Genomic DNA, 230,686 nt, shown 5'->3' on the forward strand with positions numbered 1-230,686 from the left:
AAAATCAGCCTACTCAAAGAGGGGTCAAAGTGGAAAGAAGTAGACGACAGTATGTGGAAAAGGTAGTTTCTACATATGAAGAGCCGGCAGTACAATATGAACCGGAGAGAGAGCCTGTCGTAAAGAAAGCATCTGCACCTTCGCAAGAAAGTAACCGTAGACCATTTCGTCCAACAGAAATGATCTCGCCAATTTACGGATATAATCGTCCTTCTGTAGAGAAAAAGGTAGAAAAGCAGAAGGAAAAAAAGGAAAGAGAAGATCTTGAAATATCTGTAGAGGGCAAATCAGTCGTTGATGCATGGTTAGAGAAAAAAGGATATACATTATCTGATTTCTCAGAAGGACAAGCAACGAATTCTTCCAGTCATGAAGGTGTTGATCAGCGAGATCAACAAAGTAAAAAGGAAGAAAAGTCAGTTGTCGATCAATGGCTAGAGAAAAACGGTTATGAAACTGAACGCCAAGAGCCTATAGTAGAAGAAAAAGAAGTGGTTCAAGAAATTAGTGCACAGCAGGCAGTTCCAGCGGGTGAAGTACCTCATCAAACAATTGCTGAGCGTATGGAAGATGCTAAGCAAGAAAGTGATGTAGTGGTCAAAAACATTCTACAAACAGAATTAGTAGATTCTAAAGTAGAGCACGAGGATACAATATTATCAGAAGAAACTAAACGTAATACAGAAATAGAACAACCTACTATTGAAGTAGAAAAGCAAGCTCCAGCAGAATCAGTGATTGTCAAAGCAGAAGAAAAACTTGAAGAAACAATCATCGTGAAAATACCAGAAGAAGTGGAAGTAATTGCAGAAACAGAAGAGTCAGAAGAAGTGGAAGTAATTGCAGAAGCAGAAGAGCTAGAAGAAGTGGAAGTAATTGCAGAAGCAGAAGAGTCAGAAGAAGTAGAAGTAATTGCAGAAGCAGAAGAGTCAGAAGAAGTGGAAGTAATTGCAGAAGCAGAAGAGCTAGAAGAAGTGGAAGTAATTGCAGAAGAACAACAAGTTGTAGAAGAAGCGCCGATTGCGGAAGAGCAGTCAGTTGTAGAAGAAGCGCCGATTGCGGAAGAGCAGTCAGTTGTAGAAGAAGCGCCGATTGCGGAAGAACAACGAGTTGTAGAGGAAGCACCGATTGCAGAAGGACAACAAGTTGTAGAAGAAGCACGGATTGCGGAAGAGCGACAAGTTGTAGAGGAAACACCGGTCTCAGAAGAGCAACCAATTGTACAAAAAGAAGAACCAAAACGTCAGAAAAAGCGCCATGTCCCATTTAATGTTGTTATGTTGAAACAAGACAGAACGCGATTAATGGAAAGACATGCGGCTAGAGTAAATGCAATGCAACCTTCTATGAGTGAACGAGTAGAGAATAAGCCTGTCCAACAAGTAGAAGAAACACAAGTGCTACAAGTGGAAGAAAAGCCAATGCAGCAAGTAGTAGTGGAACCACAAGTGGAAGAAAGACCAATGCAACAAAGACCAATGCAACAAGTGGCAGTAGAACCACAAGTGGAAGAGAAACCAGTGCAACAAGAGGTAGTAGAACCACGAGTGGAAGAACAACCAGTGCAACAAGAGGTAGTAGAACCACAAGTGGAAGAACAACCAGTGCAACAAGAGGTAGTAGAACCACAAGTGGAAGAGAAATCAACGCAGCAAGTGGTGGTAGAGCAAGTACAAAAGCCAACTTCAAGTACGGAAGTACAAGAGAAAGCATATGTTGTAAATCAAAGAGAGAACGATATGCGAAATGTATTGCAAACACCACCGACATATGCAATTCCGCCATTAACATTGTTGTCAATTCCGCAGCAGGCAGCTTTAGATAATACGGAATGGTTGGATGAACAGAAAGAATTATTAGATACAACATTTAATAATTTCCACGTTGGTGCACATGTTATTAACGTATCGCAAGGTCCAGCGGTAACTCGTTTTGAAGTACAGCCAGACCCAGGTGTGAAAGTAAATAAAATTACAAACTTAAGTGATGATATTAAACTGAGTTTAGCAGCGAAAGATATTCGTATTGAAGCACCGATTCCAGGGAAGAGTGCGATTGGAATCGAAGTTCCAAATAAAGAAAGTAAGCCAGTATTCCTTCGTGAAATTTTAAGAAGTCCTGTGTTTACAAAGAGCGAATCACCGCTTACAGTTGCGCTAGGACTTGATATTTCAGGCGATCCAATTGTAACGGATATTCGAAAAATGCCACATGGACTTATTGCGGGTGCAACGGGTTCTGGTAAAAGTGTGTGCATTAACGCAATTTTAACGAGCATTTTATATAAAGCGAAACCGCATGAAGTGAAGTTAATGTTAATCGATCCGAAGATGGTTGAGCTTGCACCATACAATTCTGTTCCGCATCTTGTAGCACCTGTTATTACGGATGTAAAAGCAGCGACAGCTGCATTAAAGTGGGCGGTTGAAGAAATGGAGCGTCGTTATGAATTGTTTGCGCACGCTGGTGCTCGTGATTTAACTCGTTATAATACGATTGTAAGTGGGCGAGAAATTCCAGGAGAGACATTACCTTATATCGTTATTGTCATTGACGAGTTAGCCGATTTAATGATGGTAGCACCTGGTGATGTTGAGGAAGCGATTTGTCGTATTGCGCAAAAAGCACGTGCTTGTGGTATTCATTTATTAGTAGCAACGCAGCGTCCGTCTGTAGATGTTATTACAGGTTTAATTAAGTCAAACATTCCAACGCGTATTGCGTTTACTGTATCATCTCAAGTTGATTCGCGTACGATTATTGATATTGGGGGCGCGGAGAAATTACTTGGCCGTGGTGATATGCTATTTTTAGGAAACGGTACGTCTAAACCAGTTCGTGTACAAGGTGTATATGTATCGGATGATGAGATTGAGAAAACAGTTGATCATGTGAGAAAGCAAATGAAGCCGAATTACTTATTTAAGCAAGAGGATTTATTAGCGAAAACAGAACAAGCTGAGTCGGAAGACGAATTGTTCTTTGATGCATGTCAATTTGTTGTAGAACAAGGGGGAGCGTCCACATCTTCTGTACAGCGAAAATTCCGCATCGGTTATAATCGCGCGGCACGTCTCATTGAAGAGATGGAATCGCAAGGGATTATTTCTGAAGGAAGAGGAACGAAACCGAGAGATGTCCTTATTTCTGAGGATGAATTCGCTGCTATGCAGGAAACAAATGTATAGTAAACGGTTTTGCTGTATACTAATAGAAAATGTTGGATAGTAAAGTAGGGAGTAAAGCGACATGAAAGAAATTGAATTAAAATTAAAAGGTGAAATAAATAGACTAACAAATAGAACATTTAAATTTGACGAACGTGTTGGAGAAGGTTGGTTCTCTGCCGTTTACTTTTTAAAGACTAGAGAAATCATTGAAGAATTTCGCCCGAAAAGTGTTGTGACGATGCAATTTTTCCAAAAGGAAAATGCAGTTCTTTGCGGAACAGATGAAGTGATTGCGTTGCTACAGACATTCGCCAAAAATCCTGAGGAACTTGAAATTAACTCTTTAAAAGATGGCGATAATATTAGTCCGTTTGAAACAGTGTTAACAATTCATGGTCCTTATGAAAATTTCGGATTTTTAGAAGGTGTCATTGATGGAATTTTAGCCCGTCGTACATCAGTTGCGACAAACGTATATAACGTTGTCCAAGCTGCGCGTAGCGTAGATAAAGAAAAACCAGTTATTTTCATGGGAGATCGTGACGATCATTATACGCAACAAGCTGGTGACGGTTATGCAGCATACATCGGAGGTATGAGCGCACAAGCGACGCATGCGATGAATGAATGGTGGGGTAGAAGTGGTATGGGGACAATGCCTCACGCATTAATTCAAATGTTTAATGGTGATGTTGTGGAAGCGGCAAAAGCATATCATAAGAAATTCCCAGAAGATGAATTAGTTGTATTAATTGATTACAATAATGATGTCATTACAGATGCACTTCGCGTAGCGCGTGAATTTGGATCAACATTAAAAGGTGTACGTGTAGATACGTCGCGCACGATGATTGATCAATACTTCATTCGCCACCCAGAAGTACTTGGAACATTCGATCCACGTGGTGTAAACCCATCGCTTGTATTCGCACTTCGTAAAGCACTTGATGAAGAAGGATTCCAGCATGTAGACATCGTTGTAACTGGTGGATTTGATGAGAAGCGTATTCGTGAATTTGAAGCTCAAAACGTACCTGTTGATATATACGGAGTAGGAAGTAGCTTATTAAAAATGAATATTGGCTTTACTGGTGATAACGTAGAATTAAATGGAAAACCAGAAGCGAAAGCTGGTCGTAAATATCGTCCAAACCCACGTCTAGAGCGTGTTCAATTAGAAAAAAGAGAAGATATGTAAAAGAGAGAAAAACTGATAGGTGATTGACCCTATCAGTTTTTCTGTTATCATAGTATAGCGGCTTCTTTTTTGCTATAATGGATTTGTTATGGACATAAAAAAGAAGTACGTACGAGTTTATCCTGATAAGTGAAGGGAAAGAATAACTTCACTACATCAAAAATGTATGATGATTACCAAAATAAGAAAAGATTCATATACTGTCTTATAGATAGGCCGTTGTATTAGTTCGAAATGTTGGAGGTTCTTTAAGATGACAGTTTACCATTTTGTAGGAATTAAAGGAACAGGAATGAGTTCATTAGCTCAAATTCTTCATGACATGAAGCATACTGTTCAAGGGTCTGATTATGAAAAGCGTTTCTTTACACAAACAGCGTTGGAAAAGCGTAATATCTCGATCCTTCCTTTTGATAAAAATAATGTAAAAGAAGGACAAGTGATTATTGCAGGAAATGCATTTCCTGATACGCATGAAGAAATTGTAGCAGCAAAAGAATTAAACATCCCAGTACATCGTTACCATCACTTCTTAGGTGATCTTATGAACCAATACACAAGTGTTGCTGTAACTGGTGCACATGGAAAAACATCAACAACTGGTTTGTTAGCCCATGTAATGCAAGGTGCACACCCTACATCTTACCTCATTGGAGATGGAACAGGGCATGGGGTAGAAAATAGTAAGTATTTTGTATTTGAAGCTTGTGAGTATCGTCGTCATTTCTTGTCTTACAATCCAGACTATGCAATTATGACAAACATTGATTTTGATCATCCAGATTATTTCTCAGATATCAATGATGTATTCAATGCATTCCAAGAGATGGCATTGCAAGTGAAAAAAGGTATTATTGCATGTGGGGATGATGAAGAACTTCAAAAAATTCAAGCGAAAGTACCTGTTATTTTCTATGGATTTGGAGAAGATAATGATTTCCAAGCACGTAACATTCAAAAGAGAACAGATGGTACTATTTTCGATGTATTCGTTCGTAATACGTACTATGACACGTTCAAAATTACAGGATACGGCAACCACAGCGTATTAAATGCATTAGCAGTAATCGCGCTTTGCCATTATGAAAACGTTGATGTAGAAGCAGTTAAGCATCAGTTAACAACTTTTGAAGGCGTAAAACGTCGCTTTAATGAAAAGCCAATGGGAGAGCAAGTTATTATCGATGACTACGCACACCATCCGACAGAAATTAATGCAACGATTGAAGCAGCTCGTCAAAAACATCCAGAGCGTGAAGTTGTCGCTGTATTCCAGCCGCATACATTCTCACGTACAGAAAAGTTCTTAGATGAGTTCGCTGAAAGCTTAAGCAAAGCTGACCAAGTATACTTATGTGATATTTTCGGATCAGCGCGCGAAAACAAAGGTGAATTAACAATTGAAGATCTGCAAAAGCGTATTGACGGTGCAGAACTAATTACAGATACAACAACGGATGTATTAAAGAAACATAAAAACGGCGTTCTAATTTTCATGGGCGCAGGAGACATCCAAAAATTCGAAGCAGCTTACGTAAAAGAAGTTCAAGTTGCAGAGAAGTAATAGAAAAGACGCATAGCTGTGGCTGTGCGTCTTTTTTTGTTGTGTTCGATATATTTTAAAAAGCGTTAATCTGTTGATATTGTTTATTCTTTTTGTATAGTTGTTTTAATAAAAAGATATATAGTGAACTAAAAAGTACATATCCGATTAAATAATAGAATGAAAACATATCGAATTGTTTGGTTATCATAATTCGAATCGCGAAGAATGCAAACGGAAGTGCAATTAAAACGCTAGTACTAAAGGAAATCATTGTTTTTAAAAATTTTAATTGCTTTGTATTCCAATGGTTTTCTCTACAGATGAACCAAATATTGCTTACGATAAAGGCTAATAAAAATGGTAAATTAGCTGAAATATTTATAAAGCCAAGTGCGATAGGTACTGATAAAGCAACGAGTGGAGCAACAGATAGCCCTGTAAAGTATTTAATAAATGTATTTGTAGATTGCTGTGCATCTTGAATAACGTCTGTATATTCTCCGGCAATTTCCTTTGCTAATTCTTTTGGAGGAAGAAATTCTTCAATCACTTGTGAAGGGATGATTTCTAATGGTATCCCTTCACTTTCTTTACTTAATGCATTTTCATATAAATCCGATTTGATCTCTAGCACATGTTGTTCTCTTGCTGACGTAGGTAGGTTCATTAAACCTTTATGAAGATCGTGTAAGAAAGAAGTAATGAGTTCATTTGAAAAGAATTGTTCTTTATTCATTTTTTATCCTCTCCTTTAGCTAGTAACATTAGAGCATGATACACTGCATCATAATCATGTAAGCGACTATTTAAAATTTCTCTCCCTTCGTCTGTAATTCGATAGTATTTTCTTTTTGGGCCATCACCGGACTCTTCCCAATAGGAAATAGCCCAATTGTTTTTCGTGATTCGATTTAATATGGGGTAAATCGAACCGTTTGGGATATGAAACACAGGGATATCTTGTAATGCACTTGTAATTTCGTATCCGTACATAGGTTGTTTACTTATTAAAGACAAAATAGCGAGATCAAAAACACCTTTACGTAATTGAATTATAAAATTATCATTTTTTTCCATACTTTAACTATATATGACTCATATCTAGATATCAATCATATATAGTTATTTTTTATTTGTGTATTGACCTAGAGCTAACTCTAGGTTGTAAGATGAAAATGTAAAAACAAGGGGGAGAGAACATGTATAAAATCGGTGAAGTAGCAGAGTTAACTGGGATGGGCATTCATACTTTGCGTTACTATGAGAAATTAGGATTATTACCACCACCAACGCGAAATAGCGGGATTCGCCAATATACAGAAGGTGATGTACGCCTATTAAAATTTTTATATTCTTTAAAACAAACTGGAATGTCATTAGAAGAGATGGCTGAGTTTGCAAGTGATGGATGTATTATAGAGGAAATTAGGCAGAGAAAAGAGGAAGTACCAGCGAAAGTAAAAAAGAGAATTTCAATTTTAACAACTCACTTGGAGCGATTAAAAGAACAGCAGGAACAATTGCAAAAAGTTGTTCAGCTAACGGAGGAGAAGTTAGAAATTTATTACGGTTTTCTAGAAGGGGAAGATTCGGAGGCTGACAATGAAAAATAAAGTATACGCTCAGCTACTTGGATTTGCGATTTTCACTGGTGGGACATTTAATGCTTCGAAATATGCTGTGCAGTATTTCGAAGCAATTCATATAGCAGCATGGCGCTTTGGAATTGCTGCATTTGTGATGTTATGTTTGTTAAAAATACGAAAAGATTTTGAGGTAGAGGTATGGAGGGAGAATAAGGCTTATTACTTTTTGTTAGGTATTGTTGGTGTATTCGGTTTTAACTTCTTTTTCTTTTTAGGTATGAAACATACAGAAGCTATGAATGGTGCACTGATTATGGCGACGAATCCGCTCGTTACGACGCTGTTAGCAAGTTTTATTTTACGAGAAAAAATTATAAAACGCCAAGGTATTGGGATGTTACTTGCATTACTTGGTGTTGTTTTTGTACTGACAAAAGGTTCGTTTACGATACTACAAAACTTATCATTTTCAAAAGGAGATTTTTATATTTTATTAGGGAATATTTGCTGGGCTTTATACGGTGTACTAGGCAGAAAGTTTATTAAAACTAGTAGCCCAATACAAACGACGACATACACAATGACTATTGGTGCTATTGCCTTTATGATCATATCTTTCACTCAAAAAAATATAGTACCAGTTTTAGAAATTCCTTTGTTAGCTTGGGGAGCGATTCTTTTTATGGCAATTGGAATGAGCGTGCTCGGTTACTTATGGTGGAATAATGGAATTGCTCAAATTGGAGCAGCAAGGACATCTTTATTTTTTAATTTAGTGCCTGTTGTTACAATGATTATTTCTTTTATTGAAGGAGTAAATATAACGCCCGCACAGTCTGTAGGGATGATATTAGTTGTTACGGGTGTATTGTATTCTTCTGATTTTATACAAATAAAACCGAAAAAAGTGTGAATATTTAACAATTTACATCTGTAAGTGTTAGAATAATAAGAAAACTGAAAGGGAGCTAAAAAACATGTTCACACTTCGAGTAGACGATGAAATCGAATTACAGTTATTAGAGAAGCATCATAAAGAGGAACTATATCAATTAATAGACCAAAACCGTAATCATTTACGAAGATGGCTTCCTTGGGTAGATGGGATGAAATCAGCTGGTGCGTATGATGAGATTTGTCCGATGTGGTTAAAGAAGTTTGCAGAGGGAGACGGTTTTGAAAGTGGCATACGTTATAAAGGAAAGTTCGTTGGGATGGTAGGCATTCATCCGGTAAGTTGGGGGAAGAAAGCGGCCAGTCTCGGATATTACCTGGCAGAAGATGCTGGTGGGAAAGGTATTATGACGCGTAGCGTGAAAGCTGTACTTCACTATGCATTTGAGGATTTAAAATTAAATAAAGTGGAAATTAGATGCGGTGTTGAAAATGTGAAAAGCCGCGCTATCCCAGAGCGTTTAGGTTTTAAGTTAGATGGTATTTTAAGAGATGATGAATGGCTATATGATCATTTTCACGATATCGCTGTATATAGTTTACTAGCTTCAGAGTGGAAGGAGATTCGATGAACGAGAAGATACGTATTATTCCGTATGAAAGTACGTTTCAAGATGAAGTAGTAGATCTTATCGTGCATATTCAGCAAAAAGAGTACAATGTCCCCATTACGAAAGAAGAGCAGCCAGACCTGCTTGAAATAGAAACATTTTATCAAAGGAATCATGGAAACTTTTGGGTAGCAACTTATGATGATAAAGTAGTTGGAACAGTAGCTTTATTAGATATTGAGAATCAGCAAGTAGCGCTAAGAAAAATGTTCGTAAAAAAAGAATTTCGCGGAAAAGAATGGAGCGCATCACATAAGTTGCTCCAAACAGCAATTTCGTGGGCTGAGAATAAAAAGCTGAAAGATATTTACTTAGGAACGACAGTGAAATTTTTAGCAGCACATCGCTTTTATGAAAAGAATGGTTTTCAAAGTGTGGATATAGAAGATTTGCCAAAAAGTTTTCCAGTGTTACAGGTGGATAAGAAATTCTATAGATATATTGTTTAAGAAGGTCATGTAGAAATGGCCTTTTTTTATGAACTAAAATGGAAAAAGTGGTATAATTTGGGGTAGGGGGTGCGTGTATGAACATTCCGATTCAAAGAAGTAAATCGGTAGTAATTTTCGTTTGTCTCACGTTAGTTTTTATGTTCGTATATCCACTTGTCATGATTATCTCAAATAAAGAGCAGTGGATGTCAGCGTTAATTGGAATGGGTTTATGTTTCCTTGTAAATGTACCACTCGTTTGGGAAGTATTTATTAAAAAGCATAAAGTAGAAAATGGTGTATTAAAGTACGGTATTTTAAATGACGATATCGTATTGAAAGAGATACGAATCATTCGTCAAGTTGGGAAATCCCTTGAAATTACGACGAATACATACAAAGTACATATGGTTGCGATGCCGCAACATATGGAGCAGTTTTTATCGCTTGTAGAAAAAGAGAGTCCACATGTGAAAATAGAAATGGTAGGTAATAAATGAAAAACGCTCGGAGAAAATTCCGAGCGTTTTTATTTATTATTTTAAGTTCTCTGGATTTAAAGCTTCTAGTTCAGATACAACGAAGCGTCCGTCTTTACGGATTAGTACGTCGTCGAAGTAAATTTCGCCGCCGCCGTATTCAGGGCGTTGGATGCATACTAGATCCCAGTGAATGTTCGAGTTGTTACCGTTCCATGCATCTTCGTAAGCTTGTCCAGGTGTAAAGTGGAAGCTGCCATCGATTTTTTCATCGAATAGGATGTCTCCCATTGGATGTAAGATGTATGGGTTTACGCCAATTGCGAACTCACCAACGAAGCGTGCGCCTTCGTCTGTATCGAAGATTTTGTTAATGCGCTCTGTATCGTTTGCAGTTGCTTCAACGATTTGACCGTTCTCAAATTTAAGTTGTACATTTTCAAATGTATAACCGTTGTAAGGAGATGGTGTGTTGTAAGAAACTGTACCGTTAACAGAATCGCGAACTGGTGCAGAGTATACTTCACCGTCTGGAATGTTTAAATGACCTGAGCATTTAATAGCTGGAATATCTTTAATAGAGAATGTTAAGTCAGTTCCAGGGCCAGTTAGGCGAACTTTATCAGTTTTATTCATTAATGTAACAAGGCTATCCATCGCCTTATCCATTTTACCGTAGTCTAAGTTACAAACTTCGAAGTAGAAGTCTTCGAAAGCTTCTGTGCTCATTTTAGCAAGCTGCGCCATAGAAGCATTTGGGTAGCGAAGAACAACCCAGCGCGTTTTCGGAACGCGGATGTCTCTATGAACTTTCTTACCAACTGTTTGACCGTGAATTTGCATTCTTTCACTTGGCACGTCAGCTTGTTCGTTAATGTTATCGCCAGAGCGAAGACCGATATAAGCGTCCATATCTTTCATTACGCTTGCTTCATATGCAGCGATTTGTTCAAAATGTTCTTCAGTAGCACCCATTAATAAAGAGCGATCTACTTGATGATCTTTTAAAGAAACGAATGGGAAACCACCAGCTGCATATGCTTCTTTTACAAGTGCAGTTACAAGTTCTTTTTGTAAGCCAAAGTTTTCAATTAATACTTTTTCCCCTTTTTGTAAGCAGATAGAGTAGTTAATCAAATTGTATGCTAACTTTTCAATGCGTGGATCTTTCATATGTAAAGCCTCCCTACTAATTATGTATCCTCTCCTATTGTAACCTACTTAGTGGAATTTGTTGAATCATTTATGTTAAAGTTAACGAATAAGTATGAAAATTCTAATGAAAAGATAGGGATTAGAACGAAACGGAAAATGATTGTATAATAGGAGAAAGTATGAAAAAGATAAAGGAAGTGATGAAATGCAAGTTCTTTTATATGTAAGTGCGGCTATTATCGCGGTTGCTTTCGCTGTATTAGTAGTATATGTATGCAGAACGTTGTTATCGGTTCAAAAGACGTTAGAAAACGTTGCAAGCACGTTAGAAGGTTTAGAAAAGCAAATGCAAGGGATTAGCGTAGAGACGGAGCAATTATTACATAAAACAAATGCGTTAGCTGATGACATTCAACAGAAGTCACAATCATTAAATAAAGTAGTATCGGGTGTAGATGGAATTGGAACGACAATCCATTCTTTAAATACGAAACTTCGTAATGTATCAGATTCTGTTACGGACGAAATTGAAAATAATGCCGATAAAGTAGCGCAAGTTGTACAGTGGAGTAGCGCAGCAATTGAAGTATACAATCATTATCGTGCGACAAGACAAGAGAAAAAGGTTGAAAAAGAAGAGCGTAAATTAGAAAGACTTGAGAAAAAAGCTGAAAAGAAAGAAAAGCGCTCTAGACTTCGTATGAGAGGTGAATCGTGATGAATATGACAAAAATTGAAGCAATTGAAGAACTTGAAGTATTAGTAGAAAAAAATGAGCCGTATGTTCTTTTTAAACATAGTACAACATGTCCGATTAGTCACGGTGCATATACAGAATTTCAAGCGTATTGTAGTGAAGAAAGAGCAGTACCAGCGTATTACTTATACGTACAAGATGCGAGAGATGTTTCGAATCGTGTTGCAGAACAGTACAGCATTAAACATGAATCTCCGCAAGTGTTATACATAAAAGATGGGATGGTAGTATGGAATACGTCTCATTGGAACATTAAAAAAGACGCTTTAGAAGAGAATATTAAGTAAAAAGAAGCAAGCTAAAGGTGCTTGCTTCTTTTTTTGTTTTTGTTGAAATATATTTAATGGTACACTGTTAATAGTTCAAATTAAATAACTAGATTGTTGAAAGTAGGTTTTAAGTAATGAAGAAAATGGCATTATCCTTCGCGGTCGTAAGTTTATTACTGGGAGCTTGTAGTAATAATACGATTAGTAAGAAGGATGAAGTTATACAGAAGGATACGAAAGAAAAAAGCATGATCCCGAGAACTGCTGTTTCGAAAGATTATTATAGAACTGTAATTCCTTTAAAAGAACAAAAGGTTATAAATACAGCTAATATAAAAACAAATTCTAAATTAGATTTAGCAGAGTATGAAAATGGTTTAATGAATATTGCAGCGCAGCAATTTGATACAGAAAATCATGTACTACAATTAAATCAGTATATTCCAGAGAAGTTAGTTGATGAACTAGTCGCAAAAGTAGAAGCGCCAGTTTTGACGAATATTATAGAACAAGACTATTTCGGAAAACAGAATTCAAACGAACTAAGTTTATCTGGTGTTATGATCGGTTTAGCCATGTCTTCAAGTGTATCGAAAGAAGAAGCTATGTCTAAGGGTACTGAAGTTGCCAAGCAACTTATTGAAGCGATTAATAAAAATGACAAGTATAATAAGTCTCCAATTACGTTTGCTATCTTTAAGCAAGAAAGTACAAGTTCTTTAAAAAATGGGACGTATATTGCTAGTGCTACCGTTCAAAAGAATGATACGAACCTTGGGAATTGGAGTACGATCGATGAACAAGCGTATTCATATCCTTCTGATGAATTTAAACAAGCACATGGAGAAGATAATACAAAAATAACTGAATTTGCTGATGCGATGAAAGGTTTTTCTACTGGAGACTTTATCCCAGTAAATGCTAAGGTTTCTTATAAGAAAAATCAAATGGATACATTAAATATGAATATTGTTATTAAATATAACGGTAAAACAGAATTAATGGCTCTTACCCAACTGGCTGCTCAAAGTATGTTAGAAAAATTACCTAAAGATGCGAAAGTACAATTGCAGATAAAGTCCGAGAGTAAAATTGAGGCAATTATTATAAAAGAGAAAAACAGCGAAAAACCGTTTGTTTCCTTCTTATAAAAAAAAGACAGTGTTTAAACTGTCTTTTTTTTATTGTAAGTGAAAAGGTACGATGGGAAGGAGCGCCGCGTAATACGCTTCCTATATCCGCTGCGCCGATTTTAAAGAAAGCAACACATTTACCTGTCGTTGCCGATGTAACGCATTCTACAGGGCGCCGCACACCTCCAAATCCAGCGCATCAAATGACTACCATTGTCGTTTTCTGTCGGTAAGTCGATATATTTAAAAAATTGCTGATATAATTGGAGTTGTGGTCGATATGTTTGGAAAATCGCCGATATAAATTTCATTTACTAACGTACGGCTTAATATACAGTTTGTACTCATGGGATATCTATTTTTTTACAAAAAATGCCCTTTTTTTCATAAAAAATACGAAAATACGAGAAAAGAAGCGAATTTTTTCGAAACTTTTGCGGGAAAATATTGTATGAGCCTGCGTTTTTATCGTATCATTAGTAAAAGGAAGAACTCGGGACGATTGGTGGCATCTGCAAATAGAGTTGATGTCTTTTTTTCATTCAAGTAACCGATACATAAAAATAGATAACAAAAATAGAAGGAGTGTGCGATGAGATGAACGTAACAATTTATGATGTAGCGCGTGAAGCAAACGTTTCAATGGCTACCGTATCTCGTGTAGTGAACGGTAATCCAAATGTAAAGCCTACAACAAGAAAGAAAGTATTAGAAGCAATTGATCGTTTAGGGTACCGCCCAAATGCGGTAGCACGTGGACTAGCAAGTAAGAAGACAACTACAGTAGGTGTTATTATTCCTGATATCTCAAATACGTTTTATGCAGAACTTGCTCGTGGAATTGAAGATATCGCAACAATGTACAAATATAACATCATTTTAAGTAACTCTGACCAAAACAAAGAGAAAGAGTTCCATTTATTAAATACGATGCTTGGAAAACAAGTGGACGGAATTGTTTTCATGGGTGAAGATATTACAGACATTCACATTGAAGAATTCAAAAAGTCTCCAGTACCAATCGTATTAGCAGCGTCATTTGATGAGCAAAATGAAACGCCATCAGTAAATATTGATTATACGCAAGCAGCTTACGACGCAATGAAGCACTTTATTGAGCAAGGGCATACGCGTATCGGTTTCGTCTCTGGTCCTTTCATTAATAAAGCGGGAAGCGCGAAGAAGTTACAAGGTTATAAAAAAGCTTTAGAAGAAGCAGGTATTTCATATGATGAAAATCTTATAATCGATGGAGATTACACATATGATTCAGGTATCGAAGCATTCGAAAAGCTTTGGAGCAGTGATGAAAAGCCAACAGCAATCTTCGTATCTTCTGACGAAATGGCACTAGGTGTAATCCATGCAGCACAAGACGCTGGATTAAACGTACCAACTGATGTAGAAGTACTTGGTTTCGATAATACACGCCTTGCATTAATGGTTCGTCCGCAACTTTCAACAGTTGTACAACCAATGTATGATATCGGTGCAGTAGCAATGCGTCTATTAACAAAGTATATGAACAAAGAAAAAGTGGAAGATCACACTGTTATCTTACCTCACCGTATCCAATTTAGAGATTCAACGAAATAAGTATAAAAAAGCTCACAGCAATTGCTGTGAGCTTTTATTCGTATTCAGGGTAGTATGTTTTAACTATTGTATCTACCGTTTCATTTTTTTTAACGTGTAAAAATCTTGCGTACAACTCTGTTCCTGTTTCAAATGAAGTATCATTTAATTCAAATACATGTAGCACTTTTCGAAACTTCCATGTGACTTGTTCACCGTACACATTATCGTACGATTCTTCAGAGTGTATAGCTATTTTTTTGCCTAATTCGTGAGCTTCCTCTAGGTCGTTTGCTTTAACGAGGATAATACTTTCTTCAAAAAGTTTATCGTGATTTTCTTCATAATGCTCATCCACTTTCGTAGGATGAGGCTCACCAGAATGAACAGATTCAAATAATAATTTTACAGCGTACATATTATGCTGCATGTTTCACCTTATAAATAATACTTGCGACAAGCGAAGCAGGTATTGTAAATACGTTGCTTTGATAATGATAGTGTATTTGGGATTCTTCATAAGACATGTTGTCATATAGTTCGTTTTGTGACACGTTCATTTTTTTCTGTTTTTTCTTTAATATCTTAATATAGTTATAATGTATTGGGACGAGAATGATGAAATAGGCTAATACGATTAGTGAAATCCAAATCATTATGAACACTCCCTTGTAAAGAATATTTATATATGGTAATTATATCGATTTATATAAAAAATATCCATTTTTTGGTGGTCAATTTTCTTTCCAAAATGCAAAAAGTTCTTCAGGACTTCGTAAATTATGTTCCAGGCATGTTTGTGTGCAGTGCGTTTAAAACTTTGTATTAATTGTTCTAACCTAGAAGGATTATATTGTTTTACATTGCCAGCAATAATAATTTCATCTTTGTCTAAGTCGATTGTAATATAATCGAATCGCTCTACCTGTTTAAAATATCCTACAATATCATCTTCCAATTGAAATCCTCCCGAGTATATGGCCTATTGGTGACTTCGCTATAAAATGGTATTGTTCCTTGTTATATGTCACATAAGTGCAAATTTAACTATTATAGGGCAATGTCATGTATAATAGAAAGAAAAGGCTTGTGAGGGGGGAGAAGAGATGATCGTTCTTTGGATAATTACGCTTTGTATGACTGCTATTTTTGCATATATGACGTTAAAACAAAATGGCTTAAAGCGATTTGTTCCAGGAAGTATTCTTGCAGGAATTGCCCTTATCACGTATGTAATTTCTATTTTTATTGAAAGTGTATCAGTGGACATGAGCACAAGTTTAATGTTCATGGGTATTACACTATTTGCAGGTAGTATTATGGTACTTATGGTTGCAGGTATTATTTTATTTATTCATATGAATTCGGAAACGTTATAGAATATAGAAAAGGCATGTCCCGAGGGGCATGCCTTTTTATCCGTTCAATTATGCTCTATCTTTAGAAGAATTTTGTTGTTTTAATAAGTCGCGAATTTCGCTAAGAAGAACTTCTTCTTTTGTTGGTTCTGGAATTTCTTCTGTCTTTTCTTCTTCTTCTCTTTTAGATGTTAGTTTGTTGAACACTTTAACGAACATAAAGATAGAAGCTGCAATAATTAAGAAATCAAAAATAGTTTGGATGAAGTTACCATACATAACAGCAGATTTACCATATCCAAAATGTAAATCTGTAAAGTTAACGCCACCTAATACCATACCAAGTAATGGTGTGATAATATCTTTTACTAAAGAACTAACGATTTTACCAAATGCAGCACCGATTACAACCCCGACAGCTAAATCGATTACATTCCCTTTGAATGCGAATTTTTTAAACTCGTTCCACATGTGTTAATCCCATCCTTTCCACGATTCAATATGAAATTTATAATTCCTATCAACATATTCTATAGAAATTTGTGAGAGAAATAAAGGGGAAATGGGAATGAAAGTAAATTCTGAAAAATGTATCCGTTTTAATTTTTGTTTACATTCTCCAGTAGAGATTGCAGCAGTTGCTGCGTTTTTAATCCTTCTAATCCATCTACAACAGGCTTTGTATCTCCTTGTACACATTCAATAAAATGATGAACAGCATCTTCAAAACCACGTTGTTTTAACGTCGTATCCCATGATGGTGAACCAATCTGAGAAACTGCATTTTCCTGCTCAACTTCAAATGTGTTCATATTTTTTACGCGAATGATTTTACCTGTCGTTACAAGTTCAATTTGTTCTAAATTTGTACCGGCGTGGCGATGCATTGCGGTAGAAAGTAACAGTCCACTTGGCGTTGTATATGTGTGATGTCCGTAAAGAAGTTCATTCTTTTCATTTATTTGCATCATATTATGAACGACGTTAAGATCATCATTAGCTAACCAGCGAGCAGTATCTACAATATGTAAGTAATCATCTAACATAGTAAAGTCGTACGTATATGGCCCCACTTTATTTGTGCGGTGTTTTTCAATTCGAACCCATGAAATATTATGAGCTTGCTCTTTTGCAGCAACATACATAGGAACGAATCGGCGATTAAATCCGACCATTAACTTTCTGTTATGCTTTTCGCTCAACTCGACTAGTTGCTCAGCTTGTTCCACTGTAGCTGCTAGCGGCTTATCAACATAAACGTCAATTCCTTTTTTCAGAAGTTCAGAAACGATTTCATAATGTGTAGCAGTTGAACTATGGACGAAGATTGCATCACATTCTGAAGCTAACGTTTCAATAGAATGAAAGTCTTGAATGCGGTATTGTTGGCAAACTTGTTTCCTTTTCTCCGCGTTAGGTGTAAACGCCCCTACAAAATTCCAATCTGTTTCTTTTGTAAGTGTTGGAAGATAGGCCTTTTGCGCAATACTTCCAAGTCCAATCATCCCAATTTTAGGTTTATTCATGTTTATTCCCACCCTATTAATATTGATGTAACAGGCTAAATGTAGCATAGGGTGGGAGAGGAAGGCAAAAATTAGCTTTTTACTTACGTCCTTCTAACAAAATCTTCTCTATCTCTTCAAAGTTATGAGCGCGAGCATGCTCTAACGGGGTAACACCATCGTTGTCTGGAATATTTACATCAGCACCGTGTAGCGCTGTCTCCATGCTTGTCATCTCCTTTTTAACTTCTTGTTCTTGTGAGCAACCTTGTAAAAAAATTACGCAACATAACATGCTTAATGTTTTTTTGAACATGGAATTTCAACCTCCTCATTTCAACTGTAAAAGAAGAACATTAAATTTTTATAAACTGACGCTAAAATTACTATAAAATCGCTTGAGTATTTGAACATATATTTTTATGCTTATGAATAACATGGTTTGTTAAAGTGAGGATGTAACATATGTCTATTAAAACAAGATTTTTATTCTCTTATATCGCTGTTATTCTCGTTTCCATCACGCTCATATTAGTCGCGGGATTTTTAATTGTTTTTTCTATAACAGGAGACTTGGAATCAGTGAAAAATTTCTATAAAAGTTCCTATATTCAAAAGCCGCTTACGCCAGAAGAAGAGAATACGTATATTGAATTGAAATTAGCGGCAAAGAAAAATCAATCACAACTATTAGATGAATCGTTCGTTTCATCACTTGAAAAAGAAGGGGTGAAAATAGTTGTAAGAAAGGGAGAAACCATTTCTTATGCTACAAAAATATTTGAAGGTGTATCTTTAAAAGAAGCCATTCCGAAATTTGAATCAGCAAATATTAATAGTCGTGGTACAACAGAACTAGGCGATACATTTTATCGATATGTAAAATTTGATTTTTATTTTCCCGGAGATGAAGAAGGGAGTATATTTGTACTAAAAAGGCAAAGTTCATTTGTAGATCTTACACAAAAATTATTTCCAATTTTATTCGTAGCACTTTTACTGTTAGCGATATTACTCATTGGATTAGTAAGTTATTTCGTCTCAAGAAGTGTGATAAAACCAATTTTTGTGTTGAAAGATGCGACTGGGAGAATTAAAGAAGGGAATTTAGATTTTCAAATTCCAGTTACATCCCATGATGAAATCGGGCAATTAAATCAAGGGTTTGAGGAAATGAGAAAGAAATTAAAAGAGTCGATAGAGATGCAAACGCAGTATGAAGAAAATCGAAAAGAGCTCATTTCCAATATATCTCATGATTTAAAAACACCGATCACATCTATTATCGGATATGTAGAAGGCATAAAAGATGGAGTCGCAAATACGCCAGAGAAAATGGATAAGTATTTAACGACCATTCATACGAAGGCAAAACATATGGATACACTTATTGATGAGCTCTTTTTGTTTTCGAAGCTTGATTTGAATCGAGTTCCCTTTCAGTTTGAAACGATAGAGTTAAACGTGTTTATGCAGGAATTATTAGAAGAGATGCAGATGGATTTAAGTGAGGAAGGTATAGAAGTTTACTTACAATTACATTCATCACCACTATATGTAACGGCTGATTGCGAAAAGATAAATAGAGTGATATCAAATTTAATTCATAATAGTGTGAAATACATGGATAAAGAAGAGAAGAAAATTACTGTAACAGTATTGAGTGATAACAATAAAGTTATTGTGAAAGTGATGGACAATGGGGCAGGTATAGAAGCTGATACGCTGCCGTATATATTTGAGCGGTTTTATCGTGCAGAGCAATCGCGAAATTCTAGCACAGGTGGAAGTGGACTTGGCTTAGCGATAGCGAAACAAATTGTTGAAGAACATGGCGGAGAAATTTGGGCGGAAAGTAAGCTTGGGGAAGGTACAAGTATTTTCTTCTCATTGAAAAAAGTACAGGAATGTGGTGAGTAGAATGAAGAGAATTTTACTAGTAGAAGATGAAATAAGTATTGCAGAATTACAGAGAGATTATTTAGAAATTAGTGATTTTCAAGTCGATGTAGAACATTCAGGAGAAGTAGGTCTACAAATGGCTCTTCAGGAAGATTATGATCTAATTATTTTAGATATTATGCTTCCGAAAATGAACGGTTTTGAAATTTGTAAACAAATACGTGCTATAAAAGACATTCCGATTTTACTTGTTTCAGCAAAGAAGGAAGATATAGATAAAATTCGCGGACTCGGTTTAGGAGCGGATGATTATATAACGAAACCGTTTAGCCCGAGTGAATTAGTCGCAAGGGTAAAAGCTCATATTTCTCGTTATGAAAGATTATCAGGAAATGTGAGTAAGCAACGTGATACGTTATACATTCACGGAATTTCTATTGATCAGCGAGCGAGAAAAGTTTTTATAAACAATGAAGAAATTGCGTTTACAACGAAAGAATTTGATTTATTAACATTCTTTGTAACGCATCCAAACCAAGTATTAAATAAAGAACAGTTATTTGAACGTATTTGGGGACTAGACTCAGCTGGTGATTTAGCTACTGTCGTTGTTCACATTAGAAAACTGCGCGAAAAAATTGAAAGAGATCCCGCCCACCCGCAATATATTGAAACAGTATGGGGAGCTGGTTATCGCTTTAACGTGTAATGCACCTGCCGAGTAATTGGCAGGTTTTTTATGTTATTTGAACGAAAAGGGAATAATAGGTAATTTATGTTAAAATATAAAGAGAGATAAAACATAGGGGAGTATGAGAGGGCGTGCGACATTTTGAGAGATACATTAAAAGATAATAAATTAAACAAGGCTTTAAAGATTGGAACTAATATCATACTTATCTTATTAATTATCGGTGCAATACAAATGTTTTATGATGGAGATTCTACGAATGATCATTTCGGTTGGTTATTTATGATGGTCTTTTTTGGAATTAAAATAATTTCTAGTTTTATGATAAGTTTAAAAGAAGGAGATAAAAAGGCAGTATTATTTGATGTAGGTTTAATGATTTTTTTGTTCTTCTTGTTGTTTCTAGTGTGAAATATTTCTTTTGAAAAAGCTCATAGTCTTATAGAGACTGTGAGCTTTCCTTAATAATAGCGGTACTAGTGTAACGATTTATAAAATGTTTGAGTAGTAGAAGTAAACTGAGCAGCTTCTTCTAAAAAAGGATAATGGTTACTCTTCTCAAATATCACAAAGATAGAATTACGTATGCCATCATGCATCTCAATAGAATACTGAATTGGGCACTGTACATCATGTCTTCCGCATATAATAAGTGTCTTTGTTTGGATGGAAGGTAAATGCTCTCTTAAATCAAATGAAGGATATTCATTGGCGAAAGCATTCATCCGGCTAGCGGACATTGTTTTTTGGATTGGTTTACTAAAATAAGAGTTGTAGTTTTCGGGTTTATACAATGATAATTTTGTTCTCTTAGTAGATAGTTCTTTTCTTTCTGCATTTGTAAGGTGAGGGGTTTTTAAGTTTTCGATGAGCTTTTGCATATAATGAAACTGTGGATGTGTCGGGTGATAAATACAAAATGGTGTTTCTGTATAGTTACTTGCTGCAGCTCCGGCCAAGGCTAATGATTGTAAGGAATTTGGATATGTAATTGCATATAAAAGTCCAAGCATACCGCCTGTTGAATGACCGGCGAAATGCCATATTGGAAGGTGCAATGCTTCTCGTATTGCTTCTAAGTCGTGAACTGTTTCAATCATACTTAATTCTTTTTCTGAATTGGCTTTTGCTGAGTTACCAGCGTTTCGTAAATTAATGAGGAATGCACGATGCGTAGCAGTGAAAACATTCGCAAAGTAATCACCAGTTTCATTAAATTGTGAATAGTGATGTGTAATGCAAAGCGGTTCGCCATTTCCTTTTGTAAAGATTTCAAATGTGCCACGTTTCGTGTTGATTATTTGTTGTGTCCACATAATATCACGACCTTTTCTCATAAAAGTTGGACCACTTAATTATGAAATAAAATATATCAGCGATTTTCGAAATATATCAGCGAATCTCAAGATATATCGGCGATTCTTGAAATATATCAGCGATTATCAAAATATATCGACTTACCGACAGAAACCGACAATAATAGCAAGCTATAAATAAAAGGAGGCTATTCAAAAACGAGCCCCCTTTTCGTTTAGTACAAAGATTTTGTCATATTATTCCGAATTATTTCAAGGGATTTCGTTACAGTTAATGCGTTCTTTTCTTCAATTTCAGGTTTACGGGGGATCGGTTTATACATGTTGTCTGGATCTTCCCATGTGAGGGGAAGTTCTGTTTCAGCTTGTCCTTTCCAAGCGTCAATCCATTCTGGAGGGAGATAACCTGAGATGTTTTGGATGTTGTTCATTTCGAGCCAAATGAGTGCCCAAGCTCTTGGGACGACGCGCCAGTGGTCATAGCCACCGCCGCCGACAGCGATCCAGCGACCTTCGCAATATTCATTAGCGATTTCGCGAGCGAGCTTCGGTATTTCACGGTAAATATTCATCGTTGCGCAAAGATGTGTAAGTGGGTCGTAATAATGTGCGTCAGCGCCGTTTTGCGTTAAAATAATATCCGGTTTAAAGTATGCGGCAACTTCTTTTACGACAGTGCGATATGAATTTAAAAACGATTCGTCTTCTGTAAAGGCATCGAGTGGAACGTTAAAAGAATAACTATAGCCATTACCTTGTCCGCGTTCATTTACAGCACCAGTTCCAGGGAATAAATAACGCCCAGTTTCATGTAGTGAAATGGTGCATACGTTAGGATCGTCGTAAAAAGACCACTGTACACCATCACCGTGATGAGCATCTGTATCAATATATAAAACACGTAAACCGTATTTTTTCTGTATATATTTCATTGCGATGGAACTATCGTTATAAATACAAAAGCCAGATGCCTTACCACGGAAGCCGTGATGTAAGCCGCCGCCTAAATTAAGCGCGTGTTTTACTTTTCCGGAAAGAACAGCATCGACAGCAGTTAACGTACCGCCAACGAGTAATGCGCTTGCTTCGTGCATATTTGGAAACATCGGTGTATCTTCTGTTCCGAGTCCATATGTCATCGCAATTGATTTTTCTAACTTACCTTCTCCAGCACGTTTTACCGCATTTATGTACTCCTCTGTATGAACGTAGGCGATCTCTTCATCTGTAGCCATCCGTGGTGAGATGATTTGGGAGGGAGAGATAAAACCGCCCTTTTGTAATAAATCATACGTAAGTGTGACGCGTAGTTGGTTAAAAGGATGATCAGGGCTAAACGAATAGCCCCGAAAGTCATCCGAATAAATAAACGCGCTACTCATGCTTGCATCCCCATAATGTTCGGCCATAATACGCGGTAGCCTTCTGCTTCAAGTGCATCAATCACTTTTAGCGGATTCATCGTTTGAATGCGGAAAACGAGTACTTTATCATTCTCATCTTTTGCTGGATAGACGAGAACGCTCACGATATTGATTTGCAAATCACTAAAAATAGCAACGACTTTTCCAAGAATACCAGGTTCGTTTTTTACTTGAATTTCAATTTGTGAACTTGGTTGATGTGCTCCTGTTAATTTCACTAACGTGTGCAGTACAGTAGATTCAGAAATGATTCCAACTAGCTTGCCAGCCTTTGTAACAGGGAGACAGCCAATTTTATTTTCAAAAAATAAAGTAGCAATTTCTTCAACGAAATCGAGAGGATGGCAAGTCATTACAGGATGTTTCATAATAAGTTCAAGTGGTTGCTTCAGCATATCGAGTGAAACTTGTTCATCTAAAATAGACGGACTTGCATCTCTTACATCCCGATCAGAAATAATGCCTACGACATGATTATTTTGATCGACAATTGGAATGTGCCGAATGCCTTTCGTGCGTATCGTTCGGATTGCTGTTTCGATTGTATCGTTTGGATGTAGTGTCACCACATCTTGATTCATAATTTCTTCTACAATCATTCCAGTTGCCCCCTTTATTAATACATAAAACGATTGTGAAAACGTAGACGATCAAATGCTTGAATAGAATCCGTATCAACGCGTTTTCCGATGCGGACCATTAAACAGTTAGCAGGATGTGAACAAATTTCAGGATCATCTGTAGCCATCCATTGTAAGCCACCAGCATTCATCATCTTTTCCATTACTTTTCGGTACTCCCAAACATTTAAGCCTGTTTGTTTTAAATCCCAGTGCCAATAATATTCAGTCGTCAATATAATGTAATCTTCCATATGATCGTCCATCATTGAAACTTCTAATAAGTTCTTTCCGACAGCGCAACCGCGGAAGGCGGGGACAACTTCAATTGCCCCGAGTTCAATTAAGTTTTCAATCTTTCCTTCTGACCATCGTTCGAGCGGATCAGGATATAAGTATGTAACATATCCAACAATCGTTTGGTCATGTCTTGCAATAATGAGACGAGCTTCTGGTAATTTAGAAATTTCGACAATTGCTTTATATTGCTGCTCGGCAGGACGAAACGCAACTAAATCGGGATGAAATTCATACATTTCTAAGTTATGTGTAGAGACAGGACCTTCAATAATTAAAGTGCCTTTCGCTGTTTTTAAGTTTCTAGCATTATATATTTTTTTATGAATCAATGTATTACTCACCACCTTGAGGGTTTGTGAATCTATTAATATCGTACTTTATAATATATGCGATGTGAATCGAAATTTGTCATTAAAAATTTGTCTAAAAATCAACAAATATACTGAAAATTTTAAATAATATCATTATAATAGATAATAGAATACATAGGAGGGGGATGTAAAGTATGAAAGTAGAAACGCTTCCTGTCATTAAAGGAGAAAATAATTTGCCGAATTATGATGAGGCATACGCGAATTTTAACTGGGAAGAGGTTAATAAAAACTTTACTTGGAATGAAACAGGCCGAGTAAATATGGCGTATGAGGCAATTGATAAGCATGCGAAATCCGATCGTAAAAATAAAGTAGCCCTTTATTATCAAGATGGATCGCGAAAAGAGAAATATACATTTAAGGAAATGAAGGATTTTTCTAATAAAGCAGGAAACGTCCTGAAAAATTATGGCGATGTAGAAAAAGGCGATCGCGTTTTTATTTTTATGCCGCGTTCTCCAGAATTATATTTTGCACTTTTAGGTGCAGTGAAATTAGGAGCAATCGTTGGTCCGCTATTTGAAGCATTTATGGAAGGCGCAGTTCGCGATCGTTTAGAAGATAGCGAAGCGAAGGTGTTAATTACAACTCCTGAATTGTTAGAGCGCGTACCATTAAATGATTTACCTGCTTTAAAAACAGTCTTCCTTGTTGGAGATAATGTAGAAGAAGGCGGTAAAACGGTAGCGTTCAATCCTTTATTTGAACAAGCTTCAAAAGAATTACATATCGAATGGTTAGGCCGTGAAGACGGTTTGATTCTACATTACACATCTGGTTCTACTGGTAAACCAAAAGGTGTTCTTCATGCGCAGAACGCAATGGTTCAGCACTATCAAACGGCGAAATGGGTATTAGATTTAAAAGAAGATGATGTATATTGGTGTACAGCTGACCCAGGCTGGGTAACTGGAACGGCTTACGGTATTTTCGCACCGTGGTTAGTTGGAGCATCCAATGTTATTTTAGGTGGACGCTTTAGCCCAGAAGCGTGGTATGAAGCACTGCAAGATTACGGTGTAACAGTTTGGTATAGTGCACCAACAGCATTCCGTATGTTAATGGGAGCTGGACAAGACGCAATTAAAAAATATGATTTATCACAAGTTCGTCACGTATTAAGCGTTGGTGAACCGTTAAATCCAGAAGTAATTCGCTGGGGTATGAACGCATTTGGACTTCGTATTCATGATACGTGGTGGATGACAGAAACAGGTGGACAAGTTATTTGTAACTACCCTTGTATGGAAATCCGTCCAGGTTCAATGGGTAAACCAATTCCAGGTGTGAAAGCAGCGATTGTTGATAATGAAGGAAATGAAGTTCCTCCATACACAATGGGTAACTTGGCAATTGGTAAAGGTTGGCCAGCGATGATGCGTGGAATCTGGAATAACCAGCAAAAGTATGAATCTTACTTTATGCCGGGAGATTGGTACGTATCAGGTGACTCTGCTTATATGGATGAAGATGGATACTTCTGGTTCCAAGGGCGTATTGATGATGTAATTATGACGTCAGGTGAGCGAGTTGGTCCGTTTGAAGTAGAAAGCAAATTAATCGAGCATGCTGCTGTTGCAGAGGCTGGTGTAATTGGTATTCCTGATCCAGTGCGCGGAGAAATCATTAAAGCATTTATCGCGCTTCGAGCAGGATACGAACCATCTGATGAATTAAAAGAAGAGATTCGTCAATTTGTAAAGAAAGGCCTAGCAGCTCATGCAGCGCCAAGACAAATTGAATTTAGAGATAAATTACCGAAAACGAGAAGTGGTAAAATTATGCGCCGCGTATTAAAAGCGTGGGAATTAAACTTACCAACAGGTGACTTATCAACGATGGAAGATTAAGAGAGGAAGGTCTGAACGAAATAACGTTCAGATCTTTTTTTATGTTATTATAAACTTATATATATAAGTTAAAGGGGTAATAAAATGAAAACAGAAAAAGAAAAGATGATACTAGGAGAAATGTACATACCAGCTGATCCAGTTTTAGTTCAAGAGAGGGAGCAAGCTCGTATATTAACGAGAAAATTAAATGAAACGCCAGAAGTACAATTAAAAGAGCGTAGCGAAATCGTAAAAGAACTATTCGGAACGACTGGAGATAACATTCATCTTGAATCTTCTTTTAGATGTGATTATGGCTATAACATTCACGTTGGCGAAAATTTTTACGCGAACTTTGACTGTACCATTTTAGACGTATGCCCGGTGACAATCGGAGTGAACTGTATGTTAGCTCCAGGAGTTCACATTTATACAGCAACACACCCGCTTGATCCAGTAGAGCGCATAAGCGGATCAGAATACGGAAAACCAGTTACAATTGGTGATAACGTATGGATTGGCGGAAGAGCGATTATTAATCCTGGTGTAACAATTGGAGATAATGCGGTGATTGCATCTGGCGCTGTTGTAACGAAAGATGTGCCGGACAATGTAGTAGTTGGCGGAAATCCTGCGAAGATTATTAAAAAAATAAAATAATATTTGAACGAAGTGCCTTCCTCGTCTGTATACATTTATGAAAGAATAGATGAGGGAGGCTTTTTTATGTCTAATAAATTACTTCTTGCTTTTGCTTTAATTGGAATTATAGTCGTATTTTCTTGTGGGTTGCTATTACCAATGCCAATCGGATTTAAAGTATCAATGATTACCGCTGGGGTCATGATGATTATTATGTTTTCCATCATTATTCCGTTTGATAGAAAACATATAGTACGGAAAAATGGATATAAAATTGATTTTACAAAAACAAAAGTTTATTTTCGCTGGAATGTATTTGATACGATTTCGGCTTGTCTTGCAGTGTATGCATGCATATGTGTGCAAGCATTAAATATTTTAGTTTCAACCGGTCATACAATACAAAACCCGTATGTTCAATTTTTTACAAATCAATCACAAGTATGGATTATTGTTGCAAGTGCATATTTAATTTCCCGTATTTCATTAACGTTAAAAGGAATAAAGGAGATCAAAAATCATGGCGCAGATTGGGATTGAGGAGGAGCTCATGCTTGCGTATCAAAGTGGAGATAAGCAGGCTGGGGAAAAACTATATGTTTTAATCAAACCAGCGCTATACACATTTTTATATCGATTTAACCGAGATGAACAATTAAGTATCGATCTTGTGCAAGATACGTTTTTGACGTTAGAGCGTAAGAAACATATGTATGAACTTGAAAAAGGCAAAATAAAAACGTATTTATTTCAAATTGGTTATCGTCTCATGATTAATAAATTAAATAGAAGAAAAAAGTGGCGTACGCTTTTGCCATTTTTAGTGCCGATTCAGGAAAAGGAATTTTCTCACGAAGATCGGCTCACAGTAAGAGAAGCGATTTTGAAAGTTCCTGAAGAACAGCGAGCTGTCCTTATTCTTTCTTATTATCATGATATGCAGCAAAAAGAGATTGCGGAGATATTAAACATTCCGATTGGAACAGTGAAATCGAGACTTCATAACGGGATAAAGAAATTGAAACAATTGCTGGAGGTGGATGAAATTGAGCGAAAATCCCTTTAAGAGTGAATGTAAATTAAAGCAGCATTTAGATAGTGATCATGTAGAGATACCAGATTTTCCAAAAACGGTAAGTCGCTTCGATCGATTAATCGGATTTCTTGGTTCTCCAGCGAAAGATCCTGTGGAGGCGACGATTGGGAATGATTTATCTGTTGTGTTTCATGTATCGTTATTAGTTGGAGTTCCAATTCTTTCTCTTATTACGATACTCTTTGCGACGTTGTAAAGGATTGGCAAGGAGAGAAACTCGACCTCTATTTGACACGCCTATATAAATGATGGTATAAAGAAAAGTATATGAATAATTGAGCGTGGAAAGGGAGAAGTAGTGATCATTTCCCTGTTTTAGAGAGCTGATGGCCGGTGAAAATCAGCACATAGATGATCGCGAATTACGCCCCTAGAGCATCTTTTTTCGATTGAATTGTATTCAAAAGGAAAAAGACGGTGCTAAGCCGTTATGTAAATAAGGTGGTAGGCTTTTTTTTGCCTGCAACTAGGGTGGTAACGCGATAATCAAAATCGTCCCTTATTTAAAGGGGCGATTTTTTTATGTTTTCAACCTTCACGCCAGTAATGAACTTAAAGGAGAGTATGTAGGATATGGGTATTTTACAAGATCTTGAATTTCGCGGTCTAATTAATCAGCAAACAGACGCTGAGGGACTTGAGCAATTATTAGAAAAAGAAAGCGTTAAATTATACTGTGGTTTCGATCCGACAGCGGATAGCTTACACATCGGTCATATGTTACCAGTATTAATGTTACGTCGCTTCCAATTAGCTGGTCACCAACCAATCGCACTTGTTGGCGGTGGTACTGGTATGATCGGTGACCCAAGTGGTAAAAAAGCAGAACGTACATTAAATACGAAAGATACAGTTGCTTACTACACAGAAAGCATTAAAAACCAACTTTCAAACTTCTTAGAGTTTGAAAACGTGGACAACCCAGCAACAATGGCTAACAACTATGACTGGCTTGGTAACTTAGATGTAATTTCATTCTTACGCGATATCGGTAAAAACTTCGGTTTAAACTATATGTTAGCAAAAGATACAGTAGCATCTCGTTTAGATACTGGTATTTCATTCACTGAGTTTAGTTATATGATTTTACAATCATACGACTTCTTAAACTTATACCAAAACCATAATTGCCGCTTGCAAATCGGTGGTAGTGACCAATGGGGTAATATTACAGCTGGTCTTGAATTAATCCGTAAATCAGAAGAAGATGCGAAAGCATTTGGTTTAACAATTCCACTAGTTACGAAATCTGACGGTACGAAGTTTGGTAAAACAGAAGGCGGCGCAATTTGGTTAGACCCAGAAAAAACAACTCCTTACGAGTTCTACCAATTCTGGATTAACACAGATGACCGCGACGTTGTTAAATACTTAAAATACTTCACATTCTTATCTCATGAAGAAATTCTTGAGCTTGAGAAGCAAGTAGCTGAAGCACCAGAAAAACGTGCAGCACAAAAAGCATTAGGTGCTGAAATGACAAAACTTGTTCACGGCGAAGAAGCATTAGAGCAAGCGATTAAAATTTCAGCTGCATTATTCAGCGGTTCTGTAGCAGAACTGACTGCAAGCGAAATCGAACAAGGATTCAAAGACGTACCATCTGTAGAACGTACTGCAGAAGATACAGTATTAATCGACTTACTTGTAGAAAGCAAAATCTCTCCATCAAAACGTCAAGCACGTGAAGATGTAACGAACGGTGCAATCTACGTAAACGGTGAGCGTACACAAGCATTAGACTACGTTGTAACAGAAAACGACCGCATCGAAGGTAAATTCACAATCATTCGCCGCGGTAAAAAGAAATATTTCTTAATTCGTTACTAATCAGAAACGAATATAAAACAAATAGTACCCCGGATTGTAGGCTGAAAAGTTTATGATTCGGGGTTTTTATGTATGAATTTAGATTACCTTACGAGTTCTTGTAAATAGAATATGAAGAATTAATATGAGCATATAAAGTAAGCTACTGAGCATAACAATAAATGCTGTTGGATAAAATTTTGCTGCATATATAAAGAAATCGATTTGATAAATATCTTCGTAACTTGAAACGGTGCCTTTAAAGTAATTTGTAAACTTAGCGCTATATTTCCATTCATCAGGATCATCTATTAAATTACTCCCCTGATACCAATTAATAAACGCGGAAGTAATAAAGAACATGCATGCACTACCCAATTGAACCATTTGGTTTATTGTCAAAATGAATCAACCTCCTATTTTATGGTTATTATAGCGTGCATTCATATTTCTGTAACCTTTTTGTTGTAATCTCCTTTTCGAGTTCATACGGAAATCACATGTAAGCGGTATGATAAATGTATAACAACTAGAAAGGAGTGGTAAAACAAAATGTCACTAGAAGCGCTCATTATTTTTTCTTTGCTAAACGCGGGTCAGCTTGCAGAGAATTCGAAGATGGATGTACATAAAGAGCAGAAAGATGCTTATGTATATGTTCAACAAGAGGAAAATAAATAATTTTATTTTATATATAAACGAAAAAAGCCAATCCAGAGGATTGGCTTTTTGTCATTAACGAGAGTAGAACTCTACGATTAATGCTTCGTTGATTTCAGCTGCTAACTCAGAACGCTCAGCGTGACGAGTGTAAGTAGCTTCTAATTTATCAGCATCGAAAGTTAAGTATTCTGGTACGAAGTTGTTAACTTCGATCGCTTCTTTAACAACAACAAGGCTGTTAGATTTTTCGCGAACGCTGATTGTTTGACCAGGTTTTACACGGTAAGATGGGATATCTACGCGAGATCCATCAACTGTGATGTGGCCGTGGTTTACTAATTGGCGAGCTGCACGACGAGTGCGAGCTAAGCCCATACGGTAAACTAGGTTGTCAAGACGAGCTTCAAGAAGGATCATGAAGTTTTCGCCGTGCTTACCAGGCATTTTACCTGCTTGGTCAAATGTGCGACGGAATTGACGCTCAGTCATGCCGTACATGTGACGAAGTTTTTGTTTCTCTTGTAATTGTAAACCGTATTCTGAAAGTTTCTTACGTTGGTTAGGACCGTGAGGACCTGGTGCGTAAGGGCGTTTTTCTAATTCTTTTCCTGTGCCGCTTAGAGAGATTCCAAGACGACGAGACAGTTTCCAAGCTGGACCTGTATAACGAGCCATAGTTGACTCCTCCTTTAAAAATGTTTTTATTTACGTAAAATAAAAACAGACGTAATCGATATTTACGGGCATTTTGTTTTCATGTACCTTCGCTCCAGCAGCAGGGAGTTACGAGATACACCTCCGTAGAGGAACAAAATACAAACGATAAACTCACATTACAAGGCTGCCTTTTTATTTTACACAAACGCTATTATATCTTTTACCCAGAGTTTCGTCAAGCAAGTACGTTTTTGTTTTATGCATATAAATTTTGGAAATGAACAAGAAGGAATTTAAAACGATATAAAAGAAGTGATAGAAACACAAATGAAACGCTTACATAAAATGTAGTAAAAAATGTTCATTAATTTTTTGTTGATGAATATGCGGGAATAAAAACATAAAAGGGGATGTTTTTATGAAAAAGAAGCATATGGAGACAGCGTTAATTCATCACGGGTATACATCTGAGGAACATAAAGGAAGTTTAACACCACCGTTATTTCAAACGTCTACATTTACATTTGAGACTGCGCAGCAAGGAGAGGCGAGTTTTGCGGGAGTGGATCCGTCTTATATTTACTCAAGACTTGGAAATCCAACTGTAAAATTATTTGAAGAACGTATGGCGGTGTTAGAAGGAGGAGAAGAAGCACTTGCTTTCGGATCAGGAATGGCAGCTATTTCAGCAACGTTAATTGGCTTTTTAAAAGCTGGAGATCATATTATTTGTTCAAATGGATTATACGGGTGCACGTACGGTTTTTTAGAAGTGTTAGAAGAGAAATTTATGATTACGCATTCGTTTTGTGATATGGAGACAGAGGATGATGTCGAAAATAAAATCCGTCCAAATACAAAGGTTATTTTCGTTGAAACACCGATTAATCCAACGATGAAATTAATCGATTTAAAACAAGTTATTCGGGTTGCGAAGCGAAATGGCTTACTTGTCGTTGTCGATAATACGTTTTGTTCACCGTATTTACAAAGACCGCTTGAGCTTGGTTGTGATGTGGTTGTTCATAGTGCGACAAAATATATTGGTGGTCATGGCGATGTTGTGGCGGGTGTAACGATTTGTAAAACGAAAGCATTAGCTGAAAAAATTCGCCCGATGCGTAAAGATATCGGCGGCATTATGGCGCCGTTTGATGCGTGGTTATTGTTACGTGGATTAAAGACGTTAGCGGTAAGGATGGACCGTCATTGTGATAATGCAGAAAAAATTGTATCGTTTCTGAAAAATCATGATGCGGTAGAAGGTGTTTGGTATCCAGAAGGGGAGTTAGCATCTCGCCAAATGAAACGGGGAGGTGGTGTGATTTCTTTTTCAATTAAAGGCGGAAAAGAAGAGACGCAAGCGTTTATCAATGACCTTCACTTTATTACAATTGCCGTAAGTTTAGGGGATACAGAAACGTTAATTCAGCACCCAGCAACGATGACACACGCTGCGATTCCAGCTGAGCTAAGACAAGAAATGGGTATTTACGATAATTTAATACGTTTATCTGTCGGTTTAGAATCATGGGAAGATATCGTTTCTGATTTAGAACAGGCACTAAAGAAAGTATCTACTGTTAGTAATCAATAAAAAAGAGTGAGCTATCGGTTTCGTACGTGATGTACGCAATCGATAACTCACTCTTTTCTTTTTTAAATATGTTTTAGGAGTGTTTCCACAAACTTTTCTAAATAGCGCTGATCTACTTCATCAAAACGATTTTTTTCAGGGCTATCAATATCAAGTACACCGATGATAGTTCCTTCTTTCACGATCGGTACGACGATTTCTGAATTAGAAGCAATGTCGCAAGCGATATGTCCTGGGAATTGGTGAACGTCTGCTACAAGCTGCGTTGTTTTTGTTTCAGCTGCAACGCCGCAAACGCCTCGTCCAAATGGAATGCGCACGCAAGCAGGCATTCCTTGGAAAGGTCCAAGAACAAGCTGATTTCCGTCTGTTACATAAAAGCCAACCCAATTCACACGATCTAAAAATTGATTTAATAATGCGGACGCATTTGATAAGTTTGCGACTACGTTCGGTTCGCCAGTTAATAATGCATCCAGTTGTTTAATTACTGTCTCGTATTGCTCTTCACGAGAACCTGCATAACTTTCTTTTGTAAACATGGAAACAACTCCCTTTTTATCGAGATGTGTAAAATATTAGCAAAATACGATGTATTTCACATGACTTTGTCGATAGAAAATTAAAGGAATTTGTCTTAAAAGTCAAGAAATTTAAACTATAGCTGTTCAGTGAGAGGAAGTGAGCGCATGAAACAGACGAAACAAAAAGTAATTGATGCGGCAATATCGTTGTTTAACACGAAAGGTTATGATGGAACGTCGGTGCGAGAAATTGCAAAGCGAGCGGATGTGAATGTAGCGAATATTTCATATTATTTTGCTGGAAAGCAAGGTTTATTAGAACAGCTTATTACTGACTTTTTAGAAGGATATATTCATGTGATTGAAATGTCGTTCGAACAGAGAGAATATTTGTCGGCTAAAGATGTGATGGTGCAAATGGTGCGCGAGATTTTACGATATCAATTTGAAAATAGGGAACTGACACGTTTCTTCTACCGAGAGCTTTCACTTGATACGACATTAATTCGCGAAGTGATGACCATTTACTTTTCTAAAGAAAGATATTATATAGAGCAAATGATTAGACAGGGACAAATGAAGCAAGAGTTTAAAAAGGTATCTTTTACAATGTTTATGACGCAATTAAAAGGCATGATGAATATGCCGTTTTTATATCCACAATATATATCAGAAGTGCTGCATTCTTTTCCGTCTGAGACATTTTTCATAGAAATGTACACGAAAGAAATTGAACAATGGATGGAGCAAACATTATGTATAACGAATATGTACTATGAATTGCCAAGAGCTGTTCATATGTGAAAAATCCCCACCTAACGAACTGAGGTGGGGATTTTTGTGCTTTCTTTCCTTTGCCATGCATTGTTGCATAATAGCGCAATAATTGTTAATGAGGCTCCGGCAATTTCAATTTTGTCGACTGTATAACCTCGAAAGATGGAACCGATAAGTGCAAGTACAGGAACTAAATTCATAAATAATATGCCGTTAATAGATGAAATATAGCGATTTCCTGTGTTCCAGCAAAATACAGCGATAACACCTGCAACAATCGACATATACAAGAGTTCAAAACGAACGCTCATAATGGTACGAAGTGACGGCATAGTAACGATGTTTGTGTACGTGAAGAAAGTGACAATAACGATGAGTGAAATGGAGCCGAATAAACAAGTTAACGTCGTATATCGAAGTGGTGACCAAGATTGAAAACGAGCTCCACCGTTCGTGTAAATGACCCAGCAAGTAACGCCGCATAGCATAAGTATATTTGTTGAGAGGTGACTGGCAGCTCCAAATAATAAGTGAATATTTCCTTTTGAAATGACGAGCATAACACCGAGCAATGCAACGAACATACAAAGGAATGTGTAGTTTTGTGGGCGTTTGTTTTTTGTTATCCACTGCAATAATAAAGCGATGAGTGGCATAAGAGACTGAATCATCGCAGCATGAATGGCCCCAGAAGGCCCGGCAAGTTGTTGGCCGTAAAAAATGAGAAAACCATATCCAGCGAAACCGACTGTTCCGTAAAAGAATAACGAAAGTGTTCTTTTCTCTAAGCGGAGTGAAGTTTTTCCTTCAGTAATGAATAGCAAAATAAGAAAAATAATAGCTGCTGATCCGTATCGGGTAGTTGTGAAGAAGAACGGATCAATAAACTGCAGGGCATTTGCCATGACAGGAAACATAAATCCCCAAGCCGTTACGGCAAGTAAGCATAGGAGGGATCCGAGTAGCATTTGTTTTTTGTCCAAGAGTATCTTTCCCCTTTACATTTCGTTATAGTAAGTTGATGAAATAAGTATAAAGAGTAATTGTTTATAGAAGGAAATATCGATTTTTTATGACAGTTATAACTTTATGTTAGAGGTGTGTACGATGGATTTGGAGGCAGTACGATCGTTTATTGAAGTGAAGAATACGCGAAGTTTATCAAAGGCGAGTAAGCTTTTACATATTTCTCAACCGGCGCTTAGTAAACAAATTCAAAGGTTAGAAGCGGGCTTAGAGGTTACTTTACTGAAGCGTTCCGCACAAGGAGTGGAGTTAACAGAAGCTGGAGAGTTATTTATAACAAGAATGTTACCGATTTTGGAACACATATATGAAGTGAAAGCCGAAATGAAGAATTTTCAAGAGAAGCGGAAAATTTCTATAGGCATATTGCCAAGTTTAGCAGCTCATTACATATCAAAATGTAAAGATGTATTAGGTGACGGATTCGAAGTAGAATGGAAAATTGAGCATACGAAAGTACTAATGGGACTCTTTAAAGAACGGAAGATTGAAGCGATGTTCGTCGATTCAGTAGTAGAAGACGCTACGTGTATAAAAGAAATGCGAGTAGAAAAAATTGTTTGTGTCGTTTCAAATGATCATCTTTATAAAGAGAAAACAGTGATCCGAATGGAAGATTTGCAAAATGAAAAGTTAATCGTATACCCAGAAATCTGTGATGTAAGGAAAATGATTACGAATATGTTTCAGGGGATAGGTGCGAAACCAATCATTGCATTTGAAACTTCTTATGCAGAACCGATGCTTGCGATGGTCGGAGCTGGACTTGGTATTACGTTACTTCCAGAAATGTCAGTAAAGCAAGCGGTAAAGCAAGGGAATGTGCATGCGATTTCTATTGAACCACCACTTGCACGCAAAATTTATTTCGTATCCCATATGGAAGAGAACCCGTTATTGCAATCATTTGATGATGGAAGCTAATCCAAACAGAAGATTGAGAAAGATTACAATTGCATTGAAAGAAACATGAAATTTTAAAAAAAACTAGGTCAAAAACAAGCCATTACATGGTATGATTAGTACATTGTTAGTTGTTAAATATAGGGGGATTCCCTTTTTATACATAATGCCTTCCATTTCATAAACGGAACGGACAAAAAAAGAGATATAACTAGGAGGCTTTTTTGCATGGATTCTATCCTGACGATCGTTATCATTGTAGTAAGCTCTATTCTAGTGCTGCTCATGATAGAGCTTGTGATAAGAAATCGTTCATATAAAGATATTGAAGCACTGGAGCAGTGGAAACAAGAGATAAAAGATAAACCTGTGGCAGATGAACTAAAACGGGTGAAAGATTTAAACATGACGGGTCAAACAGAAGAACTGTTTGGTAAATGGCGTGAAGAATGGGATGAGATTGTATCAACAACCCTTCCGAAAGCAGACAAAGATTTAGCGCAAGCGCGAAAATTCGCCTCGCAATTCTCCTTCCGAAAAGCAAAGCATGCGATGAATGAATCCATAAGTGGTTTAGATGACGCTGATAATCGTATTACAGATATTTTAAATGAATTACAGCAATTGTTAGAAAGCCATGAAAAAAATAGCTCGGAAATTGAAGAGTTACGTGATACATATCGTAGTATGAAGAAGAGTGTTCTTGCTCATAGACATATGTATGGAGCAGCAGAGCAGAAAATCGAAGAGATGCTAGATGCTGAATCTAATAAGTTTAAAAGCTTTGAAGAGGCAACAGATAATGGTGACTATTTAAAAGCGAGAGAAATTGTTATTAGTTTAGAAGAAGGTTTGGCAAGCTTAGAAATCATTATTCATCAAATTCCGGATTTATTGGTAGAGTGTCAAGCGACGTTACCAGTTCAGCTGGAAGATTTATTACAAGGACATAATGATATGGTAAGACAAGGTTATGTATTAGAGTATTTGGAAGTCCCTAAAGAAGTTCGTGATATGACGACACAACTACACACATGTTTAATGGATATACAGGAGCTTCATATAACAGAAGCCGCTGAAAAAGTAGAAAACTTAAAAATGCGTTTAGATGGCTTCTATGATCAACTGGAACAAGAAGTACATGCGAGACATTATGTGGAGCAAAAAACACTTTCTGTTTATGAAGACTTAGAAGAAATTCGTACTGAAACGATTGAAACAAAAGCAGAAACACAACTTGTGAAACAAAGTTATCAGCTACAAGATAAGGACATTGAGTCTCAAAAAGTAATTGAAAAGCAAATGCATATTTTAACGAAACGTTTTGAAATGCTGCGATTACGAGTTGCGGAACAAGATATAGCCTTCTCTATTATTCGTGAGGAACTAGAAGAGGTTTATGAGCAATGTGAAACGTTAAAAGTACTTCATGCAGAATATAAAGAAATGCTGCAAACGATGCGTAAAGAAGAATTTGAAGCACGTGAGAAGTTACAAGAAATGCGAAATATCATTTTTGAAACGAAACGTTTTATGCAAAAGTCGAATTTGCCAGGTCTTCCAGAAAGCATTATGGAAGATTTACAAAGAGGACAAATGGCAATGCAAGCTGTATATGAACAGTTAGAAGTGAAACCGTTAAATATGAATGCTGTAAATAGCAGTTTAGAAGAAGCGTACACAACTGTTAATGGTGTAGCTGAAATGACAGAAGAGTTAATTGGACAAGCGTATTTAGTTGAAAAATTAATTCAATACGGTAATCGTTACCGCAGTCATGACGAGAACCTTGCAGAGAGCTTAAATTATGCGGAGAAATTATTCCGTGAATATCAATACGATGCAGCTTTAGAACAAGCGGCTTCTGTACTAGAGCAACTTGAACCTGGCGTTGTTCAAAAAATAGCTGAATATGTAGACAATGAACAAACCCTTTCATAAGGGTTTGTTTTTTTGTGTAATTTTGGGGACGATGTTGCTATAATGAATAGCGGAATACAGTAAGGTTATTCGTTTTAAAATATAGTGAAACTGTAGTCAGTAGGGTCATCCTCGCTAATTATCGGCCTTCACAATCGGGATAAAATGGAACCTTTGAGTAGTCTTAGCGTAATTACACGTATTTGTGATATGATTATATGATGTGATAGCGCTGAAAGGGGAAGAACGATGATCTATTTTGATAATAGTGCGACGACGAAGCCATATCCAGAAGCCCTTCAATCGTACGTAACGGTTGCTGGAAAATATTTTGGAAACCCTTCTTCTATTCATTCGCTTGGAGGAGAGGCAGAGCGTCTATTAACACAATCAAGAACGATTGCAGCGCAGCTTCTTCACGTTAAACCTTCTGAGATTATTTTCACATCAGGTGGAACGGAAGGGAATAACCTTGCGATTAAAGGAATAGCGATGAGGAATCGTTCGCGCGGTAAACATATTATTACAACAAATATTGAACACGCGTCTGTGTTTGAAGCATATAAACAATTAGAAGATCTCGGTTTTGATGTAACATATTTACCGGTTAATGAGCATGGTGTTGTATCGGTAGAGGATGTAAAACGAGCACTTCGTGAAGATACGATTCTTGTGTCAATTATTCACGTGAACAACGAGACTGGAGCAATTCAGCCTGTTGCTGAAATTGGAACGTTATTATCGAACTATCCGAAAATAAGATTCCATGTGGACCATGTACAAGGGATAGGAAAAGTACCGCTTGATTTATATGCTTCTCATATTGATCTTTGCTCAATATCTGGACATAAATTCCACAGTGTAAAAGGAACGGGTCTTCTTTATGTACGTGATGGCGTAAGATTAGATCCAATTTTATCAGGTGGTCAACAAGAGCTTAAGTATCGCTCTGGTACAGAAAACTTACCTGGCATTGTAGCGATGGTGAAAGCACTTCGCATGACAATGGAACAAGTGAAAGAAAAGATAGCTCATTTGCAAAATTTACAAACAGAGCTTGTCCGTTTCTTGAAAGAGATGGAAGATGTAACGATTAATACGTCGCTTGCATATGCAGCACCGCACATTTTAAATGTGTCATTTGTTGGTTTAAAACCAGAAGTGGTCGTTCATGCTTTAGAAGAGCACGGTGTATATGTATCGACGAAGTCTGCTTGTTCTTCAAAAGCAAATGAAGTGAGCAGAGTGTTAGTGTCAATGGGAGTACCCCATGCCGCTGCTGCAAGTGCTATTCGTATTAGTTTGGCACCAGAAAACACGATGGAAGAAGTAAAACAATTTGAAGGTATTGTGAAAGAGACGATGCCAAAATTATATGAAGTGATGAGGTAAAGGAATATGATGACATATGAATATATTTTAGTTCGTTATGGAGAGATGACGACTAAAGGTAAGAACCGCTCTAAATTTGTAAGCACATTGAAAGATAACGTAAAGTTCAAGCTGAAAAAGTTCCCAAATATTAAAATCGATGCAACGCATGACCGTATGTACATTCAATTAAATGGCGAAGACCATGAAGCAATTTCTGAAAGATTGAAAGATGTATTCGGTATTCATAAGTTTAACTTAGCGATGAAAGTACCATCAGAATTAGAAGATATTAAAAAGGGTGCATTAGCAGCTTTCTTACAAGTAAAAGATGATGTGAAAACATTTAAAATTACAGTGCACCGTTCTGATAAGCGCTTCCCAATGAAGACGATGGAGTTACTTCCAGAAATCGGTGGACACATTTTAGAAAATACAGAGGATATCACAGTAGATGTTCATAATCCAGATGTGAATGTACGTATAGAAATTCGCAGTGGTTACAGCTATATTATGTGTGGTGAGCATATGGGAGCTGGTGGTTTACCAGTTGGTGTTGGCGGAAAAGTAATGGTACTTCTTTCTGGTGGTATCGATAGCCCAGTAGCAACGTACTTAACGATGAAACGCGGCGTGTCTGTGGAAGCAGTTCATTTCCATAGCCCACCTTTCACAAGCGAGCGTGCAAAACAAAAAGTAATCGATTTAGCACAAGAGTTAACGAAGTACTGTAAACGTGTAACGCTTCACCTTGTTCCATTTACAGAAGTGCAAAAAACGATTAATAAAGAAATTCCATCTAGCTATTCAATGACAGTTATGCGCCGTATGATGATGCGTATTACAGAGCGTATCGCAGAGGAGCGTAATGCACTTGCAATTACGACTGGTGAAAGTCTTGGACAAGTAGCAAGCCAAACGTTAGATAGTATGCATACAATCAACGAGGTAACAAACTACCCGGTTATTCGTCCACTTATTACGATGGATAAATTAGAAATTATTAAAATCGCTGAAGAAATCGGCACATATGATATTTCAATTCGTCCGTACGAAGATTGCTGTACAGTATTCACACCAGCAAGCCCAGCGACGAAGCCGAAGCGTGAAAAAGCGAATCGTTTTGAAGCGAAATACGATTTCACACCATTAATCGATGAAGCTGTAGCGAACAAAGAAACAATTGTATTACAAACGGTAGAAGTAGTGGCGGAAGAAGACAAATTCGAAGAACTTTTCTAAAACCATAAATTACCATATCTAAAACGTGTATGAAGTCATGTTATTTATCACACTCTATACTCACAAGGAGGTGATATAACATGTCACGTAGCACAAATAAATTAGCGGTTCCTGGTGCTGAATCAGCATTAGACCAAATGAAATACGAAATCGCTCAAGAGTTTGGTGTTCAACTTGGAGCAGATGCAACAGCTCGCGCTAACGGTTCTGTTGGTGGTGAAATCACTAAACGTCTAGTTTCACTAGCTGAGCAACAATTAGGCGGTTACCAAAAATAATCCCATATAAGATGGCTTAGAAAGAGCGGGTTTTCCCGCTCTTTCTTTTTGTTGTTTGCATCGGTATACATTCATTTCGACATAGACATAAAAAATTTGTCAAAAGAAGAGGGTTCAAAATTAACTGAAAATTCTTTATTATATAAGGGAGGCATAGAAATGGAGGAGGATATTGTATGAAGAGAGAGGAATTGTTGGCGCCACCGTCTTATAATTTAGTTTCTGAAATAGAGAAATATACAGGTGATAAAGATAAGCTTGCTTTAATTTGGCAAGATGATAAAGGGAATAGACGAGAAGTTACATACGCTGAGCTTATGAAAGGTGCGAATAAAATTGGAAACGCTTTTATAAAGAGTGGTCTGCAAAAAGGGGACAAGCTCCTCATTATGATGCCGCGCTTAATTGAAGCGTACATGACGTATATCGCTGCGATTAAAGCAGGATTTGTCGTAATTCCGAGTTCGGAAATGTTGCGCAAAAAGGATATAGAATATCGCATTGGGCACGGGGAAGTAAAAGCAATCGTAAGTTATGAGCCCTACATTGGGCAGTTTGATGATATAGAAGCGATGGAATCTCTTCAAAAATTCGTTTTGAGCGAGCAGTCAGTAGATGGATGGATTAATTTAAAAACAGCGTTAGAAACAGAAAGTGACATGTTAGAAATGGCGAAGACTGATAAAGAAGATATGGTCTTTTTATCTTACACGTCAGGAACGACAGGAAACCCAAAAGGTGTTGTTCATACGCATGCGTGGGCATACGCTCATTTGCGCACGAGCGCTCCAAATTGGCTCGGAATTGAAGAGGATGATGTTGTATGGGCGACGGCTAGTCCAGGTTGGCAAAAGTGGATTTGGAGCCCGTTTTTAGCAACTCTCGGATCAGGAGCGACAGGATTTGTATACAACGGTAAATTTGAACCAAAAACGTATTTAAACTTATTAGGTGATAATAAGGTGAATGTGCTTTGTTGTACGCCGACTGAGTATAGATTAATGGCAAAAGTAGAAGACTTAGGTGAGTACAATTTAGAAGCGTTACATAGCGCTGTATCCGCAGGTGAGCCATTAAATAGAGAAGTCATTGAAACGTTCCAAAAGCACTTTAATATTACAGTAAGAGACGGCTACGGGCAAACGGAAAATACATTGCTTGTTGGTGTAATGAAAGGGATGGATATTAGACCGGGATCAATGGGAAAACCAACGCCAGGCAACCACGTTGATATTGTAGATGAAGAAGGTATTCCGGTACAGGTAGGAGAAGTTGGTGATATCGCAGTTCACATTGAAACGCCAGCCCTCTTTAAACAATATTATAAAGACGATGAGCGCACAGCGATGCAATTCCGCGGTGATTATTATATTACCGGTGATAAAGCGAAGAAAGATGAAGACGGCTATTTCTGGTTTGAAGGGCGCGGTGATGATATTATTATTAGCTCTGGTTATACAATTGGGCCGTTTGAAGTAGAAGATGCGCTCGTAAAACATCCTTATGTAAGAGAGTGTGCGGTTGTCGCAAGCCCTGATGAAATTCGCGGAAGTGTCGTGAAGGCATTTATCGTATTAAGAGAGAATATAGACAAGAATGAAGAAACATTAATTCCAGTACTCCAACAACACGTCAAAGAACTCACTGCACCATATAAATACCCTCGCAAAATTGAATTTGTAGATGAACTACCAAAAACGATTTCCGGAAAAATTCGCCGTATTGAGCTTAGAAAACAAGAGATGGAGATTCCGTCAAAATAATTTTAAAAACAGTGAAGGAAATAGTTGAATGAAATGCCAAACAATGATAATATAAAAACGAACACAAGTTCGATTTTTATAAACTTAAAAAAGAGGTGTCCGTATGATTTTAGGTATTAATCCGTACTTAGTTTTAGATGGTAGTGGGCAAGAGGCTGTACAGTTTTATAAAGAGGCGTTAGACGCAAAAGTAGAAATCATGCAAACTTTTGGTGACATGCCTGAAAATCCAGAATACCCGATTCCAGCTGAAGCAAAAGAGCGCGTTTTACATGCTACTTTAAAAGTTGGTAATACGGACCTTATGATTTCTGATACATTCCCAGGTCAAGGGCATGCAATCGGATCTCAAGTAACAATTGCAATTCAAATTAGTAATGCAGAAAAAGCGAAAGAAGTATTCGAAAAGTTACAAGAGGGTGGAGAAGTTATTATGCCACTTCAAGAAACGTTCTGGAGCCCAGCATACGGACAACTTAAAGATAAATTTAGCATTGAATGGCAAATCACAACGAACCCTACTGAACAAAAGTAATTTTTAGAAAAGCACCATTTTTAATCGAAATGGTGCTTTTTTTATACGCTCTAATTTCGTAGACTAAAGGGAAAAGGGGGATGAGCATATGGGAGAAATTTGGTATGGCGGCACCATTTACACGATGCGAGAAGAGAATGAAAAAGTAGAAGCTATTTATGTTGAAAAGGGCATGATTGTTGATGCTGGGAGTAAGGAAGAGCTAGAAAGTCGATATTCAGACGTGAAGTTGTATGACTTAAAAGGCAAAACGATGATCCCAGGTCTCGTTGATAGTCATATGCATCTTATTGGGCACGGGGAGAGGTTACTCCGTCTAGACTTATCAAATTGTACATCTTATAGCGAAGTGTTGACTCTTGTTCAGAAGCGAGTAGAAGAAGCGCCAAAAGGTTCTTGGGTTATTGGAGAAGGCTGGAATGAAAATAATTTTACAGATACAAAACAAGTTCATGTACGTGATTTAGATGAAATCTCTAAAGAACACCCCATTTTATTAAAGCGCGTTTGTCGCCACGTTACATGGGTGAATTCATACATATTGCAAGAAGCGAACATAACAGAGACGACGCAAGACCCGAAAGGAGGAAAAGTCGGCCGGGACGCATTGAATAATTTAACAGGGCTTTTATATGAACAAGGACAAGAACTAATAAAACATGTTCAGCCTGAAATTGATGAAGCCTACTTACAAAGAGCTCTGCAAACAGCGATTAAAGATTGCTGGCAATACGGACTCGTCGGTGGGCATACGGAAGATTTAAATTATTACGGTGGTTTTAGAAAAACGCATAATGCGTTTTCTCATGTTATAAAAGAAATGCCCTTTAAAGCGCATTTGCTCGTTCACCATGAAGTGGCACATGAGCGAAAAGAATATGAAAATGAGCATTATATTGAATTTGGAGCGATGAAAATTTTTTCTGATGGCTCTTTTGGCGGAAGAACAGCTTTATTAAGTGAACCGTATGAAGATGCGCAGGAAACAAATGGAGTTGCAATCTTCTCACGTGAAGAGCTTGCGGAGTTAGTGAAAAAAGCACGGGATTTACATATGCCAGTTGCGATTCATACAATAGGTGATTTATCGCTTGAATATGTCATTGATGCACTTGAATTATATCCACCAGCAGAAGGTTTTCGCGATCGTATTATTCATTGTCAGTTAGCTCGTGAAGAATTGATTGAGAGAATGCAACACTTGCCGGCTATTATCGATATTCAGCCCGTCTTTGTGTCATCGGACTTCCCATCAGTCATTGAAAAACTAGGCGAGCATCGTCTTCGATATGCATATGCTTGGAAGACGTTACTAGAAGCGGGATTACACTGCAACGGTGGGTCTGACGCGCCAATTGAACAAGTGAATCCGTTTTTAGGCATATATAGTGCTGTTACACGTAGAAGTTTTATTGACGGCGTATGCTATATGCCAGAGGAAAGATTAACGGTATATGAAGCTATCTCTTTATTTACAACAGGAAGTGCCTATGCAATCGGAAAAGAAGCGAAGCGAGGGAAAATCGCAAAGGGATATGAAGCGGACTTTACGATAGTAGATCGAAATATATTTGAGGTAGAGGCAGAAGAAATAAAAGAAGTACAAGCAGAAATGACGGTAATTGATGGGAAGATTGTGTATAGGAAAGACGTGTGAAAATATATCGACTTACCGATAAAAAATGACAAGAATAGTGGTCGGTAGCGAGAGAAATAAATAACCGCCGAATTATGGGATCCCATAATTCGGCGGTTATTTTAATGCTATAAAAATGTTCTCTGTACTTTTTCCCAGAAGGAATTGTTTTTTAATTTAACTGTTTTAATTTGTTTATCGCTTAAGCGTACAACAGCTTTTTCCACTTGTTTAATGCTAAGCGCTTCATTATCCATACCGATAACTGGATAATCGTTACCGTCTGGTCGTAGTTTTAAAGTTAGTGTACGCTCGTGATTTAAAATGAATGGTGAACCGAGCGTACGGTAGGTGTTGTTATTTAAAGATGCTAATTCGCTTACTTGGAAGCATGGGATAAGCGGATCAACAACCGCACCATGTAATGATTTATTGTAAGCTGTACTTCCTGTTGGGGTAGAAACAACTAAACCGTCCCCTCTAAATGTTTCGAAATATAGATCATCAACGTGAACATCTACAACGAATGTTTTAATAATGCTAGAGCGTAATGAGAACTCATTTAAACAATGGAAAGATGTACCGTGATCTACATCTACCTGAATTGTTGGATATTTTCGCACTTCAATTTCATTTTTTGTAATTTCTTGAAGGGCTGTATCGACGTGATCAATATGGAAATCGCAGTAGAAAGAAGTTTCATCTTTCGTAGAAATCCCTGCGTATAAACAATCTTCTCTAAAACCAGTTTGACGAACGGCTTGTAAGAAAGTTGCATCATCTCCAACACTGACGATAGCGTTTGCATTTTTTGAATGATCTAATATGGTAAAACCATTCTCTTCTAAAATACGATAGATTGGTTTCATTTTTTCAACGAGCGTTGCTTTGTCATCACCATAAAAGAAAAATAAATTGCGACGATCTGCCATTATGTATCCCTCCACTGCAGTTAAATTTTCTGTTCTTCGTGCTACATATCATCCAAATATGTTCCCCGACGATATGTTCAAATAATATATTTCGATATAAAATGTCAAAATCCCTTTTTATTTTTAGAAAAATTTTTATATTCAATTTTAAAGGATTCTGTTTAATGATGAATAAACTTGTCGATAATGGGTACGGAGTGAAAGGATGATACGTATGAAGTGGCTCGTGATTGGAATAATAATTCTTCTCCTTTTTATTTTGCTTATACTATTGTCGAAAATAAGGCTTAAAGTGACATTTTTATATTCAGAAATGGAAAAGCAATGTTTGTTTCAAGTGAAAATATGGATGATTCGATATACGTTTGACGTATTGGAAAGAATTGAAAAACAGCAGAAAAAGACAGGAGAGAAAATCGAAAAAGCTGAAGAAGAAGGCGGAATTGATAATAAAATTATGGCACAACTTGATAGTATAGGGGAACTGATAAAAAAGCTGCAAGAAGTTCATACTATCGTTAAAGATTTTCTCAAACGAGTAAAAATCAATGGTTGGAAATGGCACACCCAAATTGGAGCAGGTGATGCAGCTAGTACTGGAATTGTCACTGGATATGCATGGGGGACAAAAGGAATGGCTGCTGGAGTTGTAGGACAATATATGCATATTGTTGACGTACCAGAATTTGAAATCACCCCTGTTTTTCAAGGGAAAGGATTTGCATCAAGATGTGAGTTAACAGCATCTTTTCGTATATTTCGTGCTATAAAAACGGGTATCAAATTACTCACGTTTATGAGAAGACAAAGATCTGGTACGAATGAAAAATCAGTTCAAGCATAGGGGGGATATAAAGTGGACCATCCAATTCAAGGTTTAATGACAACCGCAATGCAGCATTTAAAACAAATGACTGATGTAAATACAATTGTTGGTGATCCGATTAAAGCAGCAGATGGAAGTGTAATTCTTACCGTTTCAAAAGTTAGTTTCGGATTCGCTGCTGGTGGAAGTGAATTTGGTAAAGTAGAACATTCAGGCCGTCATCCATTTGGCGGGGGAAGTGGTGGAGGAGTTTCTATTAATCCTGTTGCTTTTCTTGTAATAAATGGAGAAGGTGTAAAAGTGTTGCATTTAGATAAGCAAACACACGTCATCGATAAAATAATTGAATTAGCACCACAAGCTGTTGATAAAGTGAAAGAAATGATGGATAAACGAAAAGAAGACGATCCTGAATTTCAAATTTAACGAATAAAGAAGCTAATCAATGGATTAGCTTCTTTAATTTTTTTGTAAATAAAGCGATTTTATTTGCATTATCGATAGGGACAAACTATCATTTACATTGTACATATTTTGTTTAAATAAGGGAGGATTTTCAAGTGGCAAACGTAACTTTTAAAGGTAACCCAATGACTTTAGTTGGAACAGAAGTTAAAGTTGGCGATCAAGCGCCAAAATTCCAAGTATTAGCAAATGACTTATCTCCAGTAAGTTTAGAAACATACAAAGGCGAAGTAAAATTAATTAGTGTTGTACCTTCAATCGATACAGGTGTGTGTGATGCACAAACACGTCGTTTTAACCAAGATGCAGCAGGTATTGAAAACGCGAAAGTGTTAACAATTAGCGCTGACTTACCATTCGCTCAAAAACGCTGGTGTGCAGCAAACGGTTTAGAAAATGTTGTTACACTTTCTGACCACCGCGATCTTTCATTCGGTGAAGCTTACGGCTTAGTAATGAAAGAGCTTCGTTTACTTGCTCGTGCAGTATTCGTAGTAGATAGCAACGACAAAGTAGTTTACGCAGAATACGTAAGCGAAGGTACAAGCCATCCAAACTATGAAGCAGCATTAGAAGCAGCTAAAGCGGCAAAATAATGTGAAGAAATGACCTCTTATAAAGAGGTCGTTTTTTCTCATGTATTGCTGCGTAATGGTACCAATATATGAGAAAAAACGTTATATCATATATAACTTAAAGGGGAGCTCTTTGCAGGAGGTCGCTTTTTCTTTTTGGAAAAAAACACTTTGTGGTATGATATAAGTTATGTGTAAAAGAGAGAAGGAGGAATGTACGTGAGTCAGACAGTAGAAACATTATTTTCTATTTTTGATTCTTCTGCGGTAGTTTTACGTAAAGAATTAGATGTAACATATTTAGAGGCGCTTGTAGAAACAGGTGATAACTTGTTTGAAGGAGCAATTTTACAAGAGGAATTATCCGAATCAGCAATTGAAAGGCTGAATCGTGAATATAGTACGTTTAATGAAGAAACATATAAAGGTGAAGAAATTCGTAAAGCATTTCAGTTAGCCATTTTAAAAGGAATGAAAGAAGGCGTACAAGCGAATCACGAAATGACGCCTGATGCAGTTGGAATGTTCATGAGCTACTTATTCCATAAATTTATGCAAGGGCAAAACGAAATTACTGTTTTAGATCCTGCAATTGGAACAGGTAACTTAATGACTACAGTATTTAATAGCGCCAAAGAAGGACTAGCAATGAGTGGATTTGGTGTAGAAGTGGATGAAGTGTTAATTAAACTTGCTTTAGTAAATGCGAATTTACAAAAGCATGCAATCGAATTCTTCCATCAAGATGGACTAGCGCCACTTTATATCGATCCGGTTGATGCAGTCGTTTCAGACTTACCGATTGGTTACTATCCAAATGAAATCGGTGCAAGTGAATATAAGTTAAAAGCAGATCAAGGAATGTCGTATGCCCATCACCTATTTATTGAACAAAGTGTGAAACATACGAAAGAAGGCGGGTACTTATTCTTCCTAGTACCAAACTTCATTTTTGAAAGTGATCAAGCACCAAAATTACATGCATTTATTAAAGAAACATGTTTTATTCAAGGGCTATTACAGCTACCTGTTTCCATGTTTAAAAACGAGAAAAATGCAAAAAGTATATTTGTTCTCCAAAAGAAAGGTCCTAGTGTAACAATGCCAAAACAGGCGTTATTAGTGGAGTTACCTAAATTCTCCAACATGAAGGCGATGGAGAACATTATGGATCAATTAAATACTTGGTTTGCAACCCACAAATAAGGCAAGGTATATGTAACAGGATTAGTAATTCATGTAGTACAGTTTTATAGGATATGTCATATTTTTAAATATATACTAGATTAAACTGAATTTTTTTGAAATCTGTAATATATATTTTTTCTTGGTGTTACAATTTTTTCACTTGAAATATATGTCGGACGATGTTTAAATTAAAATCGTGAGTATAAAATTCACTAATGATGAAACGTTTTCATATTTAGTGAATTTGATCAGATAAAATCGAGCGGTTTGTGGACATATCCACACAACTACCAAGAGAAAAAGGGGCGAAAGACTAGATGTCAAAAATCATCGCGATTAACGCAGGAAGCTCTTCCTTAAAATTCCAATTATTTGAAATGCCAAGTGAAACAGTATTAACAAAAGGTTTAGTAGAACGTATCGGTTTAGAAGATAGTATCTTCACTATTACTGTAGATGGCGAAAAACAAAAAGAAATTACAAATATTCCAGATCATGCAGTAGCAGTAAATATGCTTCTTAAAAAATTAACTGAAAACGGAATCGTTAAGTCTCTAGATGAGATTGGCGGTATCGGTCACCGTGTTGTTCACGGCGGCGAAAAATTTGCTGACTCTGTTTTAATTACTGATGAAGTATTAGCTGATATCGAAGAGTTAAGCGATTTAGCACCACTTCATAACCCAGCAAACCTTGTTGGTATTAAAGCATTCCAAGAAGTATTACCAAACGTACCAGCAGTAGCAGTATTCGATACAGCATTCCACCAAACAATGCCGGAATCTGCATTCTTATACAGCCTACCATATGAGTACTATGAAAAATTCGGTATCCGTAAATACGGTTTCCACGGAACTTCTCATAAATACGTAACTGAGCGTGCGGCTGAATTATTAGGTCGTCCACTTGAAAGCTTAAGCTTACTTTCTTGTCACTTAGGTAATGGTGCAAGTATCGCAGCAGTAGAAGGCGGTAAATCTATCGATACTTCTATGGGCTTCACTCCACTTGCTGGTGTAACAATGGGTACACGTTCTGGTAACATTGACCCTGCTTTAATTCCATACATCATGGAAAAAACAGGCCAAACAGTAGAAGAAGTAGTTAGCGTATTAAACAAGAAGAGTGGTATGTTAGGTCTTACTGGTTACTCTAGTGACCTACGTGACATCATTGCGAAAGAAGAAGAAGGCGACCATCGTGCGAAAGTAGCACTTGATGTATTCGTAAGCCGTATCCACAAATACATCGGTTCTTACACAGCTCGTATGAAAGGCGTTGACGCTATCATCTTTACAGCTGGTGTAGGTGAAAACAGTGCGATTATTCGTGAGCGTGTATTAGAAGGCCTTGAGTACATGGGCGTATACTTCGACGTAAAACGTAATAACGTATTTGGTGAAGAAGCATTCATCAGCTTCCCACACTCTCCAGTAAAAATTATCGTAATTCCAACTGACGAAGAAGTTATGATCGCTCGTGACGTACTACGTCTTGGAGATATTGGTTAATATACTATATGAAAAAAAGACGAGATCCTATAGGGTTTCGTCTTTTTTCTATTGGATATATTTCAAGATTCCATCTGGATATAGTGCTTTCTCTTTTTGGATGAATGCAGTGAGGGAAATCCATTTTGCATATGACAGTGTTTGTTCATCTTGTATATTCAGTATTTCCATTTCATATAGTGACATGTCTAATAAGCGTAAAGAATATAGCTGAATGATTTCATGACCAATTTCTCCATCTAGATGAAAGATATTTTCTAAGCAGCCTAAATAATTGGTGATTTCCACTTCTGTGTGAAGCTCTTCTTGAAATTCGCGAATAACGGTATGTGCTGATTTTTCACCAAGTTCAATTGAACCGCCAAGAGGTCGGTAATATGTTTCATCGCCTGTATGATATTCTTGTACGAGAAGTCTACCGTGATGTATAGCAATGCCAAAAGCTTTTGCACGTGGATACATATATAATCACTCCTTATTTCTTTTGTATAAGGATGATTATAATGTGTTTTGTAATAAAAAGTATCGTGTATTTAGGACTGCGGTCTAATCGTGAGTCCATCAAATAGGTCACTCCAAAATGCTTCATTGTACTGGTATACATCCATAATAGGGCATTTTATAACGCAAATATTTTGTAATCCCCAATCTTCTTGGGCAACATTTGGTACATCTGCAGGAAGTAGTAATAGGACAGAGAATTTATGTTTAACTATTTGAGATAAAATGTGTTCCAAAGAATGTGCTTCTTCGTATGTTCCTCCAGTTCGAATAAACAATATGGATTCTGCCGTTTCAATTGTAGTTAGAAAACGATGAATTCGATGCTCATAGTTTAACTTAACTTCTGTATAAGAAGGCCAAGAAGTTGGTGTGTTTACATCTGTTTTAAAGTCGTGGCAGGAGTCGATTTCATATAGGTTGTCACGGAGTCTTAATTTCGCACCATCATCCCAAAATGAGATGAAAGATAAGTTTTCGAACTGTAGAAAACGGTCAAATCGATTTTGTAATAATACATTCACTTTTTCTAATGAAGGGCTTAGCATAAAATCGATAACACCAAAAAAGGGTGATAATTCGAATTGGTATAACGCCCAAGCAGGCCAGCAGTTTTGTCCTAAGCTGAATACTGCATTATATTCTTTTTTTATATTGGATAGATTCATGTGATTTATCTCATCCTTTTTGCTAATATTTTATGTCACTAAAAAATGGAATGTGAATAAAGATAGACAAGCATATTTGCAAAGAATAAGCAGAAATATGTTACAATAGAAAAAAATCGAACGAGGTGGTTGTTACGATGCGATCGAAGCGAGAACAAGCCATTTTAGACAATATAAAAGAATGGGAATCGCAATTAGTTGAGCAAGAAGCGACTGATTTTCAAAAAATTTTTGATAAATGGGTACATACGACAATTGCGAAATTACCTGAGAAAAAACGAAAAGATTTCTTTACGAAAGCAGATGGATGGCTCTTTCATTTGCATGCATTGATTCAAAGTTCACAATCACAGTTAGACGCGCGTAATCGTATTTTAGGAACGTCGAGATTATTTGATGAATCAATTGAGCAACTAGAAGATTTGAAAGCATTATCTATTGATCAGTTAACATACATAGCAGAGCAGCAAACAGCGCGACATCGCCTATATTCATTCGTACAAGGCGGAGCAACGGGTGCTGGAGGTTTATTATTATTAACGGCTGATTTTCCGGTTATGATTGCATTAAATGTGAAGGCTGTCCAACTTATTGCAACATCATTTGGACATGATGTGAACAAGCCTTATGAAATGATGCTTGCGTTAAAGGTGTTTCATGCGTCATTACTACCAGGAAGGCTTCAGCAATACGCATGGTACAATTTACTGCAAGAGCTAGAGCAAGAAGATTCGTTCTTCTATGAAGGAGACGAAGCGGTATTACAACCAGCTTCTACTGAGGTTGTGTTAAAACAAATTTTGAAAACATTTTCGATTTATGCTCTTCGTCGTAAATTATTCCAAGGTATTCCGGTAATTGGAATGGCAATCGGGTCTACAGTGAACTATCGTTTAACAAGAAATGTTACTGAATTTGCAAATAGATTTTATCAAGTGCGCCACATAGTCGAGAAGGAAAAAAGAGCGTAAAAAAAGCGAGAGGCCGAAGCCTTTCGCTTTTTTTAATTTGTTGCATGCTTTTTGGACATTGGAATAGATACTGGTTGCTTTTCTGCTTTTTTCTCTGCTTTTGGATAATAAATTAAATCCAATGTTTTTGCCTGTACAGCAATTGAAAGAATAGTAAAAGCAATTTCTGTCCAATTTAAATAATATAATGAAAGCGCAAGAACAATCGCGTCAAAGACGAAGAAAATTTGCCCAATTGTAAAACGAGTTCGTTTACTTAATACAATTGTTAAAATGTCGTCTCCGCCGGTTGCACCGCCAAATCGCAATATAAAACCGAGTCCAATACCAGCTAACGCACCGCCAACTACTGCAGCTATAAATAAATTATTTGATAAATCGACCGTAAATGGAGAATAATTTTCCATAAGAGAATAAAATACTCCGAATGAAATCGAACCTAGGAATGAATAACCAACCATTTTTTTACCTAAAAATGAAGCACATAATAAAATAATTGGGATATCCATAATTACAGTTGAAATAGATGGTGAAATATCATAAAAATTTTGGATAAATAGTGCAATTCCTACAAATCCACCTTCGGTTAAGTGGTTTTGGAAGTGAATGTGATATAGCGCTGCTGCTAAAATAAATGAACCGATTAAAACCATAAAAATTTCTTTAATAATTTGTCGACTTTGGATGTTCCTCATCGTTATTCCTTCTTTCCGTAGTTAGTAGTCCTTTTTGTGTTGTAAACTAACTACGAGCTCACATGTAGCTTCAGTTAGTTTACGAAAAAAACTAACTACGCTATATGTCGCTGAAGAAATAACGAATAATCCTCTCGTCCATCAATTCTCCCTACCTTCGTTTTAGTTTAAGTCTTAAAACGACTAAACAAAACGTGGAGTAGGATTCTTCATTTAGCAATCCTGCTCTTCTTTGTTTTGTTTAGCTAGTAACAATTAAGTCCTAAACAAAACGCTACGTGTAAGAAGAGTCTTTTTTTTGCCAAATTATCCTTCGGGCAATCATAATTTCCCCACTCTCGTATTTTTTTCGCTAGACTAAAGTATCTGAGCTGAAAAATACGCTACGTGTATGATTCGTCAATACGATGCCACATGCTCCTTCGAGCGATCATGATATCAAAATCCCTTCCTTCAAGATTTATATTATTATATCATACTTTCAAAAAATGTATGCGGATGGAAACCGACAATAAGCGGAGGAAATCTACAAAAATTGTTATGTTTAAATATTTTTGTAGAAAAGCCTAAGTTATTTTGCAGAATTGGACAGTGTTTTAATGTTTGTCCAATAAGTAAGAAAGAGATGGCGTTTATTCAGTTGTATCTTTCTGGTCACCTTTATCTTTAAAAAACGCATCCCAGCTAATCACACTTAAAAAAGTTAAAGCGATAATAATGAAAGCTCGCATAAAATTGAGACCTCCTTTTGTACATAGTATATGAATAATTCGCTTCAGAATGTGTCATTTTTTTACAAGTCTTAATTGTTATGAGATTATATCAATATAGATAGATGAAAGGGAGGGAGAAGATATGCTAAAAGACATGTTCAAAAGAAAAGAATTAGTATGCGTTTCATGTCAGAAAAAGATTCAATATGAAGAAGAGCTCGTTGCTTTTGTAAAGTTGCCAAAGGAAAGAAGTATATTAGTTGGACCGTTCGATGTGTGTTTAGCGAAAACAGCACAAGAAATATATTGTAAATCGTGTTACGACAAAAAAGCATGACCCAAAGTAATTGAGGGACATGCTTTTTTCATTGGTGTGCTTTTCCCTCAGATACATTTTGAGTGAGTCGATACCAAAGCCAAAGGTCATTAATGATGGAAGCGAGATCGGCAATTTCTGAATTAAGTTTGCAAGAAATTTCGAAGTTTTCTTCGTTATTTAAATGATGCTGTTTTGCATTAATAGAGTGCTCGAGTTCTTTTATACGATCAGGAATCTTTCCTCGAACTTGTTCCCACTTTAATAAAATAGCATGCTGTATTTTTTCGGGGATATCTTCCCAATCTTCTTGTAAATACGGAATTTCAATTCCTAGATGATCATCGTATAAGAAATATTTTTCCATAAGTTCACCCCCGTTTTCCTGCTTATATTGTACATGAAAACAGAAAGAAGCTCGACGGAATTGTTTGAAAAAATTTGAAAATGACTCTTGATACATTTTGTGAAAGGTGTTAAAGTGTGTATTATTATAAAAGAAAATGAATATTTATTCTTTAGGGGGATGCAAAATGGAGAAGAAAAAAGTGGTATTAGCATATTCTGGAGGTCTTGATACTTCCGTTGCAATTAAATGGTTACAAGAGAAGAATTATGATATTATCGCGCTTTGTTTAGACTTAGGGGAAGGTAAAGACTTAGCATTCGTAAAAGAAAAGGCACTTTCAGTAGGTGCAATTAAATCATATATGATTGATGTTCAAGAGGAATTTGCAAATGAATATGCATTGATGGCGATGCAAGCGCACACGTTATACGAAGGGAAATACCCTCTCGTTTCTGCATTATCTCGTCCACTTATCGCTAAGAAATTAGTAGAAATTGCAGAACAAGAAGGGGCGACTGCAGTTGCACACGGATGTACAGGGAAAGGGAATGATCAAGTTCGTTTTGAAGTTTCTATTCAAGCGTTAAATCCTTACTTAGAAGTGATTGCGCCTGTACGTGAATGGAAATGGTCACGTGAAGAAGAAATTGCATATGCAAAAGAAAACGATGTACCCATTCCGATTAATTTAGACAGCCCGTTTTCAATCGATCAAAACTTATGGGGACGCAGTAACGAATGTGGTATTTTAGAAGATCCATGGGCAGCGCCGCCAGAAGATGCGTATGAGATGACATTGGCATTAGAAGATACACCGAATAAACCAGAGTTTGTAGAAATCGGCTTTGAAGCAGGTGTACCGACTACTTTAAATGGCACTGCATATTCACTTTCAGAATTAATTAAAACGTTAAATGCGCTTGCTGGAAAACATGGCGTTGGACGTATCGATCACGTAGAAAATCGCCTCGTTGGTATTAAATCGCGTGAAGTATACGAATGTCCAGCGGCAATGACGTTAATCACAGCACATAAAGAGCTGGAAGATTTAACGCACGTAAAAGAAGTAGCACATTTTAAACCGGTGATTGAGCAGAAAATAACAGAACTTATTTATAACGGTTTATGGTTCTCTCCTTTAAAACAAGCGCTTCATGCTTTCTTACAAGAAACGCAAAAAAATGTAACAGGTACAGTGCGTGTGAAATTATTTAAAGGCCATGCGATTGTAGAAGGACGTAAATCTGAGTACTCTTTATATGACGAAAAATTAGCAACATATACTGCTCAGGACGAATTTAATCATGATGCAGCAGTTGGATTCATTTCATTATTCGGTTTACCGACGAAAGTATACAGCCAAGTGAATCAAAAGAAGGTGGAAGCGTGAGCAAACTTTGGGGCGGACGTTTTACAGAAGAAGCGGAAGCGTGGGTTGAAGAGTTTGGAGCATCCATCTCCTTCGATCAACAATTAGTAAATCAAGATATAAAGGGAAGTATTGCGCACGTAACGATGCTAGCAAAGCAAGGTATCGTTACGAAAGAAGAAGCAGAGAAAATAAAGATAGGGCTTCAGTATTTATTAAAAGAAGCAAAAGAGAATAAGCTTCAATTCTCAGTAGAAGCAGAAGATATTCATTTAAACATTGAAAAAATGTTAATTGAACAAATCGGTGAAGTAGGAGGGAAACTTCATACAGGACGAAGCCGTAATGATCAAGTAGCGACTGATATGCATTTATATTTGAAAGAAAAAGTAGAACATATTATAAAAGCTACAAAACAATTGCAAACTGTTCTTGTTCATCAAGCAGAAAATAATATTGAAACCATTATGCCTGGTTATACGCATTTGCAGCGTGCGCAGCCAATTTCATTTGCTCATCATATTCTCGCTTACTTTTGGATGTTAGAGCGTGATGTGAATCGTTATGAAGATTCATTAAAGCGCATTAACATTTCACCATTAGGAGCAGGAGCGTTAGCTGGGACAACATTCCCGATTGACCGAGAATATAGTGCGGAGCTTCTTGGATTTAATGGACTCTATGAAAATAGTTTAGATGCAGTAAGCGATCGTGATTTCATACTGGAGTTCCTAAGTAACTCATCTATGCTCATGATGCACTTATCACGCTTCTGCGAAGAACTTATTTTATGGAGTAGCCAAGAGTTTCAATTTATTGAAATGAGCGATCAATACGCAACGGGAAGCAGCATTATGCCACAAAAGAAAAATCCGGATATGGCGGAACTTATTCGTGGTAAAACAGGCAGAGTATATGGTAATTTATTTAGTTTACTTACAGTCATGAAAGGATTACCGCTCGCTTACAATAAAGACTTGCAAGAAGATAAAGAAGGAATGTTTGATACAGTAAAAACAGTAGAAGGCTGCCTTCATATTATGGCAGGCATGCTAGAGACGATGACTGTAAACAAAGAAAAAATGGGGCAAGCTGTGACGCAAGATTTCTCTAACGCAACAGAAATTGCTGACTACTTGGCCAGCAAAGGACTCCCATTCCGTCAAGCTCATGAAATTGTTGGGAAGCTAGTGCTACACTGCACACAAAAAGGAATTTATTTAGTAGATGTACCACTTGCAACATATAAAGAAATGAGCTCATTATTTGAAGAAGATTTGTATGAAGTTCTTTCACCATATGCAGCTGTAAAGCGTCGTAACAGTGCTGGCGGGACAGGATTTGAGCAAATTGAGAAAGCTTTGGAGAAGGCGAAGGGATTAGTTGGAGAGTTTGTTGGAAGTTGATTGATTTATAGGGCAGAAGGTACGCGAATCTTAGTAGAGAGAAGCGTACCTTTTTTTGTGATTTTTATTGCTTAAAGTTAATCATACTTATGTCGATCTTCCGTAATTCGAATATACTCAATATCCATCAAATCTCTAAGTAATGCACCATTACTTAGTTCCACACCATGTTTTTCTTTAAAATGTGTACGGATTGTATCTAACATTTCGAGCTCTTTCCCGTTCACATCTAAAATAATACGTTCAGAATCATTCATATAGCATCCTCCTTTTTTAACATATATATTTTGTCCGTCTATTTCTAAAAAATGTATGTTAACCTAAAGTTAGGAAATAAGAAAGGAATGGAAAATGAGACGTATTTATTTTATAGGGATAATTTTGTACACGCTAATTGTATTACATGTTGCATTCCCAAATATCTTTTCATTTGAGGATGTAGAAACAGTACACGTTGGGATATTTATCTTTATTCTATTTGTAGTAGATTGCTGTATTTCGATATGGCTTTCGAAAAGAAAATATGTACAAGATAAAAAAGAAATGGAACGGAAAAAGAGAAAACGTTCATTTTGGATGACGACGTATTGTTTTTCTTTAGTGATTGCTGCTGTTTTTTTTAGTGAGCATATTCCGTTAGAAAGATTAAATATTGGATTTGGAGCGTTCGTATTTGCATACTATTTTTTCGTGCACTTTCTTCCTTATATGAAAGAAAAGCGAGGAGAAGAGGAAAATCCGCTTGTAGAAGAAGTGAGAGAGCAAGAGCATAAGAGAATAGAAGAAGATATACAGAAGCTCGGGGAACAAAAATGGTATTTGAAATCTAAAATTATATATATTCTTTGCTTTATCACGCCGCCAATCGGTTATTTGTATGTATTCTGCCTTCGTAAAAAAATGACAGAAGATGCAAAGCAAACGTACTTAACGGTTGCGACGATAATGATGGCACTATGGTCTTTGAAGTTCTTACCGTCATATGTGTTGGCAGTAGCTGTTGTAGTGGTTGTTTGTCTTGTATTTATAGTGAAGTATGTGAAATGAAGAAAAACAAGAGCCTGTGTTAATGTTATACTATAATTTGCTTATTCAGTAATAATAGGAGGGATAATAATGGTTCAATCAATAGTTCATATCGCATTAGTAGTAAAAGACTACGATGAGGCAATAGAGTTCTATACAAAGAAACTAAATTTCACACTAGTCCAAGATATATATCAGCCAGAGCAAAACAAAAGATGGGTAGTGGTATCTCCTCCTGGTTCAGTCGGCACCACAATATTACTGGCTAGAGCATCTAAACCTGAGCAAGATTACTTTATCGGTAACCAATCAGGCGGCAGAGTTTTTCTTTTCTTAAATACTGACGATTTTTGGAGAGATTATAATGAAATGATTTCAAGAGGAATAGAATTTGTGAGAGAGCCGAAAGAGCAAGAATATGGAATAGTTGCAGTATTCAAGGATTTGTACGGGAATTTATGGGATTTGTTACAACTAAAAGATGACCATCCAATTACTCAAAGAATTAAGTAGAATACAGTTTAAACTTGATTAGAAAATCAATTAAAAAATGAGGATTTTAAAATCCATGTAAGAGTGGAGAAAAACAGAGAAGATTTATTTTTATGAGTAAAATGAAACATCTTTATTCTTCTTACACATTCGTGAAAAAAAGGAGTGGATTACCCACTCCTTTTTTATCATTGTTGAGCAACATGTATTTATTGTTCATTCAAGCCTAAAGCTTCATTTCCCTTATCCACCAGTAAAACATGTGGACTTGGTGTTTTATTTATGAATTACAAATCACCTTGCTCCTCATCACCACGAACAACAAGGACATCGCATTTCGCATAGCGAATAATATGTTCAGAGACGCTACCAATTAGGAAACGCTCAACAGCATTTAAACCAGTTGCACCACACATAATTAAATCTACTTTATGGTTTGGAGCGATTTCTTTTGAAATTTTAGATTTAGGATTACCAAATTCTAATACAGTTTCAATTTTTTCAAGGCCAGCTTCAAGCGCAGTTTTTTTGTAGTCTTCTAATAAGTCTTCTGCAAATAGATTTGCACGTTCAGCAATTGCGCGGCTATAAGCTTCTACTGCTGAGTATGCTTTTACATCAACGATATGAGCAATTGTTAATGTTGCATTGTTGCGTTTTGCGACTTGAATTGCTTTTTTAAAAGCTCTTTCTGCTTCTTTAGAACCATCCACCGCGATTAAAATATTTGTATATGTATTATTCATAGTAAATTCCTCCCAATCATTTTTATTACCGTTTACAACTTTATTATAAAGCAAATTTTGGTAATGTGCTTGCCGGAAACGTTACAGAATTTTGAAAACTTTGCTTTAATTCATTTTAGTTGTAATTGAGGCGAGAACTTGTTACATATGAAGTATAGCAATTTAAAAGGAGGCATGTTTGTGAGACACGCGCTCATTACAGCCGGTACGAAAGGTTTAGGAAAGCAAGTAACAGAAAAGTTATTGGCTAAAGGGTATTCAGTAACAGTAACATATCATAGCGATATAACTGCTATGGAAACGATGAAAGAAACATATAAAAATATGGAAGAGCGTCTACAATTCGTGCAAGCGGATGTCACGAAAAAGGAAGATTTACATAAAATAGTAGAAGAAGCGATAAGCCGTTTTGGTAAAATTGACTTTTTAATTAATAATGCTGGTCCATATGTATTTGAACGAAAAAAGTTAGTCGATTATGAAGAAGACGAATGGAATGAAATGATTCAGGGTAATTTAACAGCGGTATTTCATTTATTAAAACTTGTCGTTCCGGTTATGAGAAAACAGAACTTTGGCCGTATTATTAATTACGGATTCCAAGGGGCAGATAGCGCACCGGGATGGATTTATCGTTCAGCTTTTGCAGCAGCGAAAGTAGGACTTGTTTCATTAACGAAAACAATTGCTTACGAAGAAGCTGAATATGGTATTACTGCAAATATGGTATGTCCTGGTGATATTATTGGTGAAATGAAAGAAGCGACAATTCAAGAAGCACGTCAATTGAAAGAACATAAAACACCAATTGGTAGATCTGGAACAGGTGAAGATATCGCAAGAACGATTTCGTTTTTATGTGAAGACGATTCCGATATGATTACCGGTACAATTATTGAAGTAACTGGTGCAGTAGATGTTATTCATAGACATCGATAGAGCGAAATAAGGTGAAGTTTTGAATAATTGGACAGTTTATCCTTTACGCTGAGAGGTGCGGATAATACTGTCCTTTAATGTAAGATTAATTCTATCGGAAAACTCGTATTATTTTTTGTCAAATATTGAGATATTATGTTAAAATATAAGAGCGTAGAAAGCGCTTTAAAAAATGATTCAGGGGTCATTTCATAACTCAAGGGGGAACTAATAATGCGTATCGGTATTCCAACAGAAATTAAAAACAATGAAAACCGTGTGGCAATGACGCCAGCGGGAGCGGTACATTTAGTACAAAATGGTCATGAAGTTTTTGTTCAAAAAGGATCAGGTATAGGATCAGGCTTTACAGATGAAGAATACGTACAAGCTGGTGCGAAACTTGTTGAAACTGCTGAAGAAGCATGGAATCAAGATATGGTTATGAAGGTAAAAGAGCCAGTTGCAAGTGAATACGGCTATTTCCGCGAAGGTTTAATTTTATTCACATACTTACACTTAGCTCCAGAACCAGAATTAACGAAAGCATTAATTGATAACAAAGTTGTATCAATTGCATACGAAACAGTGCAATTAGACAATCGTTCTTTACCATTACTTGCACCTATGAGTGAAGTAGCTGGTCGTATGTCTGCACAAATCGGTGCACAATTCCTTGAGAAAAACAAAGGCGGTAAAGGTATTTTACTTGCAGGCGTTCCAGGGGTAAAACGCGGCAAAGTAACAATTATCGGCGGTGGTCAAGCTGGTACAAACGCAGCTAAGATTGCAGTAGGTTTAGGTGCAGATGTAACAATCATTGACTTAAGTGCAGAGCGTCTTCGTCAACTAGATGACATTTTCGGTAACCAAGTAAAAACGTTAATGTCTAATCCATACAACATTGCAGAAGCTGTAAAAGAATCTGACCTTGTTATTGGAGCGGTATTAATTCCAGGTGCAAAAGCGCCAAAACTTGTAACAGAAGAAATGATTCAATCAATGGAACCAGGTTCTGTCGTTGTAGATATCGCGATTGACCAAGGTGGTATTTTCGAAACAACTGACCGTATTACAACTCACGACAACCCAACTTACGAAAAACATGGCGTTGTTCATTATGCAGTTGCTAATATGCCAGGAGCAGTTCCACGTACATCAACTCTTGCATTAACAAACGTAACGGTACCATATGCAGTACAAATTGCGAACAAAGGCTACAAAGATGCTTGCTTAGGCAACACTGCATTATTAAAAGGTATTAACACATTAGACGGATATGTAACATTCGAAGCAGTTGCAGAAGCACACGGTTTACAATATGCTGATGCGAAAGAGCTTCTTGAAAAAGCTCCTGCTTTATCATAATAGAAATACATGTAAGCCCCTCCTTTTGTAAGGAGGGGCTTTTTGCTTGGATTAATTGTCTAGTTTCTTTACAATTTTCAATCCGAACATCATTGTAAAGAAAAGAATGCCGAATAAGTAATACAAGGCATACTCAACTCGTATCATCGAATTTTTGTCAGTGATATATAAAATAAATAGTATCGCAGAACCGATTAAATGAGAGAGACCAAAAATTTGCGCCATAAGTTTTAAACTCATCTTCTCGATTCTTTCATCCATCTCAGGTAATGGATATTTTTCGGGATCGCTCTTTTTTTTCTTAAAGAATATTTGTTTCACTACGAATAGTATCGAGTCTAAGAGTATAAATACGCCAGCGAATAGAAGGACAGAAGTAATTTTTCTTCATCATTACTAGTGAAATAAAGAAAAGTTGAACCTAACAATAAAAAGGTAAGATGCGAAATGAACTTTTGATTAAAAGGGTTTTTCATTCTTTTTCCTCCCCAGTTTTATCTAATTGAAATAAATCTTCTACTTTACAGTTGAAAAACTCACATAATTTCAATGCTAATTCTAAACTCGGGTTGTATTTATTCTTCTCGATAGCGATGAGGGATTGTCTAGTGATTTGAACAGAGGAAGCTAATTGTTCTTGGGTGATGTCTCTAACGACGCGGAATTGTTTCACCTTATTTTTAATCAAATATACAAAGTCTCCTTTTTGTAAATTTGTTACATTTACTATATCCATTTTTAGGTAATAAGTAAATAAAACTTTACAAAAAGTAAACAAAACTTTACGTGAAATATAGCTTGTTATAATGTTATTTTTTGTGATAATTTGGAATTAAATGAAAAAAGAAGTCGAAAGAGGAGATTTAATGGGGAGTAAAAAGCGGAAGAAAAGGCAAGTTAAAAGACAAAAGTATATGAAGAAAAAACAGGAACAGAACATACCTCTATCACAAAAAATAGTCATTATGATAGAGAAAACATTTCGGTATATTTGTATGGCTCTGTATGTAATTTTGTGTCTTTATTCAGCTAGGGTGTTTTACAGCTTTGGGATAACACCCAATATTATTGAGAATGTTTTTGGGTATCTCCTTGTCGCAATAGAGCTAGTCTTATTCTTTATATTATTTAATAAAGTGTGGCCTAGTTATGAAAGTAAGAACGATAAGCAAAGAAAAATGAGAAAAAAATCTTCAGATGCTTCAAGCTCATCAAGTGGATTCGGTGACTACAGTAGCAACGATTGTAGCAGCTCAAGTGATAGTGGAGGAGATTGCGGAGGTGGTGGAGACTAAGTTGTTTTTTCAGAAGAACGACTAATGAAAGGGTGGGACGAAAGATGGAAACTGTGAACTTAATAGAATTAACAAAGGACATTCAAGATCAACATAAAAACTTCGTCGTTTCAAATGTAAATAGTCATTGCTTACGAATCGCTGTATTTACTGGTGAATACGATTGGCACTATCACTCTAATTCCGATGAATTATTCATTGTATTAGAAGGAGAATTACTTATCGATTTTGAAGATGGAGAAACAGCGGTGTTAAAGCCGAATGATTCGATTTTAATTCCAGCATGCACGATTCATAGAACGAGAGCATTAAAGAGAACAGTAAATCTTTGTTTTGAAAATATAGAGGCTGATACGATTAAAGTGGAGCAATTATGAAAAAATTATCTGTAGATGAGTATAGAAAAATCCTTCCGATTTTAGAAAGTCTTACAAGAACGACGACGTTTGCTTATGCGGTATGTGATCAAATGATAGATGGTGAGATTTTTGCAAACGAGAAGTTAACAGCAGGATTAATTCGTACAGCTAACGGTATCTATTATTTATTTGGTGATACGGATGATCACAATTATAACGAAGATTTATTTGCGTATTTAAAAATGGCCATTGAAAAAACAGAGAAGAGATTTACACTCTTCACTTCAATTGAAGAGTGGGAAATGATGATTGAAGGGCGTTTTAGTAATGGACTTCGGGACATGCCTCGAATGAAATTTCAACGAGAAATTTTTGAAGAGAGAAAACAAGATGCAAACAAAAATACATATGAAGTGAAGCGTATTGATAAAAGAGATATAGAACGAAGCAATGAATTTACAGAGGTGTATTATAAAGAATATTGGGGATCAACTGAAGCATTTTTAAATAATGGCTTTGGATTTTGTATAGAACAAGATGGGATGATTGTAGCTGAATGTGTTTCGATATTTAATGGGAATGGATTTGCTGAAATTGATATTGTGACGCATGAATCATATCAAGGAAAAGGATTAGCACAAGCTGTTGCAACACGGTTCATTGAACATTGCATGCAAAATGATATTACACCGTGCTGGGATTGTTATGTAGACAATATTCCTTCGCAAAAACTAGCTAGTAAATTAAGTTTTAATCATCCAATAGAATATAGATTGTTTGTACGCAAGAAAACGGGGGAATAAAAATGAATGTAGAGTTAACGAGATTCAAAGTGAAACAAGGTAAAAGTCAGCGTGTAGATGCATGGATGCAGCTTCTTAATGACAATATGAAAGAAGTGCTTTTGACACTAAACGACGAAAAGATGTACGTTGAGACAATTTTCCGGGAAATAAGAGATGGAGAAGAATGCTTATATTGGTATTCTGTGCAAGGAGAAGGCGGGATTCCTGTCGAAAATTCTCATCATGAAATTGATAAAAAGCACTTAGCGTTTCGGTATGAATGTATTGATGAAGAAGCACTGTCTGTTGATATGAAAACAGAAGTCGTTATGATTCAAGATGTTGTGAAGGAAGCGATGAAATAATAGATTGGTATTTTATAACCGTAAAAAGTTCTTCTTTTTTGTTGGAATATATATTATTGGAGATGCTGTAGGATGAGAATTAGTAATAAATATATCACTCTCGATGAAATAGAAATAATAAGAGAACCCTTAAATAAATTGCATGAATATCATAATAATAAATCAAAACATTTTTCTGGTGATTATCCAAGAATGACATTTGAGGAACGTATTGAAAATTATAAACAGAATTCAAAGTACGGAGAATATAGAATTGAATTATTATTTGAGGCGGAAACAGCTGATATATTAGGGTTTTGTATAGCGTATAGTAAAAGTGTAAGCGGAAAGATTGAAGTTTTATTCGTTGATGAAAAATACCGAAGAAACGGATTTGGTTTAAAATTAATGAATAGTGCAGTGGAATGGTTTAAAGCGAAGAAGATAGATGAAATTGAATTAACAGTAGTGTACGGAAATGAAGCTGTATCGTTTTATGAAAAGCTGGGGTTTTATCCTCGTTCAATTATTATGGCAACTAAGTCATAACGATAGTTTGGGGAGAGATGAGTGGGAGTCTTTGTTTCAAAAAAATGATTCATATGTTACTAAAGTATATGTGTAGAGCACATCAAAATAGATGTGCTCTTTATTATAATAAACATTTAGAAAAGCTGTATTTGGATATCTTTAAGTGAAAATAAAAGAGGGTATCACGAATCTTTTAGGACAAACTATAAAGAAATAAAAACATAAAACCAAAAGACCTACCCATATACGGTGTAGTTGTAACAGGAAAAACAGATGATTTACAAAGTTTACAAGGAGCACCGTATATTAAGGCTGCTGTTAGAGGTGTAACAGTTGAGAAATATTGATTACAAGAGATTAATGTGAATAATCAGAAAATTTATGTTATAATATGGGAAAAGGAGGTTAATATGAGGCAAATACATGGAGCAATTTATATTTACATAACAATGTTTTTCGTGGCGATATCTTATGGATTAGGGCACGTGTATTCGCATCCTATACTAACTTTTTTAAGCGGAGCATGTATGGCGTTTGCGATTCTTGTCCATCTTTTCTCAGTTTGGATCGTGAAATTTCAATTAAATATTAGTGAAATAGAAGAAGGCACTTTTTGAGTGGCCTTCTTTTTTAATAATATTTTGGAAGCTCTCGTAGCAATTTTTCAATTTCGCATTCGGTTTCTTCACATATAGAAAGTGTACGTAGTCTGAAAAATAAGCTGCGTAGGAAAGATTTTATATTTCCGTATAGAAACTCGTATGATTCAATATGTAGTGTTTGTTTTTGGACTGGTAATTGAGCTACTAAGTCATGAAGGGCTAATATGAGTACGTCTTCCTTTAGACTATTTTGTAGCATTGAGACAATCGGATAAACGAGTCGCTCGTCTTCTTCATATTTGTAGTAAATAGAATGGACACAAACTTTGTTTAATAAAGTTTGTAATATTTCTTCGTAATGTAAAGTTTCCAGTTTAGGACTACGAACAAGCGCTTCAAATGTATCAGAAGCATGAGCGATACTATGTGCCCAGCCGTGGTCTTGAACATATCCACGGAAATCATGTTCATTGTTCATATATAGAATCAATTGATCTTTTACAGTTAAAATATCATTCTGTGATAAGAAATTATATTTTGTATCAGCATCAATAATGAGCGCAAGTAATAATGTCGTAAATGCGCGGGTAAATACAGCATCTTCGTCATCCGAATGAATTTTATACAATAAATATTTTTCACTCATGCTTTCTAATAATAGTTTCTGTAATTGTGTGTGTGAAATGTAGTCCTTTTTGATGAGATGAAAAAAAGTAGAGTAAATAAGTTTGTCTCTTAAATAGCTATCAGTAACACCGATATGCTCAAGCATATTGGAGCTTAAAGAATCAATGTTAAGTGTGTTATCCAATATGTAATTATTATTACGAATTTTTTCTAACTGTTGTTGTAACATATAAACCTCCTGTTTTAGAAAATTCTGTATTTTTATAATATAATAAAAGGAAGAAATAGACAATAAATAATTGCTTTTGAATGGAGGGGCATGATGAAGAGAGCATTAGTCTTTTTTATAAGTATTTTCTTTTTAGGGAGTTGTTCGATTTGGTATGTTACTTTTTCTAGCGAGAGCAAAAGTTGGACGGGGCAATATAAAGGATATATTAAGGACGACAGTGAAGATGGAATGTTTACGTTTCAGTATAAGGGCGGGGATGGGAATACAGAATTTTAAAATTTAGATATTGCTATTAATGAAACCTTTAGTGCAATGACGCAAACTTCAGAAGTTCATAAAGGAGCAAGGATTGAAATGAAGTCTTCTTGTGTAAGTTGTGCGCCTCTATCTAAAGATGAACCGATAGAGGTTGTGATTAAATGGGATGATAAGTATGAGGAGAAGATGGTGTTAAATTTGAAATAGTAGAGAAAGAAAAAAGGCAGCAATCACGCTGCCTTTTTTATTATTTCACAAATTGTAATTCTTTCGGGAATTTCGTTAAAATTTCTGATCCGTCTTTTGTGATGTAAATATCATCTTCAATACGAACGCCACCTACGTTTGGTACGTAAATACCTGGCTCGATTGTGAAGACCATACCTTCTTTTAATGGAGACTCGTTACCAGCTTTTACATCTGGATATTCGTGTACGCTAATTCCAAGCCCGTGACCAAGGCGGTGTGGGAAGAAGTCCCCGTAACCTGCATCTGCGATAACAGAACGAGCAGCGTTGTCGATTGCGCCAAGTGTAACACCTGGTTTACATGCTTCAACTGCTTGTAGTTGTCCAGCAAGTACAGTGTTATAAATGCGAGTTTGTTCTTCAGAAATTTCACCGAATGCCACTGTACGTGTAATGTCAGAGCAATAACCTTCAATGATTACGCCTAAATCAAATAGTACGAAATCGCCGCGTTTCATTTTATTTGCACCTGGAATACCGTGTGGAAGAGCAGAGTTTGCACCTGCTAATACCATCGTATCAAATGACATTTTATGTATGCCTTTTGTTTTTAATTCGTGTTCAATAATTGCTAATACTTCTAGCTCACTACGATCTTCTTTTATTGCATTTACACCAACTTCAACAGCGTAGTCCGCCATTTTAGCTGCTTCGCGTAAAATAGAAAGTTCTTTTTCATCTTTAATTAAACGAAGTTCACGAACTTTTTCCTCAGCTGATTTGAAAGCTGCATTTGGGAATAACTTTGTTAATTCTTCGTAGCGTTCTACGTTTAAATGTTCTTTTTCAATTGCAACTGCATTTGCATTGACGCCGCGGTCTTTAATTGCTTTTGCAATCATATCCCATGGTCTGTCAGTATCAGTAAATCCGATAATTTCATGTGCCCAGCCAGCGTTACGCGCTTGACCTTCTTCCATTTTAGGGCAAATTAAAATAGGCTCTTTTTCTTGGAATACAAACATACCAAGAAGTCTTTCATGTGGTTCACAGTGGAAGTTTGTCATGTAGAAGACGTTCGGTGTAGAAGTTAAGAACGCAGCTTCTACGTTTTTTTCTTTTAGCCATTGCATTAAATTTTCTAATCTAGCATTCATCGATTGGCACCCCCGAGATATTTAATTACAAATATAACTTTACATCGGAAGAAAGCGTTATGACAAGTAAATAGATGTTAGAAAAGACAGGGAATTGAAAAATCATGTAGAATAAAAAATGAGAATGTGAATAGGGGAGGGATGTAGTAATGAAAGTATCTTATCACGGGCATTCAGTTGTAAAGATTGAAACGAATGGAAAAGTGATTTTAATTGATCCATTTTTAACTGGAAATCCGACAACGGATTTAAAGGCTGAAGATGTCAAAGTAGATGTAATTCTTTTATCGCATGGACATGGTGATCATGTTGGAGATACAGTAGAGCTTGCGAAGAAAAATAATGCAGTTGTTGTGGCACCATTTGAACTAGCGACATTTTTAAGTTGGCAAGGTGTAAATACACATCCGATGCATATTGGTGGTTCGCATGAATTTGACTTCGGAAAAGTGAAGTTTACACAAGCATTCCACGGTTCTAGTTATATTGATGAAGAAAATAAGACGATTACATATACAGGTATGCCAGCAGGTATTTTATTTACAGCAGAAGAGAAAACTGTATACCATGCAGGAGATACCGCTCTATTCTCTGATATGAAATTAATTGGGGAACTGAATAACATTGATATAGCATTTTTACCAATTGGCGATAATTTCACAATGGGGCCAGAAGATGCTGTTTTAGCAGCAAAATGGGTTCAGGCGAAAACTGTTGTGCCGATGCATTACAATACGTTCCCAGTAATTGAACAAGACCCATATCAATTTGTAGAAAAGCTACAAAATTGTACAGGAAAAGTATTAGAAGCTGGAGAAAGTATTACACTATAGAAAAGAAACCCTTCATTTGAAAAGACAAGTGAAGGGTTTTTTACGTGTGTAGGACAGCTTTTAAAGGTTGTACTTGTTTTGATGATTTTTTTCTTTTTGGAAGTGGCTGTTCAGGTGTTTCATTCAATTCCATTGCAACTTTTTTTCCATCTACGAAAGCTAAAAATACAGCACCTACAACTTCTAATAATTTTTTCATCATATATCCGCTCCTTTGTTTCATTTCTTGTCTTCATTGTATATTGAAGCGGCTGGACAAACTATCGAACGAGATGACAATACCATTACATTGTTGTAATAGAAGAAGTAGTGTAATGTAAGGCGTATTTTGTTATAAAAAAAATAGTACAGATATATAAAGAGAGAGTGTAACAGTTTTGAAAATATAGTATACTGAAAATACAACACATGAAGAATTTAGGGAAAAGAAAGTATGGTGAAACCATTTGGCTACCAAGCATAACCAAATTTTAGAACATATTAATGGCCTGCCAGTAGGGCATAAAATTTCTGTAAGGCAAATTGCGAAAGATTTGAGTGTAAGTGAAGGGACAGCTTACCGTGCAATTAAAGATGCAGAAAATAAAGGATATGTTAGTACGATTGAACGTGTCGGAACAATACGAATTGAACAAAAGAAGAAAGAGAATATTGAAAAGCTGACATATGCAGAAGTCGTTAACATTGTCGATGGTCAAGTACTTGGGGGCAGAGAGGGCCTACATAAAACGTTAAATAAATTCGTAATCGGGGCAATGAAATTAGAAGCGATGATGCGCTATACAGAAGCTGGAAACTTACTTATTATCGGTAACCGTACGAACGCACATCAATTAGCGTTAGAAGCCGGAGCTGCGGTATTAATTACGGGCGGATTTGATACGGAAGATCATGTGAAGAAATTAGCAGACGAATTAAAACTGCCGATTATTTCAAGTAGTTACGATACATTTACAGTTGCGACGTTAATTAACCGTGCAATTTACGATCAGCTTATTAAGAAAGAAATTGTCCTCGTTGAAGATATTTTAACGCCAATTGAAGAGACGTTATATTTAAAGCCGAATGATACAGTGCAGCAATGGCATGCGTACAATGAAGAAACGATGCATGGACGTTATCCAATTGTTGATGAAAATAAAAAGGTGTTAGGTATCGTAACTTCAAAAGATATGATTGGTGTCGTGAAAGAAACACCAATTGATAAAGTGATGACAAAGCATCCAATTACGGTAAACGGTAAAATGTCTGTCGCAGCTGCAGCACGTATGATGGTGTGGGAAGGTATTGAGTTACTTCCAGTTGTTGATGAAGGAAATAAACTGCAAGGAATTATTAGTCGTCAAGATGTACTTCAGGCGCTACAAATGATTCAGCGTCAACCACAAGTCGGCGAAACAATCGATGATATTGTAACGAATCAATTTATGACGCCGAAAGAAGCGAAAAATGAACATTTATATCAATTTTCAGTGACGCCGCAAATGACGAATTCAATCGGAACGTTATCTTACGGTGTATTCACAACAATTGTGACGGAAGCAACGAATCGCGTTATTCGTGCGCAAAAGAAGAGTGATTTAATTGTTGAGAACTTAACAATTTATTTCGTAAAACCAGTTCAAATTGACAATGTTGTATCGGTTCATCCGAAAGTATTAGAAATTGGACGTAAATTTGGTAAGGTTGATGTAGAAGTGCATCATGAAGGTAATGTTGTCGGGAAAGCATTACTTATGGTGCAGTTGATCGATAAGTAAAAAGATGGAGCAGACCGCTTTGGTTTGTTCCATTTTTTTATTTAAAAGGATAGAAACAAAAATAAATAGCGTATCATTTCATATGTATAATAAAAATACTGAAAAATTCGAAGATGCGGAAATGGCATAGCGATAAGGAGGAAGTGAATGGGCGGAATCATTTTCTTTTTAGTGGTCGTATGTTTCATCATTATTCATGTTTTAACGCATAGAAGAATGAATGCTATTAAAAAGAGGTTGTATTTTGGAAGTTTGACTCTTGCTAGTATAGGTGCCTTGATTCCTATATCAGGAGAAAATGAGCCGGATTTTCTTTACTTTGGTGTACCAGCTGAAACGTTTGTTTATTATGGTGTGTGGGAATGTTGGTTTAATCCATTAGGTTTTTTCTTTAACTTTATTTTGTTTTATTGGATTTTGAAGCTATTGTTTAAGTTACGTAAGAGTTCGGATAGAGAAGTGAAAAAATAGAAGGATATGTATGAGTACGGATAGAAAATTGGTTGTTAGTTGATAAGAAAGCTTACGCTACTAATCATTAAGAGATAATAATAGTGTAATTGGATAGGGAAACTACGCTTCACTATATGAACTAGGGGGAGAAGAATGGATTTTTACATTAAAGAGCAGTTATGTAAGCAATATAATTTTAATAGTTTTACGAAAGTTTCATTGTTACATGGGGGAGAAAATCAAACATATATATTAGAATCGGACAAAAATAAATTTGTAGTGAGGCAGTATAGAGAGGGACGTTATACAGCCGAGCAAATAGAAGCTGAAATACATTGGTTAATAGCGATACAAAAACAAATGTTAGTACCAGAAGTAGTTGTCAATAAATGTGGTGATTTAATCACACCTATTATGAAAGATGAAGGGAATATCCAGTATTTTGTTGTCTTTAGGTTTATAAACGGAAGTGAAATTTTAGAACCAAGGGATAGGGACTATGAAAAACTCGGATCATTAATGCGAAAGTTTCATGAAAAAACAAATGAAGTGCTCAAAAGAGTGCCGCAAACTTGGAGAGGTTATGAAAGGCCTATATATAGTGAGCAAAAGATAATCCACGAGCCTTTACAACGATTACTAAATGCTTCATTTCTATCGCATGCGGATAAGCATAAATGCATAAGAATTGCAGAAAGAATACAAGAACTCGCAAATTCAAATCAACTAGGAGAAAAACAATTTGTTCACGGTGATATACATTTTGGTAATGTTCTTGTAGACAAAGAGGATTGGTATTTACTCGATTTTGATGAATGTGGATTTGGGTATAAAGAGTTTGATATTGGTGTTCCGAGATTACATTTAATTGCTTCGGGACAGTTAGAAGTTGTATGGGGGAATTTCATGATGGGGTATGGGGAAAATATTTCGGAAACAGCTATTCGACTTGGGACTGCTTCGAGAATTTTTTATATGGCGGGAAAGATTCCATTAAGGCTTGATATCGAGCCTATTAGAAAAGATCCCGGTGCTTTTATTCGGCGATATGTTCAGTATGCTGAAGAGGAATTATGTGGTGAGACAATTGTATAACTAAAAAACAGAATATTAATTTAATTAGAATTTATACTATGTTACAATTGAATTGTAAGGAAATGGATTTTAGGAAGGTGGTATGCAATATGTCATCAGAAGTGCTCTTCTTTGGTGGAATCGCACTATTTTACTTTCTTGTGATGATACCGTTTCAATATTTATACTTACAAGGTTTACATGAAAAAAAGAAACGAACAGGATTATCTCAGCGAGAACTATATGAAAAAATGTCTTTTGAAGAAGAACAATTACATTTTCACGTACAAGGCAACCCCTTTAATATACCTTCTGCTTTTGTTGCATATATGATTTTAAAAGTTAAGGGACGTAAAAAAGCATCACAATGTTGATGCTTTTTTTGCGCTGATTCAGACAGATTTAGCTTCTTCAACTGCTAATGGTAAGAAATGTTTGTATTGGCGAAATCCATTAAATACACTTGCACTACCAAATAGAACAAATAAAACACCAACGATAATTCGAGCGGTTGAAAGTTCTAAAAAGAATTGGTTTATCCCAAAGAATAAGACGAATGAACCAAGTGCCATTGCGGATTTTCCTGAGAGCCAACCTTTCTCCATTGGGCGGTTTGTACGAAAGTATTTTGTTTTGTAGAAGAGGTACAACATAAATGAGACGATAATACAGAAGACTAATACTGGCATAATGCACGCTCCCATCGCTTTGTGAAAAATAATAGTAGAGAAAAAGAAATATCTAAACTTTCTAACTTTTATTATAAAGCAATTGTTCGCATGTATGAAATACTTTCCGTTATAATGGAGGATAAAGTGAAACTTTAATTAGTGTGAGGATGTTTCTACGCTAATGATTTGCCCGCACCAATCGGGCTTTTACTGCACGTTAAAGTGAAGAAGTTGAGTAAAAAGGAGATTATACATATGCATGAGCAAATTTTAAGAGCAATTAAAGAGTTTGATACAATTATTATTCATCGTCATGTGCGTCCAGATCCAGATGCATTAGGTTCACAGGGAGGTCTTGGTACAATTCTACAAGAATCGTTTCCAGAGAAAAATATTTATACGGTTGGGTACAATGAACCTTCACTAGAATATTTACGAGTAATGGATGATATTGAAGATAGTGTATATGAAAATGCACTTGTTATCGTATGTGATACTGCGAACCAAGAACGTGTTGACGATCAACGCTATGCAAAAGGGAAGATGTTAATTAAAATTGATCATCATCCGAATGAAGATCCGTACGGAGATATTACGTGGGTAGATACGACAGCAAGTTCTACAAGTGAAATGATTTATGAGTTTTACAGTTATGGAAAAGATAAAGGATTACAGATAACGAAAGAAGCAGCTCGTCTTATTTTAGCGGGTATTGTTGGGGATACAGGTCGTTTCTTATTCCCGAATACAACAGCGAAAACACTTCGTTATGTAAGTGAGCTTGTTGATATGGATGTGAAGTTCACAGATTTATATAATGAAATGTATAAGACGAAAGAAAAGATTGCTCGTTTAAACGGCTATATTTTACAAAACTTTACGATGGTAGAAGAAGGAGCAGCTTATATTAAATTAACGAAAGAAGTGTTAGAAAAGTTTGATGTACTTCCTTCTGAGGCATCCGGTGTTGTTGGAGCACTTGGTAATATTGATGGATTAAAGTCGTGGGTTCTATTTTTAGAGGAAGACGATGTGATTCGTGTTCGTCTTCGTTCAAAAGGACCAGTGATAAATAAATTAGCAATGCAATATAATGGCGGAGGGCATCCGATGGCTTCTGGTGCAAAAGCATCTTCTTGGGAAGAAGCGGATCGTCTTTTTGCTGATTTACGTGAGTTGTGTAGATAAGAGATTATATATGAAAACGAAAAGAAGGAGCGGCGCTAAAGCCCTCCTTCTTTATTTTTCTTTCTCTATCGTAATGCTAATTTCAAGCACTGTATCAAAAGATATCGTATCGACTTTGAAACGGTATAGCCGATCGTAATGTTTGTACGTTTTGTTTTCGATTACCTTTTTGAGTAGGTCTTTATTTTTTGCTATACTTTGAATGTTTTTCGTTAAAAGATGTTGGAGGTCATTATGGATAGACGTAGTCATATTTTCGAGTGTAAGGTTGTCTAAATCGTATTTTTCTCGATTTATAAGTTTTATTTTAATCTCTTGAATAGTTAAGAGCCGTTTATTTTCTGTATTCAATTTTTCTTGATCTTCGAGAAGGACGTGGAGCTTTGCTTCTTGTTTTTCTATAATTTCTCGTTGCTCTGCTATTTTACTAGCTTGTTCTTCTTGAAAAACACCGTATATGTACAAAAAAACAAACCAGCTCAACACGCCTCCAACAGCAGCACCAGCTAAAACTAAATACCATTTTTTTGCTGTATTGGCACTTGGTACTCTCATACATGTTCCTGCGTTAGCCATTTAATAATAGTAAGACCTGTTTGCATACCACCCGTTGCGAAAAAAATAAGGAGAATTTGTTTTACAATATCTTTCATATCTCCGCCAAAGAAACTTCTTTCAAAGCTATAAAAAGTATCAAATGTTCCGCCAATTGCTGCAACGAGTGCCCAAATTCTTAAATTTTGGGCGAATTGATTAATGTAAGTTAGAGTTGGTTTTCCGATAAGAAATGCACCAAATCCACCAATTAATGAACCACCAAGTATCACCCCAAAGGCAATAAAATAACTAATAATAAGCAGAGAGAAAAAAGTATGTTCTCTTACATCCATCGTCATTCCCCTTTCTTCTTCATATATATGGACAAAGTATAAGAAGTATGTTTTGATTTCCGCTTTCCTCATCACCTATAATAAAAGTAGTCAGATTGGTAAAGAGAGGGTACAACAGTGAAGTTTGTGCATTTACAATGTCAAACCGTTTTTAGTTTATTAAAAAGTGCTTGTAAAATTGATGAGCTTGTAGTCAGGGCGAAAGAACTTGGTTTCTCGTCACTCGCTATTACGGACGAAAATGTTATGTATGGCGTTATTCCGTTTTATAAAGCATGTAAGAAACATGGTATACAGCCTATTATCGGCTTAACAGCTTCTATTTTTAGTGAAGAAGAGGAAAAATCTTATCCGCTTGTTTTACTTGCTGAAAATGAAATGGGCTATCAAAATTTATTAAAGATTTCTAGTAGCATTATGACGAAGTCAAAAGAAGGTATTCCGAAAAAGTGGCTTGCCCATTATGCGAAAGGATTAATTGCTATTTCACCAGGTAAAGATGGGGAAATTGAAAAATTATTATTAGAAGACAAAGAGAGTCAAGCTGAAGAAGTAGCTCGCATGTATCAAAGTATGTTCGACAATTTTTATATGAGTTTGCAGCATCATGCGATTCAAGATGAACTGCTCCTGCAAGAGAAATTACCTGCATTTATGAGTAGGATAAATGTTCCAGTCGTTGCAACAAACGATGTACGCTACATCAATCAAAGTGACGCACTTGTTCATGAGTGCTTATTATCTGTTGAAAGTGGAACGAAAATGACTGATCCAGATAGACCAAGGTTGAAAACTGATCAATATTATTTAAAATCATCAGATGAAATGGAAGCACTATTTTCTCACGTAGAAGAAGCGATTTATAACACAGTAGAAATTGCAGAACGTTGCAGAGTAGAAATACCGTTTCATATAAATCAATTACCGAAATTTCCTGTTCCAGCTAACGAGACGAATGATATGTATTTACGCCGCGTTTGTGAAGAAGGCTTGCAGAAACGATATGGTACGCCGAAAGAAGTACATATAAAGCGTTTGAATCATGAATTAAACGTTATTTCTAGTATGGGGTTTAGTGATTATTTCCTCATCGTGTGGGATTTTATGAAGTATGCGCATGAAAATCATATTTTAACAGGACCAGGACGTGGATCGGCAGCCGGCTCACTCGTTTCTTACGTATTAGAAATTACAGATATTGATCCGATTGAATACGATCTATTATTTGAAAGATTTTTAAATCCTGAACGTGTGACACTTCCAGATATTGATATCGATTTTCCAGATATAAGACGTGATGAGATGATTCGATATGTGAAAGATAAATATGGTCAGCTGCGTGTTGCACAAATTGTAACGTTCGGGACGCTTGCAGCGAAAGCGGCAATTAGAGATATTGCGCGTGTAATGGGGCTTCCGCCGCGAGACATTGACATATTTTCAAAACTTATCCCATCAAAGCTTGGTATAACGTTAAAAGATGCATATGAGGAATCGCAATCACTCCGTGAGTTTATACAAGGGAATCTGTTACATGAGCGTGTGTTTGAAATTGCAAAACGTGTAGAAGGCTTACCACGTCATACGTCTATTCATGCAGCTGGCGTTATTATGAGCCAAGAGCCGTTAACCGGAAGTGTTGCAATACAAGAAGGGCATAACGATGTGTATGTTACGCAATACCCAGCTGATGCATTAGAAGAACTTGGTTTGTTAAAGATGGATTTTTTAGGATTACGTAATTTAACGTTACTTGAAAATATTATAAAGTTTATCGTGAAAAAGACGGGGACACAAATTGATTTAAGAAATTTACCACTTCAAGATGAAAAGACGTTCCAATTGTTAGGTAGAGGGGATACAACAGGTGTATTCCAGCTTGAATCAGGTGGTATGCGAAATGTACTTCGCGGGTTAAAACCGAATGAATTTGAAGATATTGTCGCTGTTAACTCGTTATATAGACCAGGACCAATGGAACAAATTCCAACCTTTATTGAATCAAAGCACGGAAAAAGAAAAATTGAATATTTACATCCGGATTTAAAGCCAATTTTAGAAAGAACATACGGTGTAATTGTATACCAAGAACAAATTATGCAAATTGCGTCGAAGTTGGCGGGATTCTCGCTCGGAGAAGCAGATTTATTACGCCGAGCAGTGAGTAAAAAAAATCGTGATATTTTAGATCAGGAGCGTAAGCATTTTGTACAAGGCTGTTTACAAAATGGTTATGACGAGACATCCGCAGAGAAAATTTACGATTTAATTGTAAGATTTGCGAATTACGGTTTTAACCGAAGTCACGCTGTAGCCTACAGTATGATTGGATATCAGCTTGCTTACTTAAAAGCGAATTATACGCTGGAATTTATGACAGCATTATTATCAAGTGCAATTGGAAATGAAGATAAGATTGTGCAGTATATACGAGAAACGAAGCGGAAAGGTTTTCACGTTTTGCCGCCGTCTCTTCAGAGAAGTGGTTACAATTTCCAAATAGAAGGTAATGCGATACGTTACAGCTTACTTTCAATTCGAAACATCGGAATGGCTACAGTGACAGCATTACTCGAAGAACGAGAGAAAAAAGTATTTGAAGATTTATTTGAATTTTGTCTTCGCATGCCATCAAAGTTTGTAACAGAGCGAAATTTAGAGGCGTTCGTCTGGTCTGGGTGTTTTGACGATTTTGGTGTTTCGAGAACAAATTTATGGAAAAGCCTTAAAGGAGCGTTAGAGTACGCAAATCTTGCACGTGATTTAGGAGATGCTGTTCCAAAATCAAAATACGTGCAAGGAGAAGAGCTCTCTTTTATTGAACAGTTAAATAAAGAGAAGGAAGCACTAGGTTTTTATTTATCAAGCTATCCGACAGCGCAGTATGTGAAGTTAGCGAAAGAATTAGAAATTCCATCTCTTGCTCAGGCAATGCGACATAAGAAAAAAGTACAAAGGGCTATCGTGTATATAACAAGCGTGAGAGTGATTCGTACGAAAAAGTTGCAAAAGATGGCGTTTATTACATTTTGTGATCAAAACGATGAAATGGAAGCAGTTCTTTTCCCTGAAACATATATACATTTCTCAGATAAGTTACAAGAAGGAGCAATTGTTTTAGTTGACGGCATGATTGAGCTTAGAAATCATAAGTTGCAATGGATTGTAAATGGACTATATCCGTTAGAAGAAATGGATGTGTATGAAGAAAAGAAAGATGCATCTGTTTACGTGAAATTGTCGTCTCAGTATGAGAAAAAGCTTTTAAATCAGGTTACTAAAATATTGTTTGACTATTCAGGTTTTGCGAAAGTACTAATTTATTATGAAAAGGAACATAAAATGGTACAATTGTCTCGAAGTTTATCGATTCATCCAAGTGAAGAATGTTTAGGAGCACTTCGTGAAATTGTCGGGGAAGAAAATGTAGTTGTGAAAATATAATGGACAATTTCCCTACACTTCGATTATTATAGTAGTAGTGTTCGTGGTCAGACCACTTGGAGAAATTGATATCAGCTAGAATAATTTGAGGAGAGTGGATAGTTTGTCAACACTTCGTGAAGAAGCACTTCACATGCATAAAGTGCATCAAGGAAAATTAGAAACTGTATCAAAAGTAAAAGTAGAAAATGCAAAAGATTTAAGTCTTGCATATTCTCCAGGGGTTGCAGAACCTTGTAAGGAAATTTATGACGATAAAAGTAAGGTATATGAATATACGATGAAGGGAAATATGGTAGCAGTTGTGACAGATGGAACGGCTGTACTTGGTCTTGGTAACATTGGACCTGAAGCATCTCTTCCAGTAATGGAAGGTAAAGCTGTATTATTCAAGAGCTTTGCTGGTGTAGATGCATTCCCAATTGCCTTAAATACAAACGATGTAGATAAAATTGTTGAAACTGTAAAATTAATGGAGCCAACTTTTGGCGGCGTTAACTTAGAGGATATCGCAGCACCAAACTGCTTCATTATTGAAGAACGTTTGAAAAAAGAAACAAATATTCCTATCTTCCATGATGATCAACACGGAACAGCTATCGTAACAGTAGCAGGTCTTGTGAACGCGCTAAAATTAGTTGGAAAGAAAATGTCTGACATTAAAGTTGTCGCAAATGGCGCAGGTGCAGCAGGTATTGCAATTATTAAACTTTTATATCGCTATGGTGTACGCGACATTATTATGTGTGACCGTAAAGGCGCAATCTATGATGGTCGTCCTACAGGTATGAATCCGGTGAAGGATGAAGTTGCAAAATATACAAATAAGAATCGTATTGAAGGTTCTTTAGCTGACGTTGTACAAGGTGCGGACGTATTCATTGGTGTATCTGCAGAAGGTGCATTAACAGAAGAGATGGTTCGTACAATGAATGACGATGCAATTATTTTTGCAATGGCGAATCCAGTTCCAGAAATTATGCCAGAATTGGCAAAAGCAGCGGGCGCAGCTGTTGTTGGAACGGGTCGTTCTGACTTCGCGAACCAAGTAAATAATGTACTAGCGTTCCCTGGTATTTTCCGTGGTGCACTTGACGTACATGCGACACAAATTAACGAAGAAATGAAGATGGCGGCTGTACAGGCTATTGCTGAGCTTGTAGCAGAAGATGAGTTGAATGCAGACTATATCATTCCGGCACCGTTTGACGCGCGTGTAGCGCCTCAAGTGGCAGCTTACGTTGCGAAAGCTGCAATGGAGACAGGAGTAGCTCGCCGTCAAGTAGATCCAAATGAGATTGCTGAGAAAACAAAACAATTAGCGCTGATTGGTAAAGAATAAGCGAGGAATTTCCATTGACATCATCAAATACAAAAGTATATCTCGAAATTGTAAAAAAAATCCGTTCCATTATGGAAGAAGATGGATTGGTGGCGGGGGATCGTTTGCCGTCTGAGCGTGAGTTAAGTTCACGTTTAAACGTAGGGCGTTCCTCTGTAAGAGAAGCATTGCGTGCTTTAGAACTGGTAGGATTGATTGAAACGAGACGTGGTGAAGGGACGTTTATTCGAAACTTTTACGATAACGGTCTTGTACAATTGATTGCGCCGTTCTTGCTGCAAGATGAGAAAACAATTCGTGATTTATTACAAACAAAACGATTGCTTGAGAAAGATATGATTCGAATTGTATGTAATTTGCCGAAAGAAACGTTTTCTAAAGTGCTAAGAAAATTAAATCAAGTGCTTGAAGAAAATGAAAACTCGATTCCAATGCTTCATCAAACGTTCTTTAAAACACTCATTGAACAAGTCGATAATTATTTACTATATCGCATTTGGATGATCGTAAATGATTACGTATCAACTCTTTCTTGTGAAGTTTCAGGAGATTCTATCGATATGTATAGAAAGCTTTATGCTACTTTGGAAGAAAAACAAGAAAATGATGCACTAAAAATTTACGATGAATTAGTAGAGAATATACAGTTTCACTCGTAATGTATAAAATTTGTCGAAATGACCATGACACGTTATGACAAACATTCTATCGCGTAGCGGTTAAAGTTAAACGTAAAGAGTGAGGTTATTAGACAGATTGAGAAGATAAGGCTAACATCAAACTTTGGTGTTAGCCCAATTTTCTTCTTGCGCTAACCTTAGCTCTCAACGAAGGGGGTCAAATTGTGCTAAGAGATTTATTCGTGAAAAAGAAAAAGTACGCTGCAATACCTTCAGAACAAGTACGAAAAGATGTACCGGATGGTGTTATGACAAAATGTCCGAAATGTAAAAAAATCATGTATACGAAAGAGCTTCTAAAAAATTTAAAAGTATGTGTGAATTGTGGATATCATCATCCTATGAATGCATGGGAACGTCTTGATAGTATATTGGACGAAGGGTCATTCCGTGAGTATGACAAAGAAATGGTTTCATTAAATCCACTCGAGTTTCCAGGATACGAAGAGAAACTAGAGAGCGATCGTAAGAAGACTAAATTGAACGAAGCGGTTGTAACTGGTGAAGGAACAATTGATGACATGCTTGTTGTTGTTGCAGTAATGGATTCTCGTTTTCGAATGGGCAGCATGGGCTCTGTTGTAGGAGAGAAAATTGCCCGTGCAGTTGAAAAAGCATACGACTTACAAGTTCCATTTATTATCTTTACTGCGTCGGGTGGTGCCCGTATGCAAGAAGGGATATTAAGTTTAATGCAAATGGCAAAAACAAGCGTAGCTTTGAAAAAGCATAGTAATGCAGGAGGGTTATTTATTTCTGTTATGACTCACCCAACGACGGGCGGGGTTTCAGCGAGTTTCGCTTCACTTGGTGATTACAATCTTGCAGAGCCAGGTGCACTTATCGGATTTGCTGGTAGACGTGTAATTGAACAAACAGTGCGTGAAAAACTACCGGAAGATTTCCAAACGGCAGAATTTTTATTAGAGCACGGTCAATTAGATGCGGTTGTGCATCGTGATGATATGAGAGAATCACTCCGTAAGATTTTAGAAGTTCATCAAGGAGGGGAAATGGCTGTATGGCAGAGCTAGAATTTGAAAAACCAGTTGTTGAGCTAAGAAATAAGATTCGTGAACTGAAAGACTATACGAAAAACAGCCAGATGGACTTCAGTGAGGAGATTCGTATTTTGGAAGACAAGCTAGAAAAATTAGAGGAAGATATATACGGCAATATGAAAGTATGGGACCGTGTTCAAATTGCTCGTCATGCAGAACGACCGACAACGCTCGATTATATTGAGCACTTATTTACTAATTTTTTTGAATGTCATGGAGATCGCCTATTTGGCGACGATGCAGCGATTGTCGGCGGCATTGCGAAATATAAGGGGATGCCTGTAACTGTAATTGGGCACCAACGCGGAAAAGATACGAAAGAAAATATTCGTCGTAATTTTGGGATGCCTCATCCAGAAGGATATCGAAAAGCACTGCGTCTAATGAAACAAGCGGAAAAGTTTAATCGTCCTATTATTTGTTTCATCGATACGAAGGGAGCTTATCCTGGTAAAGCAGCTGAAGAACGTGGACAAAGTGAGGCGATTGCCCGTAATTTATTTGAAATGGCGGGTTTAACGGTACCTGTTATTTGTATTGTTATCGGTGAAGGTGGTAGTGGTGGTGCGTTAGGTCTTGGAGTAGGAGATTACATTCATATGCTGGAAAATTCCACGTATTCTGTTATTACACCAGAGGGTGCGGCGGCAATTCTTTGGAAAGACGCTGGTAAAGCAAAAGAAGCTGCAGAAGCGATGAAAATTACAGCATTAGATTTGAAAGAATTAGGTGTAATTGACGAAATTATTCCAGAGGCAAAAGGTGGAGCGCATCGTAACATTTTAAAACAATCAGAAAATATAGATTTAATGCTTAAGAAAACTTTTGAACAATTAAGCGGAATTTCGAAAGATGAATTAATCGAAAAACGTTATGAAAAATATATGAAAATTGGGCAAGTTTCGTTTTCAAACGCTTCCATTGGGATAAAATAATAAAAGCGTGCGTTCCTCTTCGCGAATGCACGTTTTTATTATGAAAAGACACATCTTCTCCATTGTGTTTTTATATTTTTTCGTGTTATTTTATTATAAGGCAAATAATCTTTATGAGGTGAGTACAAATGAAACGTATTGGTGTATTAACAAGTGGTGGAGATTCACCTGGTATGAATGCTGCCATTCGTGCAGTTGTTCGTAAAGCGATTTTCCATGATATTGAAGTATATGGTATTTACCATGGATACGCGGGTTTAATTTCTGGTCATATTGAAAAATTAGAACTTGGTTCTGTTGGCGATATTATCCACCGTGGTGGTACGAAATTATATACAGCAAGATGTCCTGAGTTTAAAGATCCAGAAGTACGATTAAAAGGTATCGAGCAATTAAAGAAACACGGTATCGAAGGACTTGTTGTTATTGGTGGAGATGGCTCTTACCAAGGTGCTAAAAAATTAACTGAACAAGGATTCCCATGTGTTGGTGTACCAGGTACAATCGACAATGATATTCCTGGAACAGACTTCACAATTGGTTTCGATACAGCTTTAAATACTGTTATTGATGCAATTGATAAAATTCGTGACACAGCTACATCTCATGAACGTACATATGTTATCGAAGTAATGGGACGTCATGCTGGAGATATCGCATTATGGGCTGGTTTAGCTGATGGTGCCGAAACAATCTTAATTCCAGAAGAAGAGTATGACATGGAAGATGTTATTGCTCGTCTGAAGCGTGGTAGTGAACGTGGTAAAAAACACAGTATTATCATTGTGGCTGAAGGTGTTGGAAGTGCAATTGACATCGGTAAGCACATTGAAGAAGCAACAAACTTTGATACTCGTGTAACTGTATTAGGTCACGTACAACGTGGTGGATCACCAAGTGCACAAGACCGTGTATTAGCAAGTCGTCTTGGCGCAAGAGCAGTTGAATTATTAATTGCTGGTAGAGGTGGACGCTGTGTAGGTATTCAAGATAATAAACTTGTTGATCATGATATTATCGAAGCGTTAGCTCAAAAGCATACAATCGATAAAGATATGTATCAATTATCTAAAGAATTATCCATCTAATCGGCTTAATGTCGGATATTTGGGAACGGTTTCATAATTTTCGGAGGTGCAATATGCGTAAAACTAAAATTGTATGTACTATAGGTCCTGCTAGTGAAAGTATTGAGAAATTAGAACAATTAATCGAAGCGGGTATGAACGTTGCTCGTTTAAACTTCTCTCATGGTAGCCATGAAGAGCACGGCGCTCGTATTAAAAATATTCGTGAAGCTTCAAAGAAAACTGGTAAAACAGTTGGTATCTTACTTGATACAAAAGGTCCAGAAATCCGTACTCACGACTTCGTAGACGGACAAGCTGAGCTTGTAACAGGTGCAGAAGTAGTTCTTTCTACTGAGCAAGTATTAGGTACTGCAGAGAAGTTCTCTGTATCTTATGCTGGTCTTTATGACGATGTAGACCCAGGTTCTCGTATTCTAATCGATGACGGTCTTATCGAACTAGAAGTAATCGAAAAAGCTGACGGAAACATCCGTACAAAAGTTTTAAACAGCGGAACTGTAAAAAATAAAAAAGGTGTTAACGTACCAAACGTAAGCATTAAGCTTCCTGGTATCACTGAAAAAGACGTAAAAGATATCGTCTTCGGTATCGAGCAAAAAGTTGATTTCATCGCAGCTTCATTCGTACGTAAAGCATCTGACGTATTAGAAATCCGTGAATTATTAGAAGAGCATAACGCTCAATACATCCAAATCGTACCAAAAATCGAAAACCAAGAGGGTATCGATAACATCGATTCAATCTTAGAAGTTTCTGACGGTTTAATGGTAGCTCGTGGTGATATGGGTGTAGAAATTCCGCCAGAAGAAGTACCATTAGTACAAAAACGTCTAATCAAAAAATGTAACGTGTTAGGTAAACCGGTTATTACTGCGACACAAATGTTAGATTCTATGCAACGTAACCCACGTCCAACTCGTGCGGAAGCAAGTGACGTAGCTAACGCAATCTTCGATGGTACAGATGCAATCATGCTTTCAGGTGAAACAGCTGCTGGTCAATACCCAGTAGAAGCAGTAACAATGATGGCTAACATTGCAGTACGTGTTGAAAAATCATTACAATATGAAGATATGTTCAAAAAACGTATTAAAGAGTTCACTCCAACAATTACAGATGCAATTAGCCAATCTGTTGCGCATACAGCACTTGCTCTTGATGTAGCTGCAATCGTAGCTCCAACAGAAAGTGGACATACTGCGAAAATGATCTCTAAATACCGTCCGAAATCTCCAATCGTAGCTGTAACATCTGACGAGCAAGTAGGACGTCGTCTTGCACTTGTTTGGGGTGTACAAGCATTTATGGCTGGAAAACGTGCAGCGTCTACTGACGAAATGTTAGATACTGCAATTCAAACAGGTATGGATGCAGGTCTAATTGGACTTGGAGACACTGTAGTAATCACTGCTGGTGTTCCAGTTGCTGAAACTGGTACAACAAACTTAATGAAAATCCATGTTGTTGGTGAAGAAGTTGCGAAAGGACAAGGAATCGGTCGTAAAGCTGCAAAAGGTAAAGTAGTTGTAGCGAAAACAGCTGCTGAAGCTGTAGCGAACGTAAACAAAGGTGATATCCTTGTTACAACAAGCACTGATAAAGATATGATTCCTGCAATCGAAAAAGCTGCTGCTCTAGTTGTAGAAGAAGGCGGTCTAACAAGCCATGCGGCTGTTGTAGGTGTATCAATCGGTATTCCTGTTATCGTTGGTGTAAACGGCGTAACAGCAACTTTAAAAAATGGCCAAGAAGTAACAGTTGATGCAGCACGCGGAATTGTTTATAATGGACATGCGGAAGTGCTATAAGTAATACGAAGAGAAGGATCGGAGTCCTTCTCTTTTTTTTACACAAAAACGAGGTGGAATCAGCTTGAAACGCCTGGAATTACGTTTAAAATCCGTTTGTTATGAGGTTCAATAGGGAAAGGTGTTTAGTTTCTGTGTAGCGTATACGGGCGCTCTGGGTTCGTTTAAAGTGATGAGTGAGAGGAGTGTAGAACTATGAAGTGGTTACTATTCTTGTTTATTTTAATACCGGCGATTGAGATTACAGTCTTAATTGGATCGAGTCATGTAATAGGTTTATGGTCTACGTTCGCTATGATTGTATTTACGGGTGTTGTAGGTGTCTATTTGGCGAAAAGACAAGGATTTAAAGTGCTTAGAGAGATTCAATCTAAGTTGAATAGAGGAGAAATGCCAGGAGGAGCGGTACTGGATGGTATTTTTATCTTTGTAGGAGGTATTCTTTTGGTACTTCCTGGATACGTAACGGATATAATAGGTTTGATCTTCGTTATCCCTATGACGAGGGCTTTGTTGAAGCCATTTGTTATGAAGTGGATGGAATGGAAGTTTAGAAAGAGTTCTACTATTATTGTGCAGAAATAGTGCTTAGATTATAGCGATCTAAGCACTATTTTTTTGCCCGCAAAAGGATGAGAGATGGATGAAGTTCTGTTGATTAAAGTTTTGCTGTATCATGCCTTAAAATGTGGTGAATGCGAAGGAGTTAAGTGGAAATCAGACTGCTCATACAAGTCCGGTTGGTGAAAGTTAATAATCGGTGGTGGACAAAATCCTTACTGATCATAGTTTTGCCTTATTATATTTGCTATGTATTTTTCGATTGGATATGGAGGTAGTTCTTAATGAGTGTGTTGTAGGGAAATTCATATGAACTCAAGCTGGTTTTTGTATATAAAAAGAATCAATTGGTATGGAAAAGTTAGATACGAACAGGAAAAATGTTAGTTTAAGTCTTATTTTATACCGTTTTGCATATTTATTCATTTACATAAAAAGTAATAAATGTAAGTAATAATTATAAAAATAATAGAATAAATATGTAAAAATACCTCGGAATATGCGTTTTCTATGCAAAAAAACAAGAGTATTATCCTTTTTGTGGGAAATTCTCTTGTTGTATGTAATGAGTGTGAAAAACAAGTATAAGGAATAATCAGTGGGAAATTCCCACTGATTACATATAAGTTTTTTGTTGTATATGAATTAGAAACTATTATTTTGAAGGTGAGCCTTTAATATATTTCCACAAATCATGGAATACACGAGCTTTGTGCAATGTATTAAGTAGTACTAAGATGACTGGACCGATGATTAATCCTAAAAAGCCAAAAAGCTTAAAGCCGACAAATAGAGCGATCAGTGTTGCTAATGGATCGAGGCCGATATTAGATGAAAGTACTTTAGGCTCCATAATTTGTCTTTGGACAATCACGACGATGTATAAGACGAGAAGACCGATGGCGAAAGCAGTATCGCCAGTGAAAAATACGTATATAACCCAAGGAACGAAGACGGCACCTGTTCCTAAATACGGGAGTAAATCTACAACCCCTGTAATAATCGCGATAGTAATGGCGTATGGTACGCGTAATATTAAAAGTCCGATTAGTACAATAACAGTTGTCATAGATACGAGTGTAAGTTGCGCTTTAACAAAACCAAATAAAGCTTTTCTTAAGTCGACAAAAATAGTTTTTCCATAGCCATGAACACGATTGGGCAAAAATTTTCTTACTTTCTGAGCAAGACGATGCCAATCGTAACTAATGAAGAAAGTGGCTAATAAAACGAATACAAGGACAGTTAAAGTGGTTGGTAATGCACTAATGAAATTTGTTAACCCGCTTATAATAGCAGTTAAAAGTTCTTTCATTTGCGTCGTTGCTTCGGTTCCTAAGTTTTGAATGTTTTGTGTAATCGTATAGCGCTGTGGTTCCCCAAGATGATTAAATTTAGAAATTAAATCATCATAGAGAGGCATAATATGATTAAGTGCAAATTGCTGAGCGAATGCAACGATATCTGGAAACTTTACTGTAACAAGTTGTAGTAAGTATGTTGTAGCAGATATGGCTTCTGTTACAAGGTATGTAACGAGTCCGACGATAGCTCCAAATACGAGAATTAAGCTAACGAGTACTGCGAGTGCGCGAGGAAATTGTAGTTTTTGATTAAGGAAATTGACGACAGGATTAATCAAATAAGCAAATGCGAAAGCGATAATAAAAGGATAGATAAGTCCTGACATATATAGTAATGCATAGAACCCGGCTACCGTTGCTACAATGACAAATATGAGTCGCAATATCATATATAGTAAGTTTCGGTTCAAAGATGTATACCTCCCATTCCAATTTGGATTATCCTAATTCGTTCAACTTATAACGAGTGTGCTGCACTGATTAAAGTTTCACTTTATGTTATAGTGGAATGATGGATTTTTCCTGCTTTTTCAGTACATGAGTGACTGTAAAAGCTTGGTGTTGATGCTTCTACTATATGGTAAAAACTTCATTTTCTCTTCTTTTTATTTTACCTGTTTCTTATTAGAAAAGAAAGGAGAGACAATCGTTTTCAAAAATGTATATAGGCTTAAATTTTTGATGATGAAAGTCTCAGTTTAGCATTTTAAAATACATAAAAAATGAAGTGGTTATTGTTGAATATACATCGATATAGCATGTATAACGATAGGTTTAAAGGTATTTTTGTTTGGAAATGAGTTCATTATTTTCAGAAAGGAAGTGTAAACATGATTAGTCAGTCAACGTTATTTTTATTCATACTACTTATTATAGGACTTGTTGCTAAAAACCAATCGCTTACTGTAGCTATTGGTGTGTTATTTTTATTGAAATTTACGTTTCTAGGAGATAAAGTCTTTCCTTATCTACAAACGAAAGGGATTAACCTCGGTGTAACGGTTATTACAATAGCAGTACTCGTACCGATTGCAACGGGGGAAATAGGTTTTAAACAACTTGGAGAAGCGGCGAAATCGTATTATGCATGGATTGCTTTAGCTTCAGGGGTAGCGGTTGCTTTGTTAGCGAAAGGCGGCGTACAATTATTGACGACGGATCCTCATATTACAACTGCGCTCGTTTTCGGGACAATTATAGCGGTTGCTTTATTTAATGGAGTTGCTGTAGGTCCATTAATTGGGGCTGGAATTGCCTATGCAGTTATGAGTATTATACAGATGTTTAAATAAGGAATTTTATAGTAATATAAAATTTTTGAATTCTTTCTGTTCACAAAAGTCAGATAATTGTTTATAATAGGATTAGAAACTTTGAAAAGTTACATAACAGCAGAGACTTTACACCAGATAAAATAAAAACAACATAAAACAATTTTATAATGATATTGTTTTATGTTGTTTTTATCATAAAACTCTTCGGGATTAATTTTCCTCACTAACTTGTTGTTTTGAGCGTGAGGATTCGGGGAGACATTCACGCTCATGCTTTCCATGTAAACAATGGACAATAAGAGGGGAACATCGCAACAAATTTGCATGATCGTGCATTTTGCTTGCCTAAAGAGTGAACGGGCGTTCATAATTCAAAAGGGAAGCAAATAGATATAAGGAGCAAGGTTGGGAGAATTTTCAGGAAAAGGAGAGAATGTCATGACTGTTATTCGAGGTTTAGAAGGGGTAGTAGCAACAACATCATCTGTGAGCTCTATTATTGATGATACATTAACTTATGTTGGGTATAATATTGATGATTTAGCTGAGAATGCTACATTTGAAGAAGTAGTGTACTTATTATGGCATCGCAAGCTTCCTAATGAACAAGAACTAGCGAAATTTAAAGAGATTGTATCGGAATACTATAAAGTTCCAGGTGAGATTTTAACATATTTGAAACAAGTAGATTTAAAAATCGCACATCCGATGTCTGTTTTACGAACTGCAATTTCCATGCTATCATTATACGATGAGAGCGCTGAAATTATGGATGAAAACTCCAATTATTTGAAAGCGGTTAAATTGCAGGCTCAAGTGGGAACTTTAGTTGCTGCTTATGCAAGAATTCGTAAAGGTTTAGATGTTGTTGAGCCTAGAAACGATTTATCATTAGCTGCAAACTTCTTGTACATGTTAAATGATCGCGAGCCAAATGAAGTTGAAATTGAAGCTTTTGACAAGGCGCTTGTACTTCACGCAGATCATGAGTTAAACGCTTCTACATTTACTGCACGCGTTTGTGTAGCTACACTTTCAGATGTATATTCTGGTATTACAGCAGCAATCGGTGCGTTAAAAGGTCCTCTTCACGGCGGGGCAAACGAAAATGTAATGAAGATGCTAACTGAAATTGGCGAAGAAGAAAATGTAGAATCATATATTCATAATGCTCTTCAAAATAAAGTGAAAATCATGGGCTTTGGCCACCGTGTATATGAGCAGGGTGATCCGCGTGCAAAACATTTACGCGAAATGTCTAAGAGATTATGCGTGCTTTTAGGAGAAGACAAATGGTATAATATGTCTATCAAAATTGAAGACATTGTAACAAAAGAAAAAGGTCTTCCACCAAATGTTGATTTCTATTCAGCTTCTGTATACCATTGTTTAGGAATTGACCATGACTTATTTACACCTATTTTTGCAATTAGCCGTATGTCAGGCTGGTTAGCTCATATTCTAGAACAATATGAAAACAACCGTTTAATCCGTCCGCGTGCTGATTATAATGGACCAACACATCAAGTGTACGTTCCAATTGCACAACGATAAGCGAAAAACACTATTTTGATAGTGAAAATACGCTTTCAAAAGTCTGATTTTTTCGGAAAGACGTAATGATTAGAATATTTTAATTTAAATAACGGTTTGAACTGAGGGGTTATTCCCTCAGTTTCATACATATGAAATTTCAAACATGGGGGTTATCACATTGACGACAGGTGAAAAAATTATTGTAACTAATGGTGTTATGAATGTACCAAACAATCCGATTATTCCATTTATCGAAGGAGATGGAATTGGTCCTGATATTTGGGCAGCTGCATCTCGTGTACTAGAAGCAGCAGTTGAAAAAGCTTATGATGGTGAGAAGAAAATCGTTTGGAAAGAAGTGCTTGCAGGGGAAAAAGCATTCAACCAAACAGGCGAGTGGTTACCAGAAGAAACTTTAAATTTAATCCGTGAATATTTAATCGCGATTAAAGGTCCACTTACAACTCCAGTTGGCGGTGGTATTCGTTCTCTAAACGTAGCACTTCGTCAAGAATTAGATTTATATGTATGTCTACGTCCAGTTCGTTATTTTGATGGTGTTCCTTCACCTGTAAAACGTCCGGAAGATACTGATATGGTTATTTTCCGTGAGAATACAGAAGACATTTATGCTGGAATTGAATATGCACAAGGATCTCCGGAAGCAGAAAAAGTCCTTGCTTTCTTAAAAGAAGCAATGGGTGTTAATAAAATTCGCTTCCCAGAAACATCTGGTATTGGTATTAAACCAATCTCAGAAGAAGGGACAAAGCGTCTTGTTCGTGCTGCAATTCAATATGCAATTAACGAAAAACGTTCTTCTGTTACATTAGTTCATAAAGGAAACATTATGAAATTTACAGAAGGTGCTTTCAAAAACTGGGGTTACGAAGTAGCGGAACAAGAATTCGGCGATAAAGTATTTACTTGGGCTGAATATGATCGTATCGTTGAGAAAGATGGTAAAGATGCAGCGAATAAAGCGATGGCAGACGCTGAAGTGGCTGGGAAAATCATCGTAAAAGATTCTATTGCAGACATCTTCTTACAACAGATTTTAACTCGTCCACGTGAGTTCGATGTTGTTGCAACAATGAACTTAAACGGAGACTACATCTCTGATGCACTTGCTGCACAAGTAGGTGGAATTGGTATTGCACCTGGTGCAAACATTAACTATGTGACTGGACATGCTATCTTTGAAGCTACACATGGTACAGCTCCAAAATATGCAGGTTTAGACAAAGTAAACCCATCTTCAGTTCTTCTTTCTGGTGTATTATTATTAGAGCACTTAGGATGGAACGAAGCTGCGAAATTAGTAACTGATTCAGTTGAGAAAACAATTGCTTCAAAAGTAGTAACTTATGATTTCGCACGCTTAATGGAAGGTGCAACAGAAGTGAAATGTTCTGAGTTCGCTAATGAACTTATTAAAAACATGGATGTAGCGATAATCAAAAACGCATAATTAAAGCGGGGGGTAAATTATGACAATCAAACGCAAGAAAGTTTCAGTCATCGGTGCAGGATTTACAGGAGCAACAACAGCATTCTTATTAGCACAAAAAGAACTTGCAGATGTTGTATTAGTGGACATTCCACAACTGGAAAATCCAACAAAAGGGAAAGCGTTAGATATGTTAGAAGCGAGCCCAGTACAAGGTTTTGATGCTAACATTATTGGAACATCTGATTACGCAGATACTGCTGATTCTGACGTTGTCGTTATTACAGCAGGTATTGCACGTAAGCCTGGTATGAGCCGTGATGACTTAGTAGCAACAAACTCTAAAATTATGAAAAGTATTACGCGCGACATTGCAAAACATTCACCAAATGCGATTATTGTTGTGTTAACAAATCCAGTTGATGCAATGACATATTCTGTATTTAAAGAAGCAGGATTCCCGAAAGAGCGTGTTATCGGTCAATCGGGCGTATTAGATACAGCTCGTTTCCGTACATTTATTGCACAAGAATTAAATCTTTCTGTGAAAGATATTACAGGATTTGTTCTTGGTGGACACGGTGACGATATGGTACCTCTTGTACGTTATTCTTATGCAGGTGGCATTCCGTTAGAAACGTTAATTCCGAAAGAGCGTTTAGAAGCAATCGTAGAACGTACCCGTAAAGGTGGCGGCGAGATTGTAGGCTTATTAGGAAACGGTAGTGCATATTACGCACCAGCTGCTTCTTTAGTTGAAATGACAGAAGCAATCTTAAAAGATCAACGCCGTGTATTACCAGCTATTGCGTACCTTGAAGGTGAATATGGTTATAGCGACCTTTACTTAGGCGTACCAGTAATTCTAGGTGGTAACGGAATTGAAAAAATTATTGAGTTAGAACTTCTTACAGATGAAAGAGAAGCGTTAGATCGCTCTGTAGAATCTGTACGTAATATAATGAAGGTTCTTGTTTAATAATTAAATATTAAGTAGAAAAAGATTCGGGGCCCCGAATCTTTTTCTACTATTTATTCAAATGTTTTTTTGAAATAATATGAAAACGCTATCATTTGGTGTATCCTATAATGAAACTATAGATTTATACTATACATTGCCCTCATCATAGTAAATTTCGGATAAGGTATCGCTATTAGTAGGATAATAAGGTGAAAAAATCGGAGGGGGTTGTAACATGTTAAAGAAAAAAGTTCAAATTGGTCGTAGAATGGATGAAATTACAGTAGGAGAGAAATTATCTATCACTGAAAAAATTGAGGATAAAGATTTGTTATTGTACTTAGGGTTAACGAATGATGCCAATCCATTATATATTCAGCATGATTACGCATCCCAAACTCCGTATGAAAAGCCGATTGTACCAAGCATTATGCTAACGGGAATGATTACAACGGCAGTTACGAAATATTTACCAGGTCCAGGCAGTCATATTACTAGGAAGGACCTTACGTTCGTGAAGCATGTTCATCATTATGAAACGTTACAAATCCATTTTGAAGTTGTAGCTGTTTCTGAGGAGGAACATACAATTGATATGCTTGTATCTGCTCATGATGAAAAAGGAGAAACGGTTGTAAAGGGTTCTTTAACAGTAACGCCGCCTTTTAAATCAGTTTCTATTATGGAAAAAGCATTAGATAATTTTTAAAACATGAAAATATGAATAGCGCTAGCATACCTTTCTATAAGGGGGCTAGCGCTATTTTTAGTTGAAGAATCCTTGTGTGAATCCTTCGGCGAAATCGGAACAACCTGTTTTAATAGTATCCCAGCTTGGGGCGTTGAAAGTAAGAATACATGTTACTACTAAAGATAGAATAGGTAGAACTAATCGCATAATAGACCTCCGTGTTTTTAATATTTATATATTTAAATTAATGATATAAAGATTAATAATGTAAGTCAATAAAAGGGGTGATTTTTAAGGTGAAGTGGAAAAAAGAAGATGTTATCTTTGAAACGATAAGAGAAGCTGAAGTGTGGGCAGACGGGGTCGCGAATGAAATGTATGGAAGACTATTTGATAGATATGAAACACCGGACTATAAAATAGCGTATGCTCTTTCGTTTTTCCTAGCGCAGGAGAGGGGATTTGTGGTTCATACGGAAAAATACTTTGAAAAAGGTAGGTTTATCTACCGAGTTTGGATAGCGGAGAGGGAGAGAGAATGAAGTGTTAATTGCTTTTATTTTCGAAGCATTGGTAGAAACGAGCTCCATGAATAGACAATTATATTGAGAGGGAACTTGTTTTCTAGTATGATGAGAATAACGGGGAAAATACTAGGATGAAGAAGGTTTCAAGTCTATAACTTGGAGGAAAAGAATGAACAATCGTATTTTAGTAGTTGATGATGAGGAGTTTATCTTAACTTTAATTGAATTTAATCTACAACAAGCTGGGTTTGAAGTGATAACAGCGATGGATGGAGAAATGGCGCTTCAAAAAGCGACAACAGAACGCCCAGATTTAATTATATTAGATTTAATGCTTCCAAAAATGGATGGTATGGAAGTGTGTAAAGAATTACGATTGCAGCGCGTTATGACGCCGATTTTAATGTTAACAGCAAAAGATGATGAATTTGATAAGGTGCTAGGTCTTGAACTTGGGGCAGATGATTATATGACGAAGCCATTTAGCCCAAGGGAAGTTGTTGCGCGTGTGAAGGCAATTTTGCGCCGCACGAAATTACAACAAGAAGAACAAGTGAAAGAAGCGTCAGATGAAGAGAGCATCACACTTGCTGAACTTAAAATTTTGCCGGAATTTTATGAGGCTTATTTCCAAGGAAGAAAGCTTGAATTAACACCAAAAGAATTTGAACTACTTGTTTATCTTGCGAAAAATAAAAGTCGCGTGTTGACACGTGATCAATTATTAAGTGCTGTATGGAACTATGATTTTGCTGGTGATACACGAATTGTTGACGTTCATATTAGCCATTTGCGCGATAAAATTGAACAAAATACGAAAAAACCGACGTACATTAAAACGATACGTGGTTTAGGATATAAATTAGAGGAGCCAAAAGGGGATGAATAAATTTCGTTCCAGGCTTCTTTTTACATTTGTTTCTCTTATTGTTTTTATTTTAGTTGGACTAGGTTTATTACTGGAAACCGTGTTTGAAAACTACTATATAGATCATGCAAAAGAGAGAATGGTAAAAGAGACAGAGTATGTTGCGGTATTAGCAGAAGAACAGGGTTTTGATAATGTTTTAAAAAATCCATATGTATTTGAAAAGTTAGAAGAAAAAATACAGGCTTCTATTGCATTTGTAGATGAAAAAAAGAAAGTTCAATATAGCGGCGGAGAACAGTCTGCATTTAGCCAAGGGATAATTAAAGAACTTTCTTCTGAAACAACAAAACAAAGAAACAAAGTCATTACGAAAGAAACGGATCAGAATAATGAATTTTATCATGCGGTATTCGTTCAAGATGTAGCAGGGAAACAAGGATACATTTTAGTGAAAAGTACAATTGAACCTTTGAAAACTGTTCATCAAAAAACGTGGGGATTATTAATTATCGGATTTGTTATCGCTTGTCTCGTAGTCGTATTTTTAGGTATGAAAATTACAGGGCAATATATTAGGCCAATTGAATCCGTTACGAAAGTTGCTATCGAATTAGCGAAGGGAAATTATAAAGCACGCGCTTATGAAAGTCATTCGGATGAAACGGGAATGCTGAGTAAAGCAATTAATATTTTAGCCCGTAATTTACAAGAGATGACACTTGAACAAGAAATGCAACAAGATCGTCTGCATACGTTAATTGAAAATATGGGAAGCGGAATGATTTTAATTGATAGCCGCGGTTATATAAACCTTGTAAACCGTTCTTATAAGGAGACTTTCCACGTAACAGATGAAGAATATTTAGATCGTTTATATTATGAGTCGTTTCATCATACAGAAATTATAGAGCTCGTGGAAGAAATCTTTATGACAGAAGTGAAAGTGCGTAAACAAATGTTATTGCCGCTTGGAATTGAGCGAAAGCATTTTGAAGTATATGGAGCACCGATTATCGGGACGAACCATGAATGGAAAGGGATTGTCCTTGTATTCCATGACATTACTGAGCTAAAGAAATTAGAACAAATGAGAAAAGACTTTTTAGCGAATGTTTCTCATGAACTAAAGACACCGATTACTTCTATTAAAGGTTTTTCAGAAACGCTCTTGGACGGTGCTATGGATAATAAAAAATTCTGCGAACATTTCTTGCACATTATTTTAAAAGAAAGTGAACGCATGCAAGGGTTAATTGAAGATTTATTAGATTTATCAAAGATTGAGCAACAAGGATTTAAATTGAGTATGGGGACCGTTGATATGAAGGGACTTCTTGAAGACATTCATATGGTGCTTGATAACAAAGCAGGAGAAAAAGAAATTTCTTTACAAGTAAATGCGCTAAAAGGAGTCTCGGTCATTGGAGATCCAAGTCGTTTGAAGCAAATCTTTATTAATTTAATGAATAACGCAATCGTATATACGCCGGCTGGAGGCGTTGTTTCTGTAGAATTAGCAGAAGATAAATATAATGCTTATATAAAAGTATCGGATACGGGAATTGGTATTAGTAAAGATGAAATTCCGCGTATTTTTGAACGCTTTTACCGAGTGGACAAAGCGAGAAGTAGAAATACTGGTGGTACAGGCCTTGGATTATCGATTGTAAAGCATTTAGTTGAGGCACATCACGGCACGATTACAGTGGATAGTGAAGTTGGGGAAGGGACAACATTTACAGTTGTTTTACCAAAATCAGCAACTGAAAAATAGGATGAAGGATGTTTACAATATATTAACAATGGCTTAATTAAATATTAATAAAGGTCTGTTAATATAATACATGAAAACCCCTTCATCCAAGGAGTAATTTTGGACGAGAATAGTTATGCTATTCTCGTCACTTCCCTTTTATGTTAGTAAACGTTTGTATATATGATAGAAAATAGCCGTTATTTTTCTTCTCTCTATTAGTCATGTTAATATAGAGAGAGGAAAGGAACGGTTTTTTTTCTGTGAAAAAAATCATTTCAAATTTGTATGGGGAGGTTTCTGGTTTGGAAAAAAAGGTCGTATTAGTAGATGGTAACAATATCGCGTATCGTGCTTTCTTTGCACTACCGCTTTTAAATAACGACAAAGGTATACATACGAACGCAATTTACGGTTTTACAATGATGTTAATGAGAATATTAGAGGAAGAAAAACCAACGCATATGTTAGTAGCGTTTGATGCGGGTAAAACGACATTCCGTCATAAAACGTATAGTGAGTATAAAGGAGGACGTCAAAAGACTCCACCTGAATTATCAGAGCAATTCCCATTTATTCGTGAGATGCTTGATGCATTCAACGTACCACGTTATGAATTAGAAAATTATGAAGCGGATGACATTATGGGGACGTTAGCGAAAGAAGCGAGTGAACAAGGGTTTCATGTAAAAGTTATTTCAGGAGATAAAGACTTACTGCAACTTGTTTCAGATAATACACTCGTATGTATTCCTCGTAAAGGGATTACAGAAGTGGATGAATATACGAAAGAAGCTTTATTTGAGAAATACAGCTTATCACCAAAGCAAATTATCGATATGAAAGGTTTAATGGGAGACCAGTCAGATAATATTCCAGGTGTACCAGGAGTTGGTGAAAAAACTGCGATTAAATTGTTAACACAGTTTGAAACGGTCGAGGCAGTGTATGAAAATATAGATCAAGTAAGCGGGAAGAAATTAAAAGAAAAGCTAGAAGCAAATAAAGACCAAGCTCTTATGAGTAAAGATCTTGCAACTATTATTACAGATGCGCCGATTACAGTGCATGTGGATGATATGGAGTATAAAGGGTATGAAGCAAGTGATGTGATTCCAATGTTCGAGAATTTAGGATTTACATCCCTTTTAAATAAATTAGGTGTTACGCCAGAAGAAACGACTCCAGCTGAATTAGATGATATTACATTTGATATTGTGGAAGAAGTTACAGAAGAAATGCTAGTGCAAGATAGTGCGCTTATTGTTGAAGTACAAGAAGATAACTATCATAAAGCGGACATTCAAGGTTTTGGTATTCAAAATGAAAATGGCTGTTACTTTATTCAAACAGAAATTGCTCTTAAGTCAGACGCTTTTAAAGAGTGGCTTGCAGATGGAGAAATGAGAAAGTATACATTTGATGCGAAGCGCGCAATCGTTGCACTTAAATGGAACGGGATAGATATGCAAGGGATTGACTTTGATCTACTAATCGCTGCTTATTTACTTGACCCGGCTGATACGGATAAAGATTTCCGTACTGTAGCAAAAATGAAAGAAACACATGCTGTGAAATCTGATGAAGAAGTTTACGGAAAAGGTGCGAAGCGTGCTGTTCCAGAGCTAGAAGTAGTAGCGGAGCATGTAGCTCGTAAAGTGCACGTATTATATGATGTAAAGCAAACATTCGTTGAAGAGTTACAAAAGAATGAGCAATATGAACTGTTTACAGAGTTAGAATTACCACTTGCGCGTGTATTAGCTGATATGGAAGTAAAAGGTGTAAAAGTTGATACGGAGCGTCTTCGTAATATGGGAGAAGAACTTGCAGGTAGATTAAAGGAAATGGAACAGGAAATTTATAAGCTTGCGGGAACAGAATTTAATATTAATTCACCGAAGCAGCTTGGTGTTATTCTGTTTGAGAACTTAAACTTACCAGTTATTAAAAAGACGAAAACAGGTTATTCTACGTCAGCAGATGTACTAGAAAAGCTTATGGATCGCCATGAAATCATTCCAAACATTTTACATTATCGTCAATTAGGGAAACTAAATTCAACTTATATTGAAGGTTTATTAAAAGTTGTACATGAAGATTCATCTAAAATCCATACTCGTTTCAATCAAGTATTAACGCAAACAGGTCGATTAAGTTCAACGGATCCGAACTTGCAAAATATCCCGATTCGATTAGAAGAAGGAAGAAAGATTCGTCAGGCATTTGTTCCATCAGAAGAAGGATGGATTATGTATGCGGCAGATTATTCACAAATTGAACTTCGCGTATTAGCTCATATTGCAAATGATAAAGGGCTAGTTGAAGCGTTCCAACATGACATGGATATTCATACGAAAACAGCGATGGATGTATTTGGCGTTGAAAAAGATGAAGTAACTTCGAATATGAGACGACAAGCGAAAGCTGTCAATTTCGGAATTGTATATGGTATTAGTGATTATGGTCTTTCACAAAACTTAGGAATTACAAGAAAAGCAGCAGCGGAATTTATTGAAAAGTATTTAGAAAGTTTCCCTGGTGTACAAGAATACATGAGTGACATCGTAAAAGATGCGAAACAAAAAGGGTATGTGGCTACATTATTAAATCGCCGCCGTTATATTCCGGAAATTACGAGTCGTAATTTCAATTTACGTAGCTTTGCTGAGCGTACGGCTATGAATACACCAATTCAAGGGACTGCAGCAGATATTATTAAAAAAGCGATGATTATTATGGCAGACCGTCTAGAAGAAGAAGGATTACAGGCGCGTCTACTTCTGCAAGTACACGATGAATTGATATTTGAAGCGCCAAAAGAAGAAATTGAAAAATTAGAGAAGCTTGTACCAGAAGTAATGGAGCATGCAATTGAACTCGCAGTTCCGCTGAAAGTTGATTATTCTTACGGTCCAACTTGGTACGACGCAAAATAAGGAAGTGATGAAATGCCTGAATTACCAGAGGTTGAAAACGTCAGACGGACACTTGAAAATCTTGTGACAGGAAAAACAATTGAAGATGTCATTGTTACCTATCCCAAAATAGTAAAACGTCCAGATGATGCAGAAATCTTTAAAGAAATGCTAAGAGGCGAGAAGATTGAAAATATAAAGCGAAGAGGAAAGTTTTTGCTTTTATATGTAACGAATTATGTTATTGTTTCACATTTGCGTATGGAAGGTAAGTTTTTACTGCATCAAGAGGACGAGCCAATTGATAAGCATACACACATCCGTTTCTTATTTACAGATGGAACTGAATTACATTATAAAGATGTGAGAAAGTTTGGTACGATGCATCTCTTTAAGAAAGGTGAAGAATTGAATCAAATGCCTCTTGCTGACTTAGGTCCGGAGCCGTTTGATGCTGAATTGACACCGCAGTATTTACAAGAAAGATTGCAAAAGACCAATCGTAAAATAAAAGTCGTATTATTAGACCAGCGTCTTTTAGTAGGGCTTGGAAATATATATGTAGATGAAGTTTTATTCCGTTCTCAAATTCATCCGGAACGAGAAGCTTCGTCTTTAACAGCAGAAGAAATTGAACGAATTTACGAGGCGACTGTTACAACGTTAGGTGAAGCGGTAAAGCGAGGCGGAAGTACAATTCGAACGTATATGAATTCGCAAGGGCAAATTGGCTCATTCCAAGAACTTCTAAATGTATACGGAAAAAAAGGAGAACCATGTGTGACTTGCGGTACGATATTAGAAAAAACAGTTGTTGGCGGAAGAGGAACGCATTACTGCCCGATCTGTCAGCCGAGAATATAGAAAAGAGATAACATCGGATAGGCATTTGTCATATACATACAGCAGGGCTATGTATAAGGGAGGAGCTTACCGATGTACCTTTATTTATCTCTTATTTTATTAGCTTTTACATTAAGCTTAGATAGCTGTAGTGTAGGGCTAACATATGGTTTAAGAAGCGTAAGAATTCCACTAAGATCAATTATCATTATCGGAATGTGTTCAGCGGCTGTTATGCTTGTTTCAATGGGAATTGGACATATGATCGCGAAAATATTTTCACCTGTTATCGCAACGCGTATCGGTGGGCTTGTTCTTATTGGAATAGGAATTTGGGTATTATACCAATTTTTTCGAAGTGAGAAAAAAGAAGAGCCAAAGCAAGAGGAGAAGGTTTGGAAATTAGAAATTGCTTCGCTCGGGCTAGTGATTCAAATTTTACGGAAACCGACTGTTGCAGATTTTGATAAATCAGGCACCATTTCTGCAGGAGAAGCGTTACTTCTTGGTATCGCTCTTTCTATAGATTCGTTCGGTGCTGGAATTGGTGCATCTTTATTAGGGTATGCGCCCGCTATGATGGCGATATTAGTTGCGGTTATGAGTTCTTTGTTTTTATTTATTGGAATGAAACTTGGAACGGTTTTATCCAATATGAAATGGTTACAAAAATTTACATTCCTGCCTGGGGTATTACTCATTATTATTGGAATTTGGAAAATGTAAGTATGGGCGTGGAACATTAGTTTCGCGCCTTTTATATTGTGAGGAGGATTATGATGACAGTAGTAATTGGATTAACAGGAGGCATTGCAAGTGGAAAAAGTACAGTGTCTCAAATGTTTCGTGAACTGAGTATACCAGTTATTGATGCAGATATTATTGCGCGAGAAGTTGTAGAACGAGGAAAACCAGCATATAACAAAATTGTAGAAGTGTTTGGAACGGAAGTATTACAAGAAGATGGAGAATTGGATCGCCCGAAATTAGGAAGTGTCGTTTTCTATAATGAAGAAAAACGATTGCAGTTAAATAAAATCGTTCATCCTGCAGTTCGTGAGGAAATGAATACACAAAAGGAAAAGTACATAAAGGAAGGTATGCAAGCGGTTGTGTTAGATATACCTCTCTTATTTGAAAGCAAATTAACAAGTCTCGTTGACCGCGTATTAGTTGTAGCGGTTAAGCCACATACGCAATTAGAACGTTTAATGAAACGAAATAATTTTTCAGAAGAAGAAGCAACAGCTCGTATTCAATCTCAAATGCCGTTAGAAGAAAAAGTGAAGAATGCAGATGAAGTGATAAATAATGATGGCACAATTATGGGAACGAAAACACAATTACAGGTGATTTTAAAGAATTGGAACATTATTGACTAAAAAATTGTGAAATTAATGAAAATGCTTAGTGACATATCCCCTTTTTGTGTTATACTATTATTGGGATTGGAGATAAATAGTATAACGCATTCAAGGGGGATAACATATTATGACTCGTGTGGCAATTAATGGATTTGGACGTATTGGGAGAATGGTATTTCGTCAGGCAATAAAAGAAAGCGCATTCGAAATTGTAGCAATCAATGCAAGCTATCCATCTGAAACGTTAGCACATTTAATTAAATATGATACAGTTCACGGCAAGTTTGACGGAACAGTAGAAGCATTTGAAGATCACTTGTTAGTTGATGGGAAAATGATTCGCCTTTTAAACAACCGCGATCCAAAGGAATTGCCTTGGACAGATTTAGGTGTTGAAGTTGTAATTGAAGCAACTGGTAAATTTAATTCAAAAGAAAAAGCAATTCTTCATGTTGAAGCTGGAGCGAAAAAAGTTATTTTAACAGCGCCTGGTAAAAATGAAGATGTAACAATTGTAGTTGGTGTGAACGAAGACCAATTAGATATTGCAAAACATACTGTTATTTCAAATGCATCTTGCACAACAAACTGTTTAGCGCCTGTTGTTAAGGTGTTAGATGAGCAGTTTGGAATTGAAAACGGTTTAATGACAACTGTTCACGCTTATACAAATGACCAAAAAAATATTGATAACCCACATAAAGATTTAAGAAGAGCGCGTGCTTGCGGACAATCAATCATTCCGACAACGACAGGTGCCGCGAAAGCGCTTGCAAAAGTTCTTCCGCATTTAAACGGAAAACTTCATGGTATGGCACTTCGTGTACCAACGCCAAACGTGTCTCTTGTTGACTTAGTAGTAGATGTAAAACGTGATGTGACAGTTGAAGCTATTAATGAAGCATTCAAAACTGTTGCAAACGGTGCGTTAAAAGGCATTGTAGAATTCAGCGAAGAGCCTTTAGTATCTATTGACTTTAATACAAATACACACTCAGCTATTATTGATGGTTTATCTACAATGGTAATGGGTGATCGTAAAGTGAAAGTACTTGCTTGGTATGATAACGAGTGGGGCTACTCTCGTCGTGTTGTAGATCTTGTAACGTTAGTTGTTGACGAATTAGCGAAACAAAAAAATGTGCAACATATTTAAGTGAATAAGGGAGAGGGCAAGTGAATATTTGCCCTCTTTTTTTATTTTTTTCTGAAAAGGAAAAAAATTATACGAGTATATTTTTGAAAGTGGACATACCACGAAACGTTGTAATTACTGTATTTGTGAATCATTTATTTTTTTTAGGGAAAAGTAAAGAGGAAAATATGACAGAAAATCGAAAAAACTGTTGTTGCAAAATGAAAATAAACAAAGTATACTAACACTCGTAAACTTAAGAGCTGAGGTACGTAGTCACTACTTAAAGGGTTAGGACCTCTCTGGACTAACTTTCCCCCGTGGTAGTGGAGCAAGCCAAATTGCAAATTAGTTTTCAATTCGAACAGTTAGAATAAATTTACAAGGGGGAACTGTAGAATGGATACTATGGATACGATGGGTCGTCACGTAATCGCTGAACTTTGGGATTGCGATTTCGACAAGCTTAATGACATGCCGTATATTGAACAATTATTTGTGGATGCAGCACTGAGAGCTGGTGCTGAAGTGCGTGAGGTTGCTTTCCATAAATTTGCACCACAAGGTGTAAGTGGAGTAGTAATTATCTCGGAATCACATTTAACAATTCATAGCTTTCCGGAGCACGGTTACGCAAGTATTGATGTTTATACTTGTGGGGATCGTATTGATCCAAATGTTGCTGCAGAATATATTGCAGAAGGTTTAAACGCGAAAACGCGTGAGAGCATCGAGCTTCCTCGAGGCACTGGTAGCTTCGAAATTAAGCAGAGAGAAACAAAAGCTCTTTAAAAAAGAACATAATTGATTTAAAATGTAAAGAGGTGTATAATGCACCTCTTTTTTAGTTTATAAAAAAGGAAAAATATAACGTACTCGTTAGTGAGATAAATTGAGCTCTTACGAATAAGTTAGCACCCCATCTACCATCTTATTTTTGAAAACGAGATGATAAAATAATGTGCTTAAACTTAAAGTGGTAAGAGAGTTAGAATGAGTTATATAATATTGTATATATATTGTCAGATGAAGTAAGTAGAGAAAAAATAAAGAGTATAGTGTAAAGGAGTGAATATATTGCGTTGTCCATCCTGTTCGCATAATGGTACAAGAGTGTTAGATTCGCGTCCGGTAGACGAGGGGCGCTCTATTCGAAGAAGGAGAGAGTGTGAAAGTTGTTTAAGTCGCTTTACGACATTTGAAAGAGTAGAAGAGTCACCTCTTATCGTTGTAAAAAAAGAAGGCACACGAGAAGAATTTAATAAAGAAAAGATTTTGCGCGGCTTAATTAAAGCGTGCGAAAAAAGACCAGTATCTTTAAGACAATTAGAAGAAGTAACTCAAAGTGTGGAACGTGAACTTCGTAATTTAGGTATATCAGAAGTGAAAAGTGATATGATTGGTGAAATTGTTATGGAAGAACTGCGTGATATTGATGATGTTGCTTACGTGCGTTTTGCTTCTGTATATCGCCAATTTAAAGATTTAAATGTATTTATTGAAGAATTAAAAGATATACTGCAAAAAGAAAGAGAGTAGAAGTTGTATTTTATTCTCTTTACATACCGTAGTAATGAGATAAGAGAGCTAGAAGCGAAAGCTAATAGCTCTTTTTCGCTAAGCAATTATATAATGAAGATAGAACGAATGAAGTAGAGGATAGATTGGATGAGAGAAAGGAAAAGCAAGAATGGAAAAACAGTCATGGATGGAGCTATTGCCAATTGATCGTTATAAAGTAAGTGCGAAAGGGTTATTGCATAATTACGACCGAAAAGTGTTAACGATGTTGTATCAGCCGTTAATAGGTAGTAGAGCTTTTAGTTTGTACATGACGCTATGGGGAGAGTTAGAGCAAGATCGTGTGTTTGGAAAAGAGAATACACATCATTCCCTTATGGTGACCATGCAGATGCAGCTTCCCGAAATATATGAGGAACGAGTAAAGTTAGAAGCAATTGGGCTTTTGAAGGTATATATTAAGAAAGAAAAAGATATTCGAATGTTTATATATGAATTGCAACCACCTTTATCTCCGAAGCAGTTTTTTGATGATATTGTGTTAAGCATCTTTTTATACAATCGATTGAGTCGGACAAAATATAATCAAGTAAAGCAATATTTCTTAGAAGAAGAATTTGATTTTGCTTCTTATGAAAATGTTACGCGTTCTTTCAATGATGTGTTTGGTTCGTTTAATCCAGGACAGCTTGAGCATGCGCAAGAAGATCTTCGTATTCCAAAAACGACAGCTATGCCAAGTAACGAGAAGGGAGACGCTCCAAAAGTTTGGAATGATTTCTTTGATTTCTCCTTATTTGTAGATGGCTTGTCCGCTCTTGTCCCTAAAAAGGCGGTTACAGATCAAGTGCGGGAATGTGTCATTACACTTGCTTACGTGTACGATGTAGATGTGTTATCGATGCAAAATATCGTTCTTGGTACGGTGACAGAGATGCAGACAATTGATACCGAAAGGCTTAGAAAAGGAGCACGTGATTGGTATCAGTTCGAAAACGGTCAAGCGTTACCTGTATTAAGTGAAAGAGTACAACCTCACGCTGCACGTATGATGGAAGGAAAAGAGCCTTCTACACAAGAAGAGATGTTAATAAAACAGTTAGAGGAAATCTCACCAAAACAACTATTAAAAGAAATCTCTGGTGGTGCAGAGGCGACAAAGGCGGACTTGCAGATCGTTGAAGATGTAATGATCAATCAAAAATTAACGCCAGGTGTTGTGAATGTACTTATTTATTACGTTATGCTACGCTCAGATATGAAGCTTGCGAAAACGTATGTGGAGAAAATTGCTGGGCATTGGGCACGTAAAAAGGTCGGTACAGTAGCTGAAGCAATGGCGTTAGCGAAAGAAGAAAACCGTCAATATCAAGAATGGGCTGAGACGAAGAAAAAAGGCCGTACGTCGAAGAAAACGATAAGAAAAGAAATGGTACCAGATTGGCTGAAAGAAGAGCCGAAAGAACAAGAGAAAGAAACAGTGAAGAAAGATGTAAGTAAGAAAAAAGATGCAAGTACGTTAGATGATGAACGAAAACGACTAGAAGAAGTGTTAAAAAAATATAAGCGTGATTAATAGAAGAGAATGAACGCTCTTTGAGGTGAGAAAATGGAGCATATTCAAAATTCATTTGCAAAGTTAATGGAAAATAAAAATTTTAAAAATAGATATGAAGTATTAAAGGCGGAAGTAATGGCGCATCCGCGTGTGAAAGAATTTATAGACGAACATCAAGGTGAAGTAACAACTTCTATGATTGAGCGCAGCCTTGTGAAGTTATACGAATATATTGGACAAAGTGTAGGTTGTGCGGATTGTCCGGATCTAGGTTCGTGTAAAAACATGCTGCAAGGATATGAGCCAAAGCTCGTTATCCAAGGGAAGATGATTGATATTCAATACGATCGTTGCGTTAGAAAAGTAGCATATGACGAGAGAAAGAAATATGAAAAACTCGTTCAAAGTGTATATATGCCAACTGACATTTTACAGGCAACGATGGAAAACTTAGATCCTTCAGATTTAGATGCGCGTATTGATGCAATTGGTGCAGCTAATGAATTTTTAAGTACATATGAACCTGGTAAAAAAGTACAAGGTTTATATTTGTACGGTAAATTTGGTGTAGGGAAAACGTATTTGTTAGGAGCAATGGCGAATGAACTTGCTCAAAAGAAAATAAGTTCGATGCTCGTATACTTCCCTGAATTTTTACGTGAAATTAAAAGTTCGATTCAAGATAATTCGATTGGGGAAAAGATTGATGCGGTGAAACGCGTACAAGTTTTAATGTTAGATGATATCGGAGCAGAAGCGATGTCAAGTTTTGTGCGTGACGATGTGCTTGGTGCAATTTTGCAATTCCGTATGTTAGAAAACTTACCGACGTTCTTTACGTCTAACTTTGATTTCAAGGAATTGGAACATCATTTAACGTATACACAGCGTGGTGAAGCAGAACAAATGAAAGCAGCACGTATTATGGAACGAATTAAATATTTAGCGAAGCCGATTCCGATTGGCGGGAAAAACCGACGTCATAAGTAAAGAGTAAGCTGAAAAGCTTGCTCTTTTTTCGTTTTGAACACTTTTCAGAATAGGTGAATTGCAAAACGAAAAACTTCTTATAGAAAATTCATTGTAGCTTGTATCATTTTTTTCTCCCCCCCTTAATATATATATAATTAGCAAGCCATATTGAGTGGATTTTCTAACGATAGGAAATGTAATTCTACTAAGAGTGAACTTCACGCGGGACGGACTCTTATAGGATTTGTAACGTATAGATACAATCCTTTAGAGCAGGGATAAAAGGGGGGACAAAAGTGATTGAAATTTGCTTCGAAGAAAAAAATGATGCTATGCATGTATATAGACAACTATTGAAAAGAGCGGAACTGTTATATAAGGAAACGAGTGTGTATTTACAGGAACAAAAAGTGGTGATTCACATACCAGTATGTGAATCGAATTATATTGAAAAGATTTTATTGCCGGTAATGGTATGTTTCATTGTGAATGTAAAGCAAAATAAGTGGATTTATACAATCTTAAAAGAGAAGTTTTTTTATGAAGAAGAGGAAGAGTGTCATCAAATATTGCATATGGCACAAGAGATTTTAAAGGGAAGAAGAAAAGGGATTGCTCGTGAATTAACACGTCACACATTTGAATCATATATTAAATCTTCTTTAAATAACTGGCTTTGTGATCCGCTTTCGTTCTCGTTTTCATCATATGTTCGTTTTCGCCTTCGTACATATAGGGAAATGGTAGCTAAGCTTGCTGAATTGTCGATTGATGAGTATAAGTTAGAACAAGAATATCAAATGTTTATTGAGACGCTAAGGCAACAAGTGCGCAGCCGAAAATCACGTTTGTCCTGTGTGCATCTTATTTTTGATGAAAGTTTTATTTTCTATGATGATAAAGGTAGACGTTTAAAACAGGAGAAATTGGTCCAATATATAGACGAGGAATTATTAAAGCAAAAGGATGTATATATTGATACGAAAGTAATTGCACCACTTCTTTCTATTTCGCCGAAAAAAATTTATTTATATACGAAAGAACAAGACCATAATATGATTATTACTTTGCGAAATGTATTTCAAGAACGGGTCCAATTACATGGATTACATGAGTTTGAGCGCAATGTGAAAAATTTAAAAAATAAAGGTAACGCCCTTGATTTTCTAAGTTTTTGAGCATATAATTACCTACATAAATGAAATATATTGAAATGTCATGATGAGGACATGAGTAGTTTTCTACGATTTTCAGAGAGGGAAGCCTTAGGGTGTGAGCTTCCTAGTACGGGATTATTACTTACCACCTCTAAACTTTAGCAGTGAACGGTTTTTTCTAGTAATTGCTAACGGACAACACCGTTATGTTGAACTTGAGCAATTAACAATAATGTTAATTGGAACAAGGGTGGAACCACGAATTCAACACTCGTCCCTTTTTACGGGATGAGTGTTTTTTATTTTGAAAAAAAGAGGAGTGACCAGTGATGGCAGATGTAGTTAAAATTACTTTCCCTGATGGAGCTGTGAAGGAGTTTCCAAAAGGCGTAACAACTGAAGAAATCGCAGCTTCTATTAGCCCAGGCTTAAAGAAAAAAGCTGTGGCTGGAAAATTAAACGATGAGATGATCGATCTTGTTACACCAATCGAAGAAGATGGTGCAGTTTCTATTATTACATTAGATTCTGAAGATGGCTTATACATTTTACGCCATTCAACAGCCCACCTATTAGCACAAGCGTTAAAACGTTTATATAAAGATGCTAAGCTTGAGCTCGGCATTGGTCCAGTGATTGAAAATGGCTTCTACTACGATATTGATATGGAAGAAGCAATTACAGTTGAAGACTTCAAGAAAATCGAAAAAGAAATGCAAAAAATTGTGAACGAGAACTTAGAAATCGTTCGTCATGAAGTGCCACGTGCAGAAGCACTTCGTCGCTTTGAAGAAATCGGCGATGAGTTAAAATTAGATTTAATTAACGATCTTCCAGAAGATGCAGTTATTTCAATCTACGAGCAAGGCGAATTCTTCGACCTTTGCCGTGGTGTTCACCTTCCATCTACAGGGAAAATTAAAGTATTTAAATTATTAAGCGTTGCAGGTGCTTACTGGCGCGGCGATAGCAATAATAAAATGCTACAACGTATTTACGGTACTGCATTCGTTAAGAAAGCAGAATTAGATGAGCACTTACGTATGCTTGAAGAAGCGAAAGAGCGCGATCACCGTAAATTAGGTAAAGAATTAAAACTATTTACTAATAGCCAAAAAGTAGGACAAGGTTTACCACTTTGGTTACCAAAAGGTGCAACTATCCGCCGCATTATCGAGCGTTACATCGTTGATAAAGAAGCAAGCTTAGGCTATGATCACGTATACACTCCAGTACTAGGAAGCAGAGAGCTTTATGAAACTTCTGGTCACTGGAATCACTACCGTGATGGTATGTTCCCATCAATGGAAATGGATAATGAAGAGTTAGTTCTTCGTCCGATGAACTGCCCTCACCACATGATGGTTTATAAAAATGATATTCACAGCTACCGTGAATTACCAATCCGTATTGCGGAACTTGGAACAATGCACCGCTATGAAATGTCTGGAGCATTATCTGGATTACAACGTGTACGCGGAATGACTTTAAACGATGCGCACATTTTCGTTCGCCCAGATCAAATTAAAGAAGAGTTAAAACGTGTTGTAAACTTAACTCTAGAAGTGTACAAAGATTTTGGTTTAGAGAACTATTCATTCCGTCTATCTTATCGTGACCCAGCTGATACTAAAAAGTACTATGCTGATGATGAGATGTGGGAAAAAGCACAAGGTATGTTAAAAGAAGCTATGGATGAAATGGGTCTTGATTACTATGAAGCTGAAGGTGAAGCGGCATTCTACGGTCCAAAACTTGACGTTCAAGTTCGTACTGCTCTTGGAAAAGACGAAACACTTTCAACTGTACAATTAGACTTCTTACTTCCAGAACGCTTTGAATTATCTTACGTTGGTGAAGACGGTAAACAACATCGTCCAGTTGTAATTCACCGTGGTGTTGTATCAACTATGGAACGTTTCGTAGCCTTCTTAATTGAAGAATACAAAGGTGCATTCCCAACTTGGTTAGCTCCAGTTCAAGCGCAAGTAATTCCAGTTTCTCCGCAAGTACATTTAGATTATGCGAAGAAAGTACAAGATGAATTACGTCGTGCTGGTATCCGTGTTGAATTAGATACTCGTGAAGAGAAAATTGGTTACAAAATCCGTGAAGCACAAATGCAAAAAATTCCGTACATGCTTGTAGTAGGTGACAATGAAGTAACTGAAAACGGCGTAAACGTACGTAAATATGGTGAACAAAAATCAGAAACAATTGCATTAGATGCTTTTGTTGATATGATTAAAGTAGAAGGAAAACGATAAGACAGAGCCGCGGTATACCGCGGCTTTCGTATGTATTATAAAAAAGAAAAACTAGAAAAAATAACCAAACTATACTTATCATAAAAAAGTATTGCAAGTATGTTAGTTGTTTGTTACAATATTTCTTGTTGTTAGTAAAACACATAGCGTCTTCTTGACAGACGTCATGTCCTATGATAAACTCATCAAGGATAATAGAATATTGTTTTGTGGAACAAGTAGAAGCACCCGCTTCTCACCTGATGGACGCATTCGCAGTTTACAGGTAAATGTATTTCTTACTTAAGAATTTACAAGTGTGGGTGTCGTATGCCCGCACTTTTTTTGTCGGGTTCTATGACTACAAAAGATGTTCTGAAAAAACCTTGGAGGTGGCTTACTATTAGCAAGGATATGATGATTAACGAGCAAATTCGTGCACGTGAAGTACGTTTAGTTGGTGCAAATGGCGATCAACTTGGAATCAAGTCTCGTAATGACGCTTTAGACTTAGCTGCAAATCTTAATCTTGATTTAGTATTAGTTGCTCCAAATGCGAAACCGCCAGTATGCCGCATTATGGACTACGGTAAATTCCGCTTTGAGCAACAGAAGAAAGAAAAAGAACAGCGCAAAAATCAAAAAGTAATTAGCATGAAAGAAGTTCGTTTAAGTCCAACAATTGATGAACACGACTTTAACACAAAACTTCGTAATGCTATCAAGTTTTTAGAGAAAGGCGACAAGGTTAAAGCGTCAATTCGCTTTAAAGGACGTGCCATTACTCATAAAGAAATCGGTCAACGTGTTTTAGATCGCTTCTCAGAAGCTTGTGCTGAAGTTAGTACAATTGAATCTAAGCCTAAAATGGAAGGACGTAGTATGTTCTTAGTTTTAGCACCGAAAAACGATAAGTAATAGATAGAGGAGGAAATACCTATGCCTAAACAAAAAACTCATCGCGGCTCTGCAAAGCGTTTCAAAAAGACTGGATCAGGTAAACTGAAACGTTCTCACGCTTATACAAGCCATTTATTCGCTAACAAATCTACAAAAGCTAAACGTAAACTACGTAAAGCTGGTGTAGTAAGCGCTGGTGACTTCAAACGCATTCGTCAAATGCTTGACAACTTAAAATAAGTTCGGCTGATATATAGAACAATTAGGAGGTAATATTATGCCAAGAGTAAAAGGTGGTACAGTTACTCGTCAACGTCGTAAAAAAGTTATAAAATTAGCAAAAGGTTACTACGGTTCTAAGAGTACATTATTCAAGGTTGCTAACCAACAGGTTATGAAATCTTTAATGTATGCATTCCGTGACCGTCGTCAAAAGAAACGTGACTTCCGTAAATTATGGATTACACGTATCAACGCAGCAGCTCGTATGAATGGTCTTTCTTACAGCCGTTTAATGCACGGTCTTAAAAATGCTGGCATCGAAGTTAACCGCAAGATGCTTGCTGACTTAGCTGTTCATGACGAAAAAGCTTTCGCTGAATTAGCAACAGTTGCAAAAAACAACATTAACTAATTAATTAGTTGAAACCTTAGAAGATTTTTCTTCTAAGGTTTTTTTATTTGTATGCAAAGAGAAGTATGTCGTTATCGATATGACAAAATCAATATAAAAGCTATAGCGATATAGAAGAATATATATATGAAGCCAGGAGAATTCTCCTGGCTTTTTTCAATTATCCCCCTTTGGAAAGAAGAGTATCTTTCCTACCTGAAACGACACTGCTATAATGGAAAGATGATATGGAACTTTCATCAGATAAAATAAATTTTTTATCAGTGGACAATCCCCGGATAATGATTAACTATCACCAATCGGAGTGAACAATCTAATAGTGATGATTGAAACGTATTTGTAAATTAAGGACAAGCTATTTTGTAAAGAGATAAATGGCTGACTTATTAATAAGAAACGAAAAATAATAATGAACTTTGAGATGAAACAACATTGTTGCGTAAAATGCGATGTTGGAGGAGGACAATAGAATGGACTTACTACAACTATTTAAATTACAAAAAGAATTAGATGACCGTATTGTGAAAGAGCATGATTTACAACCGAAAAAGTTGTTAAAAGAAAAAATGTTAGCTCTTCTTGTAGAAATTGGAGAACTTGCAAATGAAACACGTTGTTTTAAATATTGGAGCAACAAACCAGCATCAGAACGTGAAGTAATATTAGAAGAATACGTAGATGGCTTGCATTTTATTTTATCAATCGGAATTGATTTAGGTATTGATAAAAACTTCCTATTCTATAAATGTGCACAAACGAATAAAACACAAGTAGAAATTTTCTTAGACACATATGCGAAAGTAATTCGTTTTACAGATCAACCATCTATTACGAACTATATTGAATTATTTACAAGCTACCTTCGACTTGGACAAGCGCTAGAGTTTGAGCAAGAAGAAATTGAAAAGGCATATTTAGATAAAAATGAAGTAAATCATCAGCGTCAAACACAAGGATACTGATTTAATTTTTGAATATTTCAATTTCCTTTTGTATAATGAAGTGACTGAAGAAAAAGGAGGGTGTTGGCAATGACAAAATTAGACGCGACATTGACAATGCTAAAAGAATTAACAGATGCACGTGGTATTGCGGGTAACGAGCGTGAACCACGCGAAGTAATGAAGAAATATATTGAGCCGTTTGCGGACGAACTTTCTACTGATAATTTAGGAAGTTTAGTTGCGAAAAAAATAGGGGAAGAAAACGGCCCGAAAATTATGGTTGCAGGTCATTTAGATGAAGTTGGCTTTATGATTACGCAAATTGATGACAAAGGTTTCCTTCGTTTCCAAACAGTTGGTGGCTGGTGGTCACAAGTTATGCTTGCGCAGCGCGTGACAATTGTAACGCGTAAAGGAGATGTAACAGGTGTAATTGGTTCAAAACCACCACACATCTTACCTCCAGAAGCGCGTAAAAAGCCAGTTGAAATTAAAGACATGTTCATCGATATTGGTGCTTCTAGCCCAGAAGAGGCAATGGAGTGGGGCGTACGACCTGGCGATCAAGTTGTACCTTACTTTGAATTCCAAGTGATGAAAAATGAAAAAATGTTACTTGCAAAAGCATGGGATAACCGAATTGGTTGTGCAATTGCAATTGACGTATTAAAACAATTAAAAGATGAAAAGCATCCAAACGTTGTATACGGCGTAGGGACTGTACAAGAAGAAGTTGGTCTTCGTGGTGCGAAAACATCTGCGAACTATATTAAACCAGATATAGCATTCGCAGTAGATGTTGGTATCGCTGGTGACACACCAGGTGTAACGGCAAAAGAAGCGCAAAGTAAAATGGGTGATGGACCACAGATCATTTTATATGATGCTTCTGTTATTGGACATACAGGTTTACGTGACTTTGTAGTTGATGTTGCTGACGAATTACAAATCCCGTATCAATATGATTCAGTAGCGGGCGGTGGAACGGATGCAGGCGCAATTCACATTTCTGCAAATGGTATTCCGTCTATGGCAATTACGATTGCAACGCGCTACATTCATTCTCATGCGGCAATGTTACACCGTGATGACTATGAAAATGCAGTGAAGTTAATTGTAGAAGTTATTAAACGTCTTGATAAAGAGGCTGTACATAACATTACATTTAATTAATAGAAAAAGCGAAGGAGATTTTCCTTCGCTTTTTTATGTTTTAAAAAGGTCGTTCTAATCCTGCAGCAGTATGAGCTCCTAAAATGATTAAACGAGTTAATTGCATAGCCATAAAATGCGGGGTATAAATCATCCCTCTTTTTAACCATGACATAATCATCCCGATATGAGCTCCTGTCACATAACTAATTAAAATATCACGAGGAACCATAAGATCTTTATCATCTGGCTGTGAAATAGACAGGCTTAATGTTAAATGTGTTTGTATTGTTTTCATCATTTTATAAGAGTAGTTTCCAGCGGCTTTATCACCAAGCATAACGTTATAGAAGTTCACATTTTCTGCAATATGTTCGAACAAAGCCAAAAATGTCGGATGTGGTGAATCAAATGTAAGTTGAAAATCTTCTTTATTTCTATTTTTCGGCTTAATAACTTCTGTTAACTTCTCTAACATTTCTTCAATGCTTTTGTCTAATAGGTCATATTTATCATGGTAATGGCTATAAAACGTAGCGCGATTTACAGGAGCACGTTCTGCAATATGTTGAACAGTTACATCATCAAATCCTTTTTCGCCTACTAAAGCGACAAAAGCATCCTGTATGAGTTGTCTCGTCCGCTTTACACGTGGATCATTTGTATTTTTAATAGACATTTTTACTTCCCCTCGTTTAATTTTCTATACTTAAACAACATATAGGTATTATATTGTTGTTTAAGCGACATTTCATACTTAAATTGTCGGTTGTAGATTCAAAATAATTATTTATAATTATAAACGATAGTCCTTCAGAAATCAGCACCGCTCGCAGGTAGATAAATTTCAATTTACACCGCAGATGGTGTGATTTTTTTGTTTAAAAGTTAATATAATTAACAATTAAACAATCTAAACAATAAGGACGTAAATAGTTTAGAAAAAAATTATATGCGATATAAGGAGAGGAATGCAATGAATCAGTTTCGAAGAATGGTGATTATCAACATTATCACATTAATTGTACTAGTTGGCGGTGGTATTGGCGGTTATTACTATTACAATCAAGCGGAAAATTATTTAAAAACAGAAAATGCAAAAATTGATGGAAAGGTAATTCCGATTGCATCACCAGTAGCAGGTAAATTAACTGACTGGAAAGCTGAAGTAGGAAAGAATTACAATGAAAATGATAAATTAGGTGCTGTTACTGTAGCGGCAGCAAATGGAGAACAAACAGTAGATGTAACAATTCCACAAAATGCAACAATTGTGCAATCAAATGCAACAACAAATGCTTTCGTTGGAGCAGGTAGCCCAATTGCTTATGCATTTGATATGAACAATTTATGGGTAACAGCAAACATTGAAGAAACAGATGTTGACGATGTACAAAAAGGTCAAGATGTAGATGTGTATGTAGATGCATACCCAGATACAACTTTATCAGGAAAAGTAGAGCAAGTTGGATTAACAACAGCGAATACATTCTCTATGTTACCATCAAGCAACGCAACAGCGAACTATACGAAAGTAACACAAGTAGTACCAGTTAAAATTTCTTTAGATCATAGTAAATCAGTAAATATTGTTCCTGGAATGAATGTGTCAGTTCGTATTCATAAGTAAGGGGGAGATGAGATGTCCTCAATTGCAATTGCAGGATATGCACTATTTTGTATAATCGTCTTCTTCCTTGTAAATCGTCTTTTACGAAAGAAAAAAACGAACGTGGGAGAAGAACAAGTCCCAGCCGTAAATAAAATAGAAGTAAGTAAGGTAGAAACAGAAGAGAAAGAAATTGAACGAAAGCAAGAAGCAGAAATTTCTAATGTAGTTGAGTTAGAAACAGGAAAGCAAGAAGAAGTAAAACAAGAAAAAGAAGTGCCGAAAAAACAAATGTCTACGCCTGTAGAAAATGTGAATGTAAAAGCAGTTGTAGCTGTATTAATTCTCGGCATGTTCGTTTCTATTTTAAACCAAACAATTATTAACGTTGCATTGCCTCCGTTAATGAATGAATTTAATGTATCAACTTCAACAGCACAATGGTTAATTACAGGTTTCATGCTTGTAAATGGTATTTTAGTACCGATTAGTGCCTTTTTAGTTTCACGATTTACGTATCGTAAATTATTCGTAGCGGCAATGTTATTCTTCACGGTAGGATCTATCATTTGTGCTATTTCAGGAAACTTTACAATGATGATGACGGGCCGCGTTATTCAGGCGGTGGGTGCAGGTATTTTAATGCCGGTTGGTATGAATATTTTCATGACATTATTCCCGCCTCATAAGCGCGGAGCAGCGATGGGATTACTAGGTGTAGCGATGATTTTAGCACCAGCTATCGGACCAACTGTAACGGGCTGGGTGATTGAAAACTATAGCTGGAACTTAATGTTCTATGCGATGTTTATTATCGGTTTAATTATTACATTCCTATCTTTAAAATTCTTTACACTAGCTCAGCCAGTATCTAAAACGAAGTTAGATGTATTCGGTGTTGTTAGTTCAAGTATTGGACTAGGTAGCTTATTGTACGGATTTAGTGAAGCAGGAAATAATAGTTGGACTAGTGCAGAGGTTGTTATTTCACTTATCATTGGTGTAGTAGGTATTGCGGTATTTATTTGGAGAGAGCTAACAACGGACAATAAAATGCTTGATTTACAAGTATTTAAATACCCAGTATTTACTTTTACTTTAGTAATTAATGCAATTGTTACGATGGCATTATTCGGAGGTATGTTATTACTTCCGGTATATCTGCAAAACATTCGCGGTTTCACACCGATAGAATCAGGTTTATTACTACTTCCAGGATCATTAATTATGGGGATCATGGGACCTATTGCAGGTAAACTATTTGATAAGTATGGTATTCGTCCGTTAGCAATTGTCGGTTTAGCCATTACAACGTTTGCGACATATGAATTCACAACGTTATCGATGGATACACCGTATAGCGTTATTATGACGGATTATATTATACGTTCGATTGGTATGTCATTCATTATGATGCCAATTATGACAGCAGGTATGAACGCACTGCCGATGAAATTAATTTCTCACGGTACAGCAACGCAAAATACGTCAAGACAAGTAGCTGGTTCAATTGGAACAGCGATTTTAATCACACTTATGACGCAGCAAACGACTGCTCACGTAGCAGATTACGGCAACATGTTAACAACGTCAAACCCAATTTTAGTTGATAAAGTACACGGCATGGGGCAAAGTTTAGCAGCGATCGCTGGATCAGCGCAAGCAGGAGATGCGATGAGCACGCAACTATTATTTGGACAAATTTCGAAGTTATCTGCCATTAACGGTATTAACGATGCCTTCTTAATTGCGACGATACTCGCAGGGATTGCTTGGGTATTATCGTTCTTCTTACCATCAGGCAATAAACCAAATAGAAAAGCAGGGAATTAATTTCCCTGCTTTTTTGTCTGTTTAAAGAGTTAAATATAAAAAATGATAACCAGTTACGGAGCACAGCCCTGTTATAAATAAAACCATTCCCATAGCACGAATACTGGATATTTGTCTTCCGCTTATAATAGCTAATAGTCCAGCTAAAGAGAAGAAACACCAATATAAAGTTCCCGAAATTGGAACAATCCCCTCTAAATCTATTCCATAACCTATACAAATGATAGGAACAAAGATAAGCGATATACTAATCAAACCAGCCATAATAGTAAGTGATTTACGACATTTAATACCAGCAATAATTAAAAAAATGCCAACGATGAAGTCGCATAACATCAAAGTAAGAGCGAAAATCATCCAAGTTAATATTCCGAACACTTTTGTATTACCTCCGATTTATGGGTTTCTAAAAAATATTATATATAGTATGAATCACCTACAGTCATGAGTAACCAGAAGGTAACCCCTAATATACCAGCGATGAAAATAATGAATCCCATATTACGTATACTTTTAATTTTGGCTTGGACTCCACTTATCCCTGCTAATAATCCAGTTAAAGAAAACAGTATCCAATATAAAGTTGTTGAAATAGGGAGGATTGTATTGCTATCCACTCCCATGCCCCAAAAAACAAAAGGTAGTGTGACAAAGGAGAAGCTAAGTAGCCCCATTAAACCAACAAATAATTTACGATGTTTCATGCTAGTAACAATTAAAAAAATACCACCGAACAATCCGCATAAAACAAGAAGTGGCATATAAACAACCCAAAGTAAGCTCAACATATATAGTCTCCTTCTATAGTAATCAGTTATATTTTACTACATGAGGTTTATTTTGGATATTATTAATAAATATGTATAAATTGATAGAAATGAGAAGTAATGATACGAATTAATAAAAAAGGTATCGCGATGATACCTCTTTCTAACTCAAGAATGCCAACATATTATTCATAATATGAAATAACATAGCTGGAATAATGGATTTTGTTTTTTTACATAAAATAGCCATTAATAATCCCATGAAGAAAGTAATTACCATTACGCCAAGTGAGTATGTATGAGCGATACCGAAGAAGAAACTTGTTACGATAGCTGCAATCCAAAATGGAAAGCGTTCTGAGAAGAAGCGGAGTATAAAACCACGGAAAATAAGCTCTTCAAAAATTGGTGTAAGTATTGCGAAGCCGAGAAGTAATAATATTTGATACTGCTTAAAAACGTCTAAGTTTAATGCGGAAGATTGCTGCTTTGTTGCGTCTTGGAACATATAATTTAACAAGATGTAATTGAGTAAAATATTTATAGTGAAGAAAAGAAGTAAGTATACGTATGTACGCCATTCTTTAAGTGCTTTAAAGTTAAAAGATTTTAGTAGTAATTTTTTTGCGGGTTCGAATTTAAAAATGAAGAATAACAACACGGCTAGTTGTAATACGATACTTGCAGTATTTACAATAGATTCATACAGGGCAATTTGTTTTTTATCTGTAAGACCGGCTGTATAAATTGTTAAGGGCATTGCGAGGAACACAGTAATAAGTCCGGTTCCGAAAAAAGCGAATAAAACGGAGCTAATAAATTGTCCCCATGACATAGAGTATTTCTGTTCATTAGAAAGTTGTGTAGCGGGTTGCATTTGTAAAATCACCTCTTTATATTTGTATATTTAATTATAAAGTATTTTGTTTTTATATGTAATATTTAAATATTACATATAAAGGTGTATTTTCCATAAAATAATAAAAGAGGTATCACCCTATAGTGATGCCTCTTTCTCATTGATAACTATGTTCTGCCTTGTTATTCGATTTTGATTGCTCTATTTGCAATTCACGTTCTACCAATCGGTCTAACTGTTGAATAGCTTTTAATGCTTTTTCATAAGAAATCGTTCTATAATGGTGCGCTCCGCCCGGTTCTTCATCTGCTTCGTCTGCCCATTTAATAATGTTTTGAAGAGATGTTCTTTCAATTTCTTGCTGTACTAAGAAAGAATCTGTATGAAGAAGAATCGCGATAGAAATTTCTTTTGCTAGTTTCGGATGTTCTCCTAATCTAATAAGCAATTTATGAGCTCTTTCTGCTCCTTTAATCGCATGTATATCATTCTTTTTATACAAGTCATAATCCCATTCTCCCTCGCTGTACCATGTGTGATGTCCGATATCATGAAGGAAACCAGCTTTTGTTGCAGCATCGACTGAGGCATGATGCTTTTTCGCTAAGTGAAACGCATGGTAAGCGACAGCAATCGCGTGGACCATTCCAGAACGGTTTACATATTTTTGTGTAATGTGATGTTTAAAAACTTGTTCAAGCGTAATACGTTGCATAAAACATTCACTCCTTTTATCTAATGGTGTCTATAAAGAAAATCGATCGGTTTAAATGTATTTTGAATATTGTACTCCATCTGTGTAGCGTTAGTAAAGTAGAAATGTTTAGGAGAAGAAAAATTTTATGGAGATAAAAGGTCACCTTAGTTTTTTTCTAAGGTGACCTTTTATTGTTTATTTTTTTAATCCTTGCTCTAGTGTTCCTAACATTTCGTGTTTTTCATTTTCATCAGCATTTTTCCAAATGACTTCGAATAAAACGCCAAGACCTGGAAGCATTTTTTCTTCACCGCTTTGAATTGCATCGACAATCGTTTCTTGTAATTGATCTTGTGAATTTCCAGATACATTCGCTAATACAGCACCGCGTAAATTAAAACTCATTATTTTCACCTCTTCTTCAGAATTGAAACTGACGTTAGTTTTTGTTCTTTTTTATGTAAATATGTATGAAAAATAGGCTATAATGATAAGACAAGAAGAGAGGGAAATACATATTATGAAAAACATTGATTCAGTGCAAAATCCGCGTGTGAAGCAGTGGAAAAAGCTGCAGACGAAAAAAGAGCGCGATAAAAAAGGTTTATTTTTTGTAGAAGGATTCCACTTAGTGGAAGAAGCTTTAAAAGCAGGAGTTGTAACAGAACTTATCGTCTCTGATCAGACAGATCTTCCGAAAGATTGGACAGTTAATGATGTGGAAATGTATATCGTACCTGAAGCAATTGTAAAAGTACTCCGTGAAACAGAAACGACGCAAGGGGTATTTGCTGTTTGTGAGAAACACGAGAGTGAAGTAGCTCTTGCAGATGGAAAGTTTCTTTTATTAGATGGTCTTCAAGACCCGGGCAACTTAGGGACAATTATTCGTACAGCTGATGCAGCTGGTATTCATGCTGTTGTGCTTGGAGAAGGATGCGTTGATGCATATAATAGTAAAGTGCTTCGCTCTACACAAGGTTCTATTTTCCATTTACCAGTTGTAAAAGGGAACTTAGAAGAGTGGGTAGACAAGTTAAGAGAAAATAACGTTCCTGTATATGGAACAGCTCTTGAAAATGGAGTTCCGTACGGTGAAGTAACACCAGCTGGTGGTTTTGCATTAATTGTAGGAAATGAAGGAAGCGGCGTAAGCCAAGAAATTCTTGCAAAAACGGATCAAAACTTGTATATTCCGATTTACGGCGGGGCAGAATCATTAAATGTTGCGGTTGCAGCAGGGATTTTAACGTATTATTTACAAAGCCCAGTTGCGAACAAATAAAAAACTTCTTATAATAAGTTGAAGTATATTATATTAAAAGTTAAATAACGAAAAACGTTGATAGAGAAGAGTAACTTACAAAATCGCCATATAGGGAGAGAATGCCTTAGACTGAAAGCATTCTTATGGTAGACGGAAGTGAATTCACCTCTGGAGTTGACGCCAGGACCATATATATGTAAAGGCGTTCCGGTCAGAATTGATCGTTATAACTAATGAGTGGGCAGACCTGGTCTGTCAATTTAGGGTGGTACCGCGAATTTACCTCGTCCCTTTTTGGGAGCGAGGTTTTTTTATTTTTAAAATTAGGAGGGTTCCAAATGGAAGCACGTTTAAAAGAGCTAAAGCAAAAAGCGTTAGAGCTTATTGAAGAAGCGAAAGAGCTAAAGGGCTTAAACGACGTACGCGTAGCGTATTTAGGAAAAAAAGGTCCAATTACAGAAGTATTACGCGGCATGGGAAAATTATCAGCAGAAGAGCGTCCACGTATGGGAGCATTAGTAAATGAAGTACGTGAAGCGATTCAAACGCGTTTAGAAGACAAAATTGGAAACTTAGAAAAAGCAGTAATTGAAGCGAAATTAGCTACGGAAACAATTGATGTTACACTACCAGGCCGTCCTGTTGAAACAGGTTGTCACCATCCGTTAACAGCTGTTGTTGAGCAAATTGAAGATGTATTCATCGGTATGGGGTATGAAGTAGCTGAAGGAACAGAAGTAGAAAAAGACTACTACAACTTCGAAGCATTAAACTTACCGAAAGATCACCCAGCGCGTGATATGCAAGATACATTCTACATTACAGAAGAAACGTTACTACGTACACATACATCTTCTGTGCAAGCACGTACGATGGAAAATAATAAAGAAAAAGGCCCAATTAAAATTATTTGTCCTGGTAAAGTGTATCGCCGCGATGACGATGATGCGACGCATTCACACCAATTCATGCAAATTGAAGGTCTTGTAATTGATAAAAACATTCGCATGAGTGACTTAAAAGGTACACTGCAAGTATTCGTGAAAAAGATGTTCGGTGAAGATCGTGAAATCCGTCTTCGTCCAAGTTTCTTCCCATTCACAGAGCCATCTGTAGAGATGGATATTTCTTGTATGATGTGTCACGGCAAAGGTTGCGGCACTTGTAAAGGAACTGGCTGGATCGAAATTTTAGGCGCAGGTATGGTTCACCCGAACGTACTTGAAATGGCTGGTTATGATTCAAAAGAATATCAAGGTTTCGCATTCGGTATGGGCGCAGAGCGTATCGCAATGTTGAAATACGGCGTAGATGACATTCGTCATTTCTATACAAATGATGTACGTTTCTTACAACAATTCAAACGAGCGTAAGGGAAGGAGAGGATAAGTATGTTCGTATCATATCGTTGGTTACAAGAGTATGTAGATATTAAAGATGTAACAGCACAAGAACTAGCAGACAAAATCACGAAAAGTGGTATTGAAGTAGAAGGTGTTGAATTATTAAATAAAGGTGTAAAAGGTGTTGTAGTTGGTCACGTATTAGAATGTGAAAAACACCCAGAAGCTGATAAATTAAGCAAATGCTTAATCGATATCGGTGAAGAAGAGCCAGTTCAAATTATTTGTGGAGCTGCTAACATTGCAAAAGGTTTAAAAGTACCAGTTGCAAAAGTTGGTGCTGTACTTCCTGGCAACTTCAAAATTAAAAAAGCAAAACTACGTGGTGAAGCTTCTCACGGTATGGTTTGTGCGCTTCAAGAGCTTGGTATTGATGGAAAGTTAGTTTCAAAAGAATATGCAGACGGTATCTTCATCTTCCCAAGTGACGCTGAAGTTGGTGCAGACGCACTTGAAATTTTAAACTTACATGATGAAGTACTTGAGCTTGGTTTAACACCAAACCGTGCAGATTGCTTAAACATGTTAGGTGTTGCATATGAAGTCGCTGCTATTTATGGCCGTGAAGTAAAACTTCCAGCTATCAGCTTACAAGAAACAGCAGAAAAAACTTCTGATTACATTTCTGTAAGTGTAGAAGCGAAAGAAGAAAACCCATTATATATTACAAAAATGGTGAAGAACGTAAAGATTGGTCCATCACCAATGTGGATGCAAACGCGCCTTATGGCAGCTGGCATTCGTCCAATTAGCAATGTAGTGGATATTACAAACTACATTTTAATGGAATACGGTCAACCGTTACATGCATTCGATTACGATAAATTAGGTTCAAAAGAAATCGTTGTTCGTCTTGCAAAAGAAGGCGAAAAAATTGAAACGTTAGATGATCAAGAGCGTACGTTACAAAGCCACCACCTTGTAATTACAAACGGAACAAAAGCTTTAGCTGTTGCTGGTGTAATGGGCGGAGCGGATTCTGAAGTTACAAATGAGACAGTAAACGTTTTAATTGAATCTGCATACTTTGCAGGTCAAACAGTGCGCCGTACATCAAAAGACTTAGGTCTTCGCAGTGAATCAAGCGCACGTTTTGAAAAAGGAATCGATCCAACACGTACATTTGAAGCAATTCAACACGCAGCTGCTTTAATGGCGAAATACGCTGGCGGAGAAGCACTTGAAGGTGTAGTAGAAGCTGACAACTTACAAGTACAAGAGCGTACAGTATCTGTTACTGCTGAAAAAGTAAACCGTGTATTAGGTACAAATATTTCTGCAAGTGAAATGGGTACAATGTTCACAAACTTGAAATTCCCATTCACAGAAGTAGAAGGAACATTCCATGTGAATGTACCAGCACGTCGTCCTGATATTACAATTTCAGAAGACTTAGTAGAAGAAGTGGGTCGTCTATACGGTTATGACCACATTCCAGTTACATTACCTTCTGGAACAATGACTCGTGGTAAATTAACATCAGCACAAACGAAACGTCGTAAAGTACGTCGCTTCCTAGAGGGTGCTGGTTTATATGAAGCGATCACATATTCATTAACAAGCGCTGATAAAGCGAAGCAATATATGGTCGAGCCAAATGAAAAAGCTCCTGTAAATCTTGCACTTCCAATGAGTGAAGAGCGTAGCCAACTTCGTTTAAGCTTAGTACCGCAATTACTAGAAGCTGTTTCATATAATGTGGCACGTAAAAACGATAGTGTTGCTTTATATGAAGTAGGTTCTGTCTTCTTACCAACAGAAGCAGGAGAACTTCCGAAAGAAGAACAACATCTTGCCGGTGTTATGACAGGACTTGCTCTTCACCATGCATGGCAAGGTGAGAAGAAAGTAGTAGACTTCTTCGTTGTGAAAGGTGTACTAGAAGGATTATTCGACGTACTTGGCGTTGCAAACCAAATCACTTATGCACCAGCAAAACGTGAAGGGATGCACCCAGGTCGTACAGCTGACATCGTATTAGATGGCGAAGTAATTGGTTTCATCGGTCAATTGCACCCAGAAGCAGAAAAACAATTAGATGTGAAAAATACATTCGTATTCGAATTATCTCTTGTAAAAGTATTTGGTGCAGACGCAGAAGAAACTTACTACGCAGCAATTCCACGTTTCCCATCTATGACACGTGATATGGCTGTTGTCGTAACGAAAGAAACAAAAGCTGGTGAAATGAAGCAAGTTATTGCTGAAGCTGGCGGAGAACTTCTGAAAGACGTAACGCTATTTGACTTATACGAAGGTGAAAAAATGGAAGAAGGCAAGAAATCACTTGCATTCTCTATGACATACTTCGATGCAGAACGTACGTTAACAGACGAAGAAGTAACAGAAGCACATAACCGTGTATTAACAACGGTAGAAGAGAAGTTTGGTGCGGAGTTACGTAAGTAATGAGAAATTGCCGGATTAAGCCCGGCAATTTTTTTTATGGCACGATTGTCGGAAAATCGATATATTACAAAAATCGCTGATATATTTTTTGGTATCTTGCATCTTCCTCTCGAATGTAGTACATTAATTTTAGTTTAACAAAATGAAAGACGATGATAAGGAAAAGTAGTATATACTATAATCCAAAGCGAGTCAGGGACGGTGAGAGCCTGATGAGGCGGTATATGTGAAGAACACCTTGGAGTTGCTAACCGAAATTGAATCTTGTATTCAAGAGTAGACTTAGACGGGAATCCGGCCTGTTACAAACCGGGAAGTATGTATTACATACGAGTTAAAGTTGGTCTTTATGACAAATTGGGTGGTACCGCGAAGTTTAACCTTTCGTCCCTTTATGGATGAAAGGTTTTTTTGTATTTAAATATATGTGCAAAGGAGAATTTCACTATGGAAAACACATTAGTAAAAAGTCTGTATAGAGATACAGATAAATACGCAGGTCAAACAGTACAAGTATCAGGGTGGATTCGTAACTTACGTGATTCAAAAGCATTTGGTTTCATCGAATTAAACGACGGTAGCTTCTTCAAAAGCGTTCAAATCGTTTTCGATACAGAGTTAGAAAACTTCAAAGAAATTGCAAAACTTCCACTTAGCTCTTCAGTTAAAGTAGAAGGTACAGTAATTGCAACGCCTGGAGCGAAGCAACCATTTGAAATTAAAGCAGAAAAAATTGATATCGAGGGCTTATCAGATTCTGATTACCCACTTCAAAAGAAACGTCACACGTTTGAATACTTACGTACAATCGCTCACTTACGTCCAAGAACAAATGCATTCTCTGCAACGTTCCGTGTACGTTCTGTCGCAGCATTTGCGATTCACCAGTTCTTCCAAGAGCGTGGATTCGTACATGTTCATACACCAATCATCACTGGTAGTGATACAGAAGGTGCAGGCGAAATGTTCCGCGTAACAACGCAAGATTTAAACAACGTACCAAAAGGTGAAGACGGACAAGTTGATGAATCAAAAGACTTCTTCGGCAAAGAAACAAACTTAACAGTAAGTGGACAGCTGAACGCTGAAGCTTATGCATTAGCATTCCGTGACGTATACACATTCGGACCTACATTCCGTGCAGAAAACTCTAACACAACTCGTCATGCAGCTGAGTTCTGGATGGTTGAGCCGGAGATTGCATTCGCTGAATTAGGCGACGTAATGGATCTTACAGAAGATATGCTGAAATATGCAATGAAATACGTACTAGAGCATGCACCAGAAGAAATGGAATTCTTCAACAGCTTCGTTGATAAAACAGTTCTTGAGCGCATGAACAACGTAATCAACTCTGACTTCGGTCGTATCACATATACAGAAGCAATTAAAGTGCTTCAAGAGTCAGGTGCTGACTTCAAATATCCAGTAGAATGGGGTATTGACTTACAAACAGAGCACGAAAGATACTTATCAGAAGAAATTTTCAAACGCCCTGTATTCGTAACTGACTATCCAAAAGACATTAAAGCGTTCTACATGCGTATGAATGAAGATGGAAAAACAGTAGCTGCTACTGACCTTCTAGTTCCTGGCATCGGCGAATTAATCGGCGGAAGCCAACGTGAAGAAAGAATGGACGTTTTAGTAGACAGAATTAAAGAATTAGGTATGAACGAAGAGGACTACTGGTGGTACTTAGAACTTAGAAAATACGGCGGTACAAAACACGCTGGATTCGGTCTAGGTTTCGAGCGCTTCCTAATGTACATCACTGGCATGGCTAACATCCGTGACGTAATTCCATTCCCAAGAACTCCAGGTTCTTCTGAATTCTAAAATATGAAAAAAGCGAGAGGATTTCCTCTCGCTTTTTATTTTGCATAGTTTATTACCTCGTAGCAAAAAGTAACACGAAGGGGTGAATATAAATGAGTAAAAAAGTGAAAAAAGATCATTCAAGATCAAGCCTTGGTTCTCCAGAAATAGAAGGACAAGGAACGACGGCACATGAAACAGGTTCTCATAAAGTATCTTCATCAAATAAGAAGCAGAAAAGAAGTTAACATAAAAAAGGAGAGTCTTGGCGGCTCTCCTTTTTTTATATGTATTACACCTTATTATCATTAATTTCTTTTGTAATTTTATCTACATCTTTGTCTAATCGATCTAAATAGAAAAACCACAGTAAACTCATAAGCACGTAATAGATAGCCATCACACCAAGATTATCAGATATATTTTCGAATGTAGATTTAGTAGTGAAAAAAGCTCCCCAAATGGTAGAAATAGTGAGGTAAGAAAGTGGGCCCACGAGGTGTACGAAAACATATAATACCTTTTTAACTTTTACAGCGTTCATATGAAATACCTCCTTATGTAAACAATCCTTTTTTTCTAATCATAGATTCAAGTTCCTCACAGAAGTACTGTAGTTTTGCTGGATTATGTATTAACAAGCGGGCATCGTGTTTCCCGATAAATCTTCGAATCCGAAAGTTTAATAAGAAAGAACGGCCATAACGCTCTATTAAATCGTTGAACTCTCGTTGTTCACTTAGTAGCTGAATGTTTTCTCTAATTTCAAACTGTCTTTCGTGTGGATCGCCTAGTAAAATATTTAGAATCATTTGTAGAAGTAGCAATGGGAATCTCCTCCTATGTTAGAATAATCTGTATATTTTAATTGTAACAAAATTATAAGGATAGTAGTAGGGGAAACAAAAAAACAGGAGTTTGTAGCCTCCTGTTTTTGTCGATACTATTTTAATAAGCGAAACGCCTTCTCCTTATTAGCGAAATGCATTTTCACAAACTCAGGTAATCGTTCTTTACCAAGCTTTTGAATTAATTTAGCAGCTGCAATATCAACTTGTTTACCAGCACCTTTTGGAAGTGGCATACCGGCTTTTTTGCTTAGTTCGTCAAACTGTTTTACGAATGAGTAACGAGCTAAAATGGAGGCAGCGGCTACTGCTAAGTGTACGCTTTCGCCTTTCGTCGCGAAGTAAACATTTTCACGCTGTACCTGTTTTTGTTTTGCTAAATATTTGTAGTATGTATCAGGTTGTGTGAATTGATCGATTAAGACGCCTTCAGGTTTTGTAGGTGCAATTTTAGCTAATAAGTTTGTAATAGCTTTATTATGCAGTAAAGCTTTTAACTTACCTTGGTTGTTTCCTTTATCAAATAGCTCGTTATATTTTTCATTATGAAGGACAAGAGAGCTGTAAGGAACAACGTGTAGAAGTTGTTTTGCAATGGCAGTAATTTGATCGTCATTTAAGTTTTTAGAGTCTTTTACACCAAGTTCTTTTAACAGTGGGATTTGCTCCGCATCCACATATACAGCAACTACTGTCATCGGTCCGAAGAAATCACCAGTACCAACTTCATCTGACCCTACGATAGACATTGTACCGATGGAAGCAGGGGGTGCATAACGGTGTGAATCTACAGATTTTTTTACAGCTGTTTTCGGTGTTTGAGAGACAGTTTGCCAACGAGAAGCTTCTGCTTCAGCACGGCCACCTTGGAACATTACTTTTCCAGATTTATAAGCTGTAATCGTGCAAGATGGCACCTTTGCCATGAAGATCCCGCCTTGTGGGGTTTTTGGACTAAGCGCTTGTTTGTATTGTTGTTTCATGTCTTCAATTACTGTAGAACTTGTTTGTATTATGATAGAATTTGACAAGATGGTCGCTCCTTTTTTTATATTGTTATTTTTATCATATCGGATTGTTCTTTCTGTTTCCATAATATGATGGTTCATGGTATGATAAACTTTAGGATTCTGTACGTGATTGGAGGCCGGTGAGTTGTCACAACAAAAGGGAAAGAAAAGTCGAATTAATGTAGAAATCTATGGTCAACAATATTCAGTTGTTGGCGATGAAAGTACAAGTCATATCCGCATGGTAGCAGCGATTGTGGATGATAAAATGCGCGAACTCAATGCCAAGAATCCTTCGCTTGACACGAGTAGACTAGCGGTATTGACGGCAGTAAACGTCATACACGATTACATAAAATTAAAAGAAGAACATGAGAAATTGAAAGAAAGTATGACAAAAAAAGGAATGGAATAACATGATTGATATTATTATCATTTTACTGCTTGTTATGGGATTTTTCCTCGGCTTACGCAGAGGGTTTATTCTGCAACTTGTAAAGTTAACAAGCTTTATTATCGCATACCTTGTTGCATACTGGTACTGTAAAGATTTAGCGCCAGCACTTGCGAAATTTATTCCGTATCCATTTGATAAAAACGTATCTGTTCCAGAATGGATTGATGCAAATAATATTGAAACAGTATTTTATCAAGCGCTTGCGTTTATCATATTGTTTATTATTACAAAAATTGCACTTTCATTACTTGGTAATTTGTTAAATATGTTTGCAGAAATACCGGTTTTAAAGCAAGTCAATGCGTTTGCGGGGGCAATCCTCGGATTTTTAGAAGTATATATTATTTTGTTTGTTTTAATTATCGTTGGAAACATTCTTCCGATTGAACAAATACAAACACCATTACAAAAATCATCAATTAGCAAAATAATTGTAGACGATACACCGATTCTTTCTGAAAAGGTGAAGGAACTATGGCAGACAGGTAGCAGAGTATAACTTCTCTTTTTTCGGAAAGAGGAGTTTTTTTCTATGAAAGAAAGGCGGGGTAATGATGAAAGTAAATAAAAAACAAGTTATTAAATTACTAGAGACAATTGGGCTTTTTATGGAACTAAAGGGCGCGAATCCATTTAAAATATCTGCATTTCGTAAGGCGGCGGCAGCATTAGAAAGTGATGATCGTAGTCTTTCTGAGATTGAAGATTTCACGAAGATTCCGGGCATTGGAAAAGGAACAGCAGCAGTTATTCAAGAATATATAGAATCGGGAACATCTGAAGTATTACAAGAGCTTGAAAAAGAAGTGCCAAGTAGCTTATTACCGTTATTAAAATTACCAGGCCTTGGTGGTAAAAAGGTAGCTAAGTTATATAAAGAACTTGGTGTTGTTGATATGGAATCGCTAAAAGCGGTTTGTGAGGAAAATAAAGTACAAGCTTTAGCAGGTTTCGGTAAGAAGACAGAAGAGAAAATATTAGAAGCAATCGATCAAGTAGGCTCTCGTCCAGAGCGTTTACCAATCGCAATGGTATTACCTATTGCCGGGGAAATAGAGGAGAAATTGTCGAATATTGCTGAAGTAATTCGTTTCTCTCGTGCTGGTAGTTTGCGCCGTGTTCGTGAAACAGTGAAAGATTTAGACTTTATCATTGCAACGACAGAACCAGCTGCAGTACGTGAGCATTTACTGCAATTTGATAATATGATTGAAGTAATCGCAAGTGGAGATACAAAAGTTTCTGTTCGTCTTCAATATGAATATGATATTTCAATCGATTTCCGTTTAGTAAAACCAGAAGAATTTATTACAACCCTTCACCATTTCACAGGATCAAAAGATCATAACGTAAAAATGCGCCAAATCGCGAAAGATAGAGGCGAGAAAATTAGTGAGTACGGTGTAGAAAACTTAGAAACAGGTGAAGTGAGAACATTTGAAACAGAAGAGGAGTTCTTCGCTCATTTCGGTCTTCCATTTATCCCACCAGAAGTGCGTGAAGATGGAAAAGAAATTGAATTAATTAAAGAGTATCCAAACTTAATTCAGTTCTCTGACATACAAGGTGATTTACATATGCATACAACATGGAGTGATGGTGCTTTTTCCATTGAAGAGATGGTACAAGCGTGCCGTGCTCGTGGATATAAGTTTATGGCGATTACTGATCACTCACAATACTTGAAAGTAGCGAACGGTTTAACGAAAGAGCGCCTTCGTGAACAAGCGAAAGAAATTGAACGTATGAACGAAAAGTATCCAGATATTACAATTTTACGCGGAATTGAAATGGATATTTTACCGGATGCAACACTTGATTTTGACGATGAAGTATTAGCAGAATTAGATTATGTCATTGGAGCGATTCACTCTAGCTTCTCACAAGACCGTGAAACGATTATGAAACGTCTTCGTGCTGCGCTGGAGAATAAGCATGTCACAATGATTGCTCATCCGACAGGACGTCTTCTTGGACGCCGCGAGGGCTATGATGTGGATACAGATTTATTAATCGAGCTCGCAAAAGAAACAAATACAGTTTTAGAATTAAATGCGAATCCGAACCGTCTAGATTTAAGCGCGAAATTATTAAAACAAGCACAAGATGCTGGTGTAAAAGTAGCGATTAATACGGATGCTCATACGCTTGAAATGTTAGAAGATATGGAAACAGGTGTAGCAGCAGCACGTAAAGGTTGGATTCAAAAAGATAACGTGATTAACACGTGGAATATCGAACGTTTATTAGACTATATTAAACGTAATAAGTAACACAAGGGGGACCTGCAACATGTTAGAAAGAACGTTGCGTGTATTAGAATACAATAAAGTAAAAGAACAATTACTTGAACATACAGCCTCTTCACTTGGCCGTGACAAAGTGAAGCATTTAGTGCCAAGCACTGATTTTGAAGAAATTGTAGAAATGCAAGATACAACAGATGAAGCAGCGAAAGTCATTCGTTTAAAAGGTAGTGCACCATTAGGTGGTATTACGGATATTCGCTCAAATGTGAAGCGTGCAAAGATTGGAAGTATGTTAAGCCCGAATGAACTACTTGATATTGCCAATACGATGTATGGTAGTCGCAATATGAAACGTTTCATTGAAGATATGGTTGATAATGGTGTCGAGCTTCCAATTTTAGAAACTCATGTCGCTCAAATTGTATCTTTATATGATTTAGAAAAGAAAATTACAAATTGTATCGGTGATGGCGGTGAAGTAGTCGATAGCGCAAGTGATAAACTGCGTGGTATTCGTACTCAAATTCGTACTGCGGAAAGTCGTATTCGTGAAAAGTTAGAAAATATGACGCGTTCTTCCAACGCGCAAAAGATGCTGTCTGACGCGATTGTAACGATTCGTAACGAACGTTACGTAATCCCGGTAAAACAAGAATACCGCGGTGTATATGGCGGTATTGTTCACGATCAATCAGCTTCTGGGCAAACGTTATTTATTGAACCACAAGTCATTGTAGAGTTAAATAACGCGCTTCAAGAAGCACGAGTGAAAGAAAAACAAGAAATCGAACGCATCTTATTGATGTTAACAGAAGAAGTGGCAGTAGAAGCGGATATCGTTTTATCTAACGTAGAAGTAGTTGCGAATCTTGACTTTATTTTTGCGAAAGCTTTTTATGGGAAGCGTATAAAAGCAACGAAACCAATCGTAAATAACGAGCGTTATATGGATTTAAGACAAGCACGTCATCCGCTTATTGATCCAGAAATTATCGTGCCAAATAACATTATGTTAGGGAAAGATTTCACGACAATTGTTATTACAGGACCAAATACAGGTGGTAAAACAGTTACGCTGAAAACAGTTGGTATTTGTGTGCTAATGGCGCAATCTGGCCTTCACATTCCAGTAATGGATGAATCAGAGATTTGTGTATTTAAAAATATCTTTGCCGATATCGGTGATGAGCAATCGATTGAACAAAGTTTAAGTACGTTCTCCTCACATATGGTGAACATTGTTGATATTTTAGAAAAAGCTGATTTTGAAAGCTTAGTTTTATTCGATGAATTAGGTGCTGGAACAGATCCGCAAGAAGGGGCTGCATTAGCAATTTCAATTTTAGATGAAGTATGTAATCGTGGTGCTCGCGTTGTTGCTACGACGCATTACCCAGAATTAAAAGCATACGGATATAACCGTGAGAAAGTTATTAATGCGAGCGTTGAGTTCGACGTGAACACATTAAGCCCAACGTATAAATTATTAATCGGTGTACCAGGACGTAGTAATGCCTTTGAAATTTCGAAGCGCCTTGGACTATCTGATCGCGTGATTGATCAAGCTCGTAACCACATTAGTACAGATACAAACAAAATTGAAAATATGATTGCGAAGTTAGAAGAAAGTCAAAAGAATGCAGAGCGTGACTGGAACGAAGCAGAAGCACTTCGCAAGCAATCTGAAAAACTGCATCGCGAATTACAGCGTCAAATTATTGAATTTAATGATGAGCGCGATGAAAAATTATTAAAAGCGCAAAAAGAAGGGGAAGAAAAAGTCGAAGCTGCAAAGAAAGAGGCAGAAGGCATTATTCAAGAACTTCGTCAATTGCGTAAAGCACAGCTTATAAACGTGAAAGACCATGAGCTTATTGAAGCGAAGAGCCGTCTAGAAGGTGCGGCGCCAGAGCTTGTGAAGAAACAAAAAATAAACGTGAAAAACACAGCGCCAAAACAACAATTACGCGCAGGTGATGAAGTAAAAGTGTTAACGTTTGGTCAAAAAGGTCAATTGCTTGAAAAGGTAAGTGATACAGAGTGGAGCGTACAAATTGGTATTCTGAAGATGAAAGTGAAAGAATCCAATATGGAATACATTAATACACCGAAGCAAACTGAGAAAAAAGCAGTCGCAAGTGTGAAGGGTAGAGATTATCACGTTTCGTTAGAGCTCGATCTTCGCGGTGAACGTTATGAAGATGCAATGATGCGCGTTGAAAAATATTTAGACGATGCACAGCTTGCAAGCTATCCTCGCGTATCAATTATTCACGGTAAAGGAACAGGAGCGCTTCGCCAAGGTGTACAAGATTACTTGAAGAAACACCGCGGTGTGAAAAACTACCGCTACGGTGACATGGGCGAGGGAGGCCTAGGCGTAACAGTTGTCGAATTAAAATAGCAAACAACGAAACAAAGGGGAACCATTATATGTTTATGGACAAACTTGCAAAAGTATTGTTAGCTTGTTGCGGAATATTTTTGGTAATTGGGGTTATTTATTTAGTTGTTTTTGCGAAGTAAAAGAGCGTCAATCGTGGCAGAGTGATATTGCCATAGATTGACGCTTTTAATATATAGGAAAAGGAATAAGCTATGAAAATCAACCAATACATAAGCGAAGCAAAATCCTGTTCAAGACGCGAAACAGACCGTCTCATTAAAGCAGGACGCGTGGCTATTAACGGCGAAATATGTACGCACGGTGCACTCGTGAGCGATGGTGATGTGGTAACGATTGATGGACAGGTTATTGCAAAAGAAGAGAAGGAAAAGGTGTATATTGCCTTTCATAAACCAATCGGAATTACTTGTACAGCAGCCGATCATATTGAAGATAATATTATTGATTATATCAATTACCCAGAGCGTATCTTTCCTGTTGGGCGATTAGATAAAGCGTCGGAAGGACTAATCTTATTAACGAATGACGGTGCGATTGCAAATCAAATTTTACACGGTGATCATGAGCACGAGAAAGAATACATCGTTACGGTTGATAAGCCGTTTACAGATTGGTTTATTGATGAGATGTCCAGCGGTGTAAAGATTAAAGATGGAATGACGAAGCCTTGTAAAGTGACGAGAGTGGATCAATCTACATTTCGCATCGTTTTAACGCAAGGAATGAACAGACAAATTCGTAGAATGAGCCGTGCTTTCGGGTTTACTGTAACAAAGCTAAAGCGGGTTCGTATTATGAATATAGAGCTAGATGATCTAGAAGTGGGAAAATGGCGTAACATTACAGCTGAGGAATTAGAAATATTAATAGGGCAAATATAGGGAGGGGAAATTTTCTCCCTATATTTTTTTGTCAGAAAAAATAAAACTATTGATTTTTTAAAAAATAGCCCATATAATAAAAAACAACAAGTTTCGACAAGATATTTTATAAAAGTAATGATGAGGACATGAGTTGTTTTTGACGATTCTCAGAGAGGGAAGCCTAGGCTGTGAGCTTCCTAATACGGAAAGGCAAACTTACCACCTCTAAACTTCAAGAGTGAACTGCATGATGCATTGTAATTCTTGGCGGATAAAACCGTTATCAATTTACACGAGCTATAAAATGAGCTTATTTTGTTATAAATTCATTTTATTAGAATAAGGGTGGAACCACGATTTCAACACTCGTCCCTTTGTTAGGGACGGGTGTTTTTTGCGTTCTTTTACGGGGAAGTATGCTTGAAAGAGGATATGTGACGGTCTTTAATTCAGAATATTTTGTCAATGTAAAAATATTTAGGAGGTTAGTAGAAATGAAATCATCTTTAAAGTTTTCTGAGATGTTTGCAATAAGTTTAATGTTGTTTGCACTATTTTTCGGTGCAGGTAATATGATTTTCCCGCCAGCTTTAGGGCAAGGTGCTGGAACAGACGTATGGATCGCGTTATTTGGCTTTATCGTAACAGGTGTTGGATTACCTTTATTAGGGGTAATTGTTATAGCTCTAAAGGGAGATATTAATGAGCTAGCGGGACGTGTACACCCTGTATTCGCACTTGTTTTTATCACTGCAATTTATTTATGTTTAGGTGTATTCGTAAGTGTTCCGCGTACAGGAACAGTTGCTTATGAAATGAGTGTTGCACCATTTTTACCAAGTGATATAGCTGGTCAATCATATCCACTTGTTATCTTTACATTCATTTTCTTTGCAGTAACTTTCTATTTAGCTTTAAACCCATCGAAATTAGTGGGCCGCATAGGTAAAGTATTAACTCCAATTTTGTTAGCTGTTATAGCAATTATCGTAGGTAAAGCAATTATTACACCAATTGGAGAATTTGGTGCACCGACAGAAGCGTATAATGCTCCGCTCTTTAAAGGTTTTATTGATGGATATTTAACTTTAGATGGACTTGCAGCACTTGTTTTCGGAAATGTTGTTATTAATGCTTTAAAAGCAAAAGGCGTTACAAATAAGAACAGCATTGCAAAAGTAACAATCTTTGCAGGATTTATTGCAGCGCTCGGTTTACTACTTGTTTATTTAGCACTTGCTTATCTGGGAGCTTCTAGTGTGTCTCTTGGAATGGGAGCAAACGGAGGAATTATTTTAACAAACGTTGTAAATCATTTATTTGGTAGTTACGGAACTTTATTATTAGGGATCGCAATTACAGCGGCATGTTTAACAACTTCTGTAGGTATTGTTGCAGCTTGTGGGGAATATTTTTCTTCCTTATTACCAAAGCTTTCTTATCAAAAGGTTGTTTTCATCTTCTGTGTATTAGCATTTATGGTAGCAAACCTTGGGTTAACTCAGTTAAACGCATTAGCATTACCGATTTTAATTGCAATTTATCCAATTGGTATCGTACTGATTGTATTATCACTTGTTGAAAACTATATTCGTCTTCCATTAGCTATGTATGTAGGCGGTATTGTAGGAGCATTTGCAATTAGCTTCTTTGATGGATTGCATAATGCAAATCTTCAAGTAGCGGCCCTTGCTCCTATCTTAGATAAAATTCCACTATATAGTGTAGGGATTGGTTGGCTAGTTCCGGGTATCATTGGAATTGCAATTGGATATGTAGTTTCTTTATTTCAAAAGCAAGAAGTTGCTGTAGAAAAATAGTGAAAAGAGGCTTTCTATGAAAGAAAGTCTCTTTTTTTGTAGAAAAAATTGCATATAGGGAAATTTAGATATTAAAAATTTTATACGTAATATAGTTGACAAAAAAATTAGCATTAGGCTAAGATTGACTTAGTTGTGGAAATATTAGAAGGAAAGTGAGGAGTGAAAGGTATAAGGTTTTCTATAACGATATCATTTTGTAGATAGAGGTGATAGAGTAGGAGAATGGTTAGTTTTATTTTTTTGACCTTCATTGAGAATGATAATCATCAAAAGAAATAGGGACTTATGTTAAAATGTAAATCGCTCTTTATAAGGAATAGGGAGGGATATTATTTTTAGCACATAGTGAGAATGATAATCAATAATATCTATATTACATAAATAAATTACAATTAAATAATGATAGAGGATTATTATTTTTTTCTTATATATTGAGAATAATTATCATTTTCAAAAAGTATGGATGAAAGATAAACAAGGAGGAAGTAAGCCAAATGAGAAAGATTTCTGTATTACCCGCTTTTATTATGACATTCGTATGTATGCTAGCTTTTTTCGTAGTGCCATTTGGACAAGCTTCGGCAAATGTAGCTGACGGTACTTACGATATTAACTATGTCATACAAAAAGCAGAAAATGATTCAGCTTCAATGGCAAATGATTATTTTGAAAAACCAGCTAAGTTAATTGTGAAAAATGGTGAGATGAGAGTACAAATTCCTATGAATCATAGTGCTTGGATTACAGAATTTAAAGCACCAGAGAACGGAAACTTTGTTGATGCAAAAGTTGTTAGTAAAGATGAATCTGCAGATAAAAGAACTGTAGAGTTTAAAATAGACGACCTATCTAAACCAGCAGCTGTAAAAATTCATGTTGTTGTACCTAACGTAAATTATGACCATAACTACACAATTCGCTTTGCATTTGATGCAAATGTAAAAGCGGTAGGTGGAGAAAATAAAGCAACTACTGTAACAAAGAATAATGATCAAACAAAAACAGATACACAAGTAAAAGAAGAAGTGAAGAAAGAAGAGAGTAAAGAAGCAAATAAAGAGGCAAGCAAAGGAACAAATGAAAGTGGAAAAGCTGAAAAAACAGATAACCCAAAAACAGGCGATGAAGCACGCATCGGATTATTTGCAGTGTTAATTCTTATTTCAGGTGTTTTCTTAATTCGTAAAGTACGTCAAAACTAAATAAAGGAGCGTTAGTCCATTGAATAGATATCTTAAAATTGTTGTTGCGATGTGTTTAATGATATTTACATTCGTATCAACATTACAACCTCTTGCAGTTCAAGCAGCAAGCCAACTAGCTGACGGTGAATATTCAATCGGTTTCAAAGTTCTTAAGGATACATCAGATGAAGAATCTATGATGAATCAATACTCTGTAAGTCCAGGAACTTTAAAAGTGAAGGATGGGAAGAAGAAGGTATCCTTTACGTTAGAACATAGTTCATGGATTACGAAGTTTGAAACAGAAAAAAGTGGCCAGTTTGTTGCGACAAATGTAAGTAGTGAAGATAAAGAAAAAGATACACGAGTAGTAGAATTTGAAGTGGACGATGTAGAGAAAGTATTAAATGCGAAAGTAAAAGTAGACATAGACTTTTTAAATTATCATCATGACTATGATGTGCGTATTGCATTTGAGCAAAATAGTATTACACCGATTCATGTAGAAAAACCAAATGAAAAAGAGGATCCAGCAAATAAGCCAGATCCAAATGAAAAACCGGATCCAAGTCAGAAGCCCGACCAAAAGCCTGACCCAGATCAACAACCCAATTCTAACACAATTAACGATGGGAATTATAGTATTCCATTTAAAGTGTTAAAAGATAAGACAGATGAAGAATCTAAGATGAATAATTACATGGTAAATCCAGGAGTATTAAAAGTAGAAAACGGTAAGAAAAAGGCAATTGTAACACTAACAAGTAGCTCATTAATTAAAAATTTCCAAACGGAAAAAGATGGCGCATTTGCTGATGCAAAAGTAGTGAGTGAAGATAAAGAAAAAGATACAAGAGTAGTAGAGTTTGAAGTGGACGATTTATCAAAAAAATTAAATACAAAAGTATTTATCGAAATGGCATCAAGAAACTATAAGCAAACACATGATGTACAACTTTTATTTGAACAAGATAAACTTGAGCCAATTAAGAACGAAGAAAAGCAACCAGACGGTGATAAAAAGCCAGAGGTAGAGAAACCAGAAGTAGAGAAGCCGAATGTTGAAACAATTAAAGACGGTGAATACAGCATCAGTTTCAAAGCTTTAAAAGATCAAACAGAAGAAATTTCAATGATGAACACGTATACGAAGAGTCCGGGCGTGTTAAAGGTGAAAGATGGTAAAAAATATGTATCATTCACATTAACGAATAGTGCATGGATTACAAAGTTTGAATTTGAGAAAAATGGTTTGTTCGTTGATGCGAGTGTATTAAGTGAAGATAAAAAAGCTGATACACGCGTAGTGGAAGTAGAAGTAGACGATGTATCTAAAAAGTTAAATGCAAAAGTAAAAGTAGATATCGATTCAATGAATTATCACCATTTTTATGATATTCAATTTGCATTTGATAAAGGTAGCATTAAATCTTTAGATAACCAAGGCGGAAACAAGGCGGAAACGATAACCAAGGCGAAAACGATAACCAAGGCGGAAACAATAACCAAGGCGGAAACGAAAACCGAAAACAAAAACCAAAGCGGAAACGATAACCAAGGCGGAAACGATAACCAAGGCGAAAACGATAACCAAGGCGGAAACGATAACCAAGGCGGAAACGATAACCAAGGTGGAAACAACAACCAAGGTAACAACGCAACCATTGATCCAAAAGCCCTTAAAGATGGTGAATACAGCATTGGCTTTAAAGTTCTAAAAGATCAAACAGAAGAAATTTCAATGATGAACACATATACAAAGAGTCCAGCTGTACTAAAAGTGAAAGATGGTAAGAAGTATGTATCGTTTACATTAACGAATAGTGCATGGATTACAAAGTTTGAGTTTGAGAAGAATAGTTCTTTTGTTAATGCAAAAGTATTAAGTGAGAATAAAGAGCAAAATACAAAAGTAGTAGAGTTAGAAGTAGATGATTTATCTAAAAAATTAAACGCAAAAGTAAAAGTAGATATTGATGCGATGAATTATCACCATTTCTACGATGTTCAATTTGTATTTGATCAAGATAGTATTAAAGTTTTAGGTAACCAAGGCGAAAACGACACGGAAACGATAACCAAGGCGAAAACGATAACCAAGGCGAAAACGACAACCAAGGCGGAAACGATAACAACCAAGGCGAAAACGATAACCAAGGCGAAAACGATAACCAAGGCGAAAACGACAACCAAGGCGGAAACGATAACCAAGGCGGAAACGATAACCAAGGTGGAAACAACAACCAAGGCGGAAATAATAAGCCAAAAGTAATAGTTGATCCAAGAAATTTAGTGGATGGTCAATATGATATTCCATTTAAAGTGTTAAAAGATAAAACAAATGAGCTTTCAAAGATGCATGACTATACTGTACACCCAGCAAAATTAATCGTTAAAGATGGTAAAAAGTACATTGAGATGACGTTGAAAAATAGTGCATGGATTACAAAATTCCAAACGGAAAATAACAGTCTTTTTGCTGATGCGAAAGTAGTAAGCGAAGATAAAAATGCAAATAGGAGAGTAGTGCAATTTGAAGTAAGTGATTTATTTGCAAAATTAAATGCAAAAGTAAAAGTTGATATCAACGAAATGAACTACCATCATTTCTACGATGTCCAAATTCAATTTGATACAAATAATATTGGTGTGTTAGGCACGATTAAAGAGGATCCAAAAAATAATCCGAACAATCCAGTGATTACACCGAAAGTAGATAATGTAAAAAAAGTAGATAATCCTGATTTTAACCGAAATGCAGATGATAAGAAGAAAAAAGAAGATCAAAAAAATGATTCGAAAAAAGAGAAAAACTCAAAAACGGCAGATACAGCACAACTAGGTTTATACATGGTGCTATTGCTTGGGTCACTTGCTTTACTAGTTCGTAAATATAGAGCAGGAAGATTGTAATTTTTGGAGTCTTGATGCATGTTCGCATGCATCAAGACTTGTTTCATATTGTTTGGAAAGGAGTGGTGATTGAGAGTGAAGAAAATTGCTAGTGTACTAATGGCTATCATTCTATTAGTGAGTATAGCTGGATGCTCGGCGCCCAAAAAAGAAGCAGCAAAACAGGTAAAGAGTGAGAGTAAAGAGAGAATTGTTGCAACGACAGTTGCTGTTACTGAAATTATGGATGCGTTAGAAGTAGATTTAGTTGGTATTCCAACAAGTACGAAAGATTTACCAAAGAGATATAAAGGTTTACCTGAAGTCGGGAATCCGATGAGTCCTGATATGGAAAAGATAAAGTCATTAAAGCCGTCAGAAGTATTATCCGTGACAACACTTGAATATGAATTAAAGCCAGTTTTTGATGGTGTGGGCACGAAAGCAAACTTTTTAGATTTAACAAGCTTGAAAAATATGCAAAATTCCATTAGCGATTTAGGTAAGCAATATGGACGTGAAAAGCAGGCTGAAGCAGTTGTAACGAAGTTAGATAACAAGGTTGCAGAGATTAAAAAAGCAGTAAAGGGAAAGAAAGAACCGACAGTGCTTATTTTATTAGGTGTACCAGGGAGTTATTTAGTAGCAACAGAGCGTTCTTATATTGGAGATCTAGTGAAACAACTAGGTGGCAAAAATATTGTACAAGGTGAACAAGTAGAGTATTTAGCTTCTAATACAGAGTATTTAAAAAAAGCTGATCCAGATATTATTTTACGAGCAGCTCATGGTATGCCTGATGAAGTTGTGAAAATGTTTGATAAAGAATTTAAAACAAATGATATTTGGAAACATTTCGTTGCCGTTAAAAATAACCGTGTTTACGATTTAGAAGAGTGCTTATTTGGGACGACAGGTAATTTAGCAGCAATGGAAGCGTTAGATGAATTGAAAAAAATGATGTATCCGTGATGCATTTTAATATAAAGGAAGAGTGGAATGAATAAAAAAACTTGGAGTTTCCTCATTGTTACTGCATTGCTTATTGTTATGACATCATTGTCAGCGATGAAAGGGAGTTTAGAAATAGGTATTGTTGAGCTTGTGCAAGGGATATTTACAGGGGGAAATGAAGATGTTGAAGTGATTAAAGATTTACGTTTCCCACGTATTATTATTGCACTATTTACTGGAGCAGCTCTGGCCGTTTCAGGTGTGCTTTTTCAAGCTGTTATGAAAAATCCACTTGCTGATGCTGGGGTAATCGGGATATCTTCTGGAGCAAGTTTTATGATACTTGTTATTATTACGTTATTCCCGCAATTCTTTTTCTGGACACCGGTATTCGCCTTTTTAGGTGGTGCGTTTGCATGTTATCTCGTTTATGCATTTTCATGGAATTCAGGGTTAAGTCCGCTTCGCATTATTTTAGTTGGTATAGCTATTAATGCAATGTTCACTGGATTAAATGAATCGTTCATTACGATTTGCGGATACTTCATTAAGAGTATTAAGCAAACGACGACTTCTAACATAACGATGAAGACGTGGGACGATGTAGAAATAATGGTTACATATGGAACGATTGGTCTTATTCTTGCTCTGTTTGTAGGAGCTTGGTGTAACTTATTATCGCTACAAGATAAGACTGCGAAAAACTTAGGTTTGCACGTGACGAGAGTTCGTCTTATTATTTCTGCTATTGCAGTACTTTTAGCAGCAGTATCAACAGCAATTGCAGGTGTTATTGCTTTCGTAGGATTACTCGTTCCGCACATTTCAAGACAACTAGTCGGTTCGGATCATAAAGTATTAATTCCATTTTCTGCTCTTGCAGGAGCGTTATTAATTTTGACGGCGGATACGATTGGAAGGTTAATTGTGCCACCTAACGAAATTCCAGCAGCGACGATTATGGCAGTGATTGGTGGCCCATTCTTAATATTCTTGCTTAGAAAGAGTGATAAAGTTCATGGAAATTAAAAATGTAACCTTTTCGTATGATAATGTAACGGATCGATTAAAGTCGGTTAGTAGTGAAATAGAAATTGGTAAAATTACAACAATTATTGGTCCAAACGGTTGCGGGAAATCGACATTACTTGGTGTGATGTCAAGAAATCACGACCCTCGTAGCGGAGAGATAATACTCGATGGGAAGGCGATTAGTCAATATAAACCGAAAGAGTTTGCTAGAAAGTTAGCCGTTGTCCATCAACAAAATGAAGCACCGGCAGACATGACGGTAGAGAAATTAACAAGTTATGGTCGTATGCCTCATAAAAATATTTTTTCCTCGCAAACTGATGAAGATAGAGAAGCAATCGAAAGGGCTTTAGCATGTACGAATTTGCTAAGTAAACGTGATAAAGAGATTCACGCCTTATCTGGTGGAGAAAGACAACGTGTTTGGATTGCCATGACGTTAGCTCAGAAAACACCAATGCTCTTTTTAGATGAACCGACAACATATTTAGATATTTATTATCAACTTGAAATATTAGAGCTAGTAAAAGAGTTAAATGAAGTACATGGATTGACGATCGTTATGGTATTACATGATATCAATCAGGCGATTCGCTATAGTGATCATATTATTGTTATGAAAGACGGCGAAATTGTTACGAAAGGTAAGCCGAATGATGTCGTGACAGAAAGTATGATAAAGACGATATACGGTGTAGATGTCGTTGTAAAGCAAGATGAAGATACAGGGTTGTATATGGTCCCAATGGGTATTTAAATATGCGAACAATCCGTTTTGAGGTGATGATTTGAGTAGTAAAAAAGAACGGAAGAAGAATTTTTTTTTTCAACGAATACTTACAGTTGTTTTTTTAGGTACCTTTTTCTATTCAGTATATGAATTAGGTGATATTTTCATGGATTACTATGAAAATCGTAAAGTAATGGCCGAAGCACAAAACATTTATGAAAAGAGTCCGATGGAAGAGCAATCACAAGACGGGGAAGTACGTAAACAGTTCAAAGCTCTGCAGCAAATTAACCAAGAAATAGTTGGATGGATTACGATGGATGATACACAAATTAATTATCCAATCGTTCAGGCGAAAGACAATGATTACTATTTATTTCGTAATTATAAAGGTGAAGATATGAGAGCAGGCAGCATTTTTATGGACTATCGTAATGATGTGAAATCTCAAAATCGAAATACTATTTTATATGGTCACCGTATGAAAGATGGTTCTATGTTTGGAAGTTTAAAGAAAATGTTAGATGAAGAGTTCTTCATGTCGCATCGTAAATTATATTACGATACATTATTTGAAGGATATGATCTTGAAGTGTTCTCGGTGTATACAACAACAACTGATTTTTATTACATTGAAACGGATTTTAGCAATGATACGGAATACACATCGTTTTTGGAGAAAATTCAAGAAAAATCGCTGTACAAAACGGATACAAAATTGACAGCGAGTGATCAAATCGTAACACTTTCGACGTGTGACTATGCACTTGATCCGGAAGCAGGAAGGTTAGTCGTGCATGCGAAACTAGTAAAGAGATAGTAAAAAAAGTATAGAATATGAGAAGTGGTAACGCTTCTCATATTCTATACTTTAAAAAAGAAATATGTTTACTGTGCTGCAGCCATTGGCATACGTACAACTTCAACATTGTAGTAAGTGATTTTATTATCAAGAATATATTCTGGCATCCCACCTTGATGTGAATGAGCATCTTTAAATGCTGAGCTCTTCGTCCAACCTTGGAAATCTTCTTTTGCATTCCAGCGTGTGCTAATTGTTACTTCATCATAATCAACTGTATTTTGCGTTAAAAGAACTTCTAATCCTAAAAAGCCTGGCATCGTTTCGACTTGACCTACTTTATTAAAACGCTCAATTAATTTATGTCCATTTCCCTTTGTAATTTTAGCTGTATTTGTAACAATAATCATGTTTTATTCCTCCTATAAATGTAGCCTTTATTTTCGAGAACTCATATACATTAAATGATAATGAAAATCATTATCAATGTCAATGGTAAATGTGAAATAAATAAGTTTTTTATTATTTTGGACAGTAAGATTTCCATTTCAAAATGTAGTAAATATGTGGCGGTTAAGTGAGAGAATGAGCGAGTTGTACTAGCAAAGCAATAATATGGTATAGTGAAACGAGGCTGTTTTTTCAGGCTCGTTTTTTAAATGCTTCCTATAGAGAAAGCATGCAAATGGAAAGGAAGTTATTATATGCGATCAGAAGTAACTGTAAAAATAAAACCGAAATTTATAAAAGAAATTAAAAGTGGATATCCGCTTATTTTAAAAGATGCGATTCAAAATTTAAATGATGTTCAGGAAGAAGGAACAATCATTAAAGTAGTAGATGAGAAGAACCATTTTGTCGGAAAAGGTTATTATGGAAAACAAAATAAAGGATACGGCTGGATTTTAACGAGAAAAGAGAGTGAACAAATTAATCAATCTTTCTTTGAAAGTAAAATAAAATCTGCCTTACATAAACGAAAGCAATTTTACAAATCAAGTGATACGACAGCATTCCGTGCCCTAAATGGTGAAGGTGATGGTCTTGGAGGCTTAATTATTGATTATTATGACGGCTATTATGTAGTAAGTTGGTATAGTGAAGGGATTTATACTTTCAGAGATGAGATTATAGCAGCTCTTCAAAAAGTAGCAAACTTTAAAGGTATTTATGAGAAAAAGCGTTTTGATACGAAAGGGAAATACATTGAAGGCGATGATTTCGTAGCAGGAGTACGCGGTGAGTTCCCGCTTATCGTAAAAGAGAACGGTGTGAACTTTGCTGTTTATTTAAATGACGGAGCGATGGTTGGTGTATTTTTAGATCAGCGTAACGTTCGAAAACAAATTCGTGATAAATATGCAAAGGGGAGAACAGTATTAAATATGTTCTCTTATACAGGTGCTTTCTCTGTATTTGCAGCGCTTGGCGGAGCGAGTAAAACGACGAGTGTCGACCTTGCAAATCGTAGTTTAAGTAAAACGATTGAGCAGTTTAGTGTAAATGAAGTTGATTATGAAGCGCAAGATATTATTGTAGAAGATGTATTTCTTTACTTCAAATATGCAGCTAAGAAAAAGATGAAATTTGATATGGTCGTACTTGATCCTCCAAGTTTTGCACGCTCAAAAAAATATACATTTAGTGCAGCGAAAGATTATAAAAACTTACTAAAAGAAACAATTGCGATTACAGAAAATAACGGGATTATCGTTGCTTCTACAAACTGTAGCGCATTTGATATGAAAAAGTTTAAAGGATTTATCGATACGGCATTTAAAGAAATGAATGGCAAATATAAAATATTAGAAGAACATTCTTTACCAGAAGATTTTCGTACCATTGATCAATTCAAAGAAGGAGACTATTTAAAAGTAGTTTTCATTGAGAAAATTAAAGGGTAATAAAGAAAAAGGAGCTCGAGTTTACTTGAGCTCCTTTTCTTATTGAACGATATTTTGTACTCTACCGACTTGCCCGTCCTGCAATCGTACTTTAATGCCATGTGGATGAGAAGGGGAGTTTGTTAAAACATCTTTTACAATTCCACGTGTTAATTTACCGGTGCGTTGATCTTGTTTTAATACAATATCAACTTCAAGACCGGGTGCGATATTAGAACGTTTTTGTCCGTTCATTTATACACCTGTACGTCTACGTTGGTTGTTTGTTTTCTTCGTTTGTTGGTTTTGTAATTTTTTCGTTGCTTGGCTTTGATTTGTATTATTTGCACCATTTCCATTTCCTTGCTTTTTCTTTGCAAGTTGTTCACGCATTAAATCAGCTAAGCTTACTTTTTTGTTTTCTGACATGATAAGTCTCCTTTATATAAAGTTAATTATGAACAATAGTAGTGAATTTTATCATATCATTGTTAAGGAAGGAAGGGAAGTTGGTTTGAAAATTCATATAATTCTTTCCAGTATTCATTCGTTACGATACAATTGAAATGTTAATGTTTTTAAAAAAGGGGATAGACATATGTCACATCATATTTTATTAGTTGAAGATGATATTTCAATTCAAGAGATGGTGGAAAAGTATTTAATAAAGGAAGGTTTTCAAGTTACAATCGCGTCTGACGGAGAAGAAGGGGTGCAAGCATTTTTTAAATCATCATTTGATTTAGTTATCCTCGACATTATGATGCCAAAGCTAGATGGCTTAGAGGTTGTGCGAATCATTCGGGAAAAAAGTGCCGTTCCGATTTTAATGATGTCGGCAAAAGATACAGATGTTGATAAAGCTGTTGGATTAGGACTTGGAGCAGATGATTACATTTGTAAGCCGTTTTCTATGATTGAATTGGCTGCACGTGTAAAAGCGGGTATTCGGAGGTCTACGAAATATTCGGCTACAGAAACAACAGAAAAGATGATTCAAATTGGTGATTTGACAATTGACCCAATTAATTTTACGGTTGAAAAAAACGGAAAGTCGCTCAAACTTACTTTAAAAGAATTTGAGATTTTAAAGCTATTCGTAAAGAATCAAAATCGTGTATTTACGAAAGCGCAAATATATACGTTAGTTTGGAACGAAGAGTATTACGGTGATGATAATGTTATAAATGTTCATATGAGAAGATTGCGCGAGAAAATTGAAAGTGATCCATCTAATCCAGAGTATATTAAAACGTTATGGGGCATCGGCTATAAGTTGGAAGTGATGTAATATGGTCAATTTGTTAATAGGTATTATTTTTACATTGTTATGTGTCATTTACATACAGTATAAAATGAGAAAAAACAGTAGCAAAAATTTACGATACACATATGAAAAGCTAGAAAGCATTGTAAATGAACAAACAGGCGAGAAGTTACTCGTTATGACAGATGATCTACAATTACAAAAATTATTAGTGGCAATTAATCAATTATTAGCTGCAAAACAGAAAACGAATGCAGATCATGCAAAAGTAGAAATTTCGATGAGAAAAATGCTTTCAAATATTTCACATGATTTAAAGACGCCACTAACAGTTATTCTTGGATATACAGAAATGTTAAATAAGGATAAAGCGATGAATAAAGAAGAACAGCAAATATTACTTGAAAAGGTGCATGTAAAAACACTAGAAGTAATGGAATTGATTCATAAGTTTTTTGATTTAGCAAAATTAGAATCTGGTGACAAGGCAATCGAGATGACAAAAGTAAATATGAATGAAGTTTGTCGTGAGAAGATTTTATCTTTTTATGATTTAGTGACGGCGAAAGGGTTTCAAGTTCATATTGATATACCAGAAAGAAATATATATGCACTTGGAAATGTAGAAGTATTAGGTAGAGTATTGAATAATTTAATATCAAATGCAATTACATATGGAGACGATGGAAAGACACTTGGTGTGAGGTTAAGAGATAATGAAACGAGTGTGTATATAGATGTATGGGATACAGGGAAAGGAATTGATGAATCTCATATTGATAAAGTGTTTGAGCGTATGTACACACTTGAAGATTCAAGAAATAGATTGTACCAAGGGAGCGGTTTAGGGTTAACGATTACGAAACGGCTTGTGGAAGCGATGGATGGGAAAATTAACCTTTCTAGTAAGCCATATAAAAAAACGATTTTTACAGTTGTATTAAAAAAGATGCTGTTTTAGCTTGTAGAGAAGTAGATTCTACAAGCTTTTTTCAACGTAAGGAATTTGTAAGGAACGGGTAAGAAAAAAGAGATTTCCGTTGTCTATTATAGAAGTATAAGGTAGTGCGAAAGGAGACAGTGACATGACATATATATTAAAAACGAATCAGTTAACGAAAGTGTTTAAAGGGAAAGAAGTTATTTCTAGCGTCAACATGCATGTGAAAAAAGGAGAGATATACGGTTTCTTAGGACCGAATGGTGCAGGTAAAACAACGATTATGAAAATGATTACAAATTTAATAAAACCGACGAGCGGTGATATTGAAATTTTTGGTGAGAAGTTAACGGATACATCTTATGAATTGTTAAAGCGCATGGGGACAATTATCGAATATCCAATCTTTTATGATAAATTAACGGCGAAGGAAAACTTAGAATTACATTGTGAATATATGGGGTATTACGACAAGAACGCAATTGATCATGCTTTAAATTTAGTGAAATTGCACGGTATAGATGATAAAAAAGTAAAAGATTTTTCATTAGGTATGAAGCAACGACTTGGTATTGCAAGGGCAATCATGACAAAGCCAGAATTACTCATTTTAGATGAACCTATTAACGGCTTAGATCCAATTGGTATTAAAGAATTACGAGACTTATTTAAAATGCTCTGCAAAGAATATGGTATTACGTTGTTAGTCTCTAGTCATATTTTAGGCGAGATGGAACAAATGGCGGATACAATTGGTGTAATTCAAAATGGAAAACTAATAAAAGAAGTTTCAATGAAGAGTATTAACGGAAAACAAACAGAGTACATTGAAATTACTGTTCTTGATGTGAAGCGTGCAGCTTATATTTTAGAAGATAAACTCGGTATAAAAAATTACAAAATAATGAGTGGAAATATGATTCGTGTGTATGAATTGGCGGCGACACAGCAAGCCATTTCAAAAGCACTTATTATGAACGATGTAGAAATTGAAAGTATTAATAAAAAACATAGTTCCTTAGAAGAATATTTCTTAAATGTAATGGATGGAGAGGGCATTCATGCTTAATGGATTGTTAGTGAATCTAGTAAGTGGATTGATTGTAATGTTCATAAGTGGGATTTTATATTATAGAAAACCAGAGCGGAAATGGTTGTTAATTGTACTAGTGATAGGAATAGTAAGCGTAGTTACGGCTGGAATTAGAATGTTAGCAGCGTAGAGATAGTTATATAAAGGATGGAGGAGTGGTTTGTATGCTTAGATTAATGAAGCTTGAGTGGAAAAAGCATCGATTATCTAGTTACTTTAAAAGTGTAGCAATTTGTATTATAGCAATTTTCGCTGCAGTAAGCCTTATGGCATTAGGAATGAAAGCTGAGGGAGACGTGCTCTTCTCTGACTTCACACAGAACATGGCTTTAGCAAATATTTTTATTAGGATAACATTCATTATTTTTAGTTCGGTCATTTTATCACGTTTAGTAATTGATGAGTATAAGAACAAAACGATACAACTATCATTTATGTACCCACTGCAAAGGAAAATGTTAATGAGAGCGAAATTAACAATTGTTTTTTGTTTTTGTTTTGTGAGCACGATTATTGCTACTTTTATTATTAGTTTGCTCGTATATTTTGTGAGTCCAATGATGGGGCTGATTGAAACGCCAGCTACGATAGGTGAAATAATAGCTATCGTTCCAGCTACTATTATAAGTGCATTTATGATATCTGGTATAAGTTTAATTTCTTTATTTTTTGGGATGAGAAAGAAATCAACACCGACAACGATTACTTCGGCTGTAATAATTGGTATGCTGATTAGTGGTAACGTTGGGGCTGAAAGCAATCAAGTAAGTATGTTTGATTTTATAGCTATCCCAATAGTGCTCTGTTTATTAGGGATTTTCATTAGTTATCTATCGTTTCGTAAAATCGACAAGATCGATGTGGCGTGAAGCAAGCCTAAAACAAAAACGAACTGGGGTATGAATGGTGAAAAAAATAATAGTAATTGCAATATTATTTTTGACAATTGCTAGTGTGGTTTTTGGCTTTAAGGTATTTCAGGGGAAAGATTTTAAGAAAGAAAAGTCTTTTGAGATAAATCATATAAAAGAAATAGAAGTGAACAATGAAGACTGGGATATTGAATTTAAAGGTACAGATGCTAACAAAATAGTGATTTTGGCTCAAGGTAAACAAGTGGATGAAGAGATAGATCCTGTCGAAATAGAACATGAAGGGAATAAAGTTATAGTTAAGCAAAAACAAAAGGCGACCAGATTCTTTAATGGTTTTACGTTTAGGAAGAAAAATAGTATATCTATAGTTGTTCCGAAGAAAGAAATAGATAAAATTGTATTAAATAATAAATCGGGTGATGTGAAAATAAGGGATATAGAAGTGAAAAATATTGTGACAAAAAGTGAGTCTGAAGATGGAATGGTTGTAGGACTATCGGCAGAGAAGGGTGAATTTACATCCGAAAGCGGAGATTTAATGTTAAAAGATAGTTCATTACAAGAAGTAAATATAACTTCTACTACTGGCGATAATTATGTGAAAAATATAAAAAACGAAAATATGAACATCACTTCAACATCCGGTGAAGTATTACTGAAAGATATGAAAGAAGGAAAATCATTATTTGTAGAAACAAAGTCAGGAGATATTGGCGTAAGATATAAAGGTGTTCCAGCTTCATTGAAACTTACGGCTAAAAGTAATTCGTCTGACGTAATGATAGATTTAAAAGGACTTAAGAAAGATAAAAATACAGAAAAGATAAAAGCAGGAACGATTGGTGATGCAAAAAACAAAGTGGAGATTTTAAGTAAAACAGGGGTAATTTATATCGATTAAAATGTAAATGAAAGGAGGACTATTATGCTACGTCTTATGAAGCTAGAACTGAAGAAATTTAAGATTGGATGGTATGTGAGGGGAGCGATTATTGCAAATATCGCTATACTGGCATTACTGATCTTTACGAGCATCGTTTCTCAAATAGAAGGAGATCCAGAAATAAGAGATCCACAGATGGTTTTGTTAATGGCTAGTACATTAGTAAGAGCAACATTTATTATTTTTGGTAGTGTGTTAATCGCAAGGTTAATAATTAGTGAATATAAAAACAAAACAATACTACTTATGTTTTCTTATCCAATTAACCGAAAGAAAATGATGGTTAGTAAGTTGGTTATTACAGCAACATTAACATTTATAACAGTTATTTTATCTAATATTTTAGTAGTAGGAATGTTCTTTGCGGTAGATAGCTATTTTTCAATTCTTCCTAATTCATTCACAGTAGATCAATTGATGCAAGAAGGGATAAACCTTGTTCCTTTAGCCGTTGCAACTGCGGGAATAAGTTTAATCCCACTATATTTCGGAATGCGTAAACGTTCAGTGCCAACTACAATTGTTTCATCCCTTATCGTTGTATCAATTGCAATGAATAGCACTACGTTTTCTGTAGCAACTTTCCTTCCTCTTCAACTAGCATTGGCAGCAATTGGAGTTGTGATTGCATGTTACGGAATTAAAAATATAGAGAAGGAAGATATAACTGTATGACAAGAATAAAAAAAGAGTTGACGTTACAGCAACTCTTTTTTTGTATATGTATGCTTTGTTACTACTCTGTAAATTTGGAGTGTTTGCTTAAATATGCTTGTACTCCTGGAGAAATATTAAAGTTATTAGGACTTTTATATTCGATAGTAAACTCTCCGTCTTTACTTGTTTCAAAGGAGATTGCATAGCTATTCATTTTAGCATCGTAAGAAGTATTTTTGACTTCCGCATCTAGATTAAAGTATTTTGTAATATATTCTTTTGATTCCGTAACTGCTGTTTGTTTTCCCCAAGGGGTACCATAACTTGTACAATAAAGAGACACACTGATAACTCCGATAATAGAAGTTAGTAAAATTCCCATAGCTATTTTTTTATTTTTTGTATTCAATTTGGTTGCCCCTCCTCATAATATGTATTCATTTTAACGTATTTTTTCCATAAAACAACCATTTAGCAAAAATAGTTTCACATGAAACAAGTTACAGAAAAAGACAAGATGTGTAAACAACTTGTCTTTTTTTATTGTTACATTTTAGGAGCTTCCATTCCAGCCGCGGCCCATTCTTCTTTTGCAGGACCATATACGCCAGGGACGGTTAAGCCAGCTTGGCGCATTAAAACAGTCATTTGTCCGCGGTGGTGATTTTGATGATTAATGAGTGTCATTAAAAATATAGAATTCGGCATAGGACGACCAAAGAAGTCATTAATAGTAGCTAAGTCTTTATCAGTCCATTCGCCTTGAAGTGCATCAACAAAAGCTGCGTTCACTTTACGATACCCATCTGAAATTGTTTTAGCTGAAGGTGGAACAGGATAATCTTTTGTTTCTCCTTCAAATTTAAGTCCCGTACCAGATAATATAACTGGAATTGCCGTCACGATATGCCAAGCAACTCTGCCTAACGTCCAGTGCCCAGGTGCAATTTCTTTTGACAAAGATTCATCTGTTAATGCATCGAGCATCTTCTGAGTAGACTCAGCCTCGTATGTCCATGATTGCAAGAAGCCTTCAATAGTTTGGTACATATTTATCCCTCCTAGTTAGTTCATAGGTTACATTCGTGAAAAAAAGATAGTTTCCTTTTGACCTTATAAGAATGAATAAAAAAGGAGACTTCCAAGAAGCTCCTTTTTAACTTTCTTCCAACTTTTTCTCACCAACCATAAGAAATAAGGTGCTCCAAGTACAGCAACATTCAAATTTGCGTAACGATAAAGAGTTGAATAATTGTTGAGCCGAGAGCTGAAATACCGATTTCTATTAAAGCAAGGGCTGTTGAGCTAAATCCTAATTTCCATGAAAAAAAGGGAAATTTCAACTGCAAGTAGTCCACTGATGAATACACTAATTGGATTGAAGTTTATATGTATATGCAGAATGAAAAAAAAGAATTTCATTTGAGCAAGAAGGCAAAAGTACAAGCAAAAAGAGAGCGAATCGCATGTAATAATTACTAGAATGTATGGAATAAATCTGTGTTTATCCCCACTAGGTAAAGTATTTCTTTGTTATTTAGATAGGTGTTTTCTAACTCGGTGATTGTACTTAAAAGATCGAATGTAAAGGAAGTGATCAACATGTCTTCATGGAGCAATAATATAAATGGATATTGTGGGTGTAATAATCAAAATGGTGTACATGTTGATTCATGCTGTTTTAGTTGTGATGGGACAGTTCCTAAGCTTGGCCCAACAGGTCCGACGGGAGCAACGGGTCCAACAGGTGACACAGGTCCGACGGGAGCGACGGGAATAACAGGGGCAACAGGTCCAACGGGAGCGACGGGAATAACAGGGGCAACAGGTCCAACGGGAGCGACGGGAATAACAGGAACAACGGGTCCGACGGGAGCAACAGGTCCAACGGGAATAACAGGAACAACGGGTCCGACGGGAGCAACAGGAATAACAGGAGCAACGGGAATAACAGGAATAACAGGAGTAACAGGTCCAACAGGAGCAACAGGAGCAACAGGAATAACAGGAACAGCGGGTCCGACGGGAGCAACAGGAATAACAGGGGCAACAGGTCCAACAGGAGCGACGGGAATAACAGGAACAACGGGTCCGACGGGAGCAACAGGAATAACAGGAACAACAGGTCCAACGGGAGCAACAGGTCCAACAGGTCCAACAGGTCCAACGGGAGTAACGGGTTCAACAGGAGCAACGGGAATAACAGGTACAAGTATCACGGCGACGTATGCATTTGCAAATAATACGTCAGGAACAGCTATATCGGTACTTCTTGGTGGAACGAATGTCCCGCTTCCAAATAATCAAAACATCGGTCCAGGTATTACTGTTTCTGGGGGGAATACAGTATTTACGGTTGCAAATGCTGGGAATTATTATATTTCATACACGATTAATATAACGGCTTCATTATTAGTCAGTTCACGGATTACAATTAATGGAGCACCACTTGCTGGGACAATTAATTCTCCTGCGGTAGCAACTACATCATTTAGTGCAACAATCATTACAACTCTTGCAGCAGGAGATGCTATTAGTTTGCAACTATTTGGTTTGTTAGCTGTTGCAACATTATCAACAACTACACCAGGAGCTGTGTTAACGATAATAAGATTAAGCTAAATAATAACTCTCTTATTTTTTTATAGATTAGGAGAGTTTGTACATATAATAAGAAGTTAATGGAGTGAAGCATAGTTATGTAAAAGTCAGAATATTATGATTGTAACGTTATGGCGACTATAATATAATGAAACCAACCATCATGAATGAACATTCATTTATTTTTATGTATTTGAAGGGGGAATGAAGGTGGAAAAACCATGGTTGAAAAGTTATCCAGAAGAAATTCCAAGTATGATTTCTTATGATATTCAGCCGCTTCATAGATATGTGGAACAGGTGGCTTCTCGTTATCCAGAAAAGAAAGCGCTTCACTTTTTAGGGAAGGATATTACATTTTCAGACTTCCACGATAAGGTGAAGAGGTTTGCAAATTATCTTCAAAAGCTCGGTGTGGAAAAGGGTGATCGAGTTGCTATTATGTTGCCGAACTGTCCGCAATCTGTAATTGGTTATTATGGTACATTACTTGCGGGAGGTATCGTAGTACAAACAAATCCACTATATACAGAAAGAGAATTAGAATACCAGCTTCATGACTCGGGAGCAAAAGTAATTCTTTGTCTCGATTTAGTGTTTCCAAGAGTAACGAATATTCAATCTGCTACAAAAATTGAACATATTATCGTAACTCGGATTGCGGACTTTTTACCCTTCCCTAAAAATTTACTTTATCCATTTGTACAAAAAAAGCAGGCAAATCTTGTTGTAAATGTGTCGGAAAGCGAAACGATTCATCTATGGAAATCAGTAGAAAGAGAAAGTAATGTTAATGTTGAAGTGCCTTGTGATCCTGAAAATGATCTAGCCCTTTTACAGTACACAGGAGGAACAACTGGATTTCCGAAAGGCGTTATGTTGACGCATAAAAACCTTGTTTCGAACACTTTAATGGGAGCTCATTGGCTATATAATTGTAAAGAAGGGGAAGAAGTAATTCTTGGTGTCCTTCCGTTCTTTCATGTGTATGGGATGACAGCTGTAATGAATTTAAGTATTATGCAAGGATATAAGATGGTGCTGATTCCGAAGTTTGATATGAAAATGGTTTTTGAAGCGATAAAAAAACATAAAGTCACACTATTTCCAGGGGCACCGACCATTTATATTGCTCTATTAAATAGTCCCCTCTTAAAAGAATATGATATTTCTTCTATTCAAGCTTGTATTAGTGGATCTGCCCCGCTTCCTGTAGAAGTACAGGAAGAGTTTGAGAGAGTTACAGGTGGGAAATTGGTAGAAGGTTATGGATTAACGGAGTCGTCGCCAGTTACACATGGGAATTTTTTGTGGGAAAAACGCGTGCCAGGAAGTATTGGTGTGCCGTGGCCAGATACAGAGGCAAACATTATGTCACTTGAAACTGGAGAGGCTTTACCTCCGGGTGAAATTGGTGAAATTGTTGTAAAGGGTCCTCAAATTATGAAAGGGTATTGGAATAAGCCAGAAGAAACAGCAGCTGTATTACAAGACGGATGGCTTCATACAGGTGATGTTGGTTACATGGATGAAGATGGATTTTTCTATGTGAAAGATCGTAAGAAAGATATGATTGTTGCGAGTGGATTTAATGTGTATCCTCGTGAAGTAGAAGAAGTATTATATGAGCATGAAAAAGTGCAAGAAGTAGTGACGATTGGAGTTCCCGATCCGTACCGGGGAGAGACAGTTAAAGCATTTGTTGTGTTAAAAGAAGGTGCGGAGTGTTCTGAGGAAGAATTAAACCAGTTTGCGCGTAAATATTTAGCGGCTTATAAAGTGCCGAAAGTATATGAGTTTAGAGATGAACTGCCGAAAACGACAGTCGGAAAAATTTTACGCCGTGTCCTAATAGATGAAGAGAAAAGAAAAAATGAGGATGAGCAAACGGGCTAAGGCCCTTTCTTTTTGAAAAAATAGGATTGACACTTTTCTAAATAGTCAGTATTATAAGAATATGAATGACTATTCATTCAGTCATCTTCTTGAAGGGGACAGTAAAGTGAAGAAAAATAGACCGAAATACAATCAAATTATTGATGCGGCAGTCATTGTGATTGCGGAGAATGGGTACCACCAAGCGCAAGTTTCTAAAATAGCAAAGCAAGCTGGGGTAGCTGATGGCACGATTTATTTATATTTTAAAAATAAAGAAGATATATTAATATCCTTATTCCAAGAGAAGATGGGAGATTTTGTCGAAACAATTCGTCAAAAAACAGCAGGAATTGAAAGCGCTGTATCGAAGTTATTCATGTTGGTAGAAACGCACTTCTTGCTGTTATCACAAAATGATCCTCTTGCTATCGTTACGCAATTAGAGCTAAGACAGTCCAATCAAGACTTACGCCTAAAAATAAATGAAGTATTAAAAGGCTACTTACAAGTTATGGATGAGATTTTAGAGACAGGTATAAAGCAAGGTGAATTCCAAGCGGATTTAAATGTTCGCGTGGCAAGACAAATGATCTTTGGAACAGTAGATGAAGTTGTGACCAATTGGGTAATGAGCGATCATAAGTATGATCTGGTCGCACTTTCAAAAACGGTACATGGGCTACTTATTGCAGCTTGTGGTTATCGTCAATAATGGGAGGGATCATGTTGAAATTCCTATCTGTAAGAGTTGAAAATCATATCGCGGTGGCGACGTTAAATCATGCGCCGGCAAACGCGATGTCTTCACAAGTTATGCATGACGTTACTGAATTAATTGATCAAGTGGAGAAGGATGATAACATTCGTGTTGTTGTTATTCACGGTGAAGGGCGCTTCTTCTCGGCGGGAGCAGATATTAAAGAATTTACATCTGTTACTGAAGCGAAGCAAGCGACAGAATTAGCGCAGCTTGGACAAGTTACGTTTGAGCGTGTTGAAAAATGTTCAAAACCAGTTATCGCGGCAATTCATGGAGCGGCACTTGGCGGCGGCCTTGAGTTTGCTATGTCTTGCCACATGCGCTTTGCAACTGAAAGTGCAAAACTTGGTTTACCTGAATTAACACTTGGATTAATTCCTGGATTTGCAGGTACACAGCGATTACCACGTTATGTTGGGAAAGCGAAAGCTTGTGAAATGATGTTAACAAGTACACCGATTACTGGTGCAGAAGCATTAAAATGGGGACTTGTTAACGGAGTTTTTGCTGAAGAAACATTTTTAGATGATACGCTTAAAGTTGCAAAACAGATTGCTGGAAAAAGCCCAGCGACGACTCGTGCTGTACTAGAGTTATTGCAAACGACGAAATCGTCTCATTATTATGAAGGTGTACAACGCGAAGCTCAAATCTTTGGTGAAGTATTTACGGGTGAAGATGGAAGAGAAGGTGTAGCAGCGTTTTTAGAAAAACGTAAGCCTTCATTTAGTGGCAGGTAGTTCAATTATTTTTTTAATGTAAATTAACAGAAAATTAAAATTGATAGAATCTTTCTGAAAAACAAGGGGGTAAATGGAATGAACATCTACGTACTCATGAAACGAACATTTGATACAGAAGAAAAAATCGTAATTAAAAACGGTGCAATTTACGATGGCGAAGCGGAATTCATCATCAACCCTTACGACGAATATGCGATTGAAGAAGCAATTCAAGTAAGAGACGCACAAGGTGGCGAAGTTACTGTTGTAACAGTCGGTGGCGAAGATAGTGAGAAAGAACTTCGTACGGCATTAGCGATGGGCTGCGATAAAGCTGTATTAATTAATATTGAAGATGATGTGGAAAATGGTGACCAGTTCACGACAGCAAAAGTACTTGCTGAATATTTAAAAGATAAAGATGTAGATTTAATTTTAGGCGGGAACGTTGCAATTGATGGTGCATCTGGACAAGTTGGTCCACGCGTAGCAGAAGCGTTAAATATTCCGTACGTAACGACAATTACAAAACTTGAAATTGACGGTACAAACGTGAAGATTGAGCGTGATGTTGAAGGTGATACGGAAGTGATTGAAACTTCATTACCAGTTTTAGTAACAGCACAACAAGGTTTAAATGAACCTCGTTATCCATCGCTTCCAGGTATTATGAAAGCGAAGAAAAAGCCACTAGAAGAAGTAGAATTAGATGATTTAGATTTAGAAGAAGATGAGGTGGAAGCAAAGACAAAAACAATTGAAATCTATTTGCCTCCTAAGAAAGATGCAGGAAAAGTGTTACAAGGCGAGCTGCAAGATCAAGTAAAAGAACTTGTATCGTTGCTCCATACAGAAGCGAAAGTAATCTAATAAAATACGAAATTATATATGCAGGAGGGAAAATCTATGGCTCGTAAAGTATTAGTAATGGGTGAGGTTCGTGATGGATCGCTACGTAACGTTTCGTTTGAAGCGGTAGCAGCAGCAAAAACAATTGCAGAAGGCGGTGAAGTAGTAGGTCTTCTAGTTGGAGACAGCGTTGCCTCTTTTGCAAATGAATTGATTCATTACGGTGCAGATCGCGTTGTGACAGTTGAAAATGATAAATTAAAATCATATACATCTGATGGTTATGCACAAGCATTTTCAGCTGTATATGCTGAAGAAAAGCCAGAAGGTATTGTATTTGGACATACAGCACTGGGTAAAGATTTATCACCAAAATTAGCAGCGAAGCTTGAAGCTGGTCTAGTTTCTGACGTAACTGCTTTAGATGTTGAAGGTGGAAATGTTATCTTTACTCGTCCAATTTACTCTGGTAAAGCGTTTGAGAAGAAGATTGTAACAGACGGTATCTTATTTGCGACAGTGCGTCCAAATAACATTGCGACGCTTGAAAAAGATGAGTCTCGCAGTGGTGACGTGTCTTCTATTACAGTAGATGTGAAAGATTTACGTACAATTATTCAAGATGTCGTCCGTAAGACGGCAGAAGGTGTTGACCTTTCTGAAGCGAAAGTTATTATCGCTGGTGGACGCGGTGTGAAGAGTGAAGAAGGATTCAAGCCATTAAAAGAGTTAGCGGACGTATTAGGCGGCGCTGTTGGAGCATCTCGTGGTGCTTGTGACGCTGAGTATTGCGATTACTCATTACAAATTGGTCAAACTGGTAAAGTTGTTACGCCAGACTTATACATTGCATGCGGTATTTCTGGTGCGATTCAGCATTTAGCTGGTATGTCTAACTCAAAAATAATCGTTGCGATTAATAAAGACCCAGAAGCAAGTATCTTCAAAGTAGCTGACTATGGTATTGTTGGCGATCTATTTGAAGTCTTACCTCTTTTAACAGAAGAGTTTAAAAAGTTAAAAGTACATTCATGATTTGAGTACCCTTGAGTTCCAAGTGAAGTACCCCTATATATAGAAAAGGTGAGAGATCCCCTGTCTCTCATCTTTTTAGTATTTAATCCGTATTTTTATATAGTATAAAGGAACACTTTTTTGTTACGATACATATTATTCGCCACGTATATAAGTTAATGATATACTCTTGGTAGAATATACTTGAAGGAGGAAATAAAATGGCAATTGTAAATGCAAATGACCAAAGCTTCGCAGCTGAAACTAGCGAAGGTGTTGTATTATTAGATTTCTGGGCACCTTGGTGTGGACCTTGTAAAATGATCGCTCCTGTATTAGAGGAAATTGATGCAGAATTAGGCGAAAAAGTAAAAGTAGTAAAAGTAGACGTGGATGAAAACCAAGAAACTGCTCGTCAATTCGAAGTAATGAGCATTCCAGCTCTTTTCGTATTAAAAGACGGTAAAGTAGTTGATCAAGCGTTAGGTTACAAACCGAAAGAAGCGTTAGTAGAATTAGTTTCTAAACACTTCTAAAATAAAGGGCTACCATTTGGTAGCCTTTTTTATTTTCCTTTTTTACACCTTTCCGTTACAATAAAAGAACGTATGTTGGGTGTTTTGGCATAGTATGTTTTCATGTGAAAATAAAGATGCTAAGCATGTAGAAATGGAGGGTAACGAGTGCACGAACATTTAAAAGAAAAATTGGCTATTTTACCAGATCAACCTGGTTGTTATTTAATGAAAGATAAGCAAGGAACGGTTATATATGTCGGAAAGGCAAAAGTGCTTAAAAATCGTGTGCGCTCGTACTTTACTGGTTCGCATGATGGAAAAACACTGCGGCTTGTAGGAGAAATTGTAGATTTTGAATATATTGTAACCTCCTCAAATCTAGAGGCTCTCATTTTAGAGTTAAATTTAATAAAAAAACATGATCCAAAATATAATATTCAATTAAAAGATGATAAAACATATCCTTTTATTAAAATTACAGCTGAGAAACAGCCGCGATTACTTATTACGCGAAATGTAAAAAAGGATAAGGGAAAGTATTTTGGTCCTTATCCGAATGCACAATCAGCTCATGAAACGAAAAAACTGCTAGATCGTATGTATCCGCTTCGTAAGTGCTCAAATATGCCAGATAAAGTTTGTTTATATTATCATATGGGTCAATGTTTAGCACCTTGTGTGAAAGAAGTGACGGAAGAACAAAACAAAGAAATTGTAGATGAAATTATTAAGTTTCTAAATGGTGGGCATAAAGAAGTTCGTTCAGAATTAGAAACAAAGATGTATGAAGCTTCAGAGAAACTAGAATTTGAACGCGCAAAAGAGTTGCGGGATCAAATTGCGCATATTGATGCGATTATGGAAAAACAAAAGATGATTATGAGTGACTTAGTGGATCGTGATGTGTTTGGGTATGCAGTTGATAAAGGATGGATGTGTGTTCAAGTTTTCTTCGTTCGAAAAGGAAAGCTAATTGAACGTGATGTTTCTATGTTTCCAATCTACGATGAACCAGAAGAGGGATTTTTAACGTTTATCGGTCAATTTTATGAGAACAGCAGTCATTTTAAGCCGAAGGAAATTGTCGTTCCAGGAAGTATAGACTCAGAGTTAGTAGAGCGCTTTTTAGAAGTTGAAGCGACACAGCCGAAACGTGGTAAGAAAAAAGATCTTGTAGAATTAGCAAATAAAAATGCGAAGATTGCTCTTGAAGAGAAATTCTACTTAATTGAACGTGATGAAGAGCGAACGATTAAGGCGGTAGATCATTTAGGGAAGCAGCTCGGGATTGAAACACCTTATCGTATTGAGGCGTTTGATAACTCAAATATTCAAGGGACAAATCCTGTTTCTGCAATGATTGCTTTTATCGATGGGAAACCAGCTAAAAAAGAATATAGGAAATATAAAATTAAAACGGTTCAAGGACCAGATGATTATGAGTCTATGAGAGAAGTTGTGAGACGCCGTTATACAAGGGCACTGAAAGAGAGTTTGCCTTTACCAGATTTAATCATTATTGATGGTGGAAAAGGGCATCTGGCAGCTGTAAGTGATGTTCTAGAAAACGAACTCGGTTTATATATTCCGATGGCAGGGCTTGTAAAAGATGACAAACATAAAACCTCCCATTTAATTATTGGAGATCCACCTGAACCTGTGATGCTTGAGCGAAATAGCCAAGAATTTTATTTATTGCAGCGCATTCAAGATGAAGTGCATCGATTTGCAATTACATTCCATCGTCAATTACACGGGAAATCTGTCATTCAATCAGCACTGGATGATATTCCTGGAATTGGAGATAAGCGAAAAAAGATATTGTTGAAACATTTTGGGTCGCTAAAAAAGATGAAAGAAGCTTCTGTAACGGAATTTGTCGAAGCGGGTATGCCGAAAAATGTCGCAGAGACGATTTATACTTATTTAGCGGATAAGAAGACGTTGTAGTTTACAACGTCTTCTATTTCCTGATATAATTTCTGAAGATTTAAAATAAACCCAACTGAATGAAAACGCAAAAAAGTCAACTAAACTTATATGTCTAGTTGACTGTAGGTAATGCTACACTTCAATGAGATCTTTTATATCCCATTTCACAAGAAATGTAATAGAGTCTGAACGTTTTTTCTTTTCTTCATAGGACTCTGCAACGACGTTTCGTTGCTTTTGAATTTGTTCAGCGATGAATCCAGCTTCTAATTGATAAGAAGAATGTCTGTTTTGTTTTTGACGTTCAGCGATGAGTGTGCCTTTAAGTTGGAACTGCATTTCACGACGCTTATGTTCAATAATGCTTAAAGTGCCCCAGCCAGCTTTTTCAAAGAACTGAATGACTTCTTCAATTGTTTCTAGTGGATATTTTCTTGCAAGGTTTCTACCAGACCAGTATAAAATACCATCTAAATCGTTACCGATTAAATCAGGTAGTAATTCTTCACGTAACAATTCATAAGCGAAGGCGTTCAATGAAACATCTTCTAAAGATGTTGTATCGATTGTATTTTTACTCACAATATTCCCCTCTTTCTATAGGGATTATTATATAACATTTCTCATTTATAAAAACAGATTTTTCTTTGGGAAAATCTGAATATATAAGAAGGGAAAAAGAATTGGCAAATTATATGCAAATTATGTATACGTTTTCTTGACGCTTCGACAAAAATAGGAGTAAAATGAACTTGGTATCAAATTATGCTGAAATATTTCGAATAATTTTTTCAGTTTTTCTTATGCCAATAGTGAAAAAACATTATTGTTGTAAACTAATCTGAAAACAGCAGTCAAACATTCAAGGGGGGTAATGGGGACATGAAAGGCCGCGAGTATACGTTTCGTAAGTGGCACTCATTAATGGGGGTCATCCCGGTTGGTGTCTTTTTGACGCAACATTTAATTGTAAACAACTTTGCAACACGAGGAGCAGAGGCTTTTAACAAAGCTGCAGGCTTTATGGAGCTCCTTCCATTCCGGTATGCGCTAGAGATTTTCATCATCTTTTTACCGATACTGTACCATGCTATATATGGCTTATATATTGCATTTACAGCTAAGAACAATGCGGTTTCTTACGGTTATTTCCGTAACTGGATGTTCGTCTTCCAAAGAATTTCAGGTATCGTTACACTGATTTTCATTTCTTGGCACGTCTGGGAAACTCGTATTCAAGCAATGCTAGGTAAAGAGGTAAACTATGATATGATGGCAGATATTTTAAACAATCCAGCTATGTTTGCATTCTACTTAGTTGGTGTTGTTTCAACAATTTTCCACTTTGCAAATGGACTATGGACATTCTGCATCAGCTGGGGAATTACAGTATCTCCACGTTCACAAAGAATCTCTACTTATGTAACATTAGCTATATTCTTAGGTCTATCTTATGTAGGTGTGAGTGCATTATTAGCGTTCATCGATCCACAGCTAGCAAACCAGTAAGGAGTGGGAGAGCATGAAAGGGAAACTTATAGTAGTCGGCGGTGGCTTGGCTGGCTTAATGGCAACGATTAAAGCGGCGGAAGCAGGAGTAAATGTTGAACTGTTTTCTTTAGTACCAGTAAAACGTTCGCATTCTGTATGTGCCCAAGGTGGAATTAACGGTGCCGTAAATACGAAAGGTGAAGGGGATTCTCCATGGATCCACTTTGACGATACAATTTATGGTGGGGACTTCTTAGCGAACCAACCACCAGTTAAAGCAATGTGTGAAGCAGCACCTGGTATCATTCATTTAATGGACCGTATGGGTGTTATGTTCAACCGTACGGAAGAAGGGCTTCTTGATTTCCGTCGTTTTGGTGGAACACAACATCACCGTACAGCATTTGCTGGTGCAACAACTGGACAGCAATTACTATACGCATTAGATGAGCAAGTACGTCGTCACGAAGTAGCAGGACTTGTAACGAAATATGAAGGTTGGGATTTCTTACGAGCTGTTGTTGATGACGAAGGTGTGTGCCGAGGAATCGTTGCACAAGACTTACAAACAATGGAGATTAAAAGTTTCCAAGCTGATGCCGTGATTATGGCAACAGGGGGCCCTGGTATCATCTTTGGAAAATCAACTAACTCTATTATTAATACAGGTACAGCAGCTTCTGCTGTATATCAACAAGGTGCATATTATGCAAACGGCGAGTTCATTCAAATTCATCCAACGGCAATTCCTGGAGACGATAAATTACGTCTTATGAGTGAATCTGCACGTGGTGAAGGTGGCCGAGTTTGGACATATAAAGATGGTAAACCATGGTACTTCCTAGAAGAAAAATATCCGGCTTACGGAAACCTTGTACCTCGTGATATTGCAACGCGTGAAATCTTTGACGTTTGCGTAGAGCAAAAACTAGGTATTAACGGTGAAAACATGGTGTACTTAGATCTTTCTCATAAAGATCCGAAAGAACTAGATATTAAACTTGGTGGAATTATTGAAATCTATGAGAAGTTTACAGGTGATGATCCTCGTAAACTACCAATGAAAATCTTCCCAGCAGTTCACTATTCAATGGGCGGACTATGGGTTGATTATAAGCAGATGACAAGTATTCCAGGTTTATTTGCAGCAGGTGAGTGTGATTATTCTATGCACGGTGGTAACCGTCTAGGTGCGAACTCACTATTATCAGCAATTTACGGTGGTATGGTAGCAGGACCGAACGCGATTGAGTATATGAAAGGTCTTTCTAAATCGTCTGATGCTGTTTCATCTACTGTATATGAGCAAAATGAATTAATCGAAACAGAGAAATTTAACAATATTTTAACGCTTGATGGTAACGAAAATGCATATGTTCTTCATAAAGAGCTTGGAGAATGGATGACAGATAACGTTACAGTAGTTCGTGAAAATAAAAAGCTACTAGAAACTGATGCGAAAATTGAAGAGTTAATGGCGCGTTACAAACGCATTAACATTAACGATACAGCGAGATGGAGTAACCAAGGTGCTTCATTTACACGCCAACTTGCAAATATGTTTGAGTTAGCACGTGTTATTACAATTGGCGCATATAACCGTAATGAGAGCCGCGGGGCGCATTACAAACCTGAATTCCCAAATCGTGATGATGCAAACTTCTTAAAAACTACGATGGCGAAATTTGAAGGAGAAGGAAATGCACCAGCATTCCATTACGAAGAAGTGGATGTTTCATTAATTAAACCACGTAAACGTGACTATTCCTCAAAACATGATGTAGCTGCTAAGGGTGAAGAGAAGGGGGATAAGCAACATGTCTGAGAAAACAATCCGCCTCATCATTACGAGACAAGATGGACCAGACGCTCAAGCGTTTGACCAAGAGTTTGAAATTCCATATCGTCCAAATATGAACATTATTTCGGCACTGATGGAAATTCGTCGTAATCCTGTTGATTCAAAAGGAAACCAAACGACTCCGATTGCATGGGATATGAACTGTTTAGAGGAAGTATGTGGCGCATGTTCGATGGTGATTAACGGAAAACCACGTCAATCATGTACAGCTCTTATTGATCAGTTAGAACAACCAATTCGCTTAAAGCCGATGAAGACATTCCCAGTTGTACGTGACTTACAAGTTGACCGTAGTCGCATGTTTAACGCTCTAAAACGCGTTAAAGCTTGGATTCCAATTGATGGTACGTATGACTTAGGACCAGGACCAAGAATGCCTGAGAAGAAACGTCAATGGGCTTATGAGCTTTCAAAATGTATGACATGTGGTGTTTGCTTAGAATCATGTCCAAACGTAAATAGTAAATCTGACTTTATTGGACCAGCACCGTTATCACAAGCTCGTTTATTCAACTCACATCCAACGGGTGAAATGCATAAAGCAGATCGCTTACGTGCAATTATGGGAGATGGAGGACTTGCAAACTGTGGTAACTCTCAAAACTGTGTGCAATCATGTCCGAAGGGTATTCCATTAACAACTTCAATTGCGGCATTAAACCGTGATACAACAATTCAATCGTTTAAAGATTTCTTTGGTAGCGACAATAACTATTAATAAATATTGCCTCTTCATGTTGAAGAGGCAATATTTATAACTTTATTTTTCTGTTTATTCTGTTTATTTTGAAGGCGAAAAGGAGAGGAAACAATGAAGAGGATTTCTTATATTGAAGACTTTGAGCGATGGGAAAGTGGTTTTTCATTTTACAATCCTGTAAAAGTTCGTTTTGGTGAAGTAGATATGTTTGGGCATGTAAATAATGTCGTTGCCTTTACCTATTTTGAAGAAGCACGTATCGCATTGTTTAAAGAACTTGGATTTATGCAAGAATGGACGCATGAATCTTCAGAAACGATGATCGTTGTTGCAGATTTACAATGTAATTTTATTAAGCAAATATATTTTGATGAACAGTTGAAGGTGTATGTAAAAGCGGGATCGGTTGGGAATTCTTCTTTAGATTTGCATTACATGGTGAAGAATGCAGAAGGAGAAGCATGTTTAGTCGGCCGTGGAATGATGGTTCAAGCATCGAAAAAAACGGGAAAAGGCGAACCGTGGCCTGAAGAATGGAAGAAAAAATTACTACAATGAAAGACAAAAAATAAGAGAGCAATTTGCTCTCTTATTTTTTGTCTTTCATTGCTTCTTCTAATGTTAAATGATGTTTATATATGTATGTAGCGTATGGATTACCAACGTAGCGCAAATGCCACGGTTCATATGAATATTCTGTTGTTTCTGTTTTATCTTCTAAATAACGAATTACAAAGCCAAATTCATGGGCATGTTTTGCAACCCATTTTCCTTCGGCTGTCTCTCCAAAAATAGGTTCTAATTGGAATTTAGCAGATTTTGAACTAATATCCATTGCTAAACCAGTTTGATGTTCACTCGTACCAGGAATGGCACTTACTGAATCAGCTTCAGCTTTTCCTTGACGTCTAACGTATGTATCATGTAATGATTTTTGGCGTTTGTATGAACGATAACCAGATACAGCTGTAAGTTCAAGTCCTTCTTTCTTTGCCGCTTCAAACATATTTTCAAGCGCATCTGCAGCATCTTTACGCAGCAATGTTTTTTCTTTATCTTTTGGACTAGTAAATGGTACGTTTGGTCTTGTTAAGTCTTCAGGTATGTATCCGTCTGGTAGTTTTCGATGTTTATTAACTAAGACAAGATTAGACTCTGGATTTGTTACAACGGAAAAATCATTTTCTAGCTTCTTTGTAGTATGATCAGCTTTTGGAAAAGCAGGAATCTCTTCTTTTGGGTGATTACTATGCTGTTGACTTTCGACAGCTTTCGCCTCATTTTGTAGTGGTGATTTAGAACTAAAGTAAGCGAAAGAAGTGATACCGATTACAATAGTAGTGGCAGAAATAATGATTATCTTTTTCATGATACCTTGTAATCACAGTCCTTTCTTAATAAAATATGTATCGTTTTTTATTATAAGTCTAGTTTACTGAAAAAGAAATATAAGAGTCGTAACGTAATAGAAATGCAAAGAAAATGTCAGAAAATGTGTGAAATTGTAGTATTTTTTCATTTAATTCATTTCTTATCTTTCATGAAATGAATTTTTTATGTAATATATATACATAAGAAGATGTAGCGATTATCGAGAATAAAGAACTTCTTGTATAGACTAGGAGTGAATGGGAATGGATTTTGCAACAATTATTGGACTTATTTTAGGATTTGTAGCGGTAGTAGTAGGGATGGTCGTCAAGGGCGCTGACATAAATGCCTTATTGAATCCTGCCGCAGCATTAATTATTTTTATCGGTACATTTGCTGCAGTATGTATAGCATTTCCGATGAATCAACTAAAAAGGGTTCCAAAATTATTTAAAGTTCTTTTTGGTTCAAATAAAAAGGATTTAAGTTATGAACAGTTGCTAGAATTATTTGTTCATTGGACATCAGAAAGTAGAAAATACGGTATTTTGTCTTTAGAGCAACAATTGGACAAAATTCAAGATGAATTTCTTTTGCGTGGTATGAAATTTGTGATTGATGGCGTATCCGCAGAAGATCTAGAACAGATTTTAGAAGCTGAATTAGAAGCAATTGAAGAAAGGCATGCAAAAGGAGCGGCAATTTTTTCTCAAGCTGGTACATATGCACCGACATTAGGGGTTTTAGGTGCTGTTATTGGTCTTGTAGCTGCACTTGGCAATTTAACTGATATTGAAAAGTTAGGTCACGCTATTTCGGGTGCTTTTATTGCAACGATTTTTGGTATTTTTTCAGGCTATGTATTATGGCATCCATTTGCAAATAAACTAAAGCAAAAATCTGCCGCTGAATTAGAGAAAAAACGTTTAATTATTGATTGTTTATTAATGTTACAAGAGGGTACATATCCGTTTATTATGAAGAACCGCATTTTAGGTGCACTTTCTGCAACTGAACGTAAAAAGCTAGAAAAAGGAGCAGAAAAAAATGCGGAGTAAAAAAAATAGAAGAGGTAAAAAGAAAAAACACGAAGAACATATCGATGAAACTTGGTTAATCCCTTATTCTGATATGTTAACGTTGTTATTTGCATTGTTCATCGTTTTATTTGCGATGAGTAGTATAGATGCTGCGAAGTTCAAACAGATGGCAGTAGCATTTCGAAGCGAATTAGCAGGTGGAACAGGAAATAAAGAGTTTTTAAGTGATCAGAAGCCAAATGATGAAAAGGAATTATCAGCAAGTAGCCTTGAGGCAGAACAAGCAAAAAAACAAGAAGAAGCTAGAGAAAAAGAAAAAAAAGAAATGGATGAATTGAAAGCATTACAAAAAAAGATTGATCAATATATTAATGAGAAACAATTATCCTCTTCTTTTCAAACTAAATTAACTGAAAAGGGATTAATGGTGACAATATTAGAGAATGTGCTGTTTGATTCGGGGAAAGCAGATGTGAAGTTAGAATCACTAGGGATTGCAAAAGAGATGTCTAGCTTACTTGTTTCAGCGTCACCTCGTGAGATTACAGTATCTGGTCATACGGATAATGTCCCTATTGCCAATGCGCAGTTTGCATCGAACTGGGAATTAAGTACGCAGCGTGCAGTTAATTTTATGCAAGTATTACTCCAAAATAAAGAATTACAACCAGAAAAATTTAGTGCGATTGGTTACGGAGAATACCGTTCAATTGCTCCAAACGATACACAAGAAGGAAAGGCAAAGAATAGGCGTGTGGAAGTGTTTATCTTGCCTTTAACAGAGAAGGGAAAATAAAGAGGATGGCGAATGCCATCCTCTTTATTTTGCATCAAATGATTTTAAGTTGTCGCGACGGATTTTATCTTTTTCAGCATCTGATTTTTTGAAATCATAATCATATAAAGCGCCTTCCCAATCGCCATACATCGGATTCGGGAAAATAATAAATTTCTCACCAAATTGTTCTTTTGAATCTGCAACTGTTTGATTGCGATCTTTTACAGATTTCCCATCAAAACCAGTGAAATCAGATAAGTTATCACCGAAGAATAAGACGATATCATGTGTTTGCGAAACGATTTCACGGCGTTTTTCTTTTCCTTTTTCTTTCGGATCTTGTAGTAATATATGTTCTTTCGTTGCTTGAGGAGCACCTACACGCTCAAGATTTTTAATTGTTGCATCTAGTTGGTTCGTTTTACGATTTGAGATGTAATAAATATCTACACCTTTAGACTCCGTATATTTTAAGAAATCAATTGCGCCTGGAAGTGCTTCAGCTTCAGCCTTATTAATCCAATCATCCCATTTGTAAGGATAGCCTTTTCCTGTTTTTACGCTCATTGCTTGATGAGGGCTGTTGTCTAAAACCGTTTCATCTAAATCAAGTACGATAGCAGGCTTTTTCTCTGTCCCTTTTGCAAGAGCTGAATCAAGCTTCAATTGACCAATATTGTATCCTTGGTAGTAAAGTGCTTTCGTTTCACCGGCTGTTTGATACCATAAATCAGCCATTAATTGCTGTTCTGTTAATTTTACTTTTTCTTCTTTTGCCACTGTTTTCTCTGGTGTTCCTGAACATGCTACAAGCGATGTAGATAGAACCGCTACAGATAATAAAGTGGTAATACCCCTCTTCATCTTCATATGTATCCTCCTTGATGTTAGAAAATCATCTTATATTATATATTAAAATATAAAATTTTTTTTATGAACATTTGCATATTGTCTTTTGTATATATAGTAGTATGTCCTATATTAGAAAGATGAGAAAAATAATGGAAATCATTTTGACAACTTTTATTGTCTAAATGACAATTATAATTGACAAATGACACGATATTATTTACAATTTTAACTAAATAGAACAAATGATGGATTAAGGAGATGTTACATACTAAGAGGATGAAGTGTAGTGCTATATTTTATCCTGAATAAACATAGTCTTTGAGAGAGAGTATGAATGATATTAAAGGGGAGGCTTTATACTTTGAGTTTACAAATTCAGAACTTAACGAAACTATTTGGGGAATCAAAAGCAGTGAACGGTTTGCAAATTTCGTTACCAAAAGGTGAAGTGCTAGGATTACTTGGACGAAATGGTGCAGGAAAAACAACGACAATCAAAATGCTTCTCGGATTATTAACGCCTAATGAAGGATCTATTACATGGGATGGAAAATCATTTGGGACTAGTGGGGTAACGATTGGGTATTTACCAGAAGAAAGAGGTTTATATACAAAAAGTAGAGTAATAGACCAGTTGCGATATTTTGGTAGATTAGAAGGAATGTCGAAAAAAGAAGTAGATCTTGCTATTGATCACTGGTTAGAGCGATTAGCAATACCGGAATATAAATTTAAAACGGCAGGAGAGCTTTCAAAAGGAAATCAGCAAAAAATCCAATTAATTGCTGCTCTTCTTCATAATCCTGAACTTCTCATTTTAGATGAACCATTTAGTGGACTGGATCCAGTTAATGCTGGAATGTTAGCTAGCATTATTGAAGAACAAGTACAGAGCGGAAAGACAATTATTTTATCTAGTCATCGTATGGAACAAGTAGAGGCTTTTTGCCAACATGTATGTATTTTGAAAAAAGGCGAAGCAGTCGTAAAAGGCCAGTTAAGTGATATTAAAAAAGAGTACGGTTTCCGTAATTTAACGATTGAAGATACAGAAGAGAATGCGAAGGGATTAGAAGCTATTCATGTATCGTATGAAAAACAACAAGGCCTTCTTTATGTGCAAGTACAAGATGATGCAGAAGCTCTAAAGATTTTACAACAGTTGCAAGAACAAGGTGTTACCTTACGACAATTTAAAATGTTAGAGCCGACGTTAAACGAAATCTTTGTAGAGAGGGCGAAATAACGATGCGTAAATTTTCTCACGTATTTTCATTTTATTTCAGGGAAGCATTTTTATCTAAAAAATCATTAATCATGAGCGCGATTTTATTTTTAATTGTTTTTGGGATTTTTGCGTTCAATCATTTTACTTCAAGTAATGATAAAAATAAGGATAAAGATAAAATTGCAGTTGTGACAGAGAGTTCTACATATAAAATACAAAAAGAAGAGTTAACTAAGTTATTACCATCAGCTAAATTAACAATTGGTTCAAAAGAAGATTTCAATAAACTGCATAAACAAGTAGAAGAAGGCGAGTTAGACGGTTTGTTTCGTGTAGCTGAAAAGAATGGAGTTCCAGAAGTCACGTATATGTTTAATGGGTTCGCTAGTGAAACAAATTCTACAATTATAGCTAGTTATTTAAAGGGAAAATATATGGCGGTAACAGTTGCTAAACATAATGTTTCACCAGAAATTGCACAACAATTGCAAACCGAAATTTCTGTGAAACAAGAAGCAATAAAAGATCGTTCTGCCTCTGCCGGAATTGCATATTTCTTCATATTCGCTTTATATATGTTTATTGTTGCGTTCGGAAGCACAATTGCGATGAATATTGCTTCTGAAAAAGCTTCTCGCGTTATGGAAGTTATGATTCCGAAAGTAAAACCTCTTACGATGATGTATGCAAAAATTTTAGCGGTTGTTTCAACGGCGTTATTACAACTTGTCATATTGGCATGTGGTTATTTAGTTCCTTATTTACTAGGGTGGGTAGATTTAGAAAATGGTTCATTATTTGGCGTAATTGATGTTACAAAGTTAGATGCAAAAATAATCGGTATGTTCCTAATTTATTTTGTTACAGGATATTTCCTGTATGCGATGATGTATGCAGCTGCTGGTGCGGTTGTTTCTAAGACGGAGGATTTGCAAGGTGTAATGCTACCGATTTCAATTTTAATAATTGCAGCATTCTTTATAAGTCTTAAATCGTTAGGTGACCCAAATAGTACTATCGTTGTTATAAGCTCTTATGTTCCGTTCTTTACCCCGATGGTTACATTCTCACGCTTTGTAGCTGGTGAAACTGGTATGTTAGAAATTATGATAACATTGGCGGGGCTTTTAGCGACAATCGGTATTTTAAGTGCTGTTACAAGCCGCATTTACGTAAATGGCGTAATGAATTACTCAGATAAAGTGAAATTTAAAGATTTAGCGAAGTTTATAAAGCGTCAATAATGAGAGAAAAGTATGATTTCCTATTGGAATCATGCTTTTTCTTTATGTATAAATTAAAAATAGTATATAATAATAAGAGTCGTCTTTTAATAGAATGAATACAAAGGAGGGTGTGCAGATGGGGATTAGTAGTCGTTTTACAGTAGGTGTTCATATGTTAACGTTACTTGCGATAGATCGAAACTCTCGCTGTACCTCTGAATGGATTGCTGGTAGTGTGAATACAAATCCAGTTGTGATTCGTCGCATTACAGGAATGTTGAAGAGAGCAGGACTTGTTGATGTACAAGCTGGTAAAGGTGGTACGACACTTGCTCGTGATTTAGAAGAAATTACATTACTTGATGTATATAAAGCAGTGGAAGTTGTAGAAGAAGGACAACTATTTTCCTTCCATGAAAATCCCAACATTGAATGTCCAGTAGGAGCTAATATTCAATCAGTATTAGAAATTATTTTAATGCAAGCGCAAGAAGCGATGGAAAACGTACTTGCAAATGTAACGGTAGATCAATTAGTTACAAACTTAAAGTCTAAAATGAAAGAGTAAAAAAAGCGAGCAACCTCATAATGAGGGCTCGCCTTTTTTTATTCAGAAATATTGAAAATTCTATTTTTCAGTATTTAAAATGAATTTACCAACAATAGCTGCTACGATACCACCAAGAATTGGTGCTACGATGAATACCCATAGTTGAGAAAGTGCTTCTCCGCCAGCGAATAGAGCTGGTGCGATACTACGAGCTGGGTTAACAGAAGTTCCAGTTAACGGAATTCCTAATAAGTGAACTAAAACTAATGTGAAACCAATTACTAATCCTGCTAGAGAAGAACTTCCTTTTTTACCTGTTACAGCAACGATAACTAAAATGAATACGAAAGTTAAAATAAATTCAACTAGAAATGCTCCAGATAAACCAAGAGTTCCAAAACCATTTTGTCCTAAATTATCTAAAGGTGTTTTAGCAGAGCGTAAAATCGTTACTAACGTTGCAGTTCCTAATAAACCACCTAAAATTTGAGCTAATACATAATAACAAAGTTCCATAGCATTCATTCTTTTGTTGATGAACATAGCTACTGATACTGCTGGGTTAATGTGACATCCAGAAATTGTTCCGATGCTATATGCCATAGCCACAATAGATAGACCGAAAGCCATAGCGATTCCTAATGTTCCAATTCCTTCAATTCCGCCGCCAATGACAGCTACTCCAGTTCCGAATAATACAAGTACAAATGTACCAATAAATTCAGCGATTGCTTTTTTTAACATAATTTACCTCCTAATATTGCGCATGAAACGTATTATAACATAGGTTTTAGTATAAATAGCTAATGAAATACTATTCTGATAAGACGAAATAGGGGGACAATAAAAAAAGAGTATAGTTCTTTGTTAGAGAACTATACTCTTTTTTATGCAGTTTTTTTCTGCCTAACGACTGGAGCAGAACGGTTTAAAACGCTATTTGCAACCATTCCTAACATAATAATAATCATTCCTAGTAGGGAAAGACCACCAGGAAATGAACCATTCAAGAAAACAATTTCGCCAAGCACGGTAAAGACCATCGTTCCAGCTTGCGTTGCTTCAACAGCTCCAAGTAGAGAGAGGTTATCTTTGGCTAAGTCAGTAGCAAAGAAAAATGTCATCGTCGCAATCACGCCAGAACATAAGGCTAACAAAAATCCTTGCAACATTTGGCTGGATGTTGGAATACCGGTAGTAGAAAATCCATATATACCAAGTAAAATTGTTATAGGTAGACTTCCTATTGCCATTCCTAATACACGTTGGAACGTATCAAGACGTCCGCCAACAAGTTCCATCATTTTTCGGTTGCCGAATGGATATAAGAAGGCTGCTACTACGACAGGTAAAAAACCTGAAATGAACTGAGTCATTGTAATATGACCTGCTGCAGTCGCTTGCATACAAATTACACCAAGTAAAATAAATAATGCGACATATAAACTACGAAGTGGAATTTTTCCGCGTACAAGTTTTGTGCCTGATTTCGTTTCTAATTTAACGAAGAATAATGGTGATAAAAGTAAACCTGCTAATATAGTAACTTGCCAAGTTCCAGCAACGAGCCAAGCTGGAGAAAAGACAGCTGCGAAACTTAATAAAGAATAGAAACCAATACCAGCAACGGAACCCCATCCGATCCACGCTAATGGATGTTTCTTTAATTCTTCCCATAAACCCCTTAAGTTTTTGCGAAATAAAACGATAAGGAATAAAATAGGGAGAGCAAATAAAAAACGGAAGGAAGCTGTCCAGGCCCAGCTCGTTCCAGATACATTCATCGCTCGATTAATAATAAAGGTTGCGGAAAAAAAGGCTGATGATAAAAGGCCTAATAAAATTGCGCGCATGAAGTATAGCACTCCTTTCGAAATTTGATAATTATGTATAGTATAATATACTTGAAAGTGATAAAAGTAAACTATTTTATACTTTAAGGTGGTTTTATAGATGAAAGAACATGAAGATATGCAAACGAAAGAAGTCATTCAGCAAGTAGGTCAGCTATTAAGACAAATTCGAAATGAACAAAAATTAAGTTTAGAAGAATTAGCCCAAAAAACAGGGGTTAGTAAATTAACATTAGGAAAGATTGAAAGAGGCGAAACGAATCCGACGTTAGCTGTCATTTGGAAAATAACGAAAGGGTTATCGATTCCTTTATCGAGATTGATGGTTGTTGGAGAACCTGTAGCTGTGGCGCGCTGCGGAGAAGGATTTGCAGTAGATGTAGGACAAGCATGGCATTTAGAAACGATGTTCCGCTATACGAAAGAAACGGGGATGGAAATGCACCGTGCTTGTTTAAGATCGAATAGTATATATGAACCAGAAGCTCATCATGAAGGTGCTATTGAGCTTGTAACAGTAATGAAAGGGAAAGTATCGATTCAAGTAGAAAGCGATGTATACGAATTAAATGAGTTTGACTCTATTCAATTTGAAGCGAATAAAAAACATAGTTATAGAAATGAAGAAGATGAAGTAGCAGTATTACATTTAACGATGAAATATTCTTCATAAAAAAATCACCTATAGAATTCTATAGGTGATTTTTTATATTTCGATTAAGTATATGCAGGATGCCACTAGTACGAACGTGGCATAAGTAATAAACAAATGAAATAAACTAAAAAACCAGTCCCAAAACATAAAACAGCAATGACCCAAAGTATGCGAATGAGGGTAGAGCTAATATCAAAATATTCGCCTAAACCGCCACATATACCAAATAGCATTTTATCAGTTTCGGATTTACATAACCTTTTTGACATCTTCCAATCCACTCCTTTTTATCCCGCTTTAACGAGCAGTAAGAACTCCACCTAAAAATTCAGCGAAAGCAAAGAAGTTAGGTGGGGATTAACTGCCCGTAAAAGCCCGATTGGTTTAACTAATGATCAGTGGGGGGATGAACAAACCCCCCCACTGATCAAAGTTTCACTTTATAGCAAGCTATATACTTCTATTCTATATGGAAATTTATGAGAAGACTATGCGGTTGTATTACATTTTTTTTAGGGAACAGTCGTATTAATTGTCTTAATTTTCAGTTGATATTAAAATTATAGTAAGAGGTAACTTTTAATAAAGGGTGGGGGAAATAGAGATGACAGTATATTGGCTGACTAATGTAATGCTTGAATCGGGGTATACATATGAAGAGGGGAGAATTTCCCAAACAGAAACAGAGTTATGTAGTTTACTCATTGAAGATGGACGAATTAAAAAAATGATAGCAGGGGCTGTTCAAGAGGAAGGAGTATTAATACTTGATGCTAATCGTTTATTGATTTTGCCAGCTTTCGAAGAGATGCATATTCATATTGATAAGACATATTATAGTGGTCCTTGGAAAGCTTGTATGCCAGCAGAGAATATTTTTACGCGTTTTAATGAAGAAGAAAAAATTCTGCCGAAGCAATTAGCAACTGCTCAAGATAGGGCGGAAAATATGTTAGCGTTATTGCTTCGAAATGGTGCAACGAATATAAGAACGCATTGTAATGTTGATCCGATTATTGGACTTGGTAATTTGGAGGCGACGTTAGCGGCGTTGGAAACATATAAAAATCAGGTTTCTGGTAGAATTGTTGCTTTTCCACAACATGGATTATTGCGTAGTAATTCTGTACAACTTGTGAAAGATGCGATGCGTATGGGTGCGCATCTAGTCGGTGGAGTGGATCCAGCTACAGTGGATAATGATATTGAAAAATCATTACATACCATTATGGATATCGCAGTAGAATTTAATGCGGATGTTGATATTCATCTGCATGATGCGAATAATCTTGGGACGTTTACGATGAAGCGATTGGCAAGTTTAACAGAAGAAGCGGGATGGCAAGGTCGCGTAACAATTAGTCATGCACTTGGACTTGGTGGTGTTACGGATAAAGAAGTTGAAGAAGTGGCGGAAAGACTAGCTGCTTTAAATATTGATATTACTTCAACGGTGCCAATTGGGAAACAAGTAATCCCAATTCCGTTATTAGATAAAAAAGGTGTGAAAGTTTCATTAGGAAATGATAGTATTACTGATCATTGGTCACCGTTTGGCACAGGTGATATGCTGCAAAAGGCAAATCGATTAGCGGAACGTTTTGGCTGGAGTGACGAAAGGTCTTTAAGAAAAGCCCTTCGCTTTATTACGGGAGGAAAAGAAACGTTAAACAATGAAGGGAAGCGAGCATGGCCGAATGTAGGAGATGAAGCAAGTTTTGTTTTGACGAATGCAACATGTACTGCTGAAGCGGTAGCGCGTCAAACAGAGAAACGTTTAGTCGTGCATAAAGGGAATATTGTTGTTGGAAGTTTAAATGAGGTGGAATTAAATAATCTTGTGTAAAAGAATCGTGTAAATGTTTTGAGGAGGGTTCTAATTGTGAGTGTAGAACCCTTCTTTGTTATGCTTGCAATATATTTCTTACAGGGAAGCTAGAAAGGATGAAAAATTTGGACAATCAACATAACCAAAATCATATTATGGGAACTTTGCAATGGTTTATATTTTTATTAGCGAATTCAATCGCACTACCAATTGTCGTTGGCGGATTATTTCATCTTACAACGGAAGAAATATTTTATTTAATGCAGCGTACGTTTTTTGTAGTTGGTATATCTTCTTTTTTACAAGGGTGGCTTGGACATAGACTACCAATTGCGGATGGACCAGCTGGATCGTGGGTTGGAGTATTTACCGTACTTGCTTATGCAACGGCCGGGCAAGATCAATTACATAGTACGTTGCAAATTTTAGAATTAGGAATGATAATTTCCGGTGTTATTTTAATAGGATTAGGAGTCACTGGTTTTATCGGACGTATTTTATTTTTATTCACGCCGCTTGTGACAGGGACGTTTTTACTTTTATTATGTTTACAATTAAGCGGTGTATTTCTAAAAGGAATGCTAGGAATTACTGCTACTGTTTCTCAAATCGATGGATTTACAGCGATAATTGCGTTTAGCATATTTCTTTTCGTTATTATACTATCTAACTTCGGAAAAGGTTTTGTCAAAAGTTATGCGGTTTTAATAGGATTAATTAGTGGGTGGATTCTTTTTCTCATTGCAGGAAAAATGACGATTCCATCTCAAGTAACTCATTTTGTGCAACTTCCGCAAATATTTGCTTGGGGACTTCCAAAGTGGAATACAGGTATGGCTGTATCCAGTTTCGTTATGGTATGTATTTTAGTTTCAAATACAGTGGCAGCTATTATAGCAATTAATCAAGCTACCATTCAAAAGGGGACTATTGAACAAAAACAGTTGAAGGGTGGTACGTGGGTTGGAGGGATTTCGCATATCATTTCTTCTGTATTTTCAACTGTAGGTGTCGTGCCGTTACCAGCAACGGCAGGATTTATACGTTTAACGAAACAAAAATATATACGATCGTTCTTACTAGCATGTTTGTTACTAGTCGTAATGTCGTTGTTTCCAAATATTATTCGTTACTTAGCATCGTTACCACCCGCTGTCGCATCTGCGGTTTTAATGGCTTCGTTCGTACAGTTAATTGGAATTGGGTTTCATAATATAAAACAAGTGCCAATGAGCGAAAGGAATGTAACGGTTTTAGGAGTTTCTGTATTATTTGGAAGCGGTGTTATGTTTTTACCGTCTGGAGCACTCCAATCACTGCCGTCTGTTATGCAATATATATTCGGAAATGGTTTGTTCGTAGGTACAGTTGTCAGCATATTACTAGAACAAATATGGCGTAATGAAAAGTGAGTGGATACAAAGAGTGTCTGCACTGTATAAAAGTCTAAAATAACATGTGAAATAAAGCCTATTTTCATTCACCACCCGCACATTTCGTTCATACAATATCTTGACTAAATAAACACCCAACTTACACATACACGGCTCTGGCTTAAGCAAGGAGGTTTATACCAGTTGAAGGAAAAAGCGTATCAATCTAAACCGTTACTCACAAAGAGAGAGAGAGAAGTATTTGAATTACTGGTTCAAGATAAAACAACGAAGGAAATTGCAGGTGAACTTTTTATCAGTGAAAAAACAGTACGCAACCACATCTCAAACGCAATGCAAAAGCTAGGAGTTAAAGGACGTTCACAAGCAGTTGTTGAGCTTCTTCGCATGGGAGAGCTCGAACTATAAAAAGAAAGCCGACTTTTATATGAAGAGTCGGCTATTTTTCTGTTTATATTTTGAACTTAAAAAGGTATTTCAGACTTTGAGAAGGAAGATATGTTTAAGAAAGAAACGTTAAAAATAACTACTTTAGAACATGATGAGGCATTCAGGGTAGGTATCTTTGTCATTCACAAATAAGAAGGTGCAAATATGAAGTTGTATTTTAAGGATATGGAGATAGGTGAAATTAAAGATGTTTTTGGAGACATGCCATGGATGTATGGAACAATTCGTCTATATGAAAATAGTAAACCGTTCCAAAAATATTTTCGTGAGATGGTAGACGAAGATAGTGGATTTGATTTTGAAAGCATAGATCCTGAATTTTTATATGAAGGAAATTGGTCTGTTTTTGATGAGGATAATCAGCGGTATTTAGGGATTGATATACCTGCTATTCATATGGAGGATAACACGATTGCGTGGCGTTGGAGATAAAAGTTATAAGGTTGTGAAAATCTTCGTACGAAAGAATTCAAACGATAACAACAAGTTGACTTTTATACAAAAGGTCAGCTTGTTGTTATCGTTTTTTCCGCTTGCTATAAGAATGATAAGAACACTCCATACATAAATAGGTAGTAAGGAGGGGATATGTTGAAAAGGATATTGTTAGTTTCAACAAGCGCTCATGATATGAATGGACACCCGACTGGTTTGTGGCTGGAAGAGCTCGCAGCTCCTTATAATGTATTTAAAAAAGCTAAGTTCGATGTTGATATTGTGTCGATAAAGGGCGGTAAAGTACCTATTGATAGAGTGTCTATTCCGAACGGGATACCTCGTGAATTTAAGTATGTCGCTTCTTTATTGCAAAATACGAAGCCGATCTCAAATGTTCATTTTTCGGATTATGATGCGGTTTTATTTGGTGGTGGGCACGGGGCAATTGTAGATTTTCCAGGTAATCCATATGTTGCAAATTTGATTGAGAATATGTACAACAATAACCGGATTGTAGCGGCTGTTTGTCACGGAGTAAGTTCTTTAGTCGGTGTGAAAAATAAAGATGGCTCGTTTTTTGTTGCCGGTAAGCGTATAACAGGTTATACAAACGATGAGGAAAAAGCTGTGCATTTAGAAAAGCGAGTGCCGTTTTTATTAGAAAGTAAATTGAAAGAAGAAGGAGCTTTGTTTTATGTTGCTCCAAATTTCACACCGCATGTAGTAGTAGATGGGCGTTTAATTACAGGGCAAAACCCGCAGTCTAGTATGGAAATAGGGAAAGCTATAAGAAGAGCTGTCAATAAATTATAGAAAAAGTGCTCGCTTTCATTTCTGCTCATTTCTTCTTATTAATAGGAATGTCTTCTTTCCAAAAAAAGATGGAGCGATAAATACGTATTTTATATAGAAGAAACCGACTTTCATATAGAAGGTCGGTTATTTTTCTGTCTTGCAAATTATGAAAAAAAGGAGCAAAATAAAAAAGGTCCTAGTCTATACAGGTACAAATGAAAATTTTCATACAGAAGCAGTTTAAGTTAGCGAACTTAAAGTGTGTAAAATATAATGATAAAATAAGATGATGAATGAGAAAACGGGTGATGAAGTTGAATAGAGCAATCGGTGTTATCGATTCAGGAGTTGGCGGTTTAACAGTAGCGAAGGAATTAATTCGTCAGTTGCCGAAAGAGCGTATTATATATTTAGGGGATACGGCACGTTGCCCTTATGGTCCACGTTCTCGAGAAGAAGTGCGTCAATTTACGTGGGAAATGACGGAGCATTTACTAGATTTAAATATCAAAATGTTAGTTATTGCGTGTAATACAGCAACTGCGGTTGTATTAGAAGAGATGCAGAAACAATTACCAATTCCAGTGGTAGGAGTTATTCATCCAGGATCACGTACAGCTTTAAAAGTGACAAACACGTATCATGTTGGGATTATTGGAACGATTGGAACGGTGAAAAGTGGTGCATACGAAGAAGCGCTAAAGTCTATTAATAACCGTGTTATGGTAGAAAGTTTAGCGTGTCCGCCTTTCGTTGAGCTTGTAGAGAGTGGGAATTTTGAAAGTGAAATGGCGTATGAAGTTGTACGAGAAACGTTGCAACCGCTGAAAAATACTGATATTGATACACTTATTTTAGGTTGTACACATTATCCAATTTTAGGTCCTGTTATTAAAAAAGTAATGGGAGATAAAGTACAACTCATTAGTTCAGGTGATGAAACAGCGCGCGAAGTAAGTACAATTTTATACCATAGTAAAATGTTGAATGAGGGAGAGGAACAAAGTGATCATCTCTTCTTAACGACAGGAAAAATAGGCCTATTTAAAGAAATTGCATCAAAATGGTTCGGTCAACCGATTGAAAATGTGAAACATATTCATTTAGAAAAAGAATAATAGTAGAATCCATATAAGTGAGCTCCTGAGAAATCAGGAGTTTTTTTGTTTATAGGAAGCACAGCTTGTTCTAAAAAGTGAAACAGCTCGTATACATAATAGTACAAACTTAGATTTTAGGGGGGAATGGCATGCCTAAATCCACTTTTAAATGGGTTGTTGGTGCTACTGTGAGCGCTGTTTTACTAACAGGGTGTGGCTTTATAAATCAGGAGAAAGCAACGGAACAAATTGATCCGCCAAAACAAGTTACGTATACAGAGGGTGGAAAGAAAGAAGTAGCTAAGAAAGATAAGCAAGGACAAACGGTGAATAGAGAACTATACCTTGTTGATAAAAATGGTTATGTTGTACCGCAAACGTTAGCTATACCTACTCCGAAAGCGAATGAGGTCATTCAGCAAACGTTAGAGTACCTTGTGAAAGATGGACCGGTAACGAATTTATTACCGAATGGGTTCCGTGCAGTCATTCCAGCGAATACATCGATGACACTAGATTTGAAAAAAGATGGGACGGCAGTAATTGATTTCTCTAAAGAAATGAAAAACTATGCAAAAGAGGAAGAGCGTCAGATGGTTGAGTCAATAGCCTGGACGTTGACGCAATTTAAAGAAATAAAACAAGTGCAGTTCCAAATAAATGGTGAAAAATTGGCAAAGATGCCTGTTGGTGGTACACCGATTGGTGAAGGGGTGAGCCGTGCTAATGGTATCAACTTCGATGATGAACAAGTAGCGGATGTAACAAATACAAAACCGGTTACACTTTATTTTATGGCACAAAATAATGATAAGCAGCAATACTACGTACCAGTAACACGCCGCGTTGTAGAAGGAAAAGAAAATGATTATGCAGCAATTATAGATGAACTTGTAAAAGGACCGATTCATCAATCGCTTCTGAATGATTTTAATCCAGGAGTTAAGTTGATTACGAATCCGAAGTTACAAGACGGAAATCTTACATTAAACTTTAATGAAAATATATTTATAAACCCAGATAAAAATATGATTTCAAATTACGTATTGAAGTCGTTAGTTTTATCTTTAACAGAAAAGAAAGGCGTGAAAAGTGTTTCTATTGAAGTAAATGGTAAAGCGAATCTTATAGATGAAAAGGGTGGAAAGTTAATAAAACCTGTCGATCGTCCAGAAAACGTGAATACAGGTAGTTTTTAATCTTCAATAATTTGATATACTTAAGTAAGAAAGGGGAATTGCTTTTTGGGTTCCTCTTCTTTTATTGTATACATATCATACATTTAAATTTGGCTATACTAACAAGTAGTTATGAGGAGGTTATTTTTATGCGAGTAGATGGTAGAGAGAAAACAGAATTACGCCATATACATATTCATACGAATTATTTAAAACATCCAGAGGGATCAGTATTAATTGAGGTTGGGGATACAAAGGTAATTTGCTCAGCGACAATTGAAGAGCGTGTCCCACCGTTTATGCGTGGAGAAGGAAAGGGCTGGGTAACAGCTGAATATGCGATGATTCCACGTGCAACAGAACAACGTACAATTAGGGAATCAAGTAAAGGGAAAGTAACAGGACGTACAATGGAAATCCAGCGCTTAATTGGACGAGCATTACGTGCGGTAGTTGACTTAGAAGCACTTGGTGAGAGAACGGTTTGGATTGATTGTGATGTTATTCAAGCGGATGGTGGAACGAGAACTGCTTCTATTACAGGTGCATATGTAGCAATGGTATTAGCGTTTGAGAAGTTATTACAAGCAGAAAAAGTATCTAAAATTCCAGTAAAAGATTATTTAGCAGCAACGTCAGTAGGAATTGTTGAAGAGCAAGGTGTTGTTTTAGATTTAAACTACGCAGAAGATTCTAAAGCAGACGTTGATATGAACGTAATTATGACTGGAAAAGGTCAGTTTGTTGAAGTGCAAGGAACTGGAGAAGAGGCGACGTTTAGCAGAGCGCAGTTAAATGAATTACTTGATGCTGCGGAACAAGGTATCTTCCAACTAATCGACATGCAAAAAGAAGCGTTAGGTGACATCGTATCTCATATAGAGTAGAGGTGGAAAGTATGAAACAAGTTGTTGTAGCGACAAAAAATATGGGGAAAGTACGTGAATTTGCTGAGTTATTTGAGCGATTTGATTTAGAAGTAAAATCATTGCACGATTTTCCTCATATTGAAGAAGTCGAAGAAACTGGTGAAACATTTGAAGAAAATGCGATCTTAAAAGCGGATAGTCTGAGTAGACAGCTGAATGCGATCGTAATCGCGGATGATTCAGGTCTTATTGTAGATGCTTTAAATGGAAAACCAGGCGTGTATTCAGCTCGTTTTGCTGGAGAGCCGAAAGATGATCAAGCGAATATTGATAAAGTGTTACAAGAATTAAATGAAATAGCGTTTGAAAAGCGTAAAGCTCGTTTCTACTGTGCATTAGCAGTGGCTTTCCCTGAAGGGGATAAAAAGCCTGTCATTGTAAACGGGACGTGCGAAGGGTATATTTTAGAGCAGCGCCGCGGGGAAAATGGCTTTGGATATGATCCGATTTTTTATGTGGAAGAATATAAAAGAGCGATGGCGGAACTAAGTTCAGATGAGAAAAATGCCATTAGCCACCGTGGACGTGCTCTTCGTAAGCTAGAAGAAAAAATCCCTGAATGGTTTTTAGGAGAATAAGGGAGAGAGATTGATGAAAGCTTTAATCGTAAGCGATAGTCATAGCTCCGTGAAGGAATTACAGCAGTTGAAAGAGAACTATGAAGGAAAAGTAGATGTCATGATTCATTGCGGTGATTCAGAGCTAACGCCTGCTCATGAAGAGCTGCAAGGTTTCCATGTTGTAAAAGGGAACTGTGATTATGCTAACTTTCAAGATGAAATTGTAACTGATGTAGATGGCATTCGTTTCGTAGTTGTGCACGGACATCGTCATAACGTGAAAATGACATTACAAACATTAGCGTACCATGCGGAAGAGGTAGGGGCGCAAGTTGCATGCTTCGGACACTCTCACGTATTAGGTGCAGAATTAATCGATGGCGTTTTATTTATTAATCCAGGCAGTATTTTATTGCCACGTCAGCGTGTAGAAAAGACATTTGCTTTATTAGAAATGGATGAAAATCAAATGGAAGTTCGTTTTGAAACATTAGACGGACAACTAGTTGAACAAGCAGTTTTTAAAAGAGGATAAGAAAAATTATCCTCTTTTAAAAAAGGTGTTGACTTTATGTATGGTTATACATATAATAAATATTGTCGATAGGGCAACAGCGCTAACGAAGAAAAATAAAATAACATATGCGGGTGTAGTTTAGTGGTAAAACAAGAGCCTTCCAAGCTCTGGTCGAGAGTTCGATTCTCTTCACCCGCTCCATGTCCCAGTAGCTCAGCCGGATAGAGCATACGCCTTCTAAGCGTACGGTCGGGAGTTCGAATCTCTCCTGGGACGCTAAAAAAACCTTGTTATCTTTTGATAACAAGGTTTTTTGTTTGTTTAAAAATTGATGTATGTGCAAGAGGTGTAAAAAAATATAAAGTAACATATGATAATTATTATATACAATAGATTAAAGTGCATTAAGAAAAGAGCGCTATTTATGCGCCCTATTTCTCTTGTTTAATTTAAAGAATCAATAGGCTTATGATGAAACTTAAATCCATATCTATATTATCCCAATTGTTCACTTAGAATGTTATAAAACTTTTTACCATTCTAGTACGATTAAGCAGCCGTTATCGGAACTTATCCCCGACAGTGTGTTACAATTAATAGAAGCGGAAAACGAGAATCTCCAATTGACTGGACGTGTGATTGGTTGGACAGTTTAAGAAGGTTGTATAAAAAAGGGAGATGGCGCAAAGATGGCTAGATCAAATGAGAATGATTTAACAGAGAAATTGGCAGAAGGTCACCGGAAATATGGTGATGGCAACTTTACAGTACAGAACATCGGTGATGAAACTAACCCAGATTGGACTGTCGTAAAAAATGTGAGGAAGGGATCGGCAGGCATTCGTGAAGGAGAAGATATATTAAGACTGCGATCAAAATATATAAAATAGTACGGGAATGCGGAGTGGGAGTTCAAATCTCTCCTGGGACGCTAAGAAACCCTTGTTATCTTTTGATAACAAGGGTTTCTTGTTTAGTTATTAATAAACTTCTCAAATACAAAACCATAATCTTTCACGTTATATTGTTTCTTCGTATCAACGAGCCAGTTAAAGGCGATCTCGTTCATTTCTTTAAATTGTTCTGCTAAATTTACTTGTGCGTTTGAAATACGGCTGAAAGCGTTAGATGCCATATCTAGACTTTTATATGCATACTGTAATGTAATATCGTTGTCGTATGAAATTTCTTCTATTTTAAGTAAAGCCTTATATAAATCTTTTAATTCTTCAATATGTTTTTTATGAACATCAATTGAATAATGCTCATCCCCCATCTGGAACTTAATTTCTACGTCTAAATCAATCGTTCCTGCAGTTTCAAGTGCTACGTTTTTAATTTGATACTTACTATAACTAAAGCGGCGTAGTGTACGTTTTTTACTTGTTGCACTTGTACCATCTAGGTGGATTAATCCTTTGTTTGTGAAACAATATTCATCTGATTTTGATTTGATTAAAAAATAAATTTTCTCCCCATCTTCATGCATCACGTAATCATCAGCATCAACTTTATCGTAATCTTTCGGTGTAATGACAGAACCTACATCGCTTAGCCCTAATACATCTGCAGCCATTTTTTTAAACATACATAATCCCCCTTTTAAATTAAATTCTTAATTGTATAAAAATATATTAACACGATTTCAATAAAGTGTTTTCTTATAATTAAAAACATTTGAAGGTAAGTTAAGAAAAGTAACAAATAATTATTTCAACCCTAAGTTATTTAGGAAATCTATCAGTTTAAGAGTGGATTCTCCGAAAAATAACCAGGAGAAAAAGTTAATTTTGCAAGTAATTATAGAGAAATTCCGTGAAAACCTCTCAAGTAATATGAGGTTTTTTTCTATTCATTTTGAAATCTTACAATTCTGTAAGGTAACTGTAAGGAAGTTCGATGGTAACAAATTGCTAATCCTCTATAATAAAGGTAACAACGATAAAACGAGGAGGAAGAAATGATGAAAGGATTAATTGTAACGGGTTTAACAGTTGCTTTTGGATTTGTAGCGTATGAGAAATTAACGTATGTAGTTGATGTTGTAAAACATTTAATCGCTTAGTAAAAAAACTGCCATGAGAGGGAAAGGGAATGAGTGAATGAATGGAATGGTTATTTGGAATTATAGGTACTTGTAGTGTAGTGTTATTGTTCTTTGTCCCGAGTGGTATACTTAGTTCGACAACGAGTTTGTTCTTCTTAAGTTTGTTTGCTTGTACGATGCTTATTATTATGTTTTTAATGAAGCGAAGTAAACCAATCTTCTATTTTAGCATGATTGTTATGGCAATTATTGTTCTCCAAATTATTACCCTTGTTATATACCCCACTATTATAAAAGCTTTCCATTAATGATGAATCCTCTGCTTTAATTGCTGAGGATTTTTATTTGTACATTTTTAATTTTTAGTAAGGATTTGTTTATATCGAAATATAAAAATTAAATATTTCCATATTTCAAACAAAGGGTTTTGGGATGTTGTGTTCTTATTACTCATTTGATATATTTACTTTAAAGATAATTAAAATCTAGAAAAAGAGGCGGACGTATGGATAAAAAAGAAAATACGGTCGTATTGTTTCCACAACTATCAGAGCGATATATTGATGAAGGTTTTTTAGCACTGAAAGAGCGGAAATTCGAAGATGCATTGCGCTGCTTTGAAATATTACGTCAGTATAATGCAGAAACGGAACAAACGGAACTCGCTTCTGTTATTTGTTTGTTAGAATTAAAACATATGGAAGAAGCGAAAGACAAATGTGAACAGTTACTTGAAACAGGAGCTGTATTATTTGGTGATATTCTTGAAACATATGTGACGATTTTAGTTCAAACAAATGATTATGAAGGTGTCATTGAAATCGTTGAAAAGGTTTTGCAAACGAAAGATGTAATGCCTGAGCAAAAGGAAAAATTAGCACAGCTCGCTTTATTTGCAGAAGGTATGTTAAGTGAAGTAGATACGTCACTAGTCGATTCGAATTTTGAATTGGATGAGTTTACTAATGAAATGTTTGGAGAAAACTTTGGACAAAAGCTAAGAGCGATTCAGCAACTTTCGTTAAAAGACTTGGATCTTGCATTACCTATTTTAAAGAAATTTTTAATAGACGAAAAACAGCACCCTTATTTGAAAACTTCTATTTTATATAAAATGATAGAAAATCAAATAGAAGAAGAGATAGAGGTAGAAAAGTTTGGGAATACGATTAAGGTGATTCCAGCATTTACAGGTCATAATGAGGAGCAATCCGATAACATTATACATACATTATCAAGCCGATTAGAGCAAAATTATCCCGATATATTTGATGCGATGGTTACATATTGGAAAGAATTGCGAATTAGCGTTTTCCCATTCGCTCTATTAATGGATAAAGTGGAGATTTGGGCTGCTGTTTTAGAGAGAATTGGAAGAAAGCGTTTCGGATTGACTATTGATGAAGAAGAGCTTATGACAGCGTATAATATTGAATTAGAAGAGTTTCATATTGCCTATCAATGGTTATTACGTGTTGAAAGAGAAGGATATTTGCCCGTATAATTATGAAAAAGAATCGTTCGGTTCTTGAAACGAGCATATTCTATGTTATAATGTAAGGGTTGCAAAAGGCAGAAATCTGCCTGTTTGTAAGAGAAGAGAAGTGTAAATCTCTTACTTAATATGTTTCATATTATTCTCGAACAAAATATACCGTAGTTGTCTTTTAGACAATTAGTAGATTGGAACATTATATCTGAAAGCTTTTGCTAGAGGATTATTTGTACTTTTGTTATTTCAAAAAAGAGATAATGAAGATTTTAATCTATAGAGGTATGTGCATACATTATTATAGTTGGAGGGAAAGAATAAATGGCTGCAAAATGGGAAAAATTAGAAGGTAACGTAGGCGTTTTAACAATCGAAGTTGATGCTAAAGAAGTAAACAACTCTATCGACGCTGCGTTCAAAAAAGTAGTACAAACAATTAACGTACCAGGTTTCCGTAAAGGGAAAATGCCTCGTCCGTTATTCGAACAACGCTTTGGTATCGAATCTTTATACCAAGATGCTTTAGATATCATCTTACCAAAAGCATACGGTGAAGCGATCGATGAAGCTGGTATCTTCCCAGTTGATCATCCTGAAATCAACATCGAGAAGTTCGAAAAAAATGCTAACCTTATCTTCACTGCAAAAGTTACAGTGAAGCCTGAAGTTAAATTAGGCGAGTACAAAGGTTTAGCAGTAGAAAAAGTTGAAACAACTGTAACTGACGAAGATGTAGAGAACGAATTAAAATCTTTACAAGAGCGTCAAGCTGAACTAGTTGTTAAAGAAGAAGGAACTGTTGAAAACGGTGATACAGCTGTAATCGACTTCGAAGGTTTCGTTGATGGCGAAGCATTTGAAGGCGGAAAAGGCGAAAACTATTCTCTTGCAATCGGTTCTGGTACTTTCATCCCTGGTTTCGAAGAGCAAGTAATTGGTCTTAAATCTGGTGATTCTAAAGAAGTTGAAGTATCATTCCCAGAAGAGTACCACGCTGCTGAATTAGCTGGTAAACCAGCTACATTCAAAGTAACAATTCACGAAATCAAAACAAAAGAACTTCCTGAGTTAAACGACGAGTTCGCTAAAGAAGCTGACGAAGAAGTTGCAACTCTTGATGAATTAAAAACAAAACTTCGTACAAACTTAGAAGAAGGCAAAAAGCACGAAGCTGAGCACAAAGTACGTGACGAAGTAGTAGAATTAGCTGCTGCTAACGCTGAAATCGAGATTCCAGAAGCTATGATCGACACTGAGTTAGATCGTATGGTTCGTGAATTCGAGCAACGTTTAAGCCAACAAGGTATGAACCTTGAGCTTTACTACCAATTCACAGGTACTGACGCTGACAAGTTAAAAGAGCAAATGAAAGAAGACGCTCAAAAACGCGTAAGAATCAATCTTGTTCTTGAAGCTATCATTGAAGCTGAAAACATCGAAGTTACTGAAGAAGAAGTAACTGCAGAAGTTGAAAAAATGGCTGAAATGTACGGTATGCCAGTAGACGCTATCAAGCAAGCTCTTGGAAGCGTAGACGCTTTATCTGAAGACCTTAAAGTGCGTAAAGCTGTAGACTTCTTAGTAGACAACGCTGCATAATAAAATAACAAGGCGCGATTTTAATCGTGCCTTGTTTTATAAATATAGAAATATATTTATAAAACTTTTCGATGAAGAAGGAAAACTTCCTTTACAAGTCGAATATACATATTTCAAAAGTTTTAAAATTTTTTTATTTGTACATAACTAGTCATATTATTTGTATTTCTCGCCACGTAGTGACATAATATGTATTTACATACGATACATTTATCGTGTACATACGAAGGCAAGAGGTTAGCACTTTGTAAGGGGTGTGAAAATATGTTTAAATTTAATGATGAAAAAGGTCAATTAAAATGTTCTTTCTGTGGTAAAACACAAACGCAAGTTCGAAAGTTAGTTGCAGGTCCAGGTGTTTACATTTGTGACGAGTGTATCGAACTTTGTACTGAAATTGTACAAGAGGAGCTTGCGAAGGACGAAGAAGTAGAATTCAAAGATGTACCGAAACCGGTAGAAATTCGTGAAATCTTAGATGAGTATGTCATCGGACAAGATAACGCGAAAAAAGCACTAGCGGTAGCGGTATATAACCATTACAAACGCATTAATTCTAACAGTAAAATTGATGATGTAGAATTAGCGAAGAGTAATATTTCACTTATTGGGCCAACTGGTAGTGGTAAAACATTATTGGCACAAACATTAGCGCGTATTTTAAATGTTCCATTTGCAATCGCGGACGCAACATCTTTAACAGAAGCTGGATATGTAGGGGAAGATGTAGAAAACATCTTACTAAAATTAATCCAAGCAGCTGATTATGATGTAGAGAAAGCGGAAAAAGGAATCATTTATATTGATGAGATTGATAAAGTGGCACGTAAGTCCGAAAATCCATCAATTACACGTGATGTATCTGGTGAAGGTGTACAGCAGGCACTTCTGAAAATTTTAGAAGGTACTGTAGCGAGCGTTCCACCTCAAGGTGGTCGTAAGCATCCGCATCAAGAGTTCATTCAAATTGATACAACGAACATCCTATTCATTTGTGGTGGAGCGTTTGATGGCATTGAGCCAATTATTAAACGTCGCCTTGGTGAGAAAGTAATTGGATTTGGTGCTGAGAAGAAAAATGCTGATGTAAATGAGAAGCATGTTTTATCTCACGTTTTACCAGAGGATCTTTTAAGATTCGGTTTAATTCCGGAGTTTATCGGTCGTCTTCCAGTTATTGCGAACCTAGAGCCGCTTGATGAAGATGCTCTTGTAGATATTTTAACGAAACCGAAAAATGCACTTGTTAAGCAATTCCAAAAATTATTGGAGCTTGACGATGTTGAGTTAGAGTTTGAAGAAGGTGCACTAGTTGAGATTGCGAAAAAAGCAATTGAACGTAAAACAGGTGCTCGTGGACTTCGTTCTATTATTGAAGGCTTAATGCTTGATGTAATGTTCGAACTTCCATCTCGCAAAGATATCGAGAAGTGTATTCTGACGAAAGAAACAGTAGCTGATAATGAACCGCCGAAATTGGTGTTACAAGACGGTACTGTACTTGATACAAAAACATCTGCATAGTGCGAAGAAGAAACAGCAATTTTTATAATTGCTGTTTTTCTTTATGTTTAGCTATGTTCCTCCGCGGAAATACTAAATGATAAAACATTGCGGGAGGAAATAAATTATGAGCTGGACAAATATATTTTTACTTGTTCAACTTGTTTTTGGTGTAATTGTCGGATTGTATTTTTGGCATTTACTTCGAAATCAGCGAACACAAAAAGTTTCAATTGATCGAGAATCGAAAAAAGAATTAGAACAGCTTCGTAAAATGCGTGAGATTTCTTTAACAGAGCCGCTTGCGGAGAAGGTACGTCCTACATCCTTTTTAGATATTGTAGGGCAAGAGGACGGGATTAAGTCGTTGAAAGCGGCTCTTTGTGGTCCGAATCCGCAACATGTAATTATATATGGTCCGCCAGGTGTCGGGAAGACAGCGGCAGCACGCCTTGTATTGGAAGAAGCGAAACGCAATCCGAAATCTCCATTTCGTACGAATGCAACATTTATCGAACTTGATGCGACGACAGCAAGATTTGATGAACGTGGTATTGCAGACCCATTAATTGGTTCAGTCCATGATCCGATTTATCAAGGGGCAGGTGCAATGGGGCAAGCGGGTATCCCACAGCCGAAAAAAGGGGCTGTAACAGATGCGCATGGTGGTATTTTGTTCATTGATGAGATTGGTGAATTACATCCAATTCAAATGAACAAAATGTTAAAGGTGTTAGAAGATCGGAAAGTATTTTTGGAAAGTGCGTACTATAGTGAAGAAAATTCGATGATTCCAACGTATATACATGATATTTTTCAAAAAGGTTTGCCAGCCGATTTTCGCTTAGTTGGGGCGACGACACGTTCGCCAGAGGAGATTCCTCCTGCTATTCGGTCACGCTGTTTAGAAGTGTTTTTCCGTGAGTTAGATACAGAAGAGATTCAAAAAGTAGCGAAGAATGCAGCTGATAAAGTGGAAATGCAAATAGGTAAAAATGGTGTTGAAATGATCGGGATGTATGCAAGAAATGGACGAGAAGCAATTAACCTTGTACAAATTTCTGCTGGTATGGCAATAAATGAAGAACGTTCTTTCATTAAAGATGAAGATATAGAGTGGGTTGTTCACTCTAGTCAACTTACACCGAAATATGAAAAACGTATTTATCCTATTCCGAGAATCGGTCTTGTAAATGGACTTGCTGTATACGGACCAAATACAGGCGCGTTATTAGAAATTGAAGTAACAGCAATCAAGGCGAAAGATAAAGGGTCGGTAAATGTTACCGGGATTGTGGAAGAGGAAAGTATTGGTAGTCAAACGAAATCCATTCGCCGTAAAAGTATGGCGAAAGGTTCTGTAGATAATGTATTAACAGTACTTCGTTCTCTAGATGTGTTGCCAGAAGGGTACGATATACATATTAATTTTCCAGGTGGTATCCCAATTGATGGGCCTTCGGCAGGTATTGCTATGGCAACAGGTGTATATTCAGCAGTGCATCGTACGTATGTGAGTAATGAAGTAGCGATGACCGGTGAGATAAGTATACACGGGGAAGTGAAACCTATTGGTGGTGTGTACGCAAAAATAAAAGCTGCGAAAAAAGCAGGTGCTAAGAAAGTCATAATTCCTGCTGAAAACATGCAACCGTTTTTGTATACAATAAAAGGAATTGAAATCATTCCTGTTCGTAAGTTAAAAGAAGTATTTGAGCTAACATTTATGCAGGAAAATATGCATCGAGACCTTGATATACATACTACTGTAGACGAAACAGATGCACAATCAATGTGAGAATGAACGATAATAAAATTTGCCAGACTTCGTTTAAGTTTGTATGCTTAAGCGGAGTCTTTTTTCCTTTTTAAAAGGTAGAAAAAACGAGGGATTTACAATTGCGAAAAATCTCTGCAATTGCATCTAGATGTATTGTAATATAAAATAGTTGAACAGGAGTTTAATTTATTATGGAGGTGCTATGTCTAGTATGAATACGAATGAAAGAATCGTACCCCTCCTACCATTAAGAGGCGTTCTCGTATATCCAACGATGGTTCTGCATCTTGATGTAGGACGTGATAAATCGATACAAGCACTAGAGCAGGCGGCAATGGATGAAAATATCATCTTTTTAGCGATGCAAAAAGAAATGAATATCGATGATCCGAAAGAAGATGACATATATAGTGTAGGTACAGTGGCGAAAGTGAAGCAAATGTTAAAATTGCCGAACGGTACGCTTCGTGTCCTTGTAGAGGGTTTACATAGAGCTGAAGTAGTAGAGTTTATCGAAGAAGAGAATGTAGTGCAGGTTTCTATCAAAACGGTAACTGAAGAAGTGGAAGATGATCTAGAAGAGAAAGCTCTTATGCGTACATTACTGGAGCATTTCGAACAATATATTAAAGTTTCGAAAAAAGTTTCAAATGAAACATTTGCAACGGTAGCTGATGTGGAAGAGCCAGGAAGATTAGCTGATTTAATTGCTTCTCACTTGCCGATTAAAACGAAGCAGAAACAAGAAATCTTAGAGATTGTATCTGTGAAGGAACGATTACATACACTTATTTCAATTATTCAAGATGAACAAGAGTTACTTAGTTTAGAAAAGAAAATTGGACAAAAAGTGAAACGTTCAATGGAGCGCACGCAAAAAGAATATTTCTTACGTGAGCAAATGAAGGCGATTCAAACTGAACTTGGTGATAAAGAAGGTAAGGGCGGGGAAGTTGAAGAACTTCGTGAGAAAATTGAACAATCAGGAATGCCTGAAGAAACAATGAAGGCTGCACTGAAAGAATTAGACCGTTATGAAAAGTTACCAGCAAGTTCTGCGGAGAGCGGTGTTATTCGTAATTATATGGATTGGTTATTAGCACTTCCGTGGACAGAAGCGACAGAAGATATGATTGATCTTGCTCATTCTGAAGAGATTTTGAACAAAGATCATTACGGGCTTGAGAAAGTAAAAGAGCGCGTACTTGAATATTTAGCTGTGCAGAAGTTAACGAATTCATTAAAAGGACCTATCCTTTGCTTAGTAGGACCTCCTGGGGTCGGGAAAACATCGTTAGCGCGTTCGATTGCAACATCATTAAATCGTAATTTTGTCCGTGTATCCCTTGGTGGTGTACGTGATGAATCTGAAATCCGTGGTCACCGTCGTACGTATGTTGGAGCGATGCCAGGACGCATTATTCAAGGTATGAAAAAGGCGAAAACAGTTAATCCAGTCTTTTTATTAGATGAGATTGATAAAATGTCTAACGACTTCCGTGGAGATCCATCAGCGGCATTACTTGAAGTGTTAGACCCAGAACAAAACCATAACTTCAGTGATCATTACATTGAAGAACCGTATGATCTATCGAAAGTTATGTTTGTAGCAACTGCGAATACACTTTCAAGTGTTCCAGGTCCGTTGCTTGACCGTATGGAAATTATTTCAATTGCTGGCTATACAGAACTTGAAAAAGTTCACATTGCCCGTGAACATTTATTGCCGAAACAATTAAAAGAGCATGGCTTACGAAAAGGTAATTTACAAGTACGTGATGAAGCGCTTCTTGAAATTATTCGTTATTATACACGTGAGGCCGGTGTTCGTACGCTAGAGCGTCAAATTGCAAAAGTTTGTCGTAAAGCAGCAAAAATTATCGTTACAGCAGAACGTAAGCGTATTGTAGTAACAGAGAAAAACATTGTTGATTTACTTGGTAAGCACATATTCCGTTATGGGCAAGCTGAAAAAACAGACCAAGTTGGTATGGCAACAGGGTTAGCGTATACAGCAGCAGGCGGTGATACACTTGCGATTGAAGTGTCTGTAGCGCCAGGTAAAGGGAAATTAATTTTAACAGGGAAACTTGGGGATGTTATGAAAGAATCCGCACAAGCGGCGTTTAGCTATATTCGTTCTCGTGCAGAAGAGCTTCAGATTGATCCGAATTTCCATGAGAAAAATGATATTCATATTCATGTTCCAGAAGGAGCAGTTCCAAAAGATGGACCGTCAGCAGGTATTACGATGGCAACGGCACTTATTTCTGCACTAACAGGTATTCCTGTAAGTAAAGAAGTGGGGATGACAGGTGAAATTACACTTCGTGGTCGTGTATTACCAATTGGTGGTTTAAAAGAAAAAACATTAAGTGCTCACCGCGCAGGCTTAACAAAAATTATTTTGCCAGCAGAAAACGAGAAAGATTTAGATGATATTCCAGAAAGCGTAAAAGAAAACCTTACGTTTGTGCTTGCATCTCATTTAGATGAAGTATTGGAGCACGCATTAGTAGGAGTGAAACAATGAAAGTAACAAAAGCAGATATTGTAATTAGTGCTGTTAAACCAGAACAATATCCAGACAGTGATTTACCAGAAATTGCATTAGCAGGTCGTTCAAATGTCGGGAAGTCTTCCTTTATTAATAAAATTTTAAATCGTAAAAAGTTAGTACGTATTTCTTCTAAACCAGGGAAAACGCAAACGTTGAACTTTTTCTTGATCAATGAGATGATGCATTTTGTTGACGTTCCAGGTTATGGATATGCGAAAGTATCTAAAACAGAGCGCGCAGCATGGGGCAAAATGATTGAGACTTACTTTACAACACGTGAGCAATTAGACGCAGCTGTATTAGTAGTTGATTTACGTCACCAACCAACAAATGATGACGTGATGATGTATGATTTCTTAAAGCATTATGAAATCCCAACAATTATTATTGCGACGAAAGCTGATAAAATTCCGAAAGGGAAATGGCAAAAGCATTTAAAAGTTGTAAAAGAAACGCTTGCTGTTGAAATTGGCGATGAAATCGTTCTATTCTCTTCTGAAACAGGACTTGGAAAAGAAGAAGCGTGGAAGGCAATTCATAGAATGACAAAAACAAAAAACGCGTGACGAATGTCGCGCGTTTTTTTTATTTACTAAATTTTTTTATCGTACGTTTAATGTAACCTCAATATTACCTCTTGTTGCTTTCGAATAAGGACATACACCGTGAGCGGCTTCTACAAGTTCTTGTGCTTCGTCATGAGAGACGCCAGCAACATGTACATCAAGTACAGCAGATAGGCCGAAACCACCATCTGTATCTTTTCCGATAGAAACGTGAGCAGTTACTTCTGTACTTTCTACTTTCACACGTTTTGTACGAATGACAAGTTGTAATGCACTATCAAAACAAGCGGCATAACCAGCAGCAAATAGTTGTTCTGGATTCGTTGCCTCTCCGCCTGCACCACCTAGTGCTTTCGGCATTTTTACATCAAGATTTAATATGCCATCATCTGAAATTACTTTTCCATTTCTTCCACCTGTAGCAGTTACTGAAGCAGTATATAATTTATCCATGTTTATTCCCCTTTTCTATCATTAATTGTTTTCATTGTTTCAATTAGTTTATTTAATTGAATTAATAAAGAACGATATTCTTGTTCTGTAATTCCTAAATTTGTTGCCATTGTTTTCGGCAATGAACAAGCCTTTTCTTTTAAGTCTTTACCTTGTTCTGTTAATTTAATACAAACTTTGCGCTCATCTTCTTTGGAACGAACGCGTTTTACAAGTTTTAATGATTCCATTCGTTTTAACATAGGTGTTAACGTACCGGAATCTAAAAATAGACGTTCTCCAATTTCTTTTACTGTTAGTCCATCTTGCTCCCATAGTACGAGTAAAGTAATGTACTGGGGATACGTAATACCCATATCTTCTAAATATGGTCGATAAAAGCGGGTAACTTCTTTAGAACAGGCGTAAATAGAAAAACAAAGTTGGTTATCTAGATGTAAAGAATTCTCTGTCATACATAACTCCTTTCTAATTAAGTTGCGCACAATTTAATTTTATAAAATCAATATAACGAAAAAGAAATACAATGTCAAATACATTGTATTGAGAAAGTTTGTGCTACAATTTGGAACAATCATACATATTTTTCTTCATGATGAAAGAAGATAGGAAAGATGATGTTATAATTCATATGGAATAGTTTCCATCACTTGATTATGAGGACTTTTTTTGGTAACGTACAAATAGAGTTATTAATTTATAATCATTATAAAGTAGAAAGTCTTTATTAGTTTTACTGAATCTCCTTTATTACATACGGAGAATAAATAAAAAATAATCGGTTGTTCACACGATTGTCAGATTCATAAGAGGAAAGTTGTATTATGATAGTAGATAAAGTGATAAAACGGGTGAAGGGGGACATGCTGCGTGCATATTCTTGTTGTTAGTGTAAATTATCGAACAGCCCCTGTAGAATTTCGTGAGAAACTCACATTTCAGGCAGCAGAGCTAGAGCAAGCAATGACTACATTACAAAATCAAAAGAGCGTGTTAGAGAATGTCATTGTATCAACTTGTAATCGCACTGAGATTTACGCTGTTGTCGATCAATTACACACGGGACGGTATTATATTAAGAAGTTTTTAGCTGATTGGTTTCAGCTTGAAATAGAAGAAGTCGCACCATATTTAACTATTTTTGAACAAGACGGTGCAATAGATCATTTATTCCGCGTGACGTGCGGTTTAGATTCTATGGTAGTTGGAGAAACACAGATTTTAGGCCAAATAAAAGATAGCTTTTTAGAAGCGCAACAAGTAAAAGCGACAGGCACAATTTTTAATGAGTTGTTTAAGCAGGTGGTTACGTTAGCGAAACGTGCGCACTCAGAAACGACGATTGGTGAAAGTGCGATGTCTGTTAGCTATGCTGCTGTTGAGCTCGGAAAGAAAATATTTGGTGAGTTAACAGATTGTCATGTGCTTATTCTTGGTGCTGGTAAGATGGGTGAGCTGGCACTGCAAAACTTATATGGAAGCGGTGCTCGAAAAGTAACCGTCATGAATAGGACGTTTACGAAAGCGGAAGTAATGGCTGAGAAATATATGGGACATGCAAAGCCTTTAAGTGAATTGCAATGTGCATTATTAGAAGCAGATATTTTAATTAGTTCAACTGGTGCATCTGAATATGTCATTACGAAAGAGATGATGACAAAGGTAGAGAAAATGCGCTCTGGTCGTCCGTTATTTATGGTGGATATTGCAGTGCCACGTGATATTGATCCAGCGATTGATGAACTAGAAGGTTCTTTCTTATATGACATTGATGATTTGCAAGGAGTAGTGGAAGCAAATCGTGCTGAGCGTTTGAAAGAAGCAGAGAAAATTCAATTTATGATTGAAGAGGAAATTGTTTTATTTAAAACGTGGTTAAGTACACTTGGTGTTGTTCCGTTAATAGCAGCTCTTCGTGATAAGGCACTTGCTATCCAAAGTGAAACGATGGAAAGCTTGGAACGAAAAATACCGAATCTTAGTGATCGTGAGAGAAAAGTAATTAGTAAGCATACGAAAAGTATTATTAATCAATTATTAAAAGACCCAATTTTAGTAGCGAAAGAAATAGCTGCTGAAGAGGGAGCAGACGAAAAATTAGCGTTATTTGCAAAGATTTTTGACTTAGAAATGGAAGATGTAGAGAGTTGTGCGGAAGAAGTAGAACATAAAAGAGCGTGGACACCATCCGTTCCATCTTTATAATTTGGAAGGATGATCGGATGAGTTTTTTAAATAACAGTATTATTTATCATATTGCAATTATTTTATATGCTTGTAGCATTAGTTTATATTTTATAGATTATTTCCAAAGTAACCGAAAGGCGAACCGATTTGCTTTTTGGTTACTTTCGATTGTATGGGTTCTGCAGTCTATCTTTATGTTACTTAGGGCTACAGATTCAGCAACGAACCCTATATTAACTTTATTATCAGGGATTTATTTTTATGTTTGGCTATTGATTACGATGTCGTTAGTCATTAATCGATTTATGAGAATTGACTTTCTAGTCTTTTTTACAAATGTTGTCGCATTTGGCGTAAGCGCTTTTTCTATTTTTACACCGCTCGGAAAGATGTCGCCGGTACTGGCAGAGCAATTAGTTTCAGAACTTGTATATGTACATGTCGGTATGGCTATTATTTCTTATGCAACTTTCACTGTATCGTTCATTTTTTCTATTATGTATTTATTGCAATATCGCCTATTAAAAAAGAAAAAATGGAATGCGAGATTAAGAAGGTTAGGGAATTTACCGAAGCTAGAATCGATGTCTTACGGATTAAATTTATTTTCTGTTCCATTTTTCTTATTAGCTATTTTATTAGGATGCATATGGGGATATACGAAATTGGACAATTTCCATTGGTATGATACGAAAGTGATCGGGTCTTTTGTCGTTCTATTTGTATATTGTGCTGGCCTGTATTTACGAGTGGCAGATGTGTTGCAAGGGAAGAAAATCGTGCAGTGGAACATCGGAGCATTTCTCGTAATGCTAATCAATATTTTTCTATTAAGCAGTTTATCCAATTTCCACTTTTGGTATTTATAATGAGGAGAGAGAATTATGCGCAAAATTATTGTAGGGTCACGAAAGAGTAAATTAGCATTAACGCAAACAAACTGGTTTATTGATCAGTTAAAAGCACTAGGTTTACCATATGAATTTGAAGTGAAAGAAATCGTCACAAAAGGTGATGTTATTTTAGATGTTACTCTTTCAAAAGTAGGCGGAAAAGGCTTGTTTGTTAAAGAGATTGAACATGCGTTACTTACGAAAGAAATTGATATGGCTGTACATAGTATGAAAGATATGCCGGCCGTACTTCCAGAAGGATTAATGATTGGTTGTACACCGAAGCGTGTTGACCCTCGTGATGCTTTTATCTCAAAAAGCGGAGCAGCGTTTAAAGAGTTAGCAGAAGGCGCTATTTTAGGTACGAGTAGTTTAAGACGCAGTGCACAATTATTAGCTGCGAGACCAGATTTACAAGTGAAGTGGATTCGAGGAAATATCGATACACGTTTACGTAAATTACAAGAAGAAGATTACGATGCAATCATTTTAGCAACAGCTGGATTACAAAGAATGGGCTGGGATAATGAAGTTATTACAGAACATTTAGATGAGACGTTATGTGTACCTGCTGTAGGACAAGGTGCATTAGCGATTGAATGCCGTGAGGATGATAAGGATTTACTACAGTTGTTAGCGCATATGAATGATGCAGTAACAGAAAGAACAGTGGCGGCAGAACGAGTATTTCTTCATAAACTTGAAGGTGGCTGCCAAGTTCCGATCGCTGGATATGCAACTCTTACAGAAAATGATGCAATCGAATTAACAGCTCTTGTCGGTTCTATGGACGGTTCTATTTTATTGAAAGAGATAGTAGTAGGAACTAATCCAGAGGAAGTAGGATTAGAGGCTGCGGACCGTTTAATTAAACAAGGCGCCAAAGAACTCATTCTTGCTGCAAATAAGGGGCAACAATAAATATGAACGCTCTCGCTGGCAAAACGGTATTAATTACACGTGCCCAGCATCAGGCGAAACAAATGAGTGTAGCGGTGAAAGAAAAGAGCGGAATTCCATTGGAAATTCCGCTTTTGCGTATGGAAGGTATGTCTCATAGGCAAATTCAACATATAGCAGGGCACCTGCATTCGTATGACTGGGTTATTTTTACGAGTAAAAATGGGGTAGCTTTTTTTCTAGATAGTTTGAGAAAGAAGCTACCCGCAAAGACTAAAATTGCTGCAGTAGGCGTGAAAACAAGGTTAGAGTTAGAAAAGCGGGGCTATCAAGTGGACTTCGTTCCAACTGCATTTGTTGCAGAAGTATTTGCAGAAGAGTTTGTAAAAAGACTAAGTGGAAGCGAGTGCATTTTATTTCCGAAAGGGAATTTAGCAAGAGATGTAATTCCAGTTGCGCTTCGCGAAATTGGTGTTTCTCTAGATGAGCTAATCGTATATGGTACGAAAGAGAATGTAGAGAAAAGGCAAGAGCTTATAGTAGCGTTAGAAGTAGGGAAAGTAGACATTATTACATTTACAAGCCCTTCAACTGTTACTAGTTTTGTTCGTTTACTTGAGGGTACAAACTGGAGAGAATGGACAAAAAACTGTACAATTGCTTGTATAGGGCCTATTACGGAAAAAGAGGCGATCCTTTATTTTCCACATGTTATTATGCCGAAAGAGTACACTGTAGAAGCATTACTACAATGCATTTGTGAATCTATAAAATAAAAGAATGGGGATAGAAATCTATGAACTCTTTACAATTTAATCGTCATCGTCGCTTAAGACAAAGCGGTAATATGCGTGCGCTTGTGCGTGAAACGTTTTTACATACGGAAGATTTTATTTACCCTATTTTTGTATTAGAAGGAGAAAATGTTCGTAATGAAGTGCCTTCTATGCCAGGCGTATATCAAATGTCTTTAGATTTATTGCAAGCTGAAATGCAAGAGGTTGTTGATTTAGGTATTCGTTCTGTTATTGTATTTGGTTTACCTGCTGAAAAAGATGAAGTTGGATCATCAGCATATTGTGATCATGGAATTGTGCAACGTGCAATTAAGCAAATTAAAGGTGAATTCCCTGAGCTAGTAGTAGTTGCAGATACATGTTTATGTCAATTCACAAGCCATGGTCATTGCGGTGTAATTGAAGACGGTATTATTTTAAATGACGAGTCTCTTGCAGTTCTTGCGAAAACAGCTGTAAGCCAAGCGAAAGCAGGAGCGGACATTATTGCGCCATCAAACATGATGGACGGATTCGTAACAGCAATTCGCCATGCATTAGATGAAAATGGTTTTGGACACGTACCAGTAATGTCGTACGCTGTGAAATATTCATCAGCATTTTACGGACCATTCCGTGATGCGGCGCACGGTGCCCCGCAATTTGGTGATCGTAAAACATATCAAATGGATCCAGCGAACCGTATGGAAGCATTCCGTGAAGCAGAATCAGATGTAATGGAAGGGGCAGATTTCTTAATTGTAAAGCCAGCTCTTTCTTACTTAGATATCGTTCGTGATGTGAAAAATAACTTTAATTTACCAGTCGTTGCTTATAACGTAAGTGGTGAATATTCGATGATTAAAGCAGCAGCGCAAAATGGTTGGATTAATGAAAAAGAAGTTGTACTTGAAAAATTAATTAGCATGAAACGTGCAGGAGCAGATTTAATTATTACGTATCATGCAAAAGATGCAGCAAGATGGTTACAAGAAGGAGGCGCTAAATAATGAAAAAGTTTGATAAGTCTATTACGGCGTTTGAAGAGGCGCAAGATTTAATGCCTGGTGGCGTAAATAGCCCCGTTCGTGCTTTTAAGTCTGTTGGTATGAATCCGTTGTTTATGGAGCGCGGAAAAGGCTCTAAAGTATATGATATCGATGGAAATGAATACATCGATTATGTATTATCATGGGGTCCTTTAATTCATGGTCATGCGAATGATCGTGTTGTTGAAGCTTTAAAATCTGTTGCTGAAAGAGGAACAAGCTTCGGTGCCCCAACGGAAATTGAGAATAAATTAGCGAAACTTGTTATTGAGCGCGTGCCATCAATTGAGATTGTACGTATGGTTAACTCTGGAACAGAAGCGACAATGAGTGCGCTACGTTTAGCTCGTGGTTATACAGGACGTAATAAAATTTTGAAATTCATCGGTTGTTACCACGGTCATGGTGATTCGTTATTAATTAAAGCGGGTTCTGGTGTGGCGACGCTAGGTTTACCAGATAGCCCAGGTGTACCAGAAGGTGTAGCGAAAAATACGATTACCGTAGCGTATAACGATTTAGAAAGTGTGAAATACGCTTTCGAACAATTTGGTGATGATATTGCTTGTATAATTGTAGAACCAGTAGCAGGAAATATGGGTGTTGTTCCTCCGCAACCAGGATTTTTAGAAGGTCTTCGTGAAGTAACAGAGCAAAATGGTGCATTGCTTATTTTTGATGAAGTCATGACAGGATTCCGAGTTGCTTATAATTGCGGACAAGGTTATTACGGTGTAACACCTGATTTAACTTGTTTAGGTAAAGTAATCGGTGGTGGCTTACCAGTAGGAGCATACGGTGGTAAAGCAGAAATTATGCGCCAAGTTGCACCGAGCGGACCGATTTACCAAGCAGGTACTTTATCAGGTAACCCACTTGCAATGGCAGCAGGTTATGAAACGTTAGTACAGTTAACGCCAGAATCATATGTAGAATTTGAGCGTAAAGCTGAAATGTTAGAAGCTGGCTTACGTAAAGCGGCTGAAAAACATGGCATTCCGCATCATATTAACCGTGCGGGTTCTATGATTGGTATCTTCTTTACAGATGAACAAGTTATTAATTACGATGCAGCAAAATCTTCAAACTTAGAATTCTTTGCGGCTTACTATCGTGAAATGGTAGAACAAGGTGTATTCTTGCCACCATCTCAATTCGAAGGTCTATTCTTATCGACAGCACATAGTGATGCAGATATTGAAGCGACGATTGCAGCAGCTGAAATTGCAATGTCAAAATTAAAAGCTTAATTGTTGAAAGAAAATCGCTCTCCATAAGGGGAGCGATTTTTTTTATTCATAAAGTCAGCTTTCCATACATAAATCTGTAATGACATATAGTTTGGGAGGGGGAAAAGAAGTGGGAACAGATCATTCATTACGTTTTTCATTAAAAGAATCTGTTTGGTTCCAAAAAGGACAGGAAGTCGAAGAACTTTTGTCAATTTCGTTAGATCCAGACGTTGAGATAGAAGAGCTTGATCATGAAGTTATCGTGAGAGGGCAATTAGATTTAACGGGAGAGTATGTTGCACGGCAAGATGATTCGGCTTATTCATTAAGAGATTTATCGCCAGCGAAGTCGATTGATTATGTAGAAACAAGGGAAGATGGGGTTAATGAACTTGTTCATTCCTTTCCGCTTGAAATATCAATTCCGAGAAACCGTGTGAAAGTAATTGAAGAACTATATGTATCTATTGAGGAATTTGATTATGAATTAAAGGAAAATGGTTGCTTACAATTATTAGCGGATATATCTATCACTGGTTTATGTGATGAAGAAAGAATCGAGGATGAAGAGGAAGAAACAGCGTATGCTGAGTTAGAGGCTGATTCCGCACAAGAAGATGAAAATAGACCCGCCATGCACGTAGAAGAACCAGTCTATAAGGAATCAGATGAGTGGGAAGATTACGCATTTGAACCGTTTCAACTAGAGGAAAGAAAAGAGCAGGAAGTAGAGGAAGAGGAAATAGAAGAACATGAATTTGTGGAGCGTGAAGAGGAGAAAGAATCAACGCCACAATTTGAATTGTTCGGAAGAAAAGATTTCAAGAAAGAAAAAGCGAAAAAACAAGAAGAGCAAGAAGAAGAAACGTATTCACAGCGAGATGAAAATGCACTTTATTTAACGAAAATATTTACGAAAGAACCGGAAGAAGAATTTACAAAGTTAAGAATGTATTTCGTGCAAGAAGGGGATACAATCGAATCTGTTGCAGACCGTTATGAAACGTCTGTACAAAACTTATATCGTGTCAATCAAACAGAAGATATATATTTAACTGCGGGACAAATTATTTATATTCCTGTTTCAAGGGCAAAAGCGAAATAAGTGAGTGTTTTCACTCACTTATTTTCCTAAAGGCAATGTTTTGAATAGAAAGGGTTATTCGTATGGATATTGAATTACGAAATCGCTATGAACCCATTGTAAGGCAATATAGATTGGATACACAGCATATGGAAGAGCACGGAAGTGTAACGAAAATTTACACGAATCAAGGTCCGTATGCGCTCAAGAAAATAGAAGACGGGAAGTTAGAGAGGAATAACTTTTTGCACCATATTCAATATTTGAAGGAGAACGGTTTTTCAAATTATGTACCTATATACCATGCGACGGATGGAAATTATATTTTAAGTGACGGGACGTATAATTATTATTTAATGCCTTGGTTAGAACGTGCGGAAGGCAACGGCGAGGATAATGATCAATACCATAAAATGTTTCAAACTCTCGGGACGTTACATCAAAAAACGGTGAAAGAAGAAACGTATACAGAAGAAGATTTAGAAAAACATTATACAAATATATCTGATCGCTGGGAGAATGATGGTGAGATGTTAGAAGAGTTTCTCGTAGAATCTGAAGCGAAGTGGTATATGTCTCCGTTTGAATTGCAATATTGTACGTACTATCATCATGTAATGAGGGCGCGTGAGTTTGCAATGAAGCAATTAACTGAGTGGAACGATGCGATGAAAGAAAAAGAAAAAACACGTATTACTTTTGTACATGGTAACGTATCGCTTAATCATTTCTTATTTGATTATGAACGGAATGGCTATTTTATTAGTTTAGAAAAATCTAAGTTTGCCACACCGGTGCAAGATATAGTAGGGTTTTATTCTCGGTCTTTAAATACGTATCCAATTGCGCGAAGTGATCGGTTTGAATGGTATCAAATGTACCAAAAAAATTTCCCTTTTACGAAAGAAGAGCAACTACTCATGTTTGCATATATGACGTATCCATCGCAATTTATTCGGCAAATCCAGTCTTATAAGAAAAGAAGAGAGAGTCGCAATGAGGAAAATGAACTGCTCGGAGTAAAGAGCTTACAACAATCGCATTGGCTCGTTAGCAATATAGAATATTTCCTTTCGCAATTACAAGCTGCTCAGCAAGGGAGCGGATAAAGTGATGGGGTCTTACTGCCCGCAAATAGCGGGAGAAAGAAGATAAGTAGAGGATGCTACTTATCTTCTTTTTTTGCCCAAAAATCCGTAGTATTAAATTTATCTTGACGAATAGGGTTTCGTTTTTTACACTATTGTATATAATAATTAACAATCATATAAATGCCTTGAAGGGGAAGAGTATAACAAGAAACGTCTTCAGAGAGGAGAATCATTAGCTGGGAGATTCTCTAGATAGTTATGTTAGAAGGTAGCCCTGGAGCATCTTTTCTGAACGGAATAGTTCTCATTAGGAAAAGACGGATTTGTCCGTTATCAAATTAAGAGTATAAGCAAATTCCTGAATTTGTTTGTAAATAAAGGTGGTACCGCGATGTCCCTCGTCCTTTTTGGATGAGGGGCATTTTTTATTTTAAGGAGGGAAAATAATGTCAAACACGGAAAAGAATTTACCAACTAAATATGATCATATGTCCGTTGAAGAAGGCCTTTATCAATGGTGGCTTGAAGGCAAATATTTCGAAGCAACAGGAGATGAGAAGAAACAACCATACACAATTGTAATTCCACCTCCGAACGTAACTGGTAAGTTACACTTAGGTCATGCTTGGGATACAACTCTTCAAGATATTTTAACTCGTACGAAGCGTATGCAAGGTTACGATGTATTATGGCTTCCAGGAATGGACCATGCGGGTATCGCAACACAAGCGAAAGTAGAAGGGAAACTTCGTGAAGAAGGTATTTCACGTTACGATCTTGGCCGTGAGAAATTCCTTGAAAAAGCTTGGGAATGGAAAGAGGAATACGCGTCTCACATTCGTCAACAATGGGGGAAAGTTGGTTTAGGATTAGACTATTCTCGTGAACGTTTCACATTAGACGAAGGTTTATCTGATGCGGTTAATAAAGTATTCGTTCAATTATACGAAAAAGGCTTAATTTACCGCGGTGAATATATTATCAACTGGGACCCAGCAACACGCACAGCTCTTTCTGATATTGAAGTAATTCATAAAGAAGTTCAAGGTGCATTCTACCATATGAACTATCCGTTAACAGATGGTTCTGGTCATATTCGTCTTGCTACTACTCGTCCAGAAACGATGCTTGGTGATACAGCAGTAGCAGTTCATCCAGAAGACGATCGTTACAAACATTTAATCGGGAAAACAGTTACACTTCCAATCGTAGGCCGTGAGATTCCGATTATTGCTGATGAGTACGTAGAAAAAGATTTCGGAACAGGCGTTGTAAAAATTACACCAGCTCATGACCCGAATGACTTTGAAGTAGGTAACCGTCATGACTTACCACGTATCTTAGTAATGAACGAAGATGGATCAATGAACGAAAAAGCTGGTAAGTATAACGGTATGGATCGTTTCGAATGCCGTAAAGCGTTAGTGAAGGACTTACAAGAAGCGGGCGTATTAGTAGAAATCGAGCCTCATATGCATTCAGTAGGTCATAGTGAGCGTAGTGGTGCAGTTGTTGAGCCTTACTTATCAACACAATGGTTCGTAAAAATGGCTCCACTTGCTGAGAAGGCAGTAGAGCTTCAACAAAAAGAAGAAGAGAAAGTAACGTTCGTACCAGAACGTTTTGAAAACACATACTTACGCTGGATGGAAAACATTCACGACTGGTGTATTTCTCGTCAATTATGGTGGGGACACCGTATTCCAGCTTGGTATCATAAAGAAACTGGTGAAGTATACGTAGGTACAGATGCACCAGCAGATATTGAAAACTGGAATCAAGATAACGATGTACTTGATACATGGTTCAGTTCAGCGTTATGGCCATTCTCAACACTTGGTTGGCCTAATGAAGATGCAGCAGACTTTAAACGTTACTATTCAACAGATGCATTAGTAACGGGTTATGACATCATCTTCTTCTGGGTATCTCGTATGATTTTCCAAGGTTTAGAGTTTACAGGCGAGCGTCCATTTAAAGATGTATTAATTCACGGTTTAGTTCGTGATGAGCAAGGACGTAAAATGAGTAAATCTCTTGGTAACGGTATTGATCCAATGGATGTTATCGAGAAGTACGGTGCAGATGCAATGCGCTATTTCTTATCAACAGGAAGCGCACCAGGTCAAGATTTACGTTTCAGTATGGAAAAAGTAGAGTCTACTTGGAACTTCATTAATAAAATTTGGAACGCATCACGTTTCGTATTAATGAACATGGATGATATGAAGTATGAAGAAATCGATTTAACTGGTGAAAAATCAGTTGCGGATAAGTGGATTTTAACTCGCTTAAACGAAACAATCGAAAGCGTAACGCGTAACATGGATAAATATGAGTTCGGTGAAGCTGGTCGTTCATTATACAACTTCATTTGGGACGATTTCTGTGACTGGTACATTGAAATGGCGAAACTTCCACTATACGGTGAAGATGAAGCAGCTAAGAAAACAACTCGTTCTATTTTAGCTTACGTATTAGACCAAACAATGCGTCTATTACACCCATTCATGCCATTCGTAACAGAGAAGATTTGGCAACATTTACCGCATGAAGGCGAATCTATTACAGTAGCAGCATGGCCAACAGTTCGTGAAGATTTACAAGATACAGAAGCTGCGGCAGAAATGCACCTTCTAGTTGATATCATTCGCTCTGTTCGTAACATCCGTGCAGAAGTTAATACGCCAATGAGCAAAAAAGTTCAAATGCAAATTAAAGCAAAAGATGAGGCTGTACTTGCTCAACTTACGAAAAACAGCTCTTACATTGAGCGTTTCTGTAACCCAAGCGAATTAATAATTCAAACGGATTTACAAGCACCAGAAAAAGCAATGACTGCAATCGTATCAGGTGCAGAGTTATTCTTACCGTTAGCTGATCTTATCAATCTTGATGAAGAGAGAGCACGTCTTGAGAAAGAATTTGAGAAGTTCGACAAAGAAGTAGAACGTGTACAGAAGAAACTTTCAAACCAAGGTTTCGTAGCGAAAGCTCCTGCAGCAGTTATTGACGGAGAGCGTGCGAAAGAGCAAGACTACCTAGAAAAACGTGAAGCAGTTCGCCAACGTCTAGCAGATCTTGAAAAGTAAAATATTTTTTAGAGGCTCACTATATTGGTGAGTCTCTTTTCTTTGCGTATAATAGGAGTATGAAGGTTGTCTTTTGAAAGGGGAAGCATACGTGATACATACATACGAAGAAGCGATAGGGTGGATTCATAGCCGATTGAAGTTTGGTATTAAACCGGGATTAGAAAGAATGAAATGGATGCTAGAAGAGCTCGGAAATCCAGAGCGTCACATAAAATGTGTTCATCTTGCTGGTACAAATGGAAAAGGTTCAACGTTAACATATATGCGCTACATGTTAGAAGATGCAAAATATAAGGTAGGAACATTTACCTCTCCATATATTGAAACATTTAACGAACGTATTAGTGTGAACGGGACACCAATTGCAGATGAAGAGATTACTGAACTTGTAAAGATGGTAAAGCCAGTCGTTGAAAAACTAGATGGGACGGATTTAGGGGAAGCGACTGAGTTTGAAATTATTACTGTTATGGCAATTTGTTATTTCGGTAAAGTTAATTTCTGTGATGTTGTTTTATTTGAAACAGGGCTTGGAGGGCGCTTTGATTCTACGAATGTTATTCATCCTGTTCTCACGATTATTACAAATATCGGCCACGATCATATGCATATTTTAGGGAATACACTAGGAGAAATTGCATATGAAAAGGCGGGGATTATTAAGTCTGGTGTTCCGGTTATTACTGGTGTACAAGATGAGGAAGCATTGCAAGTCATTCAAAAAGTTGCAAAGGAAAATCATGCAAACTTATACGAGATGGGCAAGCATTTTACAGCGTTACATAAACAGTCTGGCGAAGATGGAGAACGGTTCGATTTCACTTGTCCTTTCGCCACTTTTGAAGATGTGCGAATCTCAATGAAAGGTGTTCACCAAGTAGGAAACGCAGCACTTGCACTTATGGCAGTCATGTATGTCAAAACATACTTATCATTTTTAATTGAGGAAGTAGAAATAAGAACTGGATTACAGGAAGCGTATTGGATTGGTCGATTTGAAAAACTGCAAAGCAATCCAGATATTATTATAGATGGTGCCCATAACCCAGAAGGTATCGAAAGTCTTGTGAAAACAGTAGAATCACATTACAAAGATAAAAATGTAATAGTTTTATTTACTGCCCTAGGTGATAAACAATTGCATAATATGGTAGATCAATTAGAAACCATTGCCGATGAAATTATTTTTACAACATTCGCCTTTGATCGTGCTATTTCTGCTGACGAGCTTGCATCGTATGCAAAGAAAGAGTCAAAACTAGTTTTTGAAAATTGGAAAGAGGCAATTGATACGAAGGTTGAAATGATTGGAGAAAATGATGTTTTTATCATAACAGGTTCTCTTTATTTCATTTCGGAAGTTCGAAAATATATTCGCGAGAAAAACTAGATAGTCTTTGCTATCTAGTTTTTTTGTTCTACAAATGAAGTCAAATGCATACATATAAGATAAATATATAGGGTTATTTGGCGAATTCCTCTGACAAATATCTCGTTTTTTTGTGAAATCAATATGATATGATGCGGACAATGATAAGAGGTGAGGTGTGAGTGTATGGACAAGCAATCACGAACGATCTCAGTGAAAGTGAATGGAACAGAAGCGAAGTATGAGGAGAAGAAGAAAGATGAATTTGAATGGATGGTAGTAGAAAGTGAAAGACCGAAAAACGTTGTTCCGTTTCAAAAAGCGAAATTGGTGTCTAAGGAAAAAAAACGAAAGAAGTGGAGCAATACGTTAATTGCAATCGTTGCCACTGCGATTGTTATTGGTACGGCTTTTGGGATGGGAATGCTACAGTTACTTAAAGGACAAGGTGCGACAGGGGGAAGCGAAGTAACAGCTTCGAAGCAGATGCGAAATGAAGAATCAAAGGTGGGCGGAACGGCAGAACAAACACCGGCACCAAAAGAGGAAAAACAAAAAGCACAGACAGGAACGTCATTAGATCCAATGAAATTATTTTTTGTGCAAGGAGGGATTTATTCTTCCGAAGAAAAGGGACAGGCCGCTCTTGAAGAGTGGAAAGGTAATGGAGGCGTTGCAGCTTTAAAACCGAGCGGTGATAAGTATGCATTAGTTGTTGGTATTGCTAGCGATGAACAAGGCATAAATCAATTAATGACGCAGTATAAAAATGATAATGTCTCCGTATTGAAAAAGAACTGGGATATAACAGATAAAGCGTTACTTAAAGATGATAAAGAAGTTGGGGCATTTTTCACAAAAGTACAGCCATTATATACTCATTTAGCAAAATATGCTTCCAGCGTACAAGCTAGTGGAAAAAGTAATGCGAAAGATATAGGGGCGATTGAAAAAGAGTGGAAAGCGATTGAAAAAGAAGGGAAAAGTATGAAGCAAGAAGAAGCGAAGAAATTGTATATGTATACGTCAGTAGCTGTGCAAACAGTGAAGGACGGAAAAGATGATAAGGAATCTTTGGCGAAACTAAATCAAGTTATTATTGATGGTATGCTTTCGTATGAAAAAATTGTTTCACAAAAGGCGAAATAATAGGATAATGAAATGACGAAGGAAGAAGTGTAGGTACTTCTTTCTTTTCTTTTGAATTTATAGTAAAGTGCTTTCTCTATGGCAGAAATATAATTGTATGTTAGTAAAGAGGTATTATTTTATATAGAGAAGATAATATTTCTTTCATTTGTGGACAAACTATTCCTTTGATACGATTGTTGTAAATGATTCTGCTTCATGTGAGAAAGGAAGGAGAAAATATGAAAAAAATTATTTTAGCTTCAGGGTCACCTCGCAGGAAGGAATTACTTGAGTTAGCTGGTGTGCCATTTGAAATTATTGTAAGTGAAGTAGAAGAAAAGATTGGTGCGTATTCCTCACCTTCTGATATTGTTATGTCACTTGCTTTGCAAAAAGCATCTGCGGTAGCAGAAACGAATAGTGATCACATTGTGTTAGGTGCAGACACAATTGTTACATATGAGTCGCGTATACTTGGAAAGCCTTCTAATGAGGCTGAGGCGAAAGAAATGTTGCAATTATTATCAGGGAAAACACATGAGGTGTATACGGGTGTTGCAATTATAGCGAAAGACAAAACAGTCACTTTTTACGAGCGTACAGAAGTTACGTTTTGGGAATTAACAGAAGAAGAAATTGACGCATATGTTGCATCGAAAGAGCCTCTTGATAAAGCAGGAAGTTATGGGATTCAAGGTAAAGGGTCTATTTTTGTTCAACATATTCAAGGGGACTACTATAGTGTAGTCGGGTTACCAATTTCACGTCTTGTTCGGGAATTAAAACAATTTAATATTGATGTAACCCATGCGTAAAATTGCATGGGATTTTCTTTGAGAGAACAAATAAAAGGGGTGGAGAAATGAACGGTATTCGTGATGTTGTCAAAGAAGAACAGCCACGGGAGCGTTTATTGTTAGAAGGAGCTGGAAGTTTATCGAATCGGGAGCTTCTTGCTGTGTTACTTAGAACAGGTTCTAAAGAAGAAACAGTTTTAAAGTTATCAGATAAAATTTTACATCACTTTGATGGTTTACGTATGTTGAAAGATGCAACGTTAGAAGAGCTTGTCAGTATACATGGTGTTGGGATTGCAAAGGCAGCCCAGCTTATAGCTGCTTTTGAACTTGGTAGAAGAATGGTACGTTTAGAATATCAAAATAGATACAGCATTCGAAGCCCAGAAGATTGTGCGAGATATATGATGGAAGAAATGCGCTTCCTGCAGCAGGAGCATTTTGTATGTTTATATTTAAATACAAAAAATCAAGTTATACATAGGCAAACGGTTTTCATTGGAAGTTTAAACACATCAATTGTACATCCAAGAGAAGTTTTTAAAGAAGCGTTCCGCCGCGCAGCAGCCTCTATCATATGTCTTCATAACCATCCCTCAGGAGACCCCACGCCGAGCCGAGAAGATATTGAAGTAACAAAACGCTTAGTAGAATGCGGCCGAATTATCGGAATTGAAGTGCTTGACCATATTATAATAGGCGACCATAAATTCGTGAGTTTAAAGGAAAAAGGTCATATTTAAGACTATGCTTTTTACTTATTTTGTTTTATAATGTGATTTATGAGTTTTTTGTAGAAATTTATCTACAAAAAGGATAAAGATATAAAAAACGTACTGTTTTTATAATATAAATTAAGAAAAAATGAGTCCGTGAAAACAAGAAAGGAAGATAAATAATATGTTTGGATTTGGTGGATTTACTCGCGATCTTGGAATAGATTTAGGAACTGCGAACACGCTTGTATATGTAAAAGGAAAAGGTGTAGTCTTACGTGAACCTTCAGTAGTAGCGTTACAAACTGATACGAAACAAATCGTTGCTGTAGGTAGCGATGCAAAACAAATGATTGGTCGTACACCAGGAAACGTTGTGGCACTTCGCCCGATGAAAGACGGTGTAATTGCTGATTACGAAACGACAGCAACAATGATGAAATATTACATTCAACAAGCTCAAAAATCAAATGGATTTTTCTCACGTAAACCATACGTAATGGTATGTGTACCATCTGGTATTACAGCTGTCGAAAGACGTGCAGTAATTGACGCGACTCGTCAAGCTGGTGCTCGTGACGCTTATCCAATTGAAGAACCATTTGCAGCAGCAATTGGTGCAAACTTACCTGTTTGGGAACCAACTGGTAGCATGGTTGTTGATATCGGTGGCGGTACAACAGAAGTTGCAATTATTTCTTTAGGTGGTATTGTAACAAGTCAATCAGTTCGTGTTGCTGGTGATGATATGGACGATTCAATCATTCAGTACATTAAGAAAAGCTACAACTTAATGATTGGTGAAAGAACAGCTGAAGCATTGAAATTAGAAATCGGTTCTGCAGGCGAGCCAGAAGGTATTGAGCCTATGGAAATTCGTGGTCGTGATTTAGTAAGTGGTTTACCAAAAACAGTACTAATTCAACCAGAAGAAATTGCAGATGCATTAAAAGATACAGTAGATGCAATTGTAGAATCTGTTAAAAATACGTTAGAGAAAACTCCACCTGAATTAGCGGCAGACATCATGGACCGTGGTATCGTATTAACAGGTGGCGGAGCATTACTACGTAACTTAGATAAAGTGATTAGTGAAGAAACAAATATGCCAGTCCTTGTTGCAGAAGATCCATTAGATTGCGTAGCAATTGGAACAGGTAAAGCATTAGACAATATCGATCTTTTCAAAACTGCTGCTCGATAATATTGCAAAATAAAAATCAATGAAATTAAGAGGGTGTGAACGTGCCACAGTTTTTCTTAAACAAAAGATTAATTGTTTTGTTAGTTAGTATTATTCTTCTCGTGGCATTGATTGGAATCTCATTGAAAGAACGGAACAGTTTAACATGGCCAGAGCAGTTTGTTAAAGACACTGTCGGTGTTGTAGAACGTGTATTCCAAAAGCCAGCGAAATACGTAGCTGGATTCTTCGAAAATGTAGAGGATGTAAAGCGCACGTATGAAGAGAATAAAGAATTAAAAGCAAAATTAGATAACTATGCAAAGTTATCAGGTGACGTAAAGCAATTAGAAGATGATAAAAAGAAGTTACAAGAGTTAACTGGTAAAAAAGAGTTGCCTAGTGATTATACTGAAATTCCAGCTACTGTCGTTTCTCGTAACCCGGATAAATGGTACGATTTAGTTGGAATTGATAAAGGGGCACAGCAAGGAATTAAAAAAGATATGGCCGTAGTAACTTCACAAGGTTTAGTTGGACGAGTGAAAAGTGTATCTCAGTTTACATCATCAGTAGAATTGCTAAGTTCTATGAGCCGAACAAATCGTGTTTCTGCTATCGTGCAAGGTGATGAGAAAATCTTTGGATTGATTGAAGGTTACGACAAAGAAAAGCACTTACTTCTTTTCACAAAGATCGGCTCTGATGCAAAAGTAGAAACCAATCAACTAGTTGTAACATCTGGACTTGGTGATATTTTCCCGAAAGGTCTTGTAATTGGTACAATCGTTGATGTTCAGCCAGATCCATACGGTTTAACAAAAACAGCTTATGTAAAACCTGCCGCTGATTTAAATGACGTAGAGCATGTTATGGTTGCGAAACGTGCAAAGCCTTCAGCGCCATTAGAATAGGAGGGGGAGAAGAGATGATGAAGATTTTAAAAAGAGCAGCTCTTCCTCTTTTGCTCCTTTTTGTTTTTCTATTTGAAAATATGTTTGCTACTATTGTTCCAACGGAGGTTTTTTGGAAAAACAGTATAGCAGCACCTCATTTCTTTATAATTGTATTATGTTTTATTACTGTGTACTATAGTCCGGTCCAAGGGATTTACTACGGACTATTATTTGGGTTCTTATTTGATACCGTATACACAGAACTTGTCGGTATATATATTTTTGCGTATCCGATTTTAGCTTATTTAGTTTATAGTGTGATGAAGATACTACAATTGAATTTATTTATTGTTGCTTCTATTGTACTAGCTAGCATTGTAGCACTAGAGTATTATGTGTATGGATTTTTAACTTTGTTAGGACGTACTCATATGTCAGCGTATGTCTTTTTCACAGATCGTCTCCTGTCTACTGTATTGCTAAATGCAATTTTCTTATTGATAGTTTGTTTCCCACTGAGACGATATTTAGTGCGTCTTTCAAAAGCGATGGAAGAAAAAGAAAAAAGGATTTTCTAATTTTATGTCGAATTGAATCGGTGGGGTGAACTTTAGTGGAAGAAAAAAAGCAACAAAATGTAACAATAAAAGGGACAAAAGACGGAATAACGCTTCATTTAGATGATTGCTGTTCATTCTCTGAATTACTGGAGGAATTGGATGAAAAGCTTTCTACACATTACTATGATGGTGATGGGCGCTCGTTAATTGAAGTGCATGTGAAAGTGGGAAATCGTTATTTAACAGAAGTCCAACAAGAAGAGATTCGTACGTTAATTCGTAATAAAAAGAATCTTGTTGTGGATTCAATTGAAAGTGATGTTATAACTAAAGCAGAAGCAATAGCTTGGAAAGAAGAAACAGAAATTGTCCCTATTTCCAAAATTGTTCGCTCTGGACAAGTTTTACATGTAAAAGGAAATTTATTGTTAATTGGAGATGTTAATCCAGGCGGAACGGTTATCGCTGGGGGGAATATTTTTGTCGTGGGATCATTAAGAGGAATTGCGCATGCGGGTTACTATGGGGATTCGGATGCTGTAATCGCTGCATCTATTATGAACCCAATGCAACTTCGAATTAGTGATGTGGCAATGCGGGCTCCGGAAGAGAAAGAAGACGGAGCGGAGGCGGCAGAATGTGCGTATATTAATGAGAACAATCACATTGTTGTCGATCGACTGCAACTTCTCACTCATCTTAGACCTAATTTAACAAAGTTAGAAAGGGGAATTGTATAGCTGTGGGAGAGGCAATAGTAATTACATCTGGAAAAGGCGGTGTAGGTAAAACTACAACGTCTGCGAACATTGGTACAGCCCTAGCGTTATCTGGAAAGAAAGTGTGCTTAATTGACACAGATATCGGTCTTCGAAACTTAGACGTAGTAATGGGGCTGGAAAATCGTATTGTATTTGATCTTGTTGATGTCGTTGAAGGGCGTTGCCGTTTACCTCAGGCTCTTATTAAAGATAAACGTTTTGATGATCTTTATTTATTACCTGCAGCACAAACGAGTGATAAATCAGCGGTAACACCTGAACAAATGGATGAATTAATACAAGTATTACGTCAAGATTATGATTACATATTAATTGATTGTCCTGCGGGGATTGAGCAGGGATTTAAAAACGCGGTAGCTGGTGCGGATAAAGCAATCGTTGTTACGACGCCAGAAGTATCCTCAATGCGCGATGCGGATCGTATTATCGGGCTTTTAGAAAAAGAGGATATTGAACCACCGAAACTTGTTATTAACCGTGTGCGTAGTCATATGCTTCATGAACAGGATATGTTAGATGTTGATGAAATCGTACGTACATTGTCAATCGAGCTTCTTGGTGTTGTCGAAGATGATGATGAAGTTATTCGTGCTACAAATACAGGTGAACCTGTAGCGTTGCAACCGAGCGGAAAAGCAGCGTTAGCTTATCGTAATATTGCAAGACGCTTGTTGGGTGAGAATGTACCATTGCAAGCATTTGGACAAGAAAAGGTATCGGTATTTACAAAGATGAAAAACTTCTTTGGAATCCGTTAAAGGCACTTCGCGCATATGCGAAGTGCTTTCTTTTTTCTTCACACGAATATCTTCCTTTCTTTGCTCATACATATGTACAAACTGTATACAACTGTTTCTATGTAAATTAGCTGAACGAAAGAAAGGAGACAGTATGAAGAATAGACGTGTAGAAGAAATTAAAAAACGGATTGCGAAAAGGAAGGCAGAGCAAGAAAGGATGGAGGAAGAGCAGTATTTTGCTGGAGGGAATTTTGATAGTGAAACAGTATTTATTGAAGATGGAGAAAAGGAAATTCATCCTTTATTTCGAAAAGAAGTATTTTTCTTCAAAGTTTTGTTATCAGCAATATTAGTTCTTTCTGTCGCTATTTTATATAAGAATGCACCCTCTTCTTTCGACGGTGCGAAAGCAGTTACAGAAAAAGTGATGAAAGAAGAATTTCAGTTTGCTACTGTAGCGAAATGGTACGAAAAGCAGTTTGGAAAACCTCTTGTATTTTATTCGCCTAATGTGAAAAAAGAAGGAACGATTCAGCAAAAAGATTATGCAATTCCTGCTTCAGGAAAGGTAATGCAAGGGTTTCAAAAAAATGGCCAAGGTGTATTTGTCCAAACAGCTACAAATGCAACTGTTGAGTCAGTGAATGAAGGGCTAGTTGTTTTTGCTGGTAAGAAAGAGGAACTTGGTAATACGGTTCAAATTCAGCATGCAGATGGAACAGAATCGTGGTATGCGAATTTAAATGACATGACAGTGAAATTATATGATTACGTTTCAAAGAAACAAAAAATTGGAACGGTGAATAATGATGCAAATAATAAAAATGGTAAGTTTTATTTCGCGATAAAAAAGAATGAAAAATTTATTGACCCGATTCAGGTGATTTCATTTGATTAAATATAGAGAAGTTTTAACGAAGATTTCAGTGCATCCGTTGTTTTGGGTTATTATTGTTATTGGTATTTTTACGGCACGTTTTAAAGAGTTAATACTGTTATTTTGTATCGTTCTTATCCATGAACTTGGGCATGCCTTTGCGGCGGCACACTACAATTGGCGTATTAAAAAGATTCAACTTTTACCGTTTGGTGGTGTGGCTGAGCTTGAGGAACACGGGAATAAGTCATTGAAAGAGGAACTTGTTGTTGTAATTGCAGGGCCTATACAACATATTTGGATGATGGTGGTAGGTTATATAGTGTTTGAAGCTGGTTGGCTGGGTGCGGATTTATATTATTTCTTTATATGGAATAATATAATTATTTTAGCATTTAATTTACTACCTATTTGGCCGCTTGACGGTGGAAAAGTATTGTTTAACGTATTATCATATCGTTTTCCTTATTTACAAGCACATGAAAAGATGATGAAATTATCATGTGTTTTTTTTAGTGTAATACTAGTGTGGCAGTTACTTTGGAATAGTAACAATATTATGATGTGGGTACTACTCATATTTTTAGCGGTGTCGTTATATCAAGAGTGGAAACAAAGACAGTATTCCTTTATGCGTTTTTTATTGGAACGTTATTATGGGAACAAAAGAGGAATTGAAAAGATTGCACCTATTGAAGTGCAATCAGAAGATCATTTATATAAGATATTCACAAAATTTCGTAGAGGGTATAAGCACTCTATTATCGTCCATGGAAAATATAAAGAACATTACACATTGGATGAAAATGAATTACTCTATGCGTATTTTACTGAAAAACGAACAACTTCATCTGTTGAAGAATTAATCGGTTAGTGTTGACGATAGCACTAACCTTTTATTATTGTAAAAGCAAAGAAGATTATAAAGTGAGGAAAGAATTTTGAAAACGTTATATATGAACTATGCAGGATCGGAAAAACGCGTTGCAATTGAAGAGAAGAAAAAAATTGTTGAGTTTTTATGGAAACGAAATGAAGAACAAGAGATTGTTGGGCATATTTATGTTGGACGTATCGTAAGAACGATTGCTGGAATGAACGCAGCTTTTGTAAACATCGGTTTAGAAAAACATGCGTACCTTTCATACGATGATGTACCATCTTCTTATCGTATACATGAAGGGCAAGCGGTACTCGTGCAAGTTGTGAAAGAGGCAATTGATACGAAAGGGCCGAAATTGACAGCAAACATAGAATTTACCGGGAAATATGTCGTTTATATGCCATATGATGAAATGCGTGCGGTTTCTCGAAAAATAAAAAATAATAAAAGAAGGCAACAGCTACTCCAAATTGAGGTAGAAGGGACAGGAGGTTATATTTTCCGCTCTGCTTCTGAAAAAGGAGAAATTGAAGAAATACAAGCTGAAATGCAAAGGTTACAGCAGTTATATGAAGAGCTAAAAAGAAAAGAGGGCCAAGGAAAGGCACCGTTACTACTTCATCGACCGGCGACCTTTTTAGATCGTGTATTCCAAGAGAATCCGATTGAAACGATTGAAAAAGTAGTTGTAGATACAAGAAGTATAGTAAAAGAATTAGAAGAAAAGGTCGGAAAAGAAAAAGTATCTTTTTATAATGAAAAATCTTCAATGTTTAACCATTTTGGAATAGAGCGTGAGATCGAGAAAGCACTTCAAAAAATTGTGTGGCTCCCGAATGGTGCTTATTTAATTGTGGAACAAATGGAGACGATGACTGTAATTGATGTGAATACGGGCAAGTTTACTGGAAAACAGAATTTACAAGATACAGTCCTTCGTACAAATGAAGTGGCAGCTGAAGAGATTGCACGTCAATTAAGACTGCGTGATATCGGTGGTATGATATTAATTGATTTTATTAATATGAAAAGAAGAGAAGATAAAGAAAAGGTAAGAGAATGTCTGATGGCTGCTATGCAAAATGATCGCACATATACAAGAGTGCTCGGTTTTACAGAGTTAGGGATTTTGGAGATGACACGTAAACGTAAGAAACATTCTTTACGCGACGTATTACTAGAAGAGTGTGTACCTTGCAAAGCGACGGGGTATGTAATGTCATATGAAACAATTGCGTATGAGTTAGAGAGAGAGCTAATCACATATGGAAATATAGAGGATGAGGCAGTATTAATCGCTGCACCTAAAAATTTGCAAAAACAATTTTTGCAAAAAGAATTACAAAAAAATATTCCATTTGAAATTTATTTCAAAGATGATATGATCGAAAAGTACGCAATTATTCGTTTTGGAAGTAAAACAGAAATTGTAGAACGGAAAAAATAGTTAGCAGAACATTTATTGACAACCGTCTATGATTCATGATAACATCTTTATGTTATAGTTTATAGCACCTAAACGGCTATATGCTACAACCGCACAAGACAGGTTCCCTAAAGACATTTATGTCTACCTCGTTTTTGGCGAGTCTTAGTAATTAAGAGGAGGTGCAAGTATGTACGCAATTATCGAAACAGGTGGAAAACAAATTAAAGTTGAAGCTGGTCAAGCAATCTACATTGAAAAATTAGATGTTGAAGCTGGTGAAACTGTTACTTTTGACAAAGTTCTTTTCGTTGGTGGCGAAAACGTTAAAGTTGGTAGCCCAGTTGTAGAAGGTGCAACAGTTACTGCGAAAGTTGAAAAACAAGGTCGCGCTAAGAAAATTATCGTTTTCAAATACAAAGCGAAAAAGAACAATCGTAAGAAACAAGGTCATCGTCAACCTTACACTAAGCTAGTTGTTGAAGCTATCAACGCTTAATCCAGGTTAACATGATTAAAATTACGATAAGTCGCACGAAATTAGGAAGTATCCAATCATTTAAAATGACTGGACATGCCGATTATGCGCCACATGGACAAGATCTTGTCTGTGCTGGAACTACAGCGGTTGTGTTTGGTTCTATAAATGCAGTGGAAGAACTTTGTAATGTGCAGGCAACTATTGAACTCGGAAGTGATGGCGGATTCTTAACGTATGAATTGCCTAATGATTTAGACGTTCATACAGCAGAAAAAGCACAAACGCTTTTAGAAGGATTGGTTGTTTCGCTTAAGACGATCGAACTTGATTACGGAAAGTATATCCGTTTAATAGAAAAAGTGCAGGAGGTGTAACGTATGTTAAGATTAGATCTTCAGTTTTTCGCATCTAAGAAAGGTGTAGGTAGTACAAAGAACGGTCGTGACTCTCAGTCAAAACGTCTTGGTGCTAAACGCGCAGATGGTCAAACGGTTTCAGGTGGTTCAATTCTTTACCGTCAACGCGGTACAAAAATTTATCCAGGTGTTAACGTTGGTCGTGGTGGCGATGACACTTTATACGCGAAAGTTGACGGCGTAGTACGCTTTGAGCGTCTTGGCCGTGACCGCAAACAAGTGAGCGTATATCCTGTTGCTCAAGAAGCATAAGAACTCACGGAAAACTCTAACCTGAGTGCAGGTTAGAGTTTTTCTATATTAAGGGGTATCTAAATGAATGAAAAATGGACAATTATAGATGCATTGCGTCATTCAAGACATGATTGGCTCAATCGTATGCAGATGGTGAAAGGAAACCTTTCCCTTGGAAAAGTGGAAGAGATTCATAGTCTCATCGATCGTTTTGTCCAAGAAGCGAGACAAGAATCCAATCTGATAGGGCTATCAATGCCTTTATTTTCAGAGTGGATTTTAACATATAATTGGAAACAGCAGCCGTGCTTATTGGAGTACGAAGTATTAGGGAAATTACATAACTTATCTCACTTAGATGAGACTGTATGTATATGGACGAATCAATTTTTCTCAATACTTCAGCATAGTTTAGACGTATATGTTGAAAATTATGTTTGTATCACAATTGAATGTGACGCGGAGAATGCTCGTTTCTTTTTTGATTTTCGTGGTAAGCTAACGAGTGTAGAAAAACTACAGAATTGGCTTGCGAACCAAAACAATAAATGGTATTCCATTTCTTATACAGTACGAGACGAAGAAGTCTCAGTTATATTACAACCAATCGAAAAAAGTGTGGTGAAATAATGTTTGTAGATCAGGTCAAGATATATGTAAAAGGCGGCGACGGTGGTAACGGAATGGTTGCGTATCGTCGTGAGAAGTATGTACCTAAAGGTGGCCCAGCAGGTGGCGACGGTGGTAAAGGTGCAGATGTTGTTTTTGTTGTTGAGGAAGGCTTACGTACATTAATGGACTTCCGCTACCAACGTCATTTCAAAGCTGATCGTGGTCAGCATGGAATGAGTAAAGGTCAGCATGGTCGTAAATCTGAAGATTTAATCGTAAAGGTTCCACCGGGAACAATAGTAAAAGATGAAAAAACAGGTGAAATTCTTGCCGATTTAGTAACGCATGGACAAACAGCTGTAATCGCAAAGGGTGGCCGCGGTGGTCGTGGTAACTCACGTTTCGCAACACCGACGAACCCAGCGCCAGAAATCGCTGAGAACGGTGAACCAGGTCAAGAACGTGATGTCACGCTAGAACTTAAAGTGCTAGCAGATGTTGGACTTGTTGGATTCCCAAGTGTAGGTAAATCTACATTATTATCTGTTGTATCATCAGCGCGTCCAAAAATTGCAGAGTATCACTTTACAACAATCGTTCCGAATCTTGGTGTTGTTGAAACTGGTGATAACCGCAGCTTCGTTATGGCTGACCTTCCTGGACTAATTGAAGGTGCACATGCCGGCGTCGGACTTGGACACCAATTCTTACGTCATATTGAGCGTACACGTGTAATCGTGCACGTTATCGATATGTCTGGTTTAGAAGGTCGTGAGCCATATGAAGATTATGTAACAATCAATAGTGAACTAAAAGAATACAATATGCGTTTAACTGAGCGTCCACAAGTTGTTGTTGCAAACAAAATGGATATGCCAGGTGCAGAAGAAAACTTACAAGCATTTAAAGAAAAATTGGGAGACGAAGTGAAAATTTTCCCAATCTCAGCTGTAACGAAACAAGGTGTTCGTGACTTACTATTTGAAGTAGCGAACTTATTAGAAACAACACCAGAATTCCCAATGTACGATGATGTAGAAGAATCTGAAGCAAGTGTAATGTACAAATTTGAATCTGAATCTAATTTTGAAATTACACGCGAAAGTGATGGCACATTTGTTATTTCTGGTTATGATATTGAGAAAACATTCAAAATGACAGACTTCTCACGTGATGAATCTGTACGCCGATTTGCTCGTCAAATGCGTGGAATGGGTATTGATGAAGCCCTTCGTGCACGTGGTGCAGTAGACGGAGATATTGTAAAAATTCTTGAATATCAATTTGAATTTATCGATTAAGACTGCCGAAATATGGCAGTTTTTTTTATTGTAAATGTCTGATTCATATAGGAAAAAATACCCACTAATTAAATTTTCAATTTATAATAGAACAAGGAGTGGCTTTGGAAGAATTTTTTATGGGGAGAAAACGAACATGTATAAAATATTAATTGTAGAAGACGATGAAAAAATAGCGGGAATATTAGAGGAGCATTTAGAAAGGTATGGCTATCAATCATTTAGAGCAAGTGATTTACGTCATATAAAAGATGAGTTCGTGAAAATAAATCCTCATCTCGTATTACTGGATATTAATTTACCATATTTTGATGGTTTTTATTGGTGTCGTCAAATTCGTACTGTATCGAATGCGCCGATTATTTTTGTTTCTGCAAGAACAGGGGAAATGGATCAAGTAATGGCGATCGAGAATGGCGGAGATGATTACATTACGAAGCCATTCCATTTAGATATTGTAATGGCTAAGGTGAAAAGTGCACTTCGCCGTGGCTATGGTGAGTATGCCTCTGTTGCTGAGAGTGATTGTTTAGGTGTAAATGGACTGTTGTTATTTCCGTCCCAGCACATTGTTGAGTGGCAGGGGCAACAAACGGAGCTGACAAAAAATGAATTTTACTTATTAGAATGCTTAATGAAACAAGCAAATCAATATGTAACGCGTGAAGAACTGTTAGAAGCCCTGTGGGACGAGGTAGCTTTTGTTGATGATAATACATTAACCGTAAATGTAAAACGCGTAAGGAAGAAACTAGAGGAGCTAGGCATTCAAAATGCGATTGTAACGAAACGCGGATATGGTTATGCGCTTCTTACAGAGTGGGGCGAAGGGCATGAAGGTTAAAAATTACCTCATGGACCGTTTTTCTTTACTTCTTTCTTATATTATTAGCCTTTGTTTATTTGGGCTCGTTTTGCAGTTGCAAAGTCTTTTAGAAAAAAGATCCATTGATTGGAGTACGTGGTTATATGGGCTTTTATTAGGGACAGTTGTATTTACTGTATACCTCATTTACGACTATCGAAAACGAAGTGTATTTTTAAAAAGAATCGAAAAATATGTTGCTAGCGGAAATACATTACACGACTCTTTACTTATTGATACTTCTTATACGTCAGAGCAAGAGATGGTTGTTGAATCGTTTACGCTATTAAGACAGCAATATATGAATGAAGTTCATAAACAACATGCGAAAGAACAACAGCAAATGATATTTATGAACCAATGGATTCATCAAATGAAAACACCAGTATCGGTTATAGAATTGCTATTGCAAAAGTTTGGTAAAGAGCATCGTGAAGCAAGAGCAACAGTTGAAAGTATTCGTGAAGAAAATAATCGTATACTAAATGGTTTAGATTTAGCGTTACATATGGCAAGGTTAGAGCAATTTGCGAAAGATTATAAAGTAGAAGTAGTAAATGTGATAGATATCATCAGGGGTATTATTAATGAAAATCGAAAATCTTTCATTCAATCGTCGGTATTTCCGAAAGTAATGTTTGATGAAGATACTTGTATGGTTGCCTCTGATAGAAAATGGCTCAGTATTGCTATAGGGCAAATTGTTGTAAATGCAATTAAGTATACGAAAATTTCAGAAGCAGAGAAAAAGGAAATTCAATTTCAAATTGAAGAGAAAGATCAAAAGGTGTTACTACATATTAAGGACAATGGAATTGGTATTCCAGAGCAAGATGTAAAACGTATATTTGATCCATTCTTTACGGGAATAAATGGCCGTAAAACGAGAGAAGCGACTGGAATGGGTTTATATATTACGAAGGAAATTTGCGATAATTTACATCATGGAATGTATGTGCAATCGGCTGAAGGGGAAGAGACAACATTCACGTTCCAATTTGCAAAAGATGAAGAATATCATACATTAATGAGAAAAATGACAAAACTGTAAGATAACAAAACGTTTTGTAAGGGAAATCACTCGTTTCTTTTTCTTATTTTTCTTATAGTAAGTGTAAGAAGAAAACACATAGGGGGACTAGAAATGAGTGTTCTTGAAGTAAAAGGATTAACAAAAGTGTACCAATCAAAAGGTTCAGTAGCGACGACTGCTTTAAACGATATAAATTTTAAAATAGAAGAAGGCGAATTTGTAGGAATTATGGGGCCTTCAGGGAGCGGGAAAACAACGCTTTTAAACTTATTAGCAACAATTGATAAGCAAACTTCAGGTCATGTGCTTGTAAATGGTGAAGAAATTAATCAAATGCGTGCTGCAAAATTAGCGGAGTTTCGCCGTACACATTTAGGATTCATTTTCCAGGATTTTAACTTACTTGATACGTTATCGATTAAAGAAAATATCATTTTACCACTTGTAATGGCGAAGAAATCTGTAAATGAAATCGATGCGAAAGTGCTTGAGATTGCAAAATTTTTAAATATCGAAGAAATTTTAAATAAAAAAGTATATGAAGTGTCAGGCGGACAACAACAACGTGCAGCAGCAGCGAGAGCGATCATTCATGAACCTACGCTAATTTTAGCGGATGAGCCAACTGGAAACTTAGATTCGAAGTCAGCAAAATCATTAATGAGTGCATTGCAAGATTTACATGAACAAAAGAAAGTGACAATTGCAATGGTAACGCATGATCCAGTAGCAGCGAGTTATTGCGAACGTATTCTTTTCATTCGCGACGGAGAAATTTTCTCAGAAATACATAAAGGAAGAACGAAACAAGCCTTTTTCCAAGAAATTCTGGACGTACTTGCGATGCTAGGAGGAGAATATCATGAACTTTCGCCAGCTCGCGCTTAATAACGTAAAAGGAAATTGGCGTAATTATAAAGCTTTCCTTATTAGTAGCTGTTTATCGATTGTCGTATTTTTCATGTATGCTTCCTTTATTTATCATCCAGATGTCGTAAGTGGTAATATTAGTATGAGAGAGATGATTTCAAAAGGGCTAGAATCGATGAATTATATTGTAGTCATCTTCTCAGCACTCTTTATTTTATATGCAAATTCAACATTTTTACGAGCAAGAAAAAAAGAGTTTGGTCTATTAACATTAATAGGTGGAACAAAATCTCAACTTGGCCGAATGATTATATTAGAACAGCTTATGTTAGGTAGTATTGCAATTGTAGTAGGTATTGGGCTTGGCATGCTTTGTTCAAAGTTATTTTTCCAAGCATTAAGCGTAATATTGAAAATAGATAAAACACTTCCACTCGTATGGAATAGTAAAGCAATTCTTATTACAGCAGGTGTATACTTTATTCTATTTTTAATCCTATCATTGTTTAGTGTTTGGACAGTAGGACGCTTGCAAATTATTGATTTATTAAGAGAAGCAAGAAAACAAAAAGTAGAACCTTTTGCATTTACATCGTTATGTGTAGTTGGTATAGGATGTATTATTGTTGCATATGTACTTAGCTTCCAAGTGACATTTATGAATTTTATCATTCTGTTTTTACCGATTGTAGGGCTGACGATAGGCGGAACTTATTTACTGTTTACACAAGGTAGTACAGTCGTATTAAAGGCGTTACAAAAACGAAAAAAATCTTTTTATACATATCCAAATATGTTCGTACTTAGCAATCTTATTTATAAAATGAAAGATAATGCTCGTTTTCTATTTGTAATTTCTATTATTACGGCGGTTGTATCTTCAGCAGTTGGTACACTGTACGTGTTTTTTGAGGATATGAGTTATAAGGCAGCAACTAGTACCCCGCATGCTATTTCGTACGAGGAAAAGGGAATAAATACGCATAATGTCATAAAAGAAGGAAAAGCAAAAGAATTAATAAAAAAACACGGATTTGAAGATGTGCGAGAAGTAACGTACGTAAAACTTCCTGGAAGTCAAAAAATCACGATGTTTAACGGTGAACATGAAGTGCCGATGGCGATTATTTCAGAAAAAGAATATAACGCTGAAGTACGTAAACAAAAGAGAGAGCAAGTTAGAGAAGTTCATAATGCACCAGGTAGTGCAACGATGGTCATAATGGATATAGCGAACGACATGATGAAGATAGATCGTTCAAAACCGTATGAATTTAAAATGAACGGCCAAACGCAGTCTGTTCAATTAAATGAGCCAACTCCATTTTCTGTTTTTAATGATAGTGAATATCTCATTGTGAATGATCAAGATTTTGAGAAATACGCAAAGCTTGTACCAAATGAAGAAAAGACGAAATATTACGGTTATTATATAGAAGACTGGAAAAGTACGGAAGACCTTGTGTTAGATTTGAAAAATGAAATTGCACCAGATAAGCAAATGGAACTAAACAACTCAGTGCTCGCTTATAAAAATATAAGGGAATCAGGAGCAATTACGATGTTTATCGGTTTCTTCGTAGCTGTGCTGTTCTTTTTCTTCGCTTGTAGTATGACATACTTTAAATGGTTTAACGATAAAGAACAAGATCGTATTCAATTTAAATCGTTAAAGAGAATCGGTATGACAGATAAAGAAATTCGCAAAATTGCAATTCGACAAATGGGCGTTATCTTCTTTATCCCAATTTTAATCGGTGCAATTCATAGTGGATTTGCTCTTCATACGTTAGGGAAAATGCTTTATATCGATTTGTGGAAATCAGGAGCGATTGTAATTGGGACGTACGTTGTAGCTTCTGCGATTTACTTTATGATTGCACAAAGAGGATATTTGAAACACGTGCAAAGCTAGAGAAACCTCTAGCTTTTTGCCTATGTAGTAAGTTATAGGGGGACGATAGATGAACATTCGGCAACTAGCGCTACAAAATATAAAAGGAAATTGGCGTAATTATAAAGTGTTTTTCTTAAGTAGTTGCTTTGCAATATTCGCGTCTTTTGCATACATGTCTGTCATTGTACATCCGTATATGCAAGAGACGATGTGGTATCAAAACGTACGCTGGGGACTTATCATATGTAATGTTATAATTATTTCTTTTTTTGTCATATTTATTTTGTACTCTACTTCTATTTTCATAGAGGCACGTAAGAAAGAATTAGGATTATACATGTTAATGGGAGCAACGAAATCTAACGTAATAGGAGTAATTATGACCGAGCAAATATTGATCGGGGTATTTGCTAATATTTTCGGTATTGGGCTTGGTATGATCTTTTTAAAGCTCTTCTTCATGGTGTTTAGTATGTTACTGGGGCTTCCGAAAGAACTCCCTGTCATATTTGACGTGAGAGCAATCGGGGGAACGTTTATTGTATATATGGTCGTATTTGTTGTCTTATCTTTTATAAGTGCTTTGCGTATATGGAATATAAAAATCATTCGGTTATTAAAAGAATTTCGCAAGGATAGAAAAGAGAAGAAAACATCAATGCGGCTTTGTATATTCGGATTTATTTGCTTAGGTATAGGATATGCGTTAGCGTTACAAGCGACTATACCAACGATAGCATTCTATTTTTTTCCTGTGTCTATACTTGTCTTTTTCGGAACGTATTTTTCTTTTACACACGGCACTGCTCAAATATTAGAAATAATAAAACGAAATAAAAAGATTATGTATACATATCCGTATTTATTTATAGTGAATCAATTGTCACATCGAATGAAGGAAAATGGTCGTTTTTTCTTTCTAATGTCAATGGCAACGACGTTTGTAGTTACGGCAACAGGTACGGTGTTCTTATATTTTTCTGGTATGCAAGATATGTGGCGGAGCGGGGGCGTACACTCATTTTCTTACATAGAAAAGGGTACTTCTTCTCATGAAGTCTTTGCGGAAGGCACGGTTGAACAATTATTGCACCAATATGGATATAATGACTTTCAATCTATGAGTTTTATTGGAGTGTATGCATCTTTTCAGTCCAATAAGGGAGAAATAGAAGTAGCGCCGCTCATTAAAGAAAGTGAATACAATCAAGAGGCAAGAAAACAAAAACAGAAAACGTATCATCCTAAAAAAGGAACAGTTACACTCGTTTATTATAATAAATACAATAATTCGAATGTATATAATCAAAAAGAGATTCAATTGCAAGTAATGAATCAACCATATCAATTCGTATTTAACGGCCAGAAAGAAGGGGTTCAATTTAACTATCATCCTTCGCACATTAATGGTCTGTTCTTCGTTATGAATGATGAAGATTTTGATAGTATAGCAAATCAGGTTCCTGATTCTGAAAAAATGATATATAGAGGCTACACATTACCAAATATCGAAAAGACGAAGAGATTAAATGAAGATTTACGGAAACATATGAAACAAGATAATAATGCATTTCGAAGCAATATGGAGTTATATGTAAATATGAAAGAAGGCGGCGATATTACTCTATTTGTAGGCTCATTTATTAGTATATTGTTCTTTCTTACTTCATGTAGTATCGTGTATTTTAAATGGTTCCATAATATTGCATCGGACCGAAAGCAGTATGGTGCACTCTCTAAACTTGGAATGACGAAGGAAGAAGTATGGAAAATTTCTCGTTGGCAATTATGTATGCTATTTTTTGCGCCAATTATAGTAGGGAGTATGCATAGTGCAGTTGCGTTATATACGTTTCATAATACGCTTTTTATGGATGGATCATTAAGAAAAGTAGGTTTGTTCATTCTGTTTTATATCGCTGCATGTATCATTTATTTCTTCTTCGCTCAAAGAGAATATAAGAAACATTTAGACTAGCGAAAGTTAGTCTTTTTTTAATATTCGAAATTTACATAGAAGAATATAAAAAATTATGGTATAACAGTAAGAAAACGAAAAAGAGGGGAAAAGACGATGATTCGAGTAGGATATTTAGGACCAGAAGCAACATTTACAAATATGGCGGTGAGTCGTTTTTTTCCGGAAGCAGAGCATGTGCCGTATCGAACGATTCCGGATTGTATGGATGCAGCTGCAAATGGAAATGTAGATTATGCAGTGGTACCACTAGAAAATGCCATAGAAGGCTCAGTGAATATAACAGTTGATTACCTCGTACATGAGCAGCCGCTTTCCATTGTAGGAGAAATTACAGTACCCATTCAGCAGCACCTACTTGTACATCCGCAGTATGCAGAAGTTTGGGAAGAAGTATATGCAGTGCATTCTCATCCACACGCTATTGCGCAATGTCATAAATTTTTAAATGAAGAGTTAAAAGGGGTAACTGTCCGAGATATGACATCAACAAGTGCAGCTGCGCAATATGTGAAAGAACATCCTGAAGAAAAAATTGCTGCCATTGCAAATGAAGCGGCCGCAGAAAAATACGGTTTAACAATTGTAAGGCGTGATATTCATACGCACAAAAACAATCATACACGCTTCCTAGTGCTCCATAAGAAAAAGAAAGCCATACTTCCAAATAACGGAGAAAACCGCGGAGAGAAAACGACGCTTATGATAACGTTACCTGCTGATTATGCAGGGGCACTATATCAAGTGCTATCAGCTTTCGCATGGAGAAAATTAAATCTATCAAAAATCGAATCGCGTCCGATGAAAACAGGACTAGGAAATTACTTTTTCTTAATTGATGTCGATAAAGCATACGATGATGTATTATTGCCAGGCGTAACGATGGAACTTGAAGCGCTCGGTTTTTCTGTTACTGTGCTCGGGAGTTATTCTTCTTATTGGTTGTAAGAGAGGTGGATGAACTGTCGACATTTCCCTTCTAATTGCTGATATAATTTCATCGGATAATACATTTTGTGATAGATAAATAGAATCCCACCTATAAATGGTGGGATTCTATTTATTTTAACTTCGCAAGACGATCCTCTAACTG

Annotated in this window: 240 protein-coding genes, 2 tRNA genes, 6 pseudogenes and 8 other annotated features (2 of these 256 only partly in view); of the genes and pseudogenes, 190 read left to right on the forward strand and 58 right to left on the reverse strand. The window is 36.5% G+C overall.

Going from position 1 to position 230,686, the window contains the following annotated elements:
• From DM800_RS06160 to murC, 3 genes are all read left to right on the forward strand, one after another.
• Nucleotides 1-3,188, forward strand: partial view of a DNA translocase FtsK gene (locus DM800_RS06160; RefSeq protein WP_147786592.1) — the 3' portion only. Its footprint begins 256 nt before the window's first position; only the last 3,188 of its 3,444 coding nucleotides appear in the window; its start codon lies beyond the left edge, outside the window; it ends in the stop codon at nucleotides 3,186-3,188.
• Between the two features lie 61 nt (nucleotides 3,189-3,249).
• Nucleotides 3,250-4,368, forward strand: a complete 1,119-nt coding sequence (locus DM800_RS06165) for a nicotinate phosphoribosyltransferase (protein ID WP_000658380.1) — start codon at nucleotides 3,250-3,252, stop codon at nucleotides 4,366-4,368.
• A 253-nt stretch (nucleotides 4,369-4,621) separates the two neighbouring features.
• Nucleotides 4,622-5,932: a UDP-N-acetylmuramate--L-alanine ligase gene (murC, locus tag DM800_RS06170; RefSeq protein ID WP_000219461.1), complete on the forward strand. Its 1,311-nt coding sequence runs from the start codon at nucleotides 4,622-4,624 to the stop codon at nucleotides 5,930-5,932.
• Between the two features lie 55 nt (nucleotides 5,933-5,987).
• On the opposite strand, the gene DM800_RS06175 is transcribed toward murC, so the two are convergent.
• Both DM800_RS06175 and DM800_RS06180 read right to left on the reverse strand, forming a co-directional pair.
• Nucleotides 5,988-6,650: an HAAS signaling domain-containing protein gene (locus tag DM800_RS06175; protein ID WP_147786593.1), complete on the reverse strand. Its 663-nt coding sequence runs from the start codon at nucleotides 6,648-6,650 to the stop codon at nucleotides 5,988-5,990.
• Nucleotides 6,647-6,991, reverse strand: coding sequence for a PadR family transcriptional regulator (locus tag DM800_RS06180; RefSeq protein ID WP_043935380.1), 345 nt, complete (start codon nucleotides 6,989-6,991; stop codon nucleotides 6,647-6,649). The genes DM800_RS06175 and DM800_RS06180 overlap by 4 nt, the downstream gene beginning before the upstream one ends.
• Before the next feature lie 122 nt (nucleotides 6,992-7,113).
• Between DM800_RS06180 and DM800_RS06185 the strand changes: the two genes are divergently transcribed.
• The 5 genes from DM800_RS06185 (at nucleotide 7,114) to DM800_RS06205 (ending at nucleotide 9,996) form a co-directional block, all read left to right on the forward strand.
• Nucleotides 7,114-7,527 (forward strand): MerR family transcriptional regulator, encoded by a 414-nt coding sequence (locus tag DM800_RS06185; protein WP_137014138.1) that lies wholly within the window; start codon nucleotides 7,114-7,116, stop codon nucleotides 7,525-7,527.
• Nucleotides 7,517-8,413, forward strand: a complete 897-nt coding sequence (locus DM800_RS06190; RefSeq protein WP_137014140.1) for a DMT family transporter — start codon at nucleotides 7,517-7,519, stop codon at nucleotides 8,411-8,413. The genes DM800_RS06185 and DM800_RS06190 overlap by 11 nt, the downstream gene beginning before the upstream one ends.
• Nucleotides 8,414-8,477: 64 nt before the next feature.
• Nucleotides 8,478-9,026: a GNAT family N-acetyltransferase gene (locus DM800_RS06195; protein ID WP_147786594.1), complete on the forward strand. Its 549-nt coding sequence runs from the start codon at nucleotides 8,478-8,480 to the stop codon at nucleotides 9,024-9,026.
• Complete coding sequence (locus DM800_RS06200; protein ID WP_147786595.1) at nucleotides 9,023-9,514, forward strand: GNAT family N-acetyltransferase; 492 nt, start codon at nucleotides 9,023-9,025, stop codon at nucleotides 9,512-9,514. The genes DM800_RS06195 and DM800_RS06200 overlap by 4 nt, the downstream gene beginning before the upstream one ends.
• A gap of 77 nt (nucleotides 9,515-9,591) precedes the next feature.
• A complete protein-coding gene (locus tag DM800_RS06205) occupies nucleotides 9,592-9,996 on the forward strand; it encodes a PH domain-containing protein (protein WP_088610260.1) in 405 nt (134 codons plus the stop codon).
• A 36-nt stretch (nucleotides 9,997-10,032) separates the two neighbouring features.
• On the opposite strand, the gene DM800_RS06210 is transcribed toward DM800_RS06205, so the two are convergent.
• Nucleotides 10,033-11,148: an aminopeptidase gene (locus DM800_RS06210; RefSeq protein WP_147786596.1), complete on the reverse strand. Its 1,116-nt coding sequence runs from the start codon at nucleotides 11,146-11,148 to the stop codon at nucleotides 10,033-10,035.
• Nucleotides 11,149-11,335: 187 nt separating this feature from the next.
• Between DM800_RS06210 and DM800_RS06215 the strand changes: the two genes are divergently transcribed.
• The 5 genes and pseudogenes from DM800_RS06215 to ccpA all read left to right on the forward strand — a co-directional run bounded on the left by DM800_RS06215 (nucleotide 11,336) and on the right by ccpA (nucleotide 14,885).
• On the forward strand, nucleotides 11,336-11,848 hold the full coding sequence (locus tag DM800_RS06215) for a DUF948 domain-containing protein (RefSeq protein ID WP_001197725.1): 513 nt from the start codon (nucleotides 11,336-11,338) through the stop codon (nucleotides 11,846-11,848).
• Nucleotides 11,848-12,174 (forward strand): bacillithiol system redox-active protein YtxJ, encoded by a 327-nt coding sequence (ytxJ, locus tag DM800_RS06220; protein ID WP_046956174.1) that lies wholly within the window; start codon nucleotides 11,848-11,850, stop codon nucleotides 12,172-12,174. Before DM800_RS06215 ends, ytxJ begins: the two co-directional genes overlap by 1 nt.
• A 116-nt stretch (nucleotides 12,175-12,290) precedes the next feature.
• On the forward strand, nucleotides 12,291-13,307 hold the full coding sequence (locus DM800_RS06225) for a CamS family sex pheromone protein (RefSeq protein ID WP_147786597.1): 1,017 nt from the start codon (nucleotides 12,291-12,293) through the stop codon (nucleotides 13,305-13,307).
• 53 nt (nucleotides 13,308-13,360) lie between these two features.
• Nucleotides 13,361-13,468 (forward strand): annotated as a pseudogene (locus DM800_RS29555) (bifunctional 3-deoxy-7-phosphoheptulonate synthase/chorismate mutase); the annotation flags it as partial.
• 418 nt (nucleotides 13,469-13,886) lie between these two features.
• Nucleotides 13,887-14,885: a catabolite control protein A gene (ccpA, locus tag DM800_RS06240; protein ID WP_001103309.1), complete on the forward strand. Its 999-nt coding sequence runs from the start codon at nucleotides 13,887-13,889 to the stop codon at nucleotides 14,883-14,885.
• 34 nt (nucleotides 14,886-14,919) lie between these two features.
• On the opposite strand, the gene DM800_RS06245 is transcribed toward ccpA, so the two are convergent.
• The 3 genes and pseudogenes from DM800_RS06245 to DM800_RS06255 all read right to left on the reverse strand — a co-directional run bounded on the left by DM800_RS06245 (nucleotide 14,920) and on the right by DM800_RS06255 (nucleotide 15,822).
• The gene (locus DM800_RS06245) at nucleotides 14,920-15,282 is read right to left on the reverse strand and encodes a DUF4288 domain-containing protein (protein ID WP_137012498.1); all 363 of its coding nucleotides are present in this window, start codon (nucleotides 15,280-15,282) and stop codon (nucleotides 14,920-14,922) included.
• 1 nt (nucleotide 15,283) lies between these two features.
• Nucleotides 15,284-15,520, reverse strand: a complete 237-nt coding sequence (locus DM800_RS06250) for a DUF3949 domain-containing protein (RefSeq protein WP_147786598.1) — start codon at nucleotides 15,518-15,520, stop codon at nucleotides 15,284-15,286.
• Between the two features lie 78 nt (nucleotides 15,521-15,598).
• Nucleotides 15,599-15,822, reverse strand: a pseudogene (locus DM800_RS06255) (protein Dhp61).
• 148 nt (nucleotides 15,823-15,970) lie between these two features.
• On the opposite strand from DM800_RS06255, the gene DM800_RS06260 reads away from it, so the two are divergent.
• Entirely contained in the window at nucleotides 15,971-16,243 is a 273-nt protein-coding gene (locus DM800_RS06260) for a DUF3917 domain-containing protein (RefSeq protein WP_000636592.1), read from the forward strand.
• A 48-nt stretch (nucleotides 16,244-16,291) separates the two neighbouring features.
• Here DM800_RS06260 and mscL read toward each other — a convergent pair whose 3' ends face one another.
• From mscL to DM800_RS06275, 3 genes are all read right to left on the reverse strand, one after another.
• Nucleotides 16,292-16,693, reverse strand: coding sequence for a large conductance mechanosensitive channel protein MscL (gene mscL / locus DM800_RS06265; RefSeq protein ID WP_000267007.1), 402 nt, complete (start codon nucleotides 16,691-16,693; stop codon nucleotides 16,292-16,294).
• A 128-nt stretch (nucleotides 16,694-16,821) separates the two neighbouring features.
• Nucleotides 16,822-17,748: a Gfo/Idh/MocA family protein gene (locus DM800_RS06270; protein ID WP_088082246.1), complete on the reverse strand. Its 927-nt coding sequence runs from the start codon at nucleotides 17,746-17,748 to the stop codon at nucleotides 16,822-16,824.
• Between the two features lie 79 nt (nucleotides 17,749-17,827).
• Nucleotides 17,828-18,043, reverse strand: coding sequence for an ankyrin repeat domain-containing protein (locus DM800_RS06275; RefSeq protein WP_088064581.1), 216 nt, complete (start codon nucleotides 18,041-18,043; stop codon nucleotides 17,828-17,830).
• Between the two features lie 149 nt (nucleotides 18,044-18,192).
• Here DM800_RS06275 and DM800_RS06280 point away from each other — a divergent pair, with 149 nt between their 5' ends.
• The 3 genes from DM800_RS06280 to DM800_RS06290 all read left to right on the forward strand — a co-directional run bounded on the left by DM800_RS06280 (nucleotide 18,193) and on the right by DM800_RS06290 (nucleotide 20,731).
• Nucleotides 18,193-19,647, forward strand: a complete 1,455-nt coding sequence (locus tag DM800_RS06280) for a sensor histidine kinase (protein WP_098089157.1) — start codon at nucleotides 18,193-18,195, stop codon at nucleotides 19,645-19,647.
• 1 nt (nucleotide 19,648) lies between these two features.
• Complete coding sequence (locus tag DM800_RS06285; protein ID WP_000821767.1) at nucleotides 19,649-20,338, forward strand: response regulator transcription factor; 690 nt, start codon at nucleotides 19,649-19,651, stop codon at nucleotides 20,336-20,338.
• 123 nt (nucleotides 20,339-20,461) lie between these two features.
• Nucleotides 20,462-20,731 (forward strand): hypothetical protein, encoded by a 270-nt coding sequence (locus tag DM800_RS06290; protein ID WP_097908099.1) that lies wholly within the window; start codon nucleotides 20,462-20,464, stop codon nucleotides 20,729-20,731.
• Nucleotides 20,732-20,796: 65 nt separating this feature from the next.
• Here the strand turns inward: DM800_RS06290 and DM800_RS06295 are convergent, their stop codons facing one another.
• From DM800_RS06295 to acuA, 4 genes are all read right to left on the reverse strand, one after another.
• Nucleotides 20,797-21,657: an alpha/beta fold hydrolase gene (locus tag DM800_RS06295; RefSeq protein ID WP_147786599.1), complete on the reverse strand. Its 861-nt coding sequence runs from the start codon at nucleotides 21,655-21,657 to the stop codon at nucleotides 20,797-20,799.
• Nucleotides 21,658-21,851: 194 nt separating this feature from the next.
• Nucleotides 21,852-23,018, reverse strand: coding sequence for an acetoin utilization protein AcuC (gene acuC, locus DM800_RS06300; RefSeq protein ID WP_000092828.1), 1,167 nt, complete (start codon nucleotides 23,016-23,018; stop codon nucleotides 21,852-21,854).
• Nucleotides 23,015-23,659 carry an acetoin utilization AcuB family protein gene (locus DM800_RS06305; protein WP_000634566.1) on the reverse strand — a complete coding sequence of 215 codons (645 nt, stop codon included), beginning with the start codon at nucleotides 23,657-23,659 and terminating at the stop codon, nucleotides 23,015-23,017. The genes acuC and DM800_RS06305 overlap by 4 nt, the downstream gene beginning before the upstream one ends.
• Nucleotides 23,660-23,676: 17 nt before the next feature.
• Nucleotides 23,677-24,309 (reverse strand): acetoin utilization protein acetyltransferase AcuA, encoded by a 633-nt coding sequence (gene acuA, locus DM800_RS06310; protein ID WP_000581394.1) that lies wholly within the window; start codon nucleotides 24,307-24,309, stop codon nucleotides 23,677-23,679.
• A 176-nt stretch (nucleotides 24,310-24,485) separates the two neighbouring features.
• On the opposite strand from acuA, the gene acsA reads away from it, so the two are divergent.
• From acsA to tyrS, 6 genes are all read left to right on the forward strand, one after another.
• On the forward strand, nucleotides 24,486-26,204 hold the full coding sequence (gene acsA / locus DM800_RS06315; protein ID WP_046956190.1) for an acetate--CoA ligase: 1,719 nt from the start codon (nucleotides 24,486-24,488) through the stop codon (nucleotides 26,202-26,204).
• A gap of 84 nt (nucleotides 26,205-26,288) precedes the next feature.
• Nucleotides 26,289-26,846 carry a maltose acetyltransferase domain-containing protein gene (locus DM800_RS06320; protein ID WP_000845594.1) on the forward strand — a complete coding sequence of 186 codons (558 nt, stop codon included), beginning with the start codon at nucleotides 26,289-26,291 and terminating at the stop codon, nucleotides 26,844-26,846.
• Between the two features lie 66 nt (nucleotides 26,847-26,912).
• Entirely contained in the window at nucleotides 26,913-27,368 is a 456-nt protein-coding gene (locus tag DM800_RS06325) for a hypothetical protein (protein WP_087985420.1), read from the forward strand.
• A complete protein-coding gene (locus DM800_RS06330) occupies nucleotides 27,349-27,894 on the forward strand; it encodes an RNA polymerase sigma factor (RefSeq protein WP_000057187.1) in 546 nt (181 codons plus the stop codon). The genes DM800_RS06325 and DM800_RS06330 overlap by 20 nt, the downstream gene beginning before the upstream one ends.
• Entirely contained in the window at nucleotides 27,875-28,120 is a 246-nt protein-coding gene (locus tag DM800_RS06335; RefSeq protein ID WP_147786600.1) for a hypothetical protein, read from the forward strand. Before DM800_RS06330 ends, DM800_RS06335 begins: the two co-directional genes overlap by 20 nt.
• A gap of 77 nt (nucleotides 28,121-28,197) precedes the next feature.
• Nucleotides 28,198-28,427 (forward strand) — a binding site (T-box leader).
• 70 nt (nucleotides 28,428-28,497) lie between these two features.
• Complete coding sequence (gene tyrS / locus DM800_RS06340) at nucleotides 28,498-29,754, forward strand: tyrosine--tRNA ligase (protein WP_046956195.1); 1,257 nt, start codon at nucleotides 28,498-28,500, stop codon at nucleotides 29,752-29,754.
• A gap of 78 nt (nucleotides 29,755-29,832) precedes the next feature.
• On the opposite strand, the gene DM800_RS06345 is transcribed toward tyrS, so the two are convergent.
• A complete protein-coding gene (locus tag DM800_RS06345; protein ID WP_137012482.1) occupies nucleotides 29,833-30,135 on the reverse strand; it encodes a YjdJ family protein in 303 nt (100 codons plus the stop codon).
• Between the two features lie 150 nt (nucleotides 30,136-30,285).
• On the opposite strand from DM800_RS06345, the gene DM800_RS06350 reads away from it, so the two are divergent.
• Nucleotides 30,286-30,414 (forward strand): transporter, encoded by a 129-nt coding sequence (locus DM800_RS06350; protein WP_147786601.1) that lies wholly within the window; start codon nucleotides 30,286-30,288, stop codon nucleotides 30,412-30,414.
• 54 nt (nucleotides 30,415-30,468) lie between these two features.
• Here DM800_RS06350 and rpsD read toward each other — a convergent pair whose 3' ends face one another.
• Nucleotides 30,469-31,071, reverse strand: coding sequence for a 30S ribosomal protein S4 (gene rpsD / locus DM800_RS06355; protein WP_000135322.1), 603 nt, complete (start codon nucleotides 31,069-31,071; stop codon nucleotides 30,469-30,471).
• Between the two features lie 400 nt (nucleotides 31,072-31,471).
• On the opposite strand from rpsD, the gene megL reads away from it, so the two are divergent.
• Nucleotides 31,472-32,650, forward strand: a complete 1,179-nt coding sequence (gene megL, locus DM800_RS06360) for a methionine gamma-lyase (protein WP_147786602.1) — start codon at nucleotides 31,472-31,474, stop codon at nucleotides 32,648-32,650.
• Between the two features lie 62 nt (nucleotides 32,651-32,712).
• On the opposite strand, the gene DM800_RS06365 is transcribed toward megL, so the two are convergent.
• Entirely contained in the window at nucleotides 32,713-33,192 is a 480-nt protein-coding gene (locus DM800_RS06365; RefSeq protein WP_147786603.1) for a GAF domain-containing protein, read from the reverse strand.
• 147 nt (nucleotides 33,193-33,339) lie between these two features.
• On the opposite strand from DM800_RS06365, the gene refZ reads away from it, so the two are divergent.
• Nucleotides 33,340-33,978 carry a forespore capture DNA-binding protein RefZ gene (gene refZ / locus DM800_RS06370; RefSeq protein ID WP_087985414.1) on the forward strand — a complete coding sequence of 213 codons (639 nt, stop codon included), beginning with the start codon at nucleotides 33,340-33,342 and terminating at the stop codon, nucleotides 33,976-33,978.
• A gap of 11 nt (nucleotides 33,979-33,989) precedes the next feature.
• On the opposite strand, the gene DM800_RS06375 is transcribed toward refZ, so the two are convergent.
• Complete coding sequence (locus DM800_RS06375) at nucleotides 33,990-34,934, reverse strand: DMT family transporter (protein ID WP_147786604.1); 945 nt, start codon at nucleotides 34,932-34,934, stop codon at nucleotides 33,990-33,992.
• Between the two features lie 124 nt (nucleotides 34,935-35,058).
• Here DM800_RS06375 and DM800_RS06380 point away from each other — a divergent pair, with 124 nt between their 5' ends.
• The 8 genes from DM800_RS06380 (at nucleotide 35,059) to DM800_RS06415 (ending at nucleotide 44,646) form a co-directional block, all read left to right on the forward strand.
• On the forward strand, nucleotides 35,059-35,901 hold the full coding sequence (locus DM800_RS06380; RefSeq protein ID WP_147786605.1) for a LysR family transcriptional regulator: 843 nt from the start codon (nucleotides 35,059-35,061) through the stop codon (nucleotides 35,899-35,901).
• Between the two features lie 207 nt (nucleotides 35,902-36,108).
• Nucleotides 36,109-37,821 (forward strand): septation ring formation regulator EzrA, encoded by a 1,713-nt coding sequence (gene ezrA / locus DM800_RS06385; protein WP_147786606.1) that lies wholly within the window; start codon nucleotides 36,109-36,111, stop codon nucleotides 37,819-37,821.
• 228 nt (nucleotides 37,822-38,049) lie between these two features.
• Nucleotides 38,050-39,192, forward strand: coding sequence for a cysteine desulfurase family protein (locus tag DM800_RS06390; protein WP_064460176.1), 1,143 nt, complete (start codon nucleotides 38,050-38,052; stop codon nucleotides 39,190-39,192).
• A gap of 6 nt (nucleotides 39,193-39,198) precedes the next feature.
• Complete coding sequence (thiI, locus tag DM800_RS06395) at nucleotides 39,199-40,413, forward strand: tRNA uracil 4-sulfurtransferase ThiI (RefSeq protein WP_088123518.1); 1,215 nt, start codon at nucleotides 39,199-39,201, stop codon at nucleotides 40,411-40,413.
• A gap of 80 nt (nucleotides 40,414-40,493) precedes the next feature.
• Entirely contained in the window at nucleotides 40,494-40,691 is a 198-nt protein-coding gene (locus DM800_RS06400; protein ID WP_000091640.1) for an alpha/beta-type small acid-soluble spore protein, read from the forward strand.
• A 176-nt stretch (nucleotides 40,692-40,867) separates the two neighbouring features.
• Entirely contained in the window at nucleotides 40,868-42,454 is a 1,587-nt protein-coding gene (gene mbcS, locus DM800_RS06405) for an acyl-CoA synthetase MbcS (RefSeq protein ID WP_098133577.1), read from the forward strand.
• A 103-nt stretch (nucleotides 42,455-42,557) separates the two neighbouring features.
• Nucleotides 42,558-42,989, forward strand: a complete 432-nt coding sequence (locus DM800_RS06410; protein WP_048544430.1) for a VOC family protein — start codon at nucleotides 42,558-42,560, stop codon at nucleotides 42,987-42,989.
• 88 nt (nucleotides 42,990-43,077) lie between these two features.
• Nucleotides 43,078-44,646: an amidohydrolase gene (locus DM800_RS06415; protein WP_147786607.1), complete on the forward strand. Its 1,569-nt coding sequence runs from the start codon at nucleotides 43,078-43,080 to the stop codon at nucleotides 44,644-44,646.
• Between the two features lie 107 nt (nucleotides 44,647-44,753).
• Here the strand turns inward: DM800_RS06415 and DM800_RS06420 are convergent, their stop codons facing one another.
• Nucleotides 44,754-45,557, reverse strand: a complete 804-nt coding sequence (locus DM800_RS06420; protein ID WP_048544426.1) for an NAD kinase — start codon at nucleotides 45,555-45,557, stop codon at nucleotides 44,754-44,756.
• Nucleotides 45,558-45,762: 205 nt separating this feature from the next.
• On the opposite strand from DM800_RS06420, the gene DM800_RS06425 reads away from it, so the two are divergent.
• From DM800_RS06425 to ackA, 5 genes are all read left to right on the forward strand, one after another.
• Nucleotides 45,763-46,401 carry a DUF2953 domain-containing protein gene (locus DM800_RS06425; RefSeq protein ID WP_147786608.1) on the forward strand — a complete coding sequence of 213 codons (639 nt, stop codon included), beginning with the start codon at nucleotides 45,763-45,765 and terminating at the stop codon, nucleotides 46,399-46,401.
• A 12-nt stretch (nucleotides 46,402-46,413) separates the two neighbouring features.
• Nucleotides 46,414-46,809: a GerW family sporulation protein gene (gene ytfJ / locus DM800_RS06430; protein WP_000350005.1), complete on the forward strand. Its 396-nt coding sequence runs from the start codon at nucleotides 46,414-46,416 to the stop codon at nucleotides 46,807-46,809.
• Between the two features lie 134 nt (nucleotides 46,810-46,943).
• A complete protein-coding gene (tpx, locus tag DM800_RS06435) occupies nucleotides 46,944-47,444 on the forward strand; it encodes a thiol peroxidase (protein WP_000024522.1) in 501 nt (166 codons plus the stop codon).
• Between the two features lie 198 nt (nucleotides 47,445-47,642).
• The gene (locus tag DM800_RS06440) at nucleotides 47,643-48,629 is read left to right on the forward strand and encodes a class I SAM-dependent methyltransferase (RefSeq protein ID WP_141542729.1); all 987 of its coding nucleotides are present in this window, start codon (nucleotides 47,643-47,645) and stop codon (nucleotides 48,627-48,629) included.
• A 299-nt stretch (nucleotides 48,630-48,928) separates the two neighbouring features.
• A complete protein-coding gene (gene ackA / locus DM800_RS06445; RefSeq protein WP_000034571.1) occupies nucleotides 48,929-50,122 on the forward strand; it encodes an acetate kinase in 1,194 nt (397 codons plus the stop codon).
• Between the two features lie 48 nt (nucleotides 50,123-50,170).
• Here the strand turns inward: ackA and DM800_RS06450 are convergent, their stop codons facing one another.
• Entirely contained in the window at nucleotides 50,171-50,584 is a 414-nt protein-coding gene (locus tag DM800_RS06450; protein WP_087985406.1) for an NUDIX hydrolase, read from the reverse strand.
• 71 nt (nucleotides 50,585-50,655) lie between these two features.
• Nucleotides 50,656-51,291, reverse strand: a complete 636-nt coding sequence (locus DM800_RS06455) for a DUF1796 family putative cysteine peptidase (RefSeq protein ID WP_088609299.1) — start codon at nucleotides 51,289-51,291, stop codon at nucleotides 50,656-50,658.
• Between the two features lie 137 nt (nucleotides 51,292-51,428).
• Here DM800_RS06455 and DM800_RS06460 point away from each other — a divergent pair, with 137 nt between their 5' ends.
• Nucleotides 51,429-52,262, forward strand: a complete 834-nt coding sequence (locus DM800_RS06460) for an EcsC family protein (RefSeq protein WP_001256865.1) — start codon at nucleotides 51,429-51,431, stop codon at nucleotides 52,260-52,262.
• A gap of 32 nt (nucleotides 52,263-52,294) precedes the next feature.
• On the opposite strand, the gene DM800_RS06465 is transcribed toward DM800_RS06460, so the two are convergent.
• Complete coding sequence (locus DM800_RS06465; protein WP_048544413.1) at nucleotides 52,295-52,957, reverse strand: YitT family protein; 663 nt, start codon at nucleotides 52,955-52,957, stop codon at nucleotides 52,295-52,297.
• An 855-nt stretch (nucleotides 52,958-53,812) separates the two neighbouring features.
• Between DM800_RS06465 and DM800_RS06475 the strand changes: the two genes are divergently transcribed.
• Entirely contained in the window at nucleotides 53,813-54,007 is a 195-nt protein-coding gene (locus tag DM800_RS06475) for a hypothetical protein (RefSeq protein WP_000910293.1), read from the forward strand.
• Between the two features lie 28 nt (nucleotides 54,008-54,035).
• Here DM800_RS06475 and DM800_RS06480 read toward each other — a convergent pair whose 3' ends face one another.
• A complete protein-coding gene (locus DM800_RS06480) occupies nucleotides 54,036-54,353 on the reverse strand; it encodes a radical SAM protein (RefSeq protein WP_088064564.1) in 318 nt (105 codons plus the stop codon).
• 166 nt (nucleotides 54,354-54,519) lie between these two features.
• Here DM800_RS06480 and DM800_RS06485 point away from each other — a divergent pair, with 166 nt between their 5' ends.
• Entirely contained in the window at nucleotides 54,520-55,725 is a 1,206-nt protein-coding gene (locus DM800_RS06485) for an argininosuccinate synthase (protein ID WP_000412317.1), read from the forward strand.
• A complete protein-coding gene (gene argH / locus DM800_RS06490; protein WP_087985402.1) occupies nucleotides 55,722-57,110 on the forward strand; it encodes an argininosuccinate lyase in 1,389 nt (462 codons plus the stop codon). Before DM800_RS06485 ends, argH begins: the two co-directional genes overlap by 4 nt.
• A gap of 77 nt (nucleotides 57,111-57,187) precedes the next feature.
• Here the strand turns inward: argH and DM800_RS06495 are convergent, their stop codons facing one another.
• Nucleotides 57,188-57,367, reverse strand: coding sequence for a hypothetical protein (locus tag DM800_RS06495; protein ID WP_046956214.1), 180 nt, complete (start codon nucleotides 57,365-57,367; stop codon nucleotides 57,188-57,190).
• 94 nt (nucleotides 57,368-57,461) lie between these two features.
• On the opposite strand from DM800_RS06495, the gene DM800_RS06500 reads away from it, so the two are divergent.
• Both DM800_RS06500 and DM800_RS06505 read left to right on the forward strand, forming a co-directional pair.
• Complete coding sequence (locus DM800_RS06500) at nucleotides 57,462-58,157, forward strand: hypothetical protein (protein WP_147786609.1); 696 nt, start codon at nucleotides 57,462-57,464, stop codon at nucleotides 58,155-58,157.
• 69 nt (nucleotides 58,158-58,226) lie between these two features.
• Nucleotides 58,227-58,649: a VOC family protein gene (locus tag DM800_RS06505; protein WP_147786610.1), complete on the forward strand. Its 423-nt coding sequence runs from the start codon at nucleotides 58,227-58,229 to the stop codon at nucleotides 58,647-58,649.
• A gap of 266 nt (nucleotides 58,650-58,915) precedes the next feature.
• On the opposite strand, the gene DM800_RS06510 is transcribed toward DM800_RS06505, so the two are convergent.
• The gene (locus tag DM800_RS06510) at nucleotides 58,916-59,374 is read right to left on the reverse strand and encodes a universal stress protein (protein WP_001066680.1); all 459 of its coding nucleotides are present in this window, start codon (nucleotides 59,372-59,374) and stop codon (nucleotides 58,916-58,918) included.
• Between the two features lie 147 nt (nucleotides 59,375-59,521).
• Here DM800_RS06510 and DM800_RS06515 point away from each other — a divergent pair, with 147 nt between their 5' ends.
• On the forward strand, nucleotides 59,522-60,313 hold the full coding sequence (locus DM800_RS06515; RefSeq protein ID WP_060486605.1) for an SDR family oxidoreductase: 792 nt from the start codon (nucleotides 59,522-59,524) through the stop codon (nucleotides 60,311-60,313).
• Between the two features lie 213 nt (nucleotides 60,314-60,526).
• The gene (gene ald, locus DM800_RS06520; RefSeq protein WP_046956217.1) at nucleotides 60,527-61,660 is read left to right on the forward strand and encodes an alanine dehydrogenase; all 1,134 of its coding nucleotides are present in this window, start codon (nucleotides 60,527-60,529) and stop codon (nucleotides 61,658-61,660) included.
• Nucleotides 61,661-61,711: 51 nt separating this feature from the next.
• Here the strand turns inward: ald and DM800_RS29560 are convergent.
• Nucleotides 61,712-62,136: pseudogene (locus DM800_RS29560) on the reverse strand (hypothetical protein).
• Entirely contained in the window at nucleotides 62,133-62,348 is a 216-nt protein-coding gene (locus DM800_RS06530; protein WP_000594567.1) for a helix-turn-helix transcriptional regulator, read from the reverse strand. The pseudogene DM800_RS29560 and the gene DM800_RS06530 overlap by 4 nt, the downstream one beginning before the upstream one ends.
• Before the next feature lie 178 nt (nucleotides 62,349-62,526).
• Here DM800_RS06530 and DM800_RS06535 point away from each other — a divergent pair, with 178 nt between their 5' ends.
• The 7 genes and pseudogenes from DM800_RS06535 (at nucleotide 62,527) to DM800_RS06565 (ending at nucleotide 65,591) form a co-directional block, all read left to right on the forward strand.
• Nucleotides 62,527-62,955: a hypothetical protein gene (locus DM800_RS06535; protein ID WP_088064561.1), complete on the forward strand. Its 429-nt coding sequence runs from the start codon at nucleotides 62,527-62,529 to the stop codon at nucleotides 62,953-62,955.
• 44 nt (nucleotides 62,956-62,999) lie between these two features.
• Nucleotides 63,000-63,332 (forward strand): cupin domain-containing protein, encoded by a 333-nt coding sequence (locus DM800_RS06540; protein WP_000450941.1) that lies wholly within the window; start codon nucleotides 63,000-63,002, stop codon nucleotides 63,330-63,332.
• On the forward strand, nucleotides 63,329-64,117 hold the full coding sequence (locus DM800_RS06545) for a GNAT family N-acetyltransferase (protein WP_147786612.1): 789 nt from the start codon (nucleotides 63,329-63,331) through the stop codon (nucleotides 64,115-64,117). Before DM800_RS06540 ends, DM800_RS06545 begins: the two co-directional genes overlap by 4 nt.
• Nucleotides 64,118-64,119: 2 nt before the next feature.
• Entirely contained in the window at nucleotides 64,120-64,464 is a 345-nt protein-coding gene (locus tag DM800_RS06550; protein ID WP_147786613.1) for a DUF6176 family protein, read from the forward strand.
• 72 nt (nucleotides 64,465-64,536) lie between these two features.
• Nucleotides 64,537-64,992, forward strand: coding sequence for a GNAT family N-acetyltransferase (locus DM800_RS06555; protein ID WP_097889200.1), 456 nt, complete (start codon nucleotides 64,537-64,539; stop codon nucleotides 64,990-64,992).
• 138 nt (nucleotides 64,993-65,130) lie between these two features.
• A pseudogene (locus DM800_RS06560) lies at nucleotides 65,131-65,321 on the forward strand (anti sigma factor C-terminal domain-containing protein); the annotation flags it as partial.
• 63 nt (nucleotides 65,322-65,384) lie between these two features.
• Complete coding sequence (locus tag DM800_RS06565) at nucleotides 65,385-65,591, forward strand: hypothetical protein (protein WP_001248904.1); 207 nt, start codon at nucleotides 65,385-65,387, stop codon at nucleotides 65,589-65,591.
• A gap of 13 nt (nucleotides 65,592-65,604) precedes the next feature.
• Here DM800_RS06565 and DM800_RS06570 read toward each other — a convergent pair whose 3' ends face one another.
• Nucleotides 65,605-66,432, reverse strand: coding sequence for a DUF2785 domain-containing protein (locus tag DM800_RS06570; RefSeq protein WP_147786614.1), 828 nt, complete (start codon nucleotides 66,430-66,432; stop codon nucleotides 65,605-65,607).
• A 93-nt stretch (nucleotides 66,433-66,525) separates the two neighbouring features.
• Here DM800_RS06570 and DM800_RS06575 point away from each other — a divergent pair.
• Nucleotides 66,526-66,900, forward strand: a pseudogene (locus DM800_RS06575) (hypothetical protein).
• 40 nt (nucleotides 66,901-66,940) lie between these two features.
• On the opposite strand, the gene pepQ reads toward DM800_RS06575, so the two are convergent.
• Entirely contained in the window at nucleotides 66,941-68,038 is a 1,098-nt protein-coding gene (pepQ, locus tag DM800_RS06580; RefSeq protein ID WP_088064556.1) for a Xaa-Pro dipeptidase, read from the reverse strand.
• A gap of 149 nt (nucleotides 68,039-68,187) precedes the next feature.
• On the opposite strand from pepQ, the gene DM800_RS06585 reads away from it, so the two are divergent.
• Nucleotides 68,188-68,871: a metal-dependent hydrolase gene (locus DM800_RS06585; protein ID WP_060486546.1), complete on the forward strand. Its 684-nt coding sequence runs from the start codon at nucleotides 68,188-68,190 to the stop codon at nucleotides 68,869-68,871.
• Nucleotides 68,872-68,911: 40 nt separating this feature from the next.
• On the opposite strand, the gene DM800_RS29105 is transcribed toward DM800_RS06585, so the two are convergent.
• Nucleotides 68,912-69,073, reverse strand: coding sequence for a hypothetical protein (locus DM800_RS29105; protein WP_060486545.1), 162 nt, complete (start codon nucleotides 69,071-69,073; stop codon nucleotides 68,912-68,914).
• A gap of 244 nt (nucleotides 69,074-69,317) precedes the next feature.
• On the opposite strand from DM800_RS29105, the gene DM800_RS06590 reads away from it, so the two are divergent.
• The 4 genes from DM800_RS06590 (at nucleotide 69,318) to DM800_RS06605 (ending at nucleotide 72,532) form a co-directional block, all read left to right on the forward strand.
• Nucleotides 69,318-70,631, forward strand: coding sequence for a CBS domain-containing protein (locus DM800_RS06590; RefSeq protein ID WP_000201566.1), 1,314 nt, complete (start codon nucleotides 69,318-69,320; stop codon nucleotides 70,629-70,631).
• 147 nt (nucleotides 70,632-70,778) lie between these two features.
• On the forward strand, nucleotides 70,779-71,102 hold the full coding sequence (locus tag DM800_RS06595) for a hypothetical protein (RefSeq protein WP_147786615.1): 324 nt from the start codon (nucleotides 70,779-70,781) through the stop codon (nucleotides 71,100-71,102).
• 135 nt (nucleotides 71,103-71,237) lie between these two features.
• Nucleotides 71,238-72,179: a phosphotransferase enzyme family protein gene (locus tag DM800_RS06600; RefSeq protein ID WP_147786616.1), complete on the forward strand. Its 942-nt coding sequence runs from the start codon at nucleotides 71,238-71,240 to the stop codon at nucleotides 72,177-72,179.
• 89 nt (nucleotides 72,180-72,268) lie between these two features.
• The gene (locus DM800_RS06605; RefSeq protein WP_142291818.1) at nucleotides 72,269-72,532 is read left to right on the forward strand and encodes a DUF3949 domain-containing protein; all 264 of its coding nucleotides are present in this window, start codon (nucleotides 72,269-72,271) and stop codon (nucleotides 72,530-72,532) included.
• An 18-nt stretch (nucleotides 72,533-72,550) separates the two neighbouring features.
• On the opposite strand, the gene DM800_RS06610 is transcribed toward DM800_RS06605, so the two are convergent.
• Nucleotides 72,551-72,847 (reverse strand): YtpI family protein, encoded by a 297-nt coding sequence (locus tag DM800_RS06610; protein ID WP_088064553.1) that lies wholly within the window; start codon nucleotides 72,845-72,847, stop codon nucleotides 72,551-72,553.
• Nucleotides 72,848-73,084: 237 nt separating this feature from the next.
• Between DM800_RS06610 and DM800_RS06620 the strand changes: the two genes are divergently transcribed.
• The gene (locus tag DM800_RS06620) at nucleotides 73,085-74,017 is read left to right on the forward strand and encodes a DHH family phosphoesterase (protein ID WP_087985387.1); all 933 of its coding nucleotides are present in this window, start codon (nucleotides 73,085-73,087) and stop codon (nucleotides 74,015-74,017) included.
• A 51-nt stretch (nucleotides 74,018-74,068) separates the two neighbouring features.
• Here the strand turns inward: DM800_RS06620 and ytrI are convergent, their stop codons facing one another.
• Complete coding sequence (ytrI, locus tag DM800_RS06625) at nucleotides 74,069-74,572, reverse strand: sporulation membrane protein YtrI (RefSeq protein WP_046958744.1); 504 nt, start codon at nucleotides 74,570-74,572, stop codon at nucleotides 74,069-74,071.
• The gene (ytrH, locus tag DM800_RS06630; protein ID WP_073516695.1) at nucleotides 74,569-74,982 is read right to left on the reverse strand and encodes a sporulation membrane protein YtrH; all 414 of its coding nucleotides are present in this window, start codon (nucleotides 74,980-74,982) and stop codon (nucleotides 74,569-74,571) included. The genes ytrI and ytrH overlap by 4 nt, the downstream gene beginning before the upstream one ends.
• A 42-nt stretch (nucleotides 74,983-75,024) precedes the next feature.
• On the opposite strand from ytrH, the gene dnaE reads away from it, so the two are divergent.
• The 8 genes from dnaE to DM800_RS06670 all read left to right on the forward strand — a co-directional run bounded on the left by dnaE (nucleotide 75,025) and on the right by DM800_RS06670 (nucleotide 85,853).
• A complete protein-coding gene (gene dnaE / locus DM800_RS06635; protein WP_060486540.1) occupies nucleotides 75,025-78,351 on the forward strand; it encodes a DNA polymerase III subunit alpha in 3,327 nt (1,108 codons plus the stop codon).
• A gap of 133 nt (nucleotides 78,352-78,484) precedes the next feature.
• Nucleotides 78,485-79,693, forward strand: a complete 1,209-nt coding sequence (gene ystJ / locus DM800_RS06640) for an NADP-dependent malic enzyme (RefSeq protein ID WP_161796084.1) — start codon at nucleotides 78,485-78,487, stop codon at nucleotides 79,691-79,693.
• Between the two features lie 14 nt (nucleotides 79,694-79,707).
• Nucleotides 79,708-80,352: a FadR/GntR family transcriptional regulator gene (locus DM800_RS06645; protein WP_000204434.1), complete on the forward strand. Its 645-nt coding sequence runs from the start codon at nucleotides 79,708-79,710 to the stop codon at nucleotides 80,350-80,352.
• Nucleotides 80,353-80,537: 185 nt separating this feature from the next.
• A complete protein-coding gene (gene accD, locus DM800_RS06650; protein ID WP_000942866.1) occupies nucleotides 80,538-81,407 on the forward strand; it encodes an acetyl-CoA carboxylase, carboxyltransferase subunit beta in 870 nt (289 codons plus the stop codon).
• The gene (gene accA / locus DM800_RS06655; RefSeq protein ID WP_000818786.1) at nucleotides 81,395-82,369 is read left to right on the forward strand and encodes an acetyl-CoA carboxylase carboxyl transferase subunit alpha; all 975 of its coding nucleotides are present in this window, start codon (nucleotides 81,395-81,397) and stop codon (nucleotides 82,367-82,369) included. The genes accD and accA overlap by 13 nt, the downstream gene beginning before the upstream one ends.
• 128 nt (nucleotides 82,370-82,497) lie before the next feature.
• Nucleotides 82,498-83,457 carry a 6-phosphofructokinase gene (gene pfkA, locus DM800_RS06660; protein WP_000821162.1) on the forward strand — a complete coding sequence of 320 codons (960 nt, stop codon included), beginning with the start codon at nucleotides 82,498-82,500 and terminating at the stop codon, nucleotides 83,455-83,457.
• A gap of 53 nt (nucleotides 83,458-83,510) precedes the next feature.
• On the forward strand, nucleotides 83,511-85,268 hold the full coding sequence (gene pyk, locus DM800_RS06665) for a pyruvate kinase (RefSeq protein ID WP_001232677.1): 1,758 nt from the start codon (nucleotides 83,511-83,513) through the stop codon (nucleotides 85,266-85,268).
• A 195-nt stretch (nucleotides 85,269-85,463) separates the two neighbouring features.
• Nucleotides 85,464-85,853: an FxsA family protein gene (locus tag DM800_RS06670; RefSeq protein ID WP_048544357.1), complete on the forward strand. Its 390-nt coding sequence runs from the start codon at nucleotides 85,464-85,466 to the stop codon at nucleotides 85,851-85,853.
• Nucleotides 85,854-86,484: 631 nt separating this feature from the next.
• Here the strand turns inward: DM800_RS06670 and ytvI are convergent.
• Nucleotides 86,485-87,603: a sporulation integral membrane protein YtvI gene (gene ytvI / locus DM800_RS06675; RefSeq protein ID WP_147786617.1), complete on the reverse strand. Its 1,119-nt coding sequence runs from the start codon at nucleotides 87,601-87,603 to the stop codon at nucleotides 86,485-86,487.
• Between the two features lie 420 nt (nucleotides 87,604-88,023).
• Between ytvI and DM800_RS06680 the strand changes: the two genes are divergently transcribed.
• The 5 genes from DM800_RS06680 (at nucleotide 88,024) to DM800_RS06705 (ending at nucleotide 93,123) form a co-directional block, all read left to right on the forward strand.
• The gene (locus DM800_RS06680; protein WP_000625511.1) at nucleotides 88,024-88,485 is read left to right on the forward strand and encodes a DUF441 domain-containing protein; all 462 of its coding nucleotides are present in this window, start codon (nucleotides 88,024-88,026) and stop codon (nucleotides 88,483-88,485) included.
• Nucleotides 88,486-88,872: 387 nt separating this feature from the next.
• The gene (gene citZ, locus DM800_RS06690; protein ID WP_000503659.1) at nucleotides 88,873-90,021 is read left to right on the forward strand and encodes a citrate synthase; all 1,149 of its coding nucleotides are present in this window, start codon (nucleotides 88,873-88,875) and stop codon (nucleotides 90,019-90,021) included.
• 160 nt (nucleotides 90,022-90,181) lie between these two features.
• Nucleotides 90,182-91,474 carry an NADP-dependent isocitrate dehydrogenase gene (icd, locus tag DM800_RS06695; protein ID WP_147786618.1) on the forward strand — a complete coding sequence of 431 codons (1,293 nt, stop codon included), beginning with the start codon at nucleotides 90,182-90,184 and terminating at the stop codon, nucleotides 91,472-91,474.
• Nucleotides 91,475-91,493: 19 nt separating this feature from the next.
• Nucleotides 91,494-92,432, forward strand: coding sequence for a malate dehydrogenase (gene mdh / locus DM800_RS06700; RefSeq protein WP_088609290.1), 939 nt, complete (start codon nucleotides 91,494-91,496; stop codon nucleotides 92,430-92,432).
• Nucleotides 92,433-92,649: 217 nt separating this feature from the next.
• Entirely contained in the window at nucleotides 92,650-93,123 is a 474-nt protein-coding gene (locus tag DM800_RS06705) for a MaoC family dehydratase (RefSeq protein WP_000914190.1), read from the forward strand.
• 57 nt (nucleotides 93,124-93,180) lie between these two features.
• Here DM800_RS06705 and DM800_RS29565 read toward each other — a convergent pair whose 3' ends face one another.
• On the reverse strand, nucleotides 93,181-93,312 hold the full coding sequence (locus DM800_RS29565; RefSeq protein WP_002122970.1) for a hypothetical protein: 132 nt from the start codon (nucleotides 93,310-93,312) through the stop codon (nucleotides 93,181-93,183).
• A gap of 89 nt (nucleotides 93,313-93,401) precedes the next feature.
• Between DM800_RS29565 and DM800_RS06710 the strand changes: the two genes are divergently transcribed.
• The 19 genes from DM800_RS06710 to DM800_RS06800 all read left to right on the forward strand — a co-directional run bounded on the left by DM800_RS06710 (nucleotide 93,402) and on the right by DM800_RS06800 (nucleotide 113,621).
• Nucleotides 93,402-93,647: a hypothetical protein gene (locus DM800_RS06710; protein ID WP_000871398.1), complete on the forward strand. Its 246-nt coding sequence runs from the start codon at nucleotides 93,402-93,404 to the stop codon at nucleotides 93,645-93,647.
• 154 nt (nucleotides 93,648-93,801) lie between these two features.
• Nucleotides 93,802-94,521, forward strand: coding sequence for a two-component system response regulator PhoP (gene phoP / locus DM800_RS06715; protein ID WP_001065223.1), 720 nt, complete (start codon nucleotides 93,802-93,804; stop codon nucleotides 94,519-94,521).
• Nucleotides 94,514-96,277: a sensory box histidine kinase PhoR gene (phoR, locus tag DM800_RS06720; RefSeq protein WP_088609288.1), complete on the forward strand. Its 1,764-nt coding sequence runs from the start codon at nucleotides 94,514-94,516 to the stop codon at nucleotides 96,275-96,277. Before phoP ends, phoR begins: the two co-directional genes overlap by 8 nt.
• A 284-nt stretch (nucleotides 96,278-96,561) precedes the next feature.
• The gene (polA, locus tag DM800_RS06725) at nucleotides 96,562-99,195 is read left to right on the forward strand and encodes a DNA polymerase I (RefSeq protein WP_048544346.1); all 2,634 of its coding nucleotides are present in this window, start codon (nucleotides 96,562-96,564) and stop codon (nucleotides 99,193-99,195) included.
• 12 nt (nucleotides 99,196-99,207) lie between these two features.
• Nucleotides 99,208-100,038 (forward strand): DNA-formamidopyrimidine glycosylase, encoded by an 831-nt coding sequence (mutM, locus tag DM800_RS06730; protein WP_147786619.1) that lies wholly within the window; start codon nucleotides 99,208-99,210, stop codon nucleotides 100,036-100,038.
• A gap of 72 nt (nucleotides 100,039-100,110) precedes the next feature.
• Nucleotides 100,111-100,743 carry a sporulation membrane protein YtaF gene (gene ytaF / locus DM800_RS06735; RefSeq protein ID WP_000281739.1) on the forward strand — a complete coding sequence of 211 codons (633 nt, stop codon included), beginning with the start codon at nucleotides 100,111-100,113 and terminating at the stop codon, nucleotides 100,741-100,743.
• Between the two features lie 53 nt (nucleotides 100,744-100,796).
• Nucleotides 100,797-101,399 (forward strand): dephospho-CoA kinase, encoded by a 603-nt coding sequence (gene coaE / locus DM800_RS06740; protein ID WP_088064547.1) that lies wholly within the window; start codon nucleotides 100,797-100,799, stop codon nucleotides 101,397-101,399.
• Nucleotides 101,400-101,508: 109 nt separating this feature from the next.
• Nucleotides 101,509-102,537 (forward strand): glyceraldehyde-3-phosphate dehydrogenase, encoded by a 1,029-nt coding sequence (locus tag DM800_RS06745; protein ID WP_097844335.1) that lies wholly within the window; start codon nucleotides 101,509-101,511, stop codon nucleotides 102,535-102,537.
• A 387-nt stretch (nucleotides 102,538-102,924) separates the two neighbouring features.
• The gene (gene speD / locus DM800_RS06750; RefSeq protein WP_002003660.1) at nucleotides 102,925-103,308 is read left to right on the forward strand and encodes an adenosylmethionine decarboxylase; all 384 of its coding nucleotides are present in this window, start codon (nucleotides 102,925-102,927) and stop codon (nucleotides 103,306-103,308) included.
• A gap of 285 nt (nucleotides 103,309-103,593) precedes the next feature.
• Nucleotides 103,594-104,055, forward strand: a complete 462-nt coding sequence (gene nrdR / locus DM800_RS06755) for a transcriptional regulator NrdR (protein WP_001203687.1) — start codon at nucleotides 103,594-103,596, stop codon at nucleotides 104,053-104,055.
• Nucleotides 104,056-104,206: 151 nt separating this feature from the next.
• Nucleotides 104,207-105,613, forward strand: a complete 1,407-nt coding sequence (locus DM800_RS06760) for a replication initiation and membrane attachment family protein (protein ID WP_147786620.1) — start codon at nucleotides 104,207-104,209, stop codon at nucleotides 105,611-105,613.
• A gap of 33 nt (nucleotides 105,614-105,646) precedes the next feature.
• Nucleotides 105,647-106,585, forward strand: coding sequence for a primosomal protein DnaI (dnaI, locus tag DM800_RS06765; protein ID WP_000400114.1), 939 nt, complete (start codon nucleotides 105,647-105,649; stop codon nucleotides 106,583-106,585).
• A gap of 278 nt (nucleotides 106,586-106,863) precedes the next feature.
• Entirely contained in the window at nucleotides 106,864-107,745 is an 882-nt protein-coding gene (gene ytxC, locus DM800_RS06770) for a putative sporulation protein YtxC (protein WP_088064546.1), read from the forward strand.
• Between the two features lie 31 nt (nucleotides 107,746-107,776).
• Nucleotides 107,777-108,006, forward strand: a binding site (T-box leader).
• Nucleotides 108,007-108,053: 47 nt separating this feature from the next.
• A complete protein-coding gene (gene thrS / locus DM800_RS06775) occupies nucleotides 108,054-109,991 on the forward strand; it encodes a threonine--tRNA ligase (RefSeq protein WP_000786074.1) in 1,938 nt (645 codons plus the stop codon).
• Nucleotides 109,992-110,201: 210 nt separating this feature from the next.
• Nucleotides 110,202-110,322, forward strand: a sequence feature (ribosomal protein L20 leader region).
• A 62-nt stretch (nucleotides 110,323-110,384) separates the two neighbouring features.
• On the forward strand, nucleotides 110,385-110,888 hold the full coding sequence (gene infC / locus DM800_RS06780; RefSeq protein ID WP_000973214.1) for a translation initiation factor IF-3: 504 nt from the start codon (nucleotides 110,385-110,387) through the stop codon (nucleotides 110,886-110,888).
• Nucleotides 110,889-110,909: 21 nt separating this feature from the next.
• On the forward strand, nucleotides 110,910-111,110 hold the full coding sequence (rpmI, locus tag DM800_RS06785; RefSeq protein ID WP_001125946.1) for a 50S ribosomal protein L35: 201 nt from the start codon (nucleotides 110,910-110,912) through the stop codon (nucleotides 111,108-111,110).
• A gap of 37 nt (nucleotides 111,111-111,147) precedes the next feature.
• On the forward strand, nucleotides 111,148-111,504 hold the full coding sequence (gene rplT, locus DM800_RS06790; protein WP_001138364.1) for a 50S ribosomal protein L20: 357 nt from the start codon (nucleotides 111,148-111,150) through the stop codon (nucleotides 111,502-111,504).
• A gap of 470 nt (nucleotides 111,505-111,974) precedes the next feature.
• A complete protein-coding gene (locus DM800_RS06795; protein WP_000365057.1) occupies nucleotides 111,975-112,466 on the forward strand; it encodes a dUTP diphosphatase in 492 nt (163 codons plus the stop codon).
• Nucleotides 112,467-112,535: 69 nt separating this feature from the next.
• Complete coding sequence (locus tag DM800_RS06800) at nucleotides 112,536-113,621, forward strand: M42 family metallopeptidase (protein WP_147786621.1); 1,086 nt, start codon at nucleotides 112,536-112,538, stop codon at nucleotides 113,619-113,621.
• Between the two features lie 40 nt (nucleotides 113,622-113,661).
• Here DM800_RS06800 and DM800_RS06805 read toward each other — a convergent pair whose 3' ends face one another.
• Nucleotides 113,662-114,279 (reverse strand): TetR/AcrR family transcriptional regulator, encoded by a 618-nt coding sequence (locus DM800_RS06805; RefSeq protein WP_048544339.1) that lies wholly within the window; start codon nucleotides 114,277-114,279, stop codon nucleotides 113,662-113,664.
• Between the two features lie 297 nt (nucleotides 114,280-114,576).
• On the opposite strand from DM800_RS06805, the gene DM800_RS06810 reads away from it, so the two are divergent.
• On the forward strand, nucleotides 114,577-115,230 hold the full coding sequence (locus DM800_RS06810; RefSeq protein WP_001071411.1) for an HlyD family secretion protein: 654 nt from the start codon (nucleotides 114,577-114,579) through the stop codon (nucleotides 115,228-115,230).
• A gap of 12 nt (nucleotides 115,231-115,242) precedes the next feature.
• A complete protein-coding gene (locus tag DM800_RS06815) occupies nucleotides 115,243-117,042 on the forward strand; it encodes a DHA2 family efflux MFS transporter permease subunit (protein ID WP_098078794.1) in 1,800 nt (599 codons plus the stop codon).
• Nucleotides 117,043-117,063: 21 nt separating this feature from the next.
• On the opposite strand, the gene DM800_RS06820 is transcribed toward DM800_RS06815, so the two are convergent.
• From DM800_RS06820 to sspI, 5 genes are all read right to left on the reverse strand, one after another.
• Nucleotides 117,064-117,420 (reverse strand): ammonia permease, encoded by a 357-nt coding sequence (locus DM800_RS06820; RefSeq protein ID WP_087985375.1) that lies wholly within the window; start codon nucleotides 117,418-117,420, stop codon nucleotides 117,064-117,066.
• Nucleotides 117,421-117,458: 38 nt separating this feature from the next.
• Nucleotides 117,459-117,830, reverse strand: coding sequence for a DNA-binding protein (locus tag DM800_RS06825; protein WP_147786622.1), 372 nt, complete (start codon nucleotides 117,828-117,830; stop codon nucleotides 117,459-117,461).
• A 142-nt stretch (nucleotides 117,831-117,972) separates the two neighbouring features.
• A complete protein-coding gene (locus tag DM800_RS06830) occupies nucleotides 117,973-118,686 on the reverse strand; it encodes a CPBP family intramembrane glutamic endopeptidase (RefSeq protein WP_147786623.1) in 714 nt (237 codons plus the stop codon).
• 139 nt (nucleotides 118,687-118,825) lie between these two features.
• Nucleotides 118,826-119,383 carry an HD domain-containing protein gene (locus tag DM800_RS06835; RefSeq protein ID WP_001189002.1) on the reverse strand — a complete coding sequence of 186 codons (558 nt, stop codon included), beginning with the start codon at nucleotides 119,381-119,383 and terminating at the stop codon, nucleotides 118,826-118,828.
• Between the two features lie 177 nt (nucleotides 119,384-119,560).
• Nucleotides 119,561-119,770: a small acid-soluble spore protein SspI gene (gene sspI, locus DM800_RS06840; RefSeq protein WP_000009511.1), complete on the reverse strand. Its 210-nt coding sequence runs from the start codon at nucleotides 119,768-119,770 to the stop codon at nucleotides 119,561-119,563.
• An 82-nt stretch (nucleotides 119,771-119,852) separates the two neighbouring features.
• Here sspI and DM800_RS06845 point away from each other — a divergent pair, with 82 nt between their 5' ends.
• The 5 genes from DM800_RS06845 (at nucleotide 119,853) to DM800_RS06865 (ending at nucleotide 126,510) form a co-directional block, all read left to right on the forward strand.
• Nucleotides 119,853-120,650 (forward strand): TrmH family RNA methyltransferase, encoded by a 798-nt coding sequence (locus DM800_RS06845; RefSeq protein WP_137036649.1) that lies wholly within the window; start codon nucleotides 119,853-119,855, stop codon nucleotides 120,648-120,650.
• A 48-nt stretch (nucleotides 120,651-120,698) separates the two neighbouring features.
• Nucleotides 120,699-120,927, forward strand: a binding site (T-box leader).
• 43 nt (nucleotides 120,928-120,970) lie between these two features.
• Entirely contained in the window at nucleotides 120,971-122,005 is a 1,035-nt protein-coding gene (gene pheS / locus DM800_RS06850) for a phenylalanine--tRNA ligase subunit alpha (RefSeq protein WP_000388220.1), read from the forward strand.
• An 18-nt stretch (nucleotides 122,006-122,023) separates the two neighbouring features.
• Nucleotides 122,024-124,444, forward strand: a complete 2,421-nt coding sequence (gene pheT / locus DM800_RS06855) for a phenylalanine--tRNA ligase subunit beta (protein WP_147786624.1) — start codon at nucleotides 122,024-122,026, stop codon at nucleotides 124,442-124,444.
• Between the two features lie 143 nt (nucleotides 124,445-124,587).
• Nucleotides 124,588-124,839 (forward strand) — a binding site (T-box leader).
• A gap of 52 nt (nucleotides 124,840-124,891) precedes the next feature.
• On the forward strand, nucleotides 124,892-126,283 hold the full coding sequence (asnS, locus tag DM800_RS06860; RefSeq protein WP_000432172.1) for an asparagine--tRNA ligase: 1,392 nt from the start codon (nucleotides 124,892-124,894) through the stop codon (nucleotides 126,281-126,283).
• 92 nt (nucleotides 126,284-126,375) lie between these two features.
• Entirely contained in the window at nucleotides 126,376-126,510 is a 135-nt protein-coding gene (locus DM800_RS06865; RefSeq protein ID WP_087985370.1) for a YuzL family protein, read from the forward strand.
• A gap of 44 nt (nucleotides 126,511-126,554) precedes the next feature.
• Here DM800_RS06865 and DM800_RS06870 read toward each other — a convergent pair whose 3' ends face one another.
• From DM800_RS06870 to rnhC, 3 genes are all read right to left on the reverse strand, one after another.
• Nucleotides 126,555-126,806: a hypothetical protein gene (locus DM800_RS06870; RefSeq protein WP_088609277.1), complete on the reverse strand. Its 252-nt coding sequence runs from the start codon at nucleotides 126,804-126,806 to the stop codon at nucleotides 126,555-126,557.
• Nucleotides 126,807-126,819: 13 nt separating this feature from the next.
• The gene (locus DM800_RS06875) at nucleotides 126,820-127,089 is read right to left on the reverse strand and encodes a hypothetical protein (RefSeq protein WP_088064539.1); all 270 of its coding nucleotides are present in this window, start codon (nucleotides 127,087-127,089) and stop codon (nucleotides 126,820-126,822) included.
• A gap of 116 nt (nucleotides 127,090-127,205) precedes the next feature.
• Complete coding sequence (gene rnhC / locus DM800_RS06880) at nucleotides 127,206-128,141, reverse strand: ribonuclease HIII (protein WP_147786625.1); 936 nt, start codon at nucleotides 128,139-128,141, stop codon at nucleotides 127,206-127,208.
• Between the two features lie 124 nt (nucleotides 128,142-128,265).
• Between rnhC and zapA the strand changes: the two genes are divergently transcribed.
• From zapA to srtB, 12 genes and pseudogenes are all read left to right on the forward strand, one after another.
• Nucleotides 128,266-128,535, forward strand: a complete 270-nt coding sequence (zapA, locus tag DM800_RS06885) for a cell division protein ZapA (protein WP_000082701.1) — start codon at nucleotides 128,266-128,268, stop codon at nucleotides 128,533-128,535.
• Nucleotide 128,536: 1 nt separating this feature from the next.
• Nucleotides 128,537-129,076 (forward strand): CvpA family protein, encoded by a 540-nt coding sequence (locus DM800_RS06890; protein WP_000565411.1) that lies wholly within the window; start codon nucleotides 128,537-128,539, stop codon nucleotides 129,074-129,076.
• A gap of 55 nt (nucleotides 129,077-129,131) precedes the next feature.
• Nucleotides 129,132-130,850, forward strand: a complete 1,719-nt coding sequence (gene polX / locus DM800_RS06895) for a DNA polymerase/3'-5' exonuclease PolX (RefSeq protein ID WP_088064537.1) — start codon at nucleotides 129,132-129,134, stop codon at nucleotides 130,848-130,850.
• Between the two features lie 19 nt (nucleotides 130,851-130,869).
• Nucleotides 130,870-133,230, forward strand: a complete 2,361-nt coding sequence (locus tag DM800_RS06900; RefSeq protein WP_147786626.1) for an endonuclease MutS2 — start codon at nucleotides 130,870-130,872, stop codon at nucleotides 133,228-133,230.
• Between the two features lie 194 nt (nucleotides 133,231-133,424).
• On the forward strand, nucleotides 133,425-134,114 hold the full coding sequence (locus DM800_RS06905; RefSeq protein ID WP_088609275.1) for a 23S rRNA pseudouridine(2604) synthase RluF: 690 nt from the start codon (nucleotides 133,425-133,427) through the stop codon (nucleotides 134,112-134,114).
• 108 nt (nucleotides 134,115-134,222) lie between these two features.
• Nucleotides 134,223-134,473: a binding site (T-box leader), on the forward strand.
• A gap of 117 nt (nucleotides 134,474-134,590) precedes the next feature.
• The gene (gene brnQ6 / locus DM800_RS06910; RefSeq protein ID WP_088609274.1) at nucleotides 134,591-135,916 is read left to right on the forward strand and encodes a branched-chain amino acid transport system II carrier protein BrnQ6; all 1,326 of its coding nucleotides are present in this window, start codon (nucleotides 134,591-134,593) and stop codon (nucleotides 135,914-135,916) included.
• 497 nt (nucleotides 135,917-136,413) lie between these two features.
• Nucleotides 136,414-137,121: a heme uptake protein IsdC gene (isdC, locus tag DM800_RS06915; RefSeq protein WP_147786627.1), complete on the forward strand. Its 708-nt coding sequence runs from the start codon at nucleotides 136,414-136,416 to the stop codon at nucleotides 137,119-137,121.
• Nucleotides 137,122-137,170: 49 nt separating this feature from the next.
• A pseudogene (locus DM800_RS06920) lies at nucleotides 137,171-140,016 on the forward strand (NEAT domain-containing protein).
• Between the two features lie 75 nt (nucleotides 140,017-140,091).
• Nucleotides 140,092-140,967: a heme ABC transporter substrate-binding protein IsdE gene (gene isdE, locus DM800_RS06925; RefSeq protein WP_304488526.1), complete on the forward strand. Its 876-nt coding sequence runs from the start codon at nucleotides 140,092-140,094 to the stop codon at nucleotides 140,965-140,967.
• Nucleotides 140,968-140,994: 27 nt separating this feature from the next.
• Nucleotides 140,995-141,978 (forward strand): FecCD family ABC transporter permease, encoded by a 984-nt coding sequence (locus DM800_RS06930; RefSeq protein ID WP_147786629.1) that lies wholly within the window; start codon nucleotides 140,995-140,997, stop codon nucleotides 141,976-141,978.
• The gene (locus tag DM800_RS06935; RefSeq protein WP_000403736.1) at nucleotides 141,968-142,738 is read left to right on the forward strand and encodes an ABC transporter ATP-binding protein; all 771 of its coding nucleotides are present in this window, start codon (nucleotides 141,968-141,970) and stop codon (nucleotides 142,736-142,738) included. Before DM800_RS06930 ends, DM800_RS06935 begins: the two co-directional genes overlap by 11 nt.
• Before the next feature lie 31 nt (nucleotides 142,739-142,769).
• Complete coding sequence (gene srtB / locus DM800_RS06940; protein ID WP_147786630.1) at nucleotides 142,770-143,531, forward strand: class B sortase; 762 nt, start codon at nucleotides 142,770-142,772, stop codon at nucleotides 143,529-143,531.
• Between the two features lie 68 nt (nucleotides 143,532-143,599).
• Here srtB and isdG read toward each other — a convergent pair whose 3' ends face one another.
• Nucleotides 143,600-143,923 (reverse strand): heme oxygenase, encoded by a 324-nt coding sequence (gene isdG, locus DM800_RS06945; protein WP_000587825.1) that lies wholly within the window; start codon nucleotides 143,921-143,923, stop codon nucleotides 143,600-143,602.
• 294 nt (nucleotides 143,924-144,217) lie between these two features.
• On the opposite strand from isdG, the gene DM800_RS06950 reads away from it, so the two are divergent.
• The gene (locus DM800_RS06950) at nucleotides 144,218-145,417 is read left to right on the forward strand and encodes a class I SAM-dependent rRNA methyltransferase (RefSeq protein WP_087985357.1); all 1,200 of its coding nucleotides are present in this window, start codon (nucleotides 144,218-144,220) and stop codon (nucleotides 145,415-145,417) included.
• A 39-nt stretch (nucleotides 145,418-145,456) separates the two neighbouring features.
• Here the strand turns inward: DM800_RS06950 and DM800_RS06955 are convergent, their stop codons facing one another.
• Nucleotides 145,457-145,651 (reverse strand): YwbE family protein, encoded by a 195-nt coding sequence (locus DM800_RS06955; protein ID WP_147786631.1) that lies wholly within the window; start codon nucleotides 145,649-145,651, stop codon nucleotides 145,457-145,459.
• Nucleotides 145,652-145,825, reverse strand: coding sequence for a hypothetical protein (locus DM800_RS29110; protein WP_048544295.1), 174 nt, complete (start codon nucleotides 145,823-145,825; stop codon nucleotides 145,652-145,654).
• A 169-nt stretch (nucleotides 145,826-145,994) separates the two neighbouring features.
• Between DM800_RS29110 and DM800_RS06960 the strand changes: the two genes are divergently transcribed.
• The 7 genes from DM800_RS06960 to DM800_RS06985 all read left to right on the forward strand — a co-directional run bounded on the left by DM800_RS06960 (nucleotide 145,995) and on the right by DM800_RS06985 (nucleotide 151,189).
• On the forward strand, nucleotides 145,995-146,687 hold the full coding sequence (locus DM800_RS06960) for a response regulator transcription factor (protein WP_087985356.1): 693 nt from the start codon (nucleotides 145,995-145,997) through the stop codon (nucleotides 146,685-146,687).
• 1 nt (nucleotide 146,688) lies between these two features.
• A complete protein-coding gene (locus DM800_RS06965; protein WP_147786632.1) occupies nucleotides 146,689-147,624 on the forward strand; it encodes a sensor histidine kinase in 936 nt (311 codons plus the stop codon).
• A gap of 124 nt (nucleotides 147,625-147,748) precedes the next feature.
• Complete coding sequence (locus DM800_RS06970; RefSeq protein WP_088064530.1) at nucleotides 147,749-148,672, forward strand: ABC transporter ATP-binding protein; 924 nt, start codon at nucleotides 147,749-147,751, stop codon at nucleotides 148,670-148,672.
• Nucleotides 148,665-148,826 carry a hypothetical protein gene (locus tag DM800_RS29115; protein ID WP_176546134.1) on the forward strand — a complete coding sequence of 54 codons (162 nt, stop codon included), beginning with the start codon at nucleotides 148,665-148,667 and terminating at the stop codon, nucleotides 148,824-148,826. The genes DM800_RS06970 and DM800_RS29115 overlap by 8 nt, the downstream gene beginning before the upstream one ends.
• Nucleotides 148,827-148,860: 34 nt before the next feature.
• Nucleotides 148,861-149,565, forward strand: coding sequence for an ABC transporter permease (locus tag DM800_RS06975; RefSeq protein ID WP_088064528.1), 705 nt, complete (start codon nucleotides 148,861-148,863; stop codon nucleotides 149,563-149,565).
• Nucleotides 149,566-149,599: 34 nt separating this feature from the next.
• Complete coding sequence (locus DM800_RS06980) at nucleotides 149,600-150,472, forward strand: DUF4097 family beta strand repeat-containing protein (protein WP_147786633.1); 873 nt, start codon at nucleotides 149,600-149,602, stop codon at nucleotides 150,470-150,472.
• A gap of 24 nt (nucleotides 150,473-150,496) precedes the next feature.
• Entirely contained in the window at nucleotides 150,497-151,189 is a 693-nt protein-coding gene (locus DM800_RS06985; protein ID WP_147786634.1) for an ABC transporter permease, read from the forward strand.
• A 61-nt stretch (nucleotides 151,190-151,250) separates the two neighbouring features.
• On the opposite strand, the gene DM800_RS06990 is transcribed toward DM800_RS06985, so the two are convergent.
• Complete coding sequence (locus DM800_RS06990) at nucleotides 151,251-151,580, reverse strand: YfjL-like protein (protein ID WP_147786635.1); 330 nt, start codon at nucleotides 151,578-151,580, stop codon at nucleotides 151,251-151,253.
• A 137-nt stretch (nucleotides 151,581-151,717) separates the two neighbouring features.
• Complete coding sequence (locus DM800_RS06995; RefSeq protein WP_088064526.1) at nucleotides 151,718-152,221, reverse strand: DinB family protein; 504 nt, start codon at nucleotides 152,219-152,221, stop codon at nucleotides 151,718-151,720.
• 552 nt (nucleotides 152,222-152,773) lie between these two features.
• Here DM800_RS06995 and DM800_RS07000 point away from each other — a divergent pair.
• From DM800_RS07000 to uvrC, 8 genes are all read left to right on the forward strand, one after another.
• Nucleotides 152,774-153,793 carry a collagen-like protein gene (locus DM800_RS07000; protein ID WP_147786636.1) on the forward strand — a complete coding sequence of 340 codons (1,020 nt, stop codon included), beginning with the start codon at nucleotides 152,774-152,776 and terminating at the stop codon, nucleotides 153,791-153,793.
• A gap of 189 nt (nucleotides 153,794-153,982) precedes the next feature.
• Nucleotides 153,983-155,668: a long-chain-fatty-acid--CoA ligase gene (locus tag DM800_RS07005; RefSeq protein ID WP_137014403.1), complete on the forward strand. Its 1,686-nt coding sequence runs from the start codon at nucleotides 153,983-153,985 to the stop codon at nucleotides 155,666-155,668.
• A gap of 106 nt (nucleotides 155,669-155,774) precedes the next feature.
• Nucleotides 155,775-156,362, forward strand: a complete 588-nt coding sequence (locus DM800_RS07010) for a TetR/AcrR family transcriptional regulator (protein WP_000742213.1) — start codon at nucleotides 155,775-155,777, stop codon at nucleotides 156,360-156,362.
• A gap of 11 nt (nucleotides 156,363-156,373) precedes the next feature.
• Nucleotides 156,374-157,150 carry an enoyl-CoA hydratase gene (locus DM800_RS07015; protein ID WP_147786637.1) on the forward strand — a complete coding sequence of 259 codons (777 nt, stop codon included), beginning with the start codon at nucleotides 156,374-156,376 and terminating at the stop codon, nucleotides 157,148-157,150.
• Nucleotides 157,151-157,228: 78 nt separating this feature from the next.
• Nucleotides 157,229-158,002, forward strand: a complete 774-nt coding sequence (gene etfB, locus DM800_RS07020; protein WP_147786638.1) for an electron transfer flavoprotein subunit beta — start codon at nucleotides 157,229-157,231, stop codon at nucleotides 158,000-158,002.
• Nucleotides 158,003-158,038: 36 nt separating this feature from the next.
• Nucleotides 158,039-159,016 (forward strand): electron transfer flavoprotein subunit alpha, encoded by a 978-nt coding sequence (gene etfA, locus DM800_RS07025; RefSeq protein WP_000101967.1) that lies wholly within the window; start codon nucleotides 158,039-158,041, stop codon nucleotides 159,014-159,016.
• A gap of 200 nt (nucleotides 159,017-159,216) precedes the next feature.
• Nucleotides 159,217-159,531, forward strand: coding sequence for a thioredoxin (trxA, locus tag DM800_RS07030; protein WP_001018943.1), 315 nt, complete (start codon nucleotides 159,217-159,219; stop codon nucleotides 159,529-159,531).
• 147 nt (nucleotides 159,532-159,678) lie between these two features.
• Complete coding sequence (uvrC, locus tag DM800_RS07035) at nucleotides 159,679-161,463, forward strand: excinuclease ABC subunit C (protein WP_000544269.1); 1,785 nt, start codon at nucleotides 159,679-159,681, stop codon at nucleotides 161,461-161,463.
• Between the two features lie 114 nt (nucleotides 161,464-161,577).
• On the opposite strand, the gene DM800_RS07040 is transcribed toward uvrC, so the two are convergent.
• Nucleotides 161,578-162,027 carry a YslB family protein gene (locus DM800_RS07040; RefSeq protein WP_000042225.1) on the reverse strand — a complete coding sequence of 150 codons (450 nt, stop codon included), beginning with the start codon at nucleotides 162,025-162,027 and terminating at the stop codon, nucleotides 161,578-161,580.
• Between the two features lie 300 nt (nucleotides 162,028-162,327).
• Here DM800_RS07040 and sdhC point away from each other — a divergent pair, with 300 nt between their 5' ends.
• The 4 genes from sdhC to DM800_RS07060 all read left to right on the forward strand — a co-directional run bounded on the left by sdhC (nucleotide 162,328) and on the right by DM800_RS07060 (nucleotide 166,055).
• Nucleotides 162,328-162,954, forward strand: coding sequence for a succinate dehydrogenase cytochrome B558 (gene sdhC, locus DM800_RS07045; RefSeq protein ID WP_000678354.1), 627 nt, complete (start codon nucleotides 162,328-162,330; stop codon nucleotides 162,952-162,954).
• A 13-nt stretch (nucleotides 162,955-162,967) separates the two neighbouring features.
• Nucleotides 162,968-164,761 (forward strand): succinate dehydrogenase flavoprotein subunit, encoded by a 1,794-nt coding sequence (gene sdhA / locus DM800_RS07050; protein ID WP_000676749.1) that lies wholly within the window; start codon nucleotides 162,968-162,970, stop codon nucleotides 164,759-164,761.
• The gene (gene sdhB, locus DM800_RS07055; RefSeq protein WP_001291827.1) at nucleotides 164,754-165,515 is read left to right on the forward strand and encodes a succinate dehydrogenase iron-sulfur subunit; all 762 of its coding nucleotides are present in this window, start codon (nucleotides 164,754-164,756) and stop codon (nucleotides 165,513-165,515) included. The genes sdhA and sdhB overlap by 8 nt, the downstream gene beginning before the upstream one ends.
• Before the next feature lie 93 nt (nucleotides 165,516-165,608).
• Complete coding sequence (locus tag DM800_RS07060) at nucleotides 165,609-166,055, forward strand: acyl-CoA thioesterase (RefSeq protein ID WP_000822749.1); 447 nt, start codon at nucleotides 165,609-165,611, stop codon at nucleotides 166,053-166,055.
• A 31-nt stretch (nucleotides 166,056-166,086) separates the two neighbouring features.
• On the opposite strand, the gene DM800_RS07065 is transcribed toward DM800_RS07060, so the two are convergent.
• Complete coding sequence (locus DM800_RS07065) at nucleotides 166,087-166,866, reverse strand: M15 family metallopeptidase (protein WP_147786639.1); 780 nt, start codon at nucleotides 166,864-166,866, stop codon at nucleotides 166,087-166,089.
• A gap of 265 nt (nucleotides 166,867-167,131) precedes the next feature.
• Here DM800_RS07065 and motA point away from each other — a divergent pair, with 265 nt between their 5' ends.
• On the forward strand, nucleotides 167,132-167,926 hold the full coding sequence (gene motA / locus DM800_RS07070; protein WP_060488187.1) for a flagellar motor stator protein MotA: 795 nt from the start codon (nucleotides 167,132-167,134) through the stop codon (nucleotides 167,924-167,926).
• On the forward strand, nucleotides 167,916-168,704 hold the full coding sequence (motB, locus tag DM800_RS07075) for a flagellar motor protein MotB (protein ID WP_001256743.1): 789 nt from the start codon (nucleotides 167,916-167,918) through the stop codon (nucleotides 168,702-168,704). Before motA ends, motB begins: the two co-directional genes overlap by 11 nt.
• A 24-nt stretch (nucleotides 168,705-168,728) precedes the next feature.
• Here motB and DM800_RS07080 read toward each other — a convergent pair whose 3' ends face one another.
• On the reverse strand, nucleotides 168,729-169,556 hold the full coding sequence (locus DM800_RS07080; RefSeq protein ID WP_147786640.1) for a 5'-nucleotidase, lipoprotein e(P4) family: 828 nt from the start codon (nucleotides 169,554-169,556) through the stop codon (nucleotides 168,729-168,731).
• A gap of 343 nt (nucleotides 169,557-169,899) precedes the next feature.
• Between DM800_RS07080 and DM800_RS07085 the strand changes: the two genes are divergently transcribed.
• The 3 genes from DM800_RS07085 (at nucleotide 169,900) to DM800_RS07095 (ending at nucleotide 172,560) form a co-directional block, all read left to right on the forward strand.
• Nucleotides 169,900-170,784: an ABC transporter ATP-binding protein gene (locus tag DM800_RS07085; protein ID WP_137014411.1), complete on the forward strand. Its 885-nt coding sequence runs from the start codon at nucleotides 169,900-169,902 to the stop codon at nucleotides 170,782-170,784.
• 2 nt (nucleotides 170,785-170,786) lie between these two features.
• Nucleotides 170,787-172,010, forward strand: coding sequence for an ABC transporter permease (locus DM800_RS07090; protein ID WP_147786641.1), 1,224 nt, complete (start codon nucleotides 170,787-170,789; stop codon nucleotides 172,008-172,010).
• Nucleotides 172,011-172,128: 118 nt separating this feature from the next.
• Entirely contained in the window at nucleotides 172,129-172,560 is a 432-nt protein-coding gene (locus tag DM800_RS07095; RefSeq protein ID WP_000512998.1) for an Rrf2 family transcriptional regulator, read from the forward strand.
• A 60-nt stretch (nucleotides 172,561-172,620) separates the two neighbouring features.
• On the opposite strand, the gene DM800_RS07100 is transcribed toward DM800_RS07095, so the two are convergent.
• Nucleotides 172,621-173,286 carry an MIP/aquaporin family protein gene (locus DM800_RS07100; RefSeq protein WP_000913204.1) on the reverse strand — a complete coding sequence of 222 codons (666 nt, stop codon included), beginning with the start codon at nucleotides 173,284-173,286 and terminating at the stop codon, nucleotides 172,621-172,623.
• A 143-nt stretch (nucleotides 173,287-173,429) separates the two neighbouring features.
• A complete protein-coding gene (locus tag DM800_RS07105) occupies nucleotides 173,430-174,395 on the reverse strand; it encodes a DMT family transporter (protein WP_087985341.1) in 966 nt (321 codons plus the stop codon).
• A gap of 100 nt (nucleotides 174,396-174,495) precedes the next feature.
• Between DM800_RS07105 and DM800_RS07110 the strand changes: the two genes are divergently transcribed.
• Nucleotides 174,496-175,068, forward strand: a complete 573-nt coding sequence (locus DM800_RS07110) for a helix-turn-helix domain-containing protein (protein ID WP_000658052.1) — start codon at nucleotides 174,496-174,498, stop codon at nucleotides 175,066-175,068.
• Between the two features lie 65 nt (nucleotides 175,069-175,133).
• On the opposite strand, the gene DM800_RS07115 is transcribed toward DM800_RS07110, so the two are convergent.
• Nucleotides 175,134-175,319, reverse strand: coding sequence for a PspC domain-containing protein (locus DM800_RS07115; protein ID WP_000044337.1), 186 nt, complete (start codon nucleotides 175,317-175,319; stop codon nucleotides 175,134-175,136).
• 335 nt (nucleotides 175,320-175,654) lie between these two features.
• On the opposite strand from DM800_RS07115, the gene DM800_RS07120 reads away from it, so the two are divergent.
• The 13 genes from DM800_RS07120 (at nucleotide 175,655) to DM800_RS07180 (ending at nucleotide 185,129) form a co-directional block, all read left to right on the forward strand.
• Complete coding sequence (locus DM800_RS07120) at nucleotides 175,655-176,896, forward strand: amidohydrolase family protein (RefSeq protein WP_147786642.1); 1,242 nt, start codon at nucleotides 175,655-175,657, stop codon at nucleotides 176,894-176,896.
• A 98-nt stretch (nucleotides 176,897-176,994) separates the two neighbouring features.
• A complete protein-coding gene (locus DM800_RS07125; RefSeq protein WP_097856881.1) occupies nucleotides 176,995-178,290 on the forward strand; it encodes a purine/pyrimidine permease in 1,296 nt (431 codons plus the stop codon).
• Between the two features lie 165 nt (nucleotides 178,291-178,455).
• Nucleotides 178,456-178,680 (forward strand): spore germination transcription factor GerE, encoded by a 225-nt coding sequence (gene gerE, locus DM800_RS07130; protein ID WP_000659484.1) that lies wholly within the window; start codon nucleotides 178,456-178,458, stop codon nucleotides 178,678-178,680.
• A gap of 186 nt (nucleotides 178,681-178,866) precedes the next feature.
• Nucleotides 178,867-179,154 (forward strand): hypothetical protein, encoded by a 288-nt coding sequence (locus DM800_RS07135; RefSeq protein WP_048541328.1) that lies wholly within the window; start codon nucleotides 178,867-178,869, stop codon nucleotides 179,152-179,154.
• A gap of 156 nt (nucleotides 179,155-179,310) precedes the next feature.
• Entirely contained in the window at nucleotides 179,311-179,973 is a 663-nt protein-coding gene (locus DM800_RS07140; RefSeq protein ID WP_046956269.1) for a type 1 glutamine amidotransferase domain-containing protein, read from the forward strand.
• A gap of 290 nt (nucleotides 179,974-180,263) precedes the next feature.
• A complete protein-coding gene (racE, locus tag DM800_RS07145; protein ID WP_000774000.1) occupies nucleotides 180,264-181,073 on the forward strand; it encodes a glutamate racemase in 810 nt (269 codons plus the stop codon).
• Between the two features lie 131 nt (nucleotides 181,074-181,204).
• Nucleotides 181,205-182,254 carry a spore germination protein GerM gene (gene gerM / locus DM800_RS07150; RefSeq protein WP_088610032.1) on the forward strand — a complete coding sequence of 350 codons (1,050 nt, stop codon included), beginning with the start codon at nucleotides 181,205-181,207 and terminating at the stop codon, nucleotides 182,252-182,254.
• A 128-nt stretch (nucleotides 182,255-182,382) separates the two neighbouring features.
• Nucleotides 182,383-183,120: a ribonuclease PH gene (gene rph / locus DM800_RS07155; protein ID WP_001261765.1), complete on the forward strand. Its 738-nt coding sequence runs from the start codon at nucleotides 182,383-182,385 to the stop codon at nucleotides 183,118-183,120.
• Nucleotides 183,121-183,131: 11 nt separating this feature from the next.
• Nucleotides 183,132-183,740 (forward strand): XTP/dITP diphosphatase, encoded by a 609-nt coding sequence (locus DM800_RS07160; RefSeq protein WP_000815937.1) that lies wholly within the window; start codon nucleotides 183,132-183,134, stop codon nucleotides 183,738-183,740.
• Between the two features lie 13 nt (nucleotides 183,741-183,753).
• Nucleotides 183,754-184,257, forward strand: coding sequence for a metallophosphoesterase (locus DM800_RS07165; protein WP_000645521.1), 504 nt, complete (start codon nucleotides 183,754-183,756; stop codon nucleotides 184,255-184,257).
• 109 nt (nucleotides 184,258-184,366) lie between these two features.
• Nucleotides 184,367-184,440, forward strand: a tRNA-Gly gene (locus tag DM800_RS07170).
• Between the two features lies 1 nt (nucleotide 184,441).
• Nucleotides 184,442-184,515: transfer RNA gene (locus tag DM800_RS07175), tRNA-Arg, on the forward strand.
• Between the two features lie 413 nt (nucleotides 184,516-184,928).
• A complete protein-coding gene (locus DM800_RS07180; protein WP_000124458.1) occupies nucleotides 184,929-185,129 on the forward strand; it encodes a hypothetical protein in 201 nt (66 codons plus the stop codon).
• 83 nt (nucleotides 185,130-185,212) lie between these two features.
• On the opposite strand, the gene DM800_RS07185 is transcribed toward DM800_RS07180, so the two are convergent.
• Nucleotides 185,213-185,827, reverse strand: coding sequence for a PH domain-containing protein (locus DM800_RS07185; RefSeq protein WP_147786643.1), 615 nt, complete (start codon nucleotides 185,825-185,827; stop codon nucleotides 185,213-185,215).
• A 518-nt stretch (nucleotides 185,828-186,345) separates the two neighbouring features.
• On the opposite strand from DM800_RS07185, the gene DM800_RS07190 reads away from it, so the two are divergent.
• The 7 genes from DM800_RS07190 (at nucleotide 186,346) to ysxC (ending at nucleotide 195,786) form a co-directional block, all read left to right on the forward strand.
• Nucleotides 186,346-186,594 carry a hypothetical protein gene (locus DM800_RS07190; RefSeq protein ID WP_001983650.1) on the forward strand — a complete coding sequence of 83 codons (249 nt, stop codon included), beginning with the start codon at nucleotides 186,346-186,348 and terminating at the stop codon, nucleotides 186,592-186,594.
• Nucleotides 186,595-186,791: 197 nt separating this feature from the next.
• A complete protein-coding gene (locus DM800_RS07195; protein WP_000358261.1) occupies nucleotides 186,792-187,790 on the forward strand; it encodes a hypothetical protein in 999 nt (332 codons plus the stop codon).
• Between the two features lie 309 nt (nucleotides 187,791-188,099).
• Complete coding sequence (gene tig, locus DM800_RS07200) at nucleotides 188,100-189,377, forward strand: trigger factor (RefSeq protein ID WP_000729261.1); 1,278 nt, start codon at nucleotides 188,100-188,102, stop codon at nucleotides 189,375-189,377.
• Between the two features lie 264 nt (nucleotides 189,378-189,641).
• A complete protein-coding gene (gene clpX, locus DM800_RS07205; protein ID WP_000472285.1) occupies nucleotides 189,642-190,901 on the forward strand; it encodes an ATP-dependent protease ATP-binding subunit ClpX in 1,260 nt (419 codons plus the stop codon).
• A 106-nt stretch (nucleotides 190,902-191,007) separates the two neighbouring features.
• Nucleotides 191,008-192,678 carry an ATP-dependent protease LonB gene (gene lonB, locus DM800_RS07210; protein ID WP_000119166.1) on the forward strand — a complete coding sequence of 557 codons (1,671 nt, stop codon included), beginning with the start codon at nucleotides 191,008-191,010 and terminating at the stop codon, nucleotides 192,676-192,678.
• 184 nt (nucleotides 192,679-192,862) lie between these two features.
• Nucleotides 192,863-195,193: an endopeptidase La gene (gene lon, locus DM800_RS07215; RefSeq protein WP_000097312.1), complete on the forward strand. Its 2,331-nt coding sequence runs from the start codon at nucleotides 192,863-192,865 to the stop codon at nucleotides 195,191-195,193.
• Nucleotides 195,190-195,786, forward strand: a complete 597-nt coding sequence (gene ysxC / locus DM800_RS07220) for a ribosome biogenesis GTP-binding protein YsxC (RefSeq protein ID WP_000869124.1) — start codon at nucleotides 195,190-195,192, stop codon at nucleotides 195,784-195,786. The genes lon and ysxC overlap by 4 nt, the downstream gene beginning before the upstream one ends.
• Nucleotides 195,787-195,822: 36 nt before the next feature.
• On the opposite strand, the gene DM800_RS07225 is transcribed toward ysxC, so the two are convergent.
• Together DM800_RS07225 and DM800_RS07230 are read right to left on the reverse strand one after the other, a co-directional pair.
• Nucleotides 195,823-196,239 (reverse strand): organic hydroperoxide resistance protein, encoded by a 417-nt coding sequence (locus DM800_RS07225; RefSeq protein ID WP_048541345.1) that lies wholly within the window; start codon nucleotides 196,237-196,239, stop codon nucleotides 195,823-195,825.
• Between the two features lie 2 nt (nucleotides 196,240-196,241).
• Nucleotides 196,242-196,694: a MarR family winged helix-turn-helix transcriptional regulator gene (locus tag DM800_RS07230; protein WP_098135087.1), complete on the reverse strand. Its 453-nt coding sequence runs from the start codon at nucleotides 196,692-196,694 to the stop codon at nucleotides 196,242-196,244.
• 415 nt (nucleotides 196,695-197,109) lie between these two features.
• Between DM800_RS07230 and hemA the strand changes: the two genes are divergently transcribed.
• The 32 genes from hemA (at nucleotide 197,110) to pheA (ending at nucleotide 230,541) form a co-directional block, all read left to right on the forward strand.
• The gene (hemA, locus tag DM800_RS07235) at nucleotides 197,110-198,444 is read left to right on the forward strand and encodes a glutamyl-tRNA reductase (RefSeq protein WP_000547847.1); all 1,335 of its coding nucleotides are present in this window, start codon (nucleotides 197,110-197,112) and stop codon (nucleotides 198,442-198,444) included.
• Nucleotides 198,445-198,461: 17 nt separating this feature from the next.
• A complete protein-coding gene (locus tag DM800_RS07240) occupies nucleotides 198,462-199,295 on the forward strand; it encodes a cytochrome c biogenesis protein (RefSeq protein ID WP_147786644.1) in 834 nt (277 codons plus the stop codon).
• Nucleotides 199,296-199,310: 15 nt separating this feature from the next.
• Nucleotides 199,311-200,240, forward strand: coding sequence for a hydroxymethylbilane synthase (gene hemC / locus DM800_RS07245; protein ID WP_088609691.1), 930 nt, complete (start codon nucleotides 199,311-199,313; stop codon nucleotides 200,238-200,240).
• A 2-nt stretch (nucleotides 200,241-200,242) separates the two neighbouring features.
• Complete coding sequence (gene hemD / locus DM800_RS07250; RefSeq protein WP_147786645.1) at nucleotides 200,243-200,995, forward strand: uroporphyrinogen-III synthase; 753 nt, start codon at nucleotides 200,243-200,245, stop codon at nucleotides 200,993-200,995.
• A 20-nt stretch (nucleotides 200,996-201,015) separates the two neighbouring features.
• Nucleotides 201,016-202,005 carry a porphobilinogen synthase gene (gene hemB / locus DM800_RS07255; RefSeq protein ID WP_001087076.1) on the forward strand — a complete coding sequence of 330 codons (990 nt, stop codon included), beginning with the start codon at nucleotides 201,016-201,018 and terminating at the stop codon, nucleotides 202,003-202,005.
• Nucleotides 202,005-203,294, forward strand: coding sequence for a glutamate-1-semialdehyde 2,1-aminomutase (gene hemL, locus DM800_RS07260; protein ID WP_147786646.1), 1,290 nt, complete (start codon nucleotides 202,005-202,007; stop codon nucleotides 203,292-203,294). The genes hemB and hemL overlap by 1 nt, the downstream gene beginning before the upstream one ends.
• A gap of 109 nt (nucleotides 203,295-203,403) precedes the next feature.
• Complete coding sequence (spoVID, locus tag DM800_RS07265) at nucleotides 203,404-204,381, forward strand: stage VI sporulation protein D (RefSeq protein ID WP_147786647.1); 978 nt, start codon at nucleotides 203,404-203,406, stop codon at nucleotides 204,379-204,381.
• 62 nt (nucleotides 204,382-204,443) lie between these two features.
• Nucleotides 204,444-205,469, forward strand: a complete 1,026-nt coding sequence (ysxE, locus tag DM800_RS07270; RefSeq protein ID WP_088064510.1) for a spore coat protein YsxE — start codon at nucleotides 204,444-204,446, stop codon at nucleotides 205,467-205,469.
• 158 nt (nucleotides 205,470-205,627) lie between these two features.
• Nucleotides 205,628-205,860 (forward strand) — a binding site (T-box leader).
• A 37-nt stretch (nucleotides 205,861-205,897) separates the two neighbouring features.
• The gene (locus DM800_RS07275) at nucleotides 205,898-208,543 is read left to right on the forward strand and encodes a valine--tRNA ligase (protein ID WP_088064509.1); all 2,646 of its coding nucleotides are present in this window, start codon (nucleotides 205,898-205,900) and stop codon (nucleotides 208,541-208,543) included.
• Nucleotides 208,544-208,634: 91 nt separating this feature from the next.
• Complete coding sequence (locus DM800_RS07280; protein WP_147786648.1) at nucleotides 208,635-209,936, forward strand: bifunctional folylpolyglutamate synthase/dihydrofolate synthase; 1,302 nt, start codon at nucleotides 208,635-208,637, stop codon at nucleotides 209,934-209,936.
• Nucleotides 209,937-210,101: 165 nt separating this feature from the next.
• A complete protein-coding gene (locus DM800_RS07285; protein ID WP_147786649.1) occupies nucleotides 210,102-211,064 on the forward strand; it encodes a stage II sporulation protein B in 963 nt (320 codons plus the stop codon).
• A gap of 221 nt (nucleotides 211,065-211,285) precedes the next feature.
• Entirely contained in the window at nucleotides 211,286-211,861 is a 576-nt protein-coding gene (locus tag DM800_RS07290; protein ID WP_097889236.1) for a Maf family protein, read from the forward strand.
• 47 nt (nucleotides 211,862-211,908) lie between these two features.
• Nucleotides 211,909-212,586 (forward strand): DNA repair protein RadC, encoded by a 678-nt coding sequence (gene radC, locus DM800_RS07295; protein ID WP_137035724.1) that lies wholly within the window; start codon nucleotides 211,909-211,911, stop codon nucleotides 212,584-212,586.
• Between the two features lie 157 nt (nucleotides 212,587-212,743).
• On the forward strand, nucleotides 212,744-213,763 hold the full coding sequence (mreB, locus tag DM800_RS07300) for a cell shape-determining protein MreB (protein ID WP_000466737.1): 1,020 nt from the start codon (nucleotides 212,744-212,746) through the stop codon (nucleotides 213,761-213,763).
• A 41-nt stretch (nucleotides 213,764-213,804) separates the two neighbouring features.
• Nucleotides 213,805-214,656, forward strand: coding sequence for a rod shape-determining protein MreC (gene mreC, locus DM800_RS07305; protein WP_098147343.1), 852 nt, complete (start codon nucleotides 213,805-213,807; stop codon nucleotides 214,654-214,656).
• 14 nt (nucleotides 214,657-214,670) lie between these two features.
• The gene (mreD, locus tag DM800_RS07310; RefSeq protein ID WP_088609684.1) at nucleotides 214,671-215,216 is read left to right on the forward strand and encodes a rod shape-determining protein MreD; all 546 of its coding nucleotides are present in this window, start codon (nucleotides 214,671-214,673) and stop codon (nucleotides 215,214-215,216) included.
• Between the two features lie 35 nt (nucleotides 215,217-215,251).
• Nucleotides 215,252-215,938: a septum site-determining protein MinC gene (gene minC, locus DM800_RS07315; RefSeq protein WP_097907313.1), complete on the forward strand. Its 687-nt coding sequence runs from the start codon at nucleotides 215,252-215,254 to the stop codon at nucleotides 215,936-215,938.
• A gap of 2 nt (nucleotides 215,939-215,940) precedes the next feature.
• A complete protein-coding gene (gene minD / locus DM800_RS07320) occupies nucleotides 215,941-216,738 on the forward strand; it encodes a septum site-determining protein MinD (protein WP_000503312.1) in 798 nt (265 codons plus the stop codon).
• A gap of 133 nt (nucleotides 216,739-216,871) precedes the next feature.
• Complete coding sequence (spoIVFA, locus tag DM800_RS07325) at nucleotides 216,872-217,618, forward strand: stage IV sporulation protein SpoIVFA (RefSeq protein WP_098147341.1); 747 nt, start codon at nucleotides 216,872-216,874, stop codon at nucleotides 217,616-217,618.
• A complete protein-coding gene (spoIVFB, locus tag DM800_RS07330; protein ID WP_088064477.1) occupies nucleotides 217,611-218,471 on the forward strand; it encodes a stage IV sporulation intramembrane metalloprotease SpoIVFB in 861 nt (286 codons plus the stop codon). Before spoIVFA ends, spoIVFB begins: the two co-directional genes overlap by 8 nt.
• 67 nt (nucleotides 218,472-218,538) lie before the next feature.
• The gene (locus DM800_RS07335; RefSeq protein WP_131932587.1) at nucleotides 218,539-219,927 is read left to right on the forward strand and encodes an Rne/Rng family ribonuclease; all 1,389 of its coding nucleotides are present in this window, start codon (nucleotides 218,539-218,541) and stop codon (nucleotides 219,925-219,927) included.
• Between the two features lie 77 nt (nucleotides 219,928-220,004).
• Nucleotides 220,005-220,082, forward strand: a sequence feature (ribosomal protein L21 leader region).
• A gap of 14 nt (nucleotides 220,083-220,096) precedes the next feature.
• Nucleotides 220,097-220,405 (forward strand): 50S ribosomal protein L21, encoded by a 309-nt coding sequence (rplU, locus tag DM800_RS07340; RefSeq protein WP_000270907.1) that lies wholly within the window; start codon nucleotides 220,097-220,099, stop codon nucleotides 220,403-220,405.
• A gap of 11 nt (nucleotides 220,406-220,416) precedes the next feature.
• Nucleotides 220,417-220,761 (forward strand): ribosomal-processing cysteine protease Prp, encoded by a 345-nt coding sequence (locus DM800_RS07345; RefSeq protein ID WP_002001054.1) that lies wholly within the window; start codon nucleotides 220,417-220,419, stop codon nucleotides 220,759-220,761.
• A 3-nt stretch (nucleotides 220,762-220,764) separates the two neighbouring features.
• Nucleotides 220,765-221,055 (forward strand): 50S ribosomal protein L27, encoded by a 291-nt coding sequence (rpmA, locus tag DM800_RS07350; protein ID WP_000944957.1) that lies wholly within the window; start codon nucleotides 220,765-220,767, stop codon nucleotides 221,053-221,055.
• 63 nt (nucleotides 221,056-221,118) lie between these two features.
• Nucleotides 221,119-221,667 carry a sporulation initiation phosphotransferase B gene (locus DM800_RS07355; protein ID WP_098135103.1) on the forward strand — a complete coding sequence of 183 codons (549 nt, stop codon included), beginning with the start codon at nucleotides 221,119-221,121 and terminating at the stop codon, nucleotides 221,665-221,667.
• Nucleotides 221,667-222,950 (forward strand): GTPase ObgE, encoded by a 1,284-nt coding sequence (gene obgE, locus DM800_RS07360; protein WP_000497119.1) that lies wholly within the window; start codon nucleotides 221,667-221,669, stop codon nucleotides 222,948-222,950. Before DM800_RS07355 ends, obgE begins: the two co-directional genes overlap by 1 nt.
• Nucleotides 222,951-223,086: 136 nt before the next feature.
• A complete protein-coding gene (locus tag DM800_RS07365) occupies nucleotides 223,087-223,794 on the forward strand; it encodes a response regulator transcription factor (protein WP_000276710.1) in 708 nt (235 codons plus the stop codon).
• Nucleotides 223,784-224,866: a HAMP domain-containing histidine kinase gene (locus DM800_RS07370; RefSeq protein WP_147786650.1), complete on the forward strand. Its 1,083-nt coding sequence runs from the start codon at nucleotides 223,784-223,786 to the stop codon at nucleotides 224,864-224,866. The genes DM800_RS07365 and DM800_RS07370 overlap by 11 nt, the downstream gene beginning before the upstream one ends.
• Before the next feature lie 93 nt (nucleotides 224,867-224,959).
• Nucleotides 224,960-225,736, forward strand: coding sequence for an ABC transporter ATP-binding protein (locus DM800_RS07375; RefSeq protein ID WP_000114530.1), 777 nt, complete (start codon nucleotides 224,960-224,962; stop codon nucleotides 225,734-225,736).
• Complete coding sequence (locus DM800_RS07380; RefSeq protein WP_147786651.1) at nucleotides 225,711-227,633, forward strand: ABC transporter permease; 1,923 nt, start codon at nucleotides 225,711-225,713, stop codon at nucleotides 227,631-227,633. The genes DM800_RS07375 and DM800_RS07380 overlap by 26 nt, the downstream gene beginning before the upstream one ends.
• A 49-nt stretch (nucleotides 227,634-227,682) precedes the next feature.
• The gene (locus DM800_RS07385; protein WP_147786652.1) at nucleotides 227,683-229,593 is read left to right on the forward strand and encodes an ABC transporter permease; all 1,911 of its coding nucleotides are present in this window, start codon (nucleotides 227,683-227,685) and stop codon (nucleotides 229,591-229,593) included.
• Nucleotides 229,594-229,689: 96 nt separating this feature from the next.
• Nucleotides 229,690-230,541 (forward strand): prephenate dehydratase, encoded by an 852-nt coding sequence (gene pheA / locus DM800_RS07390; protein ID WP_000621731.1) that lies wholly within the window; start codon nucleotides 229,690-229,692, stop codon nucleotides 230,539-230,541.
• A 112-nt stretch (nucleotides 230,542-230,653) separates the two neighbouring features.
• On the opposite strand, the gene DM800_RS07395 is transcribed toward pheA, so the two are convergent.
• Nucleotides 230,654-230,686, reverse strand: the end of a protein-coding gene (locus DM800_RS07395; RefSeq protein ID WP_147786653.1) for an MOSC domain-containing protein. The gene runs 615 nt beyond the window's last position; only the last 33 of its 648 coding nucleotides appear in the window; the start codon falls outside the window, past its right edge; it ends in the stop codon at nucleotides 230,654-230,656.

Origin of the sequence: Bacillus sp. AY18-3 (genome assembly GCF_008042305.1) — a bacterium.
Lineage (GTDB): Bacteria > Bacillota > Bacilli > Bacillales > Bacillaceae_G > Bacillus_A > Bacillus_A wiedmannii.

Bases quoted from the DNA above. Each gene is read 5' to 3' on its own strand.
- DM800_RS06165 (WP_000658380.1), top strand. From the start codon at position 3,250: ATGAAAGAAATTGAATTAAAATTAAAAGGTGAAATAAATAGACTAACA.
- murC (WP_000219461.1), top strand. From the start codon at position 4,622: ATGACAGTTTACCATTTTGTAGGAATTAAAGGAACAGGAATGAGTTCA.
- DM800_RS06175 (WP_147786593.1), bottom strand. From the start codon at position 6,650: ATGAATAAAGAACAATTCTTTTCAAATGAACTCATTACTTCTTTCTTA.
- DM800_RS06180 (WP_043935380.1), bottom strand. From the start codon at position 6,991: ATGGAAAAAAATGATAATTTTATAATTCAATTACGTAAAGGTGTTTTT.
- DM800_RS06185 (WP_137014138.1), top strand. From the start codon at position 7,114: ATGTATAAAATCGGTGAAGTAGCAGAGTTAACTGGGATGGGCATTCAT.
- DM800_RS06190 (WP_137014140.1), top strand. From the start codon at position 7,517: ATGAAAAATAAAGTATACGCTCAGCTACTTGGATTTGCGATTTTCACT.
- DM800_RS06195 (WP_147786594.1), top strand. From the start codon at position 8,478: ATGTTCACACTTCGAGTAGACGATGAAATCGAATTACAGTTATTAGAG.
- DM800_RS06200 (WP_147786595.1), top strand. From the start codon at position 9,023: ATGAACGAGAAGATACGTATTATTCCGTATGAAAGTACGTTTCAAGAT.
- DM800_RS06205 (WP_088610260.1), top strand. From the start codon at position 9,592: ATGAACATTCCGATTCAAAGAAGTAAATCGGTAGTAATTTTCGTTTGT.
- DM800_RS06210 (WP_147786596.1), bottom strand. From the start codon at position 11,148: ATGAAAGATCCACGCATTGAAAAGTTAGCATACAATTTGATTAACTAC.
- DM800_RS06215 (WP_001197725.1), top strand. From the start codon at position 11,336: ATGCAAGTTCTTTTATATGTAAGTGCGGCTATTATCGCGGTTGCTTTC.
- ytxJ (WP_046956174.1), top strand. From the start codon at position 11,848: ATGAATATGACAAAAATTGAAGCAATTGAAGAACTTGAAGTATTAGTA.
- DM800_RS06225 (WP_147786597.1), top strand. From the start codon at position 12,291: ATGAAGAAAATGGCATTATCCTTCGCGGTCGTAAGTTTATTACTGGGA.
- ccpA (WP_001103309.1), top strand. From the start codon at position 13,887: ATGAACGTAACAATTTATGATGTAGCGCGTGAAGCAAACGTTTCAATG.
- DM800_RS06245 (WP_137012498.1), bottom strand. From the start codon at position 15,282: ATGTACGCTGTAAAATTATTATTTGAATCTGTTCATTCTGGTGAGCCT.
- DM800_RS06250 (WP_147786598.1), bottom strand. From the start codon at position 15,520: ATGATTTGGATTTCACTAATCGTATTAGCCTATTTCATCATTCTCGTC.
- DM800_RS06260 (WP_000636592.1), top strand. From the start codon at position 15,971: ATGATCGTTCTTTGGATAATTACGCTTTGTATGACTGCTATTTTTGCA.
- mscL (WP_000267007.1), bottom strand. From the start codon at position 16,693: ATGTGGAACGAGTTTAAAAAATTCGCATTCAAAGGGAATGTAATCGAT.
- DM800_RS06270 (WP_088082246.1), bottom strand. From the start codon at position 17,748: ATGAATAAACCTAAAATTGGGATGATTGGACTTGGAAGTATTGCGCAA.
- DM800_RS06275 (WP_088064581.1), bottom strand. From the start codon at position 18,043: ATGTTCAAAAAAACATTAAGCATGTTATGTTGCGTAATTTTTTTACAA.
- DM800_RS06280 (WP_098089157.1), top strand. From the start codon at position 18,193: ATGTCTATTAAAACAAGATTTTTATTCTCTTATATCGCTGTTATTCTC.
- DM800_RS06285 (WP_000821767.1), top strand. From the start codon at position 19,649: ATGAAGAGAATTTTACTAGTAGAAGATGAAATAAGTATTGCAGAATTA.
- DM800_RS06295 (WP_147786599.1), bottom strand. From the start codon at position 21,657: ATGAGAAAAGGTCGTGATATTATGTGGACACAACAAATAATCAACACG.
- acuC (WP_000092828.1), bottom strand. From the start codon at position 23,018: ATGAGTAGCGCGTTTATTTATTCGGATGACTTTCGGGGCTATTCGTTT.
- DM800_RS06305 (WP_000634566.1), bottom strand. From the start codon at position 23,659: ATGATTGTAGAAGAAATTATGAATCAAGATGTGGTGACACTACATCCA.
- acsA (WP_046956190.1), top strand. From the start codon at position 24,486: ATGAAAGTAGAAACGCTTCCTGTCATTAAAGGAGAAAATAATTTGCCG.
- DM800_RS06320 (WP_000845594.1), top strand. From the start codon at position 26,289: ATGAAAACAGAAAAAGAAAAGATGATACTAGGAGAAATGTACATACCA.
- DM800_RS06325 (WP_087985420.1), top strand. From the start codon at position 26,913: ATGTCTAATAAATTACTTCTTGCTTTTGCTTTAATTGGAATTATAGTC.
- DM800_RS06330 (WP_000057187.1), top strand. From the start codon at position 27,349: ATGGCGCAGATTGGGATTGAGGAGGAGCTCATGCTTGCGTATCAAAGT.
- tyrS (WP_046956195.1), top strand. From the start codon at position 28,498: ATGGGTATTTTACAAGATCTTGAATTTCGCGGTCTAATTAATCAGCAA.
- DM800_RS06350 (WP_147786601.1), top strand. From the start codon at position 30,286: ATGTCACTAGAAGCGCTCATTATTTTTTCTTTGCTAAACGCGGGTCAG.
- rpsD (WP_000135322.1), bottom strand. From the start codon at position 31,071: ATGGCTCGTTATACAGGTCCAGCTTGGAAACTGTCTCGTCGTCTTGGA.
- megL (WP_147786602.1), top strand. From the start codon at position 31,472: ATGAAAAAGAAGCATATGGAGACAGCGTTAATTCATCACGGGTATACA.
- DM800_RS06365 (WP_147786603.1), bottom strand. From the start codon at position 33,192: ATGTTTACAAAAGAAAGTTATGCAGGTTCTCGTGAAGAGCAATACGAG.
- refZ (WP_087985414.1), top strand. From the start codon at position 33,340: ATGAAACAGACGAAACAAAAAGTAATTGATGCGGCAATATCGTTGTTT.
- DM800_RS06380 (WP_147786605.1), top strand. From the start codon at position 35,059: ATGGATTTGGAGGCAGTACGATCGTTTATTGAAGTGAAGAATACGCGA.
- ezrA (WP_147786606.1), top strand. From the start codon at position 36,109: ATGGATTCTATCCTGACGATCGTTATCATTGTAGTAAGCTCTATTCTA.
- DM800_RS06390 (WP_064460176.1), top strand. From the start codon at position 38,050: ATGATCTATTTTGATAATAGTGCGACGACGAAGCCATATCCAGAAGCC.
- thiI (WP_088123518.1), top strand. From the start codon at position 39,199: ATGATGACATATGAATATATTTTAGTTCGTTATGGAGAGATGACGACT.
- DM800_RS06400 (WP_000091640.1), top strand. From the start codon at position 40,494: ATGTCACGTAGCACAAATAAATTAGCGGTTCCTGGTGCTGAATCAGCA.
- mbcS (WP_098133577.1), top strand. From the start codon at position 40,868: ATGAAGAGAGAGGAATTGTTGGCGCCACCGTCTTATAATTTAGTTTCT.
- DM800_RS06410 (WP_048544430.1), top strand. From the start codon at position 42,558: ATGATTTTAGGTATTAATCCGTACTTAGTTTTAGATGGTAGTGGGCAA.
- DM800_RS06415 (WP_147786607.1), top strand. From the start codon at position 43,078: ATGGGAGAAATTTGGTATGGCGGCACCATTTACACGATGCGAGAAGAG.
- DM800_RS06420 (WP_048544426.1), bottom strand. From the start codon at position 45,557: ATGGCAGATCGTCGCAATTTATTTTTCTTTTATGGTGATGACAAAGCA.
- DM800_RS06425 (WP_147786608.1), top strand. From the start codon at position 45,763: ATGATACGTATGAAGTGGCTCGTGATTGGAATAATAATTCTTCTCCTT.
- ackA (WP_000034571.1), top strand. From the start codon at position 48,929: ATGTCAAAAATCATCGCGATTAACGCAGGAAGCTCTTCCTTAAAATTC.
- DM800_RS06450 (WP_087985406.1), bottom strand. From the start codon at position 50,584: ATGTATCCACGTGCAAAAGCTTTTGGCATTGCTATACATCACGGTAGA.
- DM800_RS06455 (WP_088609299.1), bottom strand. From the start codon at position 51,291: ATGAATCTATCCAATATAAAAAAAGAATATAATGCAGTATTCAGCTTA.
- DM800_RS06460 (WP_001256865.1), top strand. From the start codon at position 51,429: ATGCGATCGAAGCGAGAACAAGCCATTTTAGACAATATAAAAGAATGG.
- DM800_RS06465 (WP_048544413.1), bottom strand. From the start codon at position 52,957: ATGAGGAACATCCAAAGTCGACAAATTATTAAAGAAATTTTTATGGTT.
- DM800_RS06475 (WP_000910293.1), top strand. From the start codon at position 53,813: ATGCTAAAAGACATGTTCAAAAGAAAAGAATTAGTATGCGTTTCATGT.
- DM800_RS06480 (WP_088064564.1), bottom strand. From the start codon at position 54,353: ATGGAAAAATATTTCTTATACGATGATCATCTAGGAATTGAAATTCCG.
- DM800_RS06485 (WP_000412317.1), top strand. From the start codon at position 54,520: ATGGAGAAGAAAAAAGTGGTATTAGCATATTCTGGAGGTCTTGATACT.
- DM800_RS06495 (WP_046956214.1), bottom strand. From the start codon at position 57,367: ATGAATGATTCTGAACGTATTATTTTAGATGTGAACGGGAAAGAGCTC.
- DM800_RS06500 (WP_147786609.1), top strand. From the start codon at position 57,462: ATGAGACGTATTTATTTTATAGGGATAATTTTGTACACGCTAATTGTA.
- DM800_RS06505 (WP_147786610.1), top strand. From the start codon at position 58,227: ATGGTTCAATCAATAGTTCATATCGCATTAGTAGTAAAAGACTACGAT.
- DM800_RS06510 (WP_001066680.1), bottom strand. From the start codon at position 59,374: ATGAATAATACATATACAAATATTTTAATCGCGGTGGATGGTTCTAAA.
- DM800_RS06515 (WP_060486605.1), top strand. From the start codon at position 59,522: ATGAAGTATAGCAATTTAAAAGGAGGCATGTTTGTGAGACACGCGCTC.
- ald (WP_046956217.1), top strand. From the start codon at position 60,527: ATGCGTATCGGTATTCCAACAGAAATTAAAAACAATGAAAACCGTGTG.
- DM800_RS06535 (WP_088064561.1), top strand. From the start codon at position 62,527: ATGGGGAGTAAAAAGCGGAAGAAAAGGCAAGTTAAAAGACAAAAGTAT.
- DM800_RS06540 (WP_000450941.1), top strand. From the start codon at position 63,000: ATGGAAACTGTGAACTTAATAGAATTAACAAAGGACATTCAAGATCAA.
- DM800_RS06545 (WP_147786612.1), top strand. From the start codon at position 63,329: ATGAAAAAATTATCTGTAGATGAGTATAGAAAAATCCTTCCGATTTTA.
- DM800_RS06550 (WP_147786613.1), top strand. From the start codon at position 64,120: ATGAATGTAGAGTTAACGAGATTCAAAGTGAAACAAGGTAAAAGTCAG.
- DM800_RS06555 (WP_097889200.1), top strand. From the start codon at position 64,537: ATGAGAATTAGTAATAAATATATCACTCTCGATGAAATAGAAATAATA.
- DM800_RS06565 (WP_001248904.1), top strand. From the start codon at position 65,385: ATGAGGCAAATACATGGAGCAATTTATATTTACATAACAATGTTTTTC.
- DM800_RS06570 (WP_147786614.1), bottom strand. From the start codon at position 66,432: ATGTTACAACAACAGTTAGAAAAAATTCGTAATAATAATTACATATTG.
- pepQ (WP_088064556.1), bottom strand. From the start codon at position 68,038: ATGAATGCTAGATTAGAAAATTTAATGCAATGGCTAAAAGAAAAAAAC.
- DM800_RS06585 (WP_060486546.1), top strand. From the start codon at position 68,188: ATGAAAGTATCTTATCACGGGCATTCAGTTGTAAAGATTGAAACGAAT.
- DM800_RS29105 (WP_060486545.1), bottom strand. From the start codon at position 69,073: ATGATGAAAAAATTATTAGAAGTTGTAGGTGCTGTATTTTTAGCTTTC.
- DM800_RS06595 (WP_147786615.1), top strand. From the start codon at position 70,779: ATGGGCGGAATCATTTTCTTTTTAGTGGTCGTATGTTTCATCATTATT.
- DM800_RS06600 (WP_147786616.1), top strand. From the start codon at position 71,238: ATGGATTTTTACATTAAAGAGCAGTTATGTAAGCAATATAATTTTAAT.
- DM800_RS06605 (WP_142291818.1), top strand. From the start codon at position 72,269: ATGTCATCAGAAGTGCTCTTCTTTGGTGGAATCGCACTATTTTACTTT.
- DM800_RS06610 (WP_088064553.1), bottom strand. From the start codon at position 72,847: ATGCCAGTATTAGTCTTCTGTATTATCGTCTCATTTATGTTGTACCTC.
- DM800_RS06620 (WP_087985387.1), top strand. From the start codon at position 73,085: ATGCATGAGCAAATTTTAAGAGCAATTAAAGAGTTTGATACAATTATT.
- ytrI (WP_046958744.1), bottom strand. From the start codon at position 74,572: ATGAGAGTACCAAGTGCCAATACAGCAAAAAAATGGTATTTAGTTTTA.
- ystJ (WP_161796084.1), top strand. From the start codon at position 78,485: ATGCATAAAGTGCATCAAGGAAAATTAGAAACTGTATCAAAAGTAAAA.
- accA (WP_000818786.1), top strand. From the start codon at position 81,395: ATGGCAGAGCTAGAATTTGAAAAACCAGTTGTTGAGCTAAGAAATAAG.
- pfkA (WP_000821162.1), top strand. From the start codon at position 82,498: ATGAAACGTATTGGTGTATTAACAAGTGGTGGAGATTCACCTGGTATG.
- pyk (WP_001232677.1), top strand. From the start codon at position 83,511: ATGCGTAAAACTAAAATTGTATGTACTATAGGTCCTGCTAGTGAAAGT.
- DM800_RS06670 (WP_048544357.1), top strand. From the start codon at position 85,464: ATGAAGTGGTTACTATTCTTGTTTATTTTAATACCGGCGATTGAGATT.
- DM800_RS06680 (WP_000625511.1), top strand. From the start codon at position 88,024: ATGATTAGTCAGTCAACGTTATTTTTATTCATACTACTTATTATAGGA.
- mdh (WP_088609290.1), top strand. From the start codon at position 91,494: ATGACAATCAAACGCAAGAAAGTTTCAGTCATCGGTGCAGGATTTACA.
- DM800_RS06705 (WP_000914190.1), top strand. From the start codon at position 92,650: ATGTTAAAGAAAAAAGTTCAAATTGGTCGTAGAATGGATGAAATTACA.
- DM800_RS29565 (WP_002122970.1), bottom strand. From the start codon at position 93,312: ATGCGATTAGTTCTACCTATTCTATCTTTAGTAGTAACATGTATTCTT.
- phoP (WP_001065223.1), top strand. From the start codon at position 93,802: ATGAACAATCGTATTTTAGTAGTTGATGATGAGGAGTTTATCTTAACT.
- phoR (WP_088609288.1), top strand. From the start codon at position 94,514: ATGAATAAATTTCGTTCCAGGCTTCTTTTTACATTTGTTTCTCTTATT.
- mutM (WP_147786619.1), top strand. From the start codon at position 99,208: ATGCCTGAATTACCAGAGGTTGAAAACGTCAGACGGACACTTGAAAAT.
- ytaF (WP_000281739.1), top strand. From the start codon at position 100,111: ATGTACCTTTATTTATCTCTTATTTTATTAGCTTTTACATTAAGCTTA.
- coaE (WP_088064547.1), top strand. From the start codon at position 100,797: ATGACAGTAGTAATTGGATTAACAGGAGGCATTGCAAGTGGAAAAAGT.
- DM800_RS06745 (WP_097844335.1), top strand. From the start codon at position 101,509: ATGACTCGTGTGGCAATTAATGGATTTGGACGTATTGGGAGAATGGTA.
- speD (WP_002003660.1), top strand. From the start codon at position 102,925: ATGGATACGATGGGTCGTCACGTAATCGCTGAACTTTGGGATTGCGAT.
- DM800_RS06760 (WP_147786620.1), top strand. From the start codon at position 104,207: ATGGAAAAACAGTCATGGATGGAGCTATTGCCAATTGATCGTTATAAA.
- dnaI (WP_000400114.1), top strand. From the start codon at position 105,647: ATGGAGCATATTCAAAATTCATTTGCAAAGTTAATGGAAAATAAAAAT.
- thrS (WP_000786074.1), top strand. From the start codon at position 108,054: ATGGCAGATGTAGTTAAAATTACTTTCCCTGATGGAGCTGTGAAGGAG.
- infC (WP_000973214.1), top strand. From the start codon at position 110,385: ATGATGATTAACGAGCAAATTCGTGCACGTGAAGTACGTTTAGTTGGT.
- rpmI (WP_001125946.1), top strand. From the start codon at position 110,910: ATGCCTAAACAAAAAACTCATCGCGGCTCTGCAAAGCGTTTCAAAAAG.
- rplT (WP_001138364.1), top strand. From the start codon at position 111,148: ATGCCAAGAGTAAAAGGTGGTACAGTTACTCGTCAACGTCGTAAAAAA.
- DM800_RS06795 (WP_000365057.1), top strand. From the start codon at position 111,975: ATGGACTTACTACAACTATTTAAATTACAAAAAGAATTAGATGACCGT.
- DM800_RS06800 (WP_147786621.1), top strand. From the start codon at position 112,536: ATGACAAAATTAGACGCGACATTGACAATGCTAAAAGAATTAACAGAT.
- DM800_RS06805 (WP_048544339.1), bottom strand. From the start codon at position 114,279: ATGTCTATTAAAAATACAAATGATCCACGTGTAAAGCGGACGAGACAA.
- DM800_RS06810 (WP_001071411.1), top strand. From the start codon at position 114,577: ATGAATCAGTTTCGAAGAATGGTGATTATCAACATTATCACATTAATT.
- DM800_RS06815 (WP_098078794.1), top strand. From the start codon at position 115,243: ATGTCCTCAATTGCAATTGCAGGATATGCACTATTTTGTATAATCGTC.
- DM800_RS06825 (WP_147786622.1), bottom strand. From the start codon at position 117,830: ATGTTGAGCTTACTTTGGGTTGTTTATATGCCACTTCTTGTTTTATGC.
- DM800_RS06830 (WP_147786623.1), bottom strand. From the start codon at position 118,686: ATGCAACCCGCTACACAACTTTCTAATGAACAGAAATACTCTATGTCA.
- DM800_RS06835 (WP_001189002.1), bottom strand. From the start codon at position 119,383: ATGCAACGTATTACGCTTGAACAAGTTTTTAAACATCACATTACACAA.
- sspI (WP_000009511.1), bottom strand. From the start codon at position 119,770: ATGAGTTTTAATTTACGCGGTGCTGTATTAGCGAATGTATCTGGAAAT.
- DM800_RS06845 (WP_137036649.1), top strand. From the start codon at position 119,853: ATGATAAGACAAGAAGAGAGGGAAATACATATTATGAAAAACATTGAT.
- pheS (WP_000388220.1), top strand. From the start codon at position 120,971: ATGGAAGCACGTTTAAAAGAGCTAAAGCAAAAAGCGTTAGAGCTTATT.
- pheT (WP_147786624.1), top strand. From the start codon at position 122,024: ATGTTCGTATCATATCGTTGGTTACAAGAGTATGTAGATATTAAAGAT.
- asnS (WP_000432172.1), top strand. From the start codon at position 124,892: ATGGAAAACACATTAGTAAAAAGTCTGTATAGAGATACAGATAAATAC.
- DM800_RS06865 (WP_087985370.1), top strand. From the start codon at position 126,376: ATGAGTAAAAAAGTGAAAAAAGATCATTCAAGATCAAGCCTTGGTTCT.
- DM800_RS06870 (WP_088609277.1), bottom strand. From the start codon at position 126,806: ATGAACGCTGTAAAAGTTAAAAAGGTATTATATGTTTTCGTACACCTC.
- DM800_RS06890 (WP_000565411.1), top strand. From the start codon at position 128,537: ATGATTGATATTATTATCATTTTACTGCTTGTTATGGGATTTTTCCTC.
- polX (WP_088064537.1), top strand. From the start codon at position 129,132: ATGAAAGTAAATAAAAAACAAGTTATTAAATTACTAGAGACAATTGGG.
- DM800_RS06900 (WP_147786626.1), top strand. From the start codon at position 130,870: ATGTTAGAAAGAACGTTGCGTGTATTAGAATACAATAAAGTAAAAGAA.
- DM800_RS06905 (WP_088609275.1), top strand. From the start codon at position 133,425: ATGAAAATCAACCAATACATAAGCGAAGCAAAATCCTGTTCAAGACGC.
- brnQ6 (WP_088609274.1), top strand. From the start codon at position 134,591: ATGAAATCATCTTTAAAGTTTTCTGAGATGTTTGCAATAAGTTTAATG.
- isdC (WP_147786627.1), top strand. From the start codon at position 136,414: ATGAGAAAGATTTCTGTATTACCCGCTTTTATTATGACATTCGTATGT.
- DM800_RS06930 (WP_147786629.1), top strand. From the start codon at position 140,995: ATGAATAAAAAAACTTGGAGTTTCCTCATTGTTACTGCATTGCTTATT.
- DM800_RS06935 (WP_000403736.1), top strand. From the start codon at position 141,968: ATGGAAATTAAAAATGTAACCTTTTCGTATGATAATGTAACGGATCGA.
- isdG (WP_000587825.1), bottom strand. From the start codon at position 143,923: ATGATTATTGTTACAAATACAGCTAAAATTACAAAGGGAAATGGACAT.
- DM800_RS06950 (WP_087985357.1), top strand. From the start codon at position 144,218: ATGCGATCAGAAGTAACTGTAAAAATAAAACCGAAATTTATAAAAGAA.
- DM800_RS06955 (WP_147786631.1), bottom strand. From the start codon at position 145,651: ATGAACGGACAAAAACGTTCTAATATCGCACCCGGTCTTGAAGTTGAT.
- DM800_RS29110 (WP_048544295.1), bottom strand. From the start codon at position 145,825: ATGTCAGAAAACAAAAAAGTAAGCTTAGCTGATTTAATGCGTGAACAA.
- DM800_RS06960 (WP_087985356.1), top strand. From the start codon at position 145,995: ATGTCACATCATATTTTATTAGTTGAAGATGATATTTCAATTCAAGAG.
- DM800_RS06965 (WP_147786632.1), top strand. From the start codon at position 146,689: ATGGTCAATTTGTTAATAGGTATTATTTTTACATTGTTATGTGTCATT.
- DM800_RS06970 (WP_088064530.1), top strand. From the start codon at position 147,749: ATGACATATATATTAAAAACGAATCAGTTAACGAAAGTGTTTAAAGGG.
- DM800_RS29115 (WP_176546134.1), top strand. From the start codon at position 148,665: ATGCTTAATGGATTGTTAGTGAATCTAGTAAGTGGATTGATTGTAATG.
- DM800_RS06975 (WP_088064528.1), top strand. From the start codon at position 148,861: ATGCTTAGATTAATGAAGCTTGAGTGGAAAAAGCATCGATTATCTAGT.
- DM800_RS06980 (WP_147786633.1), top strand. From the start codon at position 149,600: ATGGTGAAAAAAATAATAGTAATTGCAATATTATTTTTGACAATTGCT.
- DM800_RS06985 (WP_147786634.1), top strand. From the start codon at position 150,497: ATGCTACGTCTTATGAAGCTAGAACTGAAGAAATTTAAGATTGGATGG.
- DM800_RS06995 (WP_088064526.1), bottom strand. From the start codon at position 152,221: ATGTACCAAACTATTGAAGGCTTCTTGCAATCATGGACATACGAGGCT.
- DM800_RS07000 (WP_147786636.1), top strand. From the start codon at position 152,774: ATGTCTTCATGGAGCAATAATATAAATGGATATTGTGGGTGTAATAAT.
- DM800_RS07015 (WP_147786637.1), top strand. From the start codon at position 156,374: ATGTTGAAATTCCTATCTGTAAGAGTTGAAAATCATATCGCGGTGGCG.
- etfB (WP_147786638.1), top strand. From the start codon at position 157,229: ATGAACATCTACGTACTCATGAAACGAACATTTGATACAGAAGAAAAA.
- etfA (WP_000101967.1), top strand. From the start codon at position 158,039: ATGGCTCGTAAAGTATTAGTAATGGGTGAGGTTCGTGATGGATCGCTA.
- trxA (WP_001018943.1), top strand. From the start codon at position 159,217: ATGGCAATTGTAAATGCAAATGACCAAAGCTTCGCAGCTGAAACTAGC.
- sdhC (WP_000678354.1), top strand. From the start codon at position 162,328: ATGAAAGGCCGCGAGTATACGTTTCGTAAGTGGCACTCATTAATGGGG.
- sdhA (WP_000676749.1), top strand. From the start codon at position 162,968: ATGAAAGGGAAACTTATAGTAGTCGGCGGTGGCTTGGCTGGCTTAATG.
- sdhB (WP_001291827.1), top strand. From the start codon at position 164,754: ATGTCTGAGAAAACAATCCGCCTCATCATTACGAGACAAGATGGACCA.
- DM800_RS07060 (WP_000822749.1), top strand. From the start codon at position 165,609: ATGAAGAGGATTTCTTATATTGAAGACTTTGAGCGATGGGAAAGTGGT.
- DM800_RS07065 (WP_147786639.1), bottom strand. From the start codon at position 166,866: ATGAAAAAGATAATCATTATTTCTGCCACTACTATTGTAATCGGTATC.
- motA (WP_060488187.1), top strand. From the start codon at position 167,132: ATGGATTTTGCAACAATTATTGGACTTATTTTAGGATTTGTAGCGGTA.
- motB (WP_001256743.1), top strand. From the start codon at position 167,916: ATGCGGAGTAAAAAAAATAGAAGAGGTAAAAAGAAAAAACACGAAGAA.
- DM800_RS07080 (WP_147786640.1), bottom strand. From the start codon at position 169,556: ATGAAGATGAAGAGGGGTATTACCACTTTATTATCTGTAGCGGTTCTA.
- DM800_RS07090 (WP_147786641.1), top strand. From the start codon at position 170,787: ATGCGTAAATTTTCTCACGTATTTTCATTTTATTTCAGGGAAGCATTT.
- DM800_RS07095 (WP_000512998.1), top strand. From the start codon at position 172,129: ATGGGGATTAGTAGTCGTTTTACAGTAGGTGTTCATATGTTAACGTTA.
- DM800_RS07100 (WP_000913204.1), bottom strand. From the start codon at position 173,286: ATGTTAAAAAAAGCAATCGCTGAATTTATTGGTACATTTGTACTTGTA.
- DM800_RS07105 (WP_087985341.1), bottom strand. From the start codon at position 174,395: ATGCGCGCAATTTTATTAGGCCTTTTATCATCAGCCTTTTTTTCCGCA.
- DM800_RS07110 (WP_000658052.1), top strand. From the start codon at position 174,496: ATGAAAGAACATGAAGATATGCAAACGAAAGAAGTCATTCAGCAAGTA.
- DM800_RS07115 (WP_000044337.1), bottom strand. From the start codon at position 175,319: ATGTCAAAAAGGTTATGTAAATCCGAAACTGATAAAATGCTATTTGGT.
- DM800_RS07120 (WP_147786642.1), top strand. From the start codon at position 175,655: ATGACAGTATATTGGCTGACTAATGTAATGCTTGAATCGGGGTATACA.
- DM800_RS07125 (WP_097856881.1), top strand. From the start codon at position 176,995: ATGAAAAATTTGGACAATCAACATAACCAAAATCATATTATGGGAACT.
- DM800_RS07135 (WP_048541328.1), top strand. From the start codon at position 178,867: ATGAAGTTGTATTTTAAGGATATGGAGATAGGTGAAATTAAAGATGTT.
- DM800_RS07140 (WP_046956269.1), top strand. From the start codon at position 179,311: ATGTTGAAAAGGATATTGTTAGTTTCAACAAGCGCTCATGATATGAAT.
- racE (WP_000774000.1), top strand. From the start codon at position 180,264: ATGAAGTTGAATAGAGCAATCGGTGTTATCGATTCAGGAGTTGGCGGT.
- gerM (WP_088610032.1), top strand. From the start codon at position 181,205: ATGCCTAAATCCACTTTTAAATGGGTTGTTGGTGCTACTGTGAGCGCT.
- rph (WP_001261765.1), top strand. From the start codon at position 182,383: ATGCGAGTAGATGGTAGAGAGAAAACAGAATTACGCCATATACATATT.
- DM800_RS07160 (WP_000815937.1), top strand. From the start codon at position 183,132: ATGAAACAAGTTGTTGTAGCGACAAAAAATATGGGGAAAGTACGTGAA.
- DM800_RS07165 (WP_000645521.1), top strand. From the start codon at position 183,754: ATGAAAGCTTTAATCGTAAGCGATAGTCATAGCTCCGTGAAGGAATTA.
- DM800_RS07180 (WP_000124458.1), top strand. From the start codon at position 184,929: ATGGCTAGATCAAATGAGAATGATTTAACAGAGAAATTGGCAGAAGGT.
- DM800_RS07185 (WP_147786643.1), bottom strand. From the start codon at position 185,827: ATGTTTAAAAAAATGGCTGCAGATGTATTAGGGCTAAGCGATGTAGGT.
- DM800_RS07190 (WP_001983650.1), top strand. From the start codon at position 186,346: ATGGAATGGTTATTTGGAATTATAGGTACTTGTAGTGTAGTGTTATTG.
- DM800_RS07195 (WP_000358261.1), top strand. From the start codon at position 186,792: ATGGATAAAAAAGAAAATACGGTCGTATTGTTTCCACAACTATCAGAG.
- tig (WP_000729261.1), top strand. From the start codon at position 188,100: ATGGCTGCAAAATGGGAAAAATTAGAAGGTAACGTAGGCGTTTTAACA.
- clpX (WP_000472285.1), top strand. From the start codon at position 189,642: ATGTTTAAATTTAATGATGAAAAAGGTCAATTAAAATGTTCTTTCTGT.
- lonB (WP_000119166.1), top strand. From the start codon at position 191,008: ATGAGCTGGACAAATATATTTTTACTTGTTCAACTTGTTTTTGGTGTA.
- lon (WP_000097312.1), top strand. From the start codon at position 192,863: ATGTCTAGTATGAATACGAATGAAAGAATCGTACCCCTCCTACCATTA.
- ysxC (WP_000869124.1), top strand. From the start codon at position 195,190: ATGAAAGTAACAAAAGCAGATATTGTAATTAGTGCTGTTAAACCAGAA.
- DM800_RS07225 (WP_048541345.1), bottom strand. From the start codon at position 196,239: ATGGATAAATTATATACTGCTTCAGTAACTGCTACAGGTGGAAGAAAT.
- DM800_RS07230 (WP_098135087.1), bottom strand. From the start codon at position 196,694: ATGACAGAGAATTCTTTACATCTAGATAACCAACTTTGTTTTTCTATT.
- DM800_RS07240 (WP_147786644.1), top strand. From the start codon at position 198,462: ATGAGTTTTTTAAATAACAGTATTATTTATCATATTGCAATTATTTTA.
- hemC (WP_088609691.1), top strand. From the start codon at position 199,311: ATGCGCAAAATTATTGTAGGGTCACGAAAGAGTAAATTAGCATTAACG.
- hemD (WP_147786645.1), top strand. From the start codon at position 200,243: ATGAACGCTCTCGCTGGCAAAACGGTATTAATTACACGTGCCCAGCAT.
- hemB (WP_001087076.1), top strand. From the start codon at position 201,016: ATGAACTCTTTACAATTTAATCGTCATCGTCGCTTAAGACAAAGCGGT.
- hemL (WP_147786646.1), top strand. From the start codon at position 202,005: ATGAAAAAGTTTGATAAGTCTATTACGGCGTTTGAAGAGGCGCAAGAT.
- ysxE (WP_088064510.1), top strand. From the start codon at position 204,444: ATGGATATTGAATTACGAAATCGCTATGAACCCATTGTAAGGCAATAT.
- DM800_RS07275 (WP_088064509.1), top strand. From the start codon at position 205,898: ATGTCAAACACGGAAAAGAATTTACCAACTAAATATGATCATATGTCC.
- DM800_RS07285 (WP_147786649.1), top strand. From the start codon at position 210,102: ATGGACAAGCAATCACGAACGATCTCAGTGAAAGTGAATGGAACAGAA.
- DM800_RS07290 (WP_097889236.1), top strand. From the start codon at position 211,286: ATGAAAAAAATTATTTTAGCTTCAGGGTCACCTCGCAGGAAGGAATTA.
- radC (WP_137035724.1), top strand. From the start codon at position 211,909: ATGAACGGTATTCGTGATGTTGTCAAAGAAGAACAGCCACGGGAGCGT.
- mreB (WP_000466737.1), top strand. From the start codon at position 212,744: ATGTTTGGATTTGGTGGATTTACTCGCGATCTTGGAATAGATTTAGGA.
- mreD (WP_088609684.1), top strand. From the start codon at position 214,671: ATGATGAAGATTTTAAAAAGAGCAGCTCTTCCTCTTTTGCTCCTTTTT.
- spoIVFA (WP_098147341.1), top strand. From the start codon at position 216,872: ATGAAGAATAGACGTGTAGAAGAAATTAAAAAACGGATTGCGAAAAGG.
- rplU (WP_000270907.1), top strand. From the start codon at position 220,097: ATGTACGCAATTATCGAAACAGGTGGAAAACAAATTAAAGTTGAAGCT.
- DM800_RS07345 (WP_002001054.1), top strand. From the start codon at position 220,417: ATGATTAAAATTACGATAAGTCGCACGAAATTAGGAAGTATCCAATCA.
- rpmA (WP_000944957.1), top strand. From the start codon at position 220,765: ATGTTAAGATTAGATCTTCAGTTTTTCGCATCTAAGAAAGGTGTAGGT.
- DM800_RS07355 (WP_098135103.1), top strand. From the start codon at position 221,119: ATGAATGAAAAATGGACAATTATAGATGCATTGCGTCATTCAAGACAT.
- obgE (WP_000497119.1), top strand. From the start codon at position 221,667: ATGTTTGTAGATCAGGTCAAGATATATGTAAAAGGCGGCGACGGTGGT.
- DM800_RS07365 (WP_000276710.1), top strand. From the start codon at position 223,087: ATGTATAAAATATTAATTGTAGAAGACGATGAAAAAATAGCGGGAATA.
- DM800_RS07370 (WP_147786650.1), top strand. From the start codon at position 223,784: ATGAAGGTTAAAAATTACCTCATGGACCGTTTTTCTTTACTTCTTTCT.
- DM800_RS07375 (WP_000114530.1), top strand. From the start codon at position 224,960: ATGAGTGTTCTTGAAGTAAAAGGATTAACAAAAGTGTACCAATCAAAA.
- DM800_RS07380 (WP_147786651.1), top strand. From the start codon at position 225,711: ATGAACTTTCGCCAGCTCGCGCTTAATAACGTAAAAGGAAATTGGCGT.
- DM800_RS07385 (WP_147786652.1), top strand. From the start codon at position 227,683: ATGAACATTCGGCAACTAGCGCTACAAAATATAAAAGGAAATTGGCGT.
- pheA (WP_000621731.1), top strand. From the start codon at position 229,690: ATGATTCGAGTAGGATATTTAGGACCAGAAGCAACATTTACAAATATG.